The organism is Polaribacter vadi (assembly GCF_001761365.1).
GTDB classification, from domain to species: domain Bacteria; phylum Bacteroidota; class Bacteroidia; order Flavobacteriales; family Flavobacteriaceae; genus Polaribacter; species Polaribacter vadi.
The window spans coordinates 829358-1060043 of record NZ_CP017477.1 but is presented as its reverse complement, the minus strand read 5'-3'; the positions used below and the strand labels follow the sequence as shown (position 1 = coordinate 1060043).

Genomic DNA, 230686 nt, shown 5'->3' with positions numbered 1-230686 from the left:
TTTAAAGAAATCCTCTTCTCCTTCCATGGCAATTTCCTCTAAAGTTTCCAAGCAATCAGATACAAAAGCAGGGGTAATTACTGCTAATTTTTTCTTTCCCAGTTCTGGAAATTTCTCCAACTCAAAATCTGTATAAGGTTTTAACCAAGGATCTTTTAATAAACGAGATTGAAAAGAATTACTCCAGGTTCCTTCTTCTAAATTTAATTCTTTTGCAATTGCTTTTGTAGTTTCAAAACATTGATGTCTATAACAAGTATGATGTGCAACTGAATTGCGTTCACAACAAGAACCATCTATTTTACAGTGCGAATTTGTTGGGTCAGATTTTTTGATGTGTCTTTCAGGAATTCCATGATATGAGAATAAAATGTGATCATAGTCAAAACCTTCTAAATGATTTGCAATATTATTACTCATTGCTTTTATATAATCTGGCTCGTTATAAAAAGGAGGCAATGTATCTAATTTTACATGTGGATAATGTTCTGCCAAAATTTCTTCAGCTTTTACAACCACAGTTTCGTAAGAAGACATTGCATAATGAGGATATAAAGGTGCTAAAAATATTTCTGTTACGCCTTTATCAACTAGGTTTTTAATACCTTGTTCCATAGTCATAGATCCATAACGCATGGCAAGTTCTACAGGAATATCGACTTTCTTTTTTAATTTTTCTGTAAATCTTTCAGAAATTACCACTAAAGGAGAGCCTTCATCCCACCAAATTTTTTTATAAGCTGCTGCAGATTTTTTTGGTCTTGTATTTAAGATAATTCCTTTAATTAAAACATAACGTTTCCAGTATGGAATATCAATTACACGTTCATCCATTAAAAACTCATCTAAATAAGTTTTTACATCATTAACATTAGTTGTGTCTGGTGATCCTAAATTGTTAAGTAAAACTCCTTTCATCTTTTGCTGAATTTGTTTCAGGTTTTATTTTTATGTTTTATTCTGATTTTTATTTCAGAACTTTATTATCTATTATATCTATAATTGTAACTAATTACATCTTTTCTCAAATTTTTCAAGAACTTGACTTTCCCTGATAAATATAAAATTTTAAAAACTCGTTTATTATAATCTGATATACATTCAAATTTATTTAAATCTTCATAAGACATTTTTACAAATTCACTATTTGTTTTCTTTTGAACTCTTTTGTCTTTTTTTGATAAAATTAAAGTGTCTAATTTATTATAAACGTAAAGCTTTAATTTTCTTTTCTCTCTAAAATCTTCTTGCGCAATATTTTTATTGATTCTACAATTTTCAGCTAAAGAAATAGATTTTGGTTTATATCTTTTCGTCCATTCAAATTTATAATTGTATTCTTTAAATTTGATACTTCCGTATGAAAAAATCAATTTATAATTCTCTTTTTTAGTTGATGTTTTAATTTCAAATATTCCATCTTCTTCAATTTTAACATATTCATCAGCATCATCAATCTTAACTAAAAGATTTGAGAAATTTCTATAAAATTCTTCAGAAAAAAATAATTTTCCTTTAATCGTAATAATTTCTTGACTGAATAAATTCAAAGAAACTGTAAGAAATACAAGAATAATTATATTTTTCATTTTGCTTACTGCTTACTGCTTACTGCTTACTGCTTACTGACATCTGATTCGTAACTTCATACAGCATAATTGCCAAACTATGCACTACATTCATGCTCGAATTTCTGCCATACATGGGTATTGAAATTGTAAAATCTACTAAATCTACATTTTCAATTCCATTTCTTTCACTACCCAAAAGTAGTACGATTTTTTCATGATTTTTAAAATTAAAATCTTGAATATTGATGCTTTTATCAGTAATTTCTATACCAATAATTGTATTGCCTTCGTCTTTTAAATTGTTAATTAGCGAGTTAAAATCGTTATAATAATCATGAGCAATTTGGTTGATTGTATTTCTTGCAGTATTGATAACTTTTCTGTTTTCTACGGATGGCGAATTTTCGTGAAAATAAATTTTCTCCACTCCAAAACTTTCTGAAATTCTAAAACACATTCCAATGTTTTCAGGTGTTCTAATTGCATCACAAACAATAGTTATCGGAAACTTTTGTTGCGTATTTTCTACGTTTTCGTGCGAAAGCTGTTTCAAATTCTATATTTTTTTCTAACTTCTAACTTCTAACTTCTAACTTCTAACTTCTAACTTCTAACTTCTAACTTCTAACTTCTAACTTCTAACTTCTAACTCTGTAAACTCATTACATATTTTTTCGGTGTTGTGCCGAATTTCTTTTTAAAAGCAGCAATAAAATGACTTGAGGTGCTATAACCAACCTGCAAACCAACTTCATTTACATTATATTGATTCGTTTCTAGCAATCTTCTTGAATGTTCCATTTTATAATCGAACAGAAAACTATAGACAGTATCTCCATAAATTTGTTTAAAACCTTCTTTTAATTTTTTGATGTTCAAACCAATCTCATTCGCTAATTCTTGTAAACTTGGTGGTTCAGCCATTCTTGAGATGATAATTTCCTTCGCTTTTCTAATTTTAAGAACATTTTGTTCATCAACCAAAAAAGGACAATATTCACCTTCTGCAGTTTCATCTTTTTGAAAATGTAAACTCAATAATTCGTAAACTTTACCTTTTACATATAGTTCTCTTATAGAACTATTAATATTTGAGTTGATAATTTGTTGCAAAACAATACTAACTGTTGGTTTTATTTCTGCATCATCATAATATTTTTTGTTGCTATTTTCGTTGCTTAAGAAAGGAATATAACCAGATTCCTTAGAAAATAAAGAATGGAATTTTTCGATAGAAATTAAGATAGAAAGCAAGGTTGTTTTTGGTTGAATTTCTAAATTAATAGGTAAAGTTCTCTGTGGGTTATATAATAGAATAGATCTATTGTCTAAAACATCAAAAGAATAAGAACCATTATTAAATAAAAATTTAGAATTACCTCGTAAACAAAAGTGCATTTGTATAAAAGTGCTATTAATTTCGCGCTCAAAATTTAAAACCTCATTGCTTTCGTTCTGAAAATGAAGAACATAAAAGCCTTTTTCAAGCGTTATTTCATCAAGTGTACTTTCTCCGACATTTTTAAACATAAAAAATAAATTTAATCAATCTGTTTCTATTTAGAATCGTTCTATATAAAATCCATGTAAATCCTTACACAACAACAAAAATAAGGTTTTCTGTAAGTTTATTTATTAAAAATTAACTAAAAAACATACAACGTTATTAAAAGTACTTTTAGCGATGTTTTTTTATGGATTAAGTTTTTACTTTTGACCAACTTTTTAAGTTTATGCAAGAAACTACGAAAACTCATTTTTACAATATTGGTGTCAGTTATATAAAAGCCGACGCTAAAACTCGTGGTAAATTTTCTTTATCGAAACAAAATCAGGTTGCTTTGTTAGAAATGGCAAAGGCTAAAGACTTTGATGGTGTTTTTGTTTTATCAACTTGTAATAGAACCGAAATTTGTGGTTTTGCAGAACATCCTTTCCAATTAATTCAATTATTGTGTCATTTTTCTGAAGGTTCTGTAGAAGAATTTGCATCGATTTCTAATGTTTATAAAAATCAGGAAGCTGTAGATCATTTGTTTAGAATGGGTACAGGTTTAGAAAGTCAGATTTTAGGAGACTATGAAATTGTTGGTCAATTAAGACAATCTTTTAAATTAGCAAAATTATACAATACCACAAATAGCTATTTAGAAAGGTTAATAAATAGCGTTTTACAAGCAAGTAAAAGGGTTAAAAACGAAACAAAATTAAGTTCAGGAACAACGTCTGTTTCTTATGCTGCAGTGCAATATATCGTAAAAAATTTACCAAATTATAATTCTAAAAACATTTTAGTTTTTGGATTAGGTAAAATGGGAAAACATACCTGTAAAAATTTAGCTGAATACACGCAAAATAAATCGGTTTGTTTAATTAATAGAACAGAGCAAAAAGCAACTGAATTTATTAAGGACCATGCTATGATTAGGAAATCTATCATAGAAAACTTATCAGAAGAAGTTGCAAAAGCAGATGTTTTAATTGTCTCTACAGGTGCAGACAAGCCTACAATTACAAAAGAACATATTGCTGCAAACAAAAAAATGCTTATTTTAGACTTATCAATGCCAGAAAATGTCGCTAAAAATGTTACTGATTTTGAGGGGGTTTCTTTGGTAAATGTAGATGAGCTTTCTAAAATTACAGATGAAACATTATCAGTTCGTCAACAAGAAATTCCGCTTGCAGAAGCAATTATAGCAAAACATAAGTTAGAATTTAATAGTTGGTTAAATCATAGAAGATTTACACCAGCAATTGCCGCTTTAAAATTATCATTAGAAAATATTAAAAACGACGAAATTAATTTTCAGAAGAAAAAAATCACTGATTTTGATGAACATCAAGCAGAAATTTTAACTTCGCGTTTTATTCAAAAAATAACCACTCAATTTGTAAAACATTTAAAGGATGATAAAACATCTGTTTCGCAAAGTTTAGAAGTAATTAATAAGGTTTTTCAATCTTAACAACAAACCAATGCAAAAAATAATTAGAATAGGAACTCGCGAAAGTCAATTGGCTCTTTGGCAAGCAAATAAAGTGCGCACAGAATTAGCTGAATTTGGCTACGAATCTATTTTAGTACCCATAAAATCTTTAGGAGATATTGTTTTAGACAAGCCTTTGTACGAGCTTGGAGTTACAGGCGTTTTTACTAAATCTTTAGATATTGCTATGTTAAATGGTGATATTGATATAGCTGTACATTCCTTAAAAGATGTGCCAACAGCTTTGCCAGAAGGTATTGTGCAAGCAGCCGTTTTAAAACGTGGTAATTATAACGATGTTTTAGTTTTAAAAGGAAATGAAGAGTTTTTTGGAACACCAAATGGAATTATTGCAACAGGAAGTTTGCGAAGAAAAGCCATGTGGTTAAACAGATACCCAACTCATAAAGTAGAAGGTTTAAGAGGAAATGTAAACACACGTTTGCAAAAGTTAGAGGATAGTGAAACTTGGAATGGAGCAATTTTTGCAGCTGCAGGATTAGAAAGATTAGGTATTAATCCTGAAGGAGCTATAGATCTTTCTTGGATGATTTCTGCTCCTGGACAAGGTGCAATTATGATTACTGCTTTAGAAAAAGATAATTTCGTATTAGATGCTTGTGAGCAATTAAACCATCATGAAACCAAAGTTTGTGTTGGTGTTGAGCGTGAGTTTTTACGATTGCTAGAAGGTGGTTGTACAGCTCCAATTGGTGCTTTAGCCTACGTAAACTCAAAAACTGAAGAGGTTAATTTTAAAGGTGTTTTATTAAGTAAAGACGGTTCTAAAAAGATAAAAGTAGAAAAAACTGCCAAACTTGGTAATCATAAATTTTTAGCAAAAGATTGTGCAGATTATGTGATTAATAGAGGTGGAAAAGAACTGATGTTAGAGGATGATGAAAATCAATCTAAAATCGCCTCCATTTATTCTACAAAGAAACTTTCTGAACTTCAAAAAGAAACTTTATCGGAAGCAATTGGGATAGAAGATAGCGATTTTATTAAAATCCGTTTTAATAGAATTCCTGCTAAAGTGATAAAAAACGAAATTGAAAACGTAATTATCACGAGTCAAAATGGAGTAGAGGCAGTTTTAAACTCGTTCACTAAAAACGAATTAAAATTTAAGAATATTTATTGTGTTGGTAGAAGAACTAAAAAGCTAATCGAAAACAGAATAGGGAAAGTTACCAAGGTTGCAAAAAATGCAAAAACGTTAGCTGAATATTTATCAAAAGAATTAGAAAATAAAGAAGTTACTTATTTTTGTAGTAATTTACGAATGGATATTTTACCAGCTTATTTAAAAACGCATAGTATTGTTGTAAATGAAGTTGAAGCTTATAAAACAATGTTAAGTCCAGAGACTTTAAGTGATGAAATTTCGGGAGTTTTGTTTTATAGCCCTTCAGGAATTGAAAGTTATTTACAAGAAAATAATACAAAAAAAGTAGCTTTTTGTATTGGAGAAACTACAGCACAAGTAGCAAGAAAACATTTTGATACAGTTGAAGTTGCAAATATGCCAAGTGTAGAAAGTGTTTTAGAATTGGTGAATACTTATTTTTCAAAATAATAAAAAATGTCTCCTCGAGCATTACTGAAATCAAAATATTTTTTGATTGAAAGTACGAACGCAGTTCTCGAGAGGTTAATTTAGTTCTCGACTGCGCTCGAACAGACAATAAGTTTTAGGAAATGTTTAGAACAAGAAGACTTAGAAAACACGAAGGAATTAGAAGACTTGTTAAAGAAACAAGACTTTCTGTTGATGATTTTGTATATCCATTATTTATTGAAGAAGGCGAAAATATAGAAACAGAAATTGTTTCGATGCCAGGAATTAAACGTTTTTCTTTGGATAGAATTTCGAAAGAATTAGATGAGGTTGTAGCTTTAAAGATTCCAGCAGTTTTGTTGTTTGGAATACCATCTACTAAAGATGAAGAAGGAACAGAAACTTGGAATGATGATGGAATTATGCAACAAGCAATTCGTTTTATCAAGAAAAATTACCCAAGTTTATATGTAATTACTGATGTTTGTTTTTGCGAATATACTTCTCATGGACATTGTGGAATTATACATGATAATGATGTTGATAATGATGCTACTTTAGTAAATATTGCAAAACAAGTAATTTCTCACGCAAAAGCTGGAGTCGATATGGTTGCACCTTCAGGAATGATGGATGGAACGATTGATATGATTCGTCAATCTTTAGACAATACAGGTTTTGTTAACTTGCCAATTATGGCATATTCTGTAAAATATGCATCCGCATTTTATGGACCATTTAGAGATGCAGCAGATTCTGCACCAACATTTGGCGATAGAAGAACGTATCAAATGGATCCATCAAACAGAGATGAAGGAATGCGTGAAGCAACTTTTGATGATCAAGAAGGAGCAGATATTTTAATGGTGAAACCAGCATTATCATACTTGGATATCATTAGAGATTTAAAAAATAATTTTGATAGACCAATTGCTTGCTATAATGTAAGTGGAGAATATGCAATGGTAAAAGCAGCTGCAGAAAAAGGTTGGATTGATGGCGAAAAAGTAATGATGGAAAGTTTACTCTCAATGAAAAGAGCAGGAGCAGATATTATTATCACTTATTTTGCAAAGGAAGCAGCAAAGGTTTTGTTAAAGAAATAAAATTATAAATGTCTCCTCGAGCGCAGTCGAGAGGTCTTAATAGTTCTCGACTGCGCTCGAACTGACAAAAAGCTTATAGAAATGAAATTCAAAAAATCACAAAAGTTATACGAAAAAGGATTAAAAAACTTGGTTGGAGCAGTAAATTCTCCAGTAAGAGCCTTTTCTTCAGTTGGTGGAAATCCGTTGTTTATCAAAAAAGCAAAAGGAACTAAAATTACAGATGTAGATGGAAATGAATATGTAGATTTAGTACTTTCTTATGGCCCAATGATTTTAGGTCATCGTCATAAAAAAGTACAAAAAGGTGTAGATAAAGCCTTAAAAAAGGGCTATTCTTTTGGAGCATCTACAGAAGCTGAAATAAAATTAGCAAAAATTGTTTGTGATGCTTTTCCAGGAATGGATAAAGTTCGTTTTGTAAATTCAGGAACAGAAGCTGTTTTAAGCGCAGTTCGTTTGGCAAGAGCATTTACAGGAAAAGATAAAATAATCAAATTTTCTGGCTGTTATCATGGTCATCAAGATTCATTGTTAGTAGCAGCAGGTTCTGGTTTAGCAACGTTAAGTATGCCAGGAAGTAAAGGTGTTCCAGAAGGAGCTGTAAAAAATACTTTAATTGCAAATTATAATGATTTAGACAGTGTAAAAGCACATTTTAAAAAGCATAAAGATATTGCTGGAGTAATTATTGAGCCAATTGCAGGAAATATGGGAGTTGTTATTCCTGAAAATAATTTCTTAGTAGAGTTAAAAGCATATTTAGAAACACAAGGAGCGCTATTAATTGCTGATGAAGTAATGACAGGTTTCCGTTCTAAATTTGGTGGAGCACAAGAATTATTAGGTGTAGAAGCAGATATTACATGCTTAGGTAAAGTTATTGGTGGAGGTTTTCCTGTTGGAGCTTATGGAGCAAGAGAAGAAATAATGCAAGAAGTTGCACCTTTAGGAGGCATGTATCAAGCAGGAACGTTAAGTGGAAATCCAATTGCAATGGCAGGTGGAATTGCTACATTAACAGAATTAAAAAAACAAGATCCGTATAAAAAGTTTGAGGAAATTGGTTCTATTATAGAAGTGATTTTATTAGAAACTGCTAAAAAATACAATGTAGCCTTAACTGTAAATCGATTTGGTTCTATGTTGAATCCTTTCTTTGTAAATAGTGAAGTGACTAATTTTGTGGAGGCACAATTGTCTGACACAAAAAAGTTTGCGGTTTTCTTTTGGGAAATGATTAAAAATGGTGTGTTTTTACCTCCAAGTCAGTTTGAAGCTTGGTTTTTATCATCAGCTTTATCAGATAAGGATATTAAAATAATAGCAGAAGCAGTTGATAAAGCAATGGAAAAAGTTTCTAAAATGTAAAAAATGGACTGGATAAAAATAGCTAGTATTGTTTCAATTTCATTACAATTTATTTCATTTTGGTTTGCAGCACCAGAGGTTTTAGGGAGTGAATGGTTGCAAAAAGCAGAAGCTATTATTAGAAAAGGAATTAAAACAATTCCCACCATTTTAATGTTTATTTTAGGCGCTATTATAGGAGTTATAACTCCTAAAACATTAGATGAATTTAATTTAAAAATTTTAATTCCTTTAGTTTTAATACTTATATTAATTCTTATTCTCTCTAAAAAAATACAAAAAATACTGGATGAGAAAATATCTGTTCCTTTGCTTAATAAATTAATTATTAATCAAAATTTTCGATTCTCATTATTAAAAACGGCTGCGATATTATTTACGTTAGGGTTTATTTTACAAATTATTACAATTATTTATTCATGATAAAAAACGATTTATTTTTAAGAGCTTTAAAAGGAGAAACTGTAGACAGACCACCAGTTTGGATGATGAGACAAGCAGGTAGATATTTGCCAGAATTTCAAGAAATCAAAAAGAAATACGATTTTTTTACACGTTGCCAAACTCCAGAATTAGCTTCAGAAATTACGGTTCAGCCAATTAGAAGATATGGTATGGATGCTGCAATTCTGTTTTCAGATATTTTGGTAATTCCACAAGCCATGAATATTCATGTGGAAATGAAACCAAATTTTGGACCTTATTTACCAAACCCAATTCGTACACAAAAAGATTTAGATTCAGTAATTGTTCCAGATATTCAAGATACATTAGGCTATGTAATGGATGCTATAAAAGCGACCAAAGAAAAACTAAATGATGAAGTTCCTTTAATAGGTTTTGCAGGTTCACCTTGGACAATTTTATGTTATTGTGTGCAAGGTCAAGGTTCTAAAAACTTCGATAAAGCTAAAGAATTGTGTTTTACAAATCCTGTAGTTGCACATTCTTTATTGCAAAAAATTACAGATACAACAATTGCGTATTTAAAAGCAAAAGTAGCAGCTGGAGTAGATGCTGTTCAGGTGTTTGATTCTTGGGGAGGCATGTTATCTCCTGTAGATTATCAAGAATTTTCTTGGCAATATATGCAGCAAATTATCGATGCTTTAAAAGACAGTATTCCTGTAATTGCATTCGGAAAAGGTTGTTGGTTTGCATTAAACGAAATGGCTAAATCAGGAGCTTCTGCTTTGGGTGTAGATTGGACGTGTTCTGCAAGAAACGCACGTTATTTGTCTGGAGGTAATATTACTTTGCAAGGTAATTTCGATCCTACAAGATTGTTTTCTCCACCATCAGAAATCAAAAAAATGGTAACGCAAATGATTAATGAATTTGGAAAAGATAAATATATTGTAAATCTAGGACATGGAATTTTGCCAAATATTCCTCTAGACAATGCAAAAGCGTTTATAGATGCTGTAAAAGAGTATAAGAGTCCATCTTAAAATAACACAAAAATCTTGCAAGGTTTCAATAATCTTGCAGGTTTCAATAATTATAATATTTTTGGCGTTCCCTAAAAAGGTCGCGCTTTCTATTGTATCTTTTGCCTAAAAAAGGCAAAAGGATGCCATTTCAATCGCTAACGCAAACTTTTGCCAGTCAATAGAATTTAGAACAAATTCAGAATTTCTTAAAAGCAAAAAAAACTATAAATGTCATTTTGGAATATTATAAAAAGCTTAAATTTTAAACAACTGTGGATTCTGTTTCTATGGTTTCTACAACATCCGTTATTTATGTTTGCGACTGCAAAAGCAACATATTTTACAATTAGAATTGCGCAAAAAGAATTTCCAGGTATTCATGATCAAGATAATAAAGCAAACGCATTTCGTCACGCTTTATGGAATATATTAATTGCAAAAGAAAGTGCTAAATTTAGTTCAGATGTAGAAGCTGTTTTAAATTGGACAAAAATAATTACAGATTGGCATGAAGAATTTTCGCCCAATAAAGAAATGGCAAGACTTATGGATTTACACAATAACCAATTTGGTAGAAATAAGTTTTTGGATTTAAAAGAAAAATCAACAGAAACGATTGTAATTTCTTTAAAAAATGAATTTACTAATGCAGTTCAAGTAAAACATACATCAGAATTTAAAAATTTAGAGAACCAATTAGTTTATTTAGAAAAATAAATTATTTTTAGAAAAGAAAAATCAGCTGAAAATGATAAAAAACATTGTTTTAGGAATTAAAGAATATACAGGTGCTTTTGCATTAATTTCTGAATTAAAACTCTGGAAGTATTTTATAGTTCCTATTCTAATAAGCATTCTAACAGCGGTTTTAATTGGAGTAGAAGTGTACGTTTTATATGATAATGTTGGTGGCGTAATTGCTAAATTATGGATTTGGGATTGGGGAAAAGAAGGTTTTACTGCCATTAGTAATTTTGTTGGCGGAATTATTGTTTTGGTTATTGGCTTAATTTTATACAAGCATATTATCATGGCTTTTTCTGCGCCATTTATGAGTCCTGTTTCAGAAAAAATTGAACATCATTATTATGGAGAAACAAAACATTTACACAGAAAAACAAGCAATACAGAACAATTAATAAGAGGAATCAGAATTAATGTTAGAAATCTAATTCGCGAACTTTTATTTACATTTCCAATCTTACTATTAAAATTTATTCCAATTGTAAATATATTTTCAACTATTTTATTATTTATAGTTCAAGCATATTATGCAGGTTTTGGAAATATGGATTATACTTTAGAACGTCATTTAAACTATAAAGAAAGCATCAATTTTGTTAGAAAAAATAAAGGTTTTGCAATCGGAAACGGAATTGTATTTATGCTTTTTTTATTAATTCCTGTTATTGGAATTATTATTGTTTTACCACTTTCTGTAACAGCAGCATCTAAAAAAACGGTTAAATTGATGCACAACAAACACGAAATCGTTTATGAAAAATAAATTTTACAAATACATAGAAAACTTACAAGATACAATTACATCAACTTTAGAAAAAGTAGATGGAAAAGCTACCTTTGAGGAAGATCTTTGGGAAAGAAAAGAAGGTGGAGGAGGAAGAACTAGAGTGATAGAAAATGGTGCAATCTTCGAAAAAGGAGGTGTAAATATTTCTGCAGTTCATGGTGAATTACCTGAAGCTTTAAGAAATCAATTTAAAGTAAAAGAAGGTAATTTCTTTGCTTGTGGGTTAAGTTTGGTTTTGCATCCTATTAATCCGTTTATACCTACAGTACACGCAAATTGGCGCTATTTCGAAATGTACGATGCTGATGGAAATATTGTAACTCAATGGTTTGGTGGAGGTCAAGATTTAACACCTTATTATTTGTTTGATGAAGATGCAACTCATTTTCACACGGTTTGTAAATCCGCTTGTGATCAACATCATCAAGAATTTTATCCGAAGTTTAAAAAAACATGTGACGAATATTTTTGGAATGCACACAGAAACGAAGCAAGAGGAATTGGAGGTTTGTTTTTTGATTATTTAAAAGAAAACGAAGAATTTTCAATTGAAGATCGATTCAATTTTGTGACAGAAGTTGGGAATAGTTTTTTAGAAAGCTATGTGCCAATTGTTGAAAAAAGAAAACAATTAAAGTTTACAAAAGAACATAAAGATTGGCAAGAAGTAAGAAGAGGAAGGTATGTAGAGTTTAATTTAGTGCACGATAGAGGAACACTTTTTGGCCTAAAAACCAATGGTAGAATTGAAAGTATTTTAATGAGTTTGCCACCAGTTGTGCAATGGAAATACAATCATCAACCAGAAGAAAACTCAGAAGAAGCTAAACTTTTGGCAGTTTTAGAAAATCCTAAAGATTGGGTTTAATGTTACAATATTGCTTTATAGAAACCTTAAGTTTTTTGTTTTTTAGTAGATTACATTTTAAAAATTGATTCTTAGGTTTTAAAAATATTGATGTGAATTTCGTAAAATAAGTGCAGTTTATATATCAAATAAAACAAAATAAACATTTTTTTTAATTTAAAAATAAGAATAGTTTAAAAATATTAATTTTCAAACTGCTTTTTTTTATGATATATTTAAATGTAAAATCATCCCTTTTTTGTACTTTTACAATCTCTTAAAACAGATAAAATGGCAATTTTTGAATTAAAACTCCCTAAAATGGGCGAAAGTGTTGCAGAAGCAACAATCACTTCTTGGTTAAAAGAGGTTGGTGATACTATTGAATTGGATGAAGCTGTTGTAGAAATTGCAACTGATAAAGTAGATTCTGAAGTGCCAAGTGAAGTAGAAGGGAAGTTGATTGAAATTCGTTTTCAAAAAGATGAAGTTGTTGCTGTTGGTGAAACAATTGCTTTGATAGAAACTGATGGAGGAGATTCTAATATAGAAAATGCTGCTCCAAAAAAGGGTGAGGAAACTTTAAAAGAAGTTAAGGAAGTAGAGAAGACAATCGAAAAAGCTGCTGAAGTTGTAGAAACTCCAATTGCTAAAAACTCCGATTCTGGTAAATTTTATTCGCCTTTAGTAAGAAATATTGCTCAAAAAGAAGGAGTTTCTATGGACGAATTAGAAACAATTTCTGGAACAGGAAAAGATAATAGAGTAACAAAAGACGATATTTTATTGTACTTAAAAAATAAAGGTACAGGAACTCAAAAAGAAACTTCAGCTAAGGTTGAAACTCCAAAATCAACTGAAAAAGTTGCTGAAAAAACGGTTTCAAAAGTAAGTCCTGTTTCTGTTAATGGAGGTGATGAAATCATTGAAATGAGCAGAATGGGTAAATTGATTGCAAAACACATGGTAGATTCTGTTCAGACTTCTGCTCATGTACAATCGTTTATTGAAATTGATGTGTCCAATATTGTAAAATGGAGAGGTAAAGTAAAAGATGCTTTCTTAAAAAGAGAAGGAGAAAAACTAACTTTTACGCCAATTTTGATGCATGCAATTGCTGCAACCATAAAAAAATATCCAATGATAAATATTGCTTTAAATGGCGATAGCATCATTAAAAAGAAAAATATAAATTTAGGAATGGCTGCTGCTTTACCTGATGGAAATTTAATTGTGCCTGTAATTAAAAATGCAGACCAGTTGAATTTAGTAGGGATGACAAAAGCTGTGAACGATTTGGCAAATAGAGCAAGAAATAACGCTTTAAAACCAGATGAAATTCAAGGTGGAACTTATACAGTTACGAATGTTGGTAGTTTTGGTTCTGTAATGGGAACACCAATAATTAACCAACCGCAAGTTGCTATTTTAGCTTTAGGAGCTATTAGAAAAGTACCAGCAGTTATTGAAACTCCAGAAGGAGATTTTATTGGAATCAGACAAAAAATGTTTGTTTCTCATTCTTATGATCATAGAGTTGTAAATGGTGCTTTAGGTGGAATGTTTATTAAAACTTTAAAAGATATTCTAGAAGCTTGGGATGTAAACGCTGATTTTTAGATTAACAATTCATATAAATTATAAAACGCTTGGATTTTCCAAGCGTTTTTTTGTTTACTATCTAAGATTACTATTTTTAATAAACTATCAAACTAAACCAAAACAAAAAACTCGCAATAAATGCGAGTTTTTATATCAATTAAAAAAGAAATACTATTTAGAATTACTTTCTGTTCTAGTTTCTTTCTTCTTTTCACCTTTTACAATATTTATGGTAAGCTCATTCTTATCTTCGTCTAAATCCATTGCAATCACATCTCCTTCAGTAAGGTTGGAGTTTACAATTTCTTCAGCTAAAGCATCTTCAATATATTTCTGAATGGCTCTTTTTAATGGTCTTGCACCATATTTTTTATCGAAACCTTTATCTGCAATATAATCTTTTGCTTTTTCACTTAAGTTTAAAGTATAGCCTAAATCTAATATTCTGTTTAAAAGTTTGTCTAATTCAATATCAATAATAGAATGAATATCTTCTCTTTCTAAAGCATTAAAAACAATAACATCATCAATTCTGTTTAAGAATTCTGGTGCAAAAGATTTCTTTAAAGCTCCTTCAATAATTCCTTTTGCATATTCATCTGCTTGTGCAGCTTTAGAGGAAGTTCCAAAACCAACTCCACCACCAAAATCTTTTAATTGACGAGCTCCAATGTTAGAAGTCATGATAATAATGGTATTTCTAAAATCGATTTTACGTCCTAGACTATCAGTAATATGTCCATCATCTAAAATTTGTAATAACATATTAAATACATCTGGATGCGCTTTTTCAATTTCATCTAACAAGATTACAGAATACGGTTTTCTACGAACTTTTTCTGTTAATTGTCCACCTTCTTCATAACCTACATATCCTGGAGGTGCACCAATTAAACGAGAAATTGCAAATTTCTCCATATATTCACTCATATCAATTCTAATTAAAGAATCGTCAGAATCAAATAATTCACGTGCTAAAACTTTTGCTAATTGCGTTTTACCAACACCAGTTTGTCCTAAGAAAATAAAAGAACCAATTGGTTTGTTAGGGTCTTTTAGACCAACTCTATTTCTTTGAATCGCTTTTACAACTTTGGTAACAGCTTCATCTTGCCCAACTACTTTACCTTTAATCATGGCAGGTAATTCATGCAATCTGTGGCTTTCTGCTTCTGCAACTCTGTTAACAGGAATTCCTGTCATCATAGAAACTACTTCTGCAACATTATCTTCAGTAACAATTTCTCTGTTTAATTTAGAGTCATCTTCCCATTGTTTTTGAGCAGAATTTAAAGCAGCTTCCATGTTCTTTTCATCGTCTCTTAACTTGGCAGCTTCCTCATATTTTTGTCCATTAACGGCTTTTGTTTTTAAATCGCGAATTATTTCTAATTGAGATTCTAATTCCAAAACTTGTTTAGGAACAATAATATTTGTGATATGAATTCGAGAACCAGCTTCATCTAAAGCATCAATGGCTTTGTCTGGTAAATAACGATCAGTCATATATCTGTTCGTTAATTTTACACACGCTTCAATAGCATCATCTGTATAATTTACATGATGATGTTCCTCATATTTATTTTTAATATTTTGTAAAATCTGAATAGTTTCTTCTACAGAAGTTGGTTCTACAATTACCTTTTGAAAACGACGTTCTAAAGCACCATCTTTTTCGATATTTGTTCTAAATTCATCTAAAGTTGTAGCACCAATACATTGTATTTCGCCTCTTGCCAAAGCAGGTTTTAACATGTTAGAAGCATCCAAAGAACCAGTGGCTCCTCCAGCACCAACTATGGTATGAATTTCATCAATAAAAAGAATAATATCATCATTCTTTTCAAGCTCGTTCATTAAGGCTTTCATGCGTTCTTCAAACTGACCTCTATATTTTGTACCAGCAACCAAACTTGCTAAATCTAAAGAAACAATACGTTTATCAAACAAAATTCTAGATACTTTTCTATCTACAATTCGCAACGCTAAACCTTCAGCAATGGCAGATTTACCAACTCCAGGTTCTCCAATTAACATTGGATTGTTCTTTTTTCTTCGACTTAAAATTTGCGAAACACGCTCAATTTCTTTTTGACGACCCACAACAGGATCTAGTTTTCCTTTTTCTGCTAAATCTGTTAAATCTCTACCAAAATTATCTAAAACAGGTGTTTTCGATTTTTTGATGGTTTTTCCTTTTTGTTGTTCAAAAGGATTTGATTTTTCTGACGGATAACTATCATCAGAAGGCGTTTCTGCAATTGGGTTTGTTGGTAAAATAGCATCATCAACATCATCTACATGTAATTGTTTGTATAAAGCTTTTGCTTCATCATAATTTACATGATATTTCTGAATCAACTTTGTAGTTGGGTCGTTTTCATTTCTTAAAATACAAAGTAGTAAATGAGCTGTATCAATAGCTTCACTTTGATATAATTTAGCTTCTAAAAAAGTAGTTTTTAGAGCTTTTTCAGCTTGCCTTGTTAAGCGTAAACTAGGTTTGTCTGTGTTTTCTATAAATGTTGGGTTAGATGGGTTTAGTTGCTCTAACTTTTTACGCAGCAAAATTAAATCAACATCAAATGCTGTTAATATCTCAATTGCTTTTCCATCCCCTTTTCTTATTAAACCTAATAAAAGATGTTCTGTTCCAATAAATTCATGCCCTAATCTTAAGGCTTCTTCTTTACTGAAGGTGATTACATCTCTTACTTTTGGTGAAAAATTATCGTCCATATTTCTTTTGTCTTGAGGTAAAATTAGTCTCTTTCTTTTTTACATAATTACAAAAAAGATGCCAATATAAAAAACTGACAAACTGACTAATAAATTAAAGGTATAAAACTATTACAAATGAAACAAATAAAAGACTGTTAAAAATTATCAAAAAATGTTGATAACTATGATGTTTTACAGTCGATAAAACCTTTGTAGATACTGTAAGAAATAGTATCTTGCCTTGTTTTAAAAATTTGGATAAATACTAATAAGAATTATATATGTCAGAAGGGGAAAAATTAATTCCAATTAATATTGAAGAGCAGATGAAATCTGCATACATTGATTATTCAATGTCAGTAATAGTTTCAAGAGCATTGCCAGATGTTAGAGATGGTTTAAAACCAGTTCATAGAAGAGTTTTGTATGGTATGCACGAGTTAGGAATTAAAGCAACAGGGTCTTACAAGAAGTCTGCAAGAATTGTTGGGGAAGTTTTAGGAAAGTATCATCCTCATGGAGATACTTCTGTGTACGATTCTATGGTGCGTATGGCACAGAGTTGGAGTGTACGTTACATGATGGTTGATGGCCAAGGAAACTTTGGTTCTGTAGATGGAGATTCGCCTGCAGCAATGCGTTATACAGAGGTTAGAATGCAAAAAATATCAGAAGATATGTTGGCTGATATTGAAAAAGATACTGTAGATCATCGTTTAAATTTCGATGATACTTTGCAAGAACCTACTGTTTTACCAACTAAGATTCCTAATCTATTGGTAAATGGAGCTTCAGGAATTGCTGTTGGTATGGCTACAAATATGGCACCTCATAACTTAACAGAAGTTATTAACGGAACCATTGCTTATATTGATAATAACGATATTGAGATTGATGAGTTAATGCAACATATAACTGCACCAGATTTTCCAACAGGTGGAATAATTTATGGTTATGATGGTGTTAGAGAGGCTTTTCATACAGGTCGTGGACGTATTGTTATGCGTGCAAAAGCTATTATTGAAGAGATAAAAGGACGTGAGTGCATTATTGTAACTGAAATTCCTTACCAAGTGAATAAAGCAGACATGATCAAGAAAACTGCTGATTTGGTAAACGAGAAAAAACTTTCTGGTATTGCCAATATTCGTGATGAGTCTGATAGAAATGGAATGCGAATTGTCTATATTTTAAAGCGTGATGCAATTCCTAATATCGTATTAAACAAATTATTTAAATACACTCAACTACAAACTTCTTTTAGTGTAAATAATATTGCCTTAGTAAAAGGAAGACCAGAACAATTAAATCTAAAACAATTAATACATTATTTTGTTGAACACAGACATGAAGTTATTGTTCGTAGAACAGAATTTTTATTAAAGAAAGCAGAAGCTAGAGCGCATATTTTAGAAGGATTAATTATTGCTTCAGATAATATTGATGAAGTTATAAAAATAATTAGAGCTTCTGGTAATGCAGATGAGGCTAGAGAAAGTTTAATTGAACGTTTTGAGTTGACTGAAATTCAAGCAAAGGCAATTGTAGAAATGCGTTTGCGTCAACTAACAGGTTTAGAGCAAGACAAATTACGTGCAGAGTTTGACGAAATTATGTTAACAATTACGGATTTGAAAGATATTTTAGCGAACGAATCAAGACGTTATGAAATTATCAAAGAAGAATTATTACATATTAAAGATAAGTATGGTGATGAGCGTAGATCTATTATAGAATATGCTGGAGGTGATATGCGTATTGAAGATATGATTCCTGACACAAAAGTTGTGGTAACAATCTCTAATGCTGGATATTTAAAACGTACAAATTTAGATGAATATAAAGTTCAAAATAGAGGAGGTAGAGGTCAAAAAGGAGCAACTACAAGAAATGAAGATTTCTTAGAGCATTTATTTGTTGGTACAAATCATCAATATATGATGTTCTTTACACAAAAAGGAAAAGTATTCTGGATGCGTGTGTATGAAATTCCTGAAGGTGGTAAAAACACCAAAGGTAGAGCAATGCAGAACTTAATCAATATAGAACCTGATGATTCTGTAAAAGCATTTTTAGTAACACAAGATTTAAAAGACGAAGAATACATTAATAGTCATTATGTAATTATGGCTACCAAAAAAGGTCAAGTTAAAAAGACTTCTTTAGAGCAATATTCGCGTCCAAGAACAAATGGTATTAATGCAATCACTATCAAAGAAGGTGATGAATTATTATCAGCAAAATTAACAACAGGAGATAGTCAAGTAATGTTGGCTTTAGCATCTGGGAAATCGATTCGTTTTGAAGAAGCAAAAACAAGACCAATGGGAAGAACAGCTTCTGGAGTTCGTGGAATAACTTTACAACATGAAAATGATGAAGTAATTGGTATGGTTGCTGTAAACGATATGGAAAGCAATATTTTAGTGGTTTCTGAAAAAGGATATGGAAAACGTTCTAAACTAGAGGATTATAGAATTACCAATAGAGGAGGTAAAGGTGTTAAAACGCTTAACATTTCTGAAAAAACAGGTAATTTAGTAGCGATTAAAAATGTTGATGATTCTAATGATTTAATGATTATTAATAAATCTGGCTTAACCATTAGAATGGCTGTAGAAGATTTACGTGTTATGGGGCGTGCAACACAAGGTGTTCGTTTAATTAAGATCAAAGAAGATGACAGTATTGCTGCTGTAGCTAAAGTGATGCATGAAGATGAAGAGGTAGAAGCAGAGGATGAAAACTTAGAGGCTATTGATACTAATTCTGAAGAACAAACAGAAAATGGCACGGATATTGAAAATGATACAGAAGATAATAAAGAGTAATTATAAATTAAACACATATTAAAATGAAAAAACAGATTATAGCAATTTCATTAGGATTGATGTCAATTGGAATGTTTGCGCAAAAAAAAGAATTAAGAACTATCGATAAAGCTATCGATAAAAGCGACTTTAAAACTGCACAAGAAGGAATTGCAGCTTTAGAAGGTAATGAAAGTGCCATAGAACAAAAATATGAAGCTTGGTATTATTACTTAAAAGGTTCTGCTTATGGAAAATCGAACGTAGAAAAAGCTGTTGAAGCTTATGATAAATTGTTTGAAATAGAAAAAGAAAGTGGAAAATCGAAATATACAAATGAAGCGAAACCAAAGTTAAATGAATTAATTCAGTTTGTTTCAAATAAGGCAATTAATGCTTATAATGATGATAAAGATTATGTTACTGCTACTAAAAATTTCTATTTAACATATAAGTTAAGTCCTACTGACACCATTTTTTTATACAATGCTGCTGTGAGTGCTTCTTTACAGAAAGATTATGATACTTCTTTTGAGTATTATAAAGAATTACAAGATATTGGGTATACAGGTGTTACCACGCAATATTTTGCAGTGAACAAAGAAACTGGAGTTAAAGAAAATTTAGGAGGAAAAAGTCAAAGAGATTTAATGGTGAAAACTGGTCAATACAGTACACCAACAGACGAAAATACTGAGTCTAAACAAGCAGATATTATAAAGAATCTTAGTTTTATTCTAATTGCGCAAGGTAAAACGGATGAAGCAGTTGTTGCTATTAAAGAAGCAAGAAAGAATGAGCCTAAAGATTTAAATCTTTTATTAAACGAAGCTCAATTGTACATCAAGTTAGAGAAGATGGATAAATTTCAAGAATTAATGGAAGAAGCTGTACAATTAGATCCTGAAAACCCTACTCTATTTTTTAATCTAGGTGTTGTAAATCATAACCAAGGAAAATCTGAAGAAGCTATTGAATACTATAAAAGAGCTATTGAGTTAGATCCAGAATATGCTGATGCTTATATGAATATATCTGTAGCGATTTTATCTGGAGAACAAGCTATTGTAGAGGAAATGAATAAAAATTTATCTAACTTTAAAAAATATGATGAATTAGAGCTAAAACAAAAAGCGTTGTATAATAAAGCACTTCCTTATTTAGAGAAAGCAGATGAACTTGGTAGAACTGAAGATACTGTAAAATCTCTTTTAAATATTTATGACCTTACAGGGAATAAAAAAGCTGAGACTTTAAGACCTATCTATAAAAAAATGAGAGGTATGTAATCTTTCTAATTGATAAAAAATAAAAACCGAAATCTTACGATTTCGGTTTTTTTATATAATTTTTTTAATAACTCTTAATTTATGAGTGTGCGTTTGCAAATCGTGGTTAAAAATACCACTATGATCTAAAGTGTCAATTCTTACTTTACCATGTGCATGAATAATATGATAATCTTTTAAAATAATACCAACGTGAATTATTTCTCCTTCATCATTATCAAAAAAAGCTAAATCTCCAGGTTCACTCTCTTCAATAAAACTTAAAACCTCTCCTTGTTTTGCTTGCTGTTTTGCATCTCTTAATAATTTATAACCACAAATTTTATAAACCATTTGAGTAAAACCAGAACAATCTATACCAAAAGGAGTTTTGCCTCCCCATAAAAAAGGAGCGTTTAAAAAAGTAAAAGCGTTTCGAATTATTTCACTTTTAGCCATTTTATTAGAAAATACTTTACCTTGGTAATTATATTTTTTAGAATTGATAAAAAAATGATGATCAGCAAAAAAAGGCAATCTCGATCCTATAGGAATTGTTAATAGATTATTTGTAGCATCTGTTATGAAATCGACGAACTCGCCACTATAAACAGGAGCATCTAATACTAATTTTTGATATAAATCTTCAGAAATTTTTTCAAATTGTTTATGATCTATAAAGCCCTCAAAATCATCGGAAGCCAATCGAATTTTACTCCAATATTTTTGTTGTTCAAGAATTGTAAAAAACTCTCCAAATAAAATTTGACTCACCATTTCTGATGAGTCTGAAGGTGCTGCTCTTAAAGGAACAATACTTAAATTACAAATTCCGTACAAATTGTATAAAATTAAATTCTTTCAATAATTAATGCACTAGCACCACCACCACCATTACAGATAGCAGCAGCTCCAATTTTTGCATTATTTTGTTTTAAAATAGATGTTAATGCAATAACAACTCTAGCTCCAGAAACGCCTAAAGGATGTCCTAAAGAAACAGCACCACCATTTACATTTGTATTTTTATCAGTAATATTTAAAAGTTTCATGTTTGCCAAACCAACAATAGAAAAAGCTTCATTTAATTCAAAATAATCTACATCATTAATAGATATATTTGCTTTTGCCAACGCTTTTGGTAATGCTTTTGCAGGCGCAGTTGTAAACCATTTTGGTTCGTGAGCAGCATCTGCATAACTTAGTATTTTTGCAAGTGGTGTAATATTTAATTCTTTTGCTTTCTCAGCAGACATTAAAACTAAAGCAGCTCCACCATCATTAATAGTAGATGCGTTTGCAGCAGTAACTGTTCCATCTTTTGTAAAAGCCGCTCTTAAAGCAGGAATTTTATCCATTTTTACATTCTTAAACTCTTCGTCTTCAGAAAAAACAATATCTTCTCCACGTCTTTGTGGTATTGAAACTGGTACAATTTCATCAGCAAATTTACCTTCGCTCCAAGCTTTTGCAGAACGTTCATAAGATTGTATAGCAAATGCATCTTGATCTTCTCTAGAAAAACCGTATTCAGTAGCACATTCATCTGCACAAACACCCATTGCAACATTCTCATAGGCATCTACCAAACCATCTCTTTGCAACCCATCTTCCATCGTAATTGGTCCAAATTTCGATCCATTTCTTGCATGTTGATAATGAGGAATAGAGCTCATGTTTTCCATACCACCAGCAATAACAATATCAGCATCACCTAAAGCAATGGTTTGGGCAGCTAGCATAATCGATTTCATACCAGAAGCACATACTTTGTTTACAGTTGTACAAGGAACAGTATTTGGAATACCAGCATGAATTGCAGCTTGTCTTGCAGGTGCTTGTCCTAAACCAGCAGAAACTACATTCCCCATAAAAACTTCTTGAACTAAATTTGGATCTAAATTTATTTTACTTAATGCTCCTTTTATGGCAGTTGCTCCTAAAATTGTTGCAGGTATTGATGATAAACTACCCATAAAACTTCCAATAGGAGTTCTTGCTACAGATACAATTACTACGTCTTTCATGCGTGATATTTAAGTGTTATTTCGTTTTTAATTCTGGTGCTAAATTAACCATTTTAAATCAAAAAGAAATCTTAAATACAGGTGTAATTTTTTGCGTTCGTATATTTGCACTAAGTTTGTGTAAATAACAAAATTTTTATGAGTGAATTTGTAAATAAAATATATAGAAACAATACGATTATCTACAAGGTAATTTTGTTTTTAATTACTACGGTTGCTATTGTGTATTTATTTCCAAAAGGAGGGCAGTTTAAATATGATTTTAACAACGGGCAACTTTGGAAATATGATAATTTGTATGCAACATTCGATTTTGCGATTCAAAAAACGGATGAAGAAATTTCATTAGAAAAGAAAGAGATTAAAGCGAATTCCAAACTTTATTTTAACTACAAAACAGATGTTGTATCTAAAGTAAATGAAACTTTTAAAAACAGAATAGGAATTTTAAAAGTAGAGGATTCATTATCCATTACTGAAATAAATCGCCTTGAAGTAATTGGTGAAAGTATTATTAATAAAATTTATAATTCAGGGTTTTTAGAAGTAGCAAGTGAAAATGTAGTTGCTGATAATAATCAAATTATAGCTTTAAAAAAAGATAATGAAGTAGAGGATGTTTCATTTAAAAACTTATTGACTTCTAAAGATGTATTAAAAATCATTAAAATTAACTTAGGAAAAGAACCTTATAATTACGGACAAAAATCGCTCTTAAATATATTAGCAGGTATTGTAAAACCAAACGTTACTTTCGATGAAATATATACGAATAAAGTAATAGAAAACGAAATTGGTAAAATTTCATACACCAAAGGTAAAGTTACAGAAGGCGAATTAATAATTTTAAAAGGGGGGATTGTAGAAGGTAAAAAACTCGCTATTCTAAATTCGTTAAAAAGTGAGTCAGCATCAAAAGTTTGGACAGATTCTAATTATAACTGGATTGTGTTTGGATACACAATTTTAGTGTCACTTGCATTATTGATGCTATTATTATTTCTGCATAAATATAGAATAGAAATTTTTGAAAACAATAACAAAGTAACTTTTATATTTTTTAATGTATTTGCCATCATTTTTATTCAAACATTGGTTATCAAATATAACGCAGACTATTTGTATGTGGTTCCCTTAAGTATATTACCAATAATTATAAAAGCATTTTTTGATGCTAGATTGGGTTTGTTTACTCATGTTTTAACAGTACTGCTTTTAGGATATATTGTTCCTAATAGTTTTGAATTTATTTATCTCCATATTATTGCAGGTATTGTTACCATACTTACAGTCTCTGAGTTGTATAAAAGAGCTAATTTATTTATATCTGTTGCGCAGATTACAGGTATTTATATGATTACTTATTTTGCTTTTTCAATTATAAAAGAAGGCAATGCATCACAAATTAATTGGGATTATTTTATTCTATTTGCCATGAATGGTTTATTATCCTTTTTGTCGATTATTTTAATTTATATGTATGAAAAAGTTTTTGGGTTGGTTTCTGATGTTACACTTTTAGAATTATCAAACACAAATGCAAAACTGTTAAGAGAATTAAATGAAAAAGCCCCAGGAACTTTTCAGCACTCTATGCAAGTAGCAAATTTAGCAGAAGCTGCAGCCAATGAAATAGGAGCAAACTCCATGTTAGTAAGAACAGGTGCGTTATATCATGATATTGGAAAGATGCTTAATCCTATGTATTTTATAGAAAATCAATCTACAGGCGTAAATCCTCATAACGATTTATCACCTAGAGATAGTTCTAAAATCATAACAGATCATGTTATAAAAGGAGTAGAATTAGCCAAGAAATATAATTTACCAGATAGAATTATAGATTTTATAAGAACACATCATGGAACAAGTTCTACTTACTATTTTTATAAAAAGGAGCAAGAATTAAATCCAGATACAAAAATTGATATTAAAAACTTTCAATATAAAGGCCCGATTCCATTCTCTAAAGAAACCGCTATTTTAATGATGTGTGATGCTGCTGAAGCTGCCTCAAAAAGTATTAAAAATCCTACAGCGCAGTCTATCAGTAATTTAATTGATAAAATTATTGATAAACAAATGGCAGATAATCAATTTTTAAACTCAGATATTACATTTAGAGAGATAAAAGTGATCAAAAAAGTCATCAAAAAAAAATTGATGAATATCTATCATTTACGAGTAGAATATCCAGAATAAAAAAAATACAGAAAAAAGTTAAAAACATCTTGCTAAATTGTAATTCTAATATTACATTTGCACTCGCATTTAAACAAATGCAAATAAGTTCATAAAGTAGGAGAGGTGCCAGAGTGGTAATGGAGCAGATTGCTAATCTGTCGACGGGTAACTGTCGCCAGGGTTCGAGTCCCTGTCTCTCCGCAAATAATATATAAAGTAAAGAAATTAAATTGTTTTTTATTCGTAATTAATAATTTATTTTCGGGGTGTAGCGTAGCCCGGTCATCGCGCCTCGTTTGGGACGAGGAGGTCGCAGGTTCGAATCCTGCCACCCCGACACTGTTTTCGTAGAAACATAAAAACTACGGGCTCTTAGCTCAGCTGGATAGAGCACCTCCCTTCTAAGGAGGCGGTCGGAGGTTCGAATCCTCCAGGGCTCACTTAAAGCTTCACAGAAATGTGAGGCTTTTTTGTTTTCTATAAGTTTTATAAGGGTTTGTAGAAGTTTTATAGTACTTTATTGGATTCTCTAAATTATAATCTAACGTTCAATAAGGTATTTTAAAAGTACCCCATATTAAAATTGATTATATATAAAAAAGGAGCTTAAAATTAAGCTCCAATTAGTTCTAAATAAATTTAAGTTATTAAGATAAATCTTCTGTAGATGCTGATGGTGCATTGCTTTTTACAGATGCAATACCATTATCTCTTCCACTTGTACTTTCATACATTTCACTCGTGCCAATAATTTGACCATTACTAGCTTTTAAATTGAAATAAGGTTTGCCATTAGAGGATGTTTTTTTATCAAATTTAGAGTCATCTTGAGAGTTCGTTTTAACAGATAATATACCATTTTCACAACCAGCTTTTGAAGAATACCCTTCACTCGTTAATATTACTTGACCATTATTAGCTTTTAAGTTAAACTGAAACTCTCCATTGGTTCTTTTAGAAATAACAAATTTTCCCATTCTTATAAATTTTTATATTAATAAAATTAAAGGTATAAAAAATATATAAATACCTAATTAAAAGTTTTTCACAATTCATTAACAACCAAAAAGATAAAGCTATGCTATCATATAAATTACATATTCTATTTAACTTAGATCAAGTCAAAAAATAAAAAGGACAATGCCCTATGAAATGTAGAATTACTTATAAAAAAATAAGAAAGTAATTTCCTATAGAGATATTATTGGCCCTAATATTTGGTTAAATAAGAAACAAAAAGCTTTTCCAAAGAACAAAGAAAGCATCATTTTAAATTATTAACTAAGCCTTATTCATCAACAGATAGATAAGGTTTTTTTTAATGCTCCAAATCTTGCCAAATGAGTTTGATGTAGATGACATCTATAGGAAGTATAAAGGGGAAGATTCTAAAGAAGAAAATATAATTTTAGAAGCATATGACTTGCATAACCAGAAGACAGAAAACTTTAAAAACCGAACTCAGTGGGTTTTCAAATTATAAGATCATTATAAAACTTCAATGAAGAGTTGTTGTGTATTTTAAACTTAAAATGGATTCTACAATGTAAATTATGATGATTTTTAATAAAAAATTGTATAGAAAACTAGTTTAGAAACTAAAATTCTTATGCTCTAAGCAAATCGTAAACTTTATTTATATAGACAGAATTTTAGCAATATGCTAAACAGGTATTGAATCGTACAATCCCTAGCCAGATAACCTGCTATAGTTTTTGTTATTCTTTTCTTTAAAACACTTTTTTTTAAAAGATATCCTAGTATTTCTTTTGATAAAAAAAAGCTAAATAAGCAGGGGTTTTTGCAAATAAGCAAAAAAAATAGGCAATTTGTTTACAAATCATGGGTTTTGTGTATAAGTAAAGCTTTGTTATACAAGCCATAACTCCGAAATTTACATGGCTAGACTTTAATTGTTTATAGATTAGATTCCTAAAAAAAAAAGAAAACAAAGATTTATTTCTCATGTCTTAAAAAACAAAAGAACACTTTGTAGTTTAGCAAAAAAAAACCTTAAAGATGATGCTTTAAGGCCTTTTTTAAAACGGTAACACTATAAGAAGTGCGTAGTTTTGATTTGCACTTTAAAATTACAATACTTCTTATAGCTTACCAAATTTATTTTTATAAATTTAAAGCAGTCCATCATGCTGCATTTGGTAAGATAATGACTTAACTTTTAACATCTTAACTCCTGAGTAGTGGTTTTTGCTACTTGGTAATACTGTATAAAGACGTGTACCTTATTGGCAATTTGCTGAGTTTTTAAAGCGCATTCTATCAGGTTTTTGTATTACTACCTTTTTTAAAAGTAATACTTATTTAACATTTAATATTATGTCGATTACATATAAAACGATTACCAGAAAAAATCCAAGAGATTTAGTAGCACCAGAAAAATATTATGCTGCTGTAAGTCCAAACGGAAGCGTAGACTTTGAGTCTTTAGCAGTTTTAATTTCAGAACAATGTACAGTAACAGATACAGATTGTATTGCTGTGTTAAACGTTCTTGAAAAAAATATTATTAGAGAACTTAAAGAAGGGCGCATTGTGCGTTTAGGAAAGTTAGGAAACTTTCAAGTAAGTTTAAGTTCAGATGGTTTTGAAACGGAGGAAGAAGTTACTGCCAATGCCGTTAAAAAGGCTAGAATATTATTTAGACCTGCAAAAAAAATGCGAGCCTTGTTAAACGATTTAACTTTTAGAAAAGTGAGTTAAGTTAAAGCGCATGTAAGCATTTATTTGCTTCATTTTAAAGCGACAATAACCTAGTTATTGTCGCTTTTTTTGTTGCTTTTTTTTGAATTTTAGCCAAAATTGCATCAAGACGCAACTTTAATCGCGTCTTGAGGCAACTTTTACTGCATCCTGATGCAGTTTTTAAAGCGCTTTTAACGAATATTTGGTGCCTTTTTATAGAAAATAAGCGCTTTTTTGAGGCTTTTTAACAAGCTTACAAGCCCAAAATTGTGGTTTTTTAGTGCTAAATTATACTCTTTTATAGGCGAAAATAATTAAATTTAGAATTTGGAGACTTTATAAAAGAGCTAAATAAAGCTATTAAAACAAGCAATAAGCAACGTTTAAAAGACAACTTACAAGAAGTGCCAACCCTAACCAAAAAAGATGAGTTTGAATGGTTAGATCTTTTTGAAGAAAACAAACAAAAAGCACAAGCCTTACAAACCCAAATTAACCAAACAGACGCAGCAATAGATACTATGGTTTATGAGTTGTATGGTTTGACCGAGGATGAAATAGCAATAGTTGAAAACTCGTAAGTCATTGCGAGTTTACGAGGCAATCTAAAAACAGGAATTGAAAAAGAAAAAATAATAAAAGATGAAATAAATTAGAGGCTTATAGGTGCAATACACATGCGCTACCCAGTTTAAAAGCAACCCTTTTGTATGGTTTTCAAGAATACTTGTTCACGGAATTTCATTGATTTTAGGATATGAAATAAGATTCTTTTAGGAATATTTTAACTAAATTTGATTGTTAAAAAAATTGCAACTTTTCTAAAAACAAGACTTATTGTATTAAAAATAAAGTCTTTTTTGTGTTGCTGCCAATAGTTCTTATATAAGATATGAAGTTTAAACAGCATTTACCCGTTTTACGCAATAAGAACCTTATACTTTTTGCTGTCATAGTGCTTGGTTGCATGCTGTTGAAATCGTATGCCCATCAAAACACGGATGTAAAAGGAGCTTTTGCTTACAACCCTAAAGTAACTATAAAAGCCGACAGTAATGAAATTTGTGAAAGAGAAATTATGATCATTACCCTTGAAGGCTCAGAAGGCACAGCTCCTTATCTTTTTAAGTACACCATTAATGGTGGTGCAGAAAAAAGCATTACCTCTAACAATGCAGGAATCGCAGAAATTAACTTTAGAGAAGTTTTTGCGGGTACTTTTAATTATAAACTTACGAGTGTTACAGATGCTAATTCCCAAGTTACTCAAATAGCAGATCAAGAAGTCAGTATTCTTGTGAACGCTGTGCCTTTGGTTGAATTTACATTCGATCAAACATCGATTTGTGCTGGTGAACCTATTCAGTTTACAGCAGAAGCCACTGGTGCTGGAGAGCTTACTTATCTATGGGATTTTAATGATAATGTACAGTCGGATTTAGAAAACCCCTCTCATTCTTTTGAGTATTTTGGCTGCTCTACAGCAGAACGAACGTTTGGAGTTACATTATTGGTTACTGACGAAAATGGTTGTTTTAGTTCTGTTGCAAAATTTATAACAGTGATACCAAAACCAGATCTTGAATTTTTCGATATAGATGCCAACGATTTTAATAATTGTGATAATGCCACAATTGCCAATCCTGAATTTACCGTAAATGTAGGTAATAACTCAAAATCTCCTTGTGTGGATAACTATTCTATAGATTGGGGTGATGGAACTACAGAAGATTCTATTGAATTTCCAATTGAGCATACCTATGCAGAGTTAGGTGTATATGCAATGAAAGTTAGAGGTCTTGGTAAAAATGGGTGTTATAACGAATTGGAGTATCAAGTTATAAACATTAGCCATCCTGTAGGAGATATTACAAGTCTTGAAACTACCAATAATGTATGTTTAACGGATGCAGAAATAGACTTTGAAATTATAAACTGGCAAACGAATTGGCCAGATACTATGTATAGTGTTGATTTTGGTGATGGATCATCCATAGAAACATACACACATGCTGAAATTCAAAATAACAGCAAACTTAGTCATGTTTATGATGAAGGAAGTTGTAGTGAACCTAATGGCGAATTCATAGCAACGTTAACTATAGAAAATTTATGTTCAAAAACTGAACGAACCCTCAATAATATTAAAATATTAGCGCCATCAATAGCTGAATTTGAGTCCCAAGAAATTGCTTGTATCAATAGTGATGTAGCATTTATAAATACATCTTTGATTGGTGAAAATGACGATTGTAACAAAGCTGCAAACTTTATTTGGGATTTTGGTGATGGAACCATCGTAAACGATAATGGTGCAAATACAGCAACAAACCAATCACATCAATATACAAATTCTGGTACTTATACAGTTACGTTAACAGTAGCAACACAATGTGGCTCAGATGTTTTTACAAAGAATATTTGTATAGAAGAAGTAAATACGCCAACTTTTACGATTGATGAAGAGGCAGGCTGTATTCCCTTAAATATAGCAGCAACAAATACAACCACAGAAAATACAGTATGCAGTACTGCTAGTTATGAGTGGGAAGTTACATATGCTGCAAGCAATTGTGAAACAGTTGGAGCTTGGGCTTTTACCAATGGAACAGACCAAAACTCGGAAAACCCACAATTTTTATTTACGAATGCTGGCTTATATACACTAACACAAAAAATAATTACAGGTTGTGGCATTGAAACAAACTCCAAAATAATTGAAGTTAAAAAACCAGCAATAGTAAGTATTGATCCTATTGATAATGCCTGTGATAATCCTACGATAAATCCAACAGCAACTATTCAAAATTGTACTTCTAATGAATCTGGTAGTACCTATAATTGGACATTTACAGGAGGGAATCCATCAACAGCAAATACCTTAGATCCTGGAAATATTGTGTACGATGCTCCTGGAATTTACGAGGTAACCTTACAAATTACATCTGAATGTGGCCTATCTAATTTAGCAACCCAAACTTTTGAAGTATTTGAAAAGCCAGTGATTACCAACACGAATTTAACTCAAGAAATATGTTCCAATCAAAATACAGTAGCGATTGATTTGACATCGAGTATTGCAAATACAACATTTTCTTGGTCTGCTGTGGCTTCTACTGGTATTACTGGTTTTATAGCCAATGGAAGTACAAATACAATACCAACTCAAACTTTAATCAATAGTCAAAATACAAATGGTCAAGTCACTTATACAGTAATACCTGAGAATAATGATTGTATTGGAGATGCTGTGGATTTTGTAGTTACTGTAAACCCAACTCCAAAAATTACAACACAACCTTTATCATCAGAAGTTTGTAAAAATAGTGTTGCAACGCTTTTAGAAGTGGTTTTTGAAAACGGAACAGGAACTGCAACCTATCAATGGTTTTACAATACTACAGATACAAATTTTGGAGGAATTCCAATTTCTGATGCAAACACTAATACTTATAACCCACCAACTGAAAATGTGGGAGCATTATTTTATTATGTTGAAATTTCTTTTTCATCTGGTTCCTGTACTCAAATTGTTTCAAATACTGCTAGGGTAAATGTACTAGAACAACCAGTAATTAATCCCATAGAAACTGTACAAAATTATTGCATTGATGATATTTCAAAATCGTTAGAAGTTACCTATTCAGGAGCAACAGGAGTAGAGGTAAGGTACCAATGGTTCTCAAATACTATGAATTCAACTGCTGATGGAAATCCTTTAGTTGATGAAACTACAGATTCCTACAATCCACCAACAAATGCTGTTGGAACAATGTATTATTATGTAGAAATTTATTTTTCTAGAGGCGATTGTGCTACCCTTATTTCTAATTCAGCAAGTGTTATCGTAAATGAAACACCTGTTATTGCGAATGCAACAATAACTATTAATAGTGATGAAGCATTTATATTCAGCCCAAATTCAGTTTCTGGAAATACCATACCTAACAATACGTTTTATACATGGACAGCTCCAAACTTTAATCCTACAGATGCGATTATTGGCGCTTCTGACGCAACAACTCCTCAGCAACTCATAAGTCAAACGTTAGAGAACACAACAAGTTCACCTATAAAAGTTACGTATTTGATAACGCCTGCAACAGCAGATTGTACAGGGAATTCTTTTATGTTAGAAATTACTGTACTTGCGAGTATCAATGCAAATGCTGTCGTTGTTCCTGCTAGTTGTTTTCAAGCTAATGATGGAGCTATCACTACTAATATAATAGGAGGTGTTCCTTTTGATACTGGCAATCCTTATAATGTTTCTTGGTCTGGGCCAAATGGTTTTTCTTCATCCGAAAGTTCCATATCAAATTTAATAGCAGGGCTGTATACCATTACTATTGAAGATAAAGAAGGATTTAGAACAACAGAAGATTTTACAATTACACAACCAGATATATTAGAAATTACTAAAGATATAGAAAAAAATGTGTCGTGTTTTAATGGCAATAATGGTAACATAGAAATTACTATGAATGGAGGCACAATGCCCTACACTTATAATTGGACAACCACAAATGGTAGTGGAATTATATCTAACCAAAAAAATCAACATACGTTAACAAAAGGAAATTATACATTAGAAGTTATCGATCAAAATAACTGTACAATTTCAACAAGCTTTGTTCTTACAGAGCCAGAAGAAATAAAAATTACATTGCTTGATAAAAAGGATATTCTATGTTTTGGAGATGCAGCTGGTTCTTTGGAAGTTGCTGTTTCTGGAGGTGTAAAAACAGCAATATCTTCAGGTGCTTTTGATTATTTGTATTCTTGGTCTGGACCAAATGGATATACGAGTACTTCAAAAAATATTGATAATTTAATGGCAGGAGTTTACACTTTACATGTAATTGACGATTTGGGTTGTACAACAAATGCTACTTTTACTATAAATCAAGCAGATCAAATTAAGATTGATGTTGTAAAAACAGATGAAAGTTGTTACCAAAAAAGCGATGGAACTATTGATGTAACTTTAACAGGAGGAAAGGCACCCTATACTTTTACTTGGAGTAATTCAGCAACAGATTTATCATTATCAAATTTAGCTCCAGATAGATATACAATAAATGTTACAGATGCTAATAATTGTACAGAACAAACATCCATAGTAATTAACGAAGCTATTTTTTATATTGAACCTACAACATCACCAATAACATGTAACTCAGAAAATGATGCTTCTATTAATTTGAATTTAACTGGAGGTATTGCTCCAATTTCGATCGTTTGGAATGATGGTGTTACAGATGCAGCTCAAAGAAGTAATCTTGCAGCAGGTACCTATACTGTTACAATAACAGATAGCAATCCAACACAATGCCCGATAAAAGAAACTTTTATTATTTCGAATCCAGCACCAATTGTAGTTGTTGAAACTGTGATAGATGCCACAGATTGTGCTATTGAAAATAGTGGAAGTATCAATTTAGAAATCTCTGGAGGTGTAGAGCCATACTCTTTTTTATGGAATACAAATGAAACTTCAGAAGACTTAAATAATATTGGAGCAGGAGTGTATTCAGTTCAAATTACGGATGCAGTAGGCTGTGTTTTTACAGAGCAATACACTATTTTTAGGCAAGAACCCTTAGATATTTTGGTTGATGAGGTAATTATTAAAGATTGTGATTTAAGAACAGCTAGCAAACAATTAACCGCAAATGGTAGTGGAGGTTTTTCACCTTATACCTATTCATGGTCTTCAGGAACAATCTCTGGTGTAGACAATCATATAATGACTACTTCAGATAATGATGTTTATTCAGTAACCATTACAGACAGTGCAGGTTGTTCCCGACAAAAATCTTTTAATGTTAGTGTACCAACAATAGGCGCTACAGATTTTGAGTATAGTTCTTTTGCTTTTGATAATTACAACTTACTATCCATCAAAGATCCTATACAGTTTACAAGTTTATCAACAGGAGATATTCGTAAAATCACTTGGAATTTTGGTGATGGGAGTCCAACTATACATGAAGAAAATCCAACTTATACCTATACCAAAGAAGGTTTTTATACCATTATATATACTGTGGAATATGAAGTTGGATGCACATATGTTTTAGAAAGAATTGTACATATTACCAAAGGCTATATTTTAATAACCCCAAATTCCTTTACTCCTAATGGAGATGGTTATAATGATAGGATGAAACCCGTTCATGAAGGTTTTTCAGAAATAGAAATAACAATTTATACTACTTGGGGTGCCACAGTTTATTATGAAAAGAGTTTAAATTTTAAGGGCTGGGATGGATTTATAAAAGGTTTGCCAGCCGAAAATGGGAATTATGTGATTGTTATAAAAGGGCTTACTTTTTACAAAGGTGAAATCATTGAAACTTTACCATTTACATTAATAAAATAATATGAAGAGAGTTCTTATTCTATTTTTTGTTTTTACAAGTATGGTTAGTTATGCACAAGATGTTATTTTTTCGCAAGCTTTTTTGGTGCCAGAGACTTTAAACTCTTCATTTACGGGTTCTTTAAGAAGTACCAAAGTTGGCTCTTTATATAGATCTCAATGGAGGAACTCCACATTTAAAACAAACTCTAATTATGGTTTTTTTGATACTTGGTTAGAGCGTTATAAAATAGGAGTTGGTGTTAGTTTCCTAAATCAAACAGAAAATATTTCAAGCTATACATATAATCAAGTTAATTTTAATTATTCAATGGCATTTCAATTAAATGATACCTGGTTTTTTAGACCAAGTATTGTGGCCGGTTTTGGAATGAAAAATTATGGTTTTCAAAATTTATTATTAGGAGACCAAATTAATTTGAATACCTATACAATAAATACATCAAGTATAGATCCTGCTATACTTCGTAGTCAGCGTAATTTTTTCGATTTTAGTTCTTCTTTGCTATTTAACAATGCTGATAGTTGGATTGGGATTACAGTAAGACATTTAAATAAACCTAATATTTCTTTAACTGAAAATGGAAATGCTCCATTAAATATGTTTTTGTCAGTGCATGCAAAATATTATCTTCCTTTTTTAGAAAATCAAAGAACATTATTTAATCGAAAAAGTAAAGTGTATCTACTTTCTAATTTCATGATGCAAGGACCTTATAATCGATTAGATGTTGGAGGACAATATGTTTTTGAAAATCAATTTTCTTTAGGAATTACTGCTGGTTTAACACCTATAAAAAATGAATTTACATCTTCAATAGTAAGCGCTGTAAGTACATTTGTAGGTTTTAGATGGCAAGGTTTTAGATTTGGTTATTCGTATGATTTTAATACAACAAACCTATTAAATACAGGTGGTATTCATGAGTTTTCTGTTTCTTATGATTTTGATATCAATATTAGAGCTTTAAATAGATACAAGTGTATTTCTTCTTTTTAAGTTGATATCATTTAAAAATTTAAGATTGATTAAAGCTTCATAATAATTTGAATTCTTCTATTTTTTAAATGATTTCTTGTTTTTAAGGATATTGCTTATTTCAGAACCTTTAATTGTGTGTTATCTTTACAGTATATTAGTTAATCATTAATTCCCCCCAATTATGAAAGCGAATAATATAAAACGCATTATTATAGTATTAATCTGTTCTCTAGGTTTATACTCTTCAGGAAACTACTTAATGGAAATGTCTTACATCGATACCTTATTTGATGGTTTGAATGTAATGGTATTTTTTACCTGTTTCTTTCCCTTTTTAATTGTAAGCATTTCTTTAGTAAGAGAGTTTTTAAGAACGATCGTAAGATTTGCACATTAAGAATGTTATTTAGAAACCCCACTTTTCATCAACATACAATTACCCCGAATATTAAAGTATAATAGTAACACACTATTTTTATTTTAGTGACCCCTGAATTTCAAAAAAGCTTCACAGCAATGTGAAGTTTTTTTTTGTTTTTTAAATGATTTATTGTTTTTAAGGATATTGCTTATTTCAGAACCTTTAAATGTGCCTTATCTTTACAGTATATTAGTTAATCATTAATTCCCCCTAATTATGAAAGCGAATAATATAAAACGCATTATTATAGTATTAATCTGTTCTCTAGGTTTATACTCTTCAGGAAACTACTTAATGGAAATGTCTTACATCGATACCTTATTTGATGGTTTGAATGTAATGGTATTTTTTACCTGTTTCTTTCCCTTTCTAATCGTAAGCATTTCTTTAGTAAGAGAGTTTTTAAGAACGATCGTAAGATTTGCACACTAAGAATATTATTTAGATACCCCACTTTTCATCAACATAGAATTACCCCAAATATTAAAGTATAATAGTACACACTATTTTTATTTTAGTAACCCCTAAATTTCAAAAAAGCTTCACAACAATGTGAAGCTTTTTCTTGACTTTTTAAATGATTTATTGTTTTTAAGGATATTGCTTATTTCAGAACCTTTAATTAGTTCTTATCTTTACATTATATTAGTTAATCATTAATTCCCCCTAATTATGAAAGCGAATAATATAAAACGCATTATTATAGTATTAATCTGTTCTCTAGGTTTATACTCTTCAGGAAACTACTTAATGGAAATGTCTTACATCGATACCTTATTTGATGGGTTGAATGTTATGGTATTTTTTACCTGTTTCTTTCCCTTTTTAATTGTAAGCATTTCTTTAGTAAGAGAGTTTTTAAGAACGATCATAAGATTTGCACATTAACAATAGTTAGATCAGCAACATTAGTTAGATCAGCATTCATCAACTTAAAAAAAATGAATACTATATAATTCATAGTATAAAGTAGAATACATCCCTAAATTTTAAAATAAAACCCCGAATATTAAAATATAAATAGTACACACTATTTTTATTTTAGTAACCCCTAAATTCCAAAAAAGTTTCACAGTAATGTGAGGCTTTTTTTTTTATTGATTTATTGTTTTTAAGGATATTGCTTATTTCAGAACCTTTAAATGTGTCTTATCTTTACAGTATATTAGATAATCATTAATTCCCCCCAATTATGAAAGCGAATAATATAAAACGCATTATTATAGTATTAATCTGTTCTCTAGGTTTATACTCTTCAGGAAACTACTTAATGGAAATGTCTTACATCGATACCTTATTTGATGGTTTGAATGTAATGATATTTTTTACCTGTTTCTTTCCCTTTCTAATCGTAAGCATTTCTTTAGTAAGAGAGTTTTTAAGAACGATCGTAAGATTTGCACACTAACAATAGTTAGATCAGCATTCATCAACTTAAAAAAAACGAATACTATATAATTCATAGTATAAAGGAGAATACATCCCTAAATTTTAAAATAAAACCCCGAATATTAAAATATAAATAGTACACACTATTTTTATTTTAGTAACCCCTAAATTCCAAAAAAGTTTCACAGTAATGTGAGGCTTTTTTTTTATTGATTTATTGTTTTTAAGGATATTGCTTATTTCAGAACCTTTAAATGTGTCTTATCTTTACAGTATATTAGATAATCATTAATTCCCCCCAATTATGAAAGCGAATAATATAAAACGCATTATTATAGTATTAATCTGTTCTCTAGGTTTATACTCTTCAGGAAACTACTTAATGGAAATGTCTTACATCGAAACCTTATTTGATGGTTTGAATGTAATGGTATTTTTTACCTGTTTCTTTCCCTTTTTAATTGTAAGCATTTCTTTAGTAAGAGAGTTTTTAAGAACGATCGTAAGATTTGCACATTAACAATAGTTAGGTAAGCATTCATCAACTTTAAAAAAAAACGAATACTATTAAATTAATAGTATATAAGATAATACACCCCTAAATTTTAAAACTAAACCCCGAATATTAAAGTATAAATAGTACACACTATTTTTATTTTAGTAACCCCTAAATTCCAAAAAAGCTTCACAGCAATGTGAAGTTTTTTTTTGTTTTTTAAATGATTTATTGTTTTTAAGGATATTGCTTATTTCAGAACCTATAGTTGTGTGTTATCTTTACAGTATATTAGAATCATTAATTCCCCCCAATTATGAAAGCGAATAATATAAAACGCATTATTATAGTATTAATCTGTTCTCTAGGTTTATACTCTTCAGGAAACTACTTAATGGAAATGTCTTACATCGATACCTTATTTGATGGTTTGAATGTTATGATATTTTTTACCTGTTTCTTTCCCTTTTTAATTGTAAGTATTTCTTTAGTAAGAGAGTTTTTAAGAACGATCGTAAGATTTGCACACTAAGAATATTATTTAGATACCCCACTTTTCATCAACATACAATTACCCTGAATATTAAAGTATAATAGTAACACACTATTTTTATTTTAGTGACCCCTGAATTTCAAAAAAGCTTCACAGCAATGTGAAGCTTTTTTTTTGTTTTTTTTATTGATTTCTTGTTTTTAAGGATATTGCTTATTTCAGAACCTTTAAATGTGTCTTATCTTTACATTATATTAGATAATCATTAATTCCCCCCAATTATGAAAGCGAATAATATAAAACGCATTATTATAGTATTAATCTGTTCTCTAGGTTTATACTCTTCAGGAAACTACTTAATGGAAATGTCTTACATCGATACCTTATTTGATGGTTTGAATGTAATGATATTTTTTACCTGTTTCTTTCCCTTTTTAATTGTAAGCATTTCTTTAGTAAGAGAGTTTTTAAGAACGATCGTAAGATTTGCACATTAAGAATATTATTTAGATACCCCACTTTTCATCAACATACAATTACCCCGAATATTAAAGTATAATAGTAACACACTATTTTTATTTTAGTGACCCCTAAATTTCAAAAAAGCTTCACAGCAATGTGAGGCTTTTTTTTTTATATGATTTATGATTATTAAGGATATTGCTTATTTCAGAACCTTTAATTAGTTCTTATCTTTACAGTATATTAGATAATCATTAATTCCCCCCAATTATGAAAGCGAATAATATAAAACGCATTATTATAGTATTAATCTGTTCTCTAGGTTTATACTCTTCAGGAAACTACTTAATGGAAATGTCTTACATCGATACCTTATTTGATGGTTTGAATGTAATGGTATTTTTTACCTGTTTCTTTCCCTTTTTAATTGTAAGCATTTCTTTAGTAAGAGAGTTTTTAAGAACGATCGTAAGATTTGCACATTAAGAATCAATATACATCCCAATAATCCCGAATATAAAATTATAAATAGTAAGAACTATTTATATGGTTTTGCATCCCTAAGTTGTAAAAAAGTTTCATAGAAATGTAAAACTTACAACTTTCAGCATAAAAAAATATATTAACAAATTGTGTATCAAAAATATTATTTAAAACATTGAATTTGATTGTTTTATGAGTTTTAGGAGAAGGAAAAATGATAAAAATTATTTTTAAAAAAGTTATTAATTATTCTTTACCGAAACTAAATATTTGTTCGTCTAAACATTTGGATCAATAGTCGAAATTTAAATTTAGTTGCTCTTAAAACCTTTATTTTTGTTGTGTGTTTGAAACACTTTATTAAAAAATACCCTTAATTATGAAAAAAATAAAAAATACTTTAGCAGTTACAGTTTTGTTAATTGGTCTTTTTGCATTTAAAAATGCTCATACTAATCCAAATCCAGTTTTATTAAAAAGTTTAGAAAAAGAAAAAATAGTTAAAATGCTTTCAGCACAAGAGTTTGGTTGCAGACCATCTTCTGAGTTAAATTTTTACGTTGAAACTACACTACTTAAAAAATATAGAGGATATGCTAAAATTGAAGCAAAAGTGTTTGTTTTCGATAAACTTACTAATCAAAAAAGTATGTTAGCTAATGAAAATATTATTGTTGCCAATCATAAGGACTCTCTTATAAATTACGATAAAATTATAAATAATTCAGAAACTACAGAATTAGAAAATGGACATATAATAATTCATAATGAAAAGAATACTGAATTTAAGTTAGCAAATCTTTTAAAATCTGAATTAATTTATAATAGATATATCATATCAACAAACAAGTTATTAAATAGTTAAGATAACTTTAAACCCATTATAAAGTAAAAAAGCTTCACAGAAATGTGAAGCTTTTTTACTTTTAGCTTTTGTTTACGAATACAAGTAATATTTTATAAAACCAGCAAATAAGTATTAGTACCTATAAAATTTTAATTCTCTGAATATATTATTCTTTACAAACTGCTTTCTAAAAAGAGCTTATTATTTTGCGATTTAATCTTATCAAATAACTTAAAAATACATCTGTTGAGATAAAATTTAATTAAACGTTTCCTTTTTTAAAGAATAACATCATTCACTTCAAACTCTATTTTCTAGTATTAAGGAATTACTATATAGATAATATTATATGAAACTATTTGTGGAATGCTTCTTTTCTATATTTTTATAATTATTGATAAACTATCTTATGATTTAATTTATAGTTATTATCTTTTTAAATAGTTTATTTATAACCATAAAAAAAGGTGGTATTTTATATACCACCTTAATTCATTACCTAAAAAAACTTTGCACTTATTCACTTCCTCTTCTTCTTGTTGTTGTATTTTTAGAAATTTTACTCTTTGTATTTATATTTCTTTTACGATCTACTTTTCTATCAGTATTTTTAGTTGCTTTTCTCCTTGTATCTGAACTTCTAGAAGTATTTTCGTTTCTAGAGGTTGAAGAAGAACTTCTATTTGTTGTGCTATTTTGATTTGTATTTCTATAAACGTTAGAAGAACTTCTATTAGAAATAGCTCTATTATTAGTTGTAGCTCTATTATTTGGAGGTGTCTTTCTGTAAGAATTAGTATTGTTTCTTACAAAATTTTTTCTAGTTACAGAAACTGGTTTCCTTCTTTTCAAGATAGTGCTTCGCTTCCCAATATTCGCATTTGGTCTTGCTTTATAGTAATAAAAATTGTTGTCTTCTCTAAACTGAGCGTAGTTTCTTCCAAAATCACTTCTAGAAAAATAAACATCATTATGAGCATAAACATCACCAAAACTAACATTAAATCGTATGCCATTATCATAATAGAAATTTCTAACATTTCCATAAAAAATAGGAGTATTCCAATGGTCATATCGAACACTTAAATCGCCAACATTAGTTAGGATTCCTCTGCTATATCTAATTAAAACAGTACCAATTCTAGTTACATTTCCTCTTATATCATAACTAATAAAAACGTTGCCTACGTTTCTTATTCTTCCTCTAAAATCTCTGTTTATTCTAATTCCTCTGCTATTAAAACGTGTATCAAAATCAAATTCACCATTTGTAAAAACAAAAAATTCAATGCCTCTTTCAAAAAAGTTAACAGCGTTATTGTAAACATTATAAGAAGTCTCGTTATTTAATTTGTTTGATAAAATTTCGCCATCTTTAGCTTCTATGGTTGAAACTATCATGAACATTCCTAATAAAATAAGTATACCTTTTTTCATAATATATGGTTTAAGGGTTTTTGCCTACTCTAATTGCTTTTCGACATCCGCATTTGTTATTGCAATTTCAAAGAGCGTGCCAAATAATTATTTTTAGGGGATATCATATTTTTAGGGTGATTTTTTTTTGGATAGATAATTGGTTATTAGTTTTTAAAAAATAATGGAAATCAGTATTTTAGTGAATTAATAATTTATATTTATCATCTTTAATTTTAATTTTTTTTAAATGATTATTGCAATCGAAAAAAACTTGCAAAAAGGAGTACAACTTTTAAATTCAATTTCAGATGAAACGTATGCAGATGCTTCTTTAGGACCTTATTATGCAAGTATTGGTTGCCATGTTCGTCATATTTTAGATGTTTATTCTTGTATTTTAAATGGTTTTGCATCAAAAAAAATCGATTTAACAGCAAGAGAGCGAAATTTAAATGTGGAGCTACAAGCAAGTTTGGGGATCGATTACTTTAATTCAGTAATCGATCAACTTAAAAATTTACTTAATAATAACGATTTATCTGAATTATTAGAAGTAACAGACGATTTAGGTTTAGGAAACGAAACTGCAATATATACTTTAGGCAGTATTTTAATGCAAGCGCAAAGCCACACAACACATCATTATGCAAGTATTGGCTATTTAATTTATCAATTAAAAATAGCATTACCAGCAAAAGATTTTGGTTTTAACCCCTCAACTATAAAGAAAACAAAAGATTAATGTTTTTTTTGGAAAACGTTAACATCTAATATACACCTCTTGGTATTAATTTTGTATCTTATATATTTAATTAATAATAAATTTAATATGATTCAATTAAAAAATATGAAATATACATTCGTAACTTTATTTGCTTTATTGTCTCTTTATACTTTTGCACAAAAGCCAAGCCAAAATTTAAATGGGCCTTTAATATATTCGTCTAAAACATACAAAAATAGCAAGGTAGTTTTACCTGTTCATTTAAAAAAGGAAATAAAACCGATTCAAGAAATTGAAGATCCTTATTTACAAAGTGTTTTAGAGAAAGAAATTAATTCTAATGAAACTTGGAAGCGTTTAATAAAAGGAAAACAAATGTCTGTTGCTATTGTAGATTTAAGTGATAGCACAAATTTTAGATATGCTGGTTTAAATGATAATTTTATGATGTATGCAGCAAGTTTGCCTAAAATTGCAATTTTACTAGCTGTTATGGATGCTGTTGATAAAGGAGAGTTAGCATATACTAAAGAAGTTAAACAAGATTTACGTTTAATGATTAGTAAATCTAACAACCAAGCATCTACTAGAAATATTGATAGAGTAGGGTATGAAAAAATAGAAGAAGTTTTAAGATCGCCAAAACATAAATTGTACGATGAAGAAGTTGGTGGTGGTTTATGGGTTGGTAAAAGATATGCTGCAGCTGGCAGACGTTATCCAGATCCTATAAAAGGTTTAAGCCATGCAGCAACTACAAGACAAGTTTGTAGTTTTTATTATCAATTAGCTTTGGGTAATTTAATTAGTACAGAACGTTCTAAAGAAATGTTACAAATTATGAAAAAGCCAGCTTTACATCATAAATTTGTAAATACTTTAGATAAAATTGCACCAAAAGCAGATGTATACCGTAAATCTGGTTCTTGGAGAAATTATCATTCAGATTCTGCTTTAGTTTGGGGCCCAAAAAGAAAATATATTATTGTAGCTTTGGTAGATTATGATTATGGAGAGCAAACCATAAGAGATTTAGTAAGACCATTAGAAAAGGTATTGAAAAAAAGACGTACTTTGTAGTGAGCAAGATTTAACTTAAAAGTGAGAAAATTAATTCATAAAACATTCGGATTAAGAGATGGAGAAATCTTCATCTCTTTTTTAATGCAGTTGTATATTTTTATAATTATAACAGTTTTGTTAATTGTAAAACCAACTGTAAATGCCTTATTTGTATCTCAATTAGGTGCAGATAATTTGCCTTATGGTTATTTATTAGTCGCTTTTATTGCAGTAGCAACCACTTATTTTTATAGCAAAGCAATCCGTAATTTTTCGTTAGTAAAAATTACAGTTTTATCTTTAGTTGTTTTTAGTTTAGTCTTTACCATTTTAGCTGTTTTATTAAATTTTAATTTTATAAATAAATTCATTTTATATTTTTATTATGTATTTGTTTCGTTGTTTGCAGTTGTTGCTACATCGCAATTTTGGATTTTTGCCAACATGGTTTTTAATGCAAGAGAAGCCAAAAGAATCTTTGGCTTTATTGGAGCAGGAGCTATAGCAGGTGGTATTTTTGGTGGATATTTAACAAGTATTATTGCCAGTAATTTTGGGAAAGAATATACCGTTTTTCTGGCCTCTATTTTATTATTAGCTTGTATTCCTATTTTAAGAAAAGTATATACGTTAAGAATACAATATTTAAACACTTTTAAGAGAAAACAAGTAATTGCGAGTCAAGATCAATTAGAAAAGTCTTCTTTAAAACTTATATCGAAATCTAAACATTTAAGTTATTTAGCATTTATAACTGGGATTAGTGTAATCGTTGCAAAGTTGGTAGATTTTCAATTTAGTGATTTTGCGAATAAAGCCATACCAAATTCAGATGAATTAGCTGCTTTTTTTGGTTTTTGGTTTTCTACTTTTAATGTTGTTGCGCTTGTACTTCAATTATTTTTTACCAATAAAATTTTAAATAAATTAGGAGTTTCTTCTTCTTTATTAGTGTTGCCTTTAACCATAGGTTTAGGAAGTTTATTGTTTTTAACGTTTCCTGAATTGTGGGTTTTAATTATTATAAAAGGTATTGATGGTAGTTTTAAGCAAAGTTTGAATAAAGCTGCTGTTGAGTTGTCTATTATGCCAATTCCTTTGCATATTAAAAACCAGGCAAAATCTTATATAGATGTTGCTGTAGATAGTATTGCCACTGGTTTTGCAGGTTTTTTGTTGATATTTTTTATCAAAAAGCTAAATTTAAGTACGTCTTACATTACTGTTATTGTAATTCTATTTGTTTTTATTTGGATCGTTTTAATCTACAAATTAAGAGAAGCGTATTTCGAATCTTTCAAGAAAAATATTCAGAAAACGCTAACATTTGCCAGTAATAACAATGTAAAACCTCAAAAAGGTAATAATTTATTCGATATCAAAAACGTATTAGAAAACGGAACAGAAGAAGCTATTTTAAATATGTTTGATCGTTTAAAAGATTACAAACTAAAAGCACTTCAAAAACCTATTATTCAACTTTTACAGCATTCATCCAACAAAGTAAAAATAGAAGCTATAGAGTATTTAGATTTTTTTGATGACAATAATATCTTAACTAAAATAGAAGCGTTGGTGTATGAAAAAGATGATACACTTGTATACATTGCTTTAGATTATATTTTGGCTCATTCACCTAAAACAGAAGAACATTTTTTTAATACGTATTTAAATCATAGTGATGTTTATATAGCTAATGGCGCACTTTTAGCATTGGCAAAACAAAGTCAGAATAACCAATCTTTAGGTGTTTTATATCAATTAAGAAAACGTTTAGAAGATAAAATAGAGTTACATACTGCTGATGACGATTATGTAAAAAAAGAAATTATTGCAGGCTTACTTTTGAGTATTGCATATTCTAGAATGACGAATCATTACGATTTTATTACAAAACACTTAAATAATAAGCACCCTTATATTGTAAAATTTGCAACAATTGCTGCTGGGATTACTGCACATGAAGTGTTTATTAGCGATTTGTTAAATTTACTAGCGATCAAAAGACATAGAAAAAGAGCGATAAAATCGCTAAAAAATTACGGACCAAGAATTATAAATGTTTTGTTAGATTTAGAGTCTAAAGGCGAATTAAAATCGAAAGTTAAAAAGAACATTCCAAAAATAGTAGGTGCATTTCAGAATGAAAATGCCGTAAAAATGCTATTAAAAATATTAAAAAGTAAAGATTCTACCAGTAGATTAGAGGCTACAAAATCATTACGAAAAATTAAAAGGAAAAATTTAAATTTAACGATTTCTAACAGAGTTATTAAAAATCAAATTTATAAAGAATGTGGTTTTTATGAAGATATTTTAGAGGTTTTAACGTCTATTCAACACACAATTAATAAAGATTTGGTTGATGAAGCTAACGAAAATAACCAAACAATTTACGAAGCTAGAAAAAATCTGAGCAATGCTTTAGAATTAGAGTTAAATAAATCTTTTTTAACCTTATTTAATTTATTGAGTTTGCTTTATAATGAAGAAGATATTCAGATTATTTTTAAGGCGATGAAGAGCGAAATAAAAGAAGCTAAAATAAATGCCATCGAACTTTTAGAAAACTTATTAGATAGCGCCATAAAAAATGCAGTATTACCAGTTTTAGAGCATTTTGCTATTGAAGAAGACACTTTAGATTCTTCAGTAATTAAAACGCCATTAATTTCTGAATTAGAATACCTAAATAAAATAATGACTATTAGTGGAAGTAATATTAGGCATTTTGCGGTTACCTATATTAAAGCTGCAGATAATAGAGCTTTTTTACCTGCATTATTACCATTAAAAAAGTATCGTAATAAAGCTGTTGGCCAACTTGCTTACGATACTTATATTCAACTTTTAAAGAAAGATTAAAGATTCTTAATTATCTGATTCGTCTTTATCTTCTACGTATTTTTCTTCTTTAATTTCAGGTTTGTTAATGTTGGCAGTTTCATTTACAACATCATCAATTTTACTTGCCAAGTACATGTGAGCACCTGCAGAGTTTTTGTTTAAAACATTCGTCATTAAACAAACAATATATTTTACACCATTTTCTTGTTCCACAATAATTACAGAGTTCATATAGTTAAATACATTTCCTGCATAACTTGCACAATTTGGGTCTTTAGTTCTGTCACATTTATAATAACTACCAGATTTAAAATACACAGCAGCATCATCTAATCTTGGCGATCTTGCATAACGAATTCGTCTATCTGTCATATACATTAAACGTTTCATTTCTAAGCTAGATTCCTTATCAATTACTTTTCCTTGTTCTAATTTTACCAAAAATTTCATTAATCCTTTAGGAGAACCAATACTACCACCTTTTCTACCAACATATCTTTCTGGAGGTCTTGTAAACATGCCACCTAATTTCCATTCGCTTTCTTTAATTCCTAAATCTCTTAAAGGTTGGTTTACAACTGTATTTGCTAAATTTGTTAAAGAATCTCTTGGGGTTTCTTTAAAGTATTTTTCAGCTTTTTCAGCATCTAAATTTGGGTATTCTTGTCCAAAAGCAGCCATTAACATTGCTTCTCTGTACATAATACTTGCAGCACCATTATTACTTACAGAAACCATGTGATCTAACCATTCAAATAGTGAAAATTCATCACTGGCAATAACTTGTCTTTTGGTTAATCTATCTTTTTCTATATCGTAAATTGGTATGGTATGATGATCTCCTAATCCCCAATATCTACTGGTAACTTTTATACTTTTTAAGTAACCAACTCTCTCTTCATAAGAATCTGGACATATTTTTTCAAGTTGATCAAAAACAGCTAATAAAACAGCTAATTTACCAACACTACCTGGCTGATAACCTACAGTTTCTCTATGTTCTGCATAGCGTAAATTTTCAGGATCGCTCATATCCATAATCGCTAAAGAATAATTTCCACTTGGTGTAATTCTCTTTATTTTTCGATCAAAATCGCTATCAACTACAAATAAATCTTCTACACTATCTGTAGTTTTATTGGTTAGATGTAATTGAATATCTGCCCATTTTTTATAAGCTCCTTTAGGAATTCTGTTATACTTAACACTGTCTTTTTGAAACTGTCTTATTTGGTATAAACGTTTAATGCCTGTGTATTCATAACCATCAATAGGATAATATCTCATAAATCCTAAAGAAATTAAAATACCAGCAATCAGTAAAATGTATCTTTTTTTCATTATTATAATTTTTCGGTGATTTTTATTTGTTTATCGTCTGCAATTTTTGGAGTTATTGAATTCAAATAATCTGAACTTTTTGCTTGTTTATTTTCCACAAAAGGTCTTATTTGAAACAACCACAATTTATTATTCTCAAAACCAAATTCAACATCAAAAGCTTGGTCTTTATCTTCTGCTTTCTCGCCAATTTTAGCTCTTACTTCTTTCGCTATTTTTCTAATTTCGTTGATATTATCCTCATTCAAAATCTCATTTTCGAAAGATGTAAAATATTTTTTTGTTCCACCATAATTAGGCAAACGTATATAATCTGCTTGTCTTGCTGGCGCTAATAAAAAGTTTTCATTTTTGGTGATGAGTCTTGTTTCTGCAGATTGGCCATCTACAGCACCTCCAGCACCTCTAGAAAAAGCTACTGTTAAATCGTTATCTGTACCAGCATTTATTCCTTTTGTAATCATAACTCCAGAATAATCTACATCTACACTTGGTATAATTAAAATAGATGGATACACATTTTCTGGATTCAATAAATATTTTTGTCTCCATTTAAAACTACGTTCTGTGTAAGCAGATGCCCAAACTTTTTTAATTCCTTGTAAAATTTTATCTTCTTCTTTAATATTAAAAAGCGTTAAATTTAAACCAGCTCCAGTAAATTCTTTCAAATCTTCCATATTGGTATCACTCCTTAAAAATACAGGAACTTTACCAATATCATTTTTGAAAGCAGTTTGAAAGTTCGATTTTAAATCTTTTGTGAAATCAGCATTTAAATTGATGTTTAAAATAGCTTTATGAAGTTTCTCTAAAGAAGTTAATAAATAATTTTCTACTTGCTCTTCAGTTGCTCCCGCTTTTTTCTTCTGATCTGCATTGTAAAAAGTATCATTTAAATATTGCCAATAACTTTTACCTTCATTTGGCATTGGTAAGTTCATATGTGTTTTAAAAACACCAAAAGGAATAATTAAACCTTCAACAACTTGCTTTGGAAAAAGATTTTTCAACTCCCCAAGATTGGCCGCTTTTGGTCCACAAAGTTTTCCAGAATCTGTTGCATTTACATCTCGCATGTTAATTACTTTAGACACATCTAAACGAATATCTTCAACAGGAACTTCAATCATGTTTTTACTACGTTCTTTTTTCTCAAAAAGCTTTTCTTCTTCAGAAGACATATCGTTTTCGGTCTTGATAATCACATTTCCTTTATGAGAAACTGCGTAAAAAACTTTTTTACCATTGTATTTTTTTAAAGCTGATAAATTTTCATTCGATAAAGCTGCATTCGGAATTCCTAAATTTCTTGCCAATAATTGAACGTGAGAAACTAAATTTCCTTCAGAAACCGTTAAAATTCCAGCAACAGGTTTTAAATCTGAAGGCGGATTTTGAAAAATGTAAATTTTATTCGTATTTACTTCAACATCATCAGGATTTCCATCTACCACAACCAATTCTCCAAAAGCATATCCAGGATTTAAACCTCTAATTGCACTTTGGTTATCAATAGACATTACATCATTATTGATATTTGATATTTTAGCAACAAAAGTTCCTAATTTACTTACAGTTTCTCCCAAACTTAAAGCGATGCTGTTACGAACTCTATCATCAATAAAACCATAAGCCAAAGGTTCGAATTTTGTGTAATTTAAAACATCCTCATTATAATTTGCTTTAATTAAAGAAGCACTCCATTCCACAATACTTCTAGAAATGGTTAGTAATTCGTTTAAAGAAGCTACAGTAATCTTGTCTGTATTCCCTTTATTAATAAGAGATTTTTCTATTTTATCAAATTCCCAAATTTCAATTAAACCACTTCCTAAAGCAGCACAAGTTAAAATTTCAATTTTTTCAATTGTTTCTTGTAAGGTTTCAGTTTCCCAATTTTGCGCTTCAATTAACAACACATTTTCTATTTGGTTGCTAATATCTAATAATTGCAATTTATGTTTAGATGATTTAAAATCAGTAATATTGGTTCTAATATCTGCTAAAATATTTGCAGAATTTCTTACAATTTTTTTCGATGAATTATTGTTGATATAATTTTCTGAGAAATTTTTAATCTCGTCAATCAAAAAAGTATTTCCTTTTAGGTTTGCAACTTCTTCATCTATCTTTTTAAAATCTAATGGAGCATAAAACTGTTCCATTGTTAAAATTAAGTTTTGCAAATCTTTCTTTTCTTTTAAAGATAATTTATCCTCTTTTTTATTGATAAAATTCTTCACCAATGCAATATCTGTCTTTTGTGGATTTCCGTGAATTTTAATTCGAACATCCATAAAACTAGGAATTTCTTCGGCTAAAATTTTAGATTCACTTCTCATCAATTGTCCAAGATTTGTATCTCCATTATGTGGAATATCTTTTAACGCTTGTCTTATTAAATAATAATTTGTTTTTAAAAAAGAATCATTTTTTAAAACAGTTTCAAAAAACTCTTTTCCCCAAGCTTCTTCATCTTCAGATTGTACAGCACCTCTGTAAAATTGACCTTTTCGCAAAACCCAACCATCATTAATACTCGCTAAATATTTACCAATTTGATACTGTTTTAGTCTGCTGTAATTGTTTTGTTCGTCTAAAAATTCATTGATTTTTGTCGCTGCTAAAATCTCGCCAAAAAACAAATGGTTTGTTTTTCTCAACTCTAAAGCAGAAGTTTTAAAACTTGCATGTTGTATGCCTTCAATTTTATCTGGACAAGGATCTTTTGCTTCTCTAACACTACCATCTTCACAAAACCATTTTATTCTGTAATATGGCCCTCTAACATCTTCTTTGTAGCTTTCTACAAGATCTTTAATTTTTGAGGTTGATAATTCTTGGGCGTTTGTAAATGAAACCGTTAAGAAAAATAACAGAGTACTTATATATAATTTTTTTTGCATTTTTTTTAGATTGATTACTACAAATCTACTTTATATTTTATTAATATTTGATATAATTAGGCTATCGAGTTCAATTAAAAACTATTTGAGTTAAAAGTATTTTAATTTCTCGATTTTTGTAAAACCACAAACAGTTTTTAGGAAGTAAAACGCTTAATTTTTTTGGTATAAGCTCTTAATTCAAACATTTCTGAGATGAATTTTTTAGTACTTTTATAAGGAATTTTATGCTCTAAATGATTGGTTGTTGCAATTTCATATAAAGATTTCCAATGACTTCTAATTGCTTTTAAAGCATCAAAATAAGTACAGTTTTCACTATCATAGATGTGAGTAGGCTCTGCAATAATGCCATTAATTTCTAAAATTTTAAAATCTTTACCATTTTCAACTTCAGAAAAATTGTTGTATTTCAAGTCGATTCTACCATAAAACCAACCTGGAATCGATTTGCTTAGTGCATCAAAAGTAGCTTCTAATTGTCTTGAAATTAAATGATTTCCGTTTAAAAATTGTGTTCCTTTAGAGTGATTTCCTATTACAGAAAGCTGAATAATTTCCAACTTTTTTGGAATTAACTTTAAGTTGTTTTGGTGCAATTCTAATAATAAATCAACATATAATTTGGCTCTCTTATCACTTAAAATAAGTTGTTGCAATGTTGAAGTTCCATCACCAGTAATACATAAAAATTTTTTTAAAGTGATGGATGAAATTACACCTTTATCTGTAGTTGGATTTCTAGAATAAAAAATGCCACATTCATGTTTATAGGCTATAAATTCTTGAAGTATAATATCGATATTATAGGTGTTCAGATATATTTTAAGTTCATTTTCAGAAGTTATCTTTTTTACCAATAATCCTCTAAAACCAATATCTGGTTTAGCAATTAAAGGGAATTCTAATTGCTGATTCTTTAGTTTTAAGAGTGTTTCAGAAATTGATGAATTTTCTACATGCAAAATACTTTTGGGTCTGTATTTTTCAGGAACTAAGTGAATCGTGGTAAATTTACTTTCTGTACCATTTCCAGAACTTTTTATAATAGGATTGGCAGCACTAAAAAAAGCAGCATGTTTTGCCTTTGCTGCTAAATAAAAAGCATAAGGCAAATTGGGAATATAAAATAAAGAAGAAGGCCAATGTTCCCATTTAAAAACCTTGTGTAAGTTTATCGTTTTCAGATTTTATTTTTCGTTAAATATAGCTTTTTGCAAAACCCCAAAAGTTTTAAAACCAAAATATAAGGTATACAATAAAAGAATGGAACTAAATCCCAAAATTAAATAAGCAATATATTCGTTATTGGTTCCTGTAAATTTATCTAAAGCCTTAAAACCCATTGTCATAATAACAGGACATAATATAAATAATAAAATTAAAATACCTAATCTTACCAAAGCTTTGCTTAGTAATTGTTTGTCTGTACTCATAAAGTATAATTTAAAATAGCCTCTCTAACATTACCAAATTTTGCTAACAATTCATTTGCTTTTTCTTGGTTGATGTTCAACTCACTCATCAACATTTTTTCACCTCTTTCTACCAATTTGTTGTTAGAGAGTTGCATATCAACCATTTTATTGCCTTTTATTTTACCCAAATGAATCATGGTTGTTGTAGAAAGCATGTTCAACACTAATTTTTGCGCAGTTCCTGCTTTCATTCTAGAGCTTCCTGTTACGAATTCAGGACCTACAATAACATCAATATTAAATTGAGCAGTATTGGATAAAGGGCTATTTTTATTACAAGAAATTGATCCTGTAATAATGTTGTTTTCGTTGCATTTTTCTAAAGCAGCAATTACATAAGGTGTAGTTCCAGAAGCAGCAATACCTACAACAACATCTTTTTTAGTGATGTTATGTTCTTGCAGATCTAACCAACCTTGAGTTTTAGAATCTTCTGCAAATTCAACTGCTTTTCTAATGGCATAATCTCCACCAGCAATTAAACCAAGAACTAATTCATGAGGAACACCAAATGTTGGTGGACATTCAGAAGCATCTAAAATACCTAATCTACCAGAAGTTCCTGCACCAATATAAAAAAGTCTACCACCATTTTTTAGTTGTTGAACAATTTTATGGGTCAAAGCTTCAATTTGTGGTAACGCTTTTTCAACAGCAATTGCCACTTTTTTATCTTCGTTGTTAATATTTGTGAGCACTTCTAAAACAGTCATTTTTTCTAAATGATTGTAATTAGAATCCTGTTCTGTTGTTTTTGTAAAATTCATTAATCAAAAATAGCATATTTAACAACAATGTGGTTTAAACGATATGAATTTTTTAAAAAGTGAAGTTCATTTAATCTTCCAACTCCACCAAATCTAATGTAAAAGTATCTGTTTCAGCAATATGAAAATAGCCTAAAGGAAAATTATCTTCGTTGGTTATATTAATCATATTTCCTAACAAAGAAGATGGTACTGTTTCAAAAGGACCACCACCATTTTGACCACTTTGACCTTGTAATATTCTAAAATAGTCGTAATAGTCTCTAGAAATTCCAGACATTTTTATAGTTACTGTTGCTGGTAAATCAATTTCATCTTCTTGATAAAAAGTTGAGAAATTATATATAGCACCATTAAAAAATCGGTCTTCTAAAGTTAAAAAGATGTTGTTTGTAAAATCGAATAAATAAAAGTTTTCAATGGTTACTTCATCAGTAAATTCTATTTTTAATTGAGTTTCTTCTCCAGAAAATAAGGTTTCATTTCCTTGTTCTACATTTGTTAATGGCGTTGATTTTATTCTAAATGCTGTTCCTTTATAAGTTTCACTATCATAAACAATAGTTAACTCATAGGCTACATTTTCTTCAGGAATAAAATTATTTACAGGTTCATAATTTCCAGTTGAATTTACATCAGAAAAAGTTATAATTGAGTTATCTGCAAGATTGGTTAAAAAGACTGTTGCACCAAGAGCTGGTGGAATAACTTCATCAAAATAATCTGCGGATAAACTGAGCTTCACACTATTTTTTGCAGTTACTGGGTTTTCATCAAAATAGATTTCAAAAGAAGCATCTATAATTAATTTTGGTTCTATGGATGGGACATCAATCTCCACCACTTTTTCGCAACTTATAAAAAGTGCAGCAAAGGTTAAAATTAGTAGTATGTTTTTCATCATTAAATATTTTATCAAGAGGTTTAAAACCTTTTTTTTTTTAAAATTTAAAATTATAGGTTACAGAAGGTACTAAGCCAAAAATAGAGGTTTGTACAGCTTCGTTTCTAAGAGTTTCTCTATTCTGACTAAAATTAATAGAAGCCGCATTTTCACGACCATATAAATTATAAATTCCAAAAACCCATTCACCTTTCCATTTTCTATTTTTATTTTTTTCTGGAGTTAAAGTCGCAGAAATATCAAGTCTGTGGTATGCAGGTAATCTATCAGCATTTCTTCTATTATCATCAAAAATTGGCACATTTAAACCTTGTATTTCATATTGCCCAACAGGATAATTTGTAGGTTGCCCAGTTTGAAATAAAAAGTTTGCGTTAAACGTCCATTTTTTAGACAATTCATAACTTCCATTAATAGAAATGTCATGAGTTTTATCAAAAGGAGAATTGTACCATTCACCATTATTAATACCAGGTTCTGCAGCAGTTCTTCCTAAAGTTTGTTGTTCTGATTTTGCTAAAGTATAGGCTAAAAATCCAGTAAATTTTCCTTCATTTTTTTTTAATAAAACTTCTAAACCATAAGCTCTTGCTTGTCCGTTTAAAATAACGGTTTCAATTTCGTTATTGGCAATTAAATTTGCGCCATTTATATAGTCAATTCTATTTTGAATATCCTTATAAAATACTTCAGTTTCTAAAGAATAATCGCCATTTTTTAAGGATTTAAAATAGCCAATCGCATATTGATCTAATAATTGAGGATCTATAAAACGTCCACTTGGGGCCCAAACATCTAATGGAGTAGGAGAGGCTGTGTTTGAGAGTAAGTGTAAATACTGAGCCATTCTGTTATAACTAGCTTTTATAGACGTATTATCATCTAAAGCATATGATAAAGAAACTCGAGGTTCAAAATTTTGGAAAGTAGCCAGAGTTTCACTTCTTTCAAAAGATTCTGTACCAATGGCATTTGCAGATTCGTATTTTTTAAATTGCTCGTTATAAATTACAGGTTGGTCGTTTGTATATATATTTATTTCATCTTGCCCTAAACGTGTAAAATGACTGAATCTTACTCCATATTGCAAGGTGAAATTGTCGTTAATTTTATGTTCTGCTTCTAAATATGCTGCAAATTCATTGGCATATTTATCAATTAATTTCTCTGGCTGAATCCCAGAATCTTCTCTATTTGGTAAAATTTCTCCAGGATTAAATTTGTTGTAAATATTATTAATCCCATAACTCAATTTAAAGTTTTCATTCAAATAATGTTTAAAATCGTATTTTAAGTTGAAGTTGGTAATGCCAGAATCCCATTCAAAACCAACAAAATCTAAAGTTAATCCATAGAAATAATCAGAATAAATTAAAGATAAATTCGAGAATATTTTATCAGAAAAAAGATGATTCCAGCGTAAATTAACAACAGTATTTCCATATTCATTTACAAAACTATCGCTAATACCAAAAATGTCTTTTCCAAAATAGGTTGATAAAAAAAGATTGTTTTTATCATTAAACCTGTAATTAACTTTACTGTTTAAATCGTAGAAATAGGCTTTATTATCATTATCAAAAAGGGGTAAAAATAAATGTGCATAAGATGCTCTACCAGCAACCACAAAAGAACTTTTTTCTTTTTCAATTGGCCCTTCTATCAATAATCTAGAGGAAACCAAACCAATTCCTCCAGTAACATTAAATTCTTTGCTGTTTCCTTCTTTTTGATAAATATCTAAAACTGATGACAATCTACCTCCAAAACGTGCAGGAATTCCGCCTTTGTATAATTTTACATCCTTAATAACATCAGGATTAAAAACCGAGAAAAATCCAAATAAATGTGAAGAATTAAAAACAATTGCTTCATCTAGCAAAATTAAATTCTGATCTGCAGCACCACCTCTAACATTAAAACCAGATGCGCCTTCACCAGCGCTTGTAACTCCAGGTAATAAAATTAAAGATTTTATAATATCTGCTTCTCCTAAAACTACAGGTATTTTTTTTATAGTTGCAGATGTTAGCTTGTTCACACTCATTTGAGGTGATCTCACATTTATTTTTTCGATATCTGCTTCTATAACAATTTCAGCTAAACTTTCTGATTCTTCAGTCAGTTTAAAATTTTTTGTTATTTTTTGTGTAAGAACTAAAGTTTCATTAATGGTTGTAAAACCTAGATAACTTACTTGTATTTTATGCGTTCCACTTGGTAAGGTTATGGAGTAAAAACCATATTCATTTGTGGTAGTTCCAGCATTTAGTTCTGGAAAATAAATGGAAACTCCAATTAAGGTTTCATTATTGTTATTGTCGTAAACAGTTCCACTAACTGTAAATTTCTCTTGGCTAAATAAAGATATTGATCCCAAGAAAAACAGGAGTAAAATTTTTTTCAAATTAAGTTGTTTAACGTAAATGTTTTTATAATAAACAAAAATACTGTATAATTACCTATTAATCGTAAATTATATCTGCAACTTCAATTTTTTTATTTTTGATAAAATCAAATAAAGTTAATTGTCTTAAGATGTAGTAATCTGTCCAAAATTTCTCTAAAGAATTCAAATATTGTAAAACAGATCTATCTTGTTCCTGTAGAGCAATATTTAAATCAGTAATACTTATCTTCCCTAAAACAAATCTCTTTTTGGCGATTTCGTATCTTTTTAAAGCAATTTCTTGCGCTTTTTTAGCAGTATTTAAAAAATTACGTTGGTTTTGCCAGTTTAAAACATGCAAGTAAATTTCTTGCTCAAACTCTTGTTCCTGAATCTCTATATTGGTATTTACCAAATCTTTGTTGGCTTCTACCAATTTTCTACGAGATTTAGAAACACCCCAATCTAAAATAGGAATTCCTAAGGATAACATAACATTTTGCTGTTGGTTATAATCTTGAAATAAGTTGTTAAACTCATTTCCTTGCTGAGAAATCCCAAAATTTGCTGTCAAACTCATTTGTACTCTATTGCTACCTCTAACTTCTGCAACATCTCTTTCTGCTTGCAAACGTCTTCGTCTAAATTCAATAACCGCTTTTCTATTAGCTTTTGCTTCTTCTAAAGCTTTTTCTACTGTTACCGTAAATAAAGTAAGTTCTTCTGGCGTTGCTAAAAGAATGTCTTCTGTATCCAATACTAAATATCTCGATAAATTTTGAGAAGATCTTTTAAAATTAATTTCATTGGTAATTACATCGTTCTCTGAGTTTAAAACCGATAATTCTATTTGAAGCAAATCATTTTCGGCAATTTTACCCATTTTAAATCTTCCTTTAGAAATCTGAAATAAAGTATCTTGATTTGAATAATTAGATTTTGCAATTTTACTTTGAATTTGAGCTTTTAACAACGCAAAATAACGTCTACTTGTATTAAAAGAAATTTGTTCCATGGTTTCAATAAACTCTCTTTTTGCTTCCTCATAAATTAAAGGTTCAATTCTTTTTTGCCATTTAAAATCGTTGTAGAAAAGTGAATTTTGGTTATATCTTAAAGAAAACGGAATTACAGAATAACCAGAATTAGAGTTGTTACCAAAATTATCTATTCTTCGTAAAGTTGATTCTACAGAAAAAGTACCACCAGTTAATGCTAAATTCTGATTTAGAGATAAAGTTCCGTCATAAGTTGCCTGATTGAATCTAACGAAAATTGCTTCACCTTGGTCATTTGTTTGCTGTTCTATAGAGTTAAAGTATTGTGGTATAGTTCCATCAAACCTTAATTGAGGTAAAAAACCTGCTTTAAATCTTCTATATCTCCAATAACTTGCTTGGTTTTGATTTAGCAATGCCTTGTAATCTGGTGAGTTTTTTTGAGCTATAGTAATCGCTTCTTCTAAACTTATTTCTTGCTGTAACGTTATTTTCTCTTGGCTAACAATTGTAATTGCTATTAAAAAGCAAATAGTTGTAAATATCTTTTTCATAATTATTCGTGTCTAATAGCTTCAATTGGACTTTTGCTTGCTGCAGATTTTGCAGGAGCAATTCCAAAAATTAATCCAATAAGTGTTGCTACAAAGAAAGAGAGCAAAATGGAACTTAATGTTAAAATAGTTTCAATACCTGTGGTTATTTCTAAAATGTAGGACGATAAAATACCTAAAACAATTCCGATAATTCCACCTCCAATACTCACTAAAACAGATTCTGTTAAAAATTGTAAAATAACGTCTTCTTGTGTGGCTCCAATAGCTCTAATAATTCCAATTTCTTTTGTTCTTTCTAAAACAGAAGCCAACATAATATTCATAATTCCAATACCACCAATTAGTAGAGAAATACCAGCAATTATGCTCAAAACAATATTAAAGATTTGTTTGGTTTTTTGTTGTTGTTTTAAAAGCTGAATAGGGATAGAAATCTCAAAATCTACCATATCATTATGTCTTCTTTTTAACATTCTGCTTAAAACATCTGCAGTTGCATTTAATTCTGCTGAACTATTTACTTGAATTGTTAATTTATCAATTTGATGATAGTTACCTCTAGGAATTTTCTTTTTAGGCCCCTGTTGATCACCACTAATAAAAATCATACCACCTCCAGTATCTATAGGTTTGTCACTTATAATTTTACGATCTTTATAGCGTACTAAAAAAGTAGTAATTGGTATATAAACATCTTGGTTTAAATCTCTAATACCTAAATTTTCTTGTGCATTTTCTGATATAAATTTTTCTTCGATAACACCAATTACTTGCAACCAAACATCTTTTACTTTTATTTGTTTGCCAACTGCACTTTCTCCAGTAAATAGTTTTTTCTCTATAGTTTTACCAATAATACAGACAGGTAAAGAATAGGCTGTTTGAACATCAGAAAAGTTTTTACCACTTTCTATTTCGATATTTGAGGTTTCAAAAAAGTCTGAAGAAACACCAATTAATTTTACAGGACTTTGCCTTCCTTTTTTAATTACATAGGTTTCTAAAATAATTTCTGGACTTACTTTTTTTACGGAAGGTAGATTTTTTTTGATGCTTTTTACATCTAACATATCTAAGCCTTTAGAAAACCTTTTAGGAGTAATTCCTCCAGCATCAGTTTCTTCTTCGTTACTTTGATCATCTGCTTCATCAGGAATAGGAGTGATAACAATATTGTTAACACCAACCAATTCTAATTGTGCTAAAATTTCTTTTTCAGCACCACTTCCAATTGCTAGCATTGTAATAACAGCAGCAACACCAAAAATTATTCCTAAAGATGTTAAAAGTGTTCTAACTTTATTGGCTAAAATTACACGTACAGCTTCGCTAAAATTAGATTTTAGTTTTTCTATATAGATTTTATCAATCATAAAAAAACTAATTTAATTTTGCTATTTGATCATCATCTAAACCTTCTGGCTTATTTAAATACACAACATCTTCTGCAGACAAACCTTCTAAAATTATAACAGAATCGTTATTAGAATCACCAATTTTAACTTGTTTCTTAGCAACTGAAAAACCAGTTTTTTTGTAGACATACGTTATCGAATCTTTAGAGAAAACAGCTTCTAAAGGAATACTCAAAACATCTTTTCTTTCAAAAGTTAGTATTTTATTTGATGTAGTCATTCCTGGTCTTATATTGTTATTAGAGCCAGTTAATTTTATTAAAACTTGAAAAACCTTAATATCTGAACCTCTTTTATTTTCACCAACATTAGCAACATCAGTTACAATTCCATCCATCTCTATATCTGGAAACGCGTCAAAACCAACTTTTACTGGCAAATCTTTTTTTATTTTTCTGATATCAACTTCATTTGCGTAGGTTTTAGATTCCATTTTGGTTAAATCTGGCAAACTAGCAATTGTAGGATTCCAAGGACTAATGGAAGAACCTACTTTTTTCTTGGTTCCATCCCATTCTTTATCATAGGTAATCATTCCATTTCCATTAGAGTAAATGGTAAAGGATTCTAATAAGTTTAAAAGATCATTTAATTCGTTTTTAATTTTAGAAACTTTTGTACCAACTTCCACCATTCTTGCGTTGGCTTGTCTTTTCTTGATACTATAATTTTCAAGTTTTTCTCTTAAATCACGTTCAGATTTCTCTAAATTTATTTCAAGTTTTTTAATAGTTGCTGGAGGTTCGTAAATAGATTGTTTTAATTCTAAACTTGTTTCTTCCATAGAAAAACGTAAATCTTTTATAGAATTTCGTTCTTGTTTTAAAGATAGAGTAGTGTCTAATTGCTCTTGAGTATATCTAGATTCTGCTGTTTCTAGATTTAAACGAGCATCTAAAATTTGTTCATTAACTCCACTCGGATCTAATCTACCAACATAATCACCTTCTTTAACAATACTACCTTCTGCAACTAAATCTTGAATTTTAAGATTGTTTAAACGAAACTTTCTTAAATTATCAGGACCATTAATTTTTTTTAAACTTGTAGATTGTGCTTCTCCAGAAGTAATGACTTCACTAACAAAATTTCCTTTTTTTACTTTAGTAGTTAGGTATATTTCTCCATCTGCAGCAGGCGAAAAATAACGATACCCAAGGTAAATTAAAACTAATGCTATTACAGATATAATAGCGATTTTCTTCTTATTCATTCGTTTTTAGTTTGGTTAAAAACCAAAACTAACTAAAAAAAGAGTGCTATGAAGCACTCTTTCTGTTAATATTTACTATAAAATTTTGTTAAAAATTAGTTTAAAATGCTGTTTAGATTCTTATTAGGTCTCATTGCATTTTCAGTTAACGTTTCATTTGGCATATAATACCCTTCTATATTCACTGCATTTCCTTGAATAGAATTCAATTCTGCAATAATTTTCGTTTCGTTTTTAGCTAACTCATCTGCAATTTTAGCAAATTCTGCTTTTAAATCTGCATTTTTATTCTGATTTGCTAAACCTTGAGCCCAATATAAAGCTAAATAAAAGTGAGAACCTCTGTTATCAATTTCACCAACTTTTCTTGAAGGTGATTTGTCATTTTCTAAAAATTTATCTGTAGCTTCATCTAATGTTTCTGCAAGAATTAACGCTTTCTCGTTATTATTTGTAGTTCCTAAATGCTCTAAAGAAACTGCCAACGCTAAAAATTCTCCAAGAGAATCCCAACGTAAATGGTTTTCTTCTAAAAATTGCTGCACATGTTTTGGAGCAGATCCACCAGCACCAGTTTCAAATAAACCACCACCATTCATTAAAGGAACAATAGATAACATTTTTGCAGAAGTACCAACCTCTAAAATTGGGAATAAATCTGTTAAATAATCACGTAAAACATTTCCTGAAACAGAAATAGTATCTTCTCCTTTTACAATTCTTTCTAAAGTAAATTCGGTAGCTTTTATAGGTGATAAAATTCGGATATCTAAACCATCAGTATTGTGATCTTGTAAATATTTTTTTACTTTTTTAATCACTTCTGCATCATGAGCTCTGTTTTTATCTAACCAAAAAACAGCAGGAGTTTCAGAAGCTCTAGCTCTTGTAACTGCTAATTTTACCCAGTCTTGAATTGGTAAATCTTTTGTTTGGCACATTCTCCAAATATCACCAGCTTCAACAGCATGCTCTAAAATTGTTTTACCAGCAGCATCAACAACGATTACTTTACCAGCTTTTGCAATTTCAAAAGTTTTATCATGAGAGCCATATTCTTCTGCTTTTTGAGCCATTAACCCAACATTAGGAACTGTACCCATTGTTGTAGGATCAAAAGCGCCATTCTTTTTACAAAAATCGATAGTTGCTGCATAAATACCAGCATAAGAACTATCAGGAATTATTGCTTTTGTGTCTTGTAATTTTCCATCAGAATTATACATTTTTCCAGAAGTTCTAATCATAGCAGGCATAGAAGCATCTATAATAACATCTGAAGGAACATGTAAATTTGTGATACCTTTATCAGAATTTACCATGGCAATTTCTGGTCCATGATCAAAAGCATATCTTAAATCAGCTCTAATTTCATCGCGTTTTTCTTTTGGTAATTCACTTAATTTTCCAAGTAAATTTCCTAAACCATTATTTACATCAACACCAATCTTATCAAATGTTTTTCCATGTTTTTTAAACAAATCAGAGAAAAACACACGAACTGCATGACCAAAAATAATTGGGTCACTCACTTTCATCATGGTTCCTTTCATGTGTAAAGAAAACAAGACGTTTTTATCTAAAGCATCTTCATATTGCTCTTCTAAAAAGTCGATCAATATTTTTTTACTCATTATTGTAGCGTCAATAATTTCGCCTTCTAATAAGTCAATTTTCTCTTTTAGAACTTTCTTAGTTCCGTTTTCTGCAATATGAAGTATGCTAATTGAAGTTGCTTTTTTGGTAGTGTAAGAATTTTCATTGTTTGCAAAATCTCCTTCTGTCATTGTAGCAACATGCGTTTTAGAATCTGCACTCCAAGCACCCATTGAGTGTGGATTTTTACGAGCATAATTCTTAATTGCTTTTGGTGCTCTTCTGTCAGAATTTCCTTCTCTTAAAACAGGGTTTACAGCAGAACCTTTAATTTTATTATAGGTTGCTAAAATATTTTTTTCTTCTTCATTTTTTGGCTCTTCAGGAAAATCTGGAATTGCATAACCTAAATCTTGTAACTCAGAAATAGCTTCCGTTAATTGCGCAACAGATGCACTAATATTTGGCAATTTAATAATATTTGCTTCAGGCTGTTTTGCTAAATCTCCTAATATTGCTAAGGCATCTTCAACTTTTTGTTCTTCCTTTAAATATTCAGGAAAATTTGCAAGAATTCTGGCTGCTAATGAAATATCTTTTACTTCAATTTCTATGTGAGATGATTTTGTAAAAGCTTTTACAATTGGCAAAAAAGAGCGTGTTGCTAAAGCTGGTGCTTCATCTGTTTTAGTATATATAATTTTAGCTATTTTACTCATAAAAATATGTTATTTTGTTGTGGAATAATCAATAAATGCTTTCCACGAAATTGTTTTCGTTTAAAGCGGAACAAACTTAAGAATTTTAGATGAGAATTTGACTGTTAATACTTTATTAATTGACAGTAATTTTAATGGATTTTGCAATGAAATTAAAGATTTACTGAATAATAAATATCCTTTGTGAAGATAAAAGCCATATCATACAATTTCTTGCAATGATATGGCTTCTTTTGAAATAGTCTTTTACACTATTTTGTATTGCTACAAAACAAATAAGGTGTTAACCTTATATCTCTTTTTTAAAAGAAATTATAGTTTACTATTTCAATACTTTTAAACTTTTATATTACCTTTTAACTAGAATACAAAATTGAAATCTTGTAAACTTCTTTATGGTTATAAAAATAATATTTTTAGAAAGTTTAAAAATAAATTGATAATAACGTTACTTTTAAAATTTACAAATTAATTTCTAATAATTTTCGAAGACTAAAAGTTTAATTAAATGTAAATCTTGGTTAAATATAAAGATGATTTACAAAGTAACCAAATATTTAACCTTTTAGAAATCAACAAGATATTAACTAGAGTTATAAACATTTGTTCATAAAAAAAAGCGTTGTAAAATTTACAACGCTTTTTTTAATTTTATTTGATAAGAGATTATCTTCTTTTTTCAGTAATTCTAGCTTTTTTACCAGTAAGACCTCTAAAGTAAAAGATACGAGCTCTACGAACTTTACCTCTTTTATTAACTTCAATTTTTTGAAGAGAAGGTAAGTTAACAGGGAAAATTCTTTCTACACCTACAGTACCAGACATTTTTCTGATTGTAAAAGTTTCTGAAGTTCCTGTTCCTCTTCTTTGTATTACAACTCCTCTAAAGAACTGAGTACGTACTTTTTCACCTTCCTTAATTTCGTAATACACAGTAATTGTATCACCTGCTGCAAATTCTGCAAGTTCTTTTTTTGTTACAAATTCGTCTTGAACAAATTTTAATAAAGCTTCCATATTTAATATTTATATTTTTTTGTAAAGCAACATTCACGATTTCTTCGTCAGAGGTTATTTTAGCGGTTGCAAAAATAGTATTTTTTTTCAGTTGATAAAACTAAAAAGCAATTATTTTTTAGGTTGATAATCAGTACAATAGAAAACCCAAAATTTTCTGCTCTGGTTTTTATTTATTTGAATGATAATTGGCTCTAATTCAGTTACATTTTTAAAATATGCATCTAACAATGGATTCACTTCTCCTAACTTATCAGCAGTCTTAAAACGTTTATCAGAATCAATAAAAATGGCATTTTTTCCTTTTAAGGTTGATAGATCATCACCCAAATAATCGAAATGTAAAGCAGGCAAACCTATAATGTTTTGCGCATACACTTTATCATCCATAAAAAAGTTTAAACAAGCAGATGTTTTATAATTATCATCAGAAAATACAAAAGTATTTGGATATTTTTCTTGTAGTTTTTCAGTTTCTATTGCTAATTCTTTCCAGCCAACCCAAGTGTCATCACTCTTAATAGGAGCTACATAAAACAATATTTGAATGCAAAAAAGCACATGAAAAATAATAGAAATGATAAGCTGAATTTTCAATAATTTCTTGCTGATAAACATCCCTGCTAAAATAATTCCAGTGATGTAAGAAGGCATCATCCAATTTAATTTTACCCAATAAATAGGAGTGAGGCTAAAGAAACCAACAAATGTAGGAATAAAAAATGCTAATAAAAACAACGTTTTTGAACTTGGTAATCTAAATTTTAACAACGCTCTTTTAATATATTTATAGGTAAAAGTGATAAAAATTAAAAACAAAACAGGCAATAACAAAAATAGTTGATGCCCAATTGCACCAAAAAAATAACTTGAAGAAAATTTAAATTCAGAAATTGAACTTGTTCTTGAAGAAGATTGAAACGCAAAAGAGGCGAAATCGTTTTGATAATTCCAATACCAAACAGGAAATGTGACTGCCACAGAAATTAATAACGATACATACAGCCAAGGAGAAAGTAGTAATTTTCTCTGTTTTTTTGAAAAAAGCACAAATAAAATCAGTCCGATTTGTAATAAAAGTGCTGTGTATTTGCTGTTAAAAGCTAAACCCATTGCAATTCCTCCAAGAATCCAAAAGAGTTTTTTATCTTCAAATATAGCTTTGTATAAACAGATTAAACTCAATGTCCAGAATAATAAAAGAGGAACATCTGGAGTAGAATTGAATGATAAAATAGAAATAAAAATAGTGGAGGCTAGTAAAACAAACGCTCTTTGTAATTTTTGTTTTGATAAAAAATAAGAGGCTAATTTATAGAAACTTAAAATAGTTAACGAAGTAATAAAAAAGTCGGTAAACTTTACAATAAAAACAGATTGTCCAAAAACTTCAGAGAAAATTCTTAATAGATATCCAATCATTCCTGGATGATCAAAATACGACAAAGATAAATTTTGCCCATATAAATAATAGTAGGCATCTTGTGGCATTAAGCCCATAAATGGGAGTAAAATCAACCTAAAAAGCTGAAAACCTAAAACCCAAGAAATGGCTTTGTTATTTATTATGAAAGTTTTTATTGTATTCAAAAGTTTTATCGTATAAAATTTTGTCGAAGATACTGAAACAAGTTCAGTATGTTCAAACCACTTTATTTTAGTCTTCCAATAAATCCGGCCTAATTTCTTCAGTTCTTTTATAGGCTTGTTCACTTCTCCAATCTTCAATTTTAGGGAAATTGCCAGACAATAAAATTTCTGGAACTTTATGACCTTCAAAATCTGCAGGTCTTGTATATACTGGAGGAGATAATAAATTATCTTGAAAGGAATCTGTTAACGCAGATTGCTCATCGCCAATAACACCTGGAATTAAACGTACAATAGCATCTACCAAAACAGCTGCAGCCAATTCGCCACCTGTTAAAACATAATCGCCAATAGAAATTTCTTTGGTAATAAATAAATCTCTAATTCGCTGATCTACACCTTTGTAATGACCTGTTAAAATTAAAATATTTTCTTTTAAAGAAAGTGTATTTGCTGTAGATTGATTTAATGTTTTTGCATCTGGAGTCATATAAATAACTTCATCGTAATTTCTTTCAGCTTGCAATTTTTTAATACAATTTGCAATCGGTTCAATCATCATAACCATGCCTGCACCACCACCAAATTGTGTGTCATCAATTTGTTTGTAATTGCCCAAACCATATTCACGTAAATCGTGAATTATAATTTCTACCAACCCTTTTTCTTTTGCACGTTTTACAATAGAATGGTTAAATGGACTTTCTAATAAATTGGGAGCTACTGAAATAATGTCTATTCGCATTTTGCAAATGTAAGTTTTTTGATTGTTTTGAAATGATTTTTTTATAGATGTGTAATTTTTAGAATATCTGGTATTCTATTTTGTTTTATACGGGTTTTAGCCACAGAATTTTATATTCCAAAATGTAATCTGAAATCATTCACGACAGAATTTAAAGTTTCAGGTAATTTAGGTGTAAAAGTCAAATTCACTTCCGTTGCTTTTTCGTCAGATACTTTTTGTAATTCAAACTGTAAATTATTCAATTCATTTATAACCAATAATTTGGTAGCTCCTCTAAGTTTTGTTTTTACAATTTTCAAATCTTCAGGCACTTCCAATGAATTTAGCTCAAATTCCCAGTTAATTAGTTCTCGACAAAGCTGAATAAATCTCTCAATTGAATTTTTTATTTCTATTGGTTTTGCTGCAATTCCAGGTTCTCCAAATGCTTGAACTAAATTTGTTGCGCAAAGTTGAAATAATTTAACAAAATTCTCAAAATCAGTTAATGTTATTTTAATCCAATCAAAGAACTCATTACTATCTAAATATTTTGCTCTTTGAATAACAAAACCTTTATCGATTTCCACATAAGTTTCGTTTATAGGATTTAATTTTGATTTTAAAAGAGCAGAAGCAAATAAGAATTCCCAATGACTTGATTTTTCAATTGCAATTTTTTTTATATAATTAGGTTCGTCCTGAATATCTTCAAGGTTTTCATAAATAAACTCTTTTAATTCTTTTCGAACTTGATTACAAAATGGGCCAAGGCTGGCTTGTAAATTATTATCTTCTCGAATATTGTCATAAGTTCCAGCTGTAAATCCTAATAAATCAGTTGGTAGATGAAGTTTTTTTATTGTTCTTGGAACCAAAAAGAATACTTTCTCTTTTCCTAATTTACCAATAAATAAGCCTAATTCAAAGATTAAATTATCTCGAACTGTTTCAAATGATTCATTCCTTATTTGTGTTATGTCATCTGGATGAAAGACAAAGATTGCAAAATCAAAATTATCTAACGATTTTATTAATGAATCTAATGCATTACTTGAAAGTTTGAAAATTCCTTGAGTCCAAACAGTTGTTTATGCATCATATTCCAAGTTTTCTTGAATTATATATGCAATATCAAGTTGTTCTGTTGATGATCCTATGAATATTCTTGGTTTCATTTTTTTATTATGGCTAACGTTTTTGTGTATGATTAGTGGCGTGTTTAAGCACCTAATTTAGTAAATAAAAACCGAATATAAAATCCGCAAGGATTTTCGTAAGTAGGCGAGAACTAGCCATTAATTATACACGGTGTTGTGCACAGTTTTTATTTTTCTTTTAATTTAATCAAATCTTCCTTTTTAAAGTATCTGTTCTCAATAAAATTTTCCTCACAATACTTTAAATATTTCTTTCCTATTCTTGTCCTTACCTTATTTTCTAATGCAGTTTTTGCAATGAAATAATTAAAAGAAAGTTTATGTTCAGGTAATCTATTTTTGCATTTTTCTAAAAATTCAATTGCTCCTTTTGGGTTGTTTAACTGTAAATAAGCATCAATAGCTTTTGTGAAATTAAAATAGAATACACGAGGTGAAATATCTTTGAATTCATTTACAGTCTTATTCCAAAATTCAACTGTTTTTAGGTATTCTTCCATATAAAAATATTGATTGGCTCTGTCCAATGTATTTGAGTAAAAGATGCCTTTGTCAGAAGTGTAATTTATTAAAAACTCATACATTTTCACATCCTTGTCATCAAGAATTTTTCCGAAAAAATAGTCAATATCATTCTCGTTTAGTTCTGGTTTGAAACCATAACTCTCATTAATGTTATTATGATAATTATCGACAAAATCTTTGAAGTTTTGATAATTCAAGTTATTTCGATAATCTTGAAAAACAAAAAGTATTCCATCTAATAATGATTTTGAAAGTACATTTTGGTGGTCAGCGTTATAAGTTTTTTTTAGAAACTTAATTTTTTCATTTTTGCTATTTATAAACAATTCTTCGATTTTTTTCCCAGCATCGATTCTATCTTGAGTGTCATATTCTGCATTTGCAATAAAGTAATATAGTTTATCTTTTTTATAGTTTTTGAAATAAGTTGAGATGTTACTGCTAACATCATTGTAAAGATTTTCACTAATATTTATAAAGCCTCTAAATGGACTATCTTTTTCCATCATTAACAAGTGATTATATTCAGCTCCATCAGAGTGTCCAATTATTGCATTAAAATCCGATGTTTCATATTTGCTGTTAATAAACGGAATAACTTCATTAAAAATAAAATTCTTAAAGTTAATTCCATTTTCGCTCCAAAAAATATCAAGTTCATTCCCTCTATTTTTTTGAGGAATACCAACTAATATGGATTTTGGTATAGAATTGAATTTTATGAGCTGAGTTAAATAATTGGAAGCAATTTCAAAATTATAATTAGCATCAGTAATATAGACTACTGGATATTTGTTTTCTTTTGAGTAATCTTTTGGTAATAAAACTTTAATTTCTCTTTTTTCATTTAATACTTTTGAATCAATGGTTTTTGATTCTATCGAATTTTGAGCTTGAATATTAATTATTTGAAAAATTAAAATTGCAATAAATAAAAATTTATATTTCATTTTCGTAGGTTTTCTTTAATTGTGCACAACTCATTATAAAGTAACTTTTATTACACATATCCCGTAAATTTCACAGGTTATGGTGTTTTTTATAGTACTGTTATTTTGTAAAGATAATTTATTTGCAGAAGTATGGAAAGGATTTTTTAAAAGTAGAAAGTCTTTTTAAAATTTTTTGCTCATTAAAAGAAGAGAAATAACTCGCATCTAATTTTTTAATATTTCAGTTATTTTAGGATTGCTCAACAAATCTGAATGATTGTTTTCATACACAGTAAACGTGTTTTCTTTTTTGTAATTCTGACGCTTTTTAGACATGGTAACTACATCTCTATTAAGCTTATTTTTCTAAGCTTAAATGGAATAAAGCATCTCCTTTATTTACGATTGGTGTTTTATTAATGCAAAAAACATAGCAATTAAAAGGAGCGTACACTTTCTTTTTAAATTCTCCAAAAGGATCTTGAATAACTCCTAGCACTTCTTTTTTCTTCACATAAGCGCCATTTGTAATTCTAACTTTAAACATTCCAGAATCTGATGCACGCAACCATTTTGCTTCTTTTACAAAGATAGAAGTTGCTCTTGCTTTAATTTCGCCTTCAATTAAACCTAAATGAATTAAGACATTTCTTGTACCATTAACACCTTCGTTTATAATTGTTGGGTTTAATTCTTTCGATTTTCCACCTTCAAAAAGTAAAACGGTTTTACCCATTTTGTGCAAGGTTTCTCTTAACGATTTTACAATGTTATTAGAGTACACAATCATTGGCGGATTAAAGATTTTAGCCAATTCCAAACCTTTTGCATCATCTTTATTACATCGTATTTGTGCAATATTATCACGTTCTCCTCCACCAGTATGAAAATCGATTACATAATCTACAAAAGGAGCAATTTTTTCGCTAAACTGATAAGCAAATTGGCTTGCTAAAGATCCGTTTAAAGTTCCAGGAAACATCCTGTTTAAATCACGACCATCAGGAAACTCTCTTGTTTGAATTAAATAGCCAAAAATATTAAAAACAGGAATACAAATAATAGTCCCGTTTTTAGGTTTGTTCATTTTTAAATCGATAATTTCTCTAACAATACCAACTCCATTTGTTTCATCACCATGAATACCTGCCAACAATAAAACTACAGGTCCTGGATTATTAGAATGTTCAATAATTACAGGAACATTTACAGTAGTTCTTGTATGTAATTTTGCGATTTTTAAATCAATTACTGTACGTTTTCCTTCAGGAATAACTTTACCTAAAAGTGTAAAAGGTTTACTCGACATGCAACTCTAAATAACGGATAATTTCTTTAGCAATATTTTTACCAGTAGCCACTTCAATACCCTCTAAACCAGGAGAAGAATTTACTTCTAAAACCAAAGGTCCTTTTGAGGATTGTAACATATCTACTCCAGCAACACCTAATCCCATTGCTTTTGTAGCTTTTAGGGCAGTTCTTTCTTCTTCGTCAGACAATTCTATAACAATTGCATTTCCACCTCTGTGTAAATTAGAACGGAATTCACCTTCTTTTCCTTGACGTTTCATAGCGCCAATCACTTTTCCATCCACTACAAAAGCTCTAATATCTGCACCACCAGCTTCTTTAATAAATTCTTGTGCAATTACTCTTGCACCTAAACCATTAAATGCTTCTAAAACAGAAGTTGCTGCATTTGGTGTTTCTGCCAAAACAACGCCTAGACCTTGTGTACCTTCTAAGAGTTTTAAAACTAAAGGTGTTCCACCAACTGAATTTATTACATGTTCTACATCTTTTGTGTAATTTGTAAAAACAGTTTTTGGTAGGCCAACTCCAGCTCTTGCTAAAATTTGTAAACTACTTAATTTATCTCTAGATCTTGTTAAAGCGATAGATGAAACCGCTGTAAAAACCTTCATCATTTCAAATTGACGAATAACAGCTGTACCATAAAAAGTAACAGAGGCTCCAATTCTAGGTATAATTGCATCAATATTTTCTATATATTCTCCTTTATAATAAATTTTAGGAGCTCTTCTTTCTATCTCTATATTACATTTTAAATGATCGACTACAAAAACTTCGTGTTTTCTTTTGGTTGCAGCTTCTACCAATCTGCGAGTAGAATATAATTTAGGATTTCTCGATAGAATAACTATTCTCATTTGTTTGTGTATTTTAATTTATAGGATAAATTTGTCTTTGAAGTATCTATCAAAAATTTTTTGTTTAAGAATTTTCTTCCTAACAATATAGGAAATTTCATGTCTTTGCGTTCACTTAATGTTAAGTAAATAGGAAATGTTGTATTAAAAATAGTAATTTCTGTCTGAATCATAAATCTTTTTTCAGAAATTCCGTTAGAACTTTTTACAATTTTAGAGGTATAATTTTTAGAAGTAAACTCTTTATTGTTGTAAAAAGGATGTTCAGGATCTAATAATGTAAACTTAATAAAACTTTCGTTATCAATAGTAATCTCCTCTATGTCAGAGCAATGTATAGATGATGTATATGCGCCTGAATCAATTTTTAAGTCGATATCTTCTAAAATTAATTTAGGGAAATCTGCTTTATCAATTCTACCAATGGTAATTTTCATGTATTGTATTATGTTGTAAAATTATAAATTGTAATTGATTTAAAGTGAAAAAATTATAAAAGTTATCAAAAAACTTATAATTTTCCAATCGCAGCTTCTGCACAACGTTCTCCATCCATAGCAGCAGAAACGATTCCTCCTGCATAACCACCACCTTCTCCACAAGGAAATAAACCCTCTATTTCTGTATGTTCTAAGTTTTCTTTTCTTGGTATATTTACAGGTGATGACGTTCTAGATTCTACACCTACAATATTGGCTTCATTAGTATAGTATCCGTGCATTTTTTGCCCAAAAGCAGCAAATCCTTTTCTTAATCTACTACCAATAATTTTTGGTAATAAAGAATGTAAAGGTGCAGATTTTAAGCCAGGTTGATAAGAAGTGTCATTTAAATCTGTTGATAATTTTCCGTCAACAAAATCTACCAATCTTTGAGCAGGTGCAGTTTGGGTTCTTCCACCAGCAAAAAAAGCAATTTTTTCTAAATCTTTCTGAAATTCTAACCCTTTTAAAGCGCCGAATTTTTCATATTTTTTAAAATCTTTATCAATATCAAGTTCTACAACAATTCCTGAATTGGCAAACTTATTATTTCTTCTACTTGGCGACATTCCATTAACAACAACTTCGCCATTTGCAGTGGCTGCTGGTACAATAAAACCTCCAGGACACATGCAAAAAGAATAGACACCTCTATTATTTACTTGATGCACCAAACTATAAGCTGCAGCTGGTAATAATTCATCTCTTTCTCCAGAACAATTGTACTGAATTTGGTCTATTATTTCCTGTGGATGTTCAACACGAACGCCCATTGCAAAAGATTTTGCTTTTAAAGCGATTTCTTTTTTATGCAACAATTCATACACATCTCTTGCAGAATGACCTGTTGCTAAAATAACAGAATTCACACCCATTTCTGATCCGTTTGCAAGTTGAATAGCTTGTAATTTATTATTTTTTATAGTAAAATCGGTTACTTTAGTTTCAAAATGAATTTCGCCACCAAACTTTAAAATATTTTCGCGAATATTCTGAATAATTTTTGGCAATTTATTGGTGCCAATATGAGGATGTGCATCAACTAAAATTTGCTCAGTTGCTCCATGAAAAACAAGGTTTTCAAAAATTCTACGAACATCTCCACGTTTTAAACTTCTTGTGTATAATTTTCCATCAGAATACGTTCCTGCACCACCTTCACCAAAACAATAATTAGAATCTTCGTTTACAAAATGGTCTTGATTAATGGCTTTTAAATCTCTTCTTCTATCTTGAACATTTTTACCTCGTTCTAAAACTACAGGTTTGTAACCTAATTCTATACAACGCAAAGCAGCATACATTCCTGCAGGACCAAAACCAATAATATGAATTTCTTTAGCTTTAGAAACATCTTTATAATCAAAGTTATATTCAGATTTTTCTGGAACTTGTTCATTGATATAAACAGCTACTTTATAGTTAAAAATGGTTTCTTTTTTACGAGCATCAATCGATTTTCTTAAAACTTTTACAGCAGAAATTTCAGAAACATCTAAAGAAAGTTCTTTTGCTGCTTTATAAAGGAGCGTATTTTCTTTACGTTCTTCAATTAAATTTACGCGTAATTGAATTTCTTTAATCATATAAAAATAAAAAATAGAGAGTTTCTAATCTGTCTGAAAAGATTTGCAAAGGTACTTAAAATCTTATAATTTAAAATTTATAAGCATTTTATAATACAATCCGTTAACTTCTTAAAATCGTTTTTAGTATTGTACAAATGGCAAGAAAGGCGAATGTAATTTACTCGAAATGAAATAAATATATTTGCTTCTTTTAAGGTTGATTTTAACACATCAATATCCATTTGTTTTGGCAATTCTACCCCAAATAAATGATGTGTTCTAAAAGCATCATGTTCAACAAAGCAACCATTTTCTTTTAAAGTGATGACAGCCTCTGAAGTAATATCTTTACAATATTCTTGAATTGCTTTTGGAGTCCATTCCAATACTTGTTCTAAAGCTGCAATTTGCATTTTTATATGAATAAAACTTGCATGCTCACCAACAGAATATCTGTTAGCTAAAGGTTTGTATTTAGGTTGGTAGGAAGTTAAGCCAGTCATATTTTCACTGTGCAAACGATTAGACCAATTTTCTTCTAACGGATTTCCATTGTCAAAATATTCGCCAAAATAAGCATATCCACAACCATAAGGCCCAAAAAGCCATTTGTAACCAGCACAAATTAAAGCATCTGGCTGTATTTCTTTTACAGAAAATGGCAAAGCACCAACAGATTGACTTCCATCAATAATTAATAAAGCCTTTTTTTCAGTAGCTTTTTTTCTGATGGATTTTAAATCGAACAATGTTCCATTTGCCCAATGAATATTTCCAAGCGCAACAACTTTAGTGTTCTCAGAAATACCACTCAAAATTGATTCATTCCAAATTTTACCACGGTTTTCTGTGGATTTTGGCATGGCAATAATCTTTAATTTTGCGTCGAATTTATGTGCTAGTTTTTCCCAAACATAATAATTGCTTGGAAACTGACTTTCTACCAATAAAATTTCATCATTTTTTTTAAGAGTGATATTTTTTGCAACAGTTGCTAAACCATAAGAAGCAGAAGGAATGTTGGCAATTCTGTTATAATCATCAACATCAATTAATTTTGCAAAAAGTTGTTTAACCTTTTTTACGGGTTCAAAATAACTATCGCCAGTAATTTTAAAAGGATGACTTTTTTCTAAAACGCCTTCAATTCCTGCTTGTTCAACTGCTTTAAAAGAGGGCGATTGACTTGCAATATTTAAATAGGTTATTTCTTCAGGAATACTGAAAAGGTGTTTTTGGTTTTGAAGTTTCATTTAATTTATTTTAAACACTAATTTCAGAAATTCCGTCAATTTTATTTATGAAACTCATGAAATTAGTGCCTTATATATTTCTATTCAAAGTAAGAAAAAGTTTCTCCACCTTTTATATTTAAAAGGGTTTCATAAATTATTTTAATTACATTTTCTACATCTTCTCTATGTACCATTTCAACTGTGGTATGCATGTATCTTAAAGGTAAAGAAATTAAAGCAGAAGCAACACCTCCATTGCTATAAGCAAAAGCATCTGTATCAGTTCCTGTTGCTCTAGAAAGCGCAGAACGTTGAAAAGGTATATTGTTTTTCTCTGCAGTTTCCGTAATTAAATCACGTAATTTTTGCTGAACAGCAGGAGCATAAGCTACAACTGGGCCTTTCCCTAACTCTAATTTTCCAGCTTTTTTAACTTCAATCATTGGCGTTGTTGTATCATGAGTAACATCAGTACAAATTGCCATATTTGGCTTTATAGTATGTGTAATCATTTCTGCACCTCGTAAACCAATTTCTTCTTGAACAGAGTTCGTTACATATAATCCGAAAGGAAGGGTCTTTCCATTTTCTTTTAATAAACGAGCAACTTCAGCAATCATAAAACCACCCATTCTGTTATCTAAAGCTCTACAAACAAATTTATTTCCGTTTAAAATATGAAAAGTATCTGGATAGGTAATTACACAACCAACATGAACTCCTAAAGCTTCAACTTCATCTTTTGTTGCACAACCTGTATCAATAAAAATATTGTCTGGTTTTGGTGCTTGTTCTTCAGATTTGTCTCTTGTATGAATTGCTGGCCATCCAAAAACACCTTTTACAATTCCGTTTTTGGTATGAATATTTACAATTTTACTTGGTGCAATTTGATGATCTGATCCACCATTTCTGATGACATAAATTAAACCATTATCAGAAATATAGTTTACGTACCAAGAAATTTCGTCTGCATGTCCTTCAATAACAACTTTGTATTTTGCATCAGGATTAATAACACCCACTGCAGAGCCATATGTGTCTGTAATAAAGGTATCTACATAAGGTTTTAGATAGTCCATCCAAATTTTTTGACCTTCCCATTCGTAACCTGTAGGAGCAGCATTATTTAAATATTTTTCTAAAAAGTCTAATGATTTTTTATTTAAAATTGATTTTTTTGCCATTATATAATTTTATAAATTTTAATTATTATTTTAATATATGTAAAAATAATGCGATTATTTAGGAATAGCCTAAAAAAAATCATAAAATAATGTAACAAAAGTCCTTACTTTTACACTAATTCTACAAGTAAAACGACTATAAAACCAATCAACATGAAATTAGTAATAAAAAACTTAACCAAAACTTACAAAAACGGTGTAAAAGCAATTGACGATTTAAATTTAGAAATTGGCACAGGAATGTTTGGTTTGTTAGGACCAAATGGTGCTGGTAAATCTTCTTTAATGAGAACGATTGCAACTTTACAAACTCCTGATTCTGGTTCTATTATGTTTGGTGATATAAATGTTTTGGAGGATAATATGTCTTTAAGAAAAGTGTTGGGTTATTTGCCTCAATCTTTTGGAGTGTATCCTAAAATGTCTGCAGAAGATTTGTTAGATTATTTTGCAACATTAAAAGGAGTATCAAGTAAAACAGATAGACAAAAAATTGTAAAAGAAGTTTTAGAAATAACTAATTTGTATGAAGTTCGACACAAACACGTTGCTGGTTATTCAGGAGGAATGAAACAACGTTTTGGAATTGCGCAACTTTTATTAAACAACCCAAAATTAATTATTGTTGATGAACCAACTGCTGGTTTAGATCCTGCAGAAAGACATCGTTTTTTAAACGTTTTGCGTGAAGTTGGTACCAATTGTACTGTAATTTTTTCGACACATATTGTAGAAGATGTGAAGGAATTGTGTAATGAAATGGCAATTTTAAATGGTGGAAAAATATTAAATCATACCACTCCACAAAAAGCAACAGCAGCTTTAGAAGGACATATTTGGAAAAAAATTATTGAAAGAGATGATTTAGAAGAAAATGAAAAGTTGTATAGTATTCTATCATCTAACTACAATCAAGATAATACGTTGAATATTAGAGTACATTCAGCAGAACAACCTTCTGAAGATTTTGTAGCAGTTACACCACAATTAGATGATGTTTATTTTATCGCTCTAAAACAGGATGAACCGCAAATGGTTTAAGGTTTAAAATTTAAAATTCAAGATTTTGAGTTTTAAGTTTCGAGTGCGATTACAATTACACAATTCAAAATTTACACAATTACACATTTTATATGTTTTCAACAATATTCAAACAAGAGTTAAAATACTGGTTTAAAAAACCTATTTTTTATATTTACGCAGCTATATTTTTCTTATTAGCTTTTTTTATATCAGCAACATCAGCAGGTATTTGGGATGGAATTACAGGAACTACAGGTTCTTCTAGAATTGTAAACTCGCCTATAAATATTACAGGCAATTTTAACGCATTTACAATATTTATTTTCTTTTTATTTCCCTCTATTATTGGGGTTTCTATTTATAGAGATTTTAAAAGCGAAATGCATACCATTTTATATTCCTATCCTTTTACAAAAGCCAACTATTTATTTGCCAAGTTTTTTAGCGGAATTTTAGTCGTTTCTGCAATTGTGTTCGTCATTGCTTTTGGAATGATGATCGGTTTTCGATTTCCTGGAACAAATTCAGAAATTGTAGGGTCGTTTAGTTTTATGGCGTATGTAAAATCGTATGTGGTCTTTATTTTACCCAACGTTTTATTCTTTGGAGCTGTTGTTTTTGCAGTGGTTACATTTTCTAGAAATATTGGTGCAGGTTTTATTGCAGTAATTATTTTATTGTTTTTTCAAGGTGCAATTAGTGGAATTCTATCTGAACCAGACCAAGAAACTTGGTTGGCAATTTTAGATCCTTTTGGTTCTGCAGCTTTAAATACGTACACAAAATATTGGACAATGTCCGAACAAAATGAAATGCAAGTCCCTATAAAAAAGTTGATTTTGTATAATAGATTGTTTTGGCTGGGAATTTCTTCTTTAATTTTCGGATTGGTTTTTAAGTATTTTAAATTCAACCAAAATGCTGTTGTTATTTCGTTTAAGAAAGTGAAATCAGAGAGAGTTATCAAAAGAAATTTTAGTGGAATTACAAGAATTAACTTACCAGAAGTAGCACACAATTATTCGTTTGTGAATAATTTAAAAACGATGTGGCAATTATCTAACATCGACTTTAAATTCATTTTAAAAAGCATTCCATTTATCTGTATTTTAATTGTTGGGCTTTTAATGATGGTAGTTGCTTTATTTAGTGCTGGCGCAATTTTTGGTACAGAAACGTTGCCTGTAACTTGGCAAATGCTAGGAAGTGGAGGCGTTTTTAGTTTCTTGGTCATCAATATTTGTACATTTTTATATGCAGGTATTTTAGTACAAAGAGCAGAAACTGCTAAAATAAATCATTTAGTAGATAGTACTCCAGTGCCAAATTGGACGTTGTTATTTTCAAAATTAATTGCTTTGTTAAAAATGCAATTGGTTTTACTAGCAGTCATTATGGTTGCAGGAATGATATTTCAAACGTATAAGGGTTATTATAATTACGAAATTGGTCATTATATAAAAGAATTATTTGGCTTAAATTTCTTGAATTATTTGGTTTGGGCATTGTTATCAATTTTTATTCAAACATTGGTGAAAAATCAATATTTAGGTTTTTTTATTATTTTGATTGTTGTTATTGCAATTCCATTATTAACTTTTATAGGAATTGAATTAGCAGTCTTTAAATACAACCAAGGCCCAGGTTTTAGTTATTCTGATATGAATGGTTATGGTTCTGCATTATCAAGATATTTATGGTATAAATTGTATTGGATTTTAGGAGGTTCCTTATTGGTTATTTTAAGCATTTTAATGTGGGTGAGAGGTTTGCCAAGTTCTTTTGGAGAAAGATTACAGATAGCAAAACAACGTTTTACAACGCCTAAAATTGTAAGTTTTGTGGTTATTTTAATCGCATTTTTAACGTTAGGAACTACTATTTTTTTAGAAACAAAATCGGATAGTAAAAACTCATCTTCTAAACAAGCGGAATTAGATGCTGTAAAATGGGAAAAAACCTATAAAAAATACGAAAATTACAAACAACCAAGAGTGGTAGCTGTAAATGCAGATGTACATATTTATCCGAAGAAAAGAACCTACGAAGCTACTGCAGTTTATACATTGGTCAATAAAACCGATCAAGAAATTGATAGTATTTTCTTAAATCATAATTCTTTAGAAAATACCTTTGAATTTAACATTGAAAACAAATTAGTGTTAGAAGACACTGTTTTTAATTTTGATATTTATAAGTTTGATAAAAAAATAAAACCTGGTGATTCTTTACAATTAACGATCAACGTTAAAAGTGACAAAAACACGATGTTTCAACAAAAATCTCCTGTTTTAGAAAATGGTACTTTTTTGAATAATTTTTCGATGTTTCCTAATTTTGGATATTCATCAGGAGGAGAGTTAACAGATAATAAAACACGTGAAAAATACGATTTACCACCCAATAATTTACAAAAAAATCCATCAGATTCTACAGCTTTAGGGAATACTTATATTTCTAAAGATTCAGATTGGATTGATTTTGAAGCAACTGTATCAACATCTAAAGATCAAATTGCAATTGCTCCAGGATATTTGCAAAAAGAATGGGAAGAAAATGGTAGAAAATATTTCCATTATAAAATGGATAGTAAAATCTTGAATTTTTATGCTTTTAATTCTGCCAGATATGTAGTAAAAAAAGAACTTTGGAATGGCATTAGTTTAGAGATTTATTATCACAAGCCACACACGTATAATTTGGATAGAATGATGAAGGGAATGAAAGCTTCTTTAGCTTATAATGCTAAAAACTTTAGTCCTTATCAACATAAACAAGCCAGAATTATTGAATTTCCAAGAACACAAGGAACGTTTGCACAATCTTTTGCAAATACAATTCCGTTTTCTGAAGGATTTGGATTTATTGCAGCTGTAGATGATGAAAATGAAGATGGAGTAGATTATCCATTTGCTGTAACTGTGCATGAAGTTGCACATCAATGGTGGGCACATCAAGTAATTGGTGCAGATGTTTTAGGTGCAACCATGTTGTCTGAAAGTTTGTCTGAATATGTGGCTTTAAAAGTATTAGAACATGAACATGGAAAACCTAAAATGCGTACCTTTTTAAAGGAAGCTTTAGATGGTTATTTAATGCAAAGAACCTTTGAAAGTAAACGTGAAAAACCATTAATGTACAATGATGGTCAAGGATATATTCGTTATCAAAAAGGCTCTTTAGTGTTTTATGCTTTGAGTGATTATATTGGAGAAGAAAACTTAAATGGCGCTTTAAAACGCTATGTAGAAAAAGTAAAATTCCAAGAGGCACCTTACACAACATCCATAGAAATGGTAGATTATATAAGAGAAGTTACTCCAGATTCTTTAAGTTATGTAATTAATGATATGTTTGAGACGATTACTTTATATCAAAATAGAATTACGGACGTAAAATCTACTGAGTTAGAAAATGGAAAATACCAAGTAGATATTGAGTTTGAAGTTGCTAAATATAGAAATGACGAAAAAGGAAAAAAGTTTTATGGTGAAAAAATAGGAGATACTTTAAGTTATACTCCAGCAGATAAAAAGAAACCAATTTTATCAGTAAAATTACAAGATTATATTGATGTAGGTATTTTTACAGAAGAAGAAGTTGATGGAAAAAAGAAAGAAGTAGCTTTGTATTTACAAAAACATAAGATTACTCAAATCAATAATAAAATAACCATTATTGTTGATAAAAAACCTACAGAAGTTGGTATTGATCCTTTTAATAAATTGATTGATACACAGTCTAATGACAACAGGCAAAAGCTCTAAAAACAGCAAATTAGATGCATTTATAAAATTGAATTTTTTTTTAAGTGCATCTATTTTTAATTTTTTGGTTATAATTTAACCTAAAATCTATAGGTACTTTTTGTAGATAAAATAAATTATATAGTATTTTTACCGAAGTTAATTTAATAGAGATAGCAAAACTTGAAAAAATCTTTCATAAAAAAACAGTTTAAAAAACTACTACAAGAAGAAGAGTATAGAGCAGCATCCAATGAAGAGGTTTATACTGTTGGTATTATTGCTTCTTATGAAATTTCTAAATGGTTAAAAATTGAAGATGAAGTTGAAAAAATATTAACCTTAGGGAATATTAGAATTTATAGTTATAGACCTTTTAGTAAAAGTAATGTGTCTTCTTATAAGTATTTTTCTGAAAAAGATTTTAACTGGAAAGGAGAACCCAAAAAAACAGCGTTTAAAGATTTTATAGACGAACCTCATGACTTGCTAATTGGTTATTTTAATAAGAGAAATATATATTTAGAGAATGCAGTTTTGCATAGTAAAGCTAAGTTTAAAGTCGGTTTTTCAAAGGTAAATCAAGAATTGTATGATTTAGAAATTGCAGAATTTCCAACGAATATAGAAAGCTTTCTTTTAGAGCTTAAAAAATACTTAGTTGTTTTAGGAAAACTAAAAAATTAAACTTCATTTAAAAAGTTGTGTATTCTTTGCAAGAACATAAATTTTAAGAATACAATCAATTTGAAAATTGTAATTTTACCACGTAAAAATTAAGAAATGCAAAAATTTATTGGAACTGGTGTGGCTTTAATTACACCTTTTAAAGAGGATTTATCTGTAGATTTTGATGCGCTAATTAAATTAGTGAATTTTAATATCGAAAACGGAACAGATTATTTAGTAATTAATGGTACAACTGGCGAAAGCGCAACCATAACTAAAGAAGAAAAACAGCAGATTATAGATGTTATTATCAAAACAAATAATAAGCGTTTGCCTTTAGTTTTGGGTGTTGGTGGTAACAATACTTTAGAAGTTGTTAAAGAATTTAAGACAAGAGATTTTACAGGAATCGACGGAATTTTATCGGTTGCTCCTTATTATAGCAAACCAACCCAAGAAGGTTTTTATCAGCATTACAAAGCTTTAGCAGAAGCAACTGACTTACCAATAATTTTATACAATGTTCCTGGTAGAACAGCTAAAAACATGGAGCCTGCAACAACTTTACGTTTGGCAAAAGATTTTAGCAATATTGTTGGTGTAAAAGAAGCAGGAAATAATCAACAGCAATATAATACGTTGTTAAAAGACAAACCAGCAGATTTTTTAATAATTTCTGGTGATGATGATTTAGCTTTAGGAGTTGCATTAGCAGGTGGTTCTGGAGTAATTTCAGTAATTGGGCAAGCATTTCCAGCAGCATTTTCTAAAATGATAAATTTAGGATTGGAAGGAAAAAATAAAGAAGGTTATGAGATCCATTTCAAAATGATGGATATTGTTGACTATATTTTTGAGGAAAACAATCCTGCAGGAATTAAAACTGTTTTACAAGAATTAGGAATTTGTAAGAATGATGTTCGTTTGCCTTTAGTAAAAGCAAGTGAAAGTTTGCAAGCTAAAATAGCAAAGTTCGTTGCTGAATTTTAGTTTTCTTTAAAGAGAAGAGACAAGAATTAAATTTCAAAAACTCTATATTTTTGATGTTCTTATATGTTGATATATTTTAGAAACAAGAAACAACAAACTTCAAATCATCTACCAAAAATCAAAATTTACAATCTTAACAAACTTTTAGGTTCATTTTACCATTTATTTAGTTCTTTTTTATGGATTATTGCATTACAATTTAAAAGGTTTCAATTCGTTATAAGTAAGGTTGATGAAAATTTTACACAACTTGTTTAAAAACAAATGATAACACTTAATAGAGAAGTTTTATTTCAATAAAATAAATACTTTTATTATCCATAATTAATTACTAATTTTGCCCGATGCAAAAAATTAAAAATTTAGCGTGTTTATTACTGTTTAGTCTTTTGTTATTTTCCTGTGGAGAATATCAAAAAGTACTGAATAAAGGTACTGTTGAAGATCAGTATAAAATGGCTGTAAAGATGTACGAGACTCAAAAATATTCTAAGGCTTTGCGTTTGTTTGAGAAAGTTACACCTGCTTACAGAGGTAAACCTCAAATGGAACGTATTCAGTTTATGGTAGCTCAGTCTAATTTTAATGAGAAAAACTACACAGATGCTGGTTATTATTTTGATCGTTTTGTGAAAAATTATCCAACTAGCTCTAAAATAGAAGAAGCTTCTTTTTTATCTGCATACAGTTATAAATTGGCATCGCCAGTTTTTAGTAAAGATCCAACAGATACTAATAAAGCTTTAGAAGCATTTCAAAGTTTTATAAATACATATCCAGATTCTGATAAAATTGTTGAGGCAAATGCACATTACAAAGAATTAAGATATAAATTACAGAAAAAATATTTCGAAATTGCTAAAACGTATTATACAACTGCAGATTATGATGTAAGAAATTATAAAGCAGCAATTCAAGCTTTCGATAATTTATTGTCAGATTATTTAGGTTCAGAATTTAAAGAAGAAGCTTTGTATTACAGATTAAAAGCAGCTCACGATTTTGTTCTAAAAAGTTATGATAGAAGAAAACAGGAAAGAATTAAAGACGCTATTGAAGCTTACGAAAAGCTGAAAAGAAATTATCCAGAATCTCAATACATGGAAGAAGCTAATGAAATGTTAGCTGTTTTACAAAGCGAGAAGATAAGAATAGATGCTTTAATTGAACAACTAAAGGAAATCAACGTAGAAAACTCTAAAGAGAAATAACAAATTATGGATTATAAAGATACAAAAGCAGCAATAAGTACAGTTACTTATAACAGGAATCTTTTGGAAGCTCCAACTGAAAATATTTATGAAGCAATTTCTATTATTGCTAAAAGAGCAAACCAAATCAACGAAGATTTAAAAAAGGAATTAGTTGATAAATTAGAGGAATTTGCTACTTATAATGATAGTTTAGAAGAAGTTTTCGAAAACAAAGAGCAAATTGAAGTTTCTAAATTTTACGAACGTTTACCTAAACCAACTGCACTTGCTGTTGAGGAATGGTTAAATGATAAAGTTTATCATAGAAATCCAGAAGAAACAGTATAATGTCTGTTCTAAGTGGTAAAAAAATCCTTTTAGGCATTACTGCTGGAATAGCTGCATACAAAACGGCTTCATTAGTCCGTTTATTTATAAAATTAGGCGCAGATGTCAAAGTAATTATGACGCCTGCGTCTAAAGATTTTATAACACCTCTTACACTTTCTACACTTTCTAAAAATCCAGTTCATTCAACTTTTTATGATAAAGAAGAAGAAAATGAACTTTGGAACAATCACGTAGATTTAGGTTTATGGGCAGATTATTTTTTAATTGCGCCTGCAACTGCCAACACACTTTCTAAAATGGTAAATGGAACCTGCAATAATTTATTATTAGCAACCTATTTATCAGCAAAATGTCCTGTATACTTTGCACCAGCTATGGATTTGGATATGTATATTCATCCATCCACTAAAAATAGTTTAGAGAAATTACACTCTTTTGGTAATATTTTAATTCCAGCAACTTCAGGCGAATTAGCAAGTGGTTTAGTTGGCGAAGGAAGAATGGCAGAACCAGAAGATATTGTTGCATTTATAGAAAATGATATTCTTTCGAAGTTACCTTTAAAAGGTAAAAAAATACTAATTACTGCTGGTCCAACCTATGAAGCTATAGATCCTGTTCGTTTTATTGGAAATCATTCTTCTGGAAAAATGGGTTTTGCAATTGCAAATGCAGCTGCAAATTTAGGTGCAGAAGTTATTTTAATTTCAGGGCCAAGTCATCAACAAATACAACATTCTTTAGTAAAGAGAATTAATGTTATTTCTGCTGATGAAATGTATAAAGAATGTCATACTTATTTTAAAGAGGTAGATATTGCTATTTTATCTGCTGCTGTTGCAGATTATAAACCTAAAAATATTGCAGATCAGAAAATAAAAAAGAAAGATTCTACGTTAAGAATGGAGTTAACACCAACAAAAGATATTTTGGCTTCTTTAGGTGAAATTAAAGAGCATCAACTTTTGATCGGTTTTGCATTAGAGACGAATAATGAAATTGAAAATGCAAAAAATAAGATAAAACGTAAAAATTTAGATGCGATTGTGTTAAATTCTTTACAAGATAAAGGTGCTGGTTTTGCAACTAACACAAATAAAATTACTATTATTGATAAAAATTTAAATGAAAAACCATTTGAATTAAAATCGAAAGTGGAAGTTGCTAAAGATATTATGAATGAAATTGTTACAAAATTAGTTTAAAATATCTTATTTCCTCGAGTGCAGTCGAGAGGTTTAAAGTAAGGTTTTGACTGCGCTCGACCAGACATAGAAATATAAATTAAATATGCGTAAACTAGTTTTTCTTTTTTCTTTTGTATTCTTTACAATTAGCACAAACTCTCAAGAATTAAATTGTCTGGTAAATATAAATTACGAACAAGTTTCAGGTTCTAATTTACAGGTTTTTAAAACGCTAGAAACTGCTTTGACAGAATTTATCAACCAAACAAAATGGACGAATAGAGTTGTTCAAACAGAAGAAAGAGTAGATTGTGCCATGAATATTATTATTACTTCTAGAAATGATAATACATTTACATCATCTATACAAATACAATCAACAAGACCTGTTTATGGTTCAAGTTATCAAACGCCTGTTTTAAATTTAAGAGACAGCGATTTTACATTTAAATACAATGAGTTTGATCCTTTAATATATAATAAAAACTCTTTTGATAGCAATCTAATTTCTACAATCGTTTTTTACGTGTATACCATTTTGGGTGTAGATGCAGATACTTTTTCTGAATATGGTGGACAAGCTGAATTAGAAGAAGCTCAAAACGTTATGTTACAGGCGCAACAAAGTAATTTGGCTTCTTGGCAAAATGTGATTGGAAAGCAAAATCGTTTTTTATTGATTGATAATTTATTAGCTCCAAAACTAAAAGTTTTTAGAGATATTTTATATGATTATCATATAAAAGGTTTAGACAATTTTGGAACCAACAAAGAGTTCGCAAAACAAACGATAGAGGATAGTGTTTTAAAAGTAGAAAATATCTTTAACAAAACTGTTGGTAATTATTTAATACGTTTGTTTTTTGATGCAAAAGCAGATGAAATAGTAAATATTTATGCTGATGGACCAAGAACTAGAAACGCAATTAATTTAGTAGAATCCTTAAAGAAAATTTCTCCTAACAATAACTCAAAGTGGAGAAACATTGAGTAAGATTTTACTCATAAATTAAATACTTTGCTCTAACTTTTTTAAACGCTTCTAAATCTTTTTGCCAAGATTCTCTTATTTTTTCTTGAGATAAACCTTGCTCAATTTGTTGTTGTAATTTTGTATTTCCTGCATGAATTGTAAAGGTGCTTCCAAAGAATTTTTCTGTTTTTGGTGTTTTTTGATAGGCATCAAGTAACCATTGTAAGTCTATTTTATCTAATTTTTTTTCGTTCTGTAAATCTACACCATAACAAAGTTTACCATTTTCTTTTGGGTATTTAGATCCAAAATTTGGTTTTGGAGTATAGTTAAAATCGCTTTTTGGAAAAAAGGAAGCTCCATATCTTTGAAACTGAAATTCGGTTCCTCTTCCTGCATTTATAGTAGTTCCTTCAAAAAAACCTAAACTTGGGTATAGGTTTATAGATTTGTCATTTGGTAAATTAGGTGAAGGTCTTACAGCTAAATGAACATCAGAAGTATGTGTGTAATTTTTTAAAGGAATTACAGTTAAATCGCATTTAATTCCATTTTTAAGCCATTTTTCACCATTAATCATTTGTCCATATTCGCCAACAGTCATTCCATAAACCACAGGAACAGGATGTTTACCCACAAAAGAGCTGTGTTCCATTTCCAAAACAGGACCATCTACATAATGTGCGTTTGGATTTGGTCTATCAAAAATTAGTACAGGAATATTTAAAGCTGCACAAGCTTCCAGAACATAATGTAAGGTAGAAATATAGGTATAAAAACGAACGCCCACATCTTGAATATCAAAAATAACAACATCAATATTTTCTAATTGTGCTGCTGTGGGTTTTTTATTTTTTCCATAAAGAGAAATAATTGGCAAGCCTGTTTTGGTGTCTTTGCCATCTTTTACAAGTTCTGCTGCATCTGCTTCTCCTCTAAAACCATGCTCAGGAGCAAAAACTTTTTTTACGTTGATACCTAAACTGATTAAACTGTCCACAATATGAGTAAAGTCTCCTTTTTCTATCTTTTTTCCTCTTTTTTCAATGATTGATGTTTGATTCCCAACAACAGCCACTTTTTTTCCTTTTAAGATTTTTACATATGCATCCGTTCTTTCAGCTCCAGTTTTAATGGATACATCTTCTTTCTCAGAATTTTGAATCTGAAACTCTGAACTTTGATTTTGTGTTTTTTGTGCACAAGAAATCAGCTGGAAATTCAGCAACAAAAACAAGATTAAATATGTACTTTTGAAGGGTTTAAAATCTATCATCAAATTGAATTACGAGTTATTTATAGCAAAACGTATTATTGCTGGCAAAAAGTATAAAAATAGTATTTCTTCACCTATAATAAAAATTGCAATTACAGCAATTGCGTTGGGAATTATTATTATGCTAATTGCTGTGGCTACAGGTTTAGGCTTGCAATATAAAATACGAGATAAAATGGCTGGTTTTAAAGGCCATGTTCAAATTGTAAATTACGATAATAACAATTCTGATGTTTCTACAACACCTGTTAATAAAAACCAAGACTTTTATCCGAAGTTCGATAGCATTTCAGGAATTAAAAATATTCAAGTATTTGCAAATAAAGGGGGAATTTTAAGAACAGAAACCGATTTTGAAGGCATCATTTTTAAAGGAGTTTCTACAGATTACGATTGGACTTTTTTCGAAGAATATTTACTGGAAGGGAAAGTGCCAGATTTTAATCAACCAAGAACAAAAGAAGTGTTGCTCTCGCAAACGATTGTAAATCGATTAAATTTAAAATTAAACGATACTATTTTAGCTACTTTCTTAAAAACTGAGAACAGCAAATTACCATCCAATAAAAAATATATTATTTCAGGAATCTATAATTCTGGTTTTGCACAGTTTGATAAAAGTTTTATGATTGGTGATATTAGAGAAGTGCAAAGTCTCAACAAATGGACAGAAAATCAAGTTGGTGGTTTTGAGGTTTTATTAGATAATTTTGATGAAATTGATCAAAAAGGAAATGAAATTTATTCAAAAATAGGTGTTACTTTAAATAGTAAAACAATAGTAGAGACTTATATAAACGTATTTGAGTGGATCAAGCTTTTTGACAATAATGTGTGGTTTATAATTGCTATTATGATCGTAATTGCAGGGATTAATATGATAACTGCTTTGCTTGTTTTAATATTAGAACGTGTGCAAATGATTGGTATTTTAAAAGCTTTAGGAAGCACCAATACAAGTATTAGAAAAGTGTTTTTATACAATGCATCTTATTTAATTTTAAAAGGTCTTTTTTGGGGAAATGTTATTGGATTATCTATAATATTTATACAGCATTATTTTAAAGTAATCACTTTAAATCCAGAAACCTATTATGTAACAACAATGCCAGTTTATATTTCTTTTACAGCAATTATTCTGCTAAATATTGGTACCTTGTTTTTATGTTTTTTAATGTTGATAATTCCATCTTACATCATTACAAAAATAGAACCCTCAAAGTCTATTAAGTTTGCATAAACTTCACATTTACCTATTTAAAAAATTTTACCTTTGCATTTGTAAATTAAAGAAATGAAGTACGCAGAAAATATATTAGAAACTATTGGAAATACTCCCTTAGTAAAATTGAATGTTTTAACAAAAGAATTGCCATGTTTGGTACTTTCTAAATACGAAACATTTAATCCTGGAAATTCAGTAAAAGATAGAATGGCTTTGCAAATGATTGAAGATGCAGAAGCAGATGGCCGTTTAAAACCTGGAGGAACTATTATTGAAGGAACTTCTGGAAATACAGGAATGGGTTTAGCTTTAGCTGCAATTGTAAAAGGTTACAAATGTATTTTTGTGATGGCTGATAAACAATCTAAAGAAAAAATAGATATTTTAAGAGCTGTTGGTGCAGAAGTTGTGGTTTGTCCAACCAATGTAGAACCAACTGATGCTCGTTCTTATTATTCAGTCTCTAAAAGGTTAGGAGAAGAAACGCCAAATTCTTGGTATGTAAATCAATACGATAATCCTAGCAATACAAAAGCACATTTTTTAAGTACAGGACCAGAAATTTGGGAGCAGACTGAAGGAAAAGTTACTCATTTTGTTGTTGGAGTAGGAACAGGAGGAACTATTTCTGGTGTTGGAAAATATTTAAAAATGAAAGCCAAAGAAGCAGGAACTACTGTTAAAATTTGGGGAATTGATACGTATGGTTCTGTTTTTAAAAAATATCATGAAACTGGTGTTTTTGATGAAAACGAAATCTATCCATACATTACAGAAGGTATTGGAGAAGATATTTTACCAAAAAATGTAAATTTTGATGTTATTGATGGTTTTACAAAAGTAACAGATAAAGATGCAGCCATTTACACACAGCGTTTGGCAAAAGAAGAAGGCATGTTTTTAGGGAATTCTGCTGGAGCTGCTGTTAAAGGGTTGTTACAATTAAAAGAACATTTTACAAAAGATGATGTTGTGGTTGTGTTATTTCACGATCATGGAAGCAGATATGTTGGTAAAATGTTTAATAATGATTGGATGAGAGACAGAGGTTTTATTGAGGAAGAAGTTAAAACTGCTGCAGATTTAATTAATAATCATCATGATAAACCATTAATAACAGTGCAGACTGAAGAGTTAGTTTCACATGCTATTGAGAGAATGAAAGGAAATAAAATTTCACAGATTCCTGTAAGAGACATGAATGGTTTTGTAGGTTCTGTAGATGAAACAGATTTATTACATCACTTTATATCGGATAAAAAGAATGCACATATTCCTATCAAAGAAATTATGGGAAAACCATATCCTATTGTTAAAAAGTCGACAAAAATTGATGTTATTTCAAAATTAATATCCAAAGAAAATGACGCTGTTTTGGTAGATTTAGAAAATGGTAATTATCATATTATAACAAAATACGATATTATTAGTGCACTTTAAACAACGATAAATACATGCATTTTAAAGTTATAAAATGCCCAATCGTCGAAAAAGGAAAAGTGTAATTTACAATCTCTCTATATTTGTAGTGTATTTAATTAATAAGTACAAATAATTAATCATAAGTTGGGGGATTTATAGATTGACTAGAAAAACGGCTAAATTTATTTAGCCGTTTTTTGTGTTTTATAATTTATTTTTAGAACTTCTAACACACAGTTTTTTGAAGATTTTTTTTTAAAAGTTAAACCTAAACTTTAAAATTTATATATTAATTTTTAATTAAATATATGTAATATTAATGAAAATTTTGTATATTTGTAATGTATTTAGTTCACATAAAATTAAATATAACGCAATTATTATAAGTTGGGGGATTTATAAATTGTACAAAAAAACGTCTGAATTTTATTCAGGCGTTTTTTCTTTTTTAAGTCATCACAAACTTTTATTCTACACTGAATTTGGATGTATTTTTAATGTAAAGCATATTAAAGACTGTTTAACGTGTTTCTATTACATCTTAACAAATAACGAGAGATGTATTTAATAATATTAGTTTCTTTGTATTGGGTTTATTAGAAAATGCAAATACAAGTTAAGGGATGTATTTGCAACAGTAAAACGTTTAACTATAGAAGTTAAACGTTTTTTTTGTTAAAAATTTTTTATTAATTTTAAAAAAAATGACATATTTATTTTAATTGAAGAAACTAAGAAAATATTTTTGTTAAATATTTTTTTAAGACTATTTACCCAAAATCAATTCTTCTATTTTTAATTTATTTACATGATATTTTTAAAGTGCATATAAATAATTATAAGTTAGAGAAATTTAAAATAGCTAGCTTTTAGGAGATTGTCTAAAGTTAATTTTTTTAGACGATTTTTTTTTCACATTATTATTAAATAATAGTTATTATATTTAAACTTTATATAATTAAATAATCCATCATGAAATTTTTTAAAATTTTACTTCTTTTTTTTATTATCATATCTTGTAAAAAAGAAAAAACGAATACCACTAATAATGAAGATATGGTAAGCAAGGCCCAAGCAATTCATCAAAAAGTTATAACATTAGATACACATGTAGATATTAATGTAGCTAATTTTACAGATGATAAAAATTATACTCAAAAATTGAATAACCAAGTAAACCTTCCAAATATGGAAGAGGGTGGTTTGGATGTTGCATTTTTTATAGTGTATACAGGTCAAGGAGAATTAACTAAAGAAGGGTATGATAATGCTTACAAAAATGCAATGAGTAAGTTTAATGCCATTCATAAACTTACTAAAGAAATTGCTCCTAAAAGAATTGGTTTAGCAACAACATCAAACGAAGTTAACGCCATTTATAAATCTGGGAAAAAAGTTGCAATGATTGGTGTAGAAAATGCGTATCCTATTGGAACAGATATTAGTAGAGTGAAAGAATTTTACGATTTGGGTGCAAGATATATGAGTCTTTCTCATAATGGACATAGTCAATTTTGTGATTCAAATACAGGAGAAGAAGATGATATTTGGTTGCACAATGGTGTAAGCGATTTAGGAAAAGAAGTTATTAAAGAAATGAATAAATGGGGAATGATGATTGATGTTTCTCATCCTTCCAAAAAAGCGATGAAAGATATGATTGAGCTATCTAAAGCACCAATTATAGCTTCACATTCATCTGCAAGAGCTCTTTGTAATCATAGTAGAAATTTAGATGACGAACAATTACAATGGTTAAAAGAAAATGGAGGTGTTGTACAAACTGTAGCTTTTAGTGCATATGTAAATACCGAAAAAGATAAAAAGTTTAAAAAAGCTTTAAGAGGTGAAATGGACCTTTTAGCAAAAGAACAAAATTTAAATTTAGTTCCTAGAAATGAAATTAGAAACTTAGAAGGAAAAGCGCAAGAAGATGCAATTGCAACCTATACACAGTTATCTAAGGAAGCAAAAAATAAAATGAAATCCTCAGAAAATGCGCCAGTAAATGTTGCAGATTTTGTAGATCATATAGATTATTTAATTAATAAAATAGGTATTGATCATGTTGGAATTAGTTCAGATTTCGATGGTGGAGGAGGAGTTGATGGTTGGAATGATGCTTCCGAAACTTTTAATGTTACACTAGAGTTGGTGAAAAGAGGTTATACAGAGGCTCAAATTGCACAACTTTGGAATGGTAATTTATTACGTGTTTTAGATGAAGTTGAAGCTGTTGCTAAAAAAATACAAGCAGAAGAAATTTAATGAATTTAATGATATAAAAAAACCATCTCATAAAGAGATGGTTTTAAATCAACTAATTCAAATAATTTACACAATGAAAAGGTTTACTACGTCTTTTCATTTTAAGAATTATCAAGCTTCGTGCCAAAAATATATTTGAATTTATATTTTTATTTTTTTAACAATTAAATAGCATGTTTATGTGCCTTGTAAGAAGAACGTACTAAAGCACCACTTTCTACATACATAAAGCCCATTTCTAAACCAATAGTTTCATATTTTTTAAACTGTTCTGGTGTTATAAATTCCTTAACAGGTAAATGTTTTTTTGTTGGCTGTAAATATTGTCCAATCGTAATAACATCACAATTTACTGCACGTAAATCTTTCATGGTTTGTATTACTTCCTCTTCTTTTTCTCCTAAACCTAGCATTAAACCAGTTTTAGTTCGCATACCGTTTTCTTTTAGGTATTTTAAAACCCCCAAACTTCTATCGTATTTTGCTTGAATCCTTACTTCACGAGTCAACCTTCTTACAGTTTCCATATTATGAGAAACCACTTCAGGATGCACTTCTATAATTCTATCAATTTGTTTTGTGTTTCCTTGAAAATCAGGAATTAAAGTCTCTAATGTTGTATTTGGGTTTGCTCTACGAATTGCATCCACAGTTTCTGCCCAAATAATAGAGCCACCATCTTTTAAATCATCTCTATCTACAGACGTAATTACAGCATGTTTAATGCTCATAATTTTTATAGAACGAGCTACTTTTTCAGGTTCATCCCATTCAACAGTTTCTGGTCTTCCCGTTTTTACACCACAAAAACCACAAGAACGAGTACAAATATTACCTAGAATCATAAAAGTTGCAGTTCCTTCTCCCCAACATTCGCCCATATTTGGACAGCTTCCACTTGTACAAATAGTGTTTAGTTTATATTTATCAACCAAACCTCTTAATTCCGTATATTTTTTACCAACAGGTAATTTTACACGCAACCATTTTGGTTTTTTAGGTCTTTCAGGAAGTACTACAGTTTCTATTGCCATTCTTTCTTCTTTTGAAATGCAAATTTACGAAGAAATGATTTAAATCCTTGTTAAAATCAAAACACTAAACCGATTAAATTTTAGTGTTTATTTTTTATTAAAGACCATTTTTATTTTTCCAAGAAGTATATTCAGAAGCAATTAAATTTTTTGGCCAGTTGCCATACCAAGAATAGCCAGTTCGTCTTTCTTGTTCAATTTCTGCCAAGGTACTTTTCTTAACTCCATCTCTGCCACAGAAAAAAGGTAAATTGGTTTCTAAATCGTAAAATCTAGCCCATATTATATTTCCTGGAGATGAAACAACTACCACATCATTTCCAGTATTTTTTGTTGCAATATCAAAAAGTCTAACATCTTCAAACCATTTTACAGCATCTTTTACTGCTTGTATAATTTCAGAGGATGGGTTTTCGACTACCATAAGTGTTCTTACAATTCCAACTGACTCTGAACCACTATTAGAGGCTAACTCATAAGATCTAGCAGTTTCTGCTAAGAGCGTAACTTCATCATATTGAGCACACCAAGCAGTTTTAATACCTTTTACAATATTTTGAGTTTTTAAAATTACATCAATTCCCTTATCAAAAGCAGTTGTAGCTTTATCTATATAGGCATTGTCTAAAAGATTCGTATTGTTTTTTCCTTTAGAAATATCCCACATTAAATTCATAACATTAACCATAGCATTGTCATTAAATGTAATTTGATGCCTGTAACCACTTTTATCTGGATAGTATTGAGGCCAACCACCATTTTCATATTGTGCTTCAAAAAGATAGTCTAATGCTTTATTTACTGCTTCTAAATAATTTGGATTATTTGTTGTTTTATAAGAATTCAATAAAACTCTAAGTTCTCCAACAGTATGATTATTATCTATTGTTGTATCTGTATTGTCTTTTGTATTATGAGCAGTGGCTATTTCACCAGCAGTTTGTATGCGTTTGTAACCAGAAAAATCATTATAAGGTTCTTTTGCCCAACCACCATTATTTCTTTGCCATAAAAGCATATTTTCTGCTTCTAAAATTGTTTGATAAACAGGAGCAATTCCAGAAATATTAATTTCAAGTTCACCTTTTGTACCACTACCATCTGTAGCAGAAGCAGAAACCGTTATTTTACCATTTTCTTTTGGAGTTAACAAACCTTCATCATTAATAGTAGCAATACTTTCATCAGATACTGACCATATCACAGCTTTATTATCGGTCTCATTTGGTAAAATAGTTACAGATAATTGTAAAGGGTTTCCATCTATTATATTACTTCCATTAATGGTTATACTTTCTGCTAAAACAGGTGGTCCTGCAATTCCATAAATTATTATTTTTTTTTCAGCAGAAACACCAGAACCATCTTTGGCTACAACTTTTACAATAACTTCACCATTTGAAATTGCTGTTAACAAACCAGTTTCAGAAACTTGTGCAATAGAGGTCTCTAAAACACTCCAAGTAACAGCTTTATTATTTGCGTTATTGGGTAAAACACCAACTGTAAGTTGAGCTGAACCACCATTGGTAATATTGCCTCCGTAAATAATAAGTTGTTTTACCAAAATATTTTCTTCGAGCTCTTCCATTATACTTTCATTAGAACAACTAAAATTAAAAGCAAGAATTGATAAAAAAAGTATTTTTAATACTTTATGAAACCTTTGTGTTTTGTTTTTTGTAATCGATTGCATTTTTATAAAAATTTATCAAAAATAGATTTTTATAATTTAATTATCTATCAAAAATAATAATTTTATCAATTATATATTGGTTAAAAACCAAATGCTAAATCCTATTAAAAAAACAATTCCAAAAAGACTCAATATTTTAGTAAATATTTTTGGTTGATGTTCTTCAGGCATATTTTTACCTGTTACTAAAATATAATTTAGAATTGCATAAAAAGGAGCTGTTAAAAATGATAAAATGGTGGCAATCTTTATTAAATCACCCATATTTGCCATATAATATTTAAGAATAACAAAAGTGCCAGCAAAAAGAAATATAATCCAAAACCAATAACCGAATTTAAATTTTTTATCAAACAATAATTGAGAACTTAAATTCATAGCTCTAGGTGACGCATCTAAAGTTGTAATTGTAGTACTAAACATGGTTGTAAAAGCAGCAATTGCAATAATTATATAAGAAAAATCTCCTAAATTTTTAGTGTATAAAGTAATTAATTGTGATGCAAATTCGCCTCCTTTATTAGAAAAGGTTGCTCCTGATTTATACATGACTAAAGTACCTAAAAGTACAAAGCAAATACCAAGAAGTAAAGTTCCAATATACCCTACATTAAAATCGAAAATTGCGTCTTTTGGCTTTATTTTAATAAAGGTGTTTTTGCTTTTTTCTACAGACCAAATTGAATGCCAAATGGAAACATCTAAAGGAGCAGGCATCCAACCTAAAAAAGCAATTAAAAAAGTAATTTCTACAGTTCCTGAGGGTAAAATTTGGCTGACATCAAAAGCCTCTTTTGAGCTAAATAAAGCCACAGAAACTGCTGCAATTGTGCTAATTGTTAAAATAATAATGATGTATTTCATCAAATTATCTAACAATTTGTACCTACCAATTAATAGAAACAAAATGCTAATCAACATTAAAATACTAGACCATAAAACCAAGTTGTTTGTAATGCCAAATAACTGAGAAGCCAAACCAGCAGTAACAATTGTGACTGCTGCTTGAATGGTAAACATGGTTGCAAAATTGATTATATAATAAATAACTAGTACACTTTTGCCTAATTTTTTATAACCATCTAATAAAGTTTCTCCAGTTGCAGCTGCATATCTTGGACCAAATTGAAAAAATGGATATTTAAAAATATGAACCAACAACAAAGCCCATAGTAAACCAAAACCAAATTCAGCACCAGCTTTTGTAGATTGTACCAAATGAGAAACGCCAATTGCAGCTCCTGCAAATAATAAACCTGGTCCTAAAGATTGTAAAAATGATTTTTTCATTCTTAACTCTTCTTAATAATGGCTGCCAACAATTTTTTAGCACGTAATAATTTTACTTTTACGTTATTCATAGGTTCATCAATTTGCGTAGAAATTTCTTTGTAACTCAATTCTTGAAAATAACGTAACTGTATAACTTCTTGGTATTTAGGTTTTAATTGTTTAATATCTCGCAACAATTTTGCTAAATTTTGTTCTCTAATAATTTTATCTTCTGGAGTAGGATTTTCATCAACTACTAAATAAATTTTATCTTCTTGTTCTTTGGTGGTTTCTGTAAAGATTGATGTTTTTTTCTTTCGTAAAATATCGATATAAACATTTTTAGAAATGGCAATCAACCAAGTTTTAAAAACGTAACTTTCATCAAACGTATGAATTTTATCAAAAGCTTTAGAAAAAGTTTGGATAGCAATATCTTCAGCTTCATTTTCGCTTCTTGTTCTTTTTAGTTGATAATTATAAACATCGCCCCAAAAAGTATTCAACAAAAAACGAAAAGAAGATTGATTCCCTTCTTTCGCTTTTATAATATGTGATTCAATTTTGGTATTGTCTATTTCCAATGATTGGGTTTTGAAATCAAATTAGCAATAAATATACTAATTTGAATCAACAATAAAGAAATTTCTAAGAAAGGAAGGAAAAAAATAATCTGTGGTTCTTTTAGTTTTTTTGCTGAAAGACCAATTATAATATATTGCACTAAAAAATAGCCAAGTACAATTGCTAAAATTATTTGCCAAGGATACAAGAAAAATAAAATACTTGCTAAAACATAAAAGAACAGCTTAGAAATAACAAAAAAACTTAAAAAAAACTGATTTTTAAATTTAAAATGCTCCTCTATAGAACTTAAAATTCGCTGTTCTTGAAACCAATCGTTAAAAGATTCTGGTGCATCAGTTTCTATAAAACTATTTTTAGAAATAGCATAACTTATGTTTTCTTTAGTTGCAGCATCTTTTATAAATAAATCGTCTTCTGCAAATTTTATTTTTATGTGTTTTATAAAGCCGTTAACTTTAAAAAATTCCGTTTTTTTATAGGCTAAATTATTGCCAAATGCCATAAAAGGAGAACCTTGTTTTGCAAAAGATAAACATTGAATAGCCTTTAGTAATCTATGAAAGCGAATAAAAAGATTGTTAAAAGAGTTCTCTTTTTTATATTTTTCATACCCTAAAACAATCGTTCTTTTTAAGGTGAATTTTTTGCTCATTTCAGTAATCCAATGCTCACTAACTGGATTCGAATTGATGTTTGTAAATAATAAATGATCGTATTTAGCAGCTTTTATACCTAATGTTAATGCGTATTTTTTATTGTTCCAAAAAGCTTCGTTATTCTCTACGCTTACAACTTTAATATTTTTGTGTTTTGCCGTAAATGTTTCAATAACATCTTCAGTTGTATCTACAGAAGCATTATTTATGAGCACAATTTCGAATTCAGGATAATCTTGAGCTAAATAATTGGGTAAGTTTTTTTGTAAATTAGTGGCACTGTTTTTTGCAAAAACAATTACAGAAACTGGTACCTTTTCAGTATTATTTGATTTTTTCTTTTGTTTAAAAAGAAAAGAAGAGAATATAAGGTAATATAATATTTGAATGCCTGTAAATACTACAAAGACGTAGAAAACTACAGTTATAACCATTGCTTTGAAATAATTTTATTTATGTTGTGGTTCTGAACAAGTTTCAAATTCATCTGCTGGTTTTCCACAAAAACCACAAGCTTCTCCATTTTGATTTAACATTGGGTTTTGGCTAGCACAAGTTCCTGCAAATTTACCATCTTTTTTTGCCCAAATTTTAATGCAAATTCCTGCAACTCCAACACCTAATAAAACTAAAGTTATCAAAAGTAATTTCATAATATCTGATTGTTTTGCAAAGGTACAAATTATAAATGTCAACATAAAATTGAGACTTGTAGTTTTTTTGTATATGCTTTTTTTTAGCATATGTATTTATTTTATCGCCAATAAAAAAGATGATGCAGAAGATGTTTGTAGAATTTTTAGAAAATAAAAAAATGCCTTCTAAGTTAATTTTAATTGTTAAGCTTTTCTGTTTTCGACTTTTTTACTCTATAAAATATAGTAAACTGAATAATTAAACCAATAAGTACCAAAAAGCCAATTTCTAATTTAGACATTAAATTATTGGTGTCTAAAGATTTTTGAGCAATGCTCGTTAAACTTTTACTTTCTTTAATCTGTATTTCAGATAATTTAATTAAATCCGATTTTATAATATTGATGTTGGTCAATATTTCCTCATTATTTTCAAGCATTTTAGCTTCTAAATCAGTTAGCTTATTAAAATCTACTTTTAGCTTTTCAAAAATTTGGCTTTCTTTTTTTGTAAGCTTTGTTTCAGAAAATTTTTCTATTAATAGGTTAAAATCTTTATTTAAATTATGATTAACATTTTTAGAGCTTTCACCAAGCAAAGAAAGTTGCTTATTGTATATAATAAGGTTCATTTTGTAGATTAAATCTTGTGCAATAACTCTATCTGTATGTAAACTAATTACAGTGTTCTGTACCGTTTCAAAATGCCTTTTATCTAATCTATTTGTAGCAAAAACTAATAAAAATACTATTGAAAGTGCTAAGCCTATATTTATTCTGTTGTATAATGACATACGTATAACTCTTTTTTGATTTGTAACTGTTTTACAAATAATGTTAAAGAAAAATCTTGTTATCAGATTTATAATGCTTTGATAAAACCAAAAAAATAAACATCATATTCTCAAATTTTACTGATAAAAGAAATGAATTTTCTAAAATAAAAGTTATTCTTCATTATGCAATGGAAATTTTAAAATAATTTTTAGTTTTTTAAGCAATTATATTTACCTCAATCTCTAGAGAAATACGAAACTGTTTTAAAATTGTTTCCTGTATTTTTTTTGCCAATTGATAAATTTCTTTTCCAGTAGCATTGCCATAATTTACCAAAACCAAGGCTTGTTTTTCATGAACACCATAATTGCCAAAACGTTTTCCTTTAAAACCAGCTTTTTCTATGAGCCAACCAGCAGGAATTTTAACCTCAGTCTCAGACTTCTCGACTTCGCTCGAAATGACAGGATAACTTGGAATGGTTGGATATTCATTTTGCAATTCTAAAAACAACATTTCAGAAATTACTGGGTTTTTAAAAAAACTACCACTATTACCAATTTCTTTTGGATCTGGTAATTTCGATTTTCTGATAGCAATTACTGCATCAGAAATATTTTTTAAAGAAGGGTTTTTGATGTTTTTGGATGCTAATTCAGTTTCAATAGCACCATAAGAGGTATTTAATTGATGATTCTTTTTCGTCAATTTAAAACTTACAGAAGTAATTACAAAGTTACCTTTTACTTCGTTTTTAAAAATTGAATTTCGATACCCAAAATTGCACTCAGCATTTGAAAATGAAACTAATTTTTGACTTTCAATTTCTATAGCTTCAACTTTTGTAATCGTATCTTTTACTTCAACTCCATACGCACCAATATTCTGAATTGGGCAAGTACCAACATTTCCAGGAATTAACGATAAGTTTTCAATGCCTCCATAATTATTATCGACACAAAACAATACAAATTCGTGCCAATTTTCACCAGCATTAACCGTTAAATAAACAAAATTATCATCTTCTTTATCAATAGAAATTCCATTGATATCAATATGCACAACCAATTGCTCAATGTCTTTTGTAAGTAACATATTACTTCCACCAGAAATTAGAAAAATGTCCTTTTCTTTTTTTAAAAGTTGCTGTAATTGATATACTGAATCAACAGAAACAAAATGTTTTGCTGTTACATCAATACCAAAAGTATTGTAGTTTTTTAAAGAAATGTTTTGTTGGATATTCATTTGAGATGATTGAAAGGTAAAAATACACCTTTTCATTTTTTATGGGCTTGATTTTTATTTTTTAGTGAAACTAAAGAGACTTATTAAAGTGCAAATCAATTAGAATAATAATAAGCTAATATGGCTAATCAATTTTTTATATATGGATATTGTGCGCAGTTTTTTACTTGAAATACATTTTAAATTTCTCAAAAGTTACTTGCCCAGGAATATTTACTGTCATTAGATAAAATCCATCTTCTTTTGATAAAACCTGATAAATATATTTATCTCCCTTTACACTATAATTTGACCTTGTTTCATTATTACTTTCTATAAAGACTAATTCAAATTCTGTTTAGTTAATCCAATTATAAGTCAGTTTAGAAAATGTCTTATCAGAAAATGAGTCTGTCCAGTTTCCTTTTTCCATTATTACTTTTGTTGTATCACCAGCAACTTCGAAATAATGAAATTCTCTTTGGTTTTTAAATTCCTTGAGTTGCTTTATAGAAATTTCAGGTTTTGGTTTTTCTGTTATTCTCGTAATTGTTTCTTTTGGCGGTTCTAATCTGTCTAATAAATTCCGAAATTCCACACAATTTCTTTGAAGTCTATAATAAATTTGTTGTCCAACTTTTTGAGTTTTTGATTGCTCAATTTTTCCAAGGTATGGATAAAGTTGCTTTTCATATAACGAGTTTATTTTTAGGGTATCATTCTCAATTTTCAAATTTTTTAGATAATCACACATTACATAAGAAACAGAATCAATTTCTGTCATTGTTTGTGAAAATCCTGTATTAGAAATTCCGATTAATAAAATTATCAGTATTTTTTTCATTCATTCAAATTATGCCCAATTCGTAATATAGTAACTTTTAAAAACAATATCCCGTAAAAATTACGGGATATGTTATTTTTCTTAAACAATAATTATTTATAAAATTACTCTTTATAAACCTTTAAAGCTTCTTTTAAAATCTCTACAGACTTAATCAAATCCTTTTTGTTTAAAACGTATGCCATTCTAATTTGGTTTTTTCCTTCACCTGGAGTTGAGTAAAATCCACTTGCTGGAGCAACCATGACAGTTTCGTTATTCATATTAAAATCTTCTAACAACCATTGTGCAAAAGCATCCGTATCTTTTACAGGTAATTGAGCAACACAATAAAAAGCACCTTTTGGCTTGGCAACTTTTACGCCTTCAATTTTTTCTAATTCAGCAATTAAAGTGTTTCTTCTTTCTACATATTCTGCTTTTACATCATCAAAATAACTTTGTGGCGTTTCTAAAGCAGCTTCACTTGCAATTAAAGCATAGGTTGGTGGGCTTAATCTTGCTTGCGCAAATTTAACAGCCGTTTTTATAAAATCTTTATTTTTAGAAACAATACAACCAATTCTTGCTCCACACATGCTGTAACGTTTAGAAACTGAATCTACAATAATTGCATTTTGCTCTAAACCTTCTAAAGAAAGTACAGAAGTATGCTCTAAACCATCGTAAGCGAATTCTCTATATACTTCATCAGCAATTAAAAATAAATCGTGCTTTAAAACAATTTCTTTTAATTTTTGAATTTCTTCTTTCGAATATAAATATCCTGTTGGGTTTCCTGGATTACAGATTAAAATTGCCTTTGTTTTTTTTGTGATTAACTTCTCAAAATCCTCAATTTTAGGAAGTGCAAAATTATCATCAATATTAGAAATTACAGGAACAACTGTAACTCCAGAAGCAGTAGCAAAACCATTATAATTTGCATAAAAAGGCTCAGGAATTATTATTTCATCATCTGCATCTGCAATACTTCCCATGGTAAAAAACAACGCTTCAGAACCACCTGTAGTTACAATAATATTATCTTCAGTTACATTAATATTGTTGTTTTTATAGTATTTAGAAAGTTTTACTCTATACTCTTCAGAACCTTCAGAACGTGCATAAGACAACGTTTCGATATTGTTGTTTTTAACAGCATCTAAAGCAACTTGTGGTGTTTTAATATCTGGTTGACCTATATTTAAATGGTATACTTTAACGCCTCTTTTTTTCGCATCTTCTGCATAAGGCACCAATTTTCTTATTGGCGATTCTGGCATTTGATTCCCTTTCTTAGATATTGTTGGCATACTATTGTTTTTTTAAAATTTAGATGCAAATTTCCGAAATATATTTTAAATAGGTGTTTTTATTTCGGAATCTTTAATAATCTAAAAGTTTACCAGAAATGTTTAGAAGTAAAACTTAATTTGTATCTTGATATTTATTCCCAAAATCCTTTTTTTTGTGAAAAAAAAACAGCTAATTTTTTTATTTCTTTTGCTTAGTTTTTCTCTAGAAAATAACTCTCAAGATGGGTTTTCTTTTTTAGATAAAACAACATTAAAAGAACGTGTTAGTTTTAAATTAATTAATAATTTAATTGTAATTCCTTTAGAAATAAATGGAAGAACATTATCTTTTATTTTAGATTCTGGTGTCAATAAAACCATTCTATTTAATATTTCTAAAAATGATAGTATTGGTTTAAATAATGTTGAAAAAGTAAATCTACAAGGTTTAGGAAATGGAAAATCTGTAGAAGCTTTATTGTCAAAAAATAATAAAATAAACATAAAAGGTTTAACAAGTTCCAATGAAACTTTATATGTTATTGTAGAGGATTTTTTCGATTTATCAGCAAAAATGGGCATTACTATTCATGGTATTGTTGGGTATAATTTACTGAAGAATTTTGTGGTTAAAATTAATTATAAGAATAAAAAAATAGTTTTTTATAAACCAGAAAAATATAGGTTAAAAAAATGCCGAAAATGTGAGATTTTTCCTTTATCCTTTTACAGAAGAAAACCCTACATAGATGCACAAGTTCAGTTAGATACTGTTGGAAATTCTTTAACCGATGTAAAACTTTTAGTAGATTCTGGAGGTACTGATGCTATTTGGCTTTTTGAAGATACAAAAGATATTATACAAACACCAAATCGTTTTTTTCCTGATGTTTTAGGAGAAGGTTTAAGTGGTCCCATTCATGGAAACAGGAGTAGAATTCCTAAAATAAAGCTGAAATCTTTTGAGTTAGAAAAACCGACAGTATCATTTTTAGATGCTGTTTCTACGTATAATGCTCGAAAATATAAAGAAAGAAATGGAAGTATTGGTGCCAGTATTTTAAATAGATTTGTTGTTTGGTTCGATTATTCTAACAGACAAATGATGCTTAAAAAAAATAGCTCTTTAAAAAAGGAGTTTAATTATAATATGAGTGGTTTAGATATTGTTTATTATGGAAAGCAATTAGTAAAAGAAGAAAACTCACAAAAATTAACGGGAGGTTATAACCAAAAGTTAAATACAGGAAATCAGAATAATTCAATTAGTTTTATTACCAGCTTTTCGTACAAATTTAAACCAACATATAAAATTAAAATGGTTGTACAAGGATCTCCAGCAGATAAAGCAGGTTTGTTAAAAGATGATGTTATTATCAAAATAAATGGAAGAGATTCTTATGATTTAACTCTTGGGCAAATTGTAAGTAAATTTAAAGAAAAAAAAGGTAGAAAAATTAAAATGGTAATTGAAAGAAAAGGTGTAAAAATGAAATTCCAATTTCGCTTAGAAGCTAAAATTTAAAATAAATTTTCATTGGAAAGCATACTTTTTTCTTTTTCTAAAGTAACTCCATCATACACAAAACCTTTAATTTTAATAACTGTTCTTTCTTTTTTTACGTTCGATAAAATGGTGATGGATTTAGAAAAACCCCCAATAATATTCGTATTGTAAGAAACTTTTATAGTTCCTTTTTCGTTTGGTAAAATTGGTTTTTTTGGCTTTTCTGGAATAGTACAACCACAAGAAGATTTTATATCTTTTATAATTAAGGGTTGATCTCCAATATTAGTAAATGTAAAAGTTCTAACACCATCAGCTCCTTTATCAATTTTACCATAATCAATAGTTTCTGCATCAAACTTAAATTCTTGAGCATTTGTAGTTAAACTCAAAATTCCTATAAAAAATAATGTAAGTATCGTTTTCATATTAATCAATTATAAAACCTTTAATTTTAATTTTTTTGGGTGATGTTTTTGCATTCGAAAAAATAATAATTTCTTTAGAAAAGCCACCAACAGTTGCAGTATCATAAGAAACAGTAATCGTTGCTTCTTCTCCTGGCATAATTGGTTTTTTCGGTTTTTCTGGTACAGTACAATCGCAAGAAGTTTTAATTTCTTTTATAATGATGGGTGCATCTCCAATATTTGTAAATTTAAAAATACGTTTGCCATCTGCATTTTTCTTGATTTTTCCGTAATTAATGGTTTCTTTTTCAAACTTGAATTCCTGAGCAGAAATCGCCATTGAAAATAGCAACGCTAAAACAAAAAGAAATACTTTTTTCATACTACAAATTTACGATTTTAAAATGATAAATAATAAACAGGTCAAAATCATACTTTTATTTTGTGTGTTTATCACTTTAAAATTTGCTACAAATTCACGGATTTTTGTGCAAGAATTATTAAATAATTCACCATTTTTTTTCTAATAAAACTTTCGGTTTTATTCGTGAAATTAATCTTTTATTTTTTGAGCTTCTTTATTCGTGAATTCGTGGCTTAAAATTAAAGTATAATTCTTCCCTAAAATAATCAACCTCACATTTCCTCTACAAAAAAGAGAATTGTATTTTTGCGAACTATATTCAAAAATTATTCCAAAGTATGGCAATTCCATCTAAATATGATGCAAGTAAGGTAGAAGATAAGTGGTATGCTTATTGGCTTAAAAATAACTATTTTCATTCGGAAGTAGATCACACCAAAGAATCTTATACAATTGTAATTCCACCTCCAAACGTAACAGGTGTTTTGCACATGGGCCACATGTTGAACAATACAATTCAAGATGTGTTAATTCGTAGAGCAAGATTATTGGGCAAAAACGCTTGTTGGGTTCCAGGAACAGATCACGCATCTATTGCAACAGAAGCAAAAGTTGTAGCAAAATTAAAAGAGCAAGGAATTTCTAAAAGTGATTTAACGCGTGCAGAATTTTTACAACACGCTTTTGATTGGAAAGATGAATATGGAGGAAAAATTCTTGAACAATTAAAAAAGTTAGGTGCTTCTTGCGATTGGGAAAGAACCAAATTTACCATGGATGCAGAAATGTCTGAATCTGTAATTAAAGTTTTTGTTGATTTATACAACAAAGGTTTAATTTACAGAGGTTACAGAATGGTAAATTGGGATCCTGAAGCTAAAACCACACTTTCTGATGAAGAAGTAATTCATGAAGAAAGACAAGGAAACTTGTATTATTTACAATATAAAATTGAAGATTCAGAAGATACTTTAACGATTGCTACAACACGTCCAGAAACCATTTTTGGAGATACTGCAATTTGTATCAACCCAAATGATGAACGTTTTACACATTTAAAAGGGAAGAGAGCAATTGTGCCTTTATCTGGAAGAATTATTCCAATAATTGAAGATGAATATGTGGATTTGGAGTTTGGAACTGGTTGCTTAAAAGTAACACCTGCTCATGATGAAAATGATAAAAATTTAGGTGATAAACACAATTTAGAGGTTATCGATATTTTTAATGATGATGCTACTTTGAACTCTTTCGGTTTACATTATCAAGGAAAAGATAGGTTTGTTGTAAGAAAAGAAATCGCTAAAGAATTAGAAGAAAAAGGGATTTTAGTAAAAACTGAAGTACATACCAATAAAGTTGGTACATCAGAAAGAACAAAAGCAGTTATAGAACCAAGATTATCTGATCAATGGTTTTTAAAAATGGAAGAGTTAGCAAAACCTGCTATTGATGCTGTTTTAGGAGAAAATGCTGAAGTTAATTTATATCCAAAAAAGTTCGAGAATACCTACAGACATTGGATGGAAAATGTGCGTGATTGGAATATTTCTCGTCAACTTTGGTGGGGACAACAAATTCCTGCATATTTCTATGGAGATGGAAAAGAAGATTTTGTAGTTGCAGAAAACATCGAAGATGCATTAGTTCTTGCAAAAGAGAGAACTAAAAACGATGAATTAACAACTAAAAATTTGCGTCAAGATGAGGATGCTTTAGACACTTGGTTTTCTTCTTGGTTATGGCCAATGTCGGTTTTTGATGGAATTAGAAATCCAGAAAATGAAGAAATTAAATACTATTACCCAACAAACGATTTAGTAACAGGACCAGATATTTTATTTTTCTGGGTGGCAAGAATGATTGTTGCTGGGTATGAATATAAAGATGCAAAACCTTTCGAAAATGTTTATTTAACTGGTTTGGTTAGAGATAAGCAGAGACGAAAAATGTCTAAATCTTTAGGGAATTCTCCTGATGCTTTAAAATTGATAGACGATTATGGAGCAGATGGTATTCGAGTTGGACTATTATTAAGTGCTCCAGCAGGAAACGATATTCTGTTTGATGAAGATTTATGTCAGCAAGGAAAAGGATTTGCAAACAAAATTTGGAACGCTTTTAGATTGATAAAAGGTTGGGAAGTTGATGCAAGTTTGCCTCAACCAGAAACTGCAAAAATTGGTTTAGAATGGTATGAAGCAAAATTTCAAAAAGCATTAGCAGAAATAGAAGATCATTTTTCAAAATACAGATTATCGGATGCTTTAATGGCAATTTATAAATTAATAAATGATGATTTTTCTTCTTGGTTATTAGAGATAGTAAAACCTGCATATTTACAGCCAATTGATAAAACTACGTTTGATGCTATTATTGAAGTTTTAGAAAATAATTTAAAAGTGTTGCATCCTTTTATGCCATTTTTAACGGAAGAAATTTGGCAATTTATTGCTGATAGAACTCCAGAAGAAGCTTTAATTATTGCTAAATATCCTGTAATAAAAGATTTTGATGCACAGATAATCGCAGATTTTGATTTTGCTTCGGATGTAATTTCAGGAATTAGAACGATTAGAAAAGATAAAAATATTGCGTTTAAAGATGCTATTGAATTGTTTATAATTGATGCAGAACAAAATCCAAAAGAATTTGATGCTGTTATTCAAAAACTGACAAATACAGCAACTATAACAACAGTTACAGAAAAAGTAGAAGGTGCTTCTTTTAGAGTAAAATCGAATGAATATTTTGTGCCAATCTCCATAGAAAATATCGATGTTGAAGCAGAAATAGAAAAATTATCAGGAGAATTAAAAAGAGCAGAAGGCTTTTTAGTAGGGATTCAAAAGAAATTATCTAACGAACGTTTTGTAGCAAATGCTCCAGAAAAAGTCTTGGAATTAGAACGTAAAAAAGAATCTGATACCTTGGCTAAAATTCAAACAATTATTGGAAGTTTAAATTCGCTCAAATAATTTTGAACTAACATTTTTTTTCAAGTATAAATTTTACAAAACCTTAAGAATCCAATCTTATGGTTTTTTTAACTTATAACGTTAAAGAAATCAAAAAACGAAGCACTCTAAAGAATATAGCTCCTTTTTATTAGTTTATAGAAGTAACTATAAAACATTAATTATGAAAAGACTTATGATACCAGTTGCTGTTTTAGCAATGATTACAACTTCATGTGTTTCAAAAAAGAAATATGTTGAATTAGAAGAAAGACATACAAATACAATAGGAACACTTCAAAAAACGACTTTAGAGAAAGAAGCTTTAGAAGCTAAATTTGCAAAAATTGAGGAACGTGTGGTTTCTTATAATGATAAAATAAATTCTTTAAAAAGTGATAATGTTTCTTTACAAAGAGACAATGAAATAAAGTTAGATATGGTTGGTAATGCAGCTGTAATATCTAAAAGAACAAAAGAAAAAATGCTGGAAACATTGGCAAAAGTAGATCCAGCTATTTTAGCAAACGCTAAAACGTTAAAAGATTCATTAAATATTGCAGTGTCTTACAATTTAAAAAAATCTATTGACACTTCAGATATAGAAAATTCTGATGATATTGAAATTAACATTGATCAAACTGTGGTAATGATTTCTGTTTCTGATAAATTGCTTTTTAATACTGCAAGTTATAACATAAAAAGTAGTGCTTATCCTTTATTAGAAAAATTAGCAAAAGTGATAAAATCTGAACCAAGTATGGATGTTATGATTGAAGGGCACACAGATTCTAGAACTATAAACAATGCAGTTGTGCAAGATAATTGGGATTTGAGTGTAAAAAGAGCCACTTCAATTATTAGACTTCTAGAGAACAAGTATCAAGTAGAAGGCAAAAGATTAATTGCTGCAGGTAGAGGTTCTACAATGCCTTTGGTTGAAAATAGTTCGAATAAAAATAGAGCAAAAAATAGAAGAACTCGAATTGTTATTCTACCAAATCTAGATAAATTCTTCTCTCTTTTAACGGATGAAGGTGTCATTGCAAAGGATTAAATTATAAAACTAATAACCATAAAAAAAAGCTCCAATTAAGGAGCTTTTTTTTATGATATTAAAAAATTATTTTTACGATTTTACATCTTCTTTACTATGATTTTTAAAGAATTGCATTACAATTAAAGTACTAACAATAGAAGAAGCTAATCCTTCAATTACCAAAGTAAAAGCAAGTTCAAATAAAGAAGTATCACCACCAATTAAAAAAGATTGATTCATAACTTCTAAAAACTCAGGGTTTATAAATTCGATGTAAATAACAACACCAATCGTAGAAAGTATCACAGCTAGTGCAGCTGAAGCAAATCCTGTTGCAAAGTTTTTTGCATGGTTAGTTTCTTTATTTACATAAATATTTTCTTTAATTGCTTGCCTAATTCCAATAATTACAAATAATAAGTTTACAAATCTTAAATATGGATTTTCTTCTAATCCCACTAATTTAGATAGAAAGAAAAAACCTCCAATCATTAATGAAATTAAAATGGCGTGTTTTATGATAAGTTTGTTTGTAGACATTGTTTATGATTTTTGGTTAATAATTAAACAAATTTAAGAAAATCATCTTAAAAAAATCTTAAAGAAAATTTAAAACTTCTAGAATTCATAGATTTAGCTTTTTAACACGTTTTCAATACGCTTCAATTCCTCATCAGAAAAAACAGTATTTTCAATTGCTTTTATACTATCTAAAATCTGACTTGTTTTACTTGCACCAATTAAAACAGATGTAATTCTATCATCTTTTAAAATCCAAGAAATTGCCATTTGTGCTAAATTCTGATTTCTGCTTGCTGCAATTTCATGTAAAGCCTTAATTTTAGGGAGCATTTCCTGAACCTTATCAGTATTTAAAAATGGACTATCTTTAACAGCTCTAGAATCTTTTGGCAAGCCATTGATGTATTTATTGGTTAACATTCCCTGTGCTAAAGGCGAAAAACAGATTGCACCAATGTTAGATTTTCCTAATAAATCTAACAAACCATCTTCAATCCATCTATCAAATAAACTATATCTTGGTTGATGAATTAAACACGGAGTTCCTAAATCTTTCAAGATTTTAAACGCTTTTTCAGCTCTTTCTGGTTCATAATTAGACAAACCAACATACAATGCTTTTCCTTGTCTTACCATCAAATCTAATGTGCCCATAGTTTCTTCTAAAGGCGTGTCATAATCTGGTCTATGATGATAAAAAATATCAACATAATCCAAGCCCATTCTTTTTAAACTTTGATCTAAACTGGCAACTAAAAACTTTTTAGAACCTAAATCTCCATAAGGTCCAGCCCACATACCATAACCTGCTTTCGAAGATATAATCAATTCATCTCTATAGTTTTTAAAATCTTTTTTTAAGATTTTACCAAAGTTTTTTTCTGCAGATCCTGGAGGAGGTCCATAATTGTTTGCCAAATCAAAATGCGTAATTCCATTATCGAACGCACATTTTAATAAGTCTCTTGAATTTTCAAAATCGTCTACATCTCCGAAATTGTGCCATAAACCCAGAGAAATTTCAGGTAATAATAAACCACTATTTCCTGTTCTTCTGTAGTTCATTTTCTCATAGCGATTTTCATCTGCTACATACTTGTCTTTTTTACTCATAATTTTGATATACTTTTTTGAAAACCTAATGCTGCTAATAAACCAACAATAGGTATAATTGTAAAGGTGGTAAATAAATGTTGATATTCCAAAATTGTAGGATTTTCGCCTAACATATATCCGTTAAATAACGACATAAATATGTCTGGTGTAAAACCAACCACAGAAATAATACCCACTAAAGTTCCTGTAAGTTGTAAAGGTGTTTTTGTTTCTTCGATAATGGCAAAATACAAACCTCTTAGTGAATACGTACCAAAAGCCATAAAGATAAATACTGTAAATGATAAAAATATAGGTTGATGATTTAAAAAACCAAAACCTAATAATATGGATGCAAAAATTAGCACCGAAAAACTTGGCACAATTAGTTTTGAGGGTAAAAATTTATCAGCAATATAACCAATAGAAATTGCTGCAATAGGCCTTAAATACTGAATAAAAACAGCAAAATAAGTAGCTTCTTCTAAGCTGTAATTCCAGACATCTTTGGCATAGGTTCCATAAACTCCAGTGAGTTTATAAGAACAATAAGCACAAAAAATAATTAATGAATGAAAGGTTACTTTTGGTTGTTTCATCAATAAAAAGGCTTCTTTAAAATTAAATTGAAACTCTTTGTTATTATGTTTTTGAATTTGAGCAGCTGCTTTTTCTTTCGGAATTACTTTCCAAACTAAAAACGCAATTAAAAAAACAATTAAAGTTATTGAACCAATAATATATTGCAATGTTTCTACTTTGTTTTCAAAAGTGATTTCTTCTCCTTTTTGTGGAAAAAAGAAGGTTAAAATTCCAGCACCTGATAAAGCTATTGTTGCAGCAAAAAATCCTCTTCCACCATCTAATAAACCAAAAGATAAACCTTGGTTATTTTGATTTCCCCATTGTCTGGTTGCTTTGATCAAAGAAGCCCAAAACAATAAAATTGTAGAAACTCCCCAAAAAGCATATAACATTTTTAAGGTAAATATCGATGGAATTGTAGTCAGCCAAAAGCCACCAAAAGCTGTTAATAATAATGAAATTGATAATAATTTTCGAGGTTCCCATTTGTCTGCAATAAAACCACCAAAAAAGTAGGAGACAACTGCTGTAATTCCATATAAAGCTTGGGCTTCACCAATTTGAGCATCAGAAATTAAAAAGGCCTCTCTAATAACAGTTTTAAAAACACGCATCAAAATAAATGGCAATAAAAAGATAGCTTCGCCTGCAATAATTAAGGCAAACATTGCTGTTATTTTACTTTTATTTTGCATGTACCTAATTTAATGGTATAGTTATTCAAACTCTTTTAAAAACTCAATTAATTTGCTTGGGTCTTCTTTGTTTTGCCAAAATAGAAGTAATTCTAATCTTGATTTTTCTTTATTAACATCAAAATATAAAGTAGTTTGTTTAGATATAACAAAGGAATTAAATTTAGTTTTTTGAGAAACTTTTCCCTCTAGAACTGATGTTTTTAAATTGTAAATTATTTGGTCAACTAATTTTTTGAAATTTTCAACTTCCTTTTGAGAATGATAATTATTTATTCTTTCCAGTTCTTTAAAGTAAGAATTTTCAGCTTTTTTACCCCAAACAACTTCCAATATAGGCATAAAACTAAGAGATATTATATTTTTCCTTCACTCTATTCATTACTTCTTCATGAGTCGAAAATTCCCCTTTTTTTATCTCCTCTCTACTTTCTTTTAAAAGTTCTTGAATTTGAGGTGGAATTTCATCAAAAAAATCATCTTCCTTTTTGTAACTTTCATGTAATGCATCTATCATTCTTAAAAAGCGATCATCAACACTAATGATAGCTTCTTTCCATTTATTTCTCAATTCTAATGTTCCCATAATATATAACTACAGTTGTTTATACAAATATAAGAAACTATTTCAAAGCTTCTTTTAAAATGGTAATAGGATGTTTTGCAATTCGTTTTGTACCATCATAAATTTGATGTCTACAACTTGTTCCTGCAGCAGCAATTTCGGTTTCTGCACTATAATTTCTCACTTTTGGAAATAAAGTGTCTTCACCAACTTGCATAGAAACTTTATAATGTTCCTTTTCGTACCCAAAACTTCCAGCCATTCCACAACAACCAGAACTGATTATGGTAACAGAATAATTTTTAGGAATATTCAAAACCTGAAAACTAGAATGTGTTCCAGACAATGCTTTTTGATGACAATGTCCGTGAATTTTTATATCTTTTTTTGCTGATGTAAAAAGTGAAATATCAATATTTCCTTTTTCGATTTCTTTGGCTAAAAACTCTTCAAAAGTAAAAGTATTTTTCGCGATTTTTTCTGCGGATGTTTTATCATCAGCTAAACGAATGTACTCATCTCTAAAGGTTAAAATTGCTGAAGGTTCAACTCCAATTAGCGGAGTTTCATCAGTAATTATATCTTTAAAAATAGCAACATTATTGTTGCAAATTACTTTTGCTTCTTTTAAAAACCCTTTTGAAATATGGCTTCTTCCACTTTCATCATGAGCAATATTTTTAACTTCATATCCTAATTTTTCTAATAGCAAAACAGCATCTTTTCCAATTTCTGAATCGTAATAATTTGTAAATTCATCTTTAAATAAATACACCACTTTTGTAGAGGATTTTGGTTGATGTTTTTGTAACCAACTCTCTAAAGTTTCGTTTGCCAATTTAGGAACTGAACGTTCTACAGCAACTCCTAAAACCTTTTTTGCCAAAATTGAATTGGTGAAAAAGTTCGTAATTCTTGGCAATTTGCTGCCTAACTTATTGTATTTGGCATTATTGGCAAACATTTTATTTCTAAAAGAATAGCCATTTGTTTCTTGATATTGATATAAAAATTCTGCTTTTAAAGTAGCAATATCTACATTACTTGGGCATTCAGAAGCACAAGCTTTGCAACTTAAACATAAATCAAAAACCTCTTTTAATTCTTGGTGATTAAACTTGTTAGCTTCCTCTGAATTCGTTAAAAATTCACGTAAAGTATTTGCTCTTGCTCTTGTTGTGTCTTTCTCGTTTTTTGTAGCTCTATAACTTGGGCACATGGTTCCTCCAGCTTCCACAGGTTTTCTACAATCTCCAGAACCATTACATTTTTCTGCGAGTTTTAAAATGCCTTCACTGTCAGAAAAATTTTGAATTGTCTTAATTTCTGGTTCAATTCTACCCACTTCATAACGCAAGTTTTTATCCATTGAAAAAGCATCTGTAATTTTTCCCTGATTAAAAACGTTGTTTGGGTCAAATGCTTTTTTAATTCGTCTTAAAAGTTGATAATTTTGCTCGCCAATCATCAATGGAATAAATTCTGCACGAACAATTCCATCTCCATGTTCACCAGAAAAAGAACCTTTATATTTTTTGACTAACTCAGCAGTTTCTGTGGTTATCTTTCTAAATAAAACAACATCTTCTTTCTTTTTTAAATTCAAAATCGGACGTAAATGCAATTCTCCAGCTCCTGCATGTGCATAATACACAGCATTTTGCTGATATTTTGTCATGATTTCTGTAAACTCTTCAATATAATTTGGCAAATCTTCTAAAGCAACAGCAGTATCTTCTATACAGGCAACAGCTTTCATATCGCCAACCATATTTCCTAAAGCACCTAAACCTGCTTTTCTTAAATAATGGACTTTGGCAATATCTGCTCCGTAAACTTTTGGATGATGATACCCAAAGTTATTTTGTTCTAAGTCTGCAATTAATTTATCTGCTAAAAGCTCGGCTTCTGGCAAAGTATTTGCAGAAACTTCTAACATTAAAACAGCTTCAGGATCGCCTTGCAAAAAGAACCTACTTTTTGCTAATTCTCTGTTGTTTTTTGTACAATCTAAAATGGTTTTGTCCATCAACTCACAATTATACAAATTGTGATTCATGGCAATTACAGTGGCTTTTAAACTTTCGTTAATCGATTTAAAATGCGTACAAACCATAATACTTTCAGTAGGAGGTAAGTTGTCTAATTGCAACGTAATTGCTGTTGAAAAAGCCAAAGTTCCTTCACTTCCAGATAAAAATTTAGCAACGTTTATGGTTGGTTCAGTTCCTCCAAATAAATCTGAAGTTAAAAATTCATCAACTGCATAACCTGTATTTCTTCTATGAATTGTTGGTTTTGGGAATTCGTTTTTTATTTCTTGTTGATTTTCTTTTGATGATAATTCAGTATAAATACTTTTATAAATTTTACCTTCTAAAGAATCTAATCTTGTTTTCTCCTTAAATTCATCCGAAGAAATTTCTTTAAAAATTGCTGTGCTTCCATCACTTAAAATGGCATCAATTTGCAACACTTTATCACGAGTAACTCCATATTTTATAGAAGTACTTCCAGAGGAATTATTACCAACCATTCCACCAATCATACATCTGTTTGAGGTTGATGTGTTTGGTCCGAAAAATAACCCAAAAGGTTTTAGAAATACGTTTAAAGAATCTCTAACAATTCCTGGTTGTAAAGTGATGGTTTTTGCTTGTTCATCAAAAGAAATAATATTAGTAAAATGTGTAGAAACATCTACTACAATTCCATCTCCAACACATTGCCCAGCAAGCGATGTTCCTGCAGTTCTTGGTATTAAAGTGATGTTATTTTTAGTAGCAAAATCAATTAAGATTTTAAGATCGTTTTCATCTTTTGGAAACGCAACTGCTAAAGGAATTTTTCTGTAAACTGATGCATCTGTTGCATATAAAGTTTTGTGTAAATTATCAAATAAAACATCACCAGAAAGTGCATTGTGTAAAGTTTCTAATACTGAAATAGCTATCATCAAAAAAAGTGTAAAATATCTTATTTACAAATATCTGAATAAAAAAATCAATAAACTTCTCTTCAAAAACTTCTTTGATTATTTTTATTGATTCTTTAAAAAACAATTCAAAAAAATATGGATATCAACTTTAAAAGCCTGACATTTTTACTGACTTATGTTTTTAATGTATTATTTTGAAGAAGCTTAAAAAGCTATCAGACTCCTACTAGAAGTGCTTTATAGCAATTTTTATATGTGTCATTTTTAAAAAAACAGAAATTTAGTATTCTTTTTTGATGTTTGGCTTGGTTTTAGTGGTTTATAAGGTATAATTTTTAACAGAAATAACTATAGTATAAAAATTATGCAAATAGTATTTCTAAAAACAGTAAGATTAGTATGACTCAAGTAAAAGAGAACAACACAGTAAAAGTAAATTACACAGGAAAATTAGCTGATGGACAAATTTTTGATAGTTCTGAAGGTAAAGAACCTTTAGAAATTACTTTAGGACAAGGACAGTTAATCCCTGGTTTTGAAAAGGGTTTAATTGATATGAAATTAAATGAGAAAAAAACGATTACCATAGCTAAAGATGAGGCTTATGGAGATGTAAATACTACCTTAATTCAGGAAGTAGATAAAGAACAATTACCACAAGATATGGCTCCAGAAGTTGGAATGGGTTTAGTATCTAAATCTCCAGATGGACAAGAAATTAATTTATTGGTTGTGGAGGTAAAAGATAAAACGATTGTGGTTGATGGGAATCATCCATTAGCAGGTAAAGACCTTGTTTTTGATTTAGAAGTTTTAGAAATTAAATAATACTTTTAATTTTTTTATAATTAGCCTGACAGTTTTTTAAAAATTGTCAGGCTATTTTGTTTTAAGTGAATTTATTTAAAGCAATATCAACAGTAGATATTTAAAACTCTTAAATTCCTATATTTTAAATGAATATTGCTTTTAATTGAGATAAACCATTTCTTTTTCTAGATTTTATAGTTCCTAAAGGAATGTTATATTCTTCTGAAATTTCTTTTTGAGTAAAACCTTCAAAATATAATAAGTTTAAAATATTTCTAACTTTAGGTTCTAAGTTATCTACAATTTTATCTAAACCAATTGTATTGGTTGTAGCTTCTGAATCTGAATAAGAAATGAACTTATTGGCAAATTTGTCTGCACTTATGTTTTTTAAAGATTTTTTTGAAAATTTAGATCTTGTATAATCAATAGCAGAATTTCTTGCAATATTTAAAACCCAAGTAAAAAAGCGCCCTTTTTTAGAAGAATAATTAGTAGCATTGTTCCAAACTTTTAAGAAAACATCTTGTGTTAATTCGCTTGCAACATCTTTATTTTTAACAATTTTTAAAATAATACCATACACACTATCAGAATACATGTTGTGTAATTCTTCGAAAGCCTTTTCTTCTTTATTTTGAAACTTCTCTATAAGTGTCTCTAAGTTTGTCATAAAATCATTTTATTTTGTTCAACAAATATAATTTATGGTTGAACTCAAAAATGAACTCAATTGACTTAGACTTTAACTTTAATAAAAATTTTCTGTATCAAAAAAAAGCAATTCTATTAAAAGATTCTAATTGACATTTAAGGTTCTGTATTGAGTTAAAATTATAAAAGCTAGTAATCATTTGATTACTAGCTTTTATAATTATTTAATAGATATTAATAATTTATTAATGAGCAATTACAATCCTTTTTGATTCATTTAAACCAGCATCATTTTTAAATTTTATAAAATAAGTTCCGTTTGAAAGTTGCGCTATATTTAGTTTAAATTCATTTGTATTATTTTTTAATTCTTGATTGATGATTAATCTGCCCTCTAAACTATACACACGTAAACTATTGATATTTACTTTGCTTTTAATGATCAAGAAATCTTTAGTGGGAACAGGATACATTTCAATATTTTGAACATCAAATTTTGTGGTTGATAATGCTACTGCTTCTCCAAAAAACTCTACTTCTGTAATATTCGTCCATTGACTTTTTCTAGAATTTCCATCAGCATTAAAACGTCCAAAAGAAATTAATTTTACGAAACGTGCATTTGCTGATATTTGATATTGATCATAAGTTTCACGAGTTCCTGTAGATGTTGTAATGGCTAAATCTCCAGAAGTTGGTATAATCTTAGTAAAATCTGCTGCATCAGTTCCTGTTGTAGAAACCCAAAATTGAATTCCATAAGGATCAGATTTATCATCAGTAGCAATTTGAATTAAATCTAATTGGTATTCTTTGCTTAAATCGAAAATAACAAATTCTCCATCACCTTTAAAATCTCCACTTAAAATAGCTCCATCATCAGCTGTCCATTGAGTATTGATGTCTTTATCTAAAGTATTTGTTGCAAAATTGGTTTTTCCATTAGTGTCTTCTTGCTTTGAATAAGAATCGACTGAAACTGGATCTCCAGCATCACCTGTATTTATAAGTTTATATAAATCTGTAATGTCTAAACCTTCTTGTGTTATAGTAAGTGTTTTAACAATATCATCTCCACCAGCAATTTGAGAAAAAGTTACAGAACCAGTTCTTGGGTTTGTGGTTTCATTTTTAGTTACAGAAATAGTAACAGTTGCATCATTAGTTCCAGAAGCTGTATTGATAGAAATCCAAGTATCATTAGAAACAGCAATCCAACTTACGTTTGCAGCTACAGTAATATCATAACTATCTGCATCCGAAGAAAGTGTTGGTAAACTGCTTACATTTAAAGTTTCGCCAACTTGAATAGAGCAATTAGTAGCTGTAATATTTGCTCCTAAACTATTTAAAAAACAAGCACCAATTCCACTACCAACCATAGCATCTGTTATTGGCTTGTAAGTACCTAAATCTGCGCCTTTTCCTGCAGCTCCAGTGATTGTAAATATTTCATCATCTGGAGTAAGTGTAATTCCATTATTTTCAGAGAAACCTGCGTTTGTAACCCCTAAACTAGCCCCTTTAAAAACATTACCAGTATAGATTAAAGAAGTTCCTAAATTGGTGTAAGAATTGGGAGTATCACCAGAAATAACGTCTGTACTATTGGCATTGCCAGCATCAAAATAAATTAAATTATTTGAAACTGTACCAGTTACATTATTCGAACCTTTATCTGTATTATAAAATAAAGGAGCATTTGTGTTGATGATTGTATTGTTAGAAAGTGTAATATTTAAAGCTTTTTGATAACCATTTGAAACACTTGTAGAGTTACAATTTACATCAGCATTATCTCCACCACCTATAAAAGTAATTCCATTATTCCATTTAGCTTGGTCTAAAACAGTAATACAATCTTGAATATAATTATTGGTAATGGTGTGATTGCTATCTGTAATTCTAATTCCTCCAGTTCCATCTACATTTTCGCCTAAAAAATAATTGCCTTCAACAGTTGCATTCGATCCATGACGTAAAACCAAAGAACCTCTAGACCTTCTAAATGTGTTGTTTATATACTTGTTATTTTTACTTTTATTGGTAATAATTTCATTCTCTCCATCTGCTTCCACAAAATAATTATTGCTAATAGTTGTATTGCTATTTACATTTTGAAACTCACTTGTTCCTACACGAATTGTTTCACTATCTCCTGCATTGGTAAGTGTTTCATCTATTTTAGCATATTTATAAAAATAATTATTACTAATGGTATGACTAACTGTTGCACAACGTGTATTTGTAGCACCATCATCTGGAGTTGCATTGTATTCTAACTCTACTAAAACCAAAGCTCCAGCACTTGGTTTGTTCATAAAACTACAATTAATTACTGTATTATTTGTTCCATATAAAACAATCCATCTATGTTTTACACTAGTGCCAGTTTCTAAATCATCTGGATCAACTTGTAAACCATCAATTGCACAATTTTTAATTTTACTATAATTTGAGTAGGTATAACCATCTCTAAACTCAATAAAATTGCTTGCGCCAAAACCACCTTTCCAATGAAAACCATCAATAATAAGATAATCTCCACCAATACTCATTTTTAAACCACCTGTAAATTTTACACCTCCAGGAGTTTGTGGTCTAAAAGTAATTGGTAAAGCAGCTGTGCCAGAAGTACCAGCTTTAAATTTTATTCTTGCATCAGAATCATAAACACCATCTTGCAGAATAACAACATCTCCAGGGTTTAACGTTAAATCAGAAAGTGATTCAGGATCTGTAATATTGTATGTTTCTTGAGCAATTATACATTGAAAAACAAACAAAAAAACTAAGATTAAATAGGATTCTATTATTTTGTGATTTTTATAATAAGGTGTAAGAGAAGTAATTGTTGTTTCCATAAAATTGATTTTTTATAATTAAACATGATATTTATTTTGGTTACCCAGATTGGTTAACCAATTTATTTTTATAAATGCACTATAAATTTTAATATGATTTTAAAAAAAAATAAAAATTTTTGTTATTTCTAAAATTGATTTTTGCGCTGAAAATAAAACTTCAGAATTTGATGCATTAATAATTTTTTATTGGTGAGTATTTTTAAATATATTTTTATTTGAAGAACTAGCTAAAATTAAAAAAAAACTAAAATTACAACTGTCAATAATTATTCCTTAGAAATGCATTTTCTAATTTTTAGATAGATACAACTGTATGTTAAAGTCTATCTTATAAAGTTTTCCATTTCTTATATTTGTGCAAAACCAAACTTTAAAATCATCATTTATATGAAGAAAATTCTTTTTATTGTATTGTTATTTTCAATAACGTTATCTGCTCAAAAAACAGATTTATCTTATTATTTGCCAGCAAATACAAATTATAACGAAAACATACCAACTCCAGCATCTGTAATTGGTCATGAAGTAGGTGAGTGGCATATTACACATGATAAGTTAGTGGAATATATGAAAGTTTTGGCAGCTTCTTCAGATAGAATTTCCATAGAAAATAGAGGTAAAACGTACGAAGGAAGACCTTTATTATTATTGACAATTACTTCTCCAGAAAATCATAAAAATTTAGATAATATTCGTGAAAAACATATAGAAGCTACCAATAATAATTCTGTTGATGTTTCAAAAAATCCAATTGTTGTTTACCAAGGATTTTCGATTCATGGTAATGAGCCAAGTGGCTCTAATGCAGCTTTGGCAGTTGCCTATTATTTAGCTGCAGCAGATAATATAGATGATTTATTAAACAATACTGTTATCCTTTTTGATCCTTCTTTAAATCCTGATGGTTTACAACGTTTTGCTTATTGGGCAAATACAAACAGAAGTAAAAACATCAATCCAGATTCTAATGATAGAGAATATTCTGAGATTTGGCCAAGAGGAAGAACCAATCATTATCAATTTGACATGAATAGAGATTGGTTGCCAGTTCAATTACCAGAAAGTACTGCAAGAATTGCAAGTTTTCATAAATGGTTGCCTAACATTTTAACAGATCATCATGAAATGGGTAGCAATTCTAGCTTCTTTTTTCAGCCAGGAATTCCAAGTAGAACAAATCCTTCTACACCACAAATGAACCAAGATTTAACCAAAAAAATTGCAACTTATCATGCAAAAGCGTTAGACAAAATTGGCTCTATGTATTATTCAGAAGAAAGTTTCGATGACTTTTATTATGGAAAAGGATCTACATTTCCAGACATTAATGGAAGTATTGGTATTTTGTTTGAACAAGCAAGTTCTAGAGGACATGCACAAGAAACTGAAAACGGAATCTTAACGTTTCCATTTACTATTAGAAATCAATTTACTGCAGCCTTATCTACTTTAGAAGCTGCAAAAAGTATGAGAGTAAAAATCTTACAATTTCAGCAAGATTTTTATGAAGAATCTAGAAATACTGGCTCTAATAAAGCGATTGTTTTTGGTGATGAAAAAGACGCTGCTAAAAGTTTTCATTTGGCAGAAGTAATGAAAAAGCAACATATTAAAATTCATGAAGTAAAAGAAGATTTTACTGAAAATGGAAAAACCTTTAAAAAAGGTTATAGTTATATAGTTCCTATGAATCAGAAAAACCAACGTTTGGTAAAAGCGATGTTTGAAGTTAGAACAAAGTTTAAAGATAGTTTGTTTTATGACGTTTCTGCTTGGACTTTCAACCATTCTTTTGGAGTTGATTTTGCAGAAAATGTATCAATTTCAAAAGCAGGAAATGAAATCACAGATTTAAAAATGAATGCAGGAAATGTTTCTTTTAAAAGTGATTATGGTTATTTAATGCCTTGGAATGAATTTTACGCTCCAAAAGCTTTAAATACAATTTTGCAAAAAGGTTTGCGTGCAAAAGTGTCTATGAAAAACTTTAAAAATGGTGGGAATTCTTACGATTATGGAACCATTTTTATTCCTGTGCAAAACCAAGAATTAAATGCAGCAGAATTGTATCAATTTTTGAACACAGTTGCAGCTGAAAGTCACGTTAAAATTGCTGGTGTTACAACTGGTTTAAATGATGGAATTGATTTAGGTTCAAATAATTTTTCATCTATTACCAAACCAAAAGTAGCGATGTTAGTTGGAGATGGAGTTACAGGAAACGATTCTGGAGAAATTTGGCATTTGTTCGATCAACGTTTTGATATGCATTTAACACGTTTAGATACGCGTGATTTTAATAGAATGAACATTGCAAAATATACCCACATTATAATTCCAAGTAGTAGATTAGAAAAAACTGCTGTAGAAAAATTAAAAACTTGGGTACAAAATGGAGGAATTATTGTTGGGTATAAAAATACTGCAAGTTGGTTGGCAAGTAATAAAATGATTAGTTTAAATTTTGAGAGCCGAAAAAGAGATTCAGTTAAAAATGTTTCTTTTGAAAACCGTTCTTTACAATCTGGAGCACAAGTTATTGGAGGCGCAATTTTTGAAGCAAAGGTTGATAGATCTCACCCTGTAAACTTCGGTTATAAAAATGATAAATTGGCTTTGTTTAGAAACTCTACCATGTTTATTACTGCTGATAAAAACAGTTATAACAATCCAATTCAATATACTGCAAAGCCATTATTAAGTGGATATATATCTAAAGAAAATGCAAAAATAATTCCGAATACTGTTCCTTTTAAAGCACAACGTTTTGGAAGAGGTAGAGTGATTGTTTTTACTGATAATACCAACTTTAGAGCTTTTTGGTTCGGAACTAATAAGTTATTAATGAATACTATTTTCTTTGGCGATAAAATGTAGATTTTTCAGTGGGCAGTTTTTCAGTCCTCAGTTGGCAGTCAATAAGCTGATTGAAAATTATTAATATAAAACGAGACCTCACAGGTTTTTAAAACCTGTGAGGTCTTTTTATTATTAAGAAAATGTCACTTCGAGTGATTTTGATTTTTTTATCAAAATTGTATCGAGAAGTTTTTAAAACTCTAAAAACTTATAAATTTTTTTGCCATTAATTCCTGAGTTTTTAATTCGTGAATTGATGGCATTTTTTCTGTAACAAAATTAGATGTAATTCGTCTTATTGATAACTAACCCATATATACATGAGTATTTTTAGAGTATTTTTTGCCATCTTTTTTCCACCACTTTCTGTGATCGACAAAGGTTGTGGTTCTTTTATAATTATATTTTTGCTAACGCTTTGTGGCTGGATTCCTGGTATTATTGGAGCTTTGGTGATTTTGAATAATCCAAAGAATTAAGAAATCTCCTCTCCATTTTTAGCGCTTTTATTCGCTTGTAATAAAACTACATTTCCATCAGTATTATAAATACCTAAAACCAAACATTCGCTCATAAAATTGGCAATTTGTCTTGGTTTAAAGTTGATGATTGCACTAACCTGTTTATTTAGCAAATCTTCTTTCGTATATAAATCTGTAATTTGTGCACTCGATTTTTTAATCCCTAAAACACCAAAATCAATTTTAAGTTGATATGCAGGTTTTCTGGCTTTTGGAAAGTCGTTTACTTCAATAATGGTTCCTATTCTGATATCAACTTTTAAAAAATCTTCGAAGGTTATTGCTGGTTTCATTGATTGTGTAATTATAAATTTAATTGGGATAAAAATGACTTCGACAAGCTCAGTCTTGCATTTGTAGTTTTAACTGTAATTGTTACTTTAGAACTGTATTTGTTGTATTAAAAAATCACACTATTTTAAACTTCCAAATTCCAACTTCCAACTTCCAACTTGTTACTTCTTTTTCCCTAATTTCTGTATCACCCAAAGTGGGCCAATTAATAAAAATTCTAAATCTTTTAAGAACGATGGTTTTGCGCCTTCCACTTTATGACCATAAAATTGACCAATCCAGGCCAACACAAAAATGGCAAGGGAAACATAGAGCAAATTAAAATTATTACCAATCCAAAAATTAAGAATGATACAAAGCAGCATCACAAAAAGCATTTCAACAAAATGCCAAAAGCCTAATTTTAAATAAAAGAAAGAAATAAGTACGCCAACAACAGCAGCCCAATTTTCTAACAAAGGATTATACAAACCAAAAGTATCTCTTAAAAAAGTAGCAGGAATACTCATTAACAGACCAATTACACTAAAAAAAATAAGCGGAACACAAATATAGTGGATAGCTTGGTTCGTTTCATTTTGATGACTTAGAGCATATTCATCAAAGTATTCTTGGGCAGTTTTCATGTTCTTTAAATTGAAATTTAAAGATAGTAATTTTAAGAAAGAAATATAAAATTTAAAGCTAATTTATTCCGCTGTTAATTTTTTGTACGCCTTTTTAGCATTAGAGTTTTCAGGATTTATAGCTAATGTTTTTTGATAATAAACGATAGCGTTTGTAGTATCTTTTTTAGCTAAATAACCATCACCCAAAGCATCATACACATTAGAACTTTTTGGATATAATGCTTTGTTTATATTAAAAATTTCAATGGCATTGTCATATTCTTTATTTCGTAAATAATTATAGCCTAATTTATTTAAAGTACGTTCTTTAATCGTAGGATTTAAAGAATCTTTTAGTTGAATATTCAAATACCCAGTCAATGCTTTTTCATATTCTTTGGCTTTAAAATATTCATCTGGTGTTTTTTCACCTTTAGCCATTTTATCAAAACGATATATAATTCCATCATGTTCTGTTTTGGGAGCCAGTTCAATATGCATTGTTGGATTGCTCACAAAAATCATTTTTTCATTCAATTCTTTCATGTAGAATGAGCTGTCACTTACTTTTAACAACTCAATATTATCATTTCCACGCCATTTTGCATGCATTTCTGCCTCCTCAAAATAAATTTCTAAAACTTCATTAGCGTTAAATAAATATCTGCCAGAAGTTGCATTGATAAAATCTTCCGTATTTTTTTGTGAAGTACAACTGCTTATTAGAATGCATAAAATTAAAAGGTAGCTTAGTTTTTTCATGGTTGATGTTTAATAGATTCTCTATTTTAGACGACCAATTTAGTCGTTTTGTTACAGAAAATGTAAAGTTTTTTAAAATATGAATGCTCATCTACTTTATGATTTCGTAGAAATTCCATAATAAATTTTTAAGAAAATAATTTATTAAAAAATGGTTTTCTCTTTTCTGTGAGATGCTTTCAACATGATAAACTGTGAGGAGTTTGTTTTAATTCCGCTTTTTTAACGCTCAATTCCCACTCACTTTGTCATTTCGTAGAAATCCCACATCAAGCTTTTAGGATACAATTTTTACTCTTGTGTGAGATGCTTTCAGCAAGACAAACTGTGAGGAATACAATTAACTAAATAAAAAACCTTAGCTCTTAAAACTATTCCACAATTTCATAATCGATATCTAATTTACGCAAAGCTCTTAAACCAGAACCTTTGCTTTTATCATTTAATTCGATGTCTACAACATCACCTTCTAACAAAATTTCGGTGAATTCATTTGCTAAAGAATCACTAACATTTACAGAAATTTCAGCAATGCATTTGGCAATGGCTCTTTTATCGGGTCTTTGAGCATCACAAGAAAGTAAGTTTATATACATGGTTTTGGTTTAGGCTTGTAAGATAGGTGAATTGGAATAATTTAGAATGCTATGTTGATTATTTTGCTTTAACTATGCTAGAAAACTATTGACTAGATTTAACGACGCATTTATTTTGTTTTTAGCTGAGTTCTTTGTTGGGCACTTTTATTTTGTTTATTCCAAGTAGTACTTTTTTAACTTTGTAGTAATTTTTGTTCATAGTACTGTCTAAGTTAGTCTGGAATTACTGAAAATAATTTGATACCAATTTCGTTTACTTTTTTCAGTTCTAATAAAACTTTGTCTAATTGAGTTCCAGTTTTATTATGTTTTTTAAATAAATGTTGTCTTAACCGATCTTTTATAAATTTTGATTTTCTTTGTCCAATATATTTTAATTCCCATTCTTTTTTGTTTTTTTTCTCGTATAAGAATTCCATAAATATTGGATTTAACTTCCGATTTATTAATTATGTTTTTAATCAGTCCAAAGTCAATTTTTTCATTTTTTGAAACTTCAAAAACTTTGTTATTGTCTATAAAATAATTTTCTATTTTTTTATATTGAAAAACTAAAGAATCTTCTATTTTAATTACATAAATTTTAAGAAAGTAAAGTATTATTAAACATTTCTAAAAGATGCCAAATTAAAAATAAAATCATTCCTGTTATGAAAAATAAGTTTTGGGATTTAGATAATTTCATTGCCGTTTTTGAATTAAATTTAATAGCTTCCATTGTTCCTTTAGCAGCTAATTCTTGTTTTATACTATCTTTTCCTATTTCAGGATGATTTCCTTCAAGAATAGCTAAATAAGTATCATTTGCGAAAAGTGTACTTATGATATACTTCATAAAACTTAAACCACAATAAACACTATACCCCCAAGATAATATTGCTAATCCAGCAGGGATTTGATAAAAATTTAAACTTTCCTCATTAGTTTGGTTTACTACAAATCCAATTGATGCAACTGATAAAGCTATTACATAATAGACATATTTTTCTTGTTTTTGCCTGAATTGTTTTTGTAATTCAAATCTTTCGTTCATACGATTTTGATTTTAATTGTGTCCAACATGTTTATATAAACACTTTAATTCCTCATATCCTTACCAATCAAAAGCATATACTTACTTTTTACTTTTATAAAATCAATAAGAAACACCTCCATAGCAAATAAGAAGAATTTAAGAATCATAAATATACCAAAATTCAAAATCAATTCTAAAAACACTTATGCTAAACTTATCAACAGCAAATGCAAAACTTCCTAAAATAAATAGACATCGTATTTGAAAACGGTATAAAAATCTAATAATCAAAAAGATATGTTCATCATGAACAGTTGAAAATAATGCAAGAACCAAAACCATCCACCTAAAAACGCATAAAAAAAGTATTTTTGGTAGCTGATATTAAAATCGAAAAAAAAATATACAAAAATGGCAAAGACATTATTTGATAAAGTTTGGGATTCTCACGTAGTTCGTAGCATAAAAGACGGACCAGATGTGTTTTTTATAGACCGTCATTTTATTCACGAAGTTACAAGTCCTGTTGCTTTTTTAGGATTAGAAAGCAGAAATAACGCTGTATTATATCCAGAACGCACATTTGCAACAGCAGATCATAATACGCCAACCATCAATCAGCATTTGCCTGTAGAAGACCCATTGTCTGCAAATCAGTTAAATGCTTTAGAAAGTAATGCTAAAAAGCACGGAATTTCACATTGGGGTTTAGGTGATAAAAACAACGGAATTGTACATGTTGTTGGTCCAGAAAACGGAATTACATTGCCTGGAGCAACAATTGTTTGTGGAGATTCTCACACATCAACTCATGGTGCTTTTGGTGCAATTGCATTCGGAATTGGAACTAGTGAAGTAGAAATGGTATTGTCTACACAATGTATTATGCAACCAAAACCTAAAAAAATGCGTATTAACGTAGTTGGTAAATTAGGTTTGGGAGTTACTCCAAAAGATGTTGCTTTATACATTATAGCAAAACAAACTACTTCTGGAGCTACTGGTTATTTTGTAGAATATGCAGGTGAAGTTTTCGAAGACATGTCTATGGAAGGTAGAATGACAGTGTGTAATTTATCGATAGAAATGGGTGCAAGAGGAGGAATGATTGCTCCAGATGCAAAAACTTTCGAATATTTAAAAGGACGTTCTCAAACGCCAACAGGAGATGCTTGGGACAAAGCCATGAATTATTGGCAAACTTTATATACAGAAGAGGATGCTGTTTTTGATCAGGAATTTACTTATCAAGCTTCAGATATTGAACCAATGATTACTTATGGAACCAATCCAGGAATGGGAATGGGGGTTACAAAATCGATTCCGATTGCAGAAAGTTTAAAAGGTGGTGTAGAAACCTACAAAAAATCGTTAGGTTATATGTCTTTTAATGAAGGCGATTCTATGATTGGCAAACCGATTGATTTTGTGTTTTTAGGTTCTTGTACAAATGGTAGAATTGAAGATTTTAGAGGTTTTTGTTCTATTGTAGAAGGAAGACAAAAAGCAGCACATGTTACAGCTTGGTTAGTGCCAGGATCTCATAAAGTGGTAGATCAAATTAAAGAAGAAGGTTTAGATAAAATTATTACAGACGCAGGTTTTGTGTTAAGAGAACCAGGTTGCTCTGCTTGTTTGGCTATGAATGATGATAAAATTCCAGCAGGAAAATTATCGGTTTCAACATCTAACAGAAATTTTGAAGGAAGACAAGGTCCAGGTTCTAGAACTTTATTGGCAAGTCCTTTAGTAGCAGCAGCTTCTGCAGTTCAAGGAGTTGTTACAGATCCTAGGACGCTTCTTGTATAGTTTGCAGTTTACAGTATCAGTTTACAGTCAAAAACTGATTCTTTACAAGCATAATAATATTTTAATAACATAATGACTGCCAGCTGAATACTGGCAGACTGAATACCAAATAAAATGGCATACGATAAATTTACAACACTAACAAGTACAGCATATCCATTACCAATTGAGAATGTAGATACAGATCAAATAATTCCGGCTCGTTTTTTAAAAGCGACAGAACGTGTTGATTTTGATACCAACTTTTTTAGAGATTGGAGATACAACCAAGATGGAACACCAAAAGCAGATTTTCCTTTGAACAAAGAAATTTATGCAGGTTCTAAAATTTTGGTAGGTGGTAGAAATTTTGGTTCAGGTTCGTCTAGAGAACATGCAGCTTGGTCTGTATATGATTTTGGATTACGTTGTGTAATTTCATCGGCTTTTGCAGATATTTTTAAGAACAACTGTTTAAATGTTGGGGTTTTGCCTGTGCAAGTTTCTGCAGGTTTTGCTGATAGCTTGTTTGATGCAATTATGGCAGATCCAAAAACAGAAATTAAGGTCGATTTACCAAGCCAAACTGTAACGTTAGTAGCTACAGGAGAAAGTGAATCTTTTGATATTAATACCTACAAAAAAGACAATATGTTAAATGGTTTTGATGATATTGATTATCTAAAAAATATTGAAGGAGAAATTGTTGATTTCGCAGAAACAAGACCTTTTTAGGTTTGATATTTATATAAAATTTTGTTTAATTAAATATGTCAGGTCGAGCGCAGTCGAGACCTAAGTTGAGTTCTCGACTGCGCTCGAACAGACAGCATAAAATTTATTATAAATAGAATTTTAATAATAAGAATCAAAATGAAAAACCTCAATTACTTTTCATAAACAATGACCAAGAGAAAGATTGAAATAATGGATACCACATTGCGTGATGGAGAACAAACATCAGGCGTGTCTTTTTCGGTTTCAGAAAAACTAACCATTGCAAAATTACTGTTAGAAGAATTAAAAGTAGATCGTTTAGAAATTGCTTCTGCAAGAGTTTCTGAGGGCGAATTACAAGCTGTTAAAAAAATTACTGCTTGGGCATCAGAAAATAATAATATCGATAAAATAGAGGTTTTAACGTTTGTTGATGGAGGAAAATCTATTGATTGGATGTTAGATACTGGTGCAAAAGTTCAGAATTTATTAACCAAAGGTTCTTTAAATCACTTAAAACATCAACTTAAAAAAACACCAAAAGAACATTTTGCAGACATTAAAGCGACTATAGATTTAGCTGCGAAAAATAATATTAAAACCAATGTGTATTTAGAAGATTGGAGCAATGGAATGCGAAATTCTAAAGCCTATGTTTTTGAATATTTAGACTTTTTAGTAACTCAAAATATAGAACGTATTTTATTGCCAGATACTTTAGGGATTTTAACTCCAAAAGAAACGTTTTTATATATTGATGAAGTCCGCACAAAATACCCAGAAATTCATATCGATTTTCATGGTCATAATGATTACGATTTAGGAGTTGCCAATGTTATGGAAGCTGTAAAAGCGGGTGCAAATGGTTTGCATTTAACGATTAATGGAATGGGTGAACGTGCAGGAAATGCACCAATGGCTAGTGTTTTAGCTGTTATTAAAGATTTTTTGGTTGATGTAAATATCACAACCAATGAAAAAGCATTACACAAAGTTAGTAAGTTGGTAGAAACATTTTCAGGATTTAGAATTCCTGTAAATAAACCAGTTGTTGGTGCCAATGTTTTTACACAAACTGCAGGAATTCATGCAGATGGAGATAACAAGCACAACTTATATTTTAACGATTTAATGCCAGAACGTTTTGGTAGAAAACGTAAATATGCTTTAGGAAAAACATCTGGAAAAGCAAATATTCAAAAGAATTTACAAGATTTAGGCATCAGTTTAAATGATGATGAATTAAAAAAAGTAACACAGAGAATTATAGAGCTAGGAGATAAAAAAGAGGTGGTTTCTCAAGATGATTTACCTTATATTATTTCTGATGTTTTAGATTCAGATACGATTGAGAAACGCGTTGTTGTAGAAAATTATGTTTTAGGACATGCAAAAGGCATGAAACCCTCTACAACATTACAACTAATTGTTGAAGGTGTTTTATATGAAGCCCATGCACAGGGAGATGGACAGTTTGATGCTTTTATGAACGCCTTAAAAAAGTTGTACAAAACACATAGTAAAAAAGAATTACCAGCTTTGATAGATTATGCAGTTCGTATTCCTCCAGGAAGTCATTCTGATGCTTTGTGTGAAACAATCATCACTTGGAAAAGAGAAAAAAACGAATTTATAACACGTGGTTTAGATTCAGATCAAACAGTATCTGCTATAAAAGCGACAGAGAAAATGTTGAATATTATATAAAATAAGTTTACAGTTGGCAGTTTTCAGTTGGCAGTTGGCAGTAGCAGTTTTCAGTTAGCTTGTTTGAGAATAAAATCAAGAACTGATTACATAGAAATGAAAGTTCACATAGTCTATGTTTTCTATGTTCCTATGTGGTCAATATTAATAAAGATTAAAAGAATTGTCAGTTCGAGTGATGTTCGATTTTTTGAAAAAATTGTATCGAGAACATTTTAAAATATAATAAGAATATTAGTAAAAATACAAATATCAGACTTAACTTGTTGAAGTCGAAATAAATAGAAATTAAATTGTCGCTTTTTTATTGTGCGAATAGCCAATCGTAAAAAGCAAAAAGCTTATATTATATGAAATTAAATATCGCATTATTAGCAGGAGATGGAATTGGTCCTGAAGTAATAGACCAAGCAGTAAAAGTATCAGATGCTATCGCAAAGAAATTCAATCATGAAATTACATGGAGACCAGCTTTAACTGGAGCTGCAGCCATTGATGCAGTTGGAGAACCTTATCCAGATTCAACGCACGAAATTTGTGCGTCTTCAGATGCAGTTTTATTTGGTGCAATTGGGCATCCAAGGTTCGATAACGATCCATCAGCAAAAGTACGTCCAGAACAAGGATTGCTAAAAATGCGTAAAAAATTAGGCTTATTTGCGAATGTTCGTCCAACGTTTACATTTCCTTCTTTGTTAGATAAATCACCTTTAAAAAGAGAACGTATTGAAGGAACAGATTTGGTTTTTTTACGTGAATTAACAGGTGGAATTTACTTTGGAGAAAAGGGTAGAAGAGATGATGGAGAAACAGCTTTTGACAACTGTGTATACACAAGAGCTGAAGTAATTAGATTAGCAAAAAAAGGTTTTGAATTAGCCATGACGCGTTCTAAAAAATTATGTTGTGTAGATAAAGCCAATGTTTTAGAAACATCGAGATTATGGAGAGAAACTGTGCAAGCTATGGAAAAAGATTATCCTGAAGTGGAGGTTTCTTATGAGTTTGTAGATGCAGTTGCTATGCGTTTAGTTCAGTGGCCAAATAGTTATGATGTGTTAATTACCGAGAATTTATTCGGAGATATTTTAACAGATGAAGCATCTGTAATTTCTGGTTCTATGGGCTTAATGCCAAGTGCTTCTTTAGGTGCAGATATTGGTTTGTTTGAACCAATTCACGGTTCTTACCCACAAGCAACTGGTTTAAATATTGCCAACCCAATGGCTACAGTTTTATCTGCAGCAATGATGTTCGAAAACTTTGGTTTACAAGCAGAAGGAAAAGCAATTAGAGATGCTGTAAATAGTGCTTTAGAAAAAGGAATTGTTACAGAAGATTTATCTGATGGCGCAAAAAGTTACGGAACTAAAGAAGTTGGTGACTGGTTAGCAGCGAATATTTAAGAAATATATTACAATAAAAAAATGTGTTAAAATTATATTTTAGAATATAACTTTAACGCATTTTTTATTTGAATTAGTTTTAAGAAACTTCTTCGATAACTTCTAATATTAGTTGACAACCTGCTATCAATTCTTCATCAGAAATTGTTAGTGGAGGTGTAATTCTCATGGCTTTTGCTTCAAACAACAAGAAGAATAAAATTAAGCCTCTGTCTAAACATTTTAGAACAATTTTTGCAGCTAATTCTGGCGATTCTACAATGGCAGCCAACATTAAACCTTTGCCTCTAATTTCTTTGATTTCAGGATGTTGTAAATGTTTTCTTATGATTTTTTCTTTGCGCAAACTTTCTGAAAGATACTCTTTCTCCAAAATTTCTGTAACTGTAGCAACAGCAGCTGCAGCAATTATGGGATGACCAGCAAAAGTAGAAATATGTCCTAATTTAGGATTGTCTTTTAATAAGCTCATATGTTCAAAAGAAGCAATAAATGCGCCAATTGGCATTCCACCACCCAAACCTTTTCCTGTAATTATAATATCTGGAACAACATTGTAATTTTCAAAACCCCAAAAAGTTCCTGTTCTACCAATTCCTGTTTGAATTTCATCTAAAATTAGTAACGCTCCAACTTCCTGGCAACGTTTTTTTACGTTGGATAAATAATCTTTTTGCGGCTCTATAAAACCTGCTCCACCTTGAATGGTTTCTAAAATTACTGCAGCAGTTTTTGTGGTGATTTGTTGCAAATCGAAATCAGAATTAAAAGCAATAAATTTTGATCCAGGAATTAAAGGTCTAAAAGCTGCATTTTGTTTTTCTACACCAGAAACACTCATGGCACCCATTGTGTTTCCATGATAGGAATTTTTTGCGGCAATAATTTCTGATCTATTGGTAACTCTTTTAGCTAGTTTTAAAGCACCTTCTGTAGCTTCTGTTCCAGAATTGGTAATATATATTGATTGTAAATTTTCAGGTAAAGTAGTTGCTAATAGTTTACATAAATCAACTTGTGGTTGTTGAATAAATTCGCCATAAACCATTACATGAGCGTACTTATCAACTTGATTTTTAATAGCTTCTGATACTTTTGGATGATTGTGTCCTAAACTATTGGCAGAAACGCCTGCAACAAAGTCTAAATATTTTTTTCCATCAACATCATAAATATAACTCCCATTTGCATGACTAACTTCTATAGCTAATGGATAAGGTGATGTTTGTGCTTGGTGTTTGTAAAAATCGGCTTTCGAATTACTCATTATCTTGCAACTTTGAAACTTTCTTTTTCTCCTTTAATTTTTTATCTTGAATAACTGCTGATGAATTTTTAGAAGACTTCTTTTTTAAGGGTGGTTTTTTGCCATCATTTTTATCAACTATAAAAATATCTTCCATTTTTTTAGGCTGTTCATCTTCTCTCCAAATAAAGTTTTTTAATTTTCTATCTTCATCAGGAAACATGGAAGGAGGATAGGTTTTACCTTCTGAAGCTTTTAAATATTTGATAGATTCAATTTCGCCATTATCAAAAACAAACTCAATATTGCTGGAGATTTCTTTGGTAATTGTTTCTAAAACATCAGTTTCTTCGTTTCTATTAAAGTAAACAGACTCTGCATTTCCTTCTACAAACAACGTTTTTAGCTTATTTTCTAGAAATTTTCCATACATATTTCTTCCTTTTATTTGGTTGAAATCGTCTTTAGATAAAGAATCTTTAGAAATAATAAAAGCGTTATTAAAAACCTTTAAAGAATCTAAGTTTTCGGTTTCTGTATTGGATTGTAGATAAATACTGTCTCCAGTAATTTGATTTTGATCCGACCAAATTACAGGGTTTCTATACATTTTTGTATAGCCAGTTGTTTGGTTTGTGTGGATAGAATCGCACTTTCCTTGCAAATCCGATTTAAATATTTTTACATTGTGATAGGTTCTTACAATTCGCTTTTTTGGTTTTCCAGTAACCAATAAAGTATCTCCATGAATAAACATCGAATCTTTATCAATAATTGAAATGGCAACCGCTTTTTTGATGATGTATAAGGAATCTTTCAATTCAAAAAGTTCAGCATAATTCCCTCTTGAAATAAAATTTTGAACGGTATCTATAATTTGAATATTGTTGGTGGCAGATGCAAAACCTCTTTTTTTATCATAATACAAACTATCACCTTCAATCGTTCTTTCTTTAGAATAGATTTTTGCGTTGTCTAAAAAGTGAGAAATATCGGTTTTGGTATCATAGAAACCTTTTTCGCAATAAATTCTATTCTCGTTTTGTGTGTTTGTAATGGTGGATGGTCCATACAAATACGTATGTCCAGTTTCTGTGTAATAATTTAAATGCTCGGATTCTAAATTATGTTCAGGATTTACGACTGTAACTCTTGTAGTTGCAATGAATTTTTTATCTTCTAAATAATAATTTCCGTATTTACTTTTTAAGGTATTGGTTTCGTCTTTTATAGTTGCATAACTTTGGTAATACAATTTTTGATTAATTCTGTCAAACTGCAAAGTATCTGTAGTTAACGTCATTGTTGGGTCTTTCAAGACTACATTTCCCCAAGAAAGTGCTTGTTTAGCATTCGCATCATAATCTGCATAATCGCTAGTTTGAGTAATGGTATCACCTTGTTTTATAAGAACGTTTCCAATGGCTTTAAAGAAATTTTGTTTTCTGTAGTACAATGCTTGTTGGCAAGTTAAATCAATGCCTTCATGATTCATTTGTACGTTTCCTATAAGCACAGTTGCTCCAGGATATTTCTCTTCATCAGCTTCTTGAATTTCAGCTTTGTATTCAATTTTTCTTGTTTCTTTCTCTTCTGTTTGAGAAAAAGAAAATAGTGTAGAAAAAGTCAGCAATAAAAAAAAGATTCTTTTCAAAAGGTTTGTTTTGCGACAAAAATAATGAAAAGAATATTGTTGCAACTTAAATAAAAGTGAAAGTTGATGATATTATTTGTTAATTAAAATCCTTCTTTTTACAATATTTTGAAAGAAGATTCCAAAAACACTTATTGGAATTAAGCCACTTACCAAAACAAGTGTAAGATAATAATTTTCGAAAATTGACAATTGTTGCCAATTACAGAAACCTTTATAAAAGATTAAAACTTCGGAAATAATAAAACCAAGAAGATAAATTTTTACCCAAAATTCAGATAGTTTTATCAACTTAAAATAGGCAAGAAATATAAACAAACTTAAACTGACCAAACCTAGAAATGTAAGGTGTAAATAACCAATAACAAAATCTATAATTTGTGAAATAAGGGTTGATAAATAAGGAATATCAGACAAAAATTGTAGTATAATTTTGGAGATAAAAAGAACATATATAAATTTAAATAATTGATATAAAAACGGCGTTAAAATTTCAGCTATTTGAGATTTAATTCCGATTAATATTTGATGAAATTGGAACAATGCTATCAGTTGAAAAATAACACCTAAAGTAGATAAAACAAAGATGTATTTTGGAGGATTTATCCATAGAAATGATAAAAACAAGGTAAGAAAACAACTGATTGTTAAGTTTCTATAAAAGGTAGAAAGTGTTTTTGTATCAATATTAATCTTGTTTTTTTCAATAAAGATTAAAAAGATTCCTAGTAAACAGAAAATAAACCAGCCATTATATTGAAAATGCAAATAGAAATAAATGGCATTTTTATACCAATGAGAAGTGTTTCCTAAAGTGTTCATGATAATTCCTAAAGCCCAAGGACCTATGCTAGAAAACACCATAAATAGGAGGGAAGTATTTATGAATTTATAAGAATAGCTTTTTTTTTCGCACGTATTATTTTTTCTAAAAAAAAGATAAAACCAATAAGAGCAAATTAAGAAAAGAGTAGAAAAAATAATTGAGAATACTGCATACCCAGTTATCGGAAAACTTAAAAGCATGCCTATAATTGTTATTTGCGTACACCAAAATACTCTTGAATACTTTTTTTGAACATCATCTTTAATACATAAATGAAAAATTAATGATGTTAAAGCAACATACACCCAACCTAAAAGTGCAATGTGAGAGTGTGTATGAACTAAATATTTATAGGTGGCATTTACATTGGCTACAGGAAAAAGGCGTAGTAAAATTCCTAAACTACTCGCAATTAAAAAATAGAAAAGGCTTACTAGAATTTGTTTTTTTATGGAAATCATTTTATAATTTCATTCAATTTATTATTTTTTGCAAATTCAGTTGCCATTTCTAAAATTGTTTTGTTTTTAAATTTATTTAGTAACTCATTTTTAAATGGAACATACAAATAATGCACTACACAAGGATTCTCTTCACTACATTCAGATTGCCCTAAGTAACATTGATCAAATTTTGTAATATCATCTACACAATCAATAATTTCATAAACTGTATTTTCTTTATCTTTTTTACTTAAATAAAAACCTCCATGAGGACCTTTTACAGATTTTATTAAACCTTTTTTTGTGAGTTCTTGCATTGTTTTTGCTAAAAAAGGTGCAGGTAATTCTAATTTTTCTGCAATAATTTTAGACCCTATTTTTTGCTCTTTTGTAGCATTATTGGTTAGGTATAAAACTGCAGCAATGGCGTATTTACTAGCTTTTGATAACATAAAATTCTTTTGGCTAATATAAAAAGATAATTTTATCTTTTTATATGATATTTATCATGTTTTTAAAAGTAATGAGATTGTATTTTTGTAACATAAAAAGATAAAAAGGTCTTTTTTAACTGAAGTAATACATTTAAAACGATACACTATGAAATTTTTAAAATTAGTCTGTTTGTTATTCATTGTAAGTTTGTTAGTAACAAGCTGTAAAAATGAATCAAAACAAGAAATAGCAATTGTAGATACTGCAAATATCTATGTTAAAGGAACTATGGATGCAGAATTAACATCACCCCCTTTTGTGCCAGCACCAGTTGGTAACAGATCTGCTAAAAAGTTGCTTGTTAATATGGAAATTATTGAAAAAGAAGGAACCATGACTGATGGTGTGCAATATTTATATTGGACTTTTGGAGGTTCTGTACCTGGAAGTTTTATAAGAACTAGAGTAGGAGATTTGGTTGAGTTTACCTTATCTAATCATCCAGATAATAAATTACCTCATAACATAGATTTACATGCAGTTACAGGTCCTGGAGGTGGAGCAGAATCATCTTTTGTTGCTCCAGGTCATGAAAAAACATTCTCTTTTAAAACTTTAAATCCTGGTTTATATGTTTATCATTGTGCAACTGCACCTGTAGGAATGCATATTGCAAACGGAATGTATGGTTTAATTTTAGTAGAACCAGAAGGAGGTTTGCCACCTGTAGATAAAGAATATTATATTATGCAAGGAGATTTTTATACAAAAGGAGCAACTGGCGAAAGAGGATTACAGCCTTTTGATATGACAAAAGCGATTAAAGAAGATGCAGATTATGTAGTTTTTAATGGTGCTGTAAATGCCTTAACAGGAGATAATGCAATTACTGCAAATGTGGGTGAAACTGTTCGTTTATTTGTTGGTAATGGTGGGCCAAACTTAACATCGTCTTTTCACGTTATTGGAGAAATTTTTGATAATGTACATGTAGAAGGTGGAGATTTAATCAATAAAAATGTGCAAACTACATCAATACCTGCTGGAGGTGCTGCAATTGTAGATTTTAAAGTAGAGGTTCCTGGTACCTTTATTTTAGTGGACCATGCAATTTTTAGAGCTTTTAATAAAGGTGCTTTAGGAATGTTAAAAGTTACAGGAGAAGAAAAAAAGAGTTTATATTCAGGTGTAAAACAAGAAGGAATTTATCATCCAGAAGGAGGAACAATTCAAACAATGCCTGAAACAAAAGAGACTAAGGAAAAAGTAGTGGCTGTTGTTAAAGAAAAATCATTGTTAAAGAAATTGAAAGATGGAAAACAAGTTTATATGAATACTTGTTTTGCATGTCATCAAGCAGAAGGTCAAGGAATACCAAATGCATTTCCTCCTTTAGCGAAATCAGATTATTTAAATGCTGATGTAAATAGAGCAATTGGTATCGTTTTAAATGGAAAAACAGGAGAAATCACTGTAAATGGTAAGAAGTATAACAGTGTAATGACGAGACAAACTTTAACAGAGGAAGAGGTTGCAGATGTTATGACTTATGTGTACAATTCTTGGGGAAATAATAAAACGAATGTTAGTATAAAAATGGTGCAAGAAGTTAAAAATAAATAAAACAAATTACAATGAAAATTATTTTAAGACTGGCAATTTTTTTGATATTTCTAAATTCAATAAATTTAAATTGTCAGTCTAAAATTGTAAAAATTAAAGGAGGAGAATATATTCCTTTATATGGTAGAGATTCTTTGATGGTTACTATTGATGATTTCTGGATAGATGTATATCCTGTAACCAATAAAGAGTATGTGGATTATGTGAAAAAAAAACCAAATTGGCAAAGATCTAAAGCCATAAAATTATTTGTTGATGAAAGTTATTTAAGAGATTGGCAAAATGATACACTTTTAAATGCAAATCAAAAATTGAATTCACCCATCACAAATATATCTTGGTTTGCAGCCAAAAGTTATTGTGAAAATCAAGGAAAAAGATTGCCAACTGTAGATGAATGGGAGTATGTTGCAATGGCAAATAAAACGATGCCAGATGCTAGATCCTTAAAAAACTACAACCAATTTATATTAAGTTGGTACGAAAAACCAAAAACATTTAATCAAACAATTGGTTCAACGTTTAAAAATTATTGGCAAGTGTACGATTTACATGGATTAGTTTGGGAATGGACCTCCGATTTTAATTCTGTTTTAATTACAGGAGAATCTAGAAAAGATGTAGATAAGGATAGTAATTTATTCTGTGGAAGTGCAGCTATAAATGCAACAGATTTAATGAATTATGCAGCGTTTATGCGTTATGCAATTAGAGGGAGTTTAAAAGCAAAATATACCATGAAAAACCTAGGTTTTAGATGTGTAAAAGATAATTAAAGAAACAATTATGAAATCAATAAAATTCATTCTATTATTTACAACACTCACATTGTTAGTTTCTTGTGATAAAAAAAGTAAAGACGAGACAGCTAAAATTGAATATCAATGTCCAATGAAATGTGAAGGTGAAAAAGTCTATTCAGAAAAAGGTACTTGTCCTGTTTGTGAAATGGATTTAAGACTCCTTTCAAAAGCATCAAAAAAAGTTTTAAGTACTGAGATTTCTGAAGAATCTATTTTTAATTTAACTTCAAGTTGGAATACAGAAGAAGGTAAAACCATCACCTTAAAAGAACTAAAAGGTAAAACTTTAGTTATGGTCATGGTTTATACTACTTGTAAAGCTGCTTGTCCAAGATTAACTGGTGATATGAGAAATATTGAGCAAAAAATTCCAGCAGAATATAAAGACGATGTTCAGTTTGTTTTTATTAGCATCGATCCAGAAAATGATACACCAGAAAAACTAAAACAATTTGCTGTTGACAATTATATAGATGGAGAACAATGGACGTTTTTACAAGGAACAGAAAGCAATGTTAGAGAATTTGCCAATGTTTTAGCTGTAAAATATAAGCAGATTTCACCCTTAGATTTTTCACATTCAAACATTATAAGTGTTTTTAATCCTGGTGGAGAATTGGTTCATCAACAAGAAGGTTTAGGAGTTGATAATAAAGAAACAATTGCAAAAATTATAGAAACAGTAAACCAATAATAATTTTATGAAAACTATTGAAACTAGAAAAGATGTTTCATTTCTTGTGCATGAGTTTTATGGCAAAATTAGAAAAGATTCTTTATTAGGACCTATTTTTAATAGTCATATTCCTGATGAAAAATGGCCAGAACATCTTTTAAAATTAACTGACTTTTGGGAAACGAATCTGTTTGGTGTTGCAAAATTTAAAGGAAACCCTACTCAAAAACATATTGCAGTAGATCGTAACTTAAACCATACTACAAGTCAAACTCATTTTGGGCAATGGCTGCAACTTTGGTTTGAAACATTAGACGAAAATTTTGAAGGAACTTTAGCGTTAAAAGCCAAAGAAGCTTCAAGAAGAATGGCACATGGGCAATTTATGGCAATGTGGAATCATCGTTAAAAATGCATTTTAAACAATTATTAAATTAAGCATTATGAAAACAGCAAACTTATATACCGATTTAGAATTCAATGAAAAAAGACCATTGATAAACGTACTATTTGAAACTCCTTTTACAAAAGAAATTAGAATAGCGATGCATAGTGGAACTGAAATGAAAAAACATAAAACATCGTTTCCTATTGTTGTAGAAATTGTAGATGGAACTATTGATTTTGGAGTTAATAATGAAATTTTAAATCTAAAAAAAGGAAGTTTAATTTCTTTGAATAGTAATGTTCCTCATGATTTAAATGCATTAGAAAATAGCATTGTTAAATTAACACTAACAAAAAATGATGAAATGAGTAGAGTTGAAAAAGTAATTGAAGGTTAATTTAACTTCTTAGATTTTTTTCACACATTATCGTAAATGGCGAAATAACTGAAAAATTAATCAGTTATTTCGCTTTTAGTTTTTATAGATGTTATAATTTTGAAAGCTTAAACAAAACAAATGAACTCACCTTTTGAAATGACCAAAGAAGAAATGACTTCTTATGGATATAAAATTGTAGATCAGATAGTTAATCACTTTACTGAAGTTGAACATAAAAAGCCTGTAAAAAAGGCTTCTCGTAAAGAAATGGACACCATTTTTTTAAGTGAAGCACCTGATGAAGCTACAAGTGCAGATGACGTATTAGATTTTGTAATGAAAAATGTAATGCCAAATAGTATTATTATTTCGCACCCAAAATCGTTTTCATTTGTACCTGGACCAAGTAATTTTATTAGTGCTATGTCAGATTCTTTGGCAACAGGTTTTAATATTTTTTCTGGTGGATGGAATATTGCTCCTGCAGCTGCTGAGTTAGAAATTGTAACCTTAAACTGGATTTTGAAAATTTTTAATTTTCCTGTTGAAAATGGTGGAGGTATTTTTACAAGTGGTGGATCTATGGCTAACTTAACTGCATTAACTACTGCAAGAAGAGTAAAATGTGGTGAAGATTTTTCGAAATCAATAATTTATTTGTCAGATCAAGCACATTCATCAAACATAAAAGCAATTCGAGTTTTAGGCTTTAAAAAAGAACAAATTAGAATTATTCCTACAGATATCGAGTTTAGAATTAGCATTAACAAACTAAAAAATGAAATTGCTAGAGATCGATTAAAAGGCAATGAACCCTTTTGCATTATTGCCACTGCAGGAACTACAAATACAGGAACTGTAGATCCTTTAGATACGTTAGCAGATATTTGTGAAAAAGAAAATTTATGGTTTCATATTGATGGTGCTTATGGTGCTGCAGCTATGTTATCAAAAAAAGGAAATCTTGCTTTAAAAGGTATTGAAAGAGCAGATTCTTTAACTGTAGATCCTCATAAATGGTTTTTTCAGCCTTATGAAATTGGCTGTTTAATTGTAAAAGATAAATCGTGGTTGAGTGGTACTTTCAGTGAAAAACCAGAGTATTTAAGAGATATTGAAGGGAATGAATCTGAAATTAATTTTTACGATTATGGAATTCAATTAACTAGAAGATTTAGAGCTTTAAAATTCTATATGTCTATAAAAACTTATGGTTTAAATGCGTTTAAAAAAGCGGTAACTTATAATATTGATTTAGCAGAAGAAACTGAAGATTTATTAAGAAAAAGTAGCAATTGGGAAATTGTATCGCAAGCAACTTTGGCCATCATCAATTTTAGATATAATCCTATTCATTTAGAATTACCCGAAGATAAATTAGACAAATTGAATCAAGAAATTTCTTCTAGAATGATTGATTCTAGAGAAGCATTATTAGTAACAACTATTTTACAAAATCAAGTGGTTATTAGAATGTGTTTGATAAATCCTAATACTACAATTCAGCATATAAAAGATACCTTAAATGAATGTAGTAATTTTGCAACAGAAATTTTAGAAGAGTGGAAGTAAAGCTACTTTTATCAATGTAAAAAAGCATCTTTTAGAATTTAAAAGATGCTTTTTTTTATGTAATTAATTGAATAAACTTATCTGTTAATTGTTTGTTTTCTATCTGGTCCAACAGAAACAATACTTACAGGAACTCCTGTTTCTTTTTCAATAAAAGCAACATAGTCCATTAAGTTTTTAGGCAATTGATCTGCAGAAGTCATTTTTGTTAAATCTTCTTCCCAACCTTTAAACTCTGTATAGTTTACAGAAACGTTTTCTGGTTCTATGTTATATGGTAAATGCGTAATTTCCTCCCCTTTATAATTGTAAGAAGTACAAATTTTTAAAGTTTTGAAACCAGAAAGTACATCTCCTTTCATCATCATTAATTGTGTAACACCATTTACATCTACTGCGTATTTTAAGGCTACTAGATCTAACCAACCACATCTTCTTGGTCTACCAGTTGTTGCACCAAATTCGTGCCCAACACTTGCCATTGTTTCTCCATCTTTGTCAAACAATTCTGTAGGAAAAGGTCCAGAACCAACTCTTGTTGTATAGGCTTTAAAGATTCCAAAAACATCACCAATTCTGTTTGGAGCAACCCCTAAACCTGTACAAGCACCTGCAGCTGTTGTGTTAGATGAGGTTACAAAAGGATAGGTTCCAAAATCAATGTCTAACAAAGAACCTTGTGCGCCTTCTGCTAAAATTGTTTTTTTATCTTTAATAGCTTGATTTAAAAACTCTTCGCTATCAATAAATTTTAATGTTTTTAGTTTATCAATTCCTTTTTTGAATTCATTTTCTAATTCTTTCAAATCATACTCAACCTGAACATCAAAAAATTGTAACATTTTTAAATGCTTTTCTGTTAAAGCATCGTATTTTTCTTTCCAGTTTTCTAATTCTAAATCACCAACTCGCATTCCATTTCTACCAGTTTTGTCCATATAAGTTGGACCAATTCCTTTTAAAGTAGAACCAATTTTTGCTTTTCCTTTAGATGTTTCAGAAGCTGCATCTAATAATCTATGTGTAGGTAAAATTAAATGTGCTTTTCTAGAAATTAATAATCTAGATGTATAATCGATATTGTGTTTGTCTAAATTCTCTAATTCTTTTTTAAAGATTACTGGGTCTATAACCACACCATTTCCAACAACATTTAATGCTGTTTTGTGAAAAATACCTGAAGGAATTGTGTGTAAAACATGTTTAAATCCGTCAAAAATTAAAGTATGTCCTGCATTTGGTCCACCTTGAAAGCGTGCAATAATATCGTAATTGTTGGTTAAAACATCTACAATTTTACCTTTTCCTTCATCTCCCCATTGTAATCCTAGTAATAAATCTACAGCCATTTTGTTTTGTGTAATTGTTTATTTGTATAATCGTTTATTTGTTTTTCTGCAGACTGATACTGAAAACTGCCTACTAAATATTGCTTATTCTTTTTTCTTAGTTGTTCCGTAAAAATAAAGTGAATGATTATGAATATCAATTTCAAAAATATCTTCAATCGTTTTTTTTATAATTTGAATCCTTGGATCACAGAATTCCTTTACTTCTCCAGTATCTGTAAAAATTACATGATCGTGATTTTTATCGAAGTAACTTTTTTCGTAACGAGCCATAGATTGCCCATCAAATTGATGCTTACGAACTAAATTACAGTCTAATAATAAATCGATGGTATTGTATAAAGTTGCTCTACTAACTCTATAATTTTTATTTTTCATTTTAATATAGAGCGATTCTATATCAAAATGCTCTTCAGCATCATAAATTTCTTGGAGTATAGCATAACGTTCAGGTGTTTTTCTGTGTTTATGCTCTTGCAGATAAGAGGTAAAAACTTTTTTAACTAGTTCTTGGTTTTCAAGAGAATTACTCATAATTTTAATTTTTACGAAACACAAATTTACTGTAATTTCTTAATAAACTTCTACTTTTTTATAAAATGATATTTACATTCTATTAACACGTTCTACAGTTTTTACTCCTTCTACTTTTTGAATACGTTTTATGAGCTTTTGTATTTGAGAACTATTTTTTACACTTAACGATATTTTACCATCAAAAACCCCTTCATCTCCAGAAATATTTATACTGTGAATAAAAACACCCATATTGCTAGATATAATTCGTGTAACGTTATTTACAATTCCACTATTATCTACACCATTAATATGTAAAATAGCTTTAAAGTCTTGCTTTGTAGAATCTATCCATTTAGCCAACATAACTCTGTAAGCATAATTAGATTGTAGAGAAATTGCATTTGGGCAATTTTTCTTGTGAACTTTTATACCATCATTTATAGTTAAAAATCCAAAAACTTTATCACCAGGAATTGGGTTACAGCATTTTGATAATGTATAATCTAATTTTTCTTCATCCTTACCAAAAACTAAAGCATCATATTTATGGGTAACTTCTTCAGTATTTTCTTGATTTTCTTTAGCAGATGGACTTCTTCTTAACTTTGTTTTAAAGAAGTTTAAAATACTACTATTTTTTTGTGATACAAAGGCTTTTAACTGTGTGTTGTCTATAGCACCATTTCCAAATCTGTAAAATAAATCGAAACTTGTTCTTAATTTAAAATAAACAACTAATTCGTTAATTGATTTTTCGTTAAAAGGAATTTTTAAATGACGTAATTTTCTTGTTAAAATAGCTTTTCCTTCCTCAGCAATTTGCTTTTCTTCATCTTTTAGAGCAGCTCTAATTTTAGTTTTTGCTCTTGCTGTTATCACAAAATCTAACCATCTAGAATTTGGTTTATTAGTAGAACTTGTAATCACCTCAATTTGATCTCCACTGCTTAAAGTATGACTTAAAGGAACTAATTTTCCGTTTACTTTTGCGCCTCTACATTTTAAACCAACATCTGTATGCACAGAAAATGCAAAATCTAAGGCAGAAGCATCTTTTGGGAGTGATTTTAGCTCGCCTTTTGGCGTAAAAACATAAATTTCTTTCGCATATAAATTCAGTTTAAAATCTTCAACAAAATCTACAGCATTAATATTCTGACTTTCTAAAGTTTCTTTTAATTTGTTTAACCAGCCTTCTAAACCACTTTCATTTTCCTCACCTTGTTTGTATTTAAAATGTGCAGCATAACCTTTTTCTGCAATTTCATTCATTCGTTCAGATCTAATTTGCACTTCTACCCATTGTGCATCTGGCCCAACAACTGTAATATGCAATGCTTCATAACCTGTAGATTTTGGTTGCGAAATCCAATCTCGTAAACGTGCAGGATTTGGTCTAAAATTATCGGTTACAATTGAATATATTTTCCATGCATCGTGTTTTTCATCTTCAGAAATTGGACTAAAAATTATTCTAATTGCATATTTATCAAAAACTTCATCAAAAGTTACATTCTGTTTTAGCATTTTTCTTTTGATAGAAAAAATAGACTTAAACCTACCTTTTATCTCATAATTAAAATTCTCTTTGCTTAAACCATTTTTAATAGTTTCTGTAAAACGTTCTAAATAATTTTGTTGTTCTTCTTTACTAGCTTTTACTTTGGCTACAATGCTATTGTAAACTTCTGGTTCTGTATATTTTAAGCCTAAATCTTCAAGTTCCGTTTTTATATTATATAAACCAAGTCTGTGTGCTAAAGGAGCATAAATATATAAAGTTTCAGAAGCAATTTTTACTTGTTTATCAGAAGGCATTGCATCCATAGTTTGCATATTATGCAATCTGTCAGCAATTTTTATCAAAATAACCCTAACATCATCATTTAATGTTAAGAGCATTTTTCTGAAATTTTCGGCTTGAATGGAGGCGTTTTGTTCTTTGTTTAAACGTGATATTTTGGTCAATCCGTTTACAATTCTTGCAATGGTTTCTCCAAATAAATGTTCAATATCTTCAACAGTATATTCTGTATCTTCTACAACATCGTGCAATAATGCAGAAGCAATTGAAACTGCTCCCAAACCAATTTCCATGGCTACAATTTTTGCAACTGCAATTGGATGAAAAATGTAAGGTTCGCCTGTTTTTCTACGTTGTTTAGAATGTGCATCTACAGCAATGTCAAAAGCCTTTCTAATCAGTTCTTTATCTTCTTTTGATAAAACTTCATAGGTGATTTTTAGTAAATCTTTATATCGACTTGCAATTTCTTTATTTTCTTCTTCTATGGTTGCTGTATATGCCATAAACTGCGCTGTTGGGTTCTTGTTAAATGTAAAGTGAAGTTAGGAAAACCTATTTTAACAGACAAGGATTAACGTTTATTAATTTTGATAAAAAAGATATTATTAAATGAAGGTGTTTTACAAATTTGGATTAAAAAAATGTGACACAGATTTGATGAGTTATGCTAAAGAAAATATGTTATTTGTCCAATTAGTGTAATTCGTGTCATTTTTACTTCTCTAAATTCTCAATTCTTTCCAACAGAGTTGGATGAGAATAATGCATAAAAACGTATGCTTTATGAGGTGTTAAATTACTCAAACTATTTTTTGATAGCTTTTTAAGTGATGTAATTAAAGGAGTTGCCTCAAAGGTTTCTTTGGCAAAATTATCTGCTTGATATTCGAATTTTCTCGACATATAATTCATAAATAAACCCGTAATTTCAGAAATTGGGGAATATAAAATTCCAAAAGCAATTAAGCCAATATGAAAACTTGGTATAGAAACTCCCAAAGCTTCTGATAATAAAGATGAATTTATAAAAAGAGATAAAATAAACAACGTTAATCCTGTGAGTAGGATAGAGGAAGCCAAATTAAAAATGATATGTTTTCTTTTATAATGACCAACTTCGTGTGCTAAGACAGCCACAATTTCATCAGTTTCTAAATCATTTATTAAAGTATCAAAAAGTGTGATTCTTTTTTGAGAACCAAAACCAGAAAAATAAGCATTTGCCTTTGTTGATCTTTTAGAACCATCAATTACAAAAATATTATTCAACGTAAAACCAACTTTTTGAGCATAATTTTCGATAGCAGTCTTTAATTCTCCATTTTCCAAAGGTGTTTGTTTGTTGAATAATGGTACAATTAATTTTGCATAAAACATATTCATGATTAAAGAAAAAACGGCGACTAAAGCCCAAGCATAGATCCAGAAATCTTTTCCTGCAAATTGATAAAACCAAATGATTATCGCTAAAACTCCTCCACCTAAAAGGATGCTCATCAACCAACCTTTTATTTTATCGAGCCAAAATAATTTCTTGGTAGATTTATTAAATCCAAATTTTTCTTCAATAACAAAAGTTTTGTAATACGAAAAAGGCGTTGTTAAAATATCTGAACCTAACATAATAACGCCAAAAAATATCAGCGCTACTAAAATAGGATTGTCTGTAAAACTTCTTGCAAAATCATCTACATATTTAAAACCATCAACAAAGAAAAAAACTAATGTCAATACAATTGAAAATGTAGATGATATGTTTGAAAATTTCTCATTCGTCTTTTTATACGCTTGAGATTTCTTGTATGCTGTTTCATCATAAACATCCGCTAATTTTGCTGGAATTTTATCATCAAAATGTTTCGCGTTTAAAGTATCTAAAATTTTATCAATAATAAAACTGATACTAATGATTGAAACTAGAATATAGAAAAGTGTGTTTGGTTGCATTTTAATTTGTTGATTATTATTTTATTTGTAAATGAATATGATCATCATGTCTTACAGCTTTGCAACCATGAAACCTTATTTTAGAGTTTTTTAAATTCATTCTTATTTTAAGGTGAGGTTCAATAAATATTTTGCCTATTTCAGGTTGTTTTAAAATAGAGTTTAATAAATCTTTAGTTGCTTTTTCAGAAAATAGAATTTCTTTATTGATTTTTCCAAAAGATAAATATTTAGGAAAATCATACTGCCAATATCCTTTTTTACTACAGATATCAAATTGTTTAATTTCTTTTTTCTTTGGATTTTCATAAACTCCATAACCACTAATTGAAGTTTTTTTGTTGGTGATTTCTCCATTGTTTAATTCATATATTAAAGATAAATCTATTTTTTTTCCATCATTATGACTCAAATGAGGAAGAAGAGGGAATTTATCAATAAATGGAAAATTAGCATCTAAATAAATAATTTTAATTCCTTTTTGTTTCTTTTCAAAGTTGATAGAAATTTTTTGGAGCACATTATTTAACGATGGTTTTACATAATTTCGGTTAAGTAATTTGGTGAAAAATGTATTTGCTTGAATTATTTCAGTCTCTTTAATCTTTTCACGACCAAATAACTTAGCAATATGAGGAACTACGAAAAATGTTGAAAATAAATATAATGCTACAAATGTAAAGATTCGTTTTAGATTTCTTTTTTCTGTATTATTTTTAATAACTAAAATAGCTGCAAAATATAAAATTCCTCCAATTTGTGTTACAACAGTTAAAAGTATAATGATTATAAAATGGAGTAACTTTTTCATCAATATTAAATGAAATTTATATGAAAATTTAATAAACAGATTTTATAAAAGAACTACTTATCTTTTTTGTGAGCATACATTGCAGCACCAATAATACCAGCATTATTTTTAAATTCAGCAACTTTTACTTTCACATCTGCATTTAAAAACTCTTTAAAACCATCGAATCTTTTGCTAATACCACCACCTAAAATAATTAAACTTGGCGAAAAAACAATTTTTGTGTAATTCAATAATTCATCAAATCTTAACGCCCATTTTTTTAAAGTTAAACCTTCTTTTTTTCTAACCGAATCTGCAGTAAAATGTTCAATAATCTTTCCATCTGAATGGAGCATTTTACCCAATTCTAAATTCGGAATTAATTGACCATTAAAAAATAAACCAGAGCCAATGCCTGTACCAATCGTAATAACAATAACAACACCTTTTTCCTTTTTTCCAGCTCCTAAACTAACTTCTGCAAGTCCAGCCAAATCAGCATCATTACTTACATAAAAAGGAAGTTTACATTCTTTTTTAAAAAGTTTATCAACCTTAACATTTAACCACTTTTCGCTTAAATTTCCAGTATGAATACATTTGCCATCTACAATAGTTGTAGGAAAACTACAACCCACTGCTTTTTTCCAATCAAAATGTTTTACAATTTCTTTAACCGCTTTTGCTACAGCTTCTGGTGTTGCTGGTTTTGGCGTAGGAATTCTGTGTCTTTCAGATAATAATTCTCCAGTTTTTGTATCTACAATTGCAGCTTTCATTCCTGTTCCACCAATATCTATTCCTAATATTTTCATTTTTTTGTGCTATAAATTATATTTTCTGCTACGAATTCACGATTTTTTTATCTAAAAATAAATTTTTTATTGATTTCAAATTTAGTTAAAATTAAGTGAATTCGTATTTTTCACTTTAGTTTCTTAAACTTATCAGCCACGAATTCACGGATTTGATTTAAATATATTTATTATGCTTCGTATTTCACAAAGCAGACTTTTAGTCTGCAAAAAATCGATGAATTTAACCTAGATATTGGCTTGTTTTTTTAGTAAACTAAAAAAGAGAATCCAATTTTAATTTGTGTATTTGTGGCAATTATTTTTTAAAATTTCTTTGTCTTTTCGCTTCAAAAATCACAATAGCAGCAGCCACAGAAACGTTCATAGAATCTATGTTGCCTTGCATAGGTATGTTGATGTTTTGAGTTGCTTTTTCTCGCCAAATTTCAGACAAACCAGTAGCTTCTGTTCCAACTACAATTGCAGTTGGTTTTGTGTAGTTTTCTTGATGATATTCGTTAGAATTCTGCAAAGTAGTTGCATACACATCAATATTATTTTCTTGTAAAAAAGCAATAATTTCTTCTGAGGAACCCATGGCAATTTGATTGGTAAAAACACAACCAACACTAGAGCGAATAATATTTGAGTTGTATAAATCGCTTTTAGGATCTGCAATAAAAACGGCATCAATATTTGCAGCATCTGCAGTTCTTAGCAAAGCACCAATATTGCCAGGTTTTTCAATACCTTCAGCAACTAAAATTAATGGATTTTCGTTTTTGAAAACAATATTTTTTAAGGAGAAATCTTTCGCTCTAACAACCCCAATGATGCCTTCTGTAGATGCTCTGTAGGCTAATTTTTGATATACTTCTTTAGAAATAATAGTTCTATTGATGTTTTTATTAAAAAGGTGTAGAATTTCTTCTTCGGATATAAAACTTTCTAAAAATAAAACATCTTCAAATTCATAGTTAGCAGCAATTGCTAAAGAAATTTCTCTTTTACCTTCAACTAAAAATAAACCTTGTTTTTTACGTTCACGAGATTTCTCTTGAATTTTTAGTAAATTTTTGATGTAAGAATTCTGGATGCTTGTAATTTCCTTCATTAGTACAAATATACCTAAATGTATGGATTTTGTGAATTTGATTGCATAAAAAAACTCTTCAGTTATCAAAAATTGAAGAGCTTTTCTATAAAAAATATGTTTGTAATTTATTTTACATCCATTAATTCAACATCGAAAATAAGTGTTGCATCTGGTGGAATTACACCTCCAGCTCCTGCAGAACCATAAGCCAAATCAGATGGAATTACAAAACGAGCTTTATCACCCACTTGTAACAATTGAATTCCTTCATCCCAACCAGAAATTACTTGACCAACACCAACATTAAAATCGATTGGTTGTTTTCTTTTGTAAGATGAATCAAAAACAGTTCCATCTAATAATTGTCCTTTATAATGTACAGAAACTCCAGCACCTTTTGTTGCTTTTTTTCCATCTCCTTTTTGTAACACTTTATAACGTAAACCGCTTGCAGTTTCATCATAACCAGCAGCAACAGAATCTAACAATTCTTTTTGTTTTGCTTTTTCTTCTGCTTCACGTTTTTCTCTTGAACCTTCAAAAGTTCTAAAAGCTTCAACAGCGTTAAATTTTTCAGCAGCATCACCAACTCTAATAATTTCGATAGATTTTAACTCATCTCCTTGTGCAACAGCATCTACAATATCTTGCCCTTCAATAACAGATCCAAAAACGGTATGTTTTCCATCTAACCAAGGAGTAGGAACGTGGGTAATGTAAAATTGACTTCCATTAGTTGCTGGTCCAGAATTAGCCATTGCTAATTTTCCTGGAGCATCATGTTTTAAATCTGGATGAAATTCATCATCAAATTTATAACCAGGATTTCCTGTTCCTGTTCCTTGTGGACAACCACCTTGAATCATAAAATCTGGAATTACTCTATGAAATTTTAATCCATTATAATAAGGAGTTCCTTGCTCTTTTACAGCATTTTCTAAATTACCTTCTGCTAAAGCAACAAAGTTACCAACAGTTCCAGGTGTTTTTTCGTGTTCTAATTGTACTAAAATATCACCTTTTGTAGTAGTGAATTTTGCGTAAATTCCGTTATTCATAATTTTTAATTTAATATTTAAAAAATAGACTTCAACAAGTTCAGTCTGGTATTTTGATTTTTAATTGTATTTAATAGTTGAAATACACTAAAATAATTTTTAATTAAAATTATTTTTTAGCATTTAAGATAGATAATCCATAAGACAATCCAATATTTACGTTTGATGAATTTACATTTCCATAAGGAGACCACATTTGTCCTCCAGAAGCATGAAAAGATAAATCGTCTGTTACATGATAATTAATACCAACAGTTGGTCTTACTAAAATTCCTTCTCCAGAATCTACACCTCCACCACCTGCAACACCACCTGCAGCTTCTACAAATAATGAAAAATTATCATTTAAAAATTTATTTGATTTTATTCCTAATCCAAAAATTCCATGAGCATAACCACCTGCACCTCCTAAATAAGCAAATGAAGCTTCACCAGCTACATAAAAACGTTTGTTAATATCGTAATTAATTTTTACTGCTAATAGTTGTAAATCATTATCAGGTTTGTCAAGAATAGCAACATCAAAATACGTTTGATTCTGAAAGCCTATTTGAACACCTTGTGTTTTTATTTGTTTGATTTTTGCTGGTGAATAAGGATCTTTTGTTCCTCCACTTAAACCATAATACTTTAAACTAAAACCAGCTGTATATGCTTCAAAAGTACCACCAACAGATCTGTGATAACCTCCATGAAGACTTACACCAATTTTTTCGGTAACTTTTACATCTGCACCTAAACTTGGATACATTGTTAAACCACCTTCAGGAAAAATTCTACCTCCTGCAGCTCCAATACCAGCTTTGGCAAATAAGTTTACATGTTTTGTTTGTACAAAGTTTTTACCAATACCAACAAAAACATCCATAAAACCAGCTCTTAAACCACCATACATAGCATCTAAATGAGCATAAGCAAATGTATTTTTTGTTAAATATCGTTGATATTCAAAACCGATTAAACTTAATGTTTGCGTAATAGGAGTTGTGTTGTTGAAGTTTCCAATTCCATCATTTCTAGTATCACCAATAGGAAAAAGAAAATCAAAAGTTATTTGTTGAACACTTTTTACAGCAGGTTTCTGCCAATATTCAACTTCGGAATTATTATTTACTTCGAATTTTTCTTGAGCATCTCTGTAAGAAGCAGCTCTAATTGTAGTTGGTATTTCTACAAAGAAAGAAATATTATCACCTTTTTGTACACCTGTAAAGAAATTTACATACCCATATTGAATACCAAAAGCAAACTGGTCTGTTTTATATTGTAAACCAGCATTTGGATACAAAATTCCACCACCATTTACCAAACTTCTAAAACCACCTCCACCACCAAAATGGATATTGGCATCAAAATATAAATTTTTATAAAGTTGTTTGTTGACTCCTAAATTAATTCCTAAAGTAAATAAACCACCTTGATCTCCATAAACAGCTCCATGAAAACCAGCACCTGTGTACAACCAATCATTTAAAGGAATATTATAATTTAAACCAAATAAACCCATGGTTGGGTCTAATTTATAGGTGCTTCCATCTCCATAAGTATAAGTTCTATCTGGTTGATCAATTAAAATATAATTTAAACGAATACTGTTTTTTAATTCTTTTCCTTCTAAATTATCTAAACTATAATTTTGAGAAAAGCTATTGAAACTTAAAAGAACAAGCAATAAAAATAGAATCTTCTTCATCATTTTATTTTTTAAATTCGCTTGTAAAATGCAATTTTACAGACGGATATTTACTCTGTGTCATTTGAATTGTAAATGCAGAATCTGCCAAAAACACTAATTGCCCTTGTTTGTCTTTTGCTAAATAACGTTGTTTAACTCTTTTAAACTCTTTAAATTCATCGTTCTTTTTATCTTCAGGTTCTACCCAACAAGCTTTGTGAACACTTAAATTTTCATAGGTACATTTTGCACCATATTCGTGTTCTAGTCTGTATTGAATAACCTCAAATTGCAAAGCACCAACAGTACCAATTACTCTTCGTCCATTCATTTCTAGGATAAATAATTGAGCAACACCTTCATCCATCAACTGATCTAAACCTTTGTATAATTGTTTAGACTTCATTGGATCTGCATTGTTTACATATCTAAAATGTTCTGGAGAAAAACTTGGAATCCCTCTAAAATTCAAATCTTCACCTTCAGTTAAAGTGTCTCCAATTTTAAAATTTCCAGTATCATGAATACCAACAATATCTCCAGGAAAAGACTCGTCAACAATTTCTTTCTTTTCAGCAAAAAATGCATTCGGACTCGAAAATTTTACTTTTTTACCATTTCTAACATGTAAATATGGCGAATTTCTTTTAAAAGTTCCAGAAACTATTTTAATAAATGCCAATCTATCTCTGTGTTTAGGATCCATATTTGCATGGATTTTAAACACAAAACCTGTCATTTTTTTCTCTTTAGAATCTACTAAACGTTCCTCAGCTTTTTTAGGTTGAGGAGAAGGAGCAATTTCAATAAAAGCTTCCAACAATTCTTTAACTCCAAAATTATTTAAAGCTGATCCAAAAAATACAGGTTGTAATTCTCCTTTTAAATATTCATCTCTATTAAAATCAGGATAAACCTCACTAATTAATTCGATTTCTTCACGTAAAGTATCTGCCGCTTTTTTACCAACAGCTTTGTCTAGTTCAGGGTTTGATAAATCATCAAACTGAACACCTTCTGAAATTGTGGTTTTGTTATCGCCAGAAAAAAGATTTAATTTCTTTTCCCAAATATTGTAAATTCCTTTAAAATCGTAACCCATTCCAATTGGGAAACTCATGGGGGTAACTCGCAAACCTAATTTTTGCTCAACTTCATCTAACAAATCAAAAGCATCTTTACCTTCTCTGTCCAATTTATTGATAAAAACCAACATTGGGATGCTTCTCATTCTACAAACTTCAACTAATTTTTCGGTTTGTGGTTCTACACCTTTTGCAACATCAATTACAACAATAACACTATCTACAGCTGTTAAAGTTCTAAAAGTATCTTCTGCAAAATCTTTGTGACCAGGTGTATCTAAAATGTTTATTTTTTTGTCTTTATAAATAAAAGCTAAGACAGAAGTTGCTACAGAAATTCCTCTTTGACGCTCAATTTCCATAAAATCGGAAGTTGCGCCTTTTTTAATTTTATTATTTTTTACAGCACCTGCTTCTTGAATGGCGCCACCAAATAATAATAATTTTTCAGTAAGTGTAGTTTTACCTGCATCTGGATGCGAAATGATTCCAAATGTTCTTCTACGTGCTATTTCTTTTAAAAAACTCATCTACAAAATTTGAGGTGCAAAGATAGGGTTTATTCTATAATTTTTGCGTTGAATTTTGCTTGAAAATAAGAGGTAATTTTTGCTGATTTTTGATGCTCATAAAGATTATAATTGATCTTTTGATGGATGCTAGAAATTCACGAATTAAAAACAAACATCAAATAATCAAAACATTTTTATTTGGAAAAATTTCTGAAAGGCAAAGTGGAAATTTACTCCAAAATTTCAACAGTGATTGGAATTTCATCCATAGGCCAATCATCTGCGCCAACTTCTACTTTAGATATTTTAGTCATAGTATCAAAACCTTCAAAAACCTCCCCAAAAACGGTATGTTGATTATCTAAATGCGGAGCTCCTTTTTTATTCTGAACCACATAAAATTCAAAAGGATTGGATAATTTATTTGGGTTATTATCCCATTCTCTTGCAGCTGCTAAAGAACCATATTTATGAATTCTGTGTTTTTTGAATTCAGGTTTTATTAAGTAATTTCCGTGTTTTGTTCTTTCTTCTACAGTTAAATAATTATCGGAATTACCTCCCTGAATTACAAAGTTTTTGGCGACTCTATAAATAACTGTTGTATTAAAATATTCATTTTTTGTAAGATAAATAAAGCTAGCTCTGTGAGCAGGAACATCTTCAAACAGACGAATTTTTATATTCCCAAATTTAGTTTTGATAATAACCTTGGTTTCTGGATTTTCTTTACCATAAGCTAATAAAAAATCTTCGGTATTAGAACTGTTTATGGTATTCCATTTTTTTTCCTCGTCAATTGCTATCGTATCTTTTTCAATGATTTTTTCACTTTTTAGATTTTCCTTTTTTGAAATCTCCTTTTTTTTTGGAGCATCATCACATTGATAAAAAAAAACACACAGAACAACAAAAGACAATCGAAATAAAAACTTCACTTTTAAAATATTTTTTATAAAACTCAAAGATAAATCATCAACATAAAAGAATAGATAAATCTAATGACTTTATAATAACTTTAAGTTTTTATTGCTGTTTGATTCCTTTATATTTGCAATTATGGAGGAATTAGTTGTTTTAGTTGATGAAAAAAATAACCAAATAGGTTTAATGCCTAAAATGGAAGCACATGAAAAAGCTGTTTTACACAGAGCATTTTCTGTGTTTGTTTTTAATGAAAAAGGAGAATTAATGTTGCAACAAAGAGCAGCATCTAAATATCATTCGCCTTTATTATGGACAAATACCTGTTGTTCTCATCAAAGAGAAGGAGAGAGTAATGTAGAAGCAGGTAGAAGACGTTTGCAAGAAGAAATGGGTTTTACAACAGATTTAAAAGAGGTTTTTTCTTTTATTTATAAAGCACCTTTTGATAATGGTTTAACTGAACACGAATTAGATTTTGTGTTAATTGGCTCTTTTGAAGACAAACCAAATATTAATAAGGAGGAAGTAGCATCTTATAAATGGATGCCTTTAAAAGATGTGAAAAAGGATATTGAAAATAATCCTGAGATTTACACTGAATGGTTTAAAATAATTTTTGATAAATCTTTTGATAAACTAACAAATGCCTAAAGTTACAGTTCATAGAAAAGCACATTTTAATGCAGCTCATAGGTTGTATAGAAAAGATTGGTCTGAAGAAAAAAACCTTGAAGTTTTTAGCAAATGTAGCAACCCTAATTTTCATGGACACAATTACGAATTGATTGTTTCTTTAACAGGAGAAATTGACAAGGAAACAGGTTATGTATATGACTTAGGTGTATTAAGTTCTTTAATTAAAGCTGAAATAGAAAACAGTTTTGATCATAAAAATTTAAATGTAGAAGTTAAAGAGTTTAAAAATTTAAATCCTACAGCAGAAAATATTGCTGTTGTTATTTATGATAAATTAAGACCTCATATTCCAACTCATTTAGATTTAAAAATCACGCTTTATGAAACTCCTAGAAACTTTGTAAGTTATGCAGGAGAATAGTGGTTTTTACTTACGAATTATATATCAATAATAAAAAATAGTTTAATTTTTTCTGTAAGAGTAGTAGCTAACAGATTTTTCTAAAAAACTGAATGTGTGGTAGCTAAAGCCATCTAAGTTTAAGTTTTTCTTGAAATTTATACTGTAGTTATTCATTTCATCAAAAAATAAACTTTCACTTTTTTCTAAATCATTAAATTTAAAAAAATAACCCATTTTATCCATTCTTGTAGAAAACACAATAGATGTTTTTATAGTACTATTGTTGTTTAAAACATGCTCTAAATTTTTCTTAGCGTATTTAAAACTTGTTTCTGGGTTTCTACCAAAAGCCTGTACAATTAATCTATCTGAATATTTAGCAATCAATTCAATTTCTTTTTGAGAATAGTAACCAACATACGCATCAATTTTTATAGAATGAGTATTATTTTTTATTAGTTTTTTTAGTTCTTTTAAATTTTCAATAAAGAAATTAAAAGAGCCTTCTCTATTACAAGGTGATGAATTTGCTTTTAAGTAATTTTCACAATAATAACCATTTTCTCCAGATGCTTTTTTAGACCAGTATTCATATTCTAAATTATAAATATCAAACTTTTCATCAGGTTTGTTTCTGGAGTTGTTATAAAGATGTATGGTATTGGTGAAAAAAGAAGCACATTCACCAGAAGCTCCAACATTTTTAATGTTAAATTCGGTTTTGGCTTTTAAAATAAATTCTGCTAAAACATTATTTTTTCTTGGATCAGATAAAGACCAAATTTTATCAACTTTATTTAAATCATATAAAATTAAAGTTTTAAAATCGTTTCTCATTGCAAAAAGAAGTAGTTTATCTTCCTTGTTTGGGCTGCCAATAATGTTGCTGAAATTATCTACGTATAAAGTTCTATCATTACTAAATATGTTGAAAACTATACATAAAAAGAATGCGAAAAGAATGGTTTTTCTCAATTGTTAATAGGATTATATAAAATATAAAAGGACAATAAAAATGTACTTATTTATGAATAAATTGCATTTTTCATGCCAAAAAAATATAATTATCAAATTGAGGAATCAGGCAATAAAAATACTAAAACTTTTAGAGTTTTGGCTTGTTTCAAAATTTAATTTAAATAAAAACCTTACAAATGTCTTTTAATAAAAATGTATATCATCTTTATCTATATTTGTCGAGTATATTCTCTATTGCAACCAATGTTTCTTAAAAAGTTGTAGTTATCAATTTAAAACTTTAGCAATCTAATTTTTTATTAAAAACTAAATATAATCTAAAAAAAAAGTTCAAGATATGTCTTGAACTTTTTTATAAAATATTTTTGGGTATTTTTTTACAGGGGTTTTCTACCAGTAATTAAATTATATAAAATACTAATAATTGCGATCACTAATAAAATATGGATTAAATTTCCTGTTGCCATTCCTGCTATCACTCCTAAAAAGCCTAACAACCAAACAACGATACAAATAACTGCGACTAACCATAATATACTTCTCATAATTTTTGTTTTTTTAGTTCGCTGTAAAAATATAGAGACTGTTAAATTTGAATTAACGCTATCCATTTAAATATTATCTTTGATGCGTAAATATTAAAAAAATATGAAAGTAATTGCAATGATTCCTGCAAGATATAGTGCTTCTCGTTTTCCAGGTAAATTAATGAAGGATTTGGGTGGCAAACCAGTAATTGTAAGAACTTACGAAGCAACGTTAAAAACCAATTTATTTGATGAAGTTTACGTAGTTACAGATTCTGATATAATTTCTGAAACCATTAAAAAAGCGAATGGAAATGTAATAATGAGCATAAAAGAACACGAATGTGGTTCTGATAGAATTGCAGAAGCCGTACAAAATATAGATGCAGATATAGTAATTAATGTTCAAGGAGATGAGCCTTTTATAGATACTGTTTCTTTAACAAAATTAGTCGCTGTTTTTAAGGCTGATGAAAAAAAAGAAATTGATTTAGCTTCTTTAAAAGTTCAAATTACAAACCAAGAAGATATTGAAAACCCTAATAATGTAAAGGTAATTACAGATATAAATAATTTGGCAATTTACTTTTCTAGAAGCGTAATTCCTTATCATAGAGACAAAGAAGTTGCAGTAAAATATTATAAACATAAGGGAGTTTATGCCTTTAGAAAACAAGCATTGTTAGATTTTTATAAAACACCAATTACGCCTTTAGAAGCAGCAGAAAAAATTGAAGCGATTCGTTATCAAGAAATTGGTAAAAAAATAAAAATGGTAGAAACAAATGTAGAAGCAGTTGGTATTGATACTCCAGAAGATTTAGAAAAAGCGATTCAACATTTAAAAAATGTATAAAAATATAAAAGTTATTGCTTTTGATGCTGATGATACTTTATGGGTAAATGAAACCTATTTTAGAGAAGCTGAAGAAGAATTTGCAGAACTACTTTCAAAATACGAAACCAAAAATAAAATAGATCAAGAACTTTTTAAAACCGAAATCAGAAATTTAAGTCAATATGGTTATGGAGTTAAAGGTTTTATATTATCGATGATTGAATGTGCTTTGGAGATTTCTAATTATCAAGTTCAACAAAAAACAATTGAAGCTATTTTAAATATTGGTAAAAACATGCTGGAAAAACCAATAGAATTATTAGATGGAATAGAGGATGTTTTAAAAAATTTACAAGGTAAATACAAATTAATTTTAGCCACAAAAGGAGATTTGTTAGATCAAGAGCGCAAATTAGAAAAATCGAACCTGCTCAAATATTTTCATCATATAGAGGTTATGAGCGATAAAAAAGAGAAAGATTATTTAAAGTTAATACAACATTTAGATATTGAGCCATCACAATTTTTAATGATTGGGAACTCTTTAAAGTCAGATGTTTTACCCTTGATAAAAATTGGAGCAGCTGCAATACATGTTCCTTTCCATACAACTTGGATGCATGAAGAAGTTTCTGAACAAGTATCTGCAAAAGCAACATATAAAACTGTTTCAAATATAAAAGATGTTATAGCGCTCTTTTAAATAAATAAACTAACTTTGCAGCAATTAAAGAATAAGAAATTATGGCAAATATTAAAAATTTAAAAAAAGATATTAATTACGTTTTAGGTGATGTTATTGAATATACTTTAGATGTATCAACCTTAAAAAACGAACAAAAAAAAGGAGACCAAATTGTAGATGAAGCTATTGAAACTTTCGATGGTTTAATTGCAAAAGTAAACGCAAAAAACGTTGAAAATAAAAAGGCTCATTACAAAGCAATTAATCAAGAATTAGAAACGAAAGCAAAAGCTTTAGTTGAAAAAGTAAATAGCTTATAAATTTAACAGTTTATAAACAAAACTTTAATACCAACATTATTTTTAATGTTGGTATTTTTTGTTATATTTGGTAAAGTAATAAAATACAGGAAATTACGTTTAGTTAGTAACATTAAATTTTTAAAAAGAATGGCTAGAGCAATGTTTGAGTACACCAAAGTAATTTTGAAAAAAGTAAGTTTTAATTCAGAATTGTTTTGTAGAGAATTAGAGAAATCTTTACAAAGATTATTGCCTTTTGAAATTCAAGAATTAACAATTTGGCTAAAACAATTTACAGCAAACAAACCAGAATTATTTGTCTGTTTCAATTTGATAAATAAGTAACATTTAGATACATAAAAAAAAGGAGCTATATTTTTAGCTCCTTTTTTTATGACTTTAATCTTTAGAATCTGGTCGTTTCTTTCGGTATTTTTTCATTAATTTTCTTGCAAATTCCATTTCTGAAATTTGTAATTTTATAATCTTTTTAGCTGATAAAACCCCTTCCATTTTATTTATAAAATTTTTTTGAGATTCATATAATTGCTTGTCTGTAAGTAATTTTAAAGCAATTAATTTTTTTGCATCAACTTCATTTAAATTGTCAATTTCTTCAATACTTTTAATTGATTTTCTTAACGAAGTTTTGTAATTAATTCGTAAATTAAATTGTTCTTTATCATACAAATTATAAATAGGCCAAAACTTTTGAGCTTCATCCGTCGTTAAACTTAACTGTTCTGTGATGTAGGAAATTTTTAAAGCCTTTATTTTATCTCTGCTTTCGTCTTTTGTTTGCGCTGTTGCAGAAAGCACGCAAAGAAGGCAAATACTTATAAAAATTATTATTTTTTTCATGATCTATATTTTTAATTCAATTCATTTAATAAAGATGGATCGTCTATTGAGTTTATATAATCTTCAATACTTTCATCTTTAAGTTCGTTAAACAAGAACTCATTTTCTTCTAATATTTCATCTTCATAAATTGTAGTAATATCAGTAGAATGAAATGTGTTAGTATCTAACCAATATTCAATATCATTATTAGAAAGTGAATCTAATGTAAGTTCATCACTGGTATTAAAAACAAAAGAATTTAAACCAATAAACAATATAATAGAAGCTGCTGCTGCAATCGGAATCAATTTAAAAACACGTTCTTTAAAAGAAATAACTTTTGTTTCTTTTTCTTCGGATGAAATTTTTAGTAAAATGTTGTTTTCTAAATCATCAAAATAATTCTCGGGAACTTTAAACGCACTTTTTTTACTGAAACTTTCTTCAGCTATTTTTGCTTGAATGCTATCTTGCAAATTATCAAAATAATTAGTTGGAGCAGAAAAACCAGTTTTTTTGCCAACTTTATTGTTGATGTAATGAACGCTATTTTTTAATTCGTTTTCCATTATTGTTTAGACCTTTAAAATGTAAAAAGGTTTAATCTGTTTTTGTTTTTATATATTTTTCAATTTTCTTAACTGCATGAAAATAAGAGGCTTTGAGTGCACCAACAGAGGTTTCTAAAATTTCTGATATTTGGTCGTATTTTAATTCCTCAAAATATTTCATGTTAAAAACAAGTTGTTGTTTTACAGGTAAAGTAGCAATTGCTTTTTGTAAAATTAGTTGAATTTCATCACCAGAAAAATGCACATCGCTTTGTAAAGTACTTGCTAATTGTTCATGATAATCTGCAATATCTACATTTCTTTCTTTGGCTCTTTTATTTATAAAAGTAATAGATTCGTTTGTGGCAATTCTGTACATCCAAGAATACAATTTACTTTCTCCGTTAAATTTTTCAATATTTCTAAAAATTTTTACGAAAGTATTTTGCAATACATCATCTGCATCATCATGTACTAGTACAATTTTACGAATATGCCAATATAAACGCTGTTTGTATTGCGTTATTAAAACCCCAAAAGCTTTGTCTCTGGTTTTAGTATTTTGTAGTTGCTGTACTAATGTAATTTCGTCTATCAAAAAACATTTTTTTAATTAGACAGAAAAATAGAAAAAAGGTTTAATTAAAAAGGCTAATTTTTTCCTCTAGTTCTAGAGTAGCCAAATAAACGTTTTTGTTTAATAGTTTCTGCAATTCCTTCTGGCAACATTTCTTCCCAACCTTTTTCACCATTCATAATCATCTTTAAAACGGTTCTAGAAAAAATATCTAAACTATCTTTATCAAAATCTTTGATGTCTACAAGTCTACCATTATTTTTAAAGTATTTGTATAACTCTTTAGTTCTTGGGTGTACTTTTAAGTTGGAACTATTTATATATTCGTCAGATTCTTGATCATGATAAGGATACATATATACTTTTAAATCTCTATGGAATAATTTACCAAATGCTTCTAAAATACCACCACTTAAATCTCTGTAGTATTTTTCATCAAAAATTTGAATTAAGTTGTAAACGCCCATGGCTAAAGCCATTCTTTCTTTGGTAAATTCACTAAAATATTCTACCAATTTAAAATATTGCTGAAAGCTTGTAATCATTACATTTTGTCCTAATGAACAAAGTAATTCTGCTCTATCTAAAAAATCTCTTTCATTAATTTTACCTTCTGCAGATAAATTACTTAAAGTAATTTCAAAAATTACTTGCGTTTTATCTTCTTTAACTTTTGCTTCATTTAAAAACATTTTTTTGGATTGTTCAAACATATCCATATTCACTTTTGTAACAGGTCTAAAACTACCACGTAAAGCTAAAATGTTCTTTTTATATAAAACTTGTGCAGGTAATAAGTTGTTTCCATCTGGACCAAACATAACTGCGTTTGTCATGCCATTTTTAAGGAGTTGTAAACTCATTAATCTGTTATCAACATACATAAAACGTGGGCCAGAGAAATTAATCATATCAATTTCTAACTGATGATTTCCTAAATTATCATAAAAAGATTTTACCAAATCTTTAGGATTATCATTTAAATAAAAAGCACCATAAATTAAGTTTACACCTAAAATACCCAATGTTTCTTGTTGTAAACGAGCATCTGTTTCTTTAAAACGTAAGTGTAAAACAATTTCATTATATCCTTCTAAAGGATCTAATTGAAAACGAATTCCAACCCAACCATGACCTTTAAATTTTCTTGCAAAATCTATCGTAGTTACTGTGTTTGCATAACTAAAAAACAATTTATCAGGATGTTTTTGTCTGCTTAACCTGTCTTCTATTAAATCAATTTCATGACGTAACATGGTTTGTAAACGAGGCTGAGTAACATAACGTTTATCCTCTTCCATTCCATAAATAGCGTCAGAAAAATCCTTATCATAAGCACTCATTGCTTTTGCAATAGTACCAGATGCAGCTCCAGATCTAAAAAAATTACGAGCCGTTTCTTGTCCAGCTCCAATTTCTGCAAAAGTTCCGTAAATGTCTGTATTTAAATTTATTCTTAATGCTTTACTTTTAGTAGTTGGTACACTACTAATTTCTTGATCTCCTCTTAAAGAAATTGCCATGTATGGATTTTTATTTTCGTAAACAAATGTACTAAATAAGAACGCTACCAGTCAATTTTTATCTTATTTTTGTTGTAATGAATACTGATAAAAAACTGTTAACGATTACTTTTTTAGGTACAGGAACCTCACAAGGCATTCCAATGATTGCTAGTAAAGATCCTGTTTGTTTGTCAGAAGATTTAAAAGACAAACGTTTACGATCTTCTATTTTAATTTCATGGGATGATGTAAACTATACCATAGATTGTGGTCCTGATTTTAGACAACAAATGTTGCGTGAAAATGTGCAGCTTATCAATGGTGTTTTTTTTACGCACGAACATTCAGATCATACAGCAGGTATAGATGATTTAAGACCTTATTGTTATCAAATAGGAGGGATGCCTATTTATTTAAATCAGAGAACTTTACATAGTTTAGAGCAGCGTTTTCAATATATATTTTCTACTGAAAATAGGTATCCAGGAGCTCCAAGTGTTTGTCCTAATGTTGTAGATAAAACCTCTTTTTATGTAGATGATTTGCAGGTAATTCCTATAGAAGTTATGCATGGAAACTTACCAGTTACAGGATACAGGTTTCAAGATTTTGCCTATTTAACAGATGTTAAAAGTATTAGCAAATCGCAAATAGAAAAGTTGAAAAATTTAGATGTTTTGGTGGTTAATGCTTTGAGAATTGAAGAACATCCAACTCATTTTAATTTGCAAGAAGCCTTAAATTTTGTAGAAGAATTGCAACCAAAAAAAGTATATTTTACACATATTAGCCATAAATTAGGTTTCCATGAGGAAGTTTCTAAAACATTACCTGAAAATGTTTTTTTAGCTTTTGATGGTTTAAAAATTACTTTATAGGTTTTTATAATTTGATATTTAGTGTATATTTGTCTACAAAGCTATTATTTACAGCTATTTACTAAAAGCTAAAAATAATTTATAGTACTACCAATCTAACAAAAAAGATATGAAAAAAAATCCCGAAGAAACTAATGAACCAGCTTCTAATCAGCAAGTTGATTCTAGAATTGCAGCAGTAAGAGACCTTATATTTGGAGAAAATATTCAAAAATATGATTCTGAAATTGCAGATGTTTACGACAAAATAAATATACTTCAAGAAAAAAATTCCAAGTCATTATCTGAAGCAATTGCCAATATCGAAAATAAATTAGCTGATTTAGAGAGTTTGGTAGATCATAAATTTCAGGATTTGAATGATGATTTAGACAAAAGATTGGCAGATTTAGATGATGAAAAAGCCGATAGAAGAAAATTAGGAAAAGCTTTAGAGAAAATTGCACAGATGTTGCAAGAATAAATGGAAAACCTACCTGTAGATCATAAAAAAGAAAATCGATTTGAGCTACTAAAAGAACTTTTATTAACAGAAGACAGAAAAGAATTTGAATCTTTAAGAAAAGAGTTTTTAAAGAAAGATGATTTCAAAAAAGAAGTAAAACCTGTTTTAGATGATAAAATTGATGATTTAAAAGATAATTTTTCCGATTATTTTGGGAATCAAGTTACGCAAGCTATAAAAGTTCAAATTAGAGAATCTCAAGACGAAGTCATAGAAGCACTTTACCCAATTATGGGTAAATTGATTCAGAAATTTATTGTCGCAGAAATAACAAAACTCTCAGGTACCATTAACAAAACCATTAACGATAAATTTTCTTTAACACATATTTTAAAAAGATTTTTTAAAGGAAAAAAAACAGATGCAGAAGATGTTTTACAATCTGTTTTTGCATCAACTATAGAAGAAGTTTTTGTGATTGAAGAAAACTCAGGTTTGTTAATTGGTAATTATTCTAGAGGTAATATTGCAGATAAAGATATGATTTCTGGAATGTTAACCGCAATTAAATCTTTTGCAGAAGATGCCTTTTCAAAACAAGGACAAGATTTAGAAGATATAAAATTTGAAACATTTCAATTATCAATGTATAACTTCAAATCTATTTACATTGCAACTGCAACTTCTGGTGTTATCACTTCCGAATTTAAAGAAGAACTAGCAGATAACTTGAACACATTAGCAGAAAAAATTTTACGAGATAGATCGTTTTTATCAGACGAAAAAAGGCTAAATGCTTTGATCGAAGAAATTTTAATTAAAGTACCAACATAAAAGGATATATAATGATTGCAAAAAAAGTACTGCTTGTTGGTAATTTTGGTGTTGGTAAAACATCCTTAATTAGGCAATTTGTGTTAAATGAATTTTCTGAAGATTATATTAGTACAATTGGTGTTCGAGTAAGTACAAAAATTGTAAATTTAAACGATGAGCAAATTAAACTTTTAATTTGGGATGTTGCAGGTACAAAAGATGATGAAAAAGTACCAAAAGCTTATTTTTTAGGAGCAAGTGCAGCCATGTATGTGTTCGATTTAAATAGAGAAGAAACGTATTTAAATTTAAAAAATCAACTGGAAACTGTTAGAGAATTATCGGGTTTAAAAGATATTTTGTTGGTTGGTAACAAAAAAGACTTGTTAACGTTGAACGAAATAAATCAAGTAAAAAAAATAGTTGAAATTCCTATAGACTTAATTACAAGTGCAAAAGAAAATGAAAATGTAGAAGATGCTTTTGCTATTCTTGCCAAACAATCTTTAAAATAAAACTTTTGACTCCAGCTAAAATTGAAAATGTTTTTTTAGAATTAACGACCAATCAGCAAGGAATTATTAAAAAAATACTTGCGGGTAAATTTGCTATTGAAGATTTTGTTGTTGAAACTTCAATTTTTGAAACCTGTCCTTTTTTATTTGGTACTTTAGAATCACTTCCAGAAAAAGAATCTTTTTTAATGGAAGGAATGATGATTAACTCTAAAGAAAATGAATATAATGTAGATTTAGAATTGTTTAAAGATGCTGATGAATTCACCATTTTAATTCATAATAGAACTAGTGTTTATAAAATTGTGAAAGAGTTAAATCAAAATAGAAATGATTTGTTTTTTATGAAAAGAGAAATTTCAGAAAAAAATAAAGAATTGGCTATTTTAAGAAAAGCATCGGACAAAGCCAATGAAGAAAAATCTCGTTTTTTGGCAATTATGAGTCATGAAGTTCGGAATCCTTTAAACACAATTTTAGGATATACAAAAATGATTGCTGAAGAAGATTTAAGCGGTAAAGTAAAAGAATATGTTAGTTATTTAGCCTTATCTGGTAAGAATTTAAAAGTGATTGTAGATGATATTTTAGATTTATCTAGAATTGAAGCTGGTAAATTAGAATTGGCTCTTGAAGAAATAAATGTAAACCAAGTTGTAAAAAGCAATTTTGTCAATTTTAAAAATCAGCATAAAAATGAGTTGATTGCTTTAGATATTTCTATGTCAGATGCCATTCCAGCAACTTTAATTGGTGATGGAGTTAGAGTGAATCAAATTTTGGCGAATTTGATGAACAATGCACTTAAATTCACCAAAAAAGGCAAGGTTTCTATACAAACAGAAATTATATCAGAAAACAAAAAAACAGCTGAAATTAGATTCAAAATTACAGATACAGGCAGAGGAATGACTGAAGAGCAAACTGTAAAGATTTTTGAAGAATATAGGCAAACTGAGTTGGATGATAATCGAGTTTTTGGTGGTGCAGGTTTGGGTTTATCCATCGTAAAACGTTTGGTGAGTGCTATGAACGGTTCCATAACTGTAGCAAGCGAATTAAATGTTGGTTCTACTTTTTCTGTGGAAATTCCGTTTAAAAAAGCTTTGAAAACTGCTAAGAAACCACTTGTAGAAAACGAAAAATTAACCTTACAAAGTTTAAAAGGAAAACGAATTTTATTGGCAGATGATGATTTGTTGAATCAGAAAATAACAGCACATATTTTAAATAAAGAAGATGTTATAATAACCGTTGTAAAAAATGGTTTAGAAGCTTTAGAAATATTGAATACACAAGATTTTGATGTTGCTCTTTTAGATATTAATATGCCAGAAATTACTGGAGATACATTAATTCAGCAAAAAGCTACTTTTAAAAAAAATAATAAAATTCCTTTTTTAGCGTTAACAGGAAATGCCACTCAAGAACACAAAGAAAATTATTTAAATTTAGGTTTTACAGATGTAATTTTTAAACCTTATAAGTTTGATGAGTTGATTGGAAAGATTGAAAGGTGTTTTTAGGTTATTTTGCTGAAGTTTTTGTGTGAAATTCATTTTGCATAGTGTTGTTATTCGTTTATTTCTCAAATTCATTGATTAACAGTTTATCTAGGTTTCTCCAAAAGATAACAGAATAGCCTGTATCTTTTTGATGTGGTTTACTTTTTGTTGTTATCAACTCAAACCATTCATCTTTTGGCTTGTATTTAGTAGTAATTTCGCCCAACATGAATTGCTTTTTTTCGTTTTCGAAAGTCCTAACTTTTAATTTAGATAGTTTGTTGGTGTCTATTTTACCTTTTGAGAGAAGTCCATTTTTAATCGGTAATTCTTTTTCAAACCAATCAAGTAGCTCACAAACTGAGAATCTCCCACCTTTGTCTTGATGAATACCAATTACTCTGAATAAGGCTTTTTTCTCTAATTTGCTTTTATAGCTAAATATATCGCCAATATTGAATATTGATTCTTCTCGATAAATTTTTGGAATTCTTTTTTCTTTAGGTTGTTCAGTTAAAAGTTGTTGTTTGAGTTTTGTAATCGCAACTTTTCTTTTCTTAAGGTTTTTAGGGTCTTCTTTCCATCTTTCCAAATCAGATCCAAACTCAATAATTTCAAGAGTTTTTTTCAGAACTATATCAATTAGACGTCCAGTTTTCCATTGAGTGTCTGCAAGCGCAAACCAAAATACAGAGCTCTCATCGCTGTCATTTATTGAATCTTGATGTTCCTTTATAAGTGCAGATGTAGCTTGTTCTGAATCGAAACCATCACCAATTAATTCTTTAAAGTCATTTCTGATGTCACAGGCTAAATCATCAGAAAATATTGCTGGACCCCAAGTTCCCATTTTTCTTTTTTCTAATTAATCTAACAATAAGTATTACAATAATAATTGGAACTAAAATTAATAATAATTGCCATAATAAAATTTTCATAAATAAATAGTTAGTGTTTTTTTTTAATATAAGTTATACAACTTCGAAATTAAGATATTTAAATCAAAAAACAACTGTGTTTTTACATAGTTTTAAAGTCGTTCCTCAATCCACTTTTTAAAACTATAAAAATTCTGCGGAGCAACTCCATGACCAACATTGTATTCAGAATATACATTTTGTAAACCTAAATTATCTAAAAAAGGTTTGCTTTTTCTTGCCCAATCTACAGGTAAAACTTGGTCTACAGAACCATGAGAACAATAATAATCGGTTTTGATGTCTTTAGAGATAGTTTTAGGAATCATTTCATCATTTATATAACCACTCAAAGCAATTACATGTTGTACCTTATTTGGATACATAAAACTTAAAGAGTAGCTTAAAATGGCACCTTGGCTAAATCCTAATAAGAAAGTTTTATCAGCATTTGTGTTGTATTTTGCTTTTATTTCATCAATAAAAATGGCAATTTTATCCAAAGATTCTCTGGCTTGTTTTAAGTCAGAAAACTTACCTTTTACATCATCAAAATTAATCGCATACCAAGCATAACCTCCATAACCCATTTCGTGAGGTGCTTGCGCACTTATAATAAGTAGTTCTTCTGGTAATTCTTCAGCAAAAGAAAATAAATCTTCTTTATTGCTTCCATAACCATGTAATAAAATTAATAATGGCGGATTTTCAGAAACTTTCGTTGGTTGTCTAACAATATATTCTAAACTCATACATGCTTTTTTATGATGTCTACTTTTGAAAATTAAAACGTAATAAATTCAAAATAGCAACTTTAATGAATCCCTCTTTTCAGCAGGACTTTGTATTAAAAATTTATTAAAATTGGTTTTTTTTGAAATTTATCCTAAATTCCTTGAAACCCTTTTTGAAAATATTCACCAATATATGGTATTAGTTTTTCTTCACCTTTAAATGCGCCAAACAAAGAAATAAACCAACAAATAAATAGTAAAACACCAACAATTAAACCAGCAGTTCTTCCTAAAAGCTCATAAATTAAAACGCCATTTAAAAACTGCGCTAAATTTAAACCAATCATTTGTCTTATGTAAAAGCTTGTAAACGAGTTTTTTTTATTCAGATTCATTATAAAAGCAATCACCAAACCTACAATCCATAAATGGCTAATGATGGCAGCGATTTTTCCTTCGTTTACAGTTTCTTCGTTGTTTATGTCTATTCTTTCCATTTTGTATTATTTTAAAATTAATTGATTGTTTGCAAAAATTCCATAAACATTTCCTTTTAGTTTTTTGTTGATAAAAGGGCTGTTTTTAGAAGTCGATAAAATATGTTCTTTTGTAAAAGTTACATCGCTATTTGGGTCAAATAAAGTTACATCAGCAATGTTTCCTTCTTTTATAGAATAATTTTCAATCCCAAAAATTTCTTTTGGTTTTGTTGTGATACAGTTGATAAAATCTTCTAAATCTAAAACCGAATTTAAAGCACCAAAAACAGTTTCTAAACCAATCACACCATCTTTTGCTTCGCTAAATTCTACTTTTTTATGTTCAATATCAATAGGATTATGATCGGAAGTTATGATGTCTATCACCCCAGATTTGACTCCTTTTTGTAAAACTTTAATATCGTCTTTAGTTCTTAAAGGCGGATTCGTTTTAAAGTTACTATCAAAACCATGCAACTCATTATCTGTCAAAACCAAGTGATGTGCAGCAACACTACAAGTAACTTTCAGTCCTTTTTTCTTGGCATCTTTAATCAGTTCAACCGATTTTGCAGATGAAATTGTTGGTATGTGTAATTTTCCACCTGTATATTCTAACAAAAATATATCTCTAGCAATTTGAATATGTTCAGCCAAAGCAGGAATTCCTTTCAACCCTAATTTAGTGCTGTTAATGCCTTCGTTTGCAATTCCTTCTCCAGCAATTTTGTTGTTTTTTGGGAAACTCAATACCAAACCATCAAAATTTTGAGCGTACAAAAGTGCAACTTTCATTAAGTTGTCATTCTCAATAGGTTTGTTGTAATCGCCAAAAGCTACAGCTCCAGATTGTTGCATGTCATACAGTTCAGCCATGTCAACACCTTCACTATTTATGGTTAAAGCAGCAATTGGGTATAGTTTTACAGCAGAATTTTGAGCCTTGTTAATTAAAAACTCAACATCAGATTTCGAGTCGATAATAGGATTTGTGTTCGAATTTACAGCAATTGTAGTAAAGCCACTTTTTGCGGCAACTTGCAAGCCATTTTTAATGGTTTCTCGTTCTTCAAAACCAGGTTCACCTAAAGAAACACTGGTGTCAAACCATCCACAAGAAACGTGTAAATTATCAACGTTTACAACTGTATAGTTCTTTTTTTGCTGAATTGAATCTTCAATTTTTTCAATTTTCCCATCACTAATTAAAATATCTTTTTTTTGTTGATGATAAGGACTTGATGCATCTATAATCGTTGCATTTTTAAGAAGCGTACTCATACTCATGGTTTATAGAATTTTAAAATCAAAATTTCTAATAACAAAGATACAATTGCCAAGGCTAAAAACCATTTCCAAAGCCAATGAACTTCATTTTTATTATTTAGGTTGATAAAAAAATCTTCAATAGAAGAAGAAAAATTTATTTCTGGATTGATGTCTTTTAGAGTATTGATATCTAAAAATTGTAGTAAACTTTCCTCTTTAGGATTGTTAAAAGCGATGGTTTGTAGCGTATCTTTTTTTCTGATGATGTAATAAAACCCTGCATCAGTAGGGTTGTCATTTGTAGTAATCGTTACTTTATTTTGATAGGTTTGTTGTGGAGGAATAAATGATGAATTTGAGTTTACAATTGATAAAATCTCATCTTTTTCAATTTCAGTTTCAACATCAATCACATTTTCAGCATCTAAATAATAGAATAATTTAGAGTGTTGAAAGCTTAATTTTCCGAAATTATAAAAAACAGGCACAATTAAAGGTGAATTTAAGAAGTTACTATTTTCTTTGGATAACGAACTCGAAACCCAAAAGATGTTGCCATTAGTGTTGTTAATTTGACTTATAAATCCTGTATTGTTTTCAAAAGAGATAATTTTACTGCTATTTTTAGCTTGAATAGGGTAGTGGCTTTTTACAATCGGATATTGAAAATTAGTTACTTTTTTAGAAAATACATTTTTAAATAAAGGATGATTAAAGTTGATATTTGTAATTTTTAAAGTATCAGAAATCTTTGATTGTATTTTTGTATTGGCAACAGAATTCAAAAATAAATTATATGATTGTAACTCAATTTTTGAATTTGGAATGATGACAATTGTGCCTCCTTTTTTTGAAAAATCTAAGAGGCTTTTTGATAAACTTTCAGGAATATTTTCTAACTCATTTAAGAGGACAATTTGTTGTTTTGGAATGCTGTTATAATTTACATTTTGAGTCGTAGATTCTGTGAAATTAAATTCGTCTTTCGTGTAAATTTTAGATAAGAAATCAGCATTGTTTCCAATGCTTAAAACATTCACTTTTTTGGTTGAATTTAAACTGAAATAAAAAGTGTTGTCAAAAGAAAAAGTGTCGCTAAAAGTAAGTGTAATTTTTCCTAAAAATTTTGCTTGATTTTGTATGGTGAATAAAATAGTTTTAGTTGAGTTTTTATCAATAGAGAAGGACTGTTTGCTAATCAGTTTTTCGTTATTAAAAATAGCAATTGGAATGTTGTCTTTTGCTTCACCTTGGTTTTTTATAAGAATATTTATTGTCAGGTTTTCGGTATTTGTGTTGTTGATAAAAACGCTGCCAATAGAAATATTGTTTTTCTTGGTAGCTTCTAGTTTTATACCCGAAAAAACAGGTGTTACATTTGTAAACTCACTATTGTAAGTAATCTGAAAATCAGATATTAATATGTTTTTATGTAAAGTGTTTGTTTTAGTTTTGTTGCTATTGTTTATTTTTAATAAAACTGTACTTAAATCTACTTTTTGAGCCGTGTTTTTAATATTTAGAAGGGTTTTTTTAAGTTCTTCAAAAGTAATATCCGAAGAAAAATTAGTATTCGTTTGTAAAGAATACAAATCTTTTTTAGAAGCATTCTCTATAATTTCTTGCGCTGCAATTTGAAGTAAATTTCCTTTTTCTCCAGTGGCATTTGTGCTTAAAGAATTGTCTAAATAAATAAAAGTATGCTGTTTTTCTTCTGTAGTTTTATCACTAAAATAAGGTTGAGAAAATGCAAAAAGTATCGCTGTAAATAATAGCATTCTAGTGGCTAGAATTAAACATTTTTTTATGCGTGAACTCTTACGAGTTTGTTGCACTAATTTCTTTAAAAAAGCAACATTGGTAAAGGGTACTTTTACAAATTTTTGCAACTGAAAAAGATGTATAATTATAGGGATAATTAACAGTGCTAAAAAGTATAAAACTTCAGGATTTTTAAATTGCATTTAGTCGTTGAATTAGTATTTAGCAGCGCCAATATTTTCTGAACTTTTTTTGATAAAAATTCGTAAATCTTCGTTCGATTTTTCCAAATCTTCTTTTCGTAAATACATCATATGTCCACTTCTATATCCTTTAAAAAACATTCTGTTTTTCATGATGTCTGAATTAAAAGACTAAATTATCACAAATAAAATTAATATTAATACGTTGTTAATTTCTAATTAAAACTTTTCGAAAACCCCCAATCCGAAAAGTGCAAAATCGTATTTTACAGGATCTTTTTTATCAAGATTTCTCAAACTTTTGTCCAATTCAGCTAATGCTTTCCAATCGTTTTGTTTTCTTGTAAGTATTTTTAATTTGCGAGCAACATTGCCTGAATGCACATCTAAAGGACAAGATAAGAATGCAGGATTATGTGTTTGCCAAATCCCAAAATCTACGCCAGCTTTATCATTTCTAACCATCCATCGTAAAAACATATTAATACGTTTTGCAGCCGAGTTTTTTAAAGGATCTGAAACGTGTTTTTGTGTTCTTTGTTGATGATCAACTTCAAAAAATAATTTTTTAAAGTTATGAATAGCAGTTTGGTAGTTTTTTGTACCATCTTTAATTCGTAACGCATTTTCTAAACCTTGATGATTTTTGTAAATATGTTGTAGCGATTTTATAAACTGTTTAAAATCAATTGAATTAAAGGTTCTGTGTACAAAACTATCAAAAGAATCTAAATCTTTTTCTTGATGATTGATGATAAAATCGTGAGGAGAATTGTCCAACAATTCCATCATTTTATAAGAATTTTTAATAATCATAGTTCTGTTTCCCCAAGAAATTGTCGCAGCTAAAAAAGCGGCAATTTCTATATCTTCTTTTTTCGAAAATAAATGCGGAATTTGAATAGGATCAGATTCAATGAATTTTGGATTGTTATATAAAGTAACTTTCTCGTCTAAAAATTCTTTGAGTTCGGCTTTTTTCATCTTAAGATTCAGGAATAAAACTTAGAAGAATAAAAAAGCAATTATAAGAACCATGCAATAAAATAGACCATTGCAAGCCAAAACGAACTCTTATATATCCAAAATAACCACCAACTAATAACTGTGGTAAGACTAAAATTGGCGATAATAAAAGTACACTTGTAGTAAAATCAAAATTGGTAATATGTACAAAACCAAAAAGAAGCGTAAGTACATAAAAACCTATTTTAAAAGATTTTGGTGTTTTAAAAGTAGTAATTGGTCCTCTGAAAATTACTTCTTCAATAGTTGGTACAATAATAGCACCAGTAAGAATAATCAATAATTTATTCATGCCAGCAAACATTTCTTCAACTTTATGATTCTCCATATTTATCCAATTCATTTCTTCGAAAAGCGCAAAGATTGGAGTGATAATAATACCCGTTAAAATGCTGATAAAAAGAATGTGAAAAAATATCTTAAAACGATAGTTTAAGTCTTTATTGTTGTCTTTTTCTAATATTGGATTTTTAAGATAGTTGATAAGGTTTAGAAACGTTTCTTTCATTTTTATGTTTACCAATAAGTAGTAAAAAAAAGGTTATTGTTACAATATCTAAATAATTTTACCATCTTTCATGGTCAATTTTCTATCAGCCATATTTGCAAGGGTTTCATTATGAGTTACTAAAACAAAGGTTTGGCCAAATTGATCACGTAATTTAAAAAATAATTCGTGTAAGTTTTTAGCAGATTCGCTATCTAAATTTCCACTTGGTTCATCTGCTAAAATAACTGAAGGATTGTTAATTAAAGCTCTTGCAACTGCAACTCTTTGTTGTTCTCCACCAGAAAGTTCGTTTGGTTTGTGGTGAATTCTGTGAGATAATCCTAAAAATTCTAGTAATTCTTTGGCTCTTTTTTCAGCTTCTTTTTTAGATTTTTTACCTATGAAAGCTGGAATGCATACATTTTCTAATGCAGAAAATTCTGGTAATAATTGATGAAATTGAAATATAAAACCAATATGATTGTTTCTAAATTCGGAAAGTTGCTTGTCAGAAAGATTTTTTAATGAAATATCATTGATTGATAATTCAAAATCTTCTTCTTTAATAGGCTTATCTAAAGTGCCTAAAATTTGTAATAAAGTTGTTTTACCTGCTCCAGAAGGACCAACAATAGCAACAATTTCACCCTTTTTTATTTCTAAATCTAATCCTTTTAAAACTTCAACATCACCATAATATTTATGGATATTTTTTGTTACAATCATAGTTTTTATATCTATGTACGAATGTATAAAAAAACGGATATACTTTTTTAAGTAGATCCGTTTTTCTTGAAAGTTGCGTAGTTTTTTGTTAAAAAATGTTTTTCAATTTATTATAATCAATAAAATATACAAATCTTACAGAAACTGTGTGCCTTTGAGATTGTTCGAATAAATTATCCAAATTTTCGAAAAAATCTAATCTTGAATCTGAGTCTGTATTAAAAATCGAATTTCTATAAAAAGCAATTAACTGACTTCCTGGTGCAAATTGCCAGATATAGTTTAAATCTAAATTCCAGCTGTTAAAATTTACATCATTACCTACGTAATCAGAATTTGGATATAATTTACCATCCGAAAATAAATTAGCATAAGAATTATATTTTACTGAACTCCAATAATGTCTAAAGCTAATTGATAACGAAGATTTTGTACTAAAACTATATTTACCAGAAATAGTATTTGTATAACTTTTTCGATCTCTAAAACCAAAAATAATGTTATCATCAGTTTCATCTACATATCCTTGATCGTCTAAAGTTTTATTATAATTTAATCGATATCTTAATGAAAATTGGTTATTAAAACGATATCTAGGAGCTACACTAAATCCATAGCTTAGTTTTGGGTTGTTTGTAAAACTTGTGTTGTAAGCATCTGCGCTAATTTCTAATTTTTTTTGTGAATTTGTTTCAAACCAGGCATTTATATTTATTCTTTCTGGTTGAATAAAAAACTGACCACTTGTAGTGCCTTGTCTTGGCTCAAAAAAATCTTTACTTTCACTTCCATAATTAAAATTACCACCAAATGAAAAACGCTCTCTAGTTTGCGCACTTCCACCAACTCCAGCATTATAACCTGTGTAGACTCCAGAAAAATGTTGATAGTTTAAATTATGATATGAATTAACCCAAATTCTGTTAAAATTTTTAGTGGGTTGCACAGTTTTCCAACCTAAATTTCCATAAATAGTTTGTTGATCGTTTGTAAATAAAATACCTAAATCATTAGAATTAAAGTCTTTGTTTTCAGAATTGTAGCCTAATTCCCAAAACCAGTTTTCAAAGTCATACCCAAAGCTATTATCAAAAGTGTAGCCAGTATTTGGTTGGTTTACATCATCAGAAATATTACTCATTCTAAAAGAACCATCTGCATTGTATTTGCTGTCTTTAGTTTCTATATGCCAATCTAAAGCAGTTACGTTTGCGTCTCTAAATCGTCCATCTCTTGTAACGTTTGTGTTGATTAAAGAAATACTTGAATTTTGATTAAATTGTTGGTCTAAAACTAAAATATTAAAATTTGTAAAAGGATCTATAACTTCTTTTCTCGTATTTATTTCCTCAGTAATTGTACCATTATTATTTGTTGATGTTCTTGTTTGTATGGTTGCTTCTGTTTTTTGAGTTATTGCATTAAAAAAACCAATTCCAAGTCCTTTTTTTGTTCTTCCTGATATTTTAACGGCATTTATCATGGTTACTTTTCCAGGATAATCAATTATTTCTTCGTTTATTTTTTGATTATTTATATCAAAATTATCTTGATTTATTAAGGTTGATGAAACATCAAATTGATCTATTGGTGAGGCTCCAATTCTTCTTGAATAAAATAAATTGGCAGTGTTAAAAAGTTCTGTTCCTTCTGTAAAAAATTGTCTTTGTTCCGTAAATTGTTGCTCAAAAGGCCCTAGATTTAACACCACATCATCAAAACCAACTTGACTAAAATCAGGAATAAGAGTGGCATCCAACGTAAAATTTTCTGTTAAACCATATTTAATGTCCATACCAACACTCCAATCAAACTCGGTATTTCCTTCAAAAGTATTGGTAGTTGCAGAAGCGTAAGGATATAAATTTAGTCTTGTTGATGGTTTTATATTTCTAAAATCTTCAATTAAACCATCATATTGTGTCCATCTTCCAACAGTATTGTTTACATGCGTCCAAGTATGTTGTTCGTTTAGTTTTTCTAATCTTCTATGAAAATTAAATCCCCAAGATTGTACAGGTCTATTTGCAAAACGTAAAGCTCTGTAAGGAATTTCTATTTCTACATTCCAACCTTTGTCTGTAATTTTTGTAGCAGCATCCCAAACAGCACTCCAGTTTAAATCTTCATTGCCATTAGAAACTTTTGCATCAGCTTGGTTTCCTGTAATTTGAACAATAAATTCAAAAGGATTTTGACCATCGTCATTTGGATTGATGGTTACCAAGAAAAAATCAGCAATTGAAAAGTTATCCCTTACAGCAAATTCACTTGGAATATTTTCAGGATCAGGATCGTTCATTTGAGCTGAAATGTAAACAGCATCATCATCATAAACAACCTTTACTTTAGTTTGATATTCAGGACTTACTAGTTTACCATTTTCAGGTCTAAAAATAACAAAATTTGTTGCTATTTCAGCATTTTCCCAAGCTTCATCATTTAAAAGACCATCAATTTTAGGAGCGTTGGCAACTCTTGTAGTCTTAATTGTTTTTCTGTTTTTTTGATTTTGAGCTTTAAGTTGATGAATGCATAAAAATGCAATTAGCAGTAGTAAGATTTTTCTGAACATATGGTTTTGGTTGATTACTTTAAACAATTATTTAAAATATTCTTTTAATTGAATGTAATAAATACAGTGTTTATTATTACAAAGACCTATTATTTTTTAGAATGTTACAGATTTTAATTGTTAATTATTTCTTAAAATAGAATTTTATTCAAATTTAAATAAAGGTAACGCTTGTAAAGACGTTCAGTTATAAACTTTAAAATTCTGTGATGAATTGTGGTTTTTAATTTAAAGTTAATTTTATTAAAAAATTTACAAATCTTCTTCTTTGAATTTGTATTTTTGCTTCCGTTAAAAATACGATACAGATGAACTTACACGAATATCAAGGTAAAGAAATACTAAATAGTTTTGGCGTTAGAATTCAAAGGGGAATTGTAGCAAGTACTCCAATAGAAGCAGTTGCAGCAGCAAAAAAACTTACGGAAGAAACTGGTACAGGTTGGCACGTTATAAAAGCACAAGTTCACGCAGGTGGTCGTGGAAAAGGTGGAGGAGTAAAGCTAGCTAAAAATTTAGAGCAAGTAGAAAGTATTGCTGATGATATTTTAGGAATGATGTTGATTACACCACAAACTTCTGCTGAAGGAAAGTTGGTAAATCAAGTTTTAATTTGTGAAGACGTTTATTATCCTGGAGATTCTGAGCCAGACGAATATTATATGTCAGTTTTATTAAACAGAGCAACTGGTAAAAATATGATTATGTATTCTACAGAAGGTGGAATGGATATTGAAACTGTTGCAGAAGAAACTCCACATTTAATTTTTACTGAAGAAATTGATCCTTTATTAGGAATCATGCCTTTTCAAGCACGTAAAATTGCTTTTAATTTAGGTTTATCAGGAACTGCTTTTAAAGAAATGACAAAATTTGTTACAGCTTTATATACAGCATATATTAAATCTGATTCTTCTATGTTTGAGATTAATCCTGTTTTGAAAACTTCAGATGATAAAATAATGGCTGTTGATGCTAAAGTTTCTTTAGATGAAAATGCATTATTTAGACATAAAGATTATGCAGCAATGCGTGATTTACGTGAAGAAAACCCAATTGAAGTTGAAGCGAAAGCTGCAGGTTTAAACTATGTAGATTTAGATGGAAATGTTGGTTGTATGGTTAACGGAGCTGGTTTAGCAATGGGAACTATGGATTTAATTAAAGAATCTGGTGGAGAACCTGCTAACTTTTTAGATGTTGGTGGAACTGCAGATGCTCAAAGAGTTGAAACTGCTTTTGGAATTATTTTAAAAGATCCAAATGTAAAAGCAATTTTAGTAAATATTTTTGGAGGAATTGTACGTTGTGACAGAGTTGCACAAGGTGTTGTTGATGCTTACAAAAGTATGGGAGACAAAATTAATGTGCCAATTATTTGTAGATTACAAGGTACAAACGCTAAAGAAGCAAAAGAATTAATTGATAATTCTGGAATGGAAATTATTTCTGCAACAGAATTTCAAGAAGCTGCTGATAAAGTAAAAGAAGTTTTAGAAGCTTCATAGATTTTACAGTGTAGATATTTAATAAAAACGCCTCATTTTTAAAATGAGGCGTTTTTATTATATAATATGCTAAACAGGTTAATTACGTATATGACCTTCACCAATAATATAATACTTATTAGTTACTAATTCTTTTAAACCTAAAGGACCTCTATGATGTAGTTTATCTGTACTTATAGCCAATTCTGCACCAACTCCTAATTGACCTCCGTCTGTAAATCTAGTTGATGAATTTTTATATACTGCAGCACAATCTATTTGTTGCATAAAATTATCTGCATTTTCGTTATTAGTTGTCATAATTGCTGCAGAATGTCCGCCTGAAAATGTATTAATCATTTCTATAGCTTGGTCTAAATTATTTACAGTTCCAATACAGCATTTTAATGATAAAAACTCTTCGCGCCAAATACTTTTGTTTGTAATTAATTTTTCTTCTAGTAAAATATTTTTTACGTTATCATCAACCAAAATAGTTACATTTCTTTCTTTTAAGATTGATTGCAACTCTTTTAATTTTGTTTCAAAATGTTCTATGTTTTTGTTGATAAGGATTTTATCCAAAGCATTACAAGCAGAAATTTTATCAGTCTTTGCGTTGATAATTACTGATAATGTTTTATTCCAGTCTACATTTTTATCGATATATAAAAAATTATTTCCTCTTCCACTAACCAAAACTGCACATTTAGCATGGTCTTTTACAAAGTTTATTAAGCGCTCACCACCTCTTGGCACAATTAAATCTAGTTGCTCAGTTGGGTTTTTTAGAAAAAATTGTGTTTCTTCTCGGTTCATTTGCATCAATTTAATATAATCTGTACTCAAATTATTCTCGGTTAAGGCTTTGTGCCAAAAATCAACTAAAATAATATTACTGTGTACAGCTTCTTTACCACCTTTTAAAATAATTTTATTATTGGCTTTAAAGGCTAAAACTGCTGCTTCTATGGTTACATCTGGCCTTGATTCGTAAATAATCATGATGGTTCCAAAAGGAGCAGTTTTGTTGGTTACTTTTAAGCCGTTTTCTAAAATTTTATCACTAATAATTTGGTTTACAGGATCTTCTTGTGCTTTCACTTCGTTAATTGCTTTGATCATTCCATCAATTTTTTGATTGTTTAAAATCAAACGATCAAACATAGCTTGATCTTCTTTCTGAAATGCATCTAAATCTTTTTTATTTGCTGCCAACAAGGATTCTCGATTTTCATCAAGAATTCTGGTCATACTTTGCAATACGTTGTTCTTTGTTGTTATGTCTAGTAATTTCATCATTTAAGTTTTAAAGTGCTACTTTAGTTCCAACAGATTTTCCGTCAATAATATCAATAATAGTATTATCTCTTTTACCATTTGCAATAAAAGTTGGGATGTTGTTTGCTGCTGCTTCTTGTGCATAATCTAATTTAGAGCCCATTCCACCTCTGCCTTCTCCAGGTTTTTTATTGTTGTCTTTAATGTATTTATTTAAATTTTCATCAGGATTTACGTTGGATATTAAATCGCTACTTTCAGCATCTGGATGTCCTGTGTACAAGCCATCGATGTCTGTTAGGATGATTAATTTATCAGCATTCATTAATTGTGCAATTAAACTTGCTAATTCATCATTATCTGAAAACATAGACATTGTTACAGAAACAGCATCATCTTCATTTGCGATTGGAACCACACCTTCAGCCAACAATCCTTCACAACAATTTATCATATTTTGTCTGTGAACACCAGGACTAAAATCTCTTTTTGTGGGTAGTACTTGTGCGCATTTCATTCCAAAATCATTAAAAATATTGTAATAATGACGCATCATTCTTGGTTGACCAATGGCAGAATATACTTGACGTCTTTGTGTAACGTTTTCAATTTTTGATTCCCCTAAGACTTCTTTTCCAGCAATTACAGATCCAGAAGATACTAAGATGGTCATAATATCTCTTTCATATAATTCTGCAATTTGTTTTACCAAGCGTCTTAAAACAGGTCTAACAATTCTGTTATCTCTGTTGGTCATTACATTTGTTCCTACTTTAATTACAATTCTTTCTTTGTACATTTTAATTTTCTTTTCCTAATTCTACAGCCCTATTAAAAGCAGCAAAAGCAGCATCTTTTATTAATTCGTTTACATTATTATCTTCCATAGAATCTAATGCAGCACGTGTTGTACCACCTTTAGAAGCCACTTTTTCCATCCAAGAATTTGGAGATAAATTAGATTGATTAAAAAGCTCTACAGCACCTGTAAAAGTTTGGCTAACTAAAACAGTAGAATCTTGTTTGGAAAACCCCATTTTAAGAGCAGCTTCCATCATACTCTGCATAAAGTAAAAAACGTAAGCTGGTCCACTACCAGAAATTCCAGTAGAAGCATCAATTAATTTTTCGCTACTAACTTCCATAGATTTTCCAGTTGTGTCTAACAGACTTTCTACTGTTAATTTTTCAATTCTAGAAACTTCTGGAGACGTTACATAAGATGTTAGTCCTTTCCCAATTTGTGCTGGTAAATTTGGCATTGCTCTTACAATTTTTGTTAAACCAGAGTATTTTTTAATATTATCTATATTTACACCAGCCATAATTGATACTAAAACTTGACCTGGTTTTGTAAATCCTTTTAAAGCTTTAAATAGATTTTCTGCATGATAAGGTTTTACTGCAATAAAAATAATATCTGCTTTAGGCACACAATCTCCTAACTCTTTAAAAGCATCGAAATGAGAAATTTCGTTCAATGCTTCTAGTTTTTTCTCAGAATTGTCTAAAACCATAATGTTTTTTTTCTTTAACAATTTTGATTTAGACATACCTTCTGCATAGGTTAAGCCCATATTTCCTGCTCCAATTACTAATATTTTCATTTTTATTTGCTTGTTTATTACTATTTATATTTAGTTATAATTATTTTTTACGAAGAGTCATTTCTATTTTCATAGATTCAAACCCATTTTTTTCGAAAAGTTTTATGGCATTATTTTCTTTTTTTATATTTAAGGTGATGTTTCCATTACAATAATTTACAGCTTTGTTAATAAGCTTTGTTGCAAAACCTTGGTTTCTGTAGTTTTTGTGAACAGCTAAATACGTCATTAAATTTTCAGATTGATATTGACTCATACCAGTTTTGTTAATAACAACAACACCAATAATTTCATCATTTTTTTTCATTACAAAAGCATAACCTCCTAAGCTAGGTATTTCTTTTGCAGCATATAGTAAAGATTTGCTAATAGCATTTTTGGGATCTTTACAGTCTTCTAAATGTTCATGCAGAAATTTGGTAATTCTATTAATGTTTAAGAATGACATCCTATTAAAGGCATCAAAAATTTCAATTGTCATTATTTGTGATTTAATTTATCTAAAAAAGGATAAAATGAAAGGCTATAATTAGCTAGAATAAATTTTTAATAAAGAAAAATCTTTATTAAAAACAGGAAATAGATAAGAGTAATATTGTATTTAAAATACTGGGTGAGGAGGTATGAATTTTTTAGATTGGTTTCTAAAAACTAAAAAATTGAAATTAAATATTCTAAAGTTACGTAATTTATGTATCCTAACTTTCATAGCACAAATTTACGAAAATGCCTGTCCACAGACAAATTGTGGCGCATTTATAATTTTAAATTATCATAATATCAGGTAGATAGATGTTTATTTATGGCACTGATAAGTTTGGGCTACAATTAATGTAGATTCTAAAACAAGAAAGTAAACGGATAAATACAATTTATTAAAAAAGTTAAACTTGTTCCTTTAAAACAGCAATTTCATCACGTAACTTTGCAGCAACAATAAAGTCTAAAATTTATTGTAGCTGCTATTTGTTTGCGTTTTTCTCTAATATGTTTTTCTATTTATTCTATAGGAAAAATTATAAAAAATTATAGCCAAATTTTAGGGAAATATTGTTGTAATTAGTAGTAAAAGTACTAAATCTCGATAAATATCTGGTAGAGTTATACCTTACTTCTACACTAAATTTATTTTTGAAATCATAACCAGCTCTAAAAAAATAACTTACTGTCGAAATTGCATCTGAATTTGAATAATCAATTTGTGAATTTAGGATTATACCATATAATAAACCTGTATTCATAAAAATTTTATCTTTTTTGTATAAAAACATATAATGTCTTACACCAAGATGATTTTCTATAGAGTTATATTTTATGCCATAATCTCTATAAATAGGCACTATTGCTCCAGAACTAGGAATTACACCATAACCAGTTATAACAATATTTGTTACATCGAAAGAATGGTAAGAGCTTTCTAAAAAAGCAGCCCATTTATTGTTATTAAATGGGAATATGTATTCAAATTCAACACCAAATTTGATAATAGTTTTTTCGTTATTAGAATTATTTGTAGTAGTAATTGGAGGTTTAATTTTTGAAAACCCGATCCCAAACTTTGCTCTTAAATTAAATTTTCCTTTATCTTTTTTATTTCTATAAATTTTATATTTAAAATTTTGGCAATTATGGTAATCTTTAAAAAGAAGGATTAACTTTTTTTCTTTATAATCCAAATCATAAGATAGCTTTTCAGAACTGCATTTTAATTCGTCTCTTAGTGTTTTTTTATAATTTAAATTTTTTCCAATTGTATTATTTTCAGTTTTATAAACTTTATATTCTAAAGGGACTATTTTATTTTCTTTTTATAAAAAAAGTATTCTACGTCTTCAGAATAATATTTTTATAGAGAAACTTCTCCTTCAACAAGAAGTTCAAGTAGTAAGCTTTCTTTTTTTAAATCAGTCACTCTACTATCATCTAAATTATTTAAATTATTAGAATATCTCTGAATATCAACTGTAAAACGCTCAAAAACAAACTTTTCATCAATTTCTATTTTCTTTATATCTTTTTCGTTAATACTAATTGTTTCAGATTCTAGATTGGATTTAAAAATAATTTGATCTGGTGCGTAAAGCCAATCTTTATTTAAAATTAATCCTTCAATTTTTTCTCCATTTGTTTTTATTACATACCCTTTTTCATAATTTGTTTGTGCAAAAAAACTTATTGTAAAAAGAAGAATAAGTAAAGTTGATTTTCTTTTTCTAGAATTCATTAGATGAAATATTTTTTTTAAAGGATTAATATTTGGTATTGAATAAGTTATTAAAATATAGAATAACCTAAGCTAATATTATACAAATTTCTTTCATAATTCCATTTACCATTTGTAGCTTCAGAAGTTAAAGAGTCAAAATCACCTTTAAATTTAGGAATGTAACTTGCTTGTAAATAATATTTTTTAAAATTGTAACCTGCCCCTAAAGAAAAATGAATCGGGTTTACATTATTATATTTTAAATCTGCAATAAATGCATTTGTAGGATTAAATGTATAGGTTGTTTTTCCACTAGAAAAATGACCTCCAATACCTGCATTTAGAAAAAAAGTATTGTTTTGTTTCAAAGTAATATAATATCTATATTTTAAATCTAAAGTGATTAAACTTAATTCATTAACAATGGTTGAGTTTTTTGGGTTCCCTTGTCCAAAAGAATAATCTTCTTCTTTTTTACTATTTAAAAGGTAATTTATAGAGAATACAAATGCAGATTTTTTTTCTAAATTATTTAATAAATACTCTATATCTAAACCAATATTAATATGGTTTGTTTTAAAAGTTGAACTGAATGAAGGAGTTTCATTAATGTTATCTTGATTTAGAAAAGAGTAACCAATAGTTGGTGTAATATTATAAGCATCTTTAAAATCTCTTTCAAAAGAGGAATATTGTTGAAGGTTTTTATTTAAAGAGTTTATATATTGTCTAAAATATTTTTTAAAATCGTTGGAATCATAATTTAATTTGCCAACATTTAATTTTGAATTTTCAATCTTATAGTTTTGAAATATAAACTTTCGAAAGTTTTTAATCTTTTTACTTTTAGTATTTTCTTTAATAACTTTATATTCTAGTAAATTTACTTGGTTTTTTGACTCTATAAAAAAATATCTATTATTTGTTTCTTCATCTAAATAAGATAATAAAGAAAAATCTTCTGTTTCTATTAAAACTTTTAAAACTAGATTTTTGTTTTCTGTTTTAAATATTTCAGAATTATTTTTAGTTTTGGCTTTCATTCCTTTTTCTAAAAACTCAATAGAAACCTCTTTTTTAATAAATTTAATAATATCATAAACATTTATTTCTAAAATTTCATTCGTAGATTTTTCTAAAACTTTATTAGAATTTAAATTTTCTTGATAATATATTTTACTCGGTTTTTCTGCTCCAAAAGCTTTGATATATACTTCTTTTTTCTCTCCTTCTAAATTAATAAAATATCCTTTTTTGAATGTGGTTTGAGCAAAAGACTGTAAATAAAAACCTACTATAAGTATAAATATCGTTTTTTTCATTTTATTTATGTTTATTTTTTTTTCAAATATATTAAATATTCTCTTTCAGAACTGCAGTTTCATCATGTAACTTTGCAGCAACAATAAAGTCTAAACTTTTGGCAGCAGCTTCCATTTGCTTTCGTTTTTTACGAATTCTATCTTCAATTTCTTCTTTTGGTAAATATTGCAATTCTTGTTCTGCAGCAACTTCTTTTGCATTATCATAATGATAACTAGAAACTGCAGATTTTGTTAATGTATCTTCAATATTTTTGTTGATTTGTAAAGGAATTTTTACATGATTTTATTAAATAATACAAATTATAATTAACTTCGTTTTAAAGAGAAATGACCAGTTACTATTCTTCCGTTTTCTAGTACTATTTTAAACCAGTAATCATTAGAAGGCATTAGGGTTCCATTATAAAGACCATTCCAATTATCATTTATAGAATCTAATTTTTTTAGTAAATTTCCATATCTATCATAAATATAAAGATTGTACTCTAGGTTTAATGTGCCTTTAATTTTCCAAACATCATTCACACCATCATTATTAGGTGTAAAAAATCTAGGGTAATCAAGAATAAAAACATCAGTCTCAAAAAAATTACAACCATTAATTTCTCTAGCAGAAACTGTATAAGTACCACTATTAAGATCATAAAAAACATTGCTTGCTTGAAAAGATATGTTATCTAATGAATATTCATAATCTATTTTGCTATCATTATTAATAGTGATAGTATTAGCATTAGAAAAATCTACAATATCAATTTCGAAGCCATTATTTACACTAATACTGTCAGTTAGGGTTATTTTTAATTCAACAGTAGATTGGCAAATTCCATTATTAATAGTATAAGTATATAGTCCTTCAGGATCTATATTAGGATTAAATATGTTTGTTCCACTATTTAATTGAGGACTCCATATTCCTCCTAAATCAGGGTTTCCATCAACTTTTTCTAATAAATTTATAGGGTTGCTTTTTTTACAAATTGTTATGCTAGAGTTAACTCCAGTATTAGGCGATTCTGTAATTGAAATATTTAATTCTGAAGTTGATAGGCAAGAACCATTATTTACTGTATAAATGTAAGTTCCAGATGTATCAATTGTTGGATTAAATGTATTTGTGCCACTAGCTAATTGTGGAGTCCAAATTCCTCCTAAATCAGGATTTCCTTCAATCTTTTCAATTAAATTAATTGATACATTATCATTACACAAAGTTAAATTAGAATTAATGCCAGCATTTGGTTTATCAACAAAATTTATCTTTAAAGTTGATGCTGCTATGCCACAATTTGAACTTGAAACAGTGTAAGTATATAAACCTTGTGTATCAATTGTAGGATTAAATATATTTGTTCCACTTGCTAGTTGTGGGCTCCAAATACCATTTAAATCAGGATTTCCATTTATCATTTCAAATAAATTTATTGATGTATTTTCATTACATAATGTAATACTGGAATTTACACCAGCATTTGCTTGTCCATCTAAACTAACCTCAAGTTTAAGGTAATCATCACAATCACAAATAGCATTATCAAATGTAAATGTGTAAATTCCTGGGGCATCTACTAAAGGGTTAAATTCACCATCAGAATTGTTTAAAGCAGGTGACCAAACTCCAGTGCTATTTGAAGGAATTCCAATTTCATCAAAAAGATTTACAGGGCTGCTATTAGAACATAAACTTAATTTATTAATTCCTATTGTAGAGGTTTCTTCTTTTGGAGGTAAATTTCCAATTATTTTATTTCTTTTCCATACGCTTGAATCAAATGTGCCTGCAAATAATGTATTGTCATTTAAAAATAATTTGTTGGTAGTTAACTTACCCATACTTCCACAAATTGGGTTCCAAATTTTTTCATTTATATCTGCAATATAAACACCTGTATTGGTAGCAGCATATATATAATTATTATCAAAAAGAATATCTTTCACAAATTTTGGATCAGTATTAAATGGATTCCAATTTAGACCTAAATCTGTGCTAACCATTACCCCTTTTGAAGTGGCTGCATATAAAATATTGTTTATTAATTCAAAATCATGGGTTAAATGAAAACTAGAAGTTATTGAAATATTATTCCATGTATTTCCTAAATTATTTGAAACAAACATTTCGCCACTTTGGTTGCTTACCAAAATAATATTATTGTAAACTTTAACACTAATATAACTGGTTTCAGTATTAAAGCCATTTGTTTGAGCTAAATTCCAGTTTTCTCCATTATCTATTGAAATGTAAATTCCTGATCCACTCACTCCAGTAGCAAGAGAACCATTATTGTAATCTAAACCTTGGTTAGATTTATTGGTTCCTGGATCAAACTTTCTATCCCAAGAATCACCATTGTTATTGGATTTATAGATACCATTTCTAGTTGCTATAAAAATGGAATTATCTAAAGAGAAAATATCATTAATAGCTAAACTATTCGAATTATCTAAACCATTATTTTTTAATACCCAAGATTCTCCATTATTATTTGAAAAATAGACACCTTGATTTAGTGTACCTACATAAATGTTGGAATTATTCTTTTTTAAGGATGTAATTTCTAAGGAATTTATCCCATTATTTAGATTACTCCAATTAACACCCAAATTTGAAGACTGATGCAACCCAGATGAAGAACTTGCAATTATTGAGTTATTCTTTATAAATAAATGATTTATGAAACTATTTGTATTAGGTATTTGAACCATAGTCCAATCTTGTCCTTGATTGTTTGAATAGAAATATTTACCAAAAGACGTGGTTAAATAAACAATGTTATTTTTTTGCGTCATATAGGTTATAGAAGCATCATTATTATTTATTACACTCTCTTTCCATGTTTCTAAATTGTCTGAAGAAATATATACGATACCCTCTGAACTGGCATATAAAATATTGTTCTCTGATGTCATTGCGCGAATTCCATTCGGTTTTAAATTAGGAATATTTACAACTTGCCAAGTATCGCCATTGTTAGAGGTTTCAAATAAAGAAGTACCAGCAGCATATATTTTAGAATTAAAAAGAATAAAATCTCGAATCTGAATATTACCTATTTGATTACTTTTATCAATCCAAGTAATGCCATTATCTGGAGAATAATAAACACCTCCATTAGCATTTCCTGCATATATATTTTCGTCGTTAACCAATAAACTATAAAACGTTAAGTTATCTATGCCCGTATTTATTGCATTCCAGTTTTTTCCACTATCGTTAGAAAAATAAATACCGTTTCTACTAATTGAGGCATATAAAAAACCATTGTGCTCAACAAGCGCATTTACTTTTATATTACAAGGTAATCCAGAAATACTTAGCTCCCAGTTAAAGCCATTATCAGTAGATTTATAAATTCCTCCACTGGTGGATAGAATAAGTTCTGAGCCAACTTGAACAATTTCATTTGAATACCCTCCATTAGGACCATCTGTTTGAACCCATTGTGAAAATATAGAAAAATTTAAAAATAAGATTATAAAAAGGGATAATTTAAATTTCATTTTTTTTGATGTTAAATAATAAATTTTATTTAAACCATTAGTTTTTTTTATAATTAAATTTATTTAAACCTGCTCTTTTAAAACTGCAATTTCATCCCTTAATTTTGCAGCAACAATAAAATCTAGACCTTTGGCAGCAGCTTCCATTTGCTTTCGTTTTTTACGAATTCTATCTTCAATTTCTTCTTTTGGTAAATATTGCAATTCTTGTTCTGCAGCAACTTGTTTTGCATTATCATAATGATAACTAGAAACTGCAGATTTTGTTAACGTATCTTCAATTTTTTTGTTGATTTGCGTTGGTACTTTGTTATGTTTGGTGTTGTAAGCAATCTGAATTTCTCGTCTTCTATCAGTTTCATCAATAGTACTTTGCATACTTTTTGTAATTTTATCAGCATACATAATTGCCAAACCGTTTACGTTTCTTGCAGCTCTACCAACAGTTTGTGTTAACGATTTATTATTACGTAAAAAACCTTCTTTATCAGCATCTAAAATAGCGACTAAAGAAACTTCAGGTAAATCTAAACCTTCTCGTAAAAGGTTAACACCAATTAAAACATCAAACAAACCTTTACGCAAATCTTGCATAATTTCCACACGTTCTAAGGTATCCACATCAGAATGTATATATCTACAACGAATATCAACTCTAGTTAAATATTTTGTCAATTCTTCTGCCATTCTTTTGGTTAAAGTAGTCACTAAAGTTCGCTCGTCTTTTTCAACACGAATCTGAATTTCTTCAATCAAATCATCAATTTGATTTAAACTTGGGCGCACTTCAATTGGCGGATCTAACAAACCTGTAGGTCTTATAATTTGCTCCACAAAAACTCCTTCCGTTTTTTGCAATTCGTAATCAGCAGGAGTTGCAGAAACAAAAATGGTTTGATTCTGAATTTCCTCAAATTCCTCAAATTTTAAAGGACGATTGTCCATGGCTGCTGGCAATCTAAAACCATATTCCACCAAATTCTCTTTTCTACTTCTATCTCCTCCATACATAGCATGTGTTTGTGGAACAGTTACGTGGCTTTCATCAATCACCATTAAATAATCATCTGGAAAATAATCTAACAAACAGAAAGGTCTTGTGCCAGGTTCACGTCCATCTAAATAACGAGAATAGTTCTCAATTCCAGAACAATAACCCAATTCACGAATCATTTCTAAATCGAATTCTGTACGTTCTTCTAATCTTTTTGCTTCTAAAGGTTTGCCAATTTCTTTAAAATAATTGACTTGTTTTACCATATCATCTTGAATTTGATGAATGGCATTTTGTAAAACATCTGGAGAAGTCACAAATAAGTTTGCAGGATAAATCGTTAAATGTTCAAACTTTTCAAGAATTGTATTAGTTTCTAAATCGAAAGATTCTAGTTCTTCAATTTCATCACCAAAAAATAAAACACGATAGCCATTATCTCCATAAGATGGATAAATAGTTACAACATCACCTTTTACTTTAAATTTTCCACTTTTAACTTCAATTTCAGTTCTAGAATATAAACTTTGCACTAATTGATGCAAAAAAGTAGTTCTGCTAATTTGCTGACCAACTCTAATAGGAATTACGTTTTTCTTAAATTCTTTCGGATTTCCAATTCCATATAAACACGAAACAGAAGCTACAACCAACACATCTCGTCTACCAGAAAGTAGGGAAGAAGTTGTGCTTAAACGTAAGCGTTCTATATCTTCATTAATAGATAAATCTTTTTCTATGAACGTTCCTGTAACAGGAATGTAGGCTTCTGGCTGATAATAATCATAGTATGAAACAAAATATTCCACAGCATTTTCTGGAAAAAATTGCTTGAATTCTGAATATAATTGAGCAGCTAAGGTTTTATTATGTGCCAAAACCAAGGTTGGTTTTTTAACATTTTTCACCACATTTGCAATTGTAAACGTTTTTCCTGAGCCTGTAACACCTAACAAAGTTTGATATTTCTCGCCAGATTTTATTGCTTGAGATAATTCTTTTATTGCTTGTGGCTGATCTCCTGTAGGAGAAAATTCTGATACCAATTTAAATTCCATACTGTAAAAATACGGATACTTAAACTTTTAAAAAATAGATAATTTTAAAAATCAAGTTAAATTTTGATTTTAGAAAAAAAGCTTTTAGTAAGTTTAATTATTTCGCTCCTTTGGAGCTTTTTTGGTTTTATTATTTTTTCTGTTATTAATATTTCGCTTCTATGAAGCTAAAATGCCATAGGGATGAAATATAAATAGAAAAGGATATTACAAAGGTTAATTTAGCTCCATAGTAGCGATATATTGAAGGTAAAGTTATAAAAAAAATGAAAATGGATTTATTTTGAAATGAGCAATACTTATTAAGAGCGATGAAAATTTGGTTCCATAAAAATCTCGCTAAAATTTATATAATAATAAAATCACTCGAACTAACTTTTGTATAATTTTAGTATTTTTATAATATGGATTTATTTTCTTCGGATAAAATAACAAATATTTTACCTTTTGATGGCACAACAAATTATCATGGAATTATTTTAGATAAAAGTCAGTGCGATTTTTATTATCAGCAATTATTAGAAAAAATTAATTGGAAAAATGATGAAGCGATTATTTTTGGTAAAAAGATTATTACCAAAAGAAAAGTAGCTTGGTATGGAGCATCAAAGTATTCTTACACATATTCTAAAGTTACAAAAACGGCAAATCTTTGGATAAAGGAATTGCTAGAACTCAAAGAAATCGTCGAAAAAGAGAGTAATGAAACGTATAATTCTTGCTTGCTAAATTTGTATCATTCAGGAGATGAAGGAATGGCTTATCATTCTGATGGCGAAAAAATGATGAAGAAAAATGGCGCAATTGCTTCTTTATCTTTAGGAGCTGAACGTAAATTCTCTTTTAAACACAAAGAAACCAAACAAAGAATTGATATTGTTTTAGAAAGAGGAAGTTTATTGGTGATGAAAGGTGAAACACAAAAGAACTGGTTGCACAGATTGCCACCCACAAAAAAAGTAAATTCGCCTAGAATTAATTTGACTTTTAGAACAATAGAGTTGTAAAGTTTAATTATCAATTTTTTTGATAAAATCTTCTCTATAATTTAAACCAATAGGAATCCAATTATCATCAATAATAATTCTATTTCTCTGTACAGAATAAATGTGTTTTAAAGAAACAATATAAGATTTGTGTACACGTATAAAATTCGATTTGCCTAGTTTTTCTTCAAAACTTTTTAGGCTACTTAAGGTTAAAATCGGTTTTTCTTTATGCGTGTGAATTTTAATATAATCTTTTAAAGATTCTATATATTTAATATCTGCCAAGTTTATTTTTAAATTTTCATATTCAGATTTTACAAAAATAAATTGTGGCGTAACTTGAGAAATTACAGTAGGTGTTTTTTCTTCAACCTTTAACTGTAATAAATTATGAGCTCTTGTAACTGCTTTTAAAAATCGATGAAAAGGTATTGGTTTTACAAGATAATCGATAGCATTTAAATTAAAACCTTCTACTGCATAATGCGAATATGCTGTTGTAAAAATAAAAAGTGGTTTTACCTCCAAAGATTTTATAAAATCGATTCCAGAAAAATCTGGCATTTCTATATCAGTAAAAATTAAATCTATTTTTTGTGTCTGTAAAATGGTTGTTGCTTCAAAAGCATTAGAGCAAGTTGCAACCAATTCTAAATACGGAATTTTAGATACAAAATCTTCTAATAATTCCAATGCAAGAGGTTCATCATCTATAATTATACATTTCATTTATTTCTTTTTAGGTTGATTTTTAGACTGATTTCAAATGATTTTTCACTTTTTGTAATCTCTAAAGTATGCGCATTTGGATATAATAAATTCAGTCTGTTTTTAATGTTCTCTAAACCAATACCAGAGTTTTTGTTGTCTAAATTTTGTAAAGAAGAAATGTTATAAACTTCAAGATATAGTTCATGATTATTTGTAGTAATAACAATCCTAATTTCTGTTTTTCCTTTATAATCTGTGCCATATTTAAAAGCATTTTCTATAAAAGAAATTAGTAGTAAAGGTTCTATTTTATATTTTAAACTACCATGAACATTTATTTTTACACCACTAGAATTTCTTAATCTTAATAGTTGCAAAGAGATATAATTTTTTATGTATTCTATCTCTTTTTCTAACGAAATAAATTCTTCATTTGCTTCATAAATCATATATCTCATTAATTCAGAAAGCGTAACTATAGCAACTGTTGTATCATCAGATTTTTTATTCGCTAAAGAATAAATACTGTTTAATGTGTTGAATAAAAAATGAGGATTTAATTGTGCTTTTAAGAAGGATAATTCAGAGTTTATTTTTTGAGAAGCTACTAAAGTTCTTTCTTTTTCAGATTTATACCATTCTGAAACTAGTTTTACACAGGTACTTAAAGCAAAAAATAAAAGCAATAAAATAGGAGGCCTTAAATTTATAGATCTCTCTCTAGGTATGGGAAAATTTTTCTTTAAAAATTCTTTTGGAAAATTTGGTTTTAAAAATGATTTTAAAAATGGTTCTAAAAAAATATTTATTATAATTATTAAGGCAAGGGAAATTACTACATAAACTATAATTTTTTTATTCAGCAAAAATTTAGGAACTAAAAAAATATAATTAAGATAAAAAACGGCTAAAAAAATAAAATTTAAAAAATAAAATTCATTAGGAATTGTGCTAAATCTAGAATAAGATTGAATTGCAGTAAAAGCAATAAAGAAAATCCATAATAGGCTATGAATACTTATTGTTGTATTTATTTTTTTTGAAAAGACGTTCAATTTGGTTAGTTATTTAACTTTGGTAAAACTAAAAAGGTATGTTCTTAAAAGAATCACAACAAACTGTTGTATTTTTCATAAAAAAAAATTACTAATAATTAGTAATTTTTTTTCAACTCAATATTTAATTAATCATCATCATTTTCATACTCATTGGGTCTAAATTCCCAAACGTCATCAAAATAATAACTACCACTTCTACCCATTAAAACAAAAGCTTTATCCGTAAAACTAAAAGCAGACGCATTTTGTCTTGCAGTACCTTCAAAATCTGGCACTTCTAACCAAGTGTCTGTTGCAGGGGTGTAAGACCAACTTGCAGTTGTAATAGCACCAGAAATACCTGTGGTTACATACCCCATTCCATTTAAAGAAAAAGCTACTCCACTACTTAATAAGATTTGAAAATCATCATCATCATCTTCATCATCATCTAAATCAGATAAACGTGTCCAAGTAGATCCATTAAAAGAATAAAAATCTTCTTCATAAGCACCATTGTGAATTCCTAAACCAATATAGGCAACATTATCAATCGTAAAAACAGAAGCATTTTGGCGTTTTTCGCCACCAAAACCTACAGATTGTTCCCAAGAGTCGTTGGCTACATTATATTTCCAGAAGTCTTTTTGTTCACTTCCATCATAACCTGTTCCAATATAACCATCATTACCAATTGCGAAACCAATGGCACCATATCTTCCAGTTCCTGCAAAATCTGCTTTTTGAGTCCAAATATCTGTGGTTGGATCATATTCCCAGAAATCTTTTAATCGATTACTACCATCATAACCAGTTCCTACATAACCTTTTCCATTAATAGAAAAACCAACTGCACCACTTCTGCCAACTCCAGGAAATACAGCTTTTTGAACCCAATAATCATCATCAGAATTATACTCCCAAGTATCTGCTAAATAACCATCACCATCATAACCTGTTACTAAATAACCTTTTGTGCCAATGGTAAAACTTACAGAGTTTGCTCTAGAATTTCCATCAAAAGTTGAACTTTCTACCCAGTTTCCTAATTCATCATCATCTTCATCATTATCACTACAACTTACAGTTATTAAAGACATTAATGCAGTCATAAATAGAACACTGCTTCTTTTTATTAAATTTGTTTTTCTCATTGTATTTAATTTATTCATTTGCTTAATTATGGCGCAAACGTAAATGCAATTTATTTTATAATACTAACAAATAGACAAACAAGGAAATTTTATAGATGACTATGTAAACCAAATGTTAATTTTCTTAAAAGGTGTTAATTATAGGGTTTAGAGATGTTTTTTGATCATAAGTCTATAAAAAAGTCCTGTTTATATATTTTGTGATTTTTTATGATAAACAGCCTGATATTTTTGCTTTAAAAAGAAACATGAAGCATTATATAATTGGCGTTTTAAGTCTAATTTTTGTATTTTCTTGCACTACAGATGATACAGTTTATGAAGTAGGTAGTGATTTTATAGAGAACAATATTCAGTTAAGAGTTATTGACACTTTTGCAGTAAAAGCAGGAACTTTTAAATTAGATTCATTAATAACATCTAGTACAAACCGAATTTTATTAGGGAATGTTAAAGATGAAACTTTAGGTTCTTTAACATCTAAATCTTACATGCAATTGGTAGCGAATACTTTTACTATTGATGCAAGAGCAGTGTATGATTCTATTGGTTTTGTTTTAAATTATGATACCTATTATTATGGAGATACTACTAAAGTACAAACCTATAAATTGCATAGAATTACAGAAACAGTTGAACCCAAAGACGTAGATAATTTCTACAACACTTCTTCTTTAGTTTACGATGCAGCTGTTTTAGGACAAACTTCATTTATACCAAACCCGAATAAAGCTACAGATTCTATTTTTATTAAAATGGATGATATTTTGGGTGAAGATATATTTACCAAAATTGTAGATAATGATATTAATACTACAGATGATTTTCTGCAATATTTTAAAGGTTTAGCAATTGTGCCTGATATATCAGAAAATAATCATGTTTTGGGGTTCAATGCACAATCAACAGCAAATATTACAGGGAATTCTAGTATGCGTTTGTATTACAGTATTAATGATGATGATAGTGAGGATAATAGTTATTATGTAGATTTTACAATTCCAAGCGCAGATAAACAATTTAATGAGATTCAAACAGATTTATCAAACACTATTATAGGTGATTTTGTAGATAATGAAGAAATTAAATTAAGTGAAAATACCAACAACTCAATTTATACGCAAGCAGGATCTGGACTTACCTCAAGAATAGAAATTCCATCGATTAAAAAACTTGCAGAAATATCAGAAAATGCAACCACTTTAAGTGCCATTTTAACTTTTAATCCTTTAAAAGGATCGTTTAATAAAAGCAATCCTTTACCAAATACATTGTCAGTTTATGTGGTAGATCATAAAAATAGAATTTTAAAACAATTAACAGATATAGATGGTAATGTTGCAGCTGCCTTTCTTTTTGAAGAAGAAGATGAATTTAGTGAAAACAATTATTACAGTGTAGATTTAAGTGGTTTTGTAGAAGAAATTCTGTTTTCTGACATCAATTTAAATTATGCTTTAATGATACAATATGATAATTTTTCTAACAACGTAAATAATATTGTTATTGAGCACAACCCTAATACCAACAAAGAAATAAAATTATCAGTAAAATATTTAACCTATTAATATGAAAAAGAAGTTATTATTTATACTATTCGTAACCATTGTAAGAGTTTATTTTGGACAGAATAACACAAGTACACCTTATTCATTATTTGGTTTGGGAGTAGAAAATAAAACAGCAACAGGAGGTTTAACAGGTTTAGGAAATACAGGAATTGCACAATCAAATCCGTTTGAAATAAATATTTATAATCCAGCTAGTTTGGGAAATATTTTGCAGAATTCCTTCTTATATGAGTTTGGTTTAAATGGAACCTATTCAACCTTGAAAACCAACAGCAAAAGTGAAAGTAGTACCAATGGAAATATATCACATATTGCAATTGCATTTCCTATTAGTAAAGGTTGGGGATTAAGTGCAGGACTTTTACCATATACAAAAACAGGATATAATATAGATGTGGAAAATGCCATTGAAGGTTCTACAGAAACTTATATTACTAGAATTACTGGAGAAGGAGGCTTGAATAAATTTTATATATCAACAGGTTTTAAAGTCTTTAAAAATTTATCTTTAGGTGCAGATGTTTCTTTTCTTTTTGGCTCCATAAATCAAGAAAGTCAACTTTTTACAGATTCTTTTGTTTCTATTATTGATGAAAACCATTATGGAGGTGTAAAATTAAAAACTGGCTTTCAGTATAAACTCCCAACTTTTAAAGGAATAGAAACGACTCTTGGAGGTACTTTAGAATTGCCAGCATCTTTAAGTGGAAATCAAACAAGAAATTCTTATAAAGAATCTTTTTCTGGAACTTCTATAAGTATTGAAGAAGAAGCTGAAAATGATTTAGAAAATTTTGAACTTCCATTTGCTTATGGAGTAGGAATCACCTCTGTAATAAATAAAAAATTTATAACAAGTTTGGATTATAGTAAATTAATTTGGAGTGATACCAATCAGCAACAAAATAATGAAAGCTATGTAGATCAATCTATTTATGCTTTTGGTTTAGAATATGTACCAACTAAAAATAAATTTAATTATTCATCTAACATAAAATATCGATTTGGTTTTAATTACAATACAGGATTTTTAAAAATATCAAATCAACAAATAGATAGTTATTTTGTTTCTATTGGTGTTGGTTTGCCAATGAAGAAGTTTAGTAATGATAATTTTAATATTTCGTATTCTTATGGAAAAGAAGGCACTTTAGAAAATAAATTAATTCAAGAAAACTTCCATAAGCTAACACTAAATTTAAACTTTGTGGGGAAATGGTTTAACAAAAGAAAAATAGATTAAATAAATAATAATCTTATACGTATTTTTGTTGAAAATTTTTTCTTTTGGATACCAATAATCAACAAACAACAAATCTTAATAAATATATTAGTTCTTCAGGAATCTGTTCAAGAAGAGAAGCCGAAAAATTTATAAAAGAAGGTAGAGTTTCCATCAATGGAAAACCAACTCAGTTAGGAAACAGAGTTGGCAAAAAAGATGTTGTAAAGTTAGATGGACGTTTGGTAAAACCAAAGGACGAAACACTTTACATCGCTTTAAATAAACCTGTTGGTATTGTTTCTACAACAGATGATAGAGAACCAAACAACATTGTAAAACATATTAATTATCCTGAAAGATTGTTCCCAATTGGACGTTTAGACAAACCATCTGAAGGTTTAATTTTCTTGACAAATGATGGAGATATTGTCAATAAAATTTTAAGAGCAGGTAACAATCACGAAAAAGAATATTTTGTTTCTGTTGATAAAACTATCACAGACGATTTTATCGAAAAAATGAGTAATGGAATTCCGATTTTAGGAACTGTAACTCAAAAATGTTTGGTAGAAAAAGTTAGTGCTAAAATCTTTAAAATTGTTTTAACGCAAGGTTTAAATCGTCAAATTCGTAGAATGTGCGAATATTTGGATTACGAAGTAACTAAGTTAAAACGAACCAGAATTATGAATGTAGAATTAGGGTATCTACAAGCTGGAGATTGGCGTGAATTAACAGAAGAGGAAATGAAAGAAATTAATGCAATGATTTCTGAATCTTCCAAAACGGAGGAAGCATCCAAAGTTAAAGAACCTGCTAAAAAGAAAGTTTTTAAGAAAAAATTAGCGCCAGCTAAAAACGATTTCAATAAAAAAAGTGCTTCTTTTAGAAAATCATCACCAAAAAATAGTAGAACTACAAGTTCTAAATCTAATTTTCGTAAAAAACGAAACTAAACAAAATCTTAAAAGTTTCTAAATTCCATTCCTTAGGGAAGGTTAGGAGGTGCTTTTTACTATATTTGCCACAATGAAATTCGACTTAAAAATTACCGATCCAAAAAGCAAAGCAAGAGCTGGAACAATTACTACAGATCATGGAGTTATAGAAACACCAATTTTTATGCCTGTAGGTACTGTTGGTACTGTAAAAGGAGTACATCAAAATGAACTGAAAAATCAAGTAAATCCTGATATTATTTTAGCAAATACCTATCATCTATATTTACGTCCTAAATTAGATGTTTTAGAGGCTGCAGGTGGTTTGCATAAATTTATGAATTGGGATAGAAATATCCTAACAGATTCTGGTGGGTACCAAGTTTATTCTTTATCAGGAAGAAGAAAAATTAACGAGGAAGGTGTAAAATTTAAAAGTCATATAGATGGTTCTATGCACTTTTTTACACCAGAAAATGTGATGGAAACTCAAAGAACAATTGGAGCCGATATTATTATGGCTTTTGATGAGTGTACACCTTATCCTTGCGATTATAATTACGCAAAACGATCTATGCACATGACTCATAGATGGTTAGATAGATGTACAAATCACTTAGAAAAATTGCCTTTTAAATATGGATTTGAACAAACATTTATGCCAATTGTTCAAGGAAGTACTTATAAAGATTTACGAAAACAATCTGCTGAATATATTGCGAATTCTAACCAAAAAGCGAATGCAATTGGCGGACTTTCTGTTGGTGAACCTGCAGAAGAAATGTATGCAATGACAGAAGTGGTTACAGAAATTTTGCCAGAAGATAAACCTCGTTATTTAATGGGAGTTGGAACCCCTATAAATATTCTTGAAAATATTGCTTTGGGAATTGATATGTTCGATTGTGTAATGCCAACCAGAAATGCTAGAAATGGAATGTTATTTACAGCTCATGGAAGCATCAACATTAAAAATAAAAAGTGGGAAAAGGATTTTTCTCCAATTGATGAAATGGGAATTACTGAAGTAGATACCTATTATTCTAAAGCATATTTGCGTCATTTATTTGTTGCAAAAGAAATGTTAGGAAAACAAATAGCATCGATTCATAACTTAGGTTTTTATGTTTGGTTAACACGTGAAGCAAGAAAACACATTATAGCTGGAGATTTTAGAGAATGGAAAGATAAAATGGTAAAGCAAATGGATAACCGACTTTAAAATTGTAGATAGTTTTTAAGTAGGCAGTTTGCAGTCATCAAAATAAGGATATCAAATTAGAGATTTTAAAATAAAAAATAAAGCTGCGCTTTTGAAGATAATTGATTGGTACATATTAAAACGATTTCTGGTAACTTTTTTCTTTACCTTATTAATCTTGATTCCTATTGCTGTAGCAATTGATATTTCTGAAAAAATAGATAATTTTTTAGAACATGCAGATTTAGGCTTTTATCAAATAGTAGATGAATATTATAAAAATTTCATCATCTATTATGCCAATACTTTTATGCCTTTGGCGTTATTTATTGCTGTTATTTTATTTACTTCAAAATTGTCTAACAACACAGAAATTATTGCAATTAATAATGCAAAAGTTTCATTTACAAGATTTTTATATCCGTATTTTATTGGTGCTACTTTAATTACAATTTTATCTTTAGTAATGAATCATTTTGTTGTTCCCAAAAGTAGTACTACTAGAAAAAAGTTTGAAAAAGAATATATAAATAATAGAAGGCAACAACAAGAATTTAAATTTGTAAGCGATTTTAGCCTTCAATTAACAGATAGTACCTATATTTTTATTAAAAATTTTAATACAGAAAGCAATGCTGGTTACGACTTTACTTCAGAATTATATGATGGCTTAGAGTTGAAAACAAAATTGGTAGCAGATAATATTAGATATAATAAAAAAGATTCAACTTTTACTGTTCAAAATTGGCGTTTGCGTAAAATTTATAAAGACAGAGATAGCATCTTTTCAGGAAATAAGATTGATACTGTTTTTAATTTTACACCTAAAGATTTAATTTACAAATCTGCATTATCTCAAGAAATGACTTCAGATGAATTGTATAAATTTATAGAGGTTTCTAAAAAAAGAGGAGTTAAAAATTTAAATGCTTATTTGGTTGAGTTTCATAAAAGAACAAGTTTACCAATAGCATCTTATATTTTAACAATTATTGCAGTAGCTTTAGCTTTTAGAAAAAGAAGAGGAGGTACAGGAGTAAATTTAGCAATTGGAATTGGGTTAATGTTTGTATACGTTTTCTTAATGAAAATTTCTGAAGTTTTAGGAGCTGTTGCTGGTGTTAATTCACTTTTATACGTTTGGATGCCAAATATTTTCTTTGGTTGTGTGGCTATTTATCTTTACTACAATGCTAGAAAGTAAATTAAAAAACTACCTATTATTACATCTTATTGTTTTTATTTGGGGTTTTACAGCAATTTTAGGTGCCTTAATTACGATTGATGCAATTCCATTAGTTTTTTTTAGAATGGGGTTGGCTGTTTTTTTTATCAGCATTTATTTTATATTCAAAAAAAAATCTTTTCAAGTTGATAAAAAAGGATTAGTAAAATTTTTATTTACAGGAATTATCATTGCTTTACATTGGATTTTTTTCTTTAAAGCGATAAAAGTTTCTAATGTTTCTGTAGCTTTAGTAACCATGAGTACAGGTGCTTTTTTTACATCACTCATAGAACCTATTTTTTTTAATAGAAGAATTAAAACGTTAGAAATTATATTAGGTTTAGTTGTGATTTTGGGATTGTATATTATATTTAATTTCGAAAGTCAATACAAACTAGGAATTTTATATGCACTTATATCATCTTTCTTAGGATCATTATTTGCAGTTCTAAATGGCTTGTTTATCAAAAAATATGATGCTTCAAGAATCTCATTGTATCAACTTTTATTCGGAACTTTATTTGTTACAGTATATCTTTTAATTAACAATAGGTTTTCAGCTTCATTTTTTATTTTACCAAGTATGGATTGGGTTTATCTGATTGTGCTAAGTAGTATTTGTACAGCATACGCATTTATAGCTTCTGTAAAAATTATGAAGTTTATATCTCCTTATACAGTAATGCTTACCATAAATTTAGAGCCTATTTATGCTATAATTTTAGCCTTATTTATTTTTGGTGATAAAGAAAAAATGAATCCAGAATTTTATTTTGGAGCCTTTATCGTTTTAGGAGTTGTTTTATTTAACGGAATTATTAAAAATAAATTGGTAATAAAGCAAAAAATTAAGGAAAGAGTAAAATCAAAAAAGTAGTGCTATTTAGCATAAAAAAGTAAATTTTGTAGTATGTTTGTTAATCAAAATAGATCATCAAAATAACTACATAATGGAATATTTAGATTTCGAAATGCCAATAAAAGAGCTTGAAGATCAGCTACAAAAGTGTCAAATTATTGGAGAAGAAAGTGAAGTAGATGTAACAGCTACTTGTAAAAAAATAGAAAAAAAATTAGCAACTGCTAGAAAAGATATTTATAAAAACTTAACACCTTGGCAAAGAGTTCAATTGTCAAGACACCCAAACAGACCTTATACATTAGATTATATTAAAGCAATTTGTGGAGATACTTTCATGGAACTTCATGGAGATAGAAATGTAAAGGACGATAAAGCCATGATTGGTGGTTTGGGTAAAATTGGTGACCAATCTTTTATGTTTATTGGTCAACAAAAAGGTTTTAATACAAAAACGCGTCAATTCAGAAACTTTGGAATGGCAAATCCTGAAGGATACAGAAAAGCTTTGCGTTTAATGAAAATGGCAGAGAAATTTGGTATTCCTGTTGTTACGTTGTTAGATACTCCTGGAGCATATCCTGGTTTAGAAGCAGAAGAACGTGGTCAAGGAGAAGCAATTGCAAGAAATATTTTTGAAATGACTCGTTTAAAAACGCCAATTATTACAATTGTAATAGGTGAAGGAGCTTCTGGAGGTGCCTTAGGTATTGGAGTAGGAGACAGAGTATACATGATGGAAAATACTTGGTACACAGTTATTTCGCCAGAATCTTGTTCTTCAATTTTATGGAGAAGTTGGGAGTTTAAAGAGCAAGCTGCTGAAGCTTTAAAATTAACAGGAACTGATATGAAAAAGTTAAAGTTAATTGACGGAATTATTAAAGAACCAGTTGGTGGTGCACATGCAGATAGAGCAGGAGCTTTTAAAGCTGTTAAAGAACAAATTATTGCTTCTTATGCTGAATTAAAAGATTTAATAGACGAAGAATTAGTTGCTAAAAGAATGAATAAATACGCAAATATGGGTGTTTATAAAGAGTAGTTTTTAGTTTTTTAGAGACAAGAGACAAGAGACAAGAAAATAAAAAAAAGCCTAATTCTTATATAAGAATTAGGCTTTTTTTTATTTCGTAATCTTCAATCTTCAATCTTCAAACTTCAAACTTCCATCTTCAAACTTCCATCTTCAAATTTCAAACTAAATCCCTAAAGAATTAAACATCGATTTTAGTGCTGGATCAGAAGGTCTAGGAGCATTTGCATCCACAATATTTCCATTCGGATCTATCAATATAAATCTTGGAATTCCGTTTATTTGATATGCTTGTTGAAAAGAATAATCTTGTCCAGACCAAAGTTGAACTCCACTCATATTTCTAGCTTTTACAAAATCTCTCCATTTTTTTTCTGCTGCTTCCCAAGAACCACCACTTCTTTGAGATTCATCTGTAGAAACACTAATAAACTCTATATTTTTATTATGATATTCTTTTTCTAAAGTTTGCAAATATGGAATTTGCTGAATACAAGGACCACACCAAGTTGCCCAAACATCTATATACACATACTTTCCTTTATAATCATCTAAAGAATTTTTACCACCTTTTATGTTGATGTAATCTTCAAATTTTGGAGAAGGTTTACCAACACCCATAATTTGATTTTGTGCATAAGCATTATCAAAATAAGTAACTAATTGCTCATTTTGTTGCTTTACAGAAGCATATAAAACGCTATCTAAATTTTTGTGAGATTCTAAAATACTGTCGTATTCAAATTTTAATTGGTCTACTTTTTTTCTAAAAGCGTCCTCTTCTAAATTTAAAATTAGTTGAGGATTTCCCATTTCTTGACTTTTTTCTATTTGAGCCAACACAAAATTACTGTTAGAAGAACCTTCACCAGAAAATTTGAAACTAGTCATAAATTTTTCTGAATCGCCATTTAAAACAATATCATAACCGTTTTTTAAATAAATTGGCGCTCTTTTAGTATCACTTGTTTGGATTGTGTAAATTTCTCCTTGATCTGTTTTTAATTTTAAGGTGTCTTTAAAAGAACCATTTTCATTAAATTTAATCGTTTTTAAAATACCTTCTCTACTAACAATAGTAAGAGTTGAATCTTTATTATTTTCTAAATTTCCAGACAAGGTTACATAATCTTTTGGCTTTTCTTGGCTACAAGCAACCATCATTAATAAACCAAAAAGGAGTGAGCTTAATTTCTTCATTTTTAAAATTTCAAATTAAGTGCAAATATAAAACTTTAACATGCAAAAAAATAGTTAAAATCAGTTGTTTTATAAGCGATAATAAACAATTCTAAAAATGAAATATGAGATTTTAAAACTGTAATATTTCTATAATTTAAGTTGCAATTTTAATTCTTAAACAACATCTACAATACTAATTCCATTACTTTTTTTCGTAATTTTAATTTGAGTCGGAATTCTTTCTTTTAAGTTTTCTACATGCGAAATAATACCAATCATTTTGCCTTGAGATTGCAAAGTTTCTAAAGTAGAAATTACAGTTTCTAAAGTATTACTATCTAAAGTTCCAAAACCTTCATCAATAAAAAGTGAATCTATTTTTACGTTTTTACTTGCCAAATCAGACAATCCTAAAGCTAAAGCCAAACTAATTATAAACTTTTCTCCACCACTAGAAGTATCTACCAATCTTGCTTGATCCGTTTGATAATGATCAATTAAATTGAAATTCAATTCTTCTTTTGGCTTATAATCTTGCTCCATTTTTAAAGAATAACGCTTATTTAAATTGAACAAATGAACGTTTGCTAAATCTAATAAATGCTTTAAAGTTAAACGTTGTACGTACACATTAAAAGCCTCTTTTGAGTTCCCAATAATTTTATATAAATCTCTCCAAACATTACAAATTGCTGTTTGTTCATCAATCTTTTTATAGATTTCTTGATTTCTATTTTTAATTTCTTGGTCTTTTCTAAAAGCTTCTTTTATTTCTCCTTTTTCTGCAGATAAAGTATCTTTTTTAGTTTTTAAACCTGTTAAATTTTGTTTGATTTGCTCTTCAGAGATTTCAAAGTTTTTGGAGGCATTTAAATTTTCTAAAGCTTTTAAATTAGTTTCTTTTAATGTTTTTAGTTTGATTTGTTTTTCTTTAATTCTATCTTTATGTTGTGTGAATTTTAAAATTTCTTCTTTAGTCAATAATGCTTTTTCTATATCTTGTTTAGATTGGAAATCACTATTTTTTAGTTCAGATTCAAGTGATTTTTGTAAAACATAAAGTTCATCTTTTAAAGATATTTGAGCTTTATTATTTTCTGCTTTTAACGTTTCTCTTTCATTTTTTGCATCAATATATTTCTGTAATTTCTTTCTAATTTTATCTTCTTTTTCAATCAATTCTTTACTTGCCATCTGTAAACTTTCTCTTTTACTTTCTACGGATATATTTAGAGGTAAAATATTTGATCGTTCATTTTTTAAACGCACAATGTTGGATTCACTATCTGTGTCATTTTTAACATATTCTTTATAATTCTCAATGAGTCTGTCTAATTGTTTTTGTATCGAAGCCAATTTATTAGTAGAAATAGTAACTTCAGATTTTAATTTTTCAAGATTTTTTTGAGCTGTATTATATGTAAGAATTGATTTTTCAATCTTTTCTATAAATGAATTGATTTGTTCAATAGTTGGTAATTCGAAATTGAATTTAGACAATTTTATTGTTAAATCATTTTCTAAACCTTTACAAATTTCCGTGCTTTTTTCGATCGATTTTTGCTTTTCACGAATCTCTAAAGTTCCATTTTTGATGTTTTCTTGTAAAGTAGCATCTTTTGTTTTTAATAGATCAAAAGATTGATTTTGTTCTTTTAAAACTGTGGATATTTTATCTTTTTTAAGTTGTAAGTTATGCGTAAATTTTATCTTGTCTTCTAATAGTTCTAATTTTTTAGATGATGAGTTTAATTCAATATCAATTTTGGTAAAATCTTTTAATTCGCAATCAATTTCTAAAATATTTGCTTTTTGGTGAATCGATTTTAATGTCTCATTTATCGAACTTATTTGCTTTGATAAACTATCAATTGAAGTAGTTAACTTAACTTCAGTTTTATCAAACTCAGCTTTAGAATCTTCTAAATATTTTAATTTTTCTTTTCTATTATTTAGCTCAATTTCAGATTTTGAAACACCAATGGTTTCCAAATTTTTTGCAAAAGGATGATTTTCAGAACCACACAAACCACAAGGTTTTCCTTCAACTAAATTCCTACGATCTTCTTCATATTTAGCAATACTTTTTTCTAAATCTAAAATTTTTGCAGCATCAGCAACCGATTTTTCTTGAATTTTAATATCTTTTATTAAAACATCAATTTGTTTTTTAGTTGACTCTAACTCCGTTAAATAGTTTTTATTTTGAATTGATATTTTAGCCAATTCTTTTTCTTCTTTTACAATTTCTTCAGATAAGCTTTTAAATTGCTTTAAATCAGTTATTCTTAAAGAAGTCTTTTTTTCTTCGGATAACAAATCGCTTAAGTTGTATTTTTTTAAATCGTTGTTAATTTGAGTAATTTCCTTATCAAGAATCTCAATTTCTTGTAATTTTTGATTGAGAATTTCTTTGTTTTTTAAAAATTCAGCGTTTGTAATTTCTATGTTTTTTTTCTTTTGAGAAACAGTAATTACACTTTCATTTAAAGATTCTTTGTTTGCTTTTAAAGTCGTCAACTCTTTTGTCCAGTTAGAGATTTCTTTGTGAACGTCTTCTAAATATTGATGTTCAGAAATATACTTTTCATCAACAATAATTTTTGTTTCAGTTTCCAGTAAATCTTTAGAAATGTTGGTCTGCTCTTTTTTGGATATTTCAATTTGCGAATTTAATTCTTCTAATTGCTTTTTAGTTTTTTCCTTATTTTCAATTTCATTTTTAATCTGATTGTCTAATTTTGTAATCAAATCGAACTTTGGCAACCAAGAAGAAAATGTTTTTTCTGCATTTTCAACTTCAAGAATTTGCTGCTTAGAAAGTGTTGTTAAACGTTCAATTTCAGGAGCTAATAAGCCAAGTTGTTCTTCTAAAACTTTTAATTGATTTACTTTTTCAACAGAACTTTTTTCATTTCTATTAAAATTCTCAATGATTTCTTTAAAAGGAGAAGCTTTTTCATTGAGTTCTAATAACTCAAATTCTGTTTTATGATTTTCAAAATCGGCTTTTATTTCCTTGGCTGATTCCTCTAATTTTATAGTTTCGTTGTTTAATTCTTTAGATTTTAAATACCAATTCACAATCAACTGAATATTCTCTATTTCTTTATCAGATTTTATAAGTTCAACATCAAGTTCTTTATCTTTTTTAATCAGTTCAGATTTTCTTTCTTCGGATAAAATGTCATCAGCATTAATCTTGGCTTGAATTTCTTTTAAAGCATTTTCTTCATTAGATTTTCGTTCTGAAATCGCTAAACCAATTTTTTTATAAATTTTCTCTCCAGTAATTTGTTCTAACAATCTTCCTTTTTCAGGGCCTTTTGCTGTTAAAAAAGAGGCAAATTCACCTTGAGCTAGCAACACAGATCTTAAAAATTGATCATAATCTAATTGCGTAACTCGAATGATGTTTTTGATGAAATTTTTCTTCTGAGAAGCTAAATTTTTAGAAGTCGTTAAGTTTTTTAAACTTACTTCTTCTTGTGGATTTTTTAAGATTTTTCCTGTATTAGAAGCTAAACGAATTCCCCAAAAAGCTTCAAAAATGTTCTTTTCATTTTCGAAAGTTACTCTTGTAAAAGCATCAGTTGCACCATAACTCACAACATCAAGTAAAGTAGCTTTTGTACTATTAAAACGAGGCACACTATGATACAAGGCAATTGTTATAGCATCTAAAATAGTAGTTTTTCCTGCACCTGTAGAACCAGTAATTGCAAACAAACCAACATCTTTAAAATGCTCATTCTCAAAATCGATTATAATTGGCGAATCAGATTTTAAGGAATTTATATTTTGTAATTCTATTTTTAAAATTTTCATAACAAGTCGCTTTTATTGATTTTTAACACTTTGTAAAATTTCATTAAAAGCATCCCAAATTTGTGGATTTTCCTGCAAGTCAAAATTCATTTCCTCGCATTTTAATTTAAAAACTTCAGTTGGGTTTAATTCTTTAATCGATTTTGTTTCTTTCAACAATTCCTCAATTCCTTTTTGCTTTTTTTGGTTTTTTAAGGAAATTTTTAAAATTTCAAAAGAATATTTTTCAGCTTCTTTTTTTAAATCATCTGTATTTATGGTATGGTCTTCTTTCAAAACAATTTCTACCCAAGGAGTTAAACCAAACGAATTAGAAATAATAGTTGGAAACAAATTCATACATTCTTGAATAGTTCCAGAAAGTCGATAAAATTCTCGAAAATTAGGGAGAATCACATCATCAATAGTCGTAATTTTATTATTTTCTGTTGATAAAACTTTTATCTTTTTATCATAATTAACTTCGCTAAAACTTAAAATATTTGGAGAACCAGAATATTGAATTTTTTCATTTCCACCAATAATTTGAGGCCTGTGTAAGTGTCCTAAAGCAACATAATCAAAATAAGTAGGAAAATCATTAGCGCCAATGTGTCCTAAAGTTCCCACATAAATATTTTGTTCGCTGTCAGAAACTGATCCTCCAGTTGCAAATAAATGACCCATTGCAATTACAGGAGCATTATTTATATTTATTTTTTTGCATTCTTCAGCTGCAGATTCATAATGATTTATCAATGCTTTTTTGTATTTATCAGTTAAATCTTCAAAAGATTCTCCTGCAACTGCACGTCTAATATCTCCATCTCTTAAATAAGGAACTGCAGCAATAATCAATTCTTCACTGTTAATATTGAGTTTGAAAACTTCATCTTCAATATGTTCAGTGGCTTTACCAACTACTTTTATAGAAAGTGCATTTAAAATATGTTTTGGCGCGTTTAAAGTTCCTGGAGAATCATGATTTCCACCAGTAATTATAATCGATTTGCAACAAGTGTTATTCAATTTTACCAGAAAACTATAATACATTTCCAAACTCTGATTGGATGGAGAGCCTGAATCAAAAATATCACCAGAAATTAAAAGCACTTCAATTTTTTGAGTGATGATGTAATTTTCAATCCAATTTAAAAACAAATTTTGTTCCTCAAATTGAGATTGATCATGCAATCTATGTCCTAAATGCCAATCTGCTGTGTGAAGTATTTTCATCGCTCTTTTTTATGCTTAATTCAATTTCAAGTTAAGCGAAGTTATAGGTTTATGATAAGAAATTCAAGCTGAAAACTACTTTTCATCAAAAAAAAATCCTAAACCAAAAGGTTTAGGATTTTTAAATCATATATAATATTTTAAAGAAAATGTTACGCAATCATAGTAACAGGATTTTCAATAAACGTTTTTAAAGTTTGTAAAAACTGAGCACCAACAGCACCATCAACAGTTCTGTGATCGCAAGTTAATGTTAAATTCATCGTGTTTCCAACAACAATTTGTCCGTTTTTAACTACTGGTTTTTGCACAATTGCACCTACAGACAAAATTGCAGAATTAGGTTGATTGATAATTGATGTAAAATTATCGATACCAAACATTCCTAAATTAGAGACTGTAAAAGTACTTCCTTGCATTTCTGCTGGCGAAATTTTCTTATGTCTTGCTTTACCTGCTAAATCTCTAACAGAAGCACCAATTTGCGTTAAGCTTAAATGGTTTGTGTGTTTTACAACAGGCACTAATAAACCATCATCTACAGCAACAGCAACACCAACATGAATATGAGAATGATACACTGTATTATTATCTGTCCAAGAAGTATTTACTTGTGGATGTTTTGCTAAAGCCATTGCACACGCTTTTACAACCATATCATTAAAAGAAACTTTAACATCTGGAATAGCATTAATAGTTGCTCTGGAAGCCATTGCATTATCCATATCAACTTCAATATTTAAACTGAAATCTGGTGCAGAGAATTTAGAGTTTCCTAAAGATTTTGCAATTGCTTTACGCATTTGAGAATTCTTAACTTCTTCCGATTTTTCTTCTCCAGAAACTGAAAAAGAAGGAGTAGCAGCACTAGATGCAGGAGCAGGAGATTCAACTTTTACAGTAGCTGAAGGTGTGTAATTTTCTACATCCTTTTTTATAATTCTACCATTTTCTCCAGAACCAGTTACATCTGCCAAATTAATTCCTTTATCAGAAGCTATTTTCTTCGCTAATGGAGATGCAAATATGCGTCCTCCAGAATTATTTGTAGTTGTATTTGCTGTTGAAGTTGTTGATTCTTCTTTAGTCTCTTTTTTATCTTCGGCTTTTGTTTCTTTTTCTTCTTTTTTGTCAGAAGAAGTTTCTTTTGTTTCAGAAGAACCTGAAGCAGCTCCACCATTTTTAACAATTGCATCGACATTTGTTCCTTCAGGACCAATAATTGTCAATAAACTATCTACAGGAGCAGTTTCACCTTCTTGAACACCTATGTAAAGAATTGTTCCTTCGTAGAAACATTCAAACTCCATAGTTGCTTTGTCAGTTTCAATTTCTGCTAAAATATCTCCTTCTTCAACTTTATCACCAACTTTCTTTAACCAAGTAGCAACTGTACCATCAGTCATGGTATCACTTAAACGTGGCATAGAAATAACAGTAACTCCTTTTGGAATTTCAACTCCTTCAGAAGAAGAATCTTCTTTTTTTTCGTCTTTAGAAGTAGCTTCAGAAGTTTCTTTTTTATCAGAACTTTCATCATCAGTTTCCTTATCTTCTTTAGTATCAGCATCACCTTTTAAAAGTGCAGAAATATCTTCTCCTTCTTCACCAATAATAGCTAATAATTTATCAACAGGTGAAGTTTCTCCTTCTTGAATACCAATATGTAATAAAACACCTTCATGAAAAGATTCAAATTCCATGGTTGCTTTATCAGTTTCAATTTCTGCTAAAATATCGCCTTCTTCAACTTTATCTCCAACACTTTTTAACCATTTTGCCACAACACCTTCTTCCATGGTATCGCTTAAACGCGGCATATTTACAACTGTAGCCATATTTTATTTTATAAAAGGATAATCTTCTTGTTCATAAACCATATCATACATCTGTTGAGTTTCAGGATATGGAGAATCTTCTGCGAACTTTTCGCATTCTTTTACTTTCGCCTTCACTTCTTTATCCATAGAAGCAATTTCTTCTTCTGTAGCATACCCTTTTTCTAAAATAACTTCTTTTATTTGGGTAATTGGGTCTATTTTCTTGTATTCTTCAACTTCGTCCTTAGTTCTATAATGTTGTGCATCAGACATTGAGTGACCTCTATATCTGTATGTTTTCATTTCTAAGAAAGTTGGTCCATCTCCACGTCTTGCTCTTTCAATAGCTTCGTCTACAGCTTCTGCAACTTTAATTGGGTTCATAGCATCTACAGGTCCACAAGGCATTTCATATCCTAAACCAAGTTTCCAAATATCTGTATGATTTGCAGTTCTAGCAACAGAAGTTCCCATTGCATAACCGTTATTTTCAACAATAAAAATTACTGGTAATTTCCATAACATTGCCATGTTAAAAGCTTCGTGCAAAGATCCTTGTCTTGCAGCACCATCACCAAAACAACATAATGTTACAGCATCATTACCTTTATACTTATCAGCAAAAGCTAAACCAGCACCTAAAGGAATTTGACCACCAACAATTCCATGACCTCCATAAAAACGAAATTCTTTAGAGAAAATATGCATAGAACCACCCATACCTTTTGAGGTACCTGTAGCTTTACCATACAATTCTGCCATAACTTTTTTAGGATCTTCGCCCATACCAATTGGCTGTACATGGTTTCTGTATGCTGTAATCATTTTATCTTTCGATAAATCCATAGCATGCAAAGCACCTGCTAAAATAGCTTCTTGCCCATTATACAAGTGCAAGAAACCTCTTACTTTTTGCTGAATGTAAACAGATGCTAATTTATCTTCGAACTTACGCCAAAAAAGCATGTCTTTGTACCAATCTAAATAGGTTTGTTTGGTGATTTCTTTCATTTAATAATGTGTTGATTTGTTTAATCGTTTAAACAGTTTCTAAATTTATCTATAATACAAAAATAACTGTTTTAAGTAGAATAAAAAAACAAGGTTTTACGAATTTAGCGAAAACGTTTGCGCTAACTTTTTATTATTTGTCTTTTGCAATAATTAATGTTGCTTTTGCGCCTGTTGCTAAATTCCATTCGTTAGATGAAATTAACATGCCAGCATCATTAAAAACTTTAAAAGCAGCAGTGTTTGGACCAGAAGTACCTTGATTTAAGGCTTCAATCACAATTTTATTAATACCAACCTCTAAAGGAATATTAAATTTCTGATAATTTTGCTCTAAAGTTAAATTGTAAATAACTGGAACATCGTTTACATAAATAGTAACTCTATCACCATCAGGATACTGATAATCTCTACAAATAATATTTACACTTTTAGAATCTGACCTAAATGTACCTAAATCTTGATCTATTTTAGGAATAATATATTGACCATTAATTTTTTTAAACGATTTTAAAAAACGCTGTTCGTTTAATTTTTCTTTGGTTAAAATTCCTTTATTATTCAATTTATCTTCTTCTTGTTTCTTTTTTAATTTCGCATTTTCCTTGTCAAAAGCTTCTTTAAAACCATTTGTGCCATCAATTTCTAAAGATTTTGGTTTGGTGGCTTCTTTAGAGTTATTTAAAATAACTGCTTTTGTTTTACCACCTTCTTTTGAGCCTTTGTTAGAGTCTAATTGTGCGAATATGGTTGCCGATAAAAATAGACAACTAATTGTAAAAAAGAATTTTAAATGTGATTTCATACGAATATATTTACAGCCATTATAGTACAAATATAATGCCGATTTTTATTGATGTTCTTTACAAACTGTTAAAAATTATTATTCAACAGGAAAATTAAAATAAGTGTTTCTAAAAGGTTCATTTCTTAATGTAAAATGCCACCATTCATTTTCATAAGGTTTAAAATTATTTTCTAACATCACTTTTCTTAATAACATTCTATTTTCTTTTTGTTCTTTCGATAAATTTGAATGTAAAGGATGTGATTGAACTCCGAAAAAATCATAAGGACTTCCCATATCCAATTCTTTGCCAGTTTTTACATCAATAATTGTTAAATCTATTGTGCTTCCTCTTGTGTGTCCAGATTTTGAGGCAATATATCCTTGGTTAAATAATTGCGATTTTGGCACTTTTGGGTAATATTCTTGCTTCATTAAAGTATCACTCAAAACCTTTGCCCATTTCACAAAATGATTTACAGCTTCTTGTGGTCTGTATGCATCAAAAACTTTTAAACTTAATCCTTTTTTTAAAAGTTCGGTTTGTACTTTTTTAAGTTGATGAGCAGCTTGCTCTGTAATAATTACACAATTATTTTTATAACCATCAATTTTTCTACCAATAAAATTATTGTTGCTTAAATACCGTAATTCTTTTTGAATTGATGCATCAACATCTTCTAAATAAACAAAACCATTAGGCAGTTTTTGCGCAAAATTTAAAGTACTATAAGCGAAAATATATAAGAAAAGTATTTTTTTCATAGTTCAAAAATACTAAAAAAGGAGGGAAGTTTAATAGGAACTATATCTGGCATAAAAATATTGGAAAATACCATAAGAAATAAAACCTAAAGCCATAATTGCCATTAAAATATCACCAAAAGATAAGCTATGCAAATAACTAAACATTTCTTGAGTTCCTTTTATTTTACCTGGATTTTTGGTTGAAGCTGCTTTGTAAATAAACCATGCAAATATTAAAAACGAAACACCTCTTGAACCAATTCCGAATTTGCCAGATTTTTCTAAGAAACTAAAAGATTCTATGTTTTTTGATTGCTTTATATGTTTCAGATAGCTTTTTTGATACACGATATAAAATTGATTCAATGCAGAAAATAATACGATAATTGCCAAAGCATAAATAATATATTCGCCATTTTCTATTTGTAATACTTTGGATACCATTGTTTCTTTTGAAACATCATTACTTGAAATATTAAATACTTTATAAAGAATTGATACTGCAAAAGAACCATAAATAATTCCTCGTGTAAAAAAATCGATGCTTAAAAAATACTTTGTTTTATCATCTTTTTTCTTGAGTACTTTATAAGCTTTAAAAAATCGCCAAACTGCATAGGCTAAAATACCAAGCCCAGTAATTGCTAAAAGCATTTTACCAAAAATTTGATCTTGTAAAAAAGTAATGACACCATTTTTATTCGCTATTTTTCCACCTAAATTTAAAGCTGCTAAAAAGGTTAAAATCCCTAAAACTATATATAGAAACCCTTTTGTATAAAAACCTACAGTTCGTATTTTTTGCATCATATTTAAAAATATAAAAACAAAATTAGTGTTAAAAGATGTTTGTTTCTAATACAATCAGTTTAAATATGAATGTTTTTCAAATAAATAGCTAATTTTGCATCTTATGAACGAACTTACCTTAACAACTCCAGCACTTTTATTTTCGGCAATTTCTTTGATTATGCTTGCGTATACAAATCGTTTTTTGGCTTATGCTTCAGTAATTAGAAGTTTGCATGATCGTTATTTAAAAGAAAAAGACGATTCGCTTTTAAGACAAATTAAAAACTTAAAATTGCGTTTAAACTTGACAAAATTTATGCAAATTTTCGGAATTACAAGTTTGTTATTCTGTGTGTTAACGATGTTTTTAATTTTTATAGGGTATGCTGTAATTGCAGTCTATGCTTTTGGTTTAGGGTTAGTTTTACTATTGATTTCATTAGCTTTGTTAATCAAAGAAATTCAAATTTCTACACAGGCTTTGCAACATCACATAGCAGATATTGAAGAATATTTAGAGAAAAAGTAAGTTTTTTTGATCGAAATTATAGCTTTGTAAAATGTTCTCAAAACCAAATTTCTAAAAAAGATATTTCACTAACACTAAAGTTGATTTCTCTAAATCAATTGAATTTTAATTATTATTTCATTTTTAAAAGTGGATGATTTAAACCATTTACTTCATTTTTAATAACTTCAAATTTTTCGATGTTTGCAAAGAGTTTTGTTAAACTTTTAAAACCATAACTTCTTGGATCAAAACTAGGATCTATTTTTCTAAGATTTAAACCTAAGGTTGATATATGTGCTTTTTCTTCTTCATCTGTAGAAATATCAAAAGCTTTCATTACTGTTTTCCAATCATCTTTAGAGAGTCTTAAATTAGGTGTAACTTCTTTTGTTTTTTTAGTTGTTGTCTTTTTAATGGTTTTCGATGCAGAAGTTGTTTTCTCATCATTTTCCTCATTCTCTTCAGCTTCTTCTTTTAAGTTTTCGGTAAACGTAAAAACTTCGCAAGATTTTACAAAAGCAGTTGGTGTTTTTTTCTCTCCAATTCCCATAACAAATAAACCTTCTTCTCGAATTCTTTTGGCAAGACCAGTGTAATCGCTATCGCTAGAAACAATACAAAAACCTTCTGTATTTTTGCCATGTAAAATATCCATAGCATCAATAATTAAAGCACCATCAGTAGAGTTTTTACCAGTTGTGTAAGAAAATTTCTGAATAGGAGTAATGGAATGTTGGTTAATAATTGCTTTCCAACTATTCATTTGTTGCGATGTCCAATCACCATAAATCCTTCTAATAGTTGCTTTTCCGTATTTAGAAACTTCATCAATAATTTCTTTAATTAGTTTTGGTTGAGCATTATCACCATCTATTAATACTGAAATATTGAATTTATTTTCCATCTTGTTACGAAGTTTTAAGTTTTTTTATATTGATTGAAAGAACAATGAGACTATTTTTAGCTAAATAATTACGATAATCTTTAATGTATTGTTGAACATGAAAGTTAGTAAATAAAAATCAGATAAAACAATTGTGGTAATTTTAATATTTATTCGAAACTTAGCAATTCAATTAATTCTTTATTTAGCTTTTAGTTCTGCAAGCTCTTTCTCTAAAGTTTCTGCTTTTTCTTTAAACTTTTGCATCGCATTTTTTAGTTGACCAACCTTTTTTAGTAAGTCATCATCTTGAATCGCTATATAAGTTATCTCGTTATTTTTGTTCTTGATTTTTGATTTTCCACCACAAGTTGGGCAGTTTGCAACATCACTCATTTTAGTTTATTTTTAATTTAAAGCTCTCCATCATTTTTAAAGGAGTAGCATGTTTTCTTCCAGTAGCTTTTTCAAAATCTGATGCTACATCATTGGCACCTTCTTTTATTCCTTGGTAAATTCCAGCAATTACAGTTCCAATAAAATCGCCTAATGCCGCTTTTCTTTCTTCTAAATAATCTTTCTCTGAAACAGGATTGAAAACCAATTTTGTGTTAAACACTTTATTGATGTAATTTGTTAATTCAGTTTGCGTAATTGCTTCTCCAACTAAATTATATGTATTTCCATTATGTTTGTTTTCAACTAGCATTTTTGCATACGCATAGCCCAATTCTACACGACTTGTATACGCACATTTTCCATTTTCAGCGCAATTTCTTATTTCGCCTTCTTTTATATAGGTCTCTAAGTATTCCAAATCTGGCTCAATATAAATTCCATTTCTACCAATTACCCAATCTAAACCAGATTCACGAATATCTTTTTCTGTTTGTCTGTTGGTTTGTACTATTGGGCTAAAGGCATTATTTTCTTCAGCTCCAATAATACTTGTATATACAATTTTAGCAACACCATTTTTTTTTGCGGCTTCAATTACATTTCTATGTTGCTCAATTCTTTTTTGTGGCTCGTCCATTCCTGAAACTAAAAGCACAGCATTTACCCCTTGTAAAGCAATTTCAAAATCGGATTTATTGTTGTAATCTCCTTTTCTTATTTCCACTCCTAAATGGGTTGCTTTTTCTGGTGTTCTAGCAATTCCAATCACATTTTCTTTTCCAATTTCTTTAATTAAGTGTTTCACAATGGAAGCACCTAATTTTCCACTTGCTGATGTTACTGCTATTTTCATATTATTTTTTTTAGTTTTTAGATGAAATAAAATCTGTTGGTTTAACTTAAAGTTAATAAGTGATACATATATTCTAAATTAAACTTGTTTTACAGCTGTTTCCATCTGTATTTCTGCCATATCTAAAAGCATTTTATTGTCTGTTGGTTTTAAGATAGATAGTTCTGTGCACGATAATATTACAGGATTTATCTCAGTATATTTTTGAATAATTGAATGATACTTTTTCACCAAATCATCAGTTTCTGATTCGTTATAAATTCGTTTTCTTATTTCATCAATAAAAACCATATCTTTTTCATTTGGGAGAAGTACCTCAATGCCATTTTCCTTAAATTGATTTTTGATATAATCGGATTTCATACTAAATAAGGAGCCAAACAGAACCACTTTTTCCCATCTGTTTTCTTTGATTTTTGCAATGCTTAGATGAACAGGATGTAGGATATTTTGAGAAATATTCAATCGATCAATAGTTTCATGAAGTGTAATGTTTGGAATCAATAAATAATCAATATTTAAATTTTTTATTTGATTGATATAATAAGAAACTGCTGCATCTAATTTTTCTGAAACAGCAGGTAAAAGTGAATTAATTACATCAAAATTTGCATTTAAAAGTAAAAACGGGCATGTACTATAACCTCCATTTTTTTTATTGTAAATGTTATTTAGTCTCTTTAAATAAAAGGAAGTTGATCTACTTCCAAGACCTAATATTGCAAGTTTAGTTTTAACCATTCTGTTAGTTTCTATTCAAAATATAATCAGCAAAATAAGCTTTACTATCCATAATTTTAGTTTTTAAACTAAAGTCTGTATCTGTGATGATTTTTTGAATCAATTCATCATTATATTTTCTAGATATTTCAGTGTGAATTTTTTCTCCTTTTGCAAAATGATAGGTTTTATCAATGGCTTTAATTTCTATAGATTGATTTGCTGTACTCATTATAAAGCTTTTTGCAATTCCTTCTTTTTCATCATATTCTGGTTGATGTTTAAATTGCTTAATATCAAAATTACCATCTAATTCTTTATTAATTCTATCTAACAAATTAAGGTTGAATTTTGCAGTTACTCCTTTACTATCATTATAAGCTGGACCCACAATTTCTTTCGATTTTATCAAATCAACACCCAGCAATAATTTATCACCCAAATTAAGATTTGTTCCTAAATTATAAATGAATTTTGAAGCTAATTCATCATTCATATTTCCGATGTTAGAACCTAAAAATAATATTACTTTTGGTTTTTTACTTGTTTTTAAGGAGTCTAAAACTTCAAAATAATCTCCTTGTTGTGTTTTTATAGATAAATCTGGAATCTCAGTTTTTAAATCTTCTTTTAAAAGTGATAAAGCATTCGAAGAAATATCAATTGGTAGATAATCAAAATTGTATTTTTTATTGACTAATACTTTTAGTAATTCTTTTGTTTTTAAACCATCACCAGCTCCTAATTCAATTAACTCAAAATAAGAATCTTTTTGAATATCAAAAGAATTAATAAGTTCTTGAGTTTTGTTTTTAAAAATATCAAACTCACATCTTGTTAAATAATATTCTGGAGAATTCATGATTTTAACAAAAAGAGCGTCTCCTTTTTCATCATAAAAATACTTTGAAGGTAACGTTTTTGGGTTTGCATCCAAACCTTGTTGAACCTCTTTTTTAAATGTATTTTTCATATTATTTCGCTAATCTTAATCCAGTAAATTGCCATCTGTCTGAAGAATGAAAAAAGTTGCGATACGTATTTCTACTATGATTTTTAGAAGTAGCCACAGATGCACCTCTCAAGACCATTTTATTACTCATAAATTTGCCATTATATTCGCCAACAGCTCCATTTTCTTTTTCGAATCTTGGGTATGCTAAATAGGCACTGTTGGTCCATTCCCAACGTTTTCCCCAATCTAAATTGTTGGAAGCAATTTCCCATTCAAATTCGGTTGGTAATCGCATTCCTTTCCATTCTGCAAAAGCACTAGCTTCGTAATAATTAATGTGTGACAGGATAGCATTTTTATCTACTTTTTGCAATCCTGCAAGTGTGTAATAATGCCATTCGTTATCAATTTTATGCCAATACATTGGTGCATTTATTTTATCATTATTAACCCAAGTCCAACCTTCATCTAACCAAAAATTAAAATCTGAATATCCTCCAGAATTCATAAACTCTAAGTATTCTCCATTTGTAATTAAGTGATTGTTTATTTCAAAATCATCTACATAAACTTTGTGAACTCCTAATTCATTATCATAACAAAAATCGTTTCCTTGATAACCAATTTCATAAATGCCAGCTTTTATTTTTATTTTTTTTGTATCAATATTACTGTCTTTTACTAAATTAAATGCTGAATCTAAACTAGGTAACAAAGGATTATGACCCAACATATATTTAACATCTGTAATAAGTAATTCTTGATGTTGTTGTTCATGATTTAAACCAAGTGTTACTAAATCTATCACTTTTTTATCAGCAATATCTTTTAGAAATTCTTGCATTTTTACATCTACATATTTTCTGTAATCTAAAACCTTACTAGTACTTGGTCTAGACATATTACCTCTGTTGTTTTGTAAAATTCTCTTACCAACATTGTTATAGTAACTATTAAAAAGGTAATTAAAGTTTTTATCAAACTCTTGATAGTCTTTTACCTGATTTTTTAGAATAAAAGTTTCGAAAAACCAAGTTGTATGTGCTAAATGCCATTTTGCAGGACTCGCAAAGTCAACTACTTGAATTGCATAATCTTCTATTTCTAAAAGACTACAAAACTCAATAGTTTTTTGTCTTATTTGCTGATAATTTTCCAGTAAACTCATTTATATTTTGGTTTTATATATTCTTTTTTAGTAAACATATTTTTGTTTTCTGTTGATTTTAAAAATATAGAGACCAAGATAATAATTATAGCTTTAAAACTTACAATTCTTATTGATAGCGTTACAAATATATGTGTTAGAGCAAATACAGAAAGTTGAGTTTATAAAATATATTTTTATTTTTTTGTAGAAATACTTTTATCTAAATCTTGAAATTGCCACCATAAACCATAGTAATGTGCAGCCCCATAAACTACTAAAATTTTATTTTTTTTGCTTTCAATTATTTTATTGGCTAAATGTTTATCTCTATAATCTGAAATAAATTCTTTTTTAAAATTTTTAGCTAGTTTTCTTTTTGCTTTTTTACATTTATAATCTCTATTTTTTAGGTCAGTTTTAAAGTCACAGCTATCTAGTTTTATTTCTGAATATTTTTTTTCAAATTCAGTGATTAATTCAGTCAAGCCAACATCGCTCCAAGTTGCAGTTAAATAATCAGCTTTTAAAGCACTATATTTTGGTTGATTTATTAATTTGTATTTTCCTCTATATTTTATTTTTCCTGCTATAATGTTTGTGGCTGTGTCTAGATGTTTTTCAGGAGAATACCCAAATAACTTTCTTAATTTCATTGCACTATTTTTAGCTGTTAAGAAATCTACGTCTTTAGTATCCTTAACATTTTCGTAAAAAACAACATATTCTAACTTTTGCAAAGAATCGATCTTTTTTGCAACATCATCGTAAAATTCTTTTCTACCAATATGACGCATTCCCAGAAAAAGTATTTTTTGTTCCTCTCTGTCGCTTTTTACAACTTTCAATTCGCCTTTGGATTTAAAAACACCACTTCGTTTTAAAACTCTACTAGGAAAAATTAATGAACAAGACGTTAGTGTTAGCAACAATAAAAGGATAATAATTTTTTTCATTTTAAGAATGGTCAGTTATAATTATTGCAAACACTTATTGTAATTACAAGCTATTTGAATAATTTTACTCACAATCTAATGAAATTCCTTTTTTTTAAATGATATCCCAAAAGAGGTTAACACTCTTTTAAGGAATATTTATTAAAAATTAAGAAAAATGAAATTGTTAAACAGTTAAAAAGAATAAATAGGAGATGAAATATACTGAAAAGCTTCAGTGTAAACGAATAATTAAATTAAAATAGATTTAGGACAAAAAAAAGTAAGCGTCGTTTTTATACAAAACGACGACTTACCAAGTAAACTAATAAAACCAAGTATTAGTACTATTATGAGAAGTTAGCTTTCTCATAAATTTTTATTCTTTGGCATTTTTATGATCGAAACTTAAAACGCGTTTTAATTTCCATTTCTCGTTTTCTAAAATCCAAAGATGTGTAAATTGTGCAGTGCCTGTTTTACGAATTTTGTTATTTTCTTTAACATAAAAATCGTGTTTGCCTTTTTGAATGGCACCATAAATTGTTCCGTTGTTTTTAAGTTGATGAACCTCCAAAGAGTTTTCAACTAATTTTCTTGTATAGGTTCCAGGATTTGAACAAATATTGTTTTTAACAGCATTTATAAACTCTTCTCTATTTTGAACACCAACAATATCATGATAAAATTCGATGTCATCTGCGATTATTAATTCTAACTTGTCAACCTCACAATTGTTAAAAGCTCTGTCAAAAATAATACTGTCATTAGCTTTTAATACTTTATAAATTTCAGAATTTTTATCAACTTGAGCATTTGTAAATAAGGAATAGACAAACATTATAAAGACAAAAACAATTTTGTATAAATATGATTTTTCAAAAGGTTTCAAAAACGAATTCATAATTAGTTGGTTGATTTTCTTTTCAAATAGAAGAAAAGATGAAAGAAATCTTGAGGTTTATTACAACCTCAAGAAATCAATTTTTGGTTGATTAAATTTTTAAATGCTATTTTTATTTAGCAGAAATACTACCTCCAGAAGTGGATGTTTTATTAATTTTTTTAGGATTTCCTTTAAAATCGATATCTCCACCACTTGTAGCAACTGCATCCATGTTTTCAGAAGCAAAAATGTTAATAGCTGCACCACTTGTAACCTTAACAGTTACATTTTTACTCTCTAAATCATACCCATTTATAGAAGCGCCACTTGTTGCTGTAGAAGTGTGATTGTTTGCAATTCCAGCAATTTTAATTTCAGCACCACTTGTAGCTGTTGTGCTTACAGAATTGGCATCTAAAGAAAGTCTAATATCTGCACCACTTGTGGCAATTACATTTATTGTATTGGTTTTTATCATTTCTTCAGCATATACATCTGCACCACTTGTAGCTGTAATTGCTTCTAAATTTTTTATAGTAACATGAATTTTTTTAGCTTCTGCTCTCCAAATATTCTTCTCGGAATAAATTTTTAAAACACCATCATTAATTTCTGTAAAAATAATGTCGTGTAAATTTTCATCAGCTTCTACTACAATTTCATTTTTAGAACCTTGAGTTATGTACAAATCTAAACCTGTACTGATGGTTATTTTTGTAAAATCTGCTTTTGAGCTTCTGTTTTCGGTAAGTACGTTATTATTTCCGTTAACACTATTAAACATATTTGCGTTGCAAGAACTTAAAATAGTTGCTAAAAATAGTACTGAAAAAAATGTTTTGATTGATGTTTTCATAATAGTTGATTTTGTTTTACTCTTCAAATGTATTTTAATAGACGCTTAAAAAGAAAATTTGGTTGCCCAACTGTGGTTTTTTTGTACTGAATTGTCTAAAAACAACTTAGTCTTCTTTTTTAGGTTCAGTTTCCACTTCAATATCAATGATTTTTTCATCATCTTTAACTTCACAATCTGTGCAGGTTAAATTTTTAGGTGTCATTTTAAAGTGATGATCAACCATTTCTTTATCATAAATATCTTCTTCATTATCAATATTAGATAAAAAGTCTTTTGTGGAAGCATCAAAATATACAGTTACATTTTCTGATAGATAAAAAATAATATTTACTTCTTCATCTTTCCAAATATTTTTGAAATCTGATAAAAAATAAGCATCTAAAATAATGGTATTGTCTACAATTTTAAATTTGTATTTTATTTTTTCTGAATTTAAACTTGCGCTACTTTTACTTTTACCTTTCGATTCTTTTTGAATGATGAAATAGCTTTCATCAGAACTACTTTTTCTAACATCAACCTTTATATTATTAGTGTACACTAATTTCTCCCCATCAACTTCTACTTCTTCTTTTCGAGAACTTCTTCTTAAAGTTGGTTTGTAATAAATAGTATCATCATTTACCATTTTAACCTGCAACGTATCATTGGCAACAATATTTAAAGTATTTTTTGTTGTTGATTGCCCATAATTTGCATGCGATGTTCCAAAATCTAATCCAGTAAAAATAATGGCTAATAAAGAAATAAGCCAAATACCTAATAGAGATAAAGAAGCAGGTTTGCTTAGTTTTTGCACATTGCTAGATAAAATTCTTAAACCTAAAATAAATAAGATTAAAAAAGGAATTCCTATTAGTAATAATCCTGCTAAAGTAAGTGACCAAACAGGCAAAATTGAATCATGGAAAAATGGTGGATATTCTAAACCATCTACATTTAACCACTCTAAACTTCCAATTGAAAACCCTCCAATAATAAGAGATAAAATAACAGCAGCAGAAACAAATATTATGATGATACCAATAAACTTTCCAATTACCTTAAAAATGGCAAGTATAATTTTACCTATTGTATCAAAAAAATCGCTTGCTCCGTTATTTTTTTTTGTCTTTGCTGAAAACGTTTTATTCATTTTATCTGAAAACTCGCTGGCACCATCTTTTATTTTTTCTGATGCTTTGTTGGCAAAAACAGTTACGTTTTCTGACATATTATTAAATTCTTCGCGAATCTTTTTTTCGATATTATCGATATTTACAGCTTCGCCTTCCATTTGCAATTTTTCTGCAGTTGTTTTTGCTTCAGGTAACAAAATCCAAAGAATAATGTATGCTAATGGAGAAAAACCAGAGGCCACTAAAACAATGAATAAAATTCTTACCCAAATTACATCAATATTAAAATAATGACCAATACCAGAACAAACACCACCTAAAAATTTGTCATCTCCATCTCTAAATAATTTTCTGCTAGAAGCTGTATTTCTTTGGTACGAATAACTAGAATCGCTATAAGCTTCTTCTGCATCTGCATAGTCTTCTGGTTGACCCATTATTTTAATAATATCGTCAATATCGTTTTCATTAACAACTTGTCTTGCATCCGTTATTTTTTCTGATAAAAGTTCACTAATTCTTGCTTCTATATCTGCAATAATCTCATTTTTTCCTTGAGGATCATCACTTAAAGACTTAGAAATAGATTCTAAATATCTTCGTAATTTCTGATAGGCAACTTCATCTATATGAAAGAAAAATCCTCCTAAATTTATGTTGATAGTCTTATTCATTGGTAGTTGATTTTTTACTAGTTACTTGGCTTACTGAGTTAATTAAATTATTCCATGTTTTGCTTAATTCCTTTAAAAACATGCCTCCATTTTCTGTTAAAACATAATATTTTCTTGGAGGTCCAGAGGTTGATTCTTCCCATCTATAAGTTAGCAAACCTGCATTTTTTAATCGGGTTAAAAGTGGATAAATGGTTCCTTCAACCACAATCATCTCAGCCTCTTTTAGCGTTTCGAGTATTTCAGAAGTATAAGCATCTCCATTATTTAAGATAGATAAAATGCAGAATTCTAAAACACCTTTTCGCATTTGTGCTTTTGTGTTTTCAATCTTCATATATTGTTTGTTTGAAAGCTCATCTTATTCTTCCCAAAGGAAAGAAATTGTGGCGTGAGCATTTTGTTTGTTAAAATCATATTTTTAATTTTTAAACTGAATTTCTTCAGTTTTTATTTTTTCTGTTTTCAATATATTTACCTTTTTATAGGAATTAAGGGAGGCTTTATTTCACAAATTTTATCGTAAAAGGATATTTATAATTTTCGCCATTTCTTGCTTTTATAGAAGCTATAATTACTAAGGCAATTCCTATAATGTAAATAATTCCAGCAATGGATCCAAAGCCTAAAAAACTATAAAAGTTATCGAAGCCAAAATCGAAATTAATATTTAAATTATTCCAATTTATATGATTTCTGTGCCTATTAAATAGAGATCCAAATGCAAAAGGAATAAATAAAATGGTTAATAAAAATACGTAAAGTGTATAACTAATATTAAAATTTACAGCTTCTTTTCCTTGTTCATCTAAATAAGTGCTTCTATCTTTTAAGGTTTGCCAAGCAATTAAAGGCGTAATAATATTGCCAAATGGAAACATAAAACCTGCAAATGCAGAAATATGAATTAAAAAGGCGTTGGTATTTTGGTTGTTGTTTTTCATTTTTTAAAATTGATATAATACTTTCTTATGCAAATATATGGTCTTAAAAAGGTATTGTGCAATACATAGTACTATAATTAACATTTTTTTAACATTTGTGAGTTTTTATAAAAAGCTTTAAAACTACTGTTATTATTGACTTTAATTAAATTTTAGCTATCTTTGAAAGCGAATTTAATTTTAATTCAATTTAGTCTCACAGTCCATTTTTAAATTATATAAATGAAATTTACACCTGCAAAAGTCAATTTTTTTAACTTTATAAAACTTCCTTTAGCATATTTTGGTGGAGTTCGTGTACAATCAATTACAGATAAAGAAGTAATTGTTACTATAAAACATAGGTGGATGAACCAAAATCCGTTTCAAAGTATGTTTTGGGCTGCACAAGGAATGGCTGCAGAAATGCCAACAGGTATTTTAGTGATGAAGGCAATTGATGATTCTAAGCGTAAAGTTTCGATGTTAGTGACACATCAAGAAGCCGATTTTTTTAAAAAAGCAACTGGTAAAATTACATTTTCTTGCACTGGAGGAAATGAAATTAGAGAAGCCATTCAAAAATCGATAGCTACAGGAGAAGGGCAAAAAATTGTTTTAACTTCTGAAGGAAAAAATAAAGATGGAGTAGTAGTTTCTAACTTTAATTTTCATTGGAGTTTAAAAGTGAAATCGTAAACTATTGTTTCTTTTTATATAATTTAGGTCTTTCTTCAGTATAATCACAATCTTGAAAAATTCCACAAGAAACATTGGTGCGTACTAAAGATTTAGTTGTTTCAAATTGTTTGTAAAAAGCTTCTAATTCTGGAGATAAATATTTCATTGTTATTTTTTTTTCAAAAGTAGATTAAATTTTAAAACCTATACATCAATAAAATCTTAAGAAATTATTAAATTTAAGAATTTTATGGTCTATTTATGTAACAAAATAATATCTTAATCATCTTATAAGTATCAATTAAAATACTAAAACTATGTTTCAAGATAAACTACCAAACAATTCACCAAAAAGAAATAACACTATGAATGCTCACGAAATCGATTATAAGATTTTTGGAGAAGAAATGCAATTTGTAGAAATTGAATTAGATCCTCAAGAAGGTGTTGTTGCAGAAGCTGGTACTTTTATGATGATGGACGACCACATAAAAATGAATACAATTTTTGGTGATGGTTCTAATCAGGAAAAAGGGATTTTAGGCAAAATATTTTCTGCTGGAAAACGAATTTTAACTGGCGAAAGTTTATTTATGACCGTTTTTACCAACGATGGAATTGGTAAAAAACAAGTTTCTTTTGCATCTCCTTATCCAGGAAAAATTATTCCTATCGATTTAAATGAATTTGGTGGGAAATTTATCTGCCAAAAAGATGCTTTTTTATGCGCAGCAAAAGGAGTTTCAATCGGAATTGAATTCTCAAAAAAGCTAGGTAGAGGTTTATTTGGTGGCGAAGGTTTTATCATGCAAAAAATGGAAGGTGATGGTTTAGGCTTTATTCATGCAGGAGGAACTATGGCTAAAAAAATCTTAAAACAGGGTGAAGTTTTAAAAGTAGATACAGGTTGTATCGTCGGTTTTACAAAAGATGTTGATTATGATATAGAATTTGTAGGAGGCATTAAAAACACTGTTTTTGGTGGTGAAGGCTTATTTTTTGCAACTTTACGTGGACCAGGAACTGTGTATATTCAATCTTTACCTTTTAGCAGATTAGCAGGAAGAGTTTTAGCAATGGCTCCACAAACAGGTAATGGAAGTAGAGGAGAAGGCTCTGTTTTAGGAGGAATAGGTGATTTATTAGATGGAGATAATAGGTTTTAAAAATTCTAAATTTATACAAAATAGTACCGAGAACTTTTGTATCAGCCAAAAACTAAATTTTTTAAAATAATTGAAATAAAAAAAATCCTAAACTTTTTAAAAGTTTAGGATTTTAATATTTTATAAATAAGAAAAAATTAATTTTCCATAGAATGATATACAGAATTTACATCATCATCTTCTTCTAATTTTTCTAATAATTTTTCTACATCTGCTTTTTGCTCGTCGTTTAATTTTACAGTAGATGTTGGAATTCTTTCAAAACCAGAAGATATAATTTCGATGTTATTTTCTTCAAAATAAGATTGTAAAGAACCAAATTGCTCAAAAGGCGCATAAATTATAATTCCATCCTCATCATCAAAAACTTCTTCAACATCAAAATCGATTAATTCTAATTCTAATTCCTCTAAATCTGTAGTAATATCTTCTTTTTTCAAGGTGAAATTACACACATGATCAAACATAAAAACAACAGAACCAGAAGTTCCTAAATTTCCATCATTTTTATTAAAAGCGGCTCTAATATTGGCAACAGTTCTATTATTATTATCGGTTGCAGTTTCTAAAAGAATAGCAATTCCATGAGGAGCATAGCCTTCAAAAAGAACTTCCTTATAATCTGCTGTATCTTTATCAGTCGCTTTTTTAATAGCTCTTTCAACATTCTCTTTAGGCATGTTTGCAGCCTTCGCATTTTGCATAACAGCTCTCAAACGTGAGTTTGCTTCAGGATTAGGACCACCTTCTTTAATAGCCATCACAATATCTTTACCAATTCTAGTAAAGGTTTTAGCCATTGCTGACCAACGTTTCATTTTGCGTCCTTTTCTAAGTTCGAATGCTCTACCCATTTATAATGATTGTTTTCTGTAAATTATTTAACACGCAAATATAAAAATTTGAAAGTTGATTTACAATTATTTTGATTGATGATTTCTTAGTAAATATACCTAATACTAGGTATTGATATCTCTCTATTTTTTAATATTTTTATTAAAATTTTAAATACATATAAATATGAAAAAAATTACTTTTTTACTTTTTACTTTAATAGCAACTACTTTCCTAGGACAGGATAAGCTTACGTCTAGTTTTTCTGAATACTATAATGGTACAGATTGGGTAAATAGCAATAGAACAGATTTTGAATATGATAGTAATAAAAATTTAACTAAAGAAGTTGAATTTTATTGGGAAAGCTCAACTTCTGCATGGATAAAATCTTATGAATCAACATTCACTTATCCTAATAATGATAAGGTTTTTCTTGAATATTATAACAACTATGAAGATGGTCTTTTAAAACAAGAGTATAGAACAGCAAATTATTATGATACTAATGGAAATTTAAATCAAATTAAAAACTGGAAAAATGTTGGAGGTAATTGGATTGTAACGCTCATTTTTGATATTACATACGTTGATGGTAAAATTTCTTCTGCGATAAGTAAAGAATGGGATGGAGCTCTATCTGAATATTTTTATGGTGATGATTCATCGAATATAACATTAACTTATAATGCAAATGGTAAAGTTAGTGTCTCAAAATCTGATAGTTGGGAAGTAGATGAGTGGGTAACTTCTGATAGAACAGTTTACACTTATGATGCTAATGATAGAATTATTGTAGAAGATGGTCAGACTTGGGATGGAGCAAATTGGGTAACTGATTACAAATCTGAATATACATATGATGCTAATGGAAATGCTGTTATAGAAAAAGATTATTATTTAGACAATAACGTTTTGATAGAAGGAGAAGAGGAAACCATAACTTTTGATACAAGCAAATTAATGTCGAGTTATGCACATCCTTTTAGAGATAAAACAGGAATTGATTTTATATTTTCTGCTGATGGAATTTTTAATAAAATTTTACAAAGATCTTCAGCTACTTATAGAACAACGTATAATTATGATGAAGCTACTGCTGGAACACATGATTTTAGTTTAGTTAATTTTGCAATATATCCAAACCCAGCAACTTCAGTTTTACATATTGATAACAGTAATTTTACGGTTACAAATGTTGAAGTTTATAATGTTCTTGGAAAGAAAATTATCACTTCAAATAAGAATCAATTAAATATTGAAAATTTAGTAAATGGAGTTTATTTATTGAAAGTACAAGATGATAAAGGAAATATGGCTACAAAAAGATTTGTAAAAAAATAATCCACAAACATTTTCAGAGTTGCTTAAAAAAAGACCTTTCAATTTTTAAATTTGAAAGGTCTTTTAATGTTTATAAATGTTATTTTATAAGCTGATAAGACTGTTTTGCAATCTCAATTTCTTCATTTGTAGGAATTATCAATATTTTTACTTTAGATTTATTTGATTGAATTTCTCTAATATCTTTAGATCTAAGGTTATTTTTATTTTCATCTAAATCAATACCTAAAAAATCTAAATTTTCACAAGCTAATGCTCTCATTATAGCAGAATTTTCTCCAATTCCTGCTGTAAAAACAATCGCGTTTACTCCATTTAAAACAGCAGTATAAGAACCAATATATTTTTTAATTCTATAAGCTGCTAAATTCAAAGCATTTTGGCAATCTGAATTTCCATTGGCTGCTTTTTCAGAAATTTCGCGTAAATCAGAAAAGCCAGCTAAACCTTGCAATCCAGATTCTTTATTTAACAAATTGGCAACTTCATCCATAGATTTGTAGAGTTTTTTCATCAAAAAGAAAATAACAGATTGATCTATATCTCCACATCTTGTTCCCATAATTAACCCATTAGAAGGAGCAAAACCCATAGAAGTTTCAATACACTTTCCATCTTTTATGGCAGCCATAGAGCAACCATTTCCCAAATGAATGGTAATTATTTTTTCTGAAGATTTTTCTCCTAAATACTCAATTGCTTTTTCAGAAACGTATTTATGACTTGTTCCATGAAAACCATAAGCTCTTATTTTGTGTTTATCTAAAAAAGAATTAGGAATGGCATATTGATACGCTTCTTTTGGCATTGTTTGGTGAAAAGCCGTATCAAATATTGCAATTTGTTTTGCTGATGTAAAGATAGTTTCAGCTATTTCGATGCCTTTTAAATTTGCAGGATTATGCAAAGGCGCTAAATCAAATAAATCGTGAATGTTATTTTTTACATCCTCAGTAATGATAACAGTTTCGCTAAATTTATTACCTCCATGAACAACTCTGTGACCAACAGCCTCAATTTCATCAACCGAATTTATAACTCCAATTTTTGCATCTAACAACGTTTTTGCAATTCTTTGTAAACCAATTTCATGATTTAAAATTGATACAATTTCAGAATATTTTTCATCATTTTTTTCATGGGTAAAAATGGCGTCTTCAAAACCAATTCTTTCAACCAAACCAACACATTTTACAGTTTGAGAAGGCATTTCTATCACTTGATATTTTATAGATGATGAACCTGCATTTAAAACTAAAATATTCATAATTATGCTTGATTTGCTTGAATTGCTGTTAATAAAACTGTATTAAAAATATCATCAACTGTACAACCTCTACTTAAGTCGTTTACAGGTTTGTTTAGTCCTTGTAACATTGGGCCAATTGCCAAAGCTCCAGTTTCTCTTTGAATAGCTTTATAGGTATTATTCCCAGTATTTAAATCAGGAAAAATTAATACAGAAGCTTGACCAGCAACTTTAGAATCTGGCATTTTTGTTTTTGCAACAGACATATCTACTGCAGCATCATATTGAATGGGTCCTTCAATTAACAAATCTGGATTCAATTTTTTAGCTATTTCAGTTGCTTTTCTAACTTTTTCTACTTCTTCACCTTTTCCAGAACTTCCTGAAGAATAAGATAACATTGCCACTTTTGCTTTGATGCCAAATGCTTCTGCAGATGCTGCTGATGAAATTGCAATTTCTGCTAATTGTTCTGCATTCGGATTTGGATTTACAGCACAATCGCCCATTACAGAAACTCTGTCTGACAAACACATAAAAAATACGGATGAAACTACAGAAACGCCTGGTTTGGTTTTAATAATTTGTAATGCTGGTTTAATAGTGTGCATGGTTGTGTGCACTGCACCAGAAACCATTCCATCAGCTAAACCATTTAAAATCATCAAAGTACCATAATAAGAAACATCTCTTATTAAATCTTTTGCTGTGGTTTCTGTTAAGCCTTTGTGTTTTCTAGCTTCGAATAAAGTTTTTGCAAAATTTTTATTATGGATGGAATCTTCAGGATCTAAAATATTTATTTTATCCAAATTTATTTGCAAACCAATTAGATCGCATTTCATTTGAATATCTTCTCTGTTTCCTAATAGTGTTAAGTCTACAATATCTAATAACTGTAAACGAGCTGCTGCTTCTATAATTCTTTGATCATTTCCTTCTGGTAAAACAATATGTTTTCTGCTGGCTCTTGCTTTCTGCAGAAGATTGTATTGAAACATGCTTGGCGTTAATTTATCAGAATTAAAATTCGATAAAATACTCGTTAATCCTTTTTGATTTACATGTTTATCAAAAGTATCTAAAGCCAACACAATTTTTTTAGTATTGCTAGCGTAAATTTTTGGTTTTACAGAGCCAATTTGGTTTGAAACACCAAAAGTACCACCTTTTACAGAAATAATTGGGATGGTAGATTGCACACCTTCAATTAATTTAAGAATTGAATCTTCAGGAATTAAACCTCCTGTTAAAATAATACCTGCAATTTTTGGATAATTGCTAGAAGCATTTGCTTGTAAAGCTCCCAAAATAATATCTGCTCTGTCTCCAGGAGTAATTACCAAAGCATTTTTTTTAATTCGAGTAATGTAATTACGCAACTGCATAGCACCTGTACTATAACTGCCAATTGAATTATTTAAAAATTGTTCGCCAAATAAAACTTCTCCATTTAATGCTTCAACAACTTCTTTTACGGTTGGAAAAGCTAAGTAATTTACCTTTGGAATTACATCTATTTGCACCGATTTTGGAATCGATTTATGCAATTCTGTTTTTATATATTCAATTTCATCTACTTCAGTTTTATTAGCAATTAAACCAATAACATCTACTTCTTTTTGTACAAAAGAATTGTAGGTAATTTGCATTGTGTTGATAAAATCTTTCTTCTTTTTTCCATTTCCAGCACCCACAATTAAAACAGGAACTCCTAAGTTTTTAGCAATCATT

General features: G+C 29.1%; 195 protein-coding genes, 3 tRNA genes and 3 pseudogenes (2 of these 201 cut by a window edge). 75 read left to right on the top strand and 126 right to left on the bottom strand.

Annotated features, from left to right (window positions below; translation table 11 throughout):
• The 4 genes from hemH to LPB03_RS04720 form a co-directional block, all read right to left on the bottom strand.
• A protein-coding gene (gene hemH / locus LPB03_RS04735; protein WP_065319028.1) for a ferrochelatase crosses the window boundary here: on the bottom strand, positions 1 to 918 show its 5' portion. 102 nt of this gene lie to the left of the window's left edge; the window shows 918 of its 1020 coding nt (coding positions 1-918); its start codon is at positions 916 to 918; its stop codon lies beyond the left edge, outside the window.
• Between the two features lie 65 nt (positions 919 to 983).
• Entirely contained in the window at positions 984 to 1589 is a 606-nt protein-coding gene (locus LPB03_RS04730; RefSeq protein WP_065319029.1) for a hypothetical protein, read from the bottom strand.
• Between the two features lie 19 nt (positions 1590 to 1608).
• Entirely contained in the window at positions 1609 to 2124 is a 516-nt protein-coding gene (locus LPB03_RS04725; protein WP_065319030.1) for a TrmH family RNA methyltransferase, read from the bottom strand.
• 92 nt (positions 2125 to 2216) lie between these two features.
• Positions 2217 to 3101, bottom strand: a complete 885-nt coding sequence (locus LPB03_RS04720; RefSeq protein WP_065319031.1) for a helix-turn-helix transcriptional regulator — start codon at positions 3099 to 3101, stop codon at positions 2217 to 2219.
• Between the two features lie 203 nt (positions 3102 to 3304).
• On the opposite strand from LPB03_RS04720, the gene hemA reads away from it, so the two are divergent.
• The 10 genes from hemA (at position 3305) to LPB03_RS04670 (ending at position 14030) form a co-directional block, all read left to right on the top strand.
• Positions 3305 to 4540, top strand: coding sequence for a glutamyl-tRNA reductase (hemA, locus tag LPB03_RS04715; protein ID WP_065319032.1), 1236 nt, complete (start codon positions 3305 to 3307; stop codon positions 4538 to 4540).
• A 10-nt stretch (positions 4541 to 4550) separates the two neighbouring features.
• Positions 4551 to 6140 (top strand): hydroxymethylbilane synthase, encoded by a 1590-nt coding sequence (hemC, locus tag LPB03_RS04710; protein WP_065319033.1) that lies wholly within the window; start codon positions 4551 to 4553, stop codon positions 6138 to 6140.
• A gap of 122 nt (positions 6141 to 6262) precedes the next feature.
• A complete protein-coding gene (hemB, locus tag LPB03_RS04705) occupies positions 6263 to 7228 on the top strand; it encodes a porphobilinogen synthase (RefSeq protein ID WP_065319034.1) in 966 nt (321 codons plus the stop codon).
• 81 nt (positions 7229 to 7309) lie between these two features.
• Positions 7310 to 8599, top strand: a complete 1290-nt coding sequence (gene hemL, locus LPB03_RS04700) for a glutamate-1-semialdehyde 2,1-aminomutase (RefSeq protein ID WP_065319035.1) — start codon at positions 7310 to 7312, stop codon at positions 8597 to 8599.
• Between the two features lie 3 nt (positions 8600 to 8602).
• Positions 8603 to 9022: a hypothetical protein gene (locus tag LPB03_RS04695; protein WP_065319036.1), complete on the top strand. Its 420-nt coding sequence runs from the start codon at positions 8603 to 8605 to the stop codon at positions 9020 to 9022.
• A complete protein-coding gene (gene hemE / locus LPB03_RS04690) occupies positions 9019 to 10050 on the top strand; it encodes a uroporphyrinogen decarboxylase (protein ID WP_065319037.1) in 1032 nt (343 codons plus the stop codon). The genes LPB03_RS04695 and hemE overlap by 4 nt, the downstream gene beginning before the upstream one ends.
• Before the next feature lie 210 nt (positions 10051 to 10260).
• Entirely contained in the window at positions 10261 to 10749 is a 489-nt protein-coding gene (locus tag LPB03_RS04685) for a DUF6973 domain-containing protein (protein WP_065319038.1), read from the top strand.
• A gap of 31 nt (positions 10750 to 10780) precedes the next feature.
• Positions 10781 to 11539, top strand: a complete 759-nt coding sequence (locus tag LPB03_RS04680) for an EI24 domain-containing protein (protein ID WP_065319039.1) — start codon at positions 10781 to 10783, stop codon at positions 11537 to 11539.
• Positions 11529 to 12431 carry an oxygen-dependent coproporphyrinogen oxidase gene (gene hemF / locus LPB03_RS04675; protein ID WP_065319040.1) on the top strand — a complete coding sequence of 301 codons (903 nt, stop codon included), beginning with the start codon at positions 11529 to 11531 and terminating at the stop codon, positions 12429 to 12431. The genes LPB03_RS04680 and hemF overlap by 11 nt, the downstream gene beginning before the upstream one ends.
• Positions 12432 to 12701: 270 nt before the next feature.
• Positions 12702 to 14030, top strand: a complete 1329-nt coding sequence (locus LPB03_RS04670; RefSeq protein WP_065319041.1) for a dihydrolipoamide acetyltransferase family protein — start codon at positions 12702 to 12704, stop codon at positions 14028 to 14030.
• A 153-nt stretch (positions 14031 to 14183) separates the two neighbouring features.
• On the opposite strand, the gene LPB03_RS04665 is transcribed toward LPB03_RS04670, so the two are convergent.
• Positions 14184 to 16751, bottom strand: a complete 2568-nt coding sequence (locus LPB03_RS04665; RefSeq protein ID WP_065319042.1) for an ATP-dependent Clp protease ATP-binding subunit — start codon at positions 16749 to 16751, stop codon at positions 14184 to 14186.
• A 263-nt stretch (positions 16752 to 17014) separates the two neighbouring features.
• Here LPB03_RS04665 and gyrA point away from each other — a divergent pair, with 263 nt between their 5' ends.
• Together gyrA and LPB03_RS04655 are read left to right on the top strand one after the other, a co-directional pair.
• Positions 17015 to 19564 carry a DNA gyrase subunit A gene (gyrA, locus tag LPB03_RS04660; protein ID WP_065319043.1) on the top strand — a complete coding sequence of 850 codons (2550 nt, stop codon included), beginning with the start codon at positions 17015 to 17017 and terminating at the stop codon, positions 19562 to 19564.
• A 23-nt stretch (positions 19565 to 19587) separates the two neighbouring features.
• A complete protein-coding gene (locus tag LPB03_RS04655; RefSeq protein WP_065319044.1) occupies positions 19588 to 20832 on the top strand; it encodes a tetratricopeptide repeat protein in 1245 nt (414 codons plus the stop codon).
• 51 nt (positions 20833 to 20883) lie between these two features.
• On the opposite strand, the gene LPB03_RS04650 is transcribed toward LPB03_RS04655, so the two are convergent.
• Both LPB03_RS04650 and LPB03_RS04645 read right to left on the bottom strand, forming a co-directional pair.
• Positions 20884 to 21651, bottom strand: coding sequence for a C40 family peptidase (locus LPB03_RS04650; RefSeq protein WP_065319045.1), 768 nt, complete (start codon positions 21649 to 21651; stop codon positions 20884 to 20886).
• A gap of 11 nt (positions 21652 to 21662) precedes the next feature.
• Entirely contained in the window at positions 21663 to 22838 is a 1176-nt protein-coding gene (locus tag LPB03_RS04645) for an acetyl-CoA C-acyltransferase (protein ID WP_065319046.1), read from the bottom strand.
• Between the two features lie 138 nt (positions 22839 to 22976).
• On the opposite strand from LPB03_RS04645, the gene LPB03_RS04640 reads away from it, so the two are divergent.
• The 4 genes from LPB03_RS04640 (at position 22977) to LPB03_RS04625 (ending at position 25462) form a co-directional block, all read left to right on the top strand.
• Complete coding sequence (locus tag LPB03_RS04640) at positions 22977 to 25040, top strand: HD family phosphohydrolase (protein WP_065319047.1); 2064 nt, start codon at positions 22977 to 22979, stop codon at positions 25038 to 25040.
• A gap of 99 nt (positions 25041 to 25139) precedes the next feature.
• Positions 25140 to 25223, top strand: a tRNA-Ser gene (locus LPB03_RS04635).
• Positions 25224 to 25284: 61 nt separating this feature from the next.
• Positions 25285 to 25359 (top strand) — tRNA-Pro (locus LPB03_RS04630).
• Positions 25360 to 25388: 29 nt separating this feature from the next.
• Positions 25389 to 25462 (top strand) — tRNA-Arg (locus tag LPB03_RS04625).
• A gap of 207 nt (positions 25463 to 25669) precedes the next feature.
• Here the strand turns inward: LPB03_RS04625 and LPB03_RS04620 are convergent.
• A complete protein-coding gene (locus LPB03_RS04620; RefSeq protein ID WP_065319048.1) occupies positions 25670 to 25999 on the bottom strand; it encodes a YegP family protein in 330 nt (109 codons plus the stop codon).
• Between the two features lie 1360 nt (positions 26000 to 27359).
• Here LPB03_RS04620 and LPB03_RS04615 point away from each other — a divergent pair.
• The 5 genes and pseudogenes from LPB03_RS04615 to LPB03_RS04600 all read left to right on the top strand — a co-directional run bounded on the left by LPB03_RS04615 (position 27360) and on the right by LPB03_RS04600 (position 39701).
• Positions 27360 to 27743 carry an HU family DNA-binding protein gene (locus LPB03_RS04615; RefSeq protein WP_065319049.1) on the top strand — a complete coding sequence of 128 codons (384 nt, stop codon included), beginning with the start codon at positions 27360 to 27362 and terminating at the stop codon, positions 27741 to 27743.
• Positions 27744 to 28054: 311 nt separating this feature from the next.
• A pseudogene (locus LPB03_RS16590) lies at positions 28055 to 28306 on the top strand (DUF8810 domain-containing protein); the annotation flags it as partial.
• A gap of 311 nt (positions 28307 to 28617) precedes the next feature.
• Positions 28618 to 34110 (top strand): PKD domain-containing protein, encoded by a 5493-nt coding sequence (locus tag LPB03_RS04610; RefSeq protein ID WP_083187117.1) that lies wholly within the window; start codon positions 28618 to 28620, stop codon positions 34108 to 34110.
• A gap of 1 nt (position 34111) precedes the next feature.
• Positions 34112 to 35110 (top strand): PorP/SprF family type IX secretion system membrane protein, encoded by a 999-nt coding sequence (locus tag LPB03_RS04605; RefSeq protein ID WP_065319051.1) that lies wholly within the window; start codon positions 34112 to 34114, stop codon positions 35108 to 35110.
• A 4105-nt stretch (positions 35111 to 39215) separates the two neighbouring features.
• On the top strand, positions 39216 to 39701 hold the full coding sequence (locus tag LPB03_RS04600) for a hypothetical protein (RefSeq protein ID WP_065319052.1): 486 nt from the start codon (positions 39216 to 39218) through the stop codon (positions 39699 to 39701).
• Between the two features lie 498 nt (positions 39702 to 40199).
• Here LPB03_RS04600 and LPB03_RS04595 read toward each other — a convergent pair whose 3' ends face one another.
• Complete coding sequence (locus tag LPB03_RS04595; protein ID WP_065319053.1) at positions 40200 to 41120, bottom strand: hypothetical protein; 921 nt, start codon at positions 41118 to 41120, stop codon at positions 40200 to 40202.
• Between the two features lie 229 nt (positions 41121 to 41349).
• Here LPB03_RS04595 and LPB03_RS04590 point away from each other — a divergent pair, with 229 nt between their 5' ends.
• From LPB03_RS04590 to LPB03_RS04580, 3 genes are all read left to right on the top strand, one after another.
• Positions 41350 to 41844: a DinB family protein gene (locus tag LPB03_RS04590; RefSeq protein WP_065319054.1), complete on the top strand. Its 495-nt coding sequence runs from the start codon at positions 41350 to 41352 to the stop codon at positions 41842 to 41844.
• A gap of 105 nt (positions 41845 to 41949) precedes the next feature.
• Positions 41950 to 42906, top strand: a complete 957-nt coding sequence (locus LPB03_RS04585) for a serine hydrolase (protein WP_083187167.1) — start codon at positions 41950 to 41952, stop codon at positions 42904 to 42906.
• Between the two features lie 21 nt (positions 42907 to 42927).
• Complete coding sequence (locus LPB03_RS04580) at positions 42928 to 45753, top strand: Npt1/Npt2 family nucleotide transporter (RefSeq protein ID WP_065319055.1); 2826 nt, start codon at positions 42928 to 42930, stop codon at positions 45751 to 45753.
• Positions 45754 to 45759: 6 nt separating this feature from the next.
• On the opposite strand, the gene LPB03_RS04575 is transcribed toward LPB03_RS04580, so the two are convergent.
• The 22 genes and pseudogenes from LPB03_RS04575 to LPB03_RS04470 form a co-directional block, all read right to left on the bottom strand.
• Entirely contained in the window at positions 45760 to 47076 is a 1317-nt protein-coding gene (locus LPB03_RS04575; protein WP_065319056.1) for a serine hydrolase, read from the bottom strand.
• Between the two features lie 2 nt (positions 47077 to 47078).
• A complete protein-coding gene (locus LPB03_RS04570; protein WP_065319057.1) occupies positions 47079 to 49985 on the bottom strand; it encodes a PEP/pyruvate-binding domain-containing protein in 2907 nt (968 codons plus the stop codon).
• Positions 49986 to 50122: 137 nt separating this feature from the next.
• Positions 50123 to 51100: an ATP-grasp domain-containing protein gene (locus LPB03_RS04565; protein ID WP_083187120.1), complete on the bottom strand. Its 978-nt coding sequence runs from the start codon at positions 51098 to 51100 to the stop codon at positions 50123 to 50125.
• A 75-nt stretch (positions 51101 to 51175) separates the two neighbouring features.
• The gene (locus tag LPB03_RS04560; protein ID WP_065319059.1) at positions 51176 to 51421 is read right to left on the bottom strand and encodes a DUF6095 family protein; all 246 of its coding nucleotides are present in this window, start codon (positions 51419 to 51421) and stop codon (positions 51176 to 51178) included.
• Complete coding sequence (gene murQ, locus LPB03_RS04555; RefSeq protein ID WP_065319060.1) at positions 51418 to 52230, bottom strand: N-acetylmuramic acid 6-phosphate etherase; 813 nt, start codon at positions 52228 to 52230, stop codon at positions 51418 to 51420. Before murQ ends, LPB03_RS04560 begins: the two co-directional genes overlap by 4 nt.
• A gap of 70 nt (positions 52231 to 52300) precedes the next feature.
• Positions 52301 to 53131, bottom strand: a complete 831-nt coding sequence (locus tag LPB03_RS04550) for a DUF4249 family protein (protein ID WP_065319061.1) — start codon at positions 53129 to 53131, stop codon at positions 52301 to 52303.
• Between the two features lie 40 nt (positions 53132 to 53171).
• Positions 53172 to 55541, bottom strand: coding sequence for a TonB-dependent receptor (locus LPB03_RS04545; RefSeq protein WP_139058951.1), 2370 nt, complete (start codon positions 55539 to 55541; stop codon positions 53172 to 53174).
• 58 nt (positions 55542 to 55599) lie between these two features.
• The gene (locus tag LPB03_RS04540) at positions 55600 to 57075 is read right to left on the bottom strand and encodes a TolC family protein (protein WP_065319063.1); all 1476 of its coding nucleotides are present in this window, start codon (positions 57073 to 57075) and stop codon (positions 55600 to 55602) included.
• Positions 57076 to 57077: 2 nt separating this feature from the next.
• A complete protein-coding gene (locus LPB03_RS04535; protein ID WP_065319064.1) occupies positions 57078 to 58451 on the bottom strand; it encodes an ABC transporter permease in 1374 nt (457 codons plus the stop codon).
• Between the two features lie 7 nt (positions 58452 to 58458).
• Complete coding sequence (locus tag LPB03_RS04530) at positions 58459 to 59706, bottom strand: efflux RND transporter periplasmic adaptor subunit (RefSeq protein ID WP_065319065.1); 1248 nt, start codon at positions 59704 to 59706, stop codon at positions 58459 to 58461.
• 95 nt (positions 59707 to 59801) lie between these two features.
• A complete protein-coding gene (locus LPB03_RS04525) occupies positions 59802 to 62021 on the bottom strand; it encodes an NADP-dependent isocitrate dehydrogenase (RefSeq protein WP_065319066.1) in 2220 nt (739 codons plus the stop codon).
• Positions 62022 to 62687: 666 nt separating this feature from the next.
• Positions 62688 to 63038: a 50S ribosomal protein L19 gene (rplS, locus tag LPB03_RS04520; protein ID WP_065319067.1), complete on the bottom strand. Its 351-nt coding sequence runs from the start codon at positions 63036 to 63038 to the stop codon at positions 62688 to 62690.
• Positions 63039 to 63149: 111 nt separating this feature from the next.
• Entirely contained in the window at positions 63150 to 64628 is a 1479-nt protein-coding gene (locus LPB03_RS04515; protein WP_065319068.1) for an ArnT family glycosyltransferase, read from the bottom strand.
• Between the two features lie 67 nt (positions 64629 to 64695).
• Positions 64696 to 65373, bottom strand: coding sequence for a tRNA (guanosine(37)-N1)-methyltransferase TrmD (gene trmD / locus LPB03_RS04510; RefSeq protein ID WP_065319069.1), 678 nt, complete (start codon positions 65371 to 65373; stop codon positions 64696 to 64698).
• 110 nt (positions 65374 to 65483) lie between these two features.
• A pseudogene (locus LPB03_RS04505) lies at positions 65484 to 66431 on the bottom strand (TIR domain-containing protein); the annotation flags it as partial.
• 251 nt (positions 66432 to 66682) lie between these two features.
• Positions 66683 to 67990, bottom strand: coding sequence for an alpha/beta hydrolase (locus LPB03_RS04500; protein ID WP_065319071.1), 1308 nt, complete (start codon positions 67988 to 67990; stop codon positions 66683 to 66685).
• Between the two features lie 340 nt (positions 67991 to 68330).
• Positions 68331 to 69281 (bottom strand): succinylglutamate desuccinylase/aspartoacylase family protein, encoded by a 951-nt coding sequence (locus tag LPB03_RS04495; RefSeq protein ID WP_065319072.1) that lies wholly within the window; start codon positions 69279 to 69281, stop codon positions 68331 to 68333.
• On the bottom strand, positions 69271 to 70146 hold the full coding sequence (rimK, locus tag LPB03_RS04490) for a 30S ribosomal protein S6--L-glutamate ligase (RefSeq protein ID WP_065319073.1): 876 nt from the start codon (positions 70144 to 70146) through the stop codon (positions 69271 to 69273). The genes LPB03_RS04495 and rimK overlap by 11 nt, the downstream gene beginning before the upstream one ends.
• Positions 70143 to 70583 (bottom strand): ATP-dependent zinc protease family protein, encoded by a 441-nt coding sequence (locus LPB03_RS04485; protein ID WP_065319074.1) that lies wholly within the window; start codon positions 70581 to 70583, stop codon positions 70143 to 70145. Before LPB03_RS04485 ends, rimK begins: the two co-directional genes overlap by 4 nt.
• Positions 70584 to 70657: 74 nt before the next feature.
• Positions 70658 to 72214: an NAD(P)/FAD-dependent oxidoreductase gene (locus LPB03_RS04480; protein ID WP_065319075.1), complete on the bottom strand. Its 1557-nt coding sequence runs from the start codon at positions 72212 to 72214 to the stop codon at positions 70658 to 70660.
• A 77-nt stretch (positions 72215 to 72291) separates the two neighbouring features.
• A complete protein-coding gene (locus LPB03_RS04475; protein WP_065319076.1) occupies positions 72292 to 73449 on the bottom strand; it encodes an aminotransferase class V-fold PLP-dependent enzyme in 1158 nt (385 codons plus the stop codon).
• An 80-nt stretch (positions 73450 to 73529) separates the two neighbouring features.
• Positions 73530 to 74618 carry a M42 family metallopeptidase gene (locus LPB03_RS04470; protein WP_065319077.1) on the bottom strand — a complete coding sequence of 363 codons (1089 nt, stop codon included), beginning with the start codon at positions 74616 to 74618 and terminating at the stop codon, positions 73530 to 73532.
• Between the two features lie 153 nt (positions 74619 to 74771).
• On the opposite strand from LPB03_RS04470, the gene LPB03_RS04465 reads away from it, so the two are divergent.
• The 8 genes from LPB03_RS04465 to porD all read left to right on the top strand — a co-directional run bounded on the left by LPB03_RS04465 (position 74772) and on the right by porD (position 84771).
• Complete coding sequence (locus tag LPB03_RS04465; protein ID WP_065319078.1) at positions 74772 to 75659, top strand: ABC transporter ATP-binding protein; 888 nt, start codon at positions 74772 to 74774, stop codon at positions 75657 to 75659.
• A gap of 92 nt (positions 75660 to 75751) precedes the next feature.
• Positions 75752 to 79408 (top strand): ABC transporter permease/M1 family aminopeptidase, encoded by a 3657-nt coding sequence (locus tag LPB03_RS04460; RefSeq protein ID WP_065319079.1) that lies wholly within the window; start codon positions 75752 to 75754, stop codon positions 79406 to 79408.
• Between the two features lie 162 nt (positions 79409 to 79570).
• Entirely contained in the window at positions 79571 to 80074 is a 504-nt protein-coding gene (locus tag LPB03_RS04455; RefSeq protein ID WP_065319080.1) for a DUF6913 domain-containing protein, read from the top strand.
• A 96-nt stretch (positions 80075 to 80170) separates the two neighbouring features.
• Positions 80171 to 81046: a 4-hydroxy-tetrahydrodipicolinate synthase gene (gene dapA / locus LPB03_RS04450; RefSeq protein WP_065319081.1), complete on the top strand. Its 876-nt coding sequence runs from the start codon at positions 80171 to 80173 to the stop codon at positions 81044 to 81046.
• 344 nt (positions 81047 to 81390) lie between these two features.
• Positions 81391 to 82257 (top strand): outer membrane protein assembly factor BamD, encoded by an 867-nt coding sequence (locus tag LPB03_RS04440; RefSeq protein WP_065319083.1) that lies wholly within the window; start codon positions 81391 to 81393, stop codon positions 82255 to 82257.
• Positions 82258 to 82263: 6 nt separating this feature from the next.
• Positions 82264 to 82587: a DNA-directed RNA polymerase subunit omega gene (locus tag LPB03_RS04435; protein ID WP_065319084.1), complete on the top strand. Its 324-nt coding sequence runs from the start codon at positions 82264 to 82266 to the stop codon at positions 82585 to 82587.
• The gene (gene coaBC, locus LPB03_RS04430; protein WP_065319085.1) at positions 82587 to 83795 is read left to right on the top strand and encodes a bifunctional phosphopantothenoylcysteine decarboxylase/phosphopantothenate--cysteine ligase CoaBC; all 1209 of its coding nucleotides are present in this window, start codon (positions 82587 to 82589) and stop codon (positions 83793 to 83795) included. Before LPB03_RS04435 ends, coaBC begins: the two co-directional genes overlap by 1 nt.
• 85 nt (positions 83796 to 83880) lie before the next feature.
• Positions 83881 to 84771 (top strand): type IX secretion system protein PorD, encoded by an 891-nt coding sequence (porD, locus tag LPB03_RS04425; protein WP_065319086.1) that lies wholly within the window; start codon positions 83881 to 83883, stop codon positions 84769 to 84771.
• A gap of 4 nt (positions 84772 to 84775) precedes the next feature.
• Here the strand turns inward: porD and LPB03_RS04420 are convergent, their stop codons facing one another.
• The gene (locus LPB03_RS04420) at positions 84776 to 86026 is read right to left on the bottom strand and encodes an exo-beta-N-acetylmuramidase NamZ family protein (protein WP_065319087.1); all 1251 of its coding nucleotides are present in this window, start codon (positions 86024 to 86026) and stop codon (positions 84776 to 84778) included.
• A 4-nt stretch (positions 86027 to 86030) separates the two neighbouring features.
• Here LPB03_RS04420 and LPB03_RS04415 point away from each other — a divergent pair, with 4 nt between their 5' ends.
• The 3 genes from LPB03_RS04415 to LPB03_RS04405 all read left to right on the top strand — a co-directional run bounded on the left by LPB03_RS04415 (position 86031) and on the right by LPB03_RS04405 (position 90941).
• Complete coding sequence (locus LPB03_RS04415; protein ID WP_065319088.1) at positions 86031 to 87266, top strand: ABC transporter permease; 1236 nt, start codon at positions 86031 to 86033, stop codon at positions 87264 to 87266.
• Positions 87267 to 87320: 54 nt separating this feature from the next.
• Positions 87321 to 88691: a pyridoxal-phosphate dependent enzyme gene (locus LPB03_RS04410; RefSeq protein WP_065319089.1), complete on the top strand. Its 1371-nt coding sequence runs from the start codon at positions 87321 to 87323 to the stop codon at positions 88689 to 88691.
• A gap of 954 nt (positions 88692 to 89645) precedes the next feature.
• Entirely contained in the window at positions 89646 to 90941 is a 1296-nt protein-coding gene (locus LPB03_RS04405) for a dipeptidase (protein WP_065319090.1), read from the top strand.
• Positions 90942 to 91105: 164 nt separating this feature from the next.
• Here LPB03_RS04405 and lipA read toward each other — a convergent pair whose 3' ends face one another.
• From lipA to LPB03_RS04355, 10 genes are all read right to left on the bottom strand, one after another.
• Positions 91106 to 91975, bottom strand: a complete 870-nt coding sequence (lipA, locus tag LPB03_RS04400) for a lipoyl synthase (protein WP_065319091.1) — start codon at positions 91973 to 91975, stop codon at positions 91106 to 91108.
• Positions 91976 to 92072: 97 nt separating this feature from the next.
• Complete coding sequence (gene pelA, locus LPB03_RS16505) at positions 92073 to 93566, bottom strand: pectate lyase (RefSeq protein ID WP_170324204.1); 1494 nt, start codon at positions 93564 to 93566, stop codon at positions 92073 to 92075.
• A gap of 174 nt (positions 93567 to 93740) precedes the next feature.
• Positions 93741 to 94961, bottom strand: a complete 1221-nt coding sequence (locus LPB03_RS04390) for an Nramp family divalent metal transporter (RefSeq protein WP_065319092.1) — start codon at positions 94959 to 94961, stop codon at positions 93741 to 93743.
• A 2-nt stretch (positions 94962 to 94963) separates the two neighbouring features.
• Entirely contained in the window at positions 94964 to 95527 is a 564-nt protein-coding gene (locus LPB03_RS04385; protein WP_065319093.1) for an RNA polymerase sigma factor, read from the bottom strand.
• Positions 95518 to 96621 carry a glycosyltransferase gene (locus LPB03_RS04380; RefSeq protein WP_065319094.1) on the bottom strand — a complete coding sequence of 368 codons (1104 nt, stop codon included), beginning with the start codon at positions 96619 to 96621 and terminating at the stop codon, positions 95518 to 95520. The genes LPB03_RS04385 and LPB03_RS04380 overlap by 10 nt, the downstream gene beginning before the upstream one ends.
• A gap of 15 nt (positions 96622 to 96636) precedes the next feature.
• A complete protein-coding gene (locus LPB03_RS04375) occupies positions 96637 to 96840 on the bottom strand; it encodes a membrane or secreted protein (RefSeq protein WP_065319095.1) in 204 nt (67 codons plus the stop codon).
• 179 nt (positions 96841 to 97019) lie between these two features.
• On the bottom strand, positions 97020 to 97616 hold the full coding sequence (locus tag LPB03_RS04370; protein ID WP_065319096.1) for a hypothetical protein: 597 nt from the start codon (positions 97614 to 97616) through the stop codon (positions 97020 to 97022).
• 199 nt (positions 97617 to 97815) lie between these two features.
• Entirely contained in the window at positions 97816 to 98847 is a 1032-nt protein-coding gene (gene murB, locus LPB03_RS04365) for a UDP-N-acetylmuramate dehydrogenase (protein ID WP_065319097.1), read from the bottom strand.
• A gap of 337 nt (positions 98848 to 99184) precedes the next feature.
• Positions 99185 to 99670 (bottom strand): hypothetical protein, encoded by a 486-nt coding sequence (locus tag LPB03_RS04360; protein ID WP_065319098.1) that lies wholly within the window; start codon positions 99668 to 99670, stop codon positions 99185 to 99187.
• A gap of 104 nt (positions 99671 to 99774) precedes the next feature.
• A complete protein-coding gene (locus LPB03_RS04355; protein WP_065319099.1) occupies positions 99775 to 100965 on the bottom strand; it encodes a pyridoxal phosphate-dependent aminotransferase in 1191 nt (396 codons plus the stop codon).
• Between the two features lie 157 nt (positions 100966 to 101122).
• Here LPB03_RS04355 and LPB03_RS04350 point away from each other — a divergent pair, with 157 nt between their 5' ends.
• Complete coding sequence (locus LPB03_RS04350) at positions 101123 to 102472, top strand: retropepsin-like aspartic protease (protein WP_083187129.1); 1350 nt, start codon at positions 101123 to 101125, stop codon at positions 102470 to 102472.
• On the opposite strand, the gene LPB03_RS04345 is transcribed toward LPB03_RS04350, so the two are convergent.
• Both LPB03_RS04345 and LPB03_RS04340 read right to left on the bottom strand, forming a co-directional pair.
• A complete protein-coding gene (locus LPB03_RS04345; protein ID WP_065319100.1) occupies positions 102469 to 102882 on the bottom strand; it encodes a DUF1573 domain-containing protein in 414 nt (137 codons plus the stop codon). The two genes, LPB03_RS04350 and LPB03_RS04345, sit on opposite strands and share 4 nt — an antisense overlap.
• Before the next feature lies 1 nt (position 102883).
• Positions 102884 to 103246 carry a DUF1573 domain-containing protein gene (locus LPB03_RS04340; protein ID WP_065319101.1) on the bottom strand — a complete coding sequence of 121 codons (363 nt, stop codon included), beginning with the start codon at positions 103244 to 103246 and terminating at the stop codon, positions 102884 to 102886.
• Positions 103247 to 103566: 320 nt separating this feature from the next.
• Between LPB03_RS04340 and LPB03_RS04335 the strand changes: the two genes are divergently transcribed.
• Together LPB03_RS04335 and LPB03_RS04330 are read left to right on the top strand one after the other, a co-directional pair.
• Positions 103567 to 106206 (top strand): valine--tRNA ligase, encoded by a 2640-nt coding sequence (locus tag LPB03_RS04335; RefSeq protein ID WP_065319102.1) that lies wholly within the window; start codon positions 103567 to 103569, stop codon positions 106204 to 106206.
• A 163-nt stretch (positions 106207 to 106369) separates the two neighbouring features.
• Positions 106370 to 107242, top strand: coding sequence for an OmpA/MotB family protein (locus LPB03_RS04330; RefSeq protein ID WP_065319103.1), 873 nt, complete (start codon positions 106370 to 106372; stop codon positions 107240 to 107242).
• Positions 107243 to 107314: 72 nt separating this feature from the next.
• Here the strand turns inward: LPB03_RS04330 and LPB03_RS04325 are convergent, their stop codons facing one another.
• The 6 genes from LPB03_RS04325 to LPB03_RS04300 form a co-directional block, all read right to left on the bottom strand.
• Positions 107315 to 107764: a hypothetical protein gene (locus LPB03_RS04325; protein WP_065319104.1), complete on the bottom strand. Its 450-nt coding sequence runs from the start codon at positions 107762 to 107764 to the stop codon at positions 107315 to 107317.
• A gap of 93 nt (positions 107765 to 107857) precedes the next feature.
• A complete protein-coding gene (locus tag LPB03_RS04320) occupies positions 107858 to 108859 on the bottom strand; it encodes an aldo/keto reductase (RefSeq protein WP_065319105.1) in 1002 nt (333 codons plus the stop codon).
• The gene (locus LPB03_RS04315) at positions 108856 to 110121 is read right to left on the bottom strand and encodes an MFS transporter (RefSeq protein WP_065319106.1); all 1266 of its coding nucleotides are present in this window, start codon (positions 110119 to 110121) and stop codon (positions 108856 to 108858) included. Before LPB03_RS04315 ends, LPB03_RS04320 begins: the two co-directional genes overlap by 4 nt.
• Before the next feature lie 21 nt (positions 110122 to 110142).
• Positions 110143 to 110463 (bottom strand): hypothetical protein, encoded by a 321-nt coding sequence (locus tag LPB03_RS04310; RefSeq protein WP_231953135.1) that lies wholly within the window; start codon positions 110461 to 110463, stop codon positions 110143 to 110145.
• Between the two features lie 4 nt (positions 110464 to 110467).
• Positions 110468 to 110707 (bottom strand): hypothetical protein, encoded by a 240-nt coding sequence (locus LPB03_RS04305; RefSeq protein WP_065319107.1) that lies wholly within the window; start codon positions 110705 to 110707, stop codon positions 110468 to 110470.
• Between the two features lie 37 nt (positions 110708 to 110744).
• Entirely contained in the window at positions 110745 to 113642 is a 2898-nt protein-coding gene (locus tag LPB03_RS04300) for an FAD-binding and (Fe-S)-binding domain-containing protein (protein WP_065319108.1), read from the bottom strand.
• A gap of 381 nt (positions 113643 to 114023) precedes the next feature.
• Here LPB03_RS04300 and LPB03_RS04295 point away from each other — a divergent pair, with 381 nt between their 5' ends.
• Positions 114024 to 114452 carry an FKBP-type peptidyl-prolyl cis-trans isomerase gene (locus LPB03_RS04295; protein ID WP_065319109.1) on the top strand — a complete coding sequence of 143 codons (429 nt, stop codon included), beginning with the start codon at positions 114024 to 114026 and terminating at the stop codon, positions 114450 to 114452.
• Between the two features lie 124 nt (positions 114453 to 114576).
• Here the strand turns inward: LPB03_RS04295 and LPB03_RS04290 are convergent, their stop codons facing one another.
• Both LPB03_RS04290 and LPB03_RS04285 read right to left on the bottom strand, forming a co-directional pair.
• Positions 114577 to 115107 (bottom strand): RNA polymerase sigma factor, encoded by a 531-nt coding sequence (locus tag LPB03_RS04290; protein ID WP_065319110.1) that lies wholly within the window; start codon positions 115105 to 115107, stop codon positions 114577 to 114579.
• Between the two features lie 226 nt (positions 115108 to 115333).
• Positions 115334 to 117952: a chondroitinase-B domain-containing protein gene (locus LPB03_RS04285; RefSeq protein ID WP_065319111.1), complete on the bottom strand. Its 2619-nt coding sequence runs from the start codon at positions 117950 to 117952 to the stop codon at positions 115334 to 115336.
• Positions 117953 to 118342: 390 nt separating this feature from the next.
• On the opposite strand from LPB03_RS04285, the gene LPB03_RS04280 reads away from it, so the two are divergent.
• Both LPB03_RS04280 and LPB03_RS16500 read left to right on the top strand, forming a co-directional pair.
• Positions 118343 to 120832, top strand: coding sequence for a M14 family zinc carboxypeptidase (locus tag LPB03_RS04280; RefSeq protein WP_065319112.1), 2490 nt, complete (start codon positions 118343 to 118345; stop codon positions 120830 to 120832).
• A 302-nt stretch (positions 120833 to 121134) separates the two neighbouring features.
• Positions 121135 to 121293, top strand: coding sequence for a YqaE/Pmp3 family membrane protein (locus tag LPB03_RS16500; RefSeq protein WP_083187132.1), 159 nt, complete (start codon positions 121135 to 121137; stop codon positions 121291 to 121293).
• Here LPB03_RS16500 and LPB03_RS04275 read toward each other — a convergent pair.
• The 6 genes from LPB03_RS04275 to LPB03_RS04250 all read right to left on the bottom strand — a co-directional run bounded on the left by LPB03_RS04275 (position 121290) and on the right by LPB03_RS04250 (position 124631).
• Positions 121290 to 121628, bottom strand: a complete 339-nt coding sequence (locus LPB03_RS04275; protein ID WP_065319113.1) for a tRNA-binding protein — start codon at positions 121626 to 121628, stop codon at positions 121290 to 121292. The two genes, LPB03_RS16500 and LPB03_RS04275, sit on opposite strands and share 4 nt — an antisense overlap.
• Positions 121629 to 121790: 162 nt before the next feature.
• Positions 121791 to 122255, bottom strand: a complete 465-nt coding sequence (locus LPB03_RS04270; protein WP_065319114.1) for an Mpo1 family 2-hydroxy fatty acid dioxygenase — start codon at positions 122253 to 122255, stop codon at positions 121791 to 121793.
• 63 nt (positions 122256 to 122318) lie between these two features.
• On the bottom strand, positions 122319 to 122999 hold the full coding sequence (locus tag LPB03_RS04265; protein WP_065319115.1) for a tetratricopeptide repeat protein: 681 nt from the start codon (positions 122997 to 122999) through the stop codon (positions 122319 to 122321).
• 371 nt (positions 123000 to 123370) lie between these two features.
• Positions 123371 to 123595, bottom strand: a complete 225-nt coding sequence (locus tag LPB03_RS04260; RefSeq protein WP_065319116.1) for a hypothetical protein — start codon at positions 123593 to 123595, stop codon at positions 123371 to 123373.
• Between the two features lie 215 nt (positions 123596 to 123810).
• Positions 123811 to 124017, bottom strand: coding sequence for a hypothetical protein (locus LPB03_RS04255; protein WP_065319117.1), 207 nt, complete (start codon positions 124015 to 124017; stop codon positions 123811 to 123813).
• 164 nt (positions 124018 to 124181) lie between these two features.
• Entirely contained in the window at positions 124182 to 124631 is a 450-nt protein-coding gene (locus LPB03_RS04250) for a hypothetical protein (protein ID WP_065319118.1), read from the bottom strand.
• Positions 124632 to 125024: 393 nt separating this feature from the next.
• Here LPB03_RS04250 and leuC point away from each other — a divergent pair, with 393 nt between their 5' ends.
• The 4 genes from leuC to leuB all read left to right on the top strand — a co-directional run bounded on the left by leuC (position 125025) and on the right by leuB (position 130231).
• Positions 125025 to 126422, top strand: a complete 1398-nt coding sequence (gene leuC, locus LPB03_RS04240) for a 3-isopropylmalate dehydratase large subunit (RefSeq protein ID WP_065319120.1) — start codon at positions 125025 to 125027, stop codon at positions 126420 to 126422.
• Positions 126423 to 126536: 114 nt separating this feature from the next.
• Positions 126537 to 127136, top strand: a complete 600-nt coding sequence (gene leuD, locus LPB03_RS04235) for a 3-isopropylmalate dehydratase small subunit (protein ID WP_065319121.1) — start codon at positions 126537 to 126539, stop codon at positions 127134 to 127136.
• A 168-nt stretch (positions 127137 to 127304) separates the two neighbouring features.
• Entirely contained in the window at positions 127305 to 128825 is a 1521-nt protein-coding gene (locus LPB03_RS04230; RefSeq protein WP_065319122.1) for a hydroxymethylglutaryl-CoA lyase-like TIM-barrel protein, read from the top strand.
• Positions 128826 to 129175: 350 nt separating this feature from the next.
• Entirely contained in the window at positions 129176 to 130231 is a 1056-nt protein-coding gene (gene leuB, locus LPB03_RS04225) for a 3-isopropylmalate dehydrogenase (protein ID WP_065319123.1), read from the top strand.
• A gap of 79 nt (positions 130232 to 130310) precedes the next feature.
• Here the strand turns inward: leuB and LPB03_RS04220 are convergent, their stop codons facing one another.
• The 4 genes from LPB03_RS04220 to LPB03_RS04205 form a co-directional block, all read right to left on the bottom strand.
• Positions 130311 to 131498 carry an aspartate aminotransferase family protein gene (locus LPB03_RS04220; RefSeq protein WP_065319124.1) on the bottom strand — a complete coding sequence of 396 codons (1188 nt, stop codon included), beginning with the start codon at positions 131496 to 131498 and terminating at the stop codon, positions 130311 to 130313.
• Positions 131491 to 133131 carry an OstA-like protein gene (locus tag LPB03_RS04215; protein WP_170324205.1) on the bottom strand — a complete coding sequence of 547 codons (1641 nt, stop codon included), beginning with the start codon at positions 133129 to 133131 and terminating at the stop codon, positions 131491 to 131493. Before LPB03_RS04215 ends, LPB03_RS04220 begins: the two co-directional genes overlap by 8 nt.
• A gap of 72 nt (positions 133132 to 133203) precedes the next feature.
• Positions 133204 to 134418: a hypothetical protein gene (locus LPB03_RS04210; protein WP_065319125.1), complete on the bottom strand. Its 1215-nt coding sequence runs from the start codon at positions 134416 to 134418 to the stop codon at positions 133204 to 133206.
• Positions 134415 to 134852 carry an RrF2 family transcriptional regulator gene (locus tag LPB03_RS04205; protein WP_065319126.1) on the bottom strand — a complete coding sequence of 146 codons (438 nt, stop codon included), beginning with the start codon at positions 134850 to 134852 and terminating at the stop codon, positions 134415 to 134417. The genes LPB03_RS04210 and LPB03_RS04205 overlap by 4 nt, the downstream gene beginning before the upstream one ends.
• Before the next feature lie 148 nt (positions 134853 to 135000).
• Here LPB03_RS04205 and nirK point away from each other — a divergent pair, with 148 nt between their 5' ends.
• The 6 genes from nirK (at position 135001) to LPB03_RS04175 (ending at position 140276) form a co-directional block, all read left to right on the top strand.
• A complete protein-coding gene (gene nirK, locus LPB03_RS04200; protein ID WP_065319127.1) occupies positions 135001 to 136458 on the top strand; it encodes a copper-containing nitrite reductase in 1458 nt (485 codons plus the stop codon).
• 11 nt (positions 136459 to 136469) lie between these two features.
• A complete protein-coding gene (locus tag LPB03_RS04195; RefSeq protein ID WP_065319128.1) occupies positions 136470 to 137234 on the top strand; it encodes a formylglycine-generating enzyme family protein in 765 nt (254 codons plus the stop codon).
• 10 nt (positions 137235 to 137244) lie between these two features.
• Positions 137245 to 137955, top strand: a complete 711-nt coding sequence (locus LPB03_RS04190; RefSeq protein WP_065319129.1) for an SCO family protein — start codon at positions 137245 to 137247, stop codon at positions 137953 to 137955.
• A 7-nt stretch (positions 137956 to 137962) separates the two neighbouring features.
• Positions 137963 to 138346 (top strand): group III truncated hemoglobin, encoded by a 384-nt coding sequence (locus LPB03_RS04185; protein WP_065319130.1) that lies wholly within the window; start codon positions 137963 to 137965, stop codon positions 138344 to 138346.
• 34 nt (positions 138347 to 138380) lie between these two features.
• Positions 138381 to 138722 (top strand): cupin domain-containing protein, encoded by a 342-nt coding sequence (locus LPB03_RS04180; protein ID WP_065319131.1) that lies wholly within the window; start codon positions 138381 to 138383, stop codon positions 138720 to 138722.
• Positions 138723 to 138842: 120 nt separating this feature from the next.
• Positions 138843 to 140276, top strand: coding sequence for a pyridoxal phosphate-dependent decarboxylase family protein (locus tag LPB03_RS04175; protein WP_065319132.1), 1434 nt, complete (start codon positions 138843 to 138845; stop codon positions 140274 to 140276).
• A 77-nt stretch (positions 140277 to 140353) separates the two neighbouring features.
• Here LPB03_RS04175 and LPB03_RS04170 read toward each other — a convergent pair whose 3' ends face one another.
• From LPB03_RS04170 to LPB03_RS04120, 11 genes are all read right to left on the bottom strand, one after another.
• On the bottom strand, positions 140354 to 141625 hold the full coding sequence (locus tag LPB03_RS04170; protein WP_065319133.1) for an adenylosuccinate synthase: 1272 nt from the start codon (positions 141623 to 141625) through the stop codon (positions 140354 to 140356).
• 84 nt (positions 141626 to 141709) lie between these two features.
• A complete protein-coding gene (locus LPB03_RS04165) occupies positions 141710 to 142159 on the bottom strand; it encodes a Fur family transcriptional regulator (RefSeq protein WP_065319134.1) in 450 nt (149 codons plus the stop codon).
• 72 nt (positions 142160 to 142231) lie between these two features.
• On the bottom strand, positions 142232 to 144454 hold the full coding sequence (locus LPB03_RS04160; RefSeq protein WP_065319135.1) for a RelA/SpoT family protein: 2223 nt from the start codon (positions 144452 to 144454) through the stop codon (positions 142232 to 142234).
• Positions 144455 to 144665: 211 nt separating this feature from the next.
• Positions 144666 to 145898 (bottom strand): M48 family metallopeptidase, encoded by a 1233-nt coding sequence (locus LPB03_RS04155; RefSeq protein ID WP_065319136.1) that lies wholly within the window; start codon positions 145896 to 145898, stop codon positions 144666 to 144668.
• 16 nt (positions 145899 to 145914) lie between these two features.
• On the bottom strand, positions 145915 to 146709 hold the full coding sequence (locus LPB03_RS04150) for a hypothetical protein (protein ID WP_065319137.1): 795 nt from the start codon (positions 146707 to 146709) through the stop codon (positions 145915 to 145917).
• A gap of 53 nt (positions 146710 to 146762) precedes the next feature.
• Positions 146763 to 147506, bottom strand: coding sequence for a polyphosphate--glucose phosphotransferase (gene ppgK / locus LPB03_RS04145; protein WP_065319138.1), 744 nt, complete (start codon positions 147504 to 147506; stop codon positions 146763 to 146765).
• 298 nt (positions 147507 to 147804) lie between these two features.
• Positions 147805 to 148602: a TrmH family RNA methyltransferase gene (locus tag LPB03_RS04140; RefSeq protein WP_065319139.1), complete on the bottom strand. Its 798-nt coding sequence runs from the start codon at positions 148600 to 148602 to the stop codon at positions 147805 to 147807.
• A gap of 107 nt (positions 148603 to 148709) precedes the next feature.
• Positions 148710 to 149642, bottom strand: a complete 933-nt coding sequence (locus tag LPB03_RS04135) for a peptidylprolyl isomerase (RefSeq protein WP_065319140.1) — start codon at positions 149640 to 149642, stop codon at positions 148710 to 148712.
• Positions 149643 to 149751: 109 nt separating this feature from the next.
• Positions 149752 to 151335, bottom strand: coding sequence for a hypothetical protein (locus tag LPB03_RS04130; protein ID WP_065319383.1), 1584 nt, complete (start codon positions 151333 to 151335; stop codon positions 149752 to 149754).
• Between the two features lie 4 nt (positions 151336 to 151339).
• On the bottom strand, positions 151340 to 152932 hold the full coding sequence (locus LPB03_RS04125; protein ID WP_065319141.1) for a peptide chain release factor 3: 1593 nt from the start codon (positions 152930 to 152932) through the stop codon (positions 151340 to 151342).
• 212 nt (positions 152933 to 153144) lie between these two features.
• Positions 153145 to 153852: a peptidylprolyl isomerase gene (locus tag LPB03_RS04120; RefSeq protein ID WP_065319384.1), complete on the bottom strand. Its 708-nt coding sequence runs from the start codon at positions 153850 to 153852 to the stop codon at positions 153145 to 153147.
• Between the two features lie 121 nt (positions 153853 to 153973).
• Between LPB03_RS04120 and idi the strand changes: the two genes are divergently transcribed.
• Together idi and LPB03_RS04110 are read left to right on the top strand one after the other, a co-directional pair.
• Positions 153974 to 154492, top strand: a complete 519-nt coding sequence (gene idi / locus LPB03_RS04115; protein ID WP_065319142.1) for an isopentenyl-diphosphate Delta-isomerase — start codon at positions 153974 to 153976, stop codon at positions 154490 to 154492.
• A complete protein-coding gene (locus LPB03_RS04110) occupies positions 154485 to 154898 on the top strand; it encodes a 6-pyruvoyl trahydropterin synthase family protein (RefSeq protein ID WP_065319143.1) in 414 nt (137 codons plus the stop codon). The genes idi and LPB03_RS04110 overlap by 8 nt, the downstream gene beginning before the upstream one ends.
• A gap of 42 nt (positions 154899 to 154940) precedes the next feature.
• On the opposite strand, the gene LPB03_RS04105 is transcribed toward LPB03_RS04110, so the two are convergent.
• Both LPB03_RS04105 and LPB03_RS04100 read right to left on the bottom strand, forming a co-directional pair.
• Positions 154941 to 155855, bottom strand: a complete 915-nt coding sequence (locus LPB03_RS04105; RefSeq protein ID WP_139058952.1) for a hypothetical protein — start codon at positions 155853 to 155855, stop codon at positions 154941 to 154943.
• Between the two features lie 380 nt (positions 155856 to 156235).
• Positions 156236 to 156403, bottom strand: coding sequence for a lmo0937 family membrane protein (locus LPB03_RS04100; RefSeq protein ID WP_026777453.1), 168 nt, complete (start codon positions 156401 to 156403; stop codon positions 156236 to 156238).
• A gap of 103 nt (positions 156404 to 156506) precedes the next feature.
• Here LPB03_RS04100 and kdsB point away from each other — a divergent pair, with 103 nt between their 5' ends.
• The 4 genes from kdsB (at position 156507) to LPB03_RS04080 (ending at position 158555) form a co-directional block, all read left to right on the top strand.
• Complete coding sequence (gene kdsB, locus LPB03_RS04095) at positions 156507 to 157241, top strand: 3-deoxy-manno-octulosonate cytidylyltransferase (protein WP_065319146.1); 735 nt, start codon at positions 156507 to 156509, stop codon at positions 157239 to 157241.
• Entirely contained in the window at positions 157234 to 157926 is a 693-nt protein-coding gene (locus tag LPB03_RS04090; RefSeq protein WP_065319147.1) for an HAD family hydrolase, read from the top strand. The genes kdsB and LPB03_RS04090 overlap by 8 nt, the downstream gene beginning before the upstream one ends.
• A 41-nt stretch (positions 157927 to 157967) precedes the next feature.
• Positions 157968 to 158228: a hypothetical protein gene (locus LPB03_RS04085; protein WP_026777456.1), complete on the top strand. Its 261-nt coding sequence runs from the start codon at positions 157968 to 157970 to the stop codon at positions 158226 to 158228.
• 129 nt (positions 158229 to 158357) lie between these two features.
• Entirely contained in the window at positions 158358 to 158555 is a 198-nt protein-coding gene (locus LPB03_RS04080) for a hypothetical protein (RefSeq protein WP_065319385.1), read from the top strand.
• A 54-nt stretch (positions 158556 to 158609) separates the two neighbouring features.
• Here LPB03_RS04080 and LPB03_RS04075 read toward each other — a convergent pair whose 3' ends face one another.
• The 4 genes from LPB03_RS04075 to LPB03_RS04060 are packed head-to-tail and all read right to left on the bottom strand — an operon-like array spanning position 158610 to position 161704.
• Entirely contained in the window at positions 158610 to 159071 is a 462-nt protein-coding gene (locus tag LPB03_RS04075; protein WP_065319148.1) for a hypothetical protein, read from the bottom strand.
• Between the two features lie 11 nt (positions 159072 to 159082).
• Positions 159083 to 159622 carry a hypothetical protein gene (locus tag LPB03_RS04070; RefSeq protein ID WP_065319149.1) on the bottom strand — a complete coding sequence of 180 codons (540 nt, stop codon included), beginning with the start codon at positions 159620 to 159622 and terminating at the stop codon, positions 159083 to 159085.
• Between the two features lie 31 nt (positions 159623 to 159653).
• Positions 159654 to 160202 (bottom strand): RNA polymerase sigma factor, encoded by a 549-nt coding sequence (locus tag LPB03_RS04065; RefSeq protein WP_065319150.1) that lies wholly within the window; start codon positions 160200 to 160202, stop codon positions 159654 to 159656.
• 53 nt (positions 160203 to 160255) lie between these two features.
• Complete coding sequence (locus LPB03_RS04060; protein WP_065319151.1) at positions 160256 to 161704, bottom strand: nicotinate-nucleotide adenylyltransferase; 1449 nt, start codon at positions 161702 to 161704, stop codon at positions 160256 to 160258.
• Between the two features lie 77 nt (positions 161705 to 161781).
• On the opposite strand from LPB03_RS04060, the gene LPB03_RS04055 reads away from it, so the two are divergent.
• The 5 genes from LPB03_RS04055 (at position 161782) to LPB03_RS04035 (ending at position 165866) form a co-directional block, all read left to right on the top strand.
• Positions 161782 to 162564: an MBL fold metallo-hydrolase gene (locus LPB03_RS04055; protein WP_065319152.1), complete on the top strand. Its 783-nt coding sequence runs from the start codon at positions 161782 to 161784 to the stop codon at positions 162562 to 162564.
• 109 nt (positions 162565 to 162673) lie between these two features.
• A complete protein-coding gene (locus tag LPB03_RS04050) occupies positions 162674 to 163027 on the top strand; it encodes a hypothetical protein (RefSeq protein WP_065319153.1) in 354 nt (117 codons plus the stop codon).
• Complete coding sequence (locus tag LPB03_RS04045; protein WP_065319154.1) at positions 163028 to 163843, top strand: hypothetical protein; 816 nt, start codon at positions 163028 to 163030, stop codon at positions 163841 to 163843. It abuts the gene before it with no gap.
• Positions 163844 to 163854: 11 nt separating this feature from the next.
• A complete protein-coding gene (locus LPB03_RS04040; RefSeq protein WP_065319155.1) occupies positions 163855 to 164340 on the top strand; it encodes a Rab family GTPase in 486 nt (161 codons plus the stop codon).
• A 5-nt stretch (positions 164341 to 164345) separates the two neighbouring features.
• The gene (locus tag LPB03_RS04035) at positions 164346 to 165866 is read left to right on the top strand and encodes an ATP-binding protein (protein WP_065319156.1); all 1521 of its coding nucleotides are present in this window, start codon (positions 164346 to 164348) and stop codon (positions 165864 to 165866) included.
• 55 nt (positions 165867 to 165921) lie between these two features.
• Here LPB03_RS04035 and LPB03_RS04030 read toward each other — a convergent pair whose 3' ends face one another.
• From LPB03_RS04030 to LPB03_RS03990, 10 genes and pseudogenes are all read right to left on the bottom strand, one after another.
• On the bottom strand, positions 165922 to 166695 hold the full coding sequence (locus LPB03_RS04030) for a hypothetical protein (RefSeq protein ID WP_065319157.1): 774 nt from the start codon (positions 166693 to 166695) through the stop codon (positions 165922 to 165924).
• Between the two features lie 180 nt (positions 166696 to 166875).
• On the bottom strand, positions 166876 to 167514 hold the full coding sequence (locus tag LPB03_RS04025; RefSeq protein ID WP_065319158.1) for an alpha/beta hydrolase: 639 nt from the start codon (positions 167512 to 167514) through the stop codon (positions 166876 to 166878).
• A gap of 134 nt (positions 167515 to 167648) precedes the next feature.
• Entirely contained in the window at positions 167649 to 167993 is a 345-nt protein-coding gene (locus tag LPB03_RS04020) for a hypothetical protein (protein ID WP_065319159.1), read from the bottom strand.
• A 6-nt stretch (positions 167994 to 167999) separates the two neighbouring features.
• Positions 168000 to 169256, bottom strand: a complete 1257-nt coding sequence (locus tag LPB03_RS04015; protein WP_065319386.1) for a dihydroorotase — start codon at positions 169254 to 169256, stop codon at positions 168000 to 168002.
• 2 nt (positions 169257 to 169258) lie between these two features.
• Positions 169259 to 171208: a BatA domain-containing protein gene (locus LPB03_RS04010; RefSeq protein ID WP_065319160.1), complete on the bottom strand. Its 1950-nt coding sequence runs from the start codon at positions 171206 to 171208 to the stop codon at positions 169259 to 169261.
• 12 nt (positions 171209 to 171220) lie between these two features.
• Positions 171221 to 171361: pseudogene (locus LPB03_RS16585) on the bottom strand (hypothetical protein); the annotation flags it as partial.
• A gap of 66 nt (positions 171362 to 171427) precedes the next feature.
• The gene (locus LPB03_RS04005; protein WP_065319161.1) at positions 171428 to 172192 is read right to left on the bottom strand and encodes a TIGR02757 family protein; all 765 of its coding nucleotides are present in this window, start codon (positions 172190 to 172192) and stop codon (positions 171428 to 171430) included.
• Position 172193: 1 nt separating this feature from the next.
• Entirely contained in the window at positions 172194 to 172742 is a 549-nt protein-coding gene (locus tag LPB03_RS04000; RefSeq protein WP_065319162.1) for a CPBP family intramembrane glutamic endopeptidase, read from the bottom strand.
• A gap of 48 nt (positions 172743 to 172790) precedes the next feature.
• Positions 172791 to 173450 carry an ABC transporter ATP-binding protein gene (locus LPB03_RS03995; protein ID WP_065319163.1) on the bottom strand — a complete coding sequence of 220 codons (660 nt, stop codon included), beginning with the start codon at positions 173448 to 173450 and terminating at the stop codon, positions 172791 to 172793.
• Between the two features lie 88 nt (positions 173451 to 173538).
• Complete coding sequence (locus tag LPB03_RS03990; RefSeq protein ID WP_065319164.1) at positions 173539 to 176025, bottom strand: DUF5916 domain-containing protein; 2487 nt, start codon at positions 176023 to 176025, stop codon at positions 173539 to 173541.
• Between the two features lie 308 nt (positions 176026 to 176333).
• Between LPB03_RS03990 and sucC the strand changes: the two genes are divergently transcribed.
• Entirely contained in the window at positions 176334 to 177533 is a 1200-nt protein-coding gene (sucC, locus tag LPB03_RS03985; RefSeq protein WP_065319165.1) for an ADP-forming succinate--CoA ligase subunit beta, read from the top strand.
• Positions 177534 to 177611: 78 nt separating this feature from the next.
• On the opposite strand, the gene LPB03_RS03980 is transcribed toward sucC, so the two are convergent.
• The 10 genes from LPB03_RS03980 to uvrB form a co-directional block, all read right to left on the bottom strand.
• Positions 177612 to 178811: a glutamate-5-semialdehyde dehydrogenase gene (locus tag LPB03_RS03980; RefSeq protein ID WP_065319166.1), complete on the bottom strand. Its 1200-nt coding sequence runs from the start codon at positions 178809 to 178811 to the stop codon at positions 177612 to 177614.
• Between the two features lie 10 nt (positions 178812 to 178821).
• On the bottom strand, positions 178822 to 179592 hold the full coding sequence (gene proB / locus LPB03_RS03975; RefSeq protein WP_065319167.1) for a glutamate 5-kinase: 771 nt from the start codon (positions 179590 to 179592) through the stop codon (positions 178822 to 178824).
• 1 nt (position 179593) lies between these two features.
• Complete coding sequence (proC, locus tag LPB03_RS03970) at positions 179594 to 180400, bottom strand: pyrroline-5-carboxylate reductase (RefSeq protein WP_065319168.1); 807 nt, start codon at positions 180398 to 180400, stop codon at positions 179594 to 179596.
• A 40-nt stretch (positions 180401 to 180440) separates the two neighbouring features.
• Positions 180441 to 180881: a GNAT family N-acetyltransferase gene (locus tag LPB03_RS03965; protein WP_065319169.1), complete on the bottom strand. Its 441-nt coding sequence runs from the start codon at positions 180879 to 180881 to the stop codon at positions 180441 to 180443.
• A gap of 535 nt (positions 180882 to 181416) precedes the next feature.
• Positions 181417 to 182076, bottom strand: a complete 660-nt coding sequence (locus tag LPB03_RS03960; protein WP_065319170.1) for a hypothetical protein — start codon at positions 182074 to 182076, stop codon at positions 181417 to 181419.
• 170 nt (positions 182077 to 182246) lie between these two features.
• Entirely contained in the window at positions 182247 to 182624 is a 378-nt protein-coding gene (locus LPB03_RS03955; RefSeq protein WP_065319171.1) for a hypothetical protein, read from the bottom strand.
• A gap of 50 nt (positions 182625 to 182674) precedes the next feature.
• Entirely contained in the window at positions 182675 to 183928 is a 1254-nt protein-coding gene (locus LPB03_RS03950; RefSeq protein WP_065319172.1) for a porin family protein, read from the bottom strand.
• Between the two features lie 31 nt (positions 183929 to 183959).
• Entirely contained in the window at positions 183960 to 184100 is a 141-nt protein-coding gene (locus tag LPB03_RS16820) for a UvrB/UvrC motif-containing protein (RefSeq protein WP_231953134.1), read from the bottom strand.
• 137 nt (positions 184101 to 184237) lie between these two features.
• Positions 184238 to 187432 (bottom strand): T9SS type B sorting domain-containing protein, encoded by a 3195-nt coding sequence (locus tag LPB03_RS03945; RefSeq protein ID WP_065319173.1) that lies wholly within the window; start codon positions 187430 to 187432, stop codon positions 184238 to 184240.
• 63 nt (positions 187433 to 187495) lie between these two features.
• Positions 187496 to 189484 (bottom strand): excinuclease ABC subunit UvrB, encoded by a 1989-nt coding sequence (gene uvrB / locus LPB03_RS03940; protein WP_065319174.1) that lies wholly within the window; start codon positions 189482 to 189484, stop codon positions 187496 to 187498.
• Between the two features lie 404 nt (positions 189485 to 189888).
• On the opposite strand from uvrB, the gene LPB03_RS03935 reads away from it, so the two are divergent.
• On the top strand, positions 189889 to 190491 hold the full coding sequence (locus LPB03_RS03935) for an alpha-ketoglutarate-dependent dioxygenase AlkB family protein (RefSeq protein WP_065319175.1): 603 nt from the start codon (positions 189889 to 189891) through the stop codon (positions 190489 to 190491).
• Between the two features lie 3 nt (positions 190492 to 190494).
• Here the strand turns inward: LPB03_RS03935 and LPB03_RS03930 are convergent, their stop codons facing one another.
• The 3 genes from LPB03_RS03930 to LPB03_RS03920 form a co-directional block, all read right to left on the bottom strand.
• Positions 190495 to 191202 carry a LytR/AlgR family response regulator transcription factor gene (locus LPB03_RS03930; protein ID WP_065319176.1) on the bottom strand — a complete coding sequence of 236 codons (708 nt, stop codon included), beginning with the start codon at positions 191200 to 191202 and terminating at the stop codon, positions 190495 to 190497.
• Positions 191199 to 191870 carry a sensor histidine kinase gene (locus tag LPB03_RS16730; protein WP_170324206.1) on the bottom strand — a complete coding sequence of 224 codons (672 nt, stop codon included), beginning with the start codon at positions 191868 to 191870 and terminating at the stop codon, positions 191199 to 191201. Before LPB03_RS16730 ends, LPB03_RS03930 begins: the two co-directional genes overlap by 4 nt.
• Before the next feature lie 497 nt (positions 191871 to 192367).
• Positions 192368 to 193375 carry a Kelch repeat-containing protein gene (locus LPB03_RS03920; protein ID WP_065319387.1) on the bottom strand — a complete coding sequence of 336 codons (1008 nt, stop codon included), beginning with the start codon at positions 193373 to 193375 and terminating at the stop codon, positions 192368 to 192370.
• Positions 193376 to 193623: 248 nt separating this feature from the next.
• On the opposite strand from LPB03_RS03920, the gene LPB03_RS03915 reads away from it, so the two are divergent.
• From LPB03_RS03915 to LPB03_RS03885, 7 genes are all read left to right on the top strand, one after another.
• Positions 193624 to 194943, top strand: a complete 1320-nt coding sequence (locus LPB03_RS03915; protein WP_139058953.1) for a DUF4270 family protein — start codon at positions 193624 to 193626, stop codon at positions 194941 to 194943.
• A 1-nt stretch (position 194944) separates the two neighbouring features.
• Positions 194945 to 196189, top strand: a complete 1245-nt coding sequence (gene bamG, locus LPB03_RS03910) for a BamG family beta-barrel-assembly machinery protein (protein ID WP_065319179.1) — start codon at positions 194945 to 194947, stop codon at positions 196187 to 196189.
• A 44-nt stretch (positions 196190 to 196233) separates the two neighbouring features.
• Positions 196234 to 197127: a 23S rRNA pseudouridine(2604) synthase RluF gene (gene rluF, locus LPB03_RS03905; protein ID WP_065319180.1), complete on the top strand. Its 894-nt coding sequence runs from the start codon at positions 196234 to 196236 to the stop codon at positions 197125 to 197127.
• 73 nt (positions 197128 to 197200) lie between these two features.
• A complete protein-coding gene (gene tgt, locus LPB03_RS03900; RefSeq protein ID WP_065319181.1) occupies positions 197201 to 198331 on the top strand; it encodes a tRNA guanosine(34) transglycosylase Tgt in 1131 nt (376 codons plus the stop codon).
• 91 nt (positions 198332 to 198422) lie between these two features.
• Positions 198423 to 199514: an LptF/LptG family permease gene (locus LPB03_RS03895; protein WP_170324207.1), complete on the top strand. Its 1092-nt coding sequence runs from the start codon at positions 198423 to 198425 to the stop codon at positions 199512 to 199514.
• Complete coding sequence (locus LPB03_RS03890) at positions 199501 to 200415, top strand: DMT family transporter (protein ID WP_065319182.1); 915 nt, start codon at positions 199501 to 199503, stop codon at positions 200413 to 200415. The genes LPB03_RS03895 and LPB03_RS03890 overlap by 14 nt, the downstream gene beginning before the upstream one ends.
• Positions 200416 to 200488: 73 nt before the next feature.
• Positions 200489 to 201442 (top strand): acetyl-CoA carboxylase carboxyltransferase subunit alpha, encoded by a 954-nt coding sequence (locus LPB03_RS03885; protein ID WP_065319183.1) that lies wholly within the window; start codon positions 200489 to 200491, stop codon positions 201440 to 201442.
• 156 nt (positions 201443 to 201598) lie between these two features.
• Here LPB03_RS03885 and LPB03_RS03880 read toward each other — a convergent pair whose 3' ends face one another.
• The 8 genes from LPB03_RS03880 to LPB03_RS03845 form a co-directional block, all read right to left on the bottom strand.
• Positions 201599 to 202633 carry a TlpA family protein disulfide reductase gene (locus tag LPB03_RS03880; protein ID WP_065319184.1) on the bottom strand — a complete coding sequence of 345 codons (1035 nt, stop codon included), beginning with the start codon at positions 202631 to 202633 and terminating at the stop codon, positions 201599 to 201601.
• A gap of 156 nt (positions 202634 to 202789) precedes the next feature.
• Positions 202790 to 206443, bottom strand: coding sequence for an AAA family ATPase (locus LPB03_RS03875; RefSeq protein WP_065319185.1), 3654 nt, complete (start codon positions 206441 to 206443; stop codon positions 202790 to 202792).
• Positions 206444 to 206455: 12 nt separating this feature from the next.
• Entirely contained in the window at positions 206456 to 207658 is a 1203-nt protein-coding gene (locus LPB03_RS03870; RefSeq protein ID WP_065319186.1) for an exonuclease SbcCD subunit D C-terminal domain-containing protein, read from the bottom strand.
• Positions 207659 to 207810: 152 nt separating this feature from the next.
• A complete protein-coding gene (locus LPB03_RS03865; protein WP_065319187.1) occupies positions 207811 to 209496 on the bottom strand; it encodes a dihydrolipoyl dehydrogenase family protein in 1686 nt (561 codons plus the stop codon).
• A 3-nt stretch (positions 209497 to 209499) separates the two neighbouring features.
• The gene (pdhA, locus tag LPB03_RS03860; protein WP_065319188.1) at positions 209500 to 210489 is read right to left on the bottom strand and encodes a pyruvate dehydrogenase (acetyl-transferring) E1 component subunit alpha; all 990 of its coding nucleotides are present in this window, start codon (positions 210487 to 210489) and stop codon (positions 209500 to 209502) included.
• Positions 210490 to 210622: 133 nt separating this feature from the next.
• Complete coding sequence (locus tag LPB03_RS03855) at positions 210623 to 211294, bottom strand: hypothetical protein (protein WP_065319189.1); 672 nt, start codon at positions 211292 to 211294, stop codon at positions 210623 to 210625.
• A gap of 78 nt (positions 211295 to 211372) precedes the next feature.
• Positions 211373 to 212041: a M15 family metallopeptidase gene (locus tag LPB03_RS03850; RefSeq protein ID WP_083187143.1), complete on the bottom strand. Its 669-nt coding sequence runs from the start codon at positions 212039 to 212041 to the stop codon at positions 211373 to 211375.
• Positions 212042 to 212071: 30 nt separating this feature from the next.
• Positions 212072 to 212833: a DUF1206 domain-containing protein gene (locus LPB03_RS03845; protein ID WP_065319190.1), complete on the bottom strand. Its 762-nt coding sequence runs from the start codon at positions 212831 to 212833 to the stop codon at positions 212072 to 212074.
• A 103-nt stretch (positions 212834 to 212936) separates the two neighbouring features.
• Here LPB03_RS03845 and LPB03_RS03840 point away from each other — a divergent pair, with 103 nt between their 5' ends.
• Positions 212937 to 213344 carry a DUF2721 domain-containing protein gene (locus tag LPB03_RS03840; RefSeq protein ID WP_065319191.1) on the top strand — a complete coding sequence of 136 codons (408 nt, stop codon included), beginning with the start codon at positions 212937 to 212939 and terminating at the stop codon, positions 213342 to 213344.
• 112 nt (positions 213345 to 213456) lie between these two features.
• Here the strand turns inward: LPB03_RS03840 and LPB03_RS03835 are convergent, their stop codons facing one another.
• From LPB03_RS03835 to LPB03_RS03780, 12 genes are all read right to left on the bottom strand, one after another.
• Positions 213457 to 214230 (bottom strand): NYN domain-containing protein, encoded by a 774-nt coding sequence (locus LPB03_RS03835; RefSeq protein WP_065319192.1) that lies wholly within the window; start codon positions 214228 to 214230, stop codon positions 213457 to 213459.
• A 180-nt stretch (positions 214231 to 214410) separates the two neighbouring features.
• Positions 214411 to 214605, bottom strand: a complete 195-nt coding sequence (locus tag LPB03_RS03830) for a hypothetical protein (protein WP_065319193.1) — start codon at positions 214603 to 214605, stop codon at positions 214411 to 214413.
• Position 214606: 1 nt separating this feature from the next.
• Positions 214607 to 215461 carry an SDR family oxidoreductase gene (locus LPB03_RS03825; protein ID WP_065319194.1) on the bottom strand — a complete coding sequence of 285 codons (855 nt, stop codon included), beginning with the start codon at positions 215459 to 215461 and terminating at the stop codon, positions 214607 to 214609.
• A 78-nt stretch (positions 215462 to 215539) separates the two neighbouring features.
• Entirely contained in the window at positions 215540 to 216202 is a 663-nt protein-coding gene (locus LPB03_RS03820; RefSeq protein WP_065319195.1) for an aspartate/glutamate racemase family protein, read from the bottom strand.
• 4 nt (positions 216203 to 216206) lie between these two features.
• Positions 216207 to 217154, bottom strand: coding sequence for an L-histidine N(alpha)-methyltransferase (locus LPB03_RS03815; RefSeq protein WP_065319196.1), 948 nt, complete (start codon positions 217152 to 217154; stop codon positions 216207 to 216209).
• Between the two features lies 1 nt (position 217155).
• Positions 217156 to 218304: an ergothioneine biosynthesis protein EgtB gene (gene egtB, locus LPB03_RS03810; RefSeq protein WP_065319197.1), complete on the bottom strand. Its 1149-nt coding sequence runs from the start codon at positions 218302 to 218304 to the stop codon at positions 217156 to 217158.
• A gap of 176 nt (positions 218305 to 218480) precedes the next feature.
• The gene (locus tag LPB03_RS03805) at positions 218481 to 219239 is read right to left on the bottom strand and encodes a hypothetical protein (RefSeq protein WP_065319198.1); all 759 of its coding nucleotides are present in this window, start codon (positions 219237 to 219239) and stop codon (positions 218481 to 218483) included.
• Positions 219240 to 219597: 358 nt separating this feature from the next.
• Positions 219598 to 220059, bottom strand: coding sequence for a nuclear transport factor 2 family protein (locus LPB03_RS03800; protein ID WP_170324208.1), 462 nt, complete (start codon positions 220057 to 220059; stop codon positions 219598 to 219600).
• Between the two features lie 175 nt (positions 220060 to 220234).
• Positions 220235 to 220960 carry a head GIN domain-containing protein gene (locus LPB03_RS03795; protein ID WP_065319200.1) on the bottom strand — a complete coding sequence of 242 codons (726 nt, stop codon included), beginning with the start codon at positions 220958 to 220960 and terminating at the stop codon, positions 220235 to 220237.
• Positions 220961 to 221066: 106 nt separating this feature from the next.
• On the bottom strand, positions 221067 to 222755 hold the full coding sequence (locus LPB03_RS03790; protein ID WP_065319201.1) for a PspC domain-containing protein: 1689 nt from the start codon (positions 222753 to 222755) through the stop codon (positions 221067 to 221069).
• On the bottom strand, positions 222748 to 223092 hold the full coding sequence (locus tag LPB03_RS03785; protein WP_065319202.1) for a PadR family transcriptional regulator: 345 nt from the start codon (positions 223090 to 223092) through the stop codon (positions 222748 to 222750). The genes LPB03_RS03790 and LPB03_RS03785 overlap by 8 nt, the downstream gene beginning before the upstream one ends.
• Positions 223093 to 223258: 166 nt before the next feature.
• Positions 223259 to 223699, bottom strand: a complete 441-nt coding sequence (locus LPB03_RS03780) for a DUF4870 domain-containing protein (protein WP_065319203.1) — start codon at positions 223697 to 223699, stop codon at positions 223259 to 223261.
• A 222-nt stretch (positions 223700 to 223921) separates the two neighbouring features.
• Here LPB03_RS03780 and LPB03_RS03775 point away from each other — a divergent pair, with 222 nt between their 5' ends.
• On the top strand, positions 223922 to 224377 hold the full coding sequence (locus tag LPB03_RS03775; RefSeq protein WP_065319204.1) for a DUF4442 domain-containing protein: 456 nt from the start codon (positions 223922 to 223924) through the stop codon (positions 224375 to 224377).
• A gap of 1 nt (position 224378) precedes the next feature.
• Here the strand turns inward: LPB03_RS03775 and LPB03_RS16725 are convergent, their stop codons facing one another.
• Positions 224379 to 224525 (bottom strand): hypothetical protein, encoded by a 147-nt coding sequence (locus tag LPB03_RS16725; RefSeq protein WP_170324209.1) that lies wholly within the window; start codon positions 224523 to 224525, stop codon positions 224379 to 224381.
• Positions 224526 to 224724: 199 nt separating this feature from the next.
• Between LPB03_RS16725 and LPB03_RS03770 the strand changes: the two genes are divergently transcribed.
• A complete protein-coding gene (locus LPB03_RS03770) occupies positions 224725 to 225525 on the top strand; it encodes a TIGR00266 family protein (RefSeq protein WP_065319390.1) in 801 nt (266 codons plus the stop codon).
• 137 nt (positions 225526 to 225662) lie between these two features.
• On the opposite strand, the gene LPB03_RS03765 is transcribed toward LPB03_RS03770, so the two are convergent.
• Positions 225663 to 226379 (bottom strand): YebC/PmpR family DNA-binding transcriptional regulator, encoded by a 717-nt coding sequence (locus LPB03_RS03765; RefSeq protein ID WP_065319205.1) that lies wholly within the window; start codon positions 226377 to 226379, stop codon positions 225663 to 225665.
• Positions 226380 to 226545: 166 nt separating this feature from the next.
• Here LPB03_RS03765 and LPB03_RS03760 point away from each other — a divergent pair, with 166 nt between their 5' ends.
• A complete protein-coding gene (locus tag LPB03_RS03760; RefSeq protein ID WP_065319206.1) occupies positions 226546 to 227703 on the top strand; it encodes a T9SS type A sorting domain-containing protein in 1158 nt (385 codons plus the stop codon).
• A 79-nt stretch (positions 227704 to 227782) separates the two neighbouring features.
• On the opposite strand, the gene LPB03_RS03755 is transcribed toward LPB03_RS03760, so the two are convergent.
• Both LPB03_RS03755 and pta read right to left on the bottom strand, forming a co-directional pair.
• Complete coding sequence (locus tag LPB03_RS03755; protein WP_065319207.1) at positions 227783 to 228970, bottom strand: acetate/propionate family kinase; 1188 nt, start codon at positions 228968 to 228970, stop codon at positions 227783 to 227785.
• A gap of 2 nt (positions 228971 to 228972) precedes the next feature.
• A protein-coding gene (pta, locus tag LPB03_RS03750; RefSeq protein WP_065319208.1) for a phosphate acetyltransferase crosses the window boundary here: on the bottom strand, positions 228973 to 230686 show its 3' portion. It continues 380 nt past the right edge of the window; only the last 1714 of its 2094 coding nucleotides appear in the window; the start codon falls outside the window, past its right edge — the gene reads right to left on this strand; its stop codon occupies positions 228973 to 228975.

What these genes read in the sequence shown, in the direction of transcription:
- hemE (WP_065319037.1), top strand. Translation starts at nt 9,019, where the DNA reads ATGATAAAAAACGATTTATTTTTAAGAGCTTTAAAAGGAGAAACTGTA.
- LPB03_RS04100 (WP_026777453.1), bottom strand. Translation starts at nt 156,403, where the DNA reads ATGAGAAGTATATTATGGTTAGTCGCAGTTATTTGTATCGTTGTTTGG.
- LPB03_RS04220 (WP_065319124.1), bottom strand. Translation starts at nt 131,498, where the DNA reads ATGAGTAATTCGAAAGCCGATTTTTACAAACACCAAGCACAAACATCA.
- bamG (WP_065319179.1), top strand. Translation starts at nt 194,945, where the DNA reads ATGAAAAAGAAGTTATTATTTATACTATTCGTAACCATTGTAAGAGTT.
- LPB03_RS04420 (WP_065319087.1), bottom strand. Translation starts at nt 86,026, where the DNA reads ATGATAGATTTTAAACCCTTCAAAAGTACATATTTAATCTTGTTTTTG.
- LPB03_RS03965 (WP_065319169.1), bottom strand. Translation starts at nt 180,881, where the DNA reads ATGACAATTGAAATTTTTGATGCCTTTAATAGGATGTCATTCTTAAAC.
- LPB03_RS03795 (WP_065319200.1), bottom strand. Translation starts at nt 220,960, where the DNA reads ATGAAAACATCAATCAAAACATTTTTTTCAGTACTATTTTTAGCAACT.
- LPB03_RS04685 (WP_065319038.1), top strand. Translation starts at nt 10,261, where the DNA reads ATGTCATTTTGGAATATTATAAAAAGCTTAAATTTTAAACAACTGTGG.
- LPB03_RS04680 (WP_065319039.1), top strand. Translation starts at nt 10,781, where the DNA reads ATGATAAAAAACATTGTTTTAGGAATTAAAGAATATACAGGTGCTTTT.
- LPB03_RS04730 (WP_065319029.1), bottom strand. Translation starts at nt 1,589, where the DNA reads ATGAAAAATATAATTATTCTTGTATTTCTTACAGTTTCTTTGAATTTA.
- LPB03_RS03835 (WP_065319192.1), bottom strand. Translation starts at nt 214,230, where the DNA reads ATGGAAAATAAATTCAATATTTCAGTATTAATAGATGGTGATAATGCT.
- LPB03_RS16725 (WP_170324209.1), bottom strand. Translation starts at nt 224,525, where the DNA reads ATGAAATATTTATCTCCAGAATTAGAAGCTTTTTACAAACAATTTGAA.
- trmD (WP_065319069.1), bottom strand. Translation starts at nt 65,373, where the DNA reads ATGCGAATAGACATTATTTCAGTAGCTCCCAATTTATTAGAAAGTCCA.
- LPB03_RS04475 (WP_065319076.1), bottom strand. Translation starts at nt 73,449, where the DNA reads ATGAAACTTCAAAACCAAAAACACCTTTTCAGTATTCCTGAAGAAATA.
- LPB03_RS04030 (WP_065319157.1), bottom strand. Translation starts at nt 166,695, where the DNA reads ATGGGAACTTGGGGTCCAGCAATATTTTCTGATGATTTAGCCTGTGAC.
- porD (WP_065319086.1), top strand. Translation starts at nt 83,881, where the DNA reads ATGCGTAAACTAGTTTTTCTTTTTTCTTTTGTATTCTTTACAATTAGC.
- LPB03_RS04540 (WP_065319063.1), bottom strand. Translation starts at nt 57,075, where the DNA reads ATGAAAAAGATATTTACAACTATTTGCTTTTTAATAGCAATTACAATT.
- LPB03_RS04605 (WP_065319051.1), top strand. Translation starts at nt 34,112, where the DNA reads ATGAAGAGAGTTCTTATTCTATTTTTTGTTTTTACAAGTATGGTTAGT.
- LPB03_RS04550 (WP_065319061.1), bottom strand. Translation starts at nt 53,131, where the DNA reads ATGAAAAACATACTACTAATTTTAACCTTTGCTGCACTTTTTATAAGT.
- LPB03_RS03930 (WP_065319176.1), bottom strand. Translation starts at nt 191,202, where the DNA reads ATGAAATGTATAATTATAGATGATGAACCTCTTGCATTGGAATTATTA.
- LPB03_RS04110 (WP_065319143.1), top strand. Translation starts at nt 154,485, where the DNA reads ATGCCTAAAGTTACAGTTCATAGAAAAGCACATTTTAATGCAGCTCAT.
- LPB03_RS04300 (WP_065319108.1), bottom strand. Translation starts at nt 113,642, where the DNA reads ATGATAGCTATTTCAGTATTAGAAACTTTACACAATGCACTTTCTGGT.
- kdsB (WP_065319146.1), top strand. Translation starts at nt 156,507, where the DNA reads ATGAAAGTAATTGCAATGATTCCTGCAAGATATAGTGCTTCTCGTTTT.
- uvrB (WP_065319174.1), bottom strand. Translation starts at nt 189,484, where the DNA reads ATGGAATTTAAATTGGTATCAGAATTTTCTCCTACAGGAGATCAGCCA.
- LPB03_RS04205 (WP_065319126.1), bottom strand. Translation starts at nt 134,852, where the DNA reads ATGTTATCAAAAGCTAGTAAATACGCCATTGCTGCAGTTTTATACCTA.
- LPB03_RS03800 (WP_170324208.1), bottom strand. Translation starts at nt 220,059, where the DNA reads ATGTTTGTCTATTCCTTATTTACAAATGCTCAAGTTGATAAAAATTCT.
- LPB03_RS04165 (WP_065319134.1), bottom strand. Translation starts at nt 142,159, where the DNA reads ATGAGTAATTCTCTTGAAAACCAAGAACTAGTTAAAAAAGTTTTTACC.
- LPB03_RS04695 (WP_065319036.1), top strand. Translation starts at nt 8,603, where the DNA reads ATGGACTGGATAAAAATAGCTAGTATTGTTTCAATTTCATTACAATTT.
- LPB03_RS04330 (WP_065319103.1), top strand. Translation starts at nt 106,370, where the DNA reads ATGAAAAGACTTATGATACCAGTTGCTGTTTTAGCAATGATTACAACT.
- LPB03_RS04175 (WP_065319132.1), top strand. Translation starts at nt 138,843, where the DNA reads ATGAACTCACCTTTTGAAATGACCAAAGAAGAAATGACTTCTTATGGA.
- LPB03_RS04600 (WP_065319052.1), top strand. Translation starts at nt 39,216, where the DNA reads ATGAAAAAAATAAAAAATACTTTAGCAGTTACAGTTTTGTTAATTGGT.
- LPB03_RS04270 (WP_065319114.1), bottom strand. Translation starts at nt 122,255, where the DNA reads ATGAAAACTGCCCAAGAATACTTTGATGAATATGCTCTAAGTCATCAA.
- LPB03_RS04485 (WP_065319074.1), bottom strand. Translation starts at nt 70,583, where the DNA reads ATGAAAATTACCATTGGTAGAATTGATAAAGCAGATTTCCCTAAATTA.
- coaBC (WP_065319085.1), top strand. Translation starts at nt 82,587, where the DNA reads ATGTCTGTTCTAAGTGGTAAAAAAATCCTTTTAGGCATTACTGCTGGA.
- LPB03_RS04260 (WP_065319116.1), bottom strand. Translation starts at nt 123,595, where the DNA reads ATGTATATAAACTTACTTTCTTGTGATGCTCAAAGACCCGATAAAAGA.
- LPB03_RS03780 (WP_065319203.1), bottom strand. Translation starts at nt 223,699, where the DNA reads ATGAAAAACAACAACCAAAATACCAACGCCTTTTTAATTCATATTTCT.
- leuD (WP_065319121.1), top strand. Translation starts at nt 126,537, where the DNA reads ATGGCATACGATAAATTTACAACACTAACAAGTACAGCATATCCATTA.
- LPB03_RS04320 (WP_065319105.1), bottom strand. Translation starts at nt 108,859, where the DNA reads ATGAGTAAAAAAGACAAGTATGTAGCAGATGAAAATCGCTATGAGAAA.
- egtB (WP_065319197.1), bottom strand. Translation starts at nt 218,304, where the DNA reads ATGAGTTTACTGGAAAATTATCAGCAAATAAGACAAAAAACTATTGAG.
- LPB03_RS04315 (WP_065319106.1), bottom strand. Translation starts at nt 110,121, where the DNA reads ATGCAAAATAAAAGTAAAATAACAGCAATGTTTGCCTTAATTATTGCA.
- LPB03_RS04210 (WP_065319125.1), bottom strand. Translation starts at nt 134,418, where the DNA reads ATGATTTCCATAAAAAAACAAATTCTAGTAAGCCTTTTCTATTTTTTA.
- tgt (WP_065319181.1), top strand. Translation starts at nt 197,201, where the DNA reads ATGAAATTCGACTTAAAAATTACCGATCCAAAAAGCAAAGCAAGAGCT.
- LPB03_RS03775 (WP_065319204.1), top strand. Translation starts at nt 223,922, where the DNA reads ATGAAATTTACACCTGCAAAAGTCAATTTTTTTAACTTTATAAAACTT.
- ppgK (WP_065319138.1), bottom strand. Translation starts at nt 147,506, where the DNA reads ATGAAAATATTAGGAATAGATATTGGTGGAACAGGAATGAAAGCTGCA.
- LPB03_RS04250 (WP_065319118.1), bottom strand. Translation starts at nt 124,631, where the DNA reads ATGAACGAAAGATTTGAATTACAAAAACAATTCAGGCAAAAACAAGAA.
- LPB03_RS04460 (WP_065319079.1), top strand. Translation starts at nt 75,752, where the DNA reads ATGTTTTCAACAATATTCAAACAAGAGTTAAAATACTGGTTTAAAAAA.
- LPB03_RS04305 (WP_065319107.1), bottom strand. Translation starts at nt 110,707, where the DNA reads ATGGGAACATTAGAATTGAGAAATAAATGGAAAGAAGCTATCATTAGT.
- rimK (WP_065319073.1), bottom strand. Translation starts at nt 70,146, where the DNA reads ATGAGAATAGTTATTCTATCGAGAAATCCTAAATTATATTCTACTCGC.
- LPB03_RS04140 (WP_065319139.1), bottom strand. Translation starts at nt 148,602, where the DNA reads ATGAAGGAAATTACAAGCATCCAGAATTCTTACATCAAAAATTTACTA.
- LPB03_RS03845 (WP_065319190.1), bottom strand. Translation starts at nt 212,833, where the DNA reads ATGATGCAAAAAATACGAACTGTAGGTTTTTATACAAAAGGGTTTCTA.
- LPB03_RS04125 (WP_065319141.1), bottom strand. Translation starts at nt 152,932, where the DNA reads ATGAGTTTTTTAAAAGAAATAGCACGTAGAAGAACATTTGGAATCATT.
- LPB03_RS03935 (WP_065319175.1), top strand. Translation starts at nt 189,889, where the DNA reads ATGGATTTATTTTCTTCGGATAAAATAACAAATATTTTACCTTTTGAT.
- LPB03_RS03950 (WP_065319172.1), bottom strand. Translation starts at nt 183,928, where the DNA reads ATGAAAAAAACGATATTTATACTTATAGTAGGTTTTTATTTACAGTCT.
- LPB03_RS04005 (WP_065319161.1), bottom strand. Translation starts at nt 172,192, where the DNA reads ATGAAAAAAGCCGAACTCAAAGAATTTTTAGACGAGAAAGTTACTTTA.
- idi (WP_065319142.1), top strand. Translation starts at nt 153,974, where the DNA reads ATGGAGGAATTAGTTGTTTTAGTTGATGAAAAAAATAACCAAATAGGT.
- LPB03_RS04360 (WP_065319098.1), bottom strand. Translation starts at nt 99,670, where the DNA reads ATGAAAAAAATACTGATAATTTTATTAATCGGAATTTCTAATACAGGA.
- LPB03_RS04590 (WP_065319054.1), top strand. Translation starts at nt 41,350, where the DNA reads ATGATTATTGCAATCGAAAAAAACTTGCAAAAAGGAGTACAACTTTTA.
- LPB03_RS03865 (WP_065319187.1), bottom strand. Translation starts at nt 209,496, where the DNA reads ATGGCTACAGTTGTAAATATGCCGCGTTTAAGCGATACCATGGAAGAA.
- LPB03_RS03785 (WP_065319202.1), bottom strand. Translation starts at nt 223,092, where the DNA reads ATGAAGATTGAAAACACAAAAGCACAAATGCGAAAAGGTGTTTTAGAA.
- LPB03_RS04530 (WP_065319065.1), bottom strand. Translation starts at nt 59,706, where the DNA reads ATGAATAAGAAGAAAATCGCTATTATATCTGTAATAGCATTAGTTTTA.
- LPB03_RS03980 (WP_065319166.1), bottom strand. Translation starts at nt 178,811, where the DNA reads ATGAAATTACTAGACATAACAACAAAGAACAACGTATTGCAAAGTATG.
- murB (WP_065319097.1), bottom strand. Translation starts at nt 98,847, where the DNA reads ATGAATATCCAACAAAACATTTCTTTAAAAAACTACAATACTTTTGGT.
- LPB03_RS04135 (WP_065319140.1), bottom strand. Translation starts at nt 149,642, where the DNA reads ATGAATAACGGAATTTACGCAAAATTCACTACTACAAAAGGTGATATT.
- LPB03_RS03995 (WP_065319163.1), bottom strand. Translation starts at nt 173,450, where the DNA reads ATGATTGTAACAAAAAATATCCATAAATATTATGGTGATGTTGAAGTT.
- LPB03_RS03915 (WP_139058953.1), top strand. Translation starts at nt 193,624, where the DNA reads ATGAAGCATTATATAATTGGCGTTTTAAGTCTAATTTTTGTATTTTCT.
- LPB03_RS03885 (WP_065319183.1), top strand. Translation starts at nt 200,489, where the DNA reads ATGGAATATTTAGATTTCGAAATGCCAATAAAAGAGCTTGAAGATCAG.
- dapA (WP_065319081.1), top strand. Translation starts at nt 80,171, where the DNA reads ATGCAAAAATTTATTGGAACTGGTGTGGCTTTAATTACACCTTTTAAA.
- LPB03_RS04275 (WP_065319113.1), bottom strand. Translation starts at nt 121,628, where the DNA reads ATGAAACCAGCAATAACCTTCGAAGATTTTTTAAAAGTTGATATCAGA.
- LPB03_RS04170 (WP_065319133.1), bottom strand. Translation starts at nt 141,625, where the DNA reads ATGGCTGTAGATTTATTACTAGGATTACAATGGGGAGATGAAGGAAAA.
- LPB03_RS04535 (WP_065319064.1), bottom strand. Translation starts at nt 58,451, where the DNA reads ATGATTGATAAAATCTATATAGAAAAACTAAAATCTAATTTTAGCGAA.
- lipA (WP_065319091.1), bottom strand. Translation starts at nt 91,975, where the DNA reads ATGGCAATAGAAACTGTAGTACTTCCTGAAAGACCTAAAAAACCAAAA.
- LPB03_RS04340 (WP_065319101.1), bottom strand. Translation starts at nt 103,246, where the DNA reads ATGAAAAAAGTATTTCTTTTTGTTTTAGCGTTGCTATTTTCAATGGCG.
- LPB03_RS04050 (WP_065319153.1), top strand. Translation starts at nt 162,674, where the DNA reads ATGAAAAAAAATCCCGAAGAAACTAATGAACCAGCTTCTAATCAGCAA.
- LPB03_RS04060 (WP_065319151.1), bottom strand. Translation starts at nt 161,704, where the DNA reads ATGGCAATTTCTTTAAGAGGAGATCAAGAAATTAGTAGTGTACCAACT.
- LPB03_RS03920 (WP_065319387.1), bottom strand. Translation starts at nt 193,375, where the DNA reads ATGAGAAAAACAAATTTAATAAAAAGAAGCAGTGTTCTATTTATGACT.
- LPB03_RS04640 (WP_065319047.1), top strand. Translation starts at nt 22,977, where the DNA reads ATGAGTGAATTTGTAAATAAAATATATAGAAACAATACGATTATCTAC.
- LPB03_RS04015 (WP_065319386.1), bottom strand. Translation starts at nt 169,256, where the DNA reads ATGAGTACGCTTCTTAAAAATGCAACGATTATAGATGCATCAAGTCCT.
- LPB03_RS04010 (WP_065319160.1), bottom strand. Translation starts at nt 171,208, where the DNA reads ATGCAATTTAAAAATCCTGAAGTTTTATACTTTTTAGCACTGTTAATT.
- LPB03_RS03840 (WP_065319191.1), top strand. Translation starts at nt 212,937, where the DNA reads ATGAACGAACTTACCTTAACAACTCCAGCACTTTTATTTTCGGCAATT.
- LPB03_RS04055 (WP_065319152.1), top strand. Translation starts at nt 161,782, where the DNA reads ATGAATACTGATAAAAAACTGTTAACGATTACTTTTTTAGGTACAGGA.
- LPB03_RS04465 (WP_065319078.1), top strand. Translation starts at nt 74,772, where the DNA reads ATGAAATTAGTAATAAAAAACTTAACCAAAACTTACAAAAACGGTGTA.
- LPB03_RS04480 (WP_065319075.1), bottom strand. Translation starts at nt 72,214, where the DNA reads ATGATTAAAGAAATTCAATTACGCGTAAATTTAATTGAAGAACGTAAA.
- proB (WP_065319167.1), bottom strand. Translation starts at nt 179,592, where the DNA reads ATGTACAAAGAAAGAATTGTAATTAAAGTAGGAACAAATGTAATGACC.
- LPB03_RS04440 (WP_065319083.1), top strand. Translation starts at nt 81,391, where the DNA reads ATGCAAAAAATTAAAAATTTAGCGTGTTTATTACTGTTTAGTCTTTTG.
- hemL (WP_065319035.1), top strand. Translation starts at nt 7,310, where the DNA reads ATGAAATTCAAAAAATCACAAAAGTTATACGAAAAAGGATTAAAAAAC.
- LPB03_RS03850 (WP_083187143.1), bottom strand. Translation starts at nt 212,041, where the DNA reads ATGAAAAAAATACTTTTCTTATATATTTTCGCTTATAGTACTTTAAAT.
- LPB03_RS04380 (WP_065319094.1), bottom strand. Translation starts at nt 96,621, where the DNA reads ATGGTTATAACTGTAGTTTTCTACGTCTTTGTAGTATTTACAGGCATT.
- leuB (WP_065319123.1), top strand. Translation starts at nt 129,176, where the DNA reads ATGAAATTAAATATCGCATTATTAGCAGGAGATGGAATTGGTCCTGAA.
- LPB03_RS04085 (WP_026777456.1), top strand. Translation starts at nt 157,968, where the DNA reads ATGGCAAATATTAAAAATTTAAAAAAAGATATTAATTACGTTTTAGGT.
- LPB03_RS03855 (WP_065319189.1), bottom strand. Translation starts at nt 211,294, where the DNA reads ATGAAATCACATTTAAAATTCTTTTTTACAATTAGTTGTCTATTTTTA.
- LPB03_RS04670 (WP_065319041.1), top strand. Translation starts at nt 12,702, where the DNA reads ATGGCAATTTTTGAATTAAAACTCCCTAAAATGGGCGAAAGTGTTGCA.
- LPB03_RS04280 (WP_065319112.1), top strand. Translation starts at nt 118,343, where the DNA reads ATGAAGAAAATTCTTTTTATTGTATTGTTATTTTCAATAACGTTATCT.
- LPB03_RS04040 (WP_065319155.1), top strand. Translation starts at nt 163,855, where the DNA reads ATGATTGCAAAAAAAGTACTGCTTGTTGGTAATTTTGGTGTTGGTAAA.
- LPB03_RS03880 (WP_065319184.1), bottom strand. Translation starts at nt 202,633, where the DNA reads ATGAAGAAATTAAGCTCACTCCTTTTTGGTTTATTAATGATGGTTGCT.
- LPB03_RS04155 (WP_065319136.1), bottom strand. Translation starts at nt 145,898, where the DNA reads ATGCAACCAAACACACTTTTCTATATTCTAGTTTCAATCATTAGTATC.
- murQ (WP_065319060.1), bottom strand. Translation starts at nt 52,230, where the DNA reads ATGAATTTTACAAAAACAACAGAACAGGATTCTAATTACAATCATTTA.
- LPB03_RS04045 (WP_065319154.1), top strand. Translation starts at nt 163,028, where the DNA reads ATGGAAAACCTACCTGTAGATCATAAAAAAGAAAATCGATTTGAGCTA.
- LPB03_RS04720 (WP_065319031.1), bottom strand. Translation starts at nt 3,101, where the DNA reads ATGTTTAAAAATGTCGGAGAAAGTACACTTGATGAAATAACGCTTGAA.
- LPB03_RS04180 (WP_065319131.1), top strand. Translation starts at nt 138,381, where the DNA reads ATGAAAACAGCAAACTTATATACCGATTTAGAATTCAATGAAAAAAGA.
- hemF (WP_065319040.1), top strand. Translation starts at nt 11,529, where the DNA reads ATGAAAAATAAATTTTACAAATACATAGAAAACTTACAAGATACAATT.
- LPB03_RS04090 (WP_065319147.1), top strand. Translation starts at nt 157,234, where the DNA reads ATGTATAAAAATATAAAAGTTATTGCTTTTGATGCTGATGATACTTTA.
- LPB03_RS04620 (WP_065319048.1), bottom strand. Translation starts at nt 25,999, where the DNA reads ATGGGAAAATTTGTTATTTCTAAAAGAACCAATGGAGAGTTTCAGTTT.
- LPB03_RS04575 (WP_065319056.1), bottom strand. Translation starts at nt 47,076, where the DNA reads ATGAAAAAAAGATACATTTTACTGATTGCTGGTATTTTAATTTCTTTA.
- hemA (WP_065319032.1), top strand. Translation starts at nt 3,305, where the DNA reads ATGCAAGAAACTACGAAAACTCATTTTTACAATATTGGTGTCAGTTAT.
- LPB03_RS04345 (WP_065319100.1), bottom strand. Translation starts at nt 102,882, where the DNA reads ATGAAAACGATACTTACATTATTTTTTATAGGAATTTTGAGTTTAACT.
- LPB03_RS04000 (WP_065319162.1), bottom strand. Translation starts at nt 172,742, where the DNA reads ATGAAAGAAACGTTTCTAAACCTTATCAACTATCTTAAAAATCCAATA.
- hemB (WP_065319034.1), top strand. Translation starts at nt 6,263, where the DNA reads ATGTTTAGAACAAGAAGACTTAGAAAACACGAAGGAATTAGAAGACTT.
- LPB03_RS04585 (WP_083187167.1), top strand. Translation starts at nt 41,950, where the DNA reads ATGAAATATACATTCGTAACTTTATTTGCTTTATTGTCTCTTTATACT.
- LPB03_RS04560 (WP_065319059.1), bottom strand. Translation starts at nt 51,421, where the DNA reads ATGAGTACAGACAAACAATTACTAAGCAAAGCTTTGGTAAGATTAGGT.
- LPB03_RS04615 (WP_065319049.1), top strand. Translation starts at nt 27,360, where the DNA reads ATGTCGATTACATATAAAACGATTACCAGAAAAAATCCAAGAGATTTA.
- hemC (WP_065319033.1), top strand. Translation starts at nt 4,551, where the DNA reads ATGCAAAAAATAATTAGAATAGGAACTCGCGAAAGTCAATTGGCTCTT.
- LPB03_RS03870 (WP_065319186.1), bottom strand. Translation starts at nt 207,658, where the DNA reads ATGAAAATACTTCACACAGCAGATTGGCATTTAGGACATAGATTGCAT.
- LPB03_RS04070 (WP_065319149.1), bottom strand. Translation starts at nt 159,622, where the DNA reads ATGGAAAACGAATTAAAAAATAGCGTTCATTACATCAACAATAAAGTT.
- LPB03_RS04405 (WP_065319090.1), top strand. Translation starts at nt 89,646, where the DNA reads ATGAAATTTTTTAAAATTTTACTTCTTTTTTTTATTATCATATCTTGT.
- LPB03_RS03805 (WP_065319198.1), bottom strand. Translation starts at nt 219,239, where the DNA reads ATGAAAAAAATTATTATCCTTTTATTGTTGCTAACACTAACGTCTTGT.
- LPB03_RS04390 (WP_065319092.1), bottom strand. Translation starts at nt 94,961, where the DNA reads ATGAAAAAATCATTTTTACAATCTTTAGGACCAGGTTTATTATTTGCA.
- LPB03_RS03755 (WP_065319207.1), bottom strand. Translation starts at nt 228,970, where the DNA reads ATGAATATTTTAGTTTTAAATGCAGGTTCATCATCTATAAAATATCAA.
- LPB03_RS04570 (WP_065319057.1), bottom strand. Translation starts at nt 49,985, where the DNA reads ATGCAAAAAAAATTATATATAAGTACTCTGTTATTTTTCTTAACGGTT.
- LPB03_RS03955 (WP_065319171.1), bottom strand. Translation starts at nt 182,624, where the DNA reads ATGAATTCTAGAAAAAGAAAATCAACTTTACTTATTCTTCTTTTTACA.
- rplS (WP_065319067.1), bottom strand. Translation starts at nt 63,038, where the DNA reads ATGGAAGCTTTATTAAAATTTGTTCAAGACGAATTTGTAACAAAAAAA.
- LPB03_RS04355 (WP_065319099.1), bottom strand. Translation starts at nt 100,965, where the DNA reads ATGCCAACAATATCTAAGAAAGGGAATCAAATGCCAGAATCGCCAATA.
- LPB03_RS04150 (WP_065319137.1), bottom strand. Translation starts at nt 146,709, where the DNA reads ATGAAAAAGTTACTCCATTTTATAATCATTATACTTTTAACTGTTGTA.
- LPB03_RS03990 (WP_065319164.1), bottom strand. Translation starts at nt 176,025, where the DNA reads ATGTTCAGAAAAATCTTACTACTGCTAATTGCATTTTTATGCATTCAT.
- LPB03_RS04435 (WP_065319084.1), top strand. Translation starts at nt 82,264, where the DNA reads ATGGATTATAAAGATACAAAAGCAGCAATAAGTACAGTTACTTATAAC.
- LPB03_RS03790 (WP_065319201.1), bottom strand. Translation starts at nt 222,755, where the DNA reads ATGAATAAGACTATCAACATAAATTTAGGAGGATTTTTCTTTCATATA.
- LPB03_RS04295 (WP_065319109.1), top strand. Translation starts at nt 114,024, where the DNA reads ATGACTCAAGTAAAAGAGAACAACACAGTAAAAGTAAATTACACAGGA.
- LPB03_RS03815 (WP_065319196.1), bottom strand. Translation starts at nt 217,154, where the DNA reads ATGAAAAATACATTTAAAAAAGAGGTTCAACAAGGTTTGGATGCAAAC.
- LPB03_RS03760 (WP_065319206.1), top strand. Translation starts at nt 226,546, where the DNA reads ATGAAAAAAATTACTTTTTTACTTTTTACTTTAATAGCAACTACTTTC.
- proC (WP_065319168.1), bottom strand. Translation starts at nt 180,400, where the DNA reads ATGAAAATATTAGTAATTGGAGCAGGAAATATGGGCTTAACCTATGCA.
- LPB03_RS03765 (WP_065319205.1), bottom strand. Translation starts at nt 226,379, where the DNA reads ATGGGTAGAGCATTCGAACTTAGAAAAGGACGCAAAATGAAACGTTGG.
- LPB03_RS04410 (WP_065319089.1), top strand. Translation starts at nt 87,321, where the DNA reads ATGAAGTACGCAGAAAATATATTAGAAACTATTGGAAATACTCCCTTA.
- LPB03_RS04230 (WP_065319122.1), top strand. Translation starts at nt 127,305, where the DNA reads ATGACCAAGAGAAAGATTGAAATAATGGATACCACATTGCGTGATGGA.
- LPB03_RS04020 (WP_065319159.1), bottom strand. Translation starts at nt 167,993, where the DNA reads ATGGAAAGAATAGACATAAACAACGAAGAAACTGTAAACGAAGGAAAA.
- LPB03_RS04610 (WP_083187117.1), top strand. Translation starts at nt 28,618, where the DNA reads ATGAAGTTTAAACAGCATTTACCCGTTTTACGCAATAAGAACCTTATA.
- LPB03_RS03770 (WP_065319390.1), top strand. Translation starts at nt 224,725, where the DNA reads ATGAATGCTCACGAAATCGATTATAAGATTTTTGGAGAAGAAATGCAA.
- pdhA (WP_065319188.1), bottom strand. Translation starts at nt 210,489, where the DNA reads ATGAAAGAAATCACCAAACAAACCTATTTAGATTGGTACAAAGACATG.
- LPB03_RS04665 (WP_065319042.1), bottom strand. Translation starts at nt 16,751, where the DNA reads ATGGACGATAATTTTTCACCAAAAGTAAGAGATGTAATCACCTTCAGT.
- LPB03_RS04255 (WP_065319117.1), bottom strand. Translation starts at nt 124,017, where the DNA reads ATGGAATTCTTATACGAGAAAAAAAACAAAAAAGAATGGGAATTAAAA.
- LPB03_RS04195 (WP_065319128.1), top strand. Translation starts at nt 136,470, where the DNA reads ATGAAAATTATTTTAAGACTGGCAATTTTTTTGATATTTCTAAATTCA.
- LPB03_RS04470 (WP_065319077.1), bottom strand. Translation starts at nt 74,618, where the DNA reads ATGGCAAAAAAATCAATTTTAAATAAAAAATCATTAGACTTTTTAGAA.
- LPB03_RS04185 (WP_065319130.1), top strand. Translation starts at nt 137,963, where the DNA reads ATGAAAACTATTGAAACTAGAAAAGATGTTTCATTTCTTGTGCATGAG.
- LPB03_RS04190 (WP_065319129.1), top strand. Translation starts at nt 137,245, where the DNA reads ATGAAATCAATAAAATTCATTCTATTATTTACAACACTCACATTGTTA.
- LPB03_RS03890 (WP_065319182.1), top strand. Translation starts at nt 199,501, where the DNA reads ATGCTAGAAAGTAAATTAAAAAACTACCTATTATTACATCTTATTGTT.
- LPB03_RS03875 (WP_065319185.1), bottom strand. Translation starts at nt 206,443, where the DNA reads ATGAAAATTTTAAAAATAGAATTACAAAATATAAATTCCTTAAAATCT.
- sucC (WP_065319165.1), top strand. Translation starts at nt 176,334, where the DNA reads ATGAACTTACACGAATATCAAGGTAAAGAAATACTAAATAGTTTTGGC.
- LPB03_RS04370 (WP_065319096.1), bottom strand. Translation starts at nt 97,616, where the DNA reads ATGTCATTATACAACAGAATAAATATAGGCTTAGCACTTTCAATAGTA.
- LPB03_RS03830 (WP_065319193.1), bottom strand. Translation starts at nt 214,605, where the DNA reads ATGAGTGATGTTGCAAACTGCCCAACTTGTGGTGGAAAATCAAAAATC.
- LPB03_RS04080 (WP_065319385.1), top strand. Translation starts at nt 158,358, where the DNA reads ATGGCTAGAGCAATGTTTGAGTACACCAAAGTAATTTTGAAAAAAGTA.
- LPB03_RS04285 (WP_065319111.1), bottom strand. Translation starts at nt 117,952, where the DNA reads ATGGAAACAACAATTACTTCTCTTACACCTTATTATAAAAATCACAAA.
- LPB03_RS03825 (WP_065319194.1), bottom strand. Translation starts at nt 215,461, where the DNA reads ATGAAAATAGCAGTAACATCAGCAAGTGGAAAATTAGGTGCTTCCATT.
- gyrA (WP_065319043.1), top strand. Translation starts at nt 17,015, where the DNA reads ATGTCAGAAGGGGAAAAATTAATTCCAATTAATATTGAAGAGCAGATG.
- LPB03_RS04025 (WP_065319158.1), bottom strand. Translation starts at nt 167,514, where the DNA reads ATGAGTTTAGAATATATTGTTAGACAACCAACGAAAGTTTCTGAAAAT.
- LPB03_RS04375 (WP_065319095.1), bottom strand. Translation starts at nt 96,840, where the DNA reads ATGAAATTACTTTTGATAACTTTAGTTTTATTAGGTGTTGGAGTTGCA.
- nirK (WP_065319127.1), top strand. Translation starts at nt 135,001, where the DNA reads ATGAAATTTTTAAAATTAGTCTGTTTGTTATTCATTGTAAGTTTGTTA.
- LPB03_RS04495 (WP_065319072.1), bottom strand. Translation starts at nt 69,281, where the DNA reads ATGTCGAGTAAACCTTTTACACTTTTAGGTAAAGTTATTCCTGAAGGA.
- LPB03_RS03820 (WP_065319195.1), bottom strand. Translation starts at nt 216,202, where the DNA reads ATGGTTAAAACTAAACTTGCAATATTAGGTCTTGGAAGTAGATCAACT.
- leuC (WP_065319120.1), top strand. Translation starts at nt 125,025, where the DNA reads ATGGCAAAGACATTATTTGATAAAGTTTGGGATTCTCACGTAGTTCGT.
- LPB03_RS04500 (WP_065319071.1), bottom strand. Translation starts at nt 67,990, where the DNA reads ATGAAATATAAATTTTTATTTATTGCAATTTTAATTTTTCAAATAATT.
- LPB03_RS04160 (WP_065319135.1), bottom strand. Translation starts at nt 144,454, where the DNA reads ATGGCATATACAGCAACCATAGAAGAAGAAAATAAAGAAATTGCAAGT.
- LPB03_RS04645 (WP_065319046.1), bottom strand. Translation starts at nt 22,838, where the DNA reads ATGAAAGACGTAGTAATTGTATCTGTAGCAAGAACTCCTATTGGAAGT.
- LPB03_RS04335 (WP_065319102.1), top strand. Translation starts at nt 103,567, where the DNA reads ATGGCAATTCCATCTAAATATGATGCAAGTAAGGTAGAAGATAAGTGG.
- LPB03_RS16500 (WP_083187132.1), top strand. Translation starts at nt 121,135, where the DNA reads ATGAGTATTTTTAGAGTATTTTTTGCCATCTTTTTTCCACCACTTTCT.
- LPB03_RS03945 (WP_065319173.1), bottom strand. Translation starts at nt 187,432, where the DNA reads ATGAAATTTAAATTATCCCTTTTTATAATCTTATTTTTAAATTTTTCT.
- pelA (WP_170324204.1), bottom strand. Translation starts at nt 93,566, where the DNA reads ATGGAAGAGCTCGAAGAAAATATTTTGGTAAAACAACTTATTATTTAC.
- LPB03_RS04525 (WP_065319066.1), bottom strand. Translation starts at nt 62,021, where the DNA reads ATGAGTAAAATAGCTAAAATTATATATACTAAAACAGATGAAGCACCA.
- LPB03_RS04655 (WP_065319044.1), top strand. Translation starts at nt 19,588, where the DNA reads ATGAAAAAACAGATTATAGCAATTTCATTAGGATTGATGTCAATTGGA.
- LPB03_RS04595 (WP_065319053.1), bottom strand. Translation starts at nt 41,120, where the DNA reads ATGAAAAAAGGTATACTTATTTTATTAGGAATGTTCATGATAGTTTCA.
- LPB03_RS04310 (WP_231953135.1), bottom strand. Translation starts at nt 110,463, where the DNA reads ATGCCTATATTGGAAGTTGTTTGGGGTAAAAAAGCTGAAAATTCTTAC.
- LPB03_RS04130 (WP_065319383.1), bottom strand. Translation starts at nt 151,335, where the DNA reads ATGAAGAAGATTCTATTTTTATTGCTTGTTCTTTTAAGTTTCAATAGC.
- LPB03_RS04265 (WP_065319115.1), bottom strand. Translation starts at nt 122,999, where the DNA reads ATGAAAAAACTAAGCTACCTTTTAATTTTATGCATTCTAATAAGCAGT.
- LPB03_RS04325 (WP_065319104.1), bottom strand. Translation starts at nt 107,764, where the DNA reads ATGTCTACAAACAAACTTATCATAAAACACGCCATTTTAATTTCATTA.
- LPB03_RS04290 (WP_065319110.1), bottom strand. Translation starts at nt 115,107, where the DNA reads ATGACAAACTTAGAGACACTTATAGAGAAGTTTCAAAATAAAGAAGAA.
- LPB03_RS04075 (WP_065319148.1), bottom strand. Translation starts at nt 159,071, where the DNA reads ATGAAAAAAATAATAATTTTTATAAGTATTTGCCTTCTTTGCGTGCTT.